The organism is Anabaena sp. FACHB-83 (genome assembly GCF_014697485.1).
Classification (GTDB): domain Bacteria; phylum Cyanobacteriota; class Cyanobacteriia; order Cyanobacteriales; family Nostocaceae; genus Nostoc_B.
Genome location: NZ_JACJRY010000008.1, coordinates 1 through 230,686, shown reverse-complemented (window position 1 = coordinate 230,686; position 230,686 = coordinate 1). Strand labels below are relative to the sequence as shown.

Below are 230,686 nucleotides of genomic sequence, written 5' to 3'. Positions count from 1 at the left end.
TAATGCTGAACTCAGTTATGAAGTGATGATGGCCAGCTTTGAGTTTATTAGTTTTTTAATTGAATTAATGGAAAACTATAAACGTTATCGTGTCACAGACTTTTCGCAATCATTCTACAGAAAGTTGCTGCGTATTGATGAATAAATCAATTCCCTGAAAGTCTAGGGTATAGGATTGCAAGGGAAAACAATTTCCCTTGAACCTAGCCCAGACACTAATGCTTACGAGCATTGAGGCATAGTTTAGTTTATATATTTAGCATCCAGCCCATAACATTTTCAGCATTATTTTAAATACCTAGTAGTTAGTAACTTTACAGTATCAATACTGTAGATAAAAGCTATTTTTTTCACCAAAAAAATGTTATTTCTCAAAAACTATGCTCGCAAAGAGCGTAAGTCTTTTGCTGGAACAAACTAAAATTAGTAAACACCTAGCTGGGTTCTACTTCCTTTTGAAATTAGGAGTGCATGTGTGCCGAAATCTGCTAAACATCTGCTGATTGGCTCAACCGAAACTTATAGCGGAAAATCTGCAACAGTTTTGGGTTTGTCTTATCAGCTACAGCAAAAAGGACTGGATATTGCTTACGGCAAACCACTGGGAACTTGTTTGACAACCTCTGGTGGTACTTTAATTGAAGAAGATGTCCAGTTTATTGCTTCTAGCCTGAATCTAGCAGCTAACCGCATTGCGCCTACTCTGCTGGCTTTAGATGCAGTCAGTGTCCAAAAACGTTTAAGCGGCGAAGATAACAACAATTATCGCCAGTCGTTGATTCAGGAATATTTACAAGTTACTCGCGGCGATTTAGTCTTACTGGAGGGGCCAGGCAATTTAACAGAAGGACATTTATTTGATTTATCAACGCTACAAGTTGCAGAAGTGTTAGACGCGGCGGTTTTGTTGGTTAATCGTTACAATTCGCTACTTTCTCTAGATGCGGTATTGGCAGCAAAAGAGCGTGTAGGCGATCGCTTGGTGGGTGTTGTTCTCAATGATATTCCTGCCAAAGAAGTGGAAATGGTCGAAAATCTCGTGCGGCCATTTTTGGAACAGCAAGGAATTGCCGTATTAGGAACACTGCCGAAAAATGATTTACTGCGGAGTGTCAGAGTCGGGGAACTAGTCAACCAGTTAAATGCCGAAGTTCTCTGCCGTAGCGATCGCTTAGATTTGATGGTAGAAAGTCTGGCCATTGGGGCGATGAACGTCAATGCGGCTGTCAAGTATTTCCGCAAACGGCGTAACATGGCAGTAGTCACAGGAGGCGATCGGGTAGAAATTCAACAAGCTGCCCTAGAAACCTCAACTCAATGCCTAATTCTCACAGGACAATTACCACCGCCGCAATTTATTCTCAGTCGTGCTGAAGAACTGGAAATCCCCATTTTGTCTGTTGACTTAGACACCTTGACTACCGTAGAAATTGTTGACCGGACTTTTGGTCAAGTACGTGTCCATGAACCAATTAAAGTGCAGTGCATCCGCCAATTGATGAATGAGCATTTTGACATTGAGCGTTTATTACTGAAACTGGGCTTAAGTACAGCAGCCGCCTTATCTTAGCCATACACCAAGCATCTTTGAGATTGACCCTCCGAATTTTAGATTTTAAATTTTGGATTTTGGATTGCCGGGTTAAATCTAAAATCCAAAATCTAAAATTGGCTCGGTCAAGGTTCACAAAAGCCTGATTTTGGTTAAATCTAGCAATCCTCAATGATTTATCAACATCTCTCTCCCTTGTCCACCCTGTCTTCCTTGTCTCCCTTCGCCAGCTACTTACTTAAATAATTCAAAAATTGTAGCAATGTCTAACTTCAGCAGGCTGTCTACCTACACTCTGTTTGGTAAAATATCTAGGTCGTTCAATTCTAATTAATTTTATCTTTGAGCCAGTCAATAGACCTAATTAACCTCGATACATTAGCGCAAGAACTGGCGACAATCCAGCAAACAGGTTCTAAGCGAATTGCTTTGCTGGGTTCTCGTCATGTGCCGATTACCCATCAAAATCTGATTGAAATGATGACTTATGCCTTGGTGTTATCAGGCAATCGGATTATTACCTCTGGGGCTACGGGAACGAATTCAGCCGCCATCAAAGGCGCAATGCGGGCTGATCCCAATTTGCTGACTGTAATTCTGCCGCAAAGCTTGGAACGTCAGCCTTACGAATCTCGGCAACAGTTAGAACAGGTAATGCACCTGGTAGAAAATCCCAGTAACGATAACCTGACTCTGGCTGAAGCTAGTTACATCTGTAACAAAGAGATTGTCTCTCGTTGTCAGCAGTTAATTTGTTTTGCTTTTCATGACAGTCGCACTCTGCTACAAACTTGCGGAGATGCCGAAGAACAAAGAAAAGTAGTAACTTTGTTTTACTTTGATTAGTCATTTATCCGTTGTCATTTGTCCTTTGTCATTTGCAATTTACTCATGACCAATGACCAATGACTTAATGACTAATAATTATGGACTAGTAACTAATGACTATTTTTTTGTACTGTATTGCCGCAGCTGCTGTATTAATTTATCTGCCGTTTTTGCTGGTGGCTTATGCCCGGTTGAGTGTGGGATATGATATTTCTGCACCCCGCGCGATGTTTGATAAATTGCCACCTTACGCTCAACGAGCGACTTGGGCGCATCAAAATTCTTTTGAAACATTTATGATTTTTGCTGTCGCCGCATTAATGGCTTATGTCACGAATGTCAATTCTACTGTGGCTGTAGTTGCGGCGATCGCTTTTGTCGTGACGCGGTTGTTATACTCTATCTTTTATATTTTGAATGTACCGCTTTTGCGATCGCTGATGTTTGCTATTGGTTCTTTGGGTTCTGCAACTCTCTTCTTCTTTAGCATCCTGCAAGCAAATACTTAAAATTAGGGAAGAGGATAGATAATACCAATTACCAATAAACTCATCTACAATCCCAAAGTTAACATTTTTTATGGCTTCAACTTACTCCTTTGACATTGTGAGCGATTTTGATCGGCAAGAATTAGTTAACGCTGTTGATCAAGTTGTGCGAGACGTTAACAGTAGATACGACCTCAAAGATACTAAAACTACAGTTGAGTTGGGTGAAACAACTATTACTGTTAATACCGACAGTGAGTTTACTTTAGATTCTGTACACAACATTCTCCGCGAAAAAGCTGCCAAACGTAGTCTCTCTCAAAAGATTTTTGAATTTGGCAAAGTTGAATCTGCAAGTGGTAATCGTGTACGTCAAGAAATCACCCTCAAAAAGGGCATCAGCCAGGAAATTGCCAAGCAAATTTCTAAATTGATTCGTGATGAATTTAAAAAGGTACAAGCTTCCATTCAAGGTGATGCTGTGCGGGTTTCTGCCAAATCAAAAGATGATTTGCAAATTGTCATTCAACGGTTAAAACAAGAAGACTATCCAGTTGCATTACAATTTACAAACTATCGTTAGGAAATGCCTAAATCTAGTACAACAAGGCAAAAGTAAAAAGGCAAAAGGAAAAAGAAAGAATAACAATACCACAAGCCTTTTAGCAATTTCTTCTGGTCTGTTTATTTACGCTAACCTGTACTAGTTAAAGTTTTTCCAAGAAACTGCCAGCGAGTTGTTGTTCGTTGGCAGTTTGTTTTATAGCAGAAGGCAGTGGTTCGGCTACTTCGACTGCGCTCAGTACAAGTCCGCTCATCAACCAGGCAGGAGAAAAAGTCTTACTATCCCTCGCATTCAAGCTTTCAAACTGTCCTAACATATCTGACTACCGCTATATTTTCAAGACAACGTATGCAGAGTTTGTTTTCAGACTATTCTTATATAGCAATCCTACGTGAGTTGTAAAAATTGAGAGGCTCAGATCCCCGACTTCTCAAAGAAGTCGGGGATCTCGTTGTTCACAAATGATTTAGGACTGCTATAGCAATCTTAAATAATTGATAAACATCTTGCTCCCTTGTCTCCCTTGTCTCTTTCGTTCCTATCTCACACAGGACTGCTATATCCCAAAATAATTTGGTACATCTTCATAGAGAATAGTTATAAGTATAGTTATTGTTCGAGATTAGTCAAATGCGTGACCCACAGAAGAATACCATTCAAATTGACCCAGCAACTGTTGTTTTAATTGCGTCCATATTAATACTTTTACCTCTTGTACTCACTGGTTTGTTCTGGCAGTAAGAAGATAATAGAAAGATTGACCCTTTCTAAGGTATTTACCCAATGAAATCTGGTGCCACATTTCATCAACCGCAAGAAGAAGACATTTATGATTGGAATGGGGAACAACTCAAGCCAGAGGTGCGCCAACATCGTAAAACAAGGCAAAAGTAAAAAGGCAAAAGTAAAAAGAAATAATAAAGAATAGAATTCGCAGCTTTAAAGAAGAAGTCAGAATTCTGGTTCCTGACTCCTGAATTCTGACTTCTGACTCCTGAATTCTCTTTTGATCAATTAAGGTTCTGTAGCCGTTGATTGAGGTGTAAACTGAACTCTCGGATCGGGCATAAAATTATATCTAACGTACAATCCACCCCAAACAAACAACACAATTAACAAAGCACCAATACCGAGAGGACTGGGAAGCCAAAATACTACTTCTATATGATTGAGTTCACCGGGTTGGAGTCGCCATAGCAGTTGATTACCTTGTTTTTCGGGTTCAACAGCATTTTCGGTGAGTTGAATATTGTTCGCACCCCAGGGAGTGTTTAAGCTAAATTCTAAATTGAGAATTGCACCGGGATCAGCAATAACGTTACCTTTACTGGCAATTAAAGCCAGCGATCGCAAGTCTAAATCATAAATTAACCGATTCCGCACTAACAATAAAAAATTATTCTGGAATAGCAGTAAATTAGATTCTATTTTCGGTAATTCCGCATCAGCTTCACTATTTGTAGCTGCTACTTTTTGATTGTTATGGGAATTAAAAAAGTCATTAAACTTAGTTTGTAATTCTCGACCGTTACTAAAGGGGATAGTAACTATTAGTTCTTCTTGCGAAATACGCTTGACTTTACCTTCTAGTTTACGAGTCCGATTTTCTATACTATCTAACCAGGCATATACATAATCACCACTAAAACTAGTAAGTTGTTCACCTAACTTAATATGCTGTACTAGTTCGCCGCTATTGGAGTGATGAAAATTCACGCCAACATCATACTTTACACACCCAGATAACAGCAGGGATGTTAACACTACTAGCCACAAAATAGTTTTTCTTGGGGAAAAGATGTGGTTAATGTTGTGTCTGATTTGTATCGTTAACCTGCCCAATGGTTGAGTTAACCTCATCAATATTTTTCCCAACTTAGAAAAATTCATCACTGTATTTCTCCTCAAGAAGTATGAAATATGAAGTCTGAAATAAAATTTTATCTTTGGCTTAGGGTATAAGGGTTGCAGATCAGACTTCTTTAATAAGTAGGGTATCTTGTTCTGCATGATTGATAACCACTTCATACTTCATACTTCACACTTCAGAATGCCAACCAAGTTAAGTAAGAGAGAATTAATCCAATAGCAGCGATCGCCACCCAAATAAAGCGATTATCTTTGGTATTAACTTGGCTGAGATCAACAAATTCCTGTTCAGCAGGTTTTTTCTTGGCAGAAGGTTTGGGGGAATTAGCCGCAACCCGCATTTTCGATTCATTATCTGATAATGCACCCAAATCGGGAATCTCCGTCATCCATTCGCTAGGGCGTTTCAGCTTTGGTGCTTGTAAAATGTAGAGCAATCGCCGAGCTTGTTTATTCGTTTCGGAATAGGGATGGCGTTGTAGTTGTTTGCAAAGTGCGATCGCTTCTTCATTTCTGCCGGCTGCTTCATAAGCTGTTACTAGCCACAATTGCGCTTCTCCTCCCAAGCGAGAATTTCGCGCTAACAAGGCGCTGGCCTTTTCCAGATTTTCAATCGCTTCCCGATACTGCCCATTTTCAAAGGCAATTCTTCCAGCTTGGTAACGCTTTCTGGCAATTTCTAAACTTTGTTCACTCACGTCTTGCATATTAAATCAGCACTGCTTTAATTTTGCCAACGCCAGGAATCTTTTTGTAATCTTTTCAAAAGCTGGCAATCTTCAAGTAAATAAGCTTTTAAAATTTTAACTAGAAGTCATCTGTAAAAACCCTTAATTATGCAATGCAGGTGAGCAAAATATGGTAGATATCAAGCTTTCTCAACTGAATTGGCTAGGAGCCGGGATCACTTTGGTATTGATGAGTACCGTAATTACCCCAGCTTCAGCCCAACAAGTGATTGTGATTGATCGCAGCAATCCTTTTAGCGTCAATCAGCCGCCTGCTGTTGGTTCTTTTATTTATGGTAGTCCGATTGCCACGCCTATGCCCGTAGATCCCACAACAGGGCTTTTACCTAGCCGCACCATCTACCCCAATTATTATCCCCAAGTCAGGTACGACAGGTTCAATAATTCCACGCTGGTGAATCCGACTTTGATTAATCCCATTATTAAAGATTCCACAATCGTGAATCCAGTGATTATCAATAATTCCTGGCAACGGACACCATTTAGAGGGCGATCGCGGGTGATTATCACTCATCCTTGGTAATGACGTTAGTCCTTTGTCATTAGTCATTAGTCATTTGTTAAACCAAAGAACACAGGACAAATGACAAAGGACAAATGACCAATAACTTAAGCAAAGTGAGAACCAGAAATCATTGTCCCGATCCCAACATCGGTAAAGATTTCTAGTAGCAGTGCGTGGGGTAGACGACCATCGATAATGTGTGCAGCCCTGACTCCTTGAGCGAGCGATCGCACGCAGCAATTAACTTTGGGGATCATCCCGCCACTGACTACACCACTAGCAATCAATTCCCTCGCTTCCCGAATATCCACTTTGGGAATCAACGTCGATGGGTCTTTATAATCTTTTAAAATCCCTCTAGTATCAGTCAGCAAAATTAACTTTTCTGCCCCCAGCGCCGCCGCAATTTCCCCCGCAATGGTATCTGCGTTAATGTTATAAGCCTGTCCCGAATCATCGGCGGCGACACTTGACACTACTGGAATATAACCATTACTCGACAGAGTTTCTAAAATTTTGATATTAACACCGCTAACTTCACCTACAAAGCCGATGCCTTCTTGACCTTGGGGACGGGCGGTAATTAAGTGACCATCTTTGCCACATAGCCCCACAGCCATACCACCGGCTTGGTTAATCAAAGCCACAATTTCTTTATTTACCCGACCAACTAACACCATTTCCACAACATCCATTGTGGCAGCGTCAGTAACTCGTAAACCATTCTTAAATTGTGGTTCAATGCCTAATTTATCTAACCAACTGTTAATTTCTGGGCCGCCACCGTGAACAAGAATGGGACGCAAACCAACACAAGCTAAAAAGACAATATCGCGGATTACCTTGTCTTTGAGGGTGCTGTCTTTCATCGCCGCACCACCATATTTCACAACAACAGTACGTCCCGCGAATTGTTGAATGTAGGGTAGTGCTTCGCTGAGTACCCGCACACGGGTGGCTTCAGCTTGCCTGATATACTCAGTATCGTTGACCATCATGGTTGAGATTTTAAACCTATGCAGTCAGTGTAGAAGACTTTTTCACTGGTCACAATCTCTTGCTTGGAAGTGCTGAGTATGAACAAGGCGATCGCTCAATTTTCTACATTCTGGTGTGATGCAGTAGTTTTCAACACGCTAGGAATGGCTGCCATCACTCTGTTAGCGATTTGTTCTGGTGTTTCACCTTCGTTGACGATGATGTGTAAATCAGCTTGGGCGTAGAGTGGTTGGCGTTGTTCGAGGAGCGATCGCAATTTACCTTGGGGATCAGGATCTTGCAGTAGTGGTCTGGTATTATCTTCCGCCAAGCGGGTGTAGAGTAATTCCACGGGCACATCTAGCCACACAATTAAACCGTGGCGCAAGTAACTCCAATTTTCTCGCCGCAGCACAATGCCGCCACCTGTGGCTACAGTCAATTTAATATGGGCGCTAATTTGTGCCAATACATCACTTTCCAACTGGCGAAATGCAGTTTCTCCTTCTTCGGCAAATAACTGATTGATGGATCTACCTGTGGCTTGAGTAATCACATCATCAGTATCTACAAACCCATAACCCAACTGCTGTGCTAGTAATCGTCCTACCGTTGTTTTACCAGCGCCCATCATGCCAATCAAGTATAGGCTGACTCCTTGCAATAAGCTGCTCATACAATTTTAGATTTGAAATTTTAGATTTTGGATTGGGAATTACTGTTTGCGTCTTGGCTTGCCGTTAACTTATCCTTTCAACTACGCTCGCCCGTTGCTTTACTCCAGTAAATTCTCAATTCCTCACTTTACTTTAAATCTCGGCATTCAAGCGACTTTGTTTGATATGGTTTTTGAGGTGGGCGGCAAAAATCGTCTGACTCATTAAAAAGTAGCTTTCTTGTTCGTCACTTAATTTCAAGTTTTCCTCAATTAACCGTTCAACGATATACTCCATTAACACCACAGTTAGCGAAAAGCTAGAAGCTTGTTGTTCGATGGGCGTAGGTGTAGTTTTTTCCAGTAGCGATCGCTTATGCAACAAATCTACAGCTTCTAAGATTAATCTTTGCGACAATCTAGGCGATAACCCTGGTATGGTGTTTTTCTGCAATTGTCGCACCGAAACAGCGTTCTTATTCATTGCCAACCAGTACATTATGTGCTTTTCTAACTGCGACAACCGATTAAACTGTTGGTCTAATATGGTGCGAATTTCGCCAAAAACTACGGTTCCCTGCTGAATAAACTCATCAATATTGCCCCCAAATAAATCTTGAATTGTCGTCGCTACTAATTTCAGAAATAAGGGGTTACCGGCATATTGTTCTGACAAAATGCGGCATTTTTCTGCTGATATATTGAATAATCCTTTATACTTTAGAAGTGACAGACTTTCTGATTGATTTAAACCAGTTAATTTGAGCGATCGCACAGGTAATGTATTACCTTCTAAAGCTGCTATCTCTGAAGTTTTTTCTCGGCTGGTTAATAGTAAGCAACTTTGATGTTGAGACTCACCTATTCGCCTGATCAGTTCACCATAGATTTCATAACCTGAACGATATTGAATTTGCGGCAGGATAAAAGCCGGAACATGATTCTTTATCCCTTGGTGACTAACTGTTAAATTTGCCTCAATATCATGACTTGCTAAAACTGCATCCAAATTATCTAAAATAATTAAACATTTATTATGCCGCAGAAAATCTATCAATTGAGAGATGCGCCCTTCTATTGTTTCTGCAATTACTATCTCGGCATTGGGCGATAAAGTCTGAATTAACTGTTCAATTATCTGCTCTGGGGCAGGTGAAAGACGTAGCGATCGCCAGATAACATAATCGAACTGATGTTTAATTTCTTGTGCCAACTTCACCGAGAAAGCAGTCTTACCAATCCCACCCATCCCTAATAGTAAGAGCAAGCGACAACCTTCTTGCAAAACCCATTGCTGAGTTTTTGCTAGTTCTGTGGTGCGCCCATGAAAAACACTAACATCAATTGCCTCACCCCAGTCTTGAACCAACGTAGCAGAAGTTTTGACTAACTCTGTCTGTTGAGTTGTTTGTGTTTGTTGGGGAATAATGGCAGCTGGTAATTGAAACCTGATTTTCTTATACCCAGCTTTCTCAAGTAAATAAGTTACACGGCTCCAATTTTTTACCTTCACTGAGTAGCCAGCAGCATTACTCAGCATTTCTTCTATATACTTGTATAAACCATTAGACAAATAAACTCTCACAGTACTACTACTGCGACTTTGATAAACTATACTGGCAATTTCCGCCGGACTACAACCACACAGTAAACCCCTCAAGAATTTCTTTTCTACAGGTGTTAAAGCCTTACCCTTTGTGGAAGCTAAATCTACGTATAACTTTTCTAACTCCCAATTACTTTTAGCTTCAAAAAATTCCTCTTCTGCCTGATTGGCATCTGGTGTTATCATTACCATTATTGATGTATTTTATATAACCCCGAAAATATCCTAACTATTATTCGATGAAGTCAGAATAAATCAAAATTAAATTTATAACGAATTTACTAACTGTTGTTAGGTGACTTGGAAGTTATTACTTAGATATCTTTAGACTTAACGGAATTTTTATAAAGCTTGTTTGAAACTTTAAGTAACCAAATTCAGTCAACATAAATCTACGTAACTTTTGGTCTGTACTGTGAGAATTTTTAGATTGGCATCCCACTGTGTTTTTAACATCACATTATTGGAATTCTAAAGTTCTTGGAAACTAGCTGCTCATCAATAATTTTTGCCAAGCAAGGTGTAAAAAATGACTGAATTTTTGAGCTTGTCAGAACTAAGCTTTGCAAAATTTAAGGTATAAACACCAAAACCGATGCGTAATCTACCAGAATCAGCCCGAATAAATTAATTGTGGTGTGTTAAGAGGCATCAACCATGACTCGAATTCGTGACGTTGTACATCAAGCTTTAGCAACTGGCTATCTAACGGTTGAAGCAGAAAACCAATTGCGCCATTTATTGACTACCCGCTATGACTCAGAAGATTTCAATGCTTTCATGTCATTACAGGAAGCAGCAATGAATGGTCAAGTCAAGCAAGAATCGCGGGAAAGAAGTGTGAAATGTGAAGTCTGAAGTTTGTAGACTGACTTGAAAGTGCTGAGTGCTGAGTGCTGAGTGCTGAGTGCTGAGTGCTGAGTAAAAATGCTAGTCCCACTTTCATACTTGGCTATGAAACAAGATTCATCGGGACTGCCTTCTAACTCCTGACTTGAAAGTGCTGAGTGCTGAGTAAAAATGCTAGTCCCACTTTCATGCTTGGCTATGAAACAAGATTCATCGGGACTGCCTCCTACCTCCTACCTCTCATCTACTCAATCATTTCCGTGGTTTGTCTTCATCCCCAAATTCATCATCCTCAAAAAATGACCAGTCATCGTCATCATTAGTATTTTTGGGTTCGTCTTCAGGCTGTTTGTAGGGGGGAATAATCACGCGGTAGTCAGCATCATAAACTGATTCTGTTTTGCCTGCCGCCGTATTTTTTGGTTCGCGGTAGCTGTAAGAGTAGGTTGAACCAGACTTAGAAGCAGTTTTAGGCTCTGGCTGGCGTTCTTCTGGTTCAAAATCGCGTTCTGGCTGGGTTTTTGCTCTAGGGGGAGGTGCTGGTTCTGACTTTTCCGCAAAATCCCAATCATCGTTATTATTGCTAGTTTCCCAATCATCAAATTCTTCACTGTCAGCCGCCTGATTTGACCTAGAGGATGATGGCGGAGTATAAGGTTGAGATTGGGGTTCTTCTCTACGCGGTGTGGTGACACGTCTAGGAGTAACTCGTGATTTGGGGGCTGGTTGCGATTGCCCTACAAAATAACTTGATAATTTAAATAAAGTAGTAATCAATACAGATGTCAACGCACCCGCAGTAGTAATGAATAATATCCACATCGCTAGGGGTAATGGTTGAGTACGCACCCCCAAAAATACTAACGATATGGCAGGCGACCAGTTCTGTACTAACAAAAGTGTTAGTCCTCCTAGTATTGCCACTAATAAAATTAAGCGAAGTACAGCCATAAGAAAGTATGAATTATGAATTATGAAGTATGAAGTATGAAGTGTGAAATATAAATTTCATACTTCAGCCTTCATACTTCATACTTTAACGATGACCTTGCCATCGTTGAATGGGGATGCAGTCAATCTCCAATTGATCTAAAGTCCTGGCAACAACGAAATCTACCAAATCCTCGATAGTTTGCGGGTTGTGATACCAAGCAGGTATAGCTGGGACAATTCTCACCCCCGTTTCTGCCAAGGTTGTTAAGTTACGCAGATGAATCAGGCTAAAAGGAGTTTCACGGGGAACGATAACTAGTTTGCGTCCTTCTTTGATTTGGACATCGGCAGCTCGTTCCAGTAGGTCGGAACTCAAGCCACCAGCAAGCTTGGCAACTGTACTCATACTACAAGGGATGATGATCATCCCCAAAGTGCGAAAGGAGCCACTGGCGATATTGGCTCCCACATCACTCCAAGGATGACAGCGTAGTTTGCCTGCAACGGCTACTCCTGCTTGTTCGCGCCAGAATTGCTCTTGTTGAGTTGGTTCGGCTGGCATTTTAATTTCCTGTTCTGCTTGCCAAACCATGTAACTTGATTTAGAGGCAACTAATTCAATTTCATAGTCAGCAGCAAGCAAATACTTGAGAGCGCGAACGGCATAAATTAGCCCAGATGCTCCTGATACGCCAATGATTAAAGGCTTGGTGTGATGTGACACGCGGTTTTCTTAACAAAACTTATTCATCATCAGCATAAGCTTCTAAATCGCTAGGTTCAAGGTCACGAGATAGATAAATATCATCTCGGTCATCGTTAAGACTAGAATTACCTAGTCCTTTAGGTAGACCATCACTGCCAACGGTGACTAAATCAATTTGTTGGCGGTAGTAATCGACACTCTTCACCTGGACAGATACACGATCGCCTAATCTGTAAGAAGCACGATTTTTTCGACCAAACAAGGCTTGTTGTCTGGCGCGATATTCATACCAGTCATCTTTTAATGAACTAACGTGGACTAATCCTTCTACCCGTAATGGCGCACTGGGATGTTTTTGTTTGGGCGAGTCTGTTGTTGGGACTTCAATTTCCACAAAGAACCCGTAGGACTGCACACCAGTAATTACGCCTTGGAATACTTGCCCGATGCGTTGTTTCATCAGTTGGGCTTTTTGCAACCCTGCCAAGTCAGCTTCGGCTTCTTGGACTTCTTTTTCGCGGTCGTTGAGTTGAATGATGACTCTGGTTAAATCGCTTTGCAGTTCTTGTTGCAATTCGGGCGGTAAGACGTTCCAACTTACTTCGATGTGGGATGATGAATGACGCAGGTTAACGCGGTCTTTAACGCGGGTAGTGCGGCGATCGCGTCCATGTTCAATCAGTCGGTAGTAAACTCGTTGCAAGAGCAAATCGGGATAGCGGCGTAAGGGCGAAGTACAGTGGGTATATTGCGCTAGTGCCAAGCCAAAATGACTGCCTTTGGTGGTGCTGTAGGCGGCTGGCTTGAGGGTGTCTTGCAACAAATAAGTTAACACCTGTTCGGAAGGCGATTCGGCAAAGGCTCGCGTTAATAACTGATAATCTAAGGGTTGGATATCCGTTTCGGGGTCTAATGTCAGTTCCACACCCAAATTAATTGCCAGTTTGAGCATTTCTTGGACATCTTCGGGATCAGGTGCGCCTTGGACTCGCCAAATGGCGGGAATACCTAATGCACTGAGATGTTCTGCCATGAGTTGATTGACTAACAGGGTAAACTCTGTGAGGAGCGATCGCACAGTTAAATTATTCACTACAACCGCACCTAACATTCCTTCATCAAAGTAAGGATTTTGATTGGGTGGCAAGTTTAATTGCAAGCTACCACGGGCTAGACGTGCTTGTTTGACGACTTGGTGTAAACCTTCCAGGTTTTGCAATAACTGAATAACTTCCTCAGACTCCTTAGCAGGTTGACCACTGAGAACTGCTTCCGCCTTGTCTTTATTAATGGCGGTATCAACATTAATCACACTCGGCTGAATTTCCCATTCTTCCACTTCCCCGGATGTTGGGTCGATGGTAATTAAGAATGAGAGTGTCAGGCGATCGCTTCCCGCCACCAAAGAACAGCGATCGGCTACCGTGTCTGGTAACATAGGCAAGACTAAATCACCCAAATACACAGAACGTCCGCGCTTCAAGGCTTCTCTGTCTAAAATTTCATCGGGTTGAATGAAGTGAGAAACATCGGCAATGTGAAAGCCTAAACGCCAACCTTTGTTGGTTTTTTCCAAACTCAAAGCATTTTCTACTAACTTGGCATCAGTATTGATCCCCGTAATTGCCAAGGTAAATAAACTGCGTAAATCTAATCTGGTTTTGATGTCCGCTTTCAGGATGCGTTTGGGTAACTTCGCAGCTGCTTCTTGTACCGCTTCGGAAAAATTGCGGGATAAATCATGTTTACAAGTCACCAAATCAATATCGGCGGCGGCTTCCGCATCGCTACCCAAAATTTGCACGACCCTTCCCAGGGGGGGATATTGTGCTAAAGGATAACGCAGTACTTCCACATGGGCGAGATGGTCGATGGCTTCGGCAAAAGTCATCCCATTTGTTTGCAACTTGAGTTCAAACAACAGGCGATCATCTAAAGGTACAGCGCGAAAACCACTTTCTACTTGTTTAATCCGGGCTAGTAAAGTGTGATTAGAACGTTCTAAAATTAACTTAACTTCGCCTTCGGGAGAGCGCCGCCGACTGCCTTCTTTGAGAACTCTTACCAAAACGCGATCGCCATTCCACGCATTACTTAAATGACTTTCGCGGATGTAGATATCTTCAGCGCCTTCTACATCTTGAATCGCAAAACAAAAGCCTTTACTAGAACAGCGAAGCTTGGCTTCAATCACCCCTTCTTCAAAGACGCGGCGATATTTGCCCCGTTCTTTGACTAAAATTCCGATTTTTTCGAGAATATCTAAGGCAATATGCAGCTTTTCTAAACTATCCTCATCTTCGCAGCCAAGTTTCTTTTCTAAAACTTTCCGAGCTACCAATTTATCATCGGTGAAATTGGCAAGGAGTGTAGCGATTGAAAATTCCATGCAGTGAACCGACCTTTGGTCAAAACATCATGTTGGTTTAACAATGAAGAATCCAGGAGACAGGAGTCAGAATTCAGAATTTACCTTTTGGCGACTGGTGGATGAATCAGGGGTTTAAGTCTCACACTCAATTTATGATTTGGTGGTTCTAACTCTTGGCGCTGCTTCATCACACTTTCTTGTTCTGACTCCTGAATTCTGACTTCTGAATTCTTCTTGAATCTGGTTCTGTTCTGTATACCCTCACGGCCTACAGATACTAACTAACTGGAAACGAGTTGCCTTGAGGCTTGGTTCTGTGAAGTTCCCCTACCTGGAGATTAACTTACTCCCCAAATTTGAGAACTTCTCACTGCATGACCATTTCAGAGTTAATTGACGTTTTCTGCTCCTTCACTGAACCAAACTGATAAAGTACGCCTGATGAGGGGGTTTTACCTGCTAATTAATTACGCAAAGGGTTTTTGAGAGGTTGGCTTAAGGTTCATCTCCACAGTACCCAAAAGCGATCAATTCGGAAAAACCACAGGTGTTTGATTGTCTAGCTTGAAGGTGCTTTTACGCCATCCGACTCTGATGTTTAACTAGGAGAAACTGCCGATTAACCCAATATTCCCACATGTAGAATCGGTAACAATTAGGTCAGCAGTCAGACAAGCAGTGAGGGCGAACCTTATCTCCATTATTGTAGATTTAGAGCGTACTTCTAGGAAATAATTCTAAATAGAGATTTAGGTAAATAGTATAGCACTGAAGGCGATATAACCTACATAAATAGAGCTAGTAGTTAATTATGCCTCAAAATAATTGTTACTGCTGCAATGACGACACCACAGACAAAGCATAAACATTACTCTGAACTTTAAGATACCAGAAAAATTAGCTGGAGGATGGGGCAGGGGTTGTAGGCGATCGCTTTCCAGGACAAATCAACTTTGCCAAAGCTGAGATTTCCGAAAACTTTTCTCTACCAACCCAGGAATTATAGACTTAAATTAAAATATTTCCATAGATTCACTGTGGACATATTATAGTTATCTTCCTTTCGCCATTGGGGTAAATATCGCAGTTGCCAGATGAATGAAGACAAGGAATAATTGTCAAACGTCCTTGTTTCCCCCTCTCTGTTCCCTGCTATAGATAAAACCCGAATTTCTCACGTATAGGTAGGGGGTGTGGGGAGTGTGGGGAGTGTGGGGAGAGAGGGGGGAAAGATTTCTTCACCATCCTCCTACCCCTCCCACACCCCTGGATTTCTCACAAGAGAGAAATCCAAGAAAATTAACCCCGTGATTTAGCAGACATTAGATTTTGGTGACAGTATTATGTTGGCTCAATTTCAGAGCTTGTATCCCAACGGTAGTTTAACTTCCGAATTAGTAGACATTTTTCAAGGCAAATATATTGTTAGAGCCAGTGTGCAGATTGACGGTGTAATCCGTGCTACTGGTTTAGCCGCCGCCGAAACCGTAGAAGCCGCAGAAGACCAAGCCCGCAACCGGGCGCTGATGGTATTAGGGGTAAAAAATAAACCACAAACTCAGGCAGAATCATTACCTCAAGTGACAAATTCTGTAGCTCCTATGCCTGTGATTCAGACAACAGTAGAATCAACTTATGCAGCTACCCCCGATAAGAATTTGGAATTAGTGACTAGTAAACCGGAAATATCTCCAGTCGCTGCTAGTAGTAAAACTATCACACCCGATTTATTTACTGCGGAAGCATTAAGCATTGATACTCATACCCCAGATTTAACGCCTAGCTTACCTTTAACTCCCAATCGAGAGCCAGCGTTTGTTCCCTCTGTCGATAATTTAGAAATTGAAGTTCCGCATCAGCCAGAAACACCTGCTTTTTCGGGAATGACTGCAAGTAATGTCACTCCATTTACACCCCGCAATTATAGTTCTTCTGAAACTGCAACTACTTCCACAACCACCAGTAAAAGAAAAAAGAAAGCAGAAGCAGTCGATTTGTCTGATGTGATTGCAAAAACCGATGTGGAGTTGCAACGTTTAGGCTGGACACCAGAACAGGGAAGAGAACATCTGATTAAAACCTACGGTAAACGGGGACGTACTTTGCTGACGGAAGAAGAACTGCACAGCTTTTTACAATATCTCCAATCTCAACCTGATCCCATCGCGGGGTTTTGATCAGTTATTAGTCATTTGTCCTTTGTCCTTAGCAGGATTTACACACCAAGATGGTCTATGAATATTGGGTGTAAGGGTGTAAGGGTTTTAGATACATACACTTCTATACCTATGTACCCCTACACCCTCGCCCAAACCCTTGATTTTTCGTTTTTATGCGTAAGTCTTAATTAGTCAGGACAAATGGCTGATACTGTTGAGATTTGAGTATTCAGAACCGAACCACAGAGGTACAGGGTTCATTCAGAAATGAGAGTTTGAGAAGTGTTTTGCATACTTCCTCACTAATGTTTCTCTGTTTCTATCTCGCTCTTTTTGATGCCGTTGATGAACATTGGCACAAACTTTTCCATAAATTCTTGTGGGTTACGCTGCCAAGCTTTTTGTGCTGCTTGAATTCTGGTAAATTGCAATTCAGGGGCGAGTAAAGCTTGGGGTAAGCGTTCCATCAAGTATTGGGGACGTTCCCAGAGTGGCATCGTATTGGCTACTTCCACCAGTCTTGTTACACGTCGAAGTTCTGCACCCAGGGTAATATCCATCCCTGACTCATAAGCAGCTTGTTCTATTGCTGCATATTTACGCTTGGCTTGCTCGACTTTTTGCCGATGTTCTGGACTTTTATCAGCTATTTTGCCTAACCAACGGTTTCCCCAACGGACGTGTCCGGCTTCTTCTGGTAGAATTTTTTCGATGGTTTCGCGGATTTTGATGTTTTCTTCGGTCTGTGGTGCTTGCTTGAGGGCATAAATGTGAGCAGAGAAATACTCACAGCCGCGTTTTTCAGTCACGTTAATTGCTGCTAGGGGAGCAATAATACCATCTTCTAGCGTCCCTGCTTCATCATAAGAAGATTGGTCTATAAGCTTTTCAAATTCATCAATATAAGAAATTCCTGGGGGCGTACCGATATCGGCTCCCAGGTCTATTAATAAATCGGTTAACCACATAGCATGACGCGCTTCATCTGCAATGTGATGCGATAAATCCTTGATCAGTTCTCGTGGCTGTCCGTTGAGTTTTTCAATTACTTCTGTTAAGTCTTTGCAACTGCGCTGTTCGTTGTAACGGTAGCGATTTAGGGTTATCAGGTGTAATTCGCGATCGCCAACTACCCGCTTTAAGATATCTCTCGCACCTAGATTATCTTGAAATTTCCGTGGATAAGTAACTGTCATAGTATGAAGTTTTATTAACTGTCATTTTTGATGCTATCTCAGTTTTTCTTTACTTGCCGGAAACCGAAATGATTGATTTTTCTAAAGGTAATTTTTGGTACAAATATCAGAAAATCATGACTTTTGGGTTTTTCCCTCACGCAAAAATACTCATCACAGCCCCTTAAATATTAAGTTTTCTTTCTTTATCGGCTTAAAAACAAAAACGGTAGCTTAAGCTACAGAATTTTTGCTATATTAATAAATGAAAGAACTATCAGCTAAAAAATATAACTAAACCTTAAGGGGGACTGAAGTATGTCTATTCAAGAAAAATCTCGTGCATTGATGGTACGCCAACATCAACAAGTTAAAAACCGTCAACAATCAATGCTGATGCGTGCGGCACAAGAACTTGGTCTTCCTGAAGAAGTTTCCCATTATTGGAATCCCATTCAAGGCAAGGTAGACCAAACTGCACGCGCGATTTATGGCAGCAGCAACGCTTCGATGAGCTAGGTTGAAAGAGTTGTCAAGAGCGTTAAATCATAAAAAAAGCCACCTCTGGAGGTGGCTTTCAAAAGTTACTACTGAATACAATTAGCAGTCGTAGTAGAGATAAAACTCATAAGGATGAGGACGCAACTGCAACTGCTCAACTTCATTAGCTAGTTTGTAGTCAATCCAGTTTTGGATAAAGTCTTCTGTGAACACGCCTGTGTCGGTCAAGAAGGCGTGGTCATTCTCTAAGGCTGCTAATGCTTTATCTAGAGAACCTGGGGTAGAAGGAACTTTTGCCAACTCTTCTGGAGACAGTTCATAGATATTTTTATCTAGAGGCTCGCCGGGATCAATTTTGTTTTTGATACCATCCAAGCCAGCACAAAGCATAGCCGCAAATGCCAAGTAAGGGTTAGAAGTAGCGTCTGGACAACGGAACTCTAGGCGTTTTGCTTTGGGGTTAGTGCCAGAGAGAGGAATCCGCACAGAAGCAGAACGATTACCTTGGGAGTAAGCCAAGTTAACAGGTGCTTCGTAACCTGGTACGAGACGTTTGTAGGAGTTTGTGGTGGGGTTGGTGATACCCAATAGTGCTGGTGCGTGTTTGAGAATGCCACCAATGTAATGTAGTGCCATTTCACTTAAACCAGCATACTTATCGCCAGCAAATAGAGGCTTGCCATCTTTCCAAATGGACTGGTGACAGTGCATACCGGAACCGTTATCGCCAAAAATTGGTTTTGGCATGAAGGTAACGGTTTTGCCATATTTCTTAGCTACGTTTTTGATGACATATTTGTAAGTCATCAGCCAGTCAGCCGCTTCAATTAACTTACCAAAGCGGAAGCCGAGTTCGCACTGACCACCAGTTGCCACTTCGTGGTGTTGTTTTTCAATGGGGACACCACATTTTGCCATTGTCAGCAACATTTCTGTGCGAATGTCTTGGAAACTGTCGGTCGGCGAAACTGGGAAATAACCTTCTTTGAAGCGTGGTTTGTAACCCAAGTTGGGGCCTTCTTGTCTACCAGAGTTCCAACGACCTTCTACAGAGTCTACATAGTAGTAGCCGGAGTTGGCGGTTTGGTCAAAGCGGACATCATCAAAAATGAAGAATTCAGCTTCAGGGCCAAAGAAAGTGGTATCACCAATACCAGTAGAAACTAGATAATCAACAGCTTTTTGGGCAATAACCCGTGGACAACGGTTGTACCATTCCCCTGTACGGGGTTCCTTAATGCTACAAATTATGCTTAAGGTTGGCTCTGCCATGAATGGGTCGATCCAAGCTGTGTTGGGATCTAACACCATTGTCATGTCTGATTCTTCGATACCTTTCCAACCCCGAATGCTGGAACCGTCGAAAGGTACGCCATCAGTGAATGAACTTTCATCGATTTGGTTCTGGTACACGGTTAAGTGCTGCCATGTTCCTGGTGTATCGATGAATTTCAGATCAATCATCTGAATGTTTTGGTCTTGGATCAATTTCAAGACTTCTTGTGGGGTTGTCATTTTTACTCCTTCTCTGCCAATTTCCTATTGTAAAACCAGAATCTGCCAAAGCATTCTAACCCTACTGATCCACACCAAGTTGTGACACACCTGGATTATCGTAAAGATTTGAGATTACATAATTATGTAGTCTTTGTTACAGATTCCCTGGATTACAGGTTATATTAACCTTTCGCGCGGCATCTGTAAAAACAAGAAAGTTCATTTCATCGGGGGCAACTTTGGCATAGAATCCTTAAGTAGCGGATAGATTGTTTTTGTGCAGAACTTATTTTAAATAGCACAAAAATTTACTGGTGCGTAAGTGCAGCCAAATAAATATCAAACCATAGATAGTAAAGATTGGGAGAAAAGGAATGCGCGATGCAGTTACAACTTTAATTAAGAATTATGACGTAGCTGGCCGTTATTTTGACCGGAATGCGATCGACAGTCTGAAATCTTATTTTGAAAGTGGTACAGCACGGGTACAAGCGGCGGCTGCTATCAATTCAAATGCGGCTGCAATTGTCAAGCAGGCTGGTTCTAAATTATTTGAAGAATTACCAGAATTGATTCGTCCCGGTGGAAATGCCTATACAACTCGTCGTTATGCGGCTTGTTTACGCGATATGGACTATTACCTCCGCTACGCTACTTATGCGCTAGTTGCGGGTAACACCAATGTGTTGGATGAGCGTGTGTTACAAGGCTTGAGAGAAACTTACAATTCTTTAGGTGTACCTATTGGGCCGACAGTTCGTGGTGTACAAATCATGAAGGATCTCGTCAAAGAACAAGTAGCAGCAGCAGGCGTAGCTAATGCGGCTTTTGTTGAAGAGCCATTTGACCATATCACCCGCGAGTTAAGTGAACAGGATGTTTAAAAGCTGAAATAGGGACTAGGGACTAGAGGCTAGGAACTAGTTTTGTTTGAGGCTTGTCAAACTTATTGCTGTTATCTAAATTTTTGTAAAGCGATCGCATCTTGTATTTGAAAAGAGGCGATCGCTTTTTTACAAAAATTATACTTTGAGTAAGAGTTACAAGCCTTTGCCTACTCGATGTTTCATTATTTACCAATGTACTAACCAACTTGCCTACTGCTATGAGGAGTAAACTTCAACGAATGCCTGCCAGAGATATATATCATACCGCAGTCATCAAAGCACTGATCACAGATGGCTGGATAATAACCAACGATCCTCTTTACCTTGCTTATGGTGGTAGAGAGCTTTATATAGATATTGGAGCAGAAAAAGTTACTATTGCTGCTGAGAGAGATAATGAAAAAATAGCTGTTGAAATCAAAAGTTTTCTCAGTCTTTCTCCTGTGAGTGACTTGCAAGAAGCTGTGGGACAATATGAGGTTTACCGCACTGTGTTGCAAGAATTAGAACCAACACGCAAACTATATTTAGCAGTTCCTAAACGAGTTTACGAAGGTATATTGTCTGAACGCTTTGGTCAGCTAATTATCACTAACATAGGAATAAATGTAATTGTCTTTGATGAGCAACTAGAGAGAATTATTCAATGGATAAACTAACTCGCTATCGGGAAATTATTCGTCAATTAATATTTGAATATGCTGGTCACAAACCTGCTAATGGTCAAATAGATACAGAAGCAGTGATTGACTCAGAGCGAGACCATTACGAAGTTGTACACGTTGGTTGGGATGGGGTGCGGCGTGTGCATGGTTCGATAGTGCATATAGATATCATTAATAATAAAGTGTGGATTCAATACGATGGCACATCTGAGCCAGTGGCAGAAGCATTGTTAGCAGCAGGTATTCCGCACGAAGATATTGTTTTGGGTTTCCATCCCGAAGAACTGCGCCAATATACAGATTTTGCCATATCTTGATTGTTTGGATGTAACTAATTTGACTGAAAATGATATTTGGTTTATGCAGAAATTTGAGTAATAAAGATAAATTAAATATAAAAATTTGCTTTAGCACTTACTACGCAAAATACACTGTATAAAGTGACAAGTTGTATTTTTTTAACAAAGATTGAAGATTTTATTCATTCATCAATTGATGGGCGGCAAGAAACCTCTCTATTATCAAAAGTCGGTTATCTAATTATTTTTATATCTATAGCAATCCTAAATCATTTATGAAATTATCTTTCTTCTCTTTATTCTCCTTCTTTGTGTCCTTTGCGTCCTACCCTGCGGGAAGCCGCTAACGCGTCTATGCGGTTCGTTAAAAAGAATATTTTTTCACAACTCAGATAGGGTTGCTATATTAGCTTATACCAATTTTTTATGAAGCTGCATAGAATCAGATCCCCTTGAGCATCCCCTTCAAAAGGGGGATTTAGGGGGATCGAAATATGTGCAACTTCACATTAAATTGGTATTAATTATTTTATTTAGGAAACTATCAATACGATGTTTATTATTGATGACATTATTAGTGAATTGGTTGCTCAGGGTGTTCAGCGTGTTCAAGATAAAGCTATTCGTAACGAAACAGTATTAAAAATACTGCAAAAATTTGGGTTGCAACCAGATACACCACCGAATGATTGTGAGGGTGTTTATGCTTATACTTTAATTGAATATGGTGTAGGTAAACCAGAAGTTATTTTAAAACTGTTTCGTGAAGCAAAAATTAAGGAAGAATTTATCCAAGCATTTAGCCAAAATCCAAATGCTAATTTTCTGCAAACTTTGGATGAATATGTTGCAGGTTACGCAATTGGCGACGAAATCATACAGCAGAATATTGATTATCAGCGAGAAGTGGCTGAATTTGCACGATTATTTTTGGAAATTGCTAAACGCCCCAGAACAGCAACGGAAATTTTACAAGACTATAGATTTGATAATTTACAAACTAGCTTAGAAAGGCTGCGCGAAGATATTCATAATCAGCCTAGTTTAGCTATAATTCAAGCACAAATTAACCAATTAATCCAAAGTAATCAGCAATTATTACCACCGTCTTCAGCAGTGAGAGAGACGGATTTGGCTAAAAGGTTACGTGAATGGTTTGATGCGCTCGGTTATAAATTTGAAACAAATGAAGTTTTAGAAAGTGAATACTTTGAATGGATTATTAATATCCCGAAACGCCGGGGGTATGACCGGATTTTTATTCGCGGTGTGGAGAGAGAAGCAAGTATTCATGATGTGAATGCTGTTAAACAAGGAAGAGAAAAATATAAAACTGATGAAGGTTGGGTAGTTGCACCCCGGAGAGTTAGCAAGTTAGCCAGACAGGAAGTAGCACAAGCTAATGATTCAGGAGTTTATTGTTATACATTAGATGAATTAATCGAAGCTGATGCTGATTTTAGTGGCTATTTTGAATGGTTAGCAAACCAGGTGACAGAAAAGGGAATAGATAAATATTATGTGCCTTTGGCTTGTATTAAAGAAGAAGTTGATTTAGTTACTAAGCGGCGCATTGGGACTAGCCGATATGGTAAAGAAGACGGTTGGATTGACCGCTATGTTAATAATTGGTTAGCTGACCCAGTTAAGGAACATTTATCAATTTTAGGGGAATTTGGTACAGGTAAAACTTGGTTTGCTTTCCATTACGCTTGGGAGGCTTTAAAAAAATATCATCGTGCTAAAGAAGATGGTTCACCTTTACCGCGTATTCCTTTAGTGATTCCTTTGCGGGATTATGCGAAAGCGGTGACAATTGAATCTCTATTTTCGGAGTTCTTTTTTCGGAAACATCAGATTGGTTTAGCAAATTATGCGGCTTTTGAGCAGCTAAATCGGATGGGGAAATTATTATTAATTTTTGATGGCTTTGACGAAATGGCTGCAAGGGTAGATCGTCAAGCCATGATTAATAATTTTTGGGAATTGGCTAAGGTGGTTGTTCCTGGTGCAAAGGCGATTTTAACTTGTCGCACCGAACACTTCCCGGAAGCTTTGGAAGGACGCAGGTTATTAAATGCTGAGTTAAAAGCTTCTGTGGCAAATTTAACTGGAGAACCGCCACAATTTGAGGTTTTAGAATTAGAAAAATTAGACGATGAGCAAATTCGACAAGTTATCAGTTTTAAAACTCAACCAGAAACCGTTGACTATATTACTCAAAATCAACAATTGTTAGATTTGGCGCGTCGTCCGGTGATGATTGATTTAATTATTGAAGCTTTACCGGAGATTGAAGCAGGAAAGCCGATAGATATTTCCCGTGTTTATTTGTATGCAGTGCGTCACAAAATGGAACGTGATATTAAATCTGCACGTACTTTTACCTCAATGGCACAGAAGTTATATTTCTTGTGTGAATTATCTTGGGAAATGCTCTCTACGGAAAGGATGACTCTCAATTATAAGGAGTTTCCTGACCGGATTCGCCGTTGTTTTAGTCAGGAAGTACAGGAACAAAAAGATTTAGACCATTGGCATTATGACATGATGGGTCAAACTATGTTGATTCGTAATGCTGATGGTGATTATTATCCTGCTCATCGGTCTTTGTTAGAGTTTTTTGTGGCTTATAAATTTGCGCGAGAATTGGGGATTTTAGCTGATGATTTGCGGGAAATTGTCAATGATATGCCCTATGACAAAGGAATTAGTGATGTAGATTTAGTTCAAACTTTTGGCAAAAATTTGTTAGCAAAAGCGGTGTTAGATTTAATGGGGCCGATGTTGTCAGCATCAGCTAATCAACGCTTGTTAGAGGTAGTCAAAGCAACTAAAAGTAAAACTGAAACAGAAGTCGGTTACTGTGGTAGTAATGCAGTGCAGTTACTTACCAAAGGTAATTCTTTGGCTTTAGAAAAACAGGATTTGAGTCAGACAGTAATTCCTGGTATAGATTTTAGTCGGGTGAGTTTGTATCGTGTTGACTTGACTGGAGCAGATTTACAGGAATCAGTCTTTGCTAGGGTGTTAACTAATGTTTTTACAGTTGCTTTTAGTCCTGATGGGAAAGTGTTGGCAACCGGAGAATCAGATGGTAGGGTGAGGCTATGGAATGCTAACACAGGAAAAGAGTTGTCAATTTTCACAGGTCATAACAATTGGGTTAACTCAGTTGCTTGGAGTGGAGATGGTCTGACCTTAGCTAGTGGTAGTAGTGATACAACAGTAAAGTTGTGGGATGTGCAGTCTGGTCAGTGTCGCCTGACTCTGGCTGGTCATAAAGATTCGGTTTCCTCAGTCGCTTGGAGTGGAGATGGTCTAACCTTAGCTAGTGGCAGTAGTGATACAACAGTAAAGTTGTGGGATGTGCAGTCTGGTCAGTGTCGCCTGACTCTAGCTGGTCATAAAGATTCGGTTGCCTCAGTCGCCTGGAGTGGAGATGGTCTAACCTTAGCTAGTGGCAGTAGTGATACAACAGTAAAGTTATGGGATGTGCAGTCTGGTCAGTGTCGCCTGACTCTAGCTGGTCATAACAATTCGGTTTCCTCAGTCGCCTGGAGTGGAGATGATCTAACCTTAGCTAGTGGCAGTAGTGATACAACAGTAAATTTGTGGGATGTGCAGTCTGGTCAGTGTCGCCTGACTCTAGCTGGTCATAACAATTCGGTTAACTCAGTCGCCTGGAGTGGAGATGATCTAACCTTAGCTAGTGGTAGTGATGATAAAACAGTAAAGTTGTGGGATGTGCAGTCTGGTCAGTGTCGCCTGACTCTAGCCACCGATTATGGTGGTTTGATTAACTCAGTAGCCTGGAGTAGAGATGGTCTAACTTTGGCTAGTGGCAGTAAAGATAAGGCCGTTAAACTGTGGGATGTGCAGTCTGGAGATTGTCGTCTGATTCTAGCTGGTCATAGCGATTGGGTTAACTCAATTGCTTGGAGTAGAGATGGCCTAACCCTGGCTAGTGGCAGCGATGATAAAACAGTAAAGTTGTGGGATGTGCGGTCTGGTCAGTGTCGCCTGATTCTAGCCGGTCATCGCAGTTGGGTTTACTCAGTCAGTTGGAGTAAGGATGGTCTGATCCTGGCTAGTGGTAGTTTTGATAAAACAGTGAAATTGTGGAATGTGCGGTCTGGGCAATGCTGGCTGACTCTAGCTGGTCATTTTGGTGCAGTTATCTCAGTAGCTTGGAGTAGAGATGGTCTGATCTTGGCTAGTAGCAGTCTAGATCGGACAGTGAAATTGTGGGATGTGCAGTCTGGTGAGTGTCGCCTGACTTTAATCGGTCACACTGGTTCGATTAACTCAGTAGCTTGGAGTAGGGACGGTTTGACCATAGCTAGTGGTAGTAAAGACCGGACAGTGAAACTATGGGATGTGCAGTCTGGTGAGTGTCGCCTGACTCTGGCTGGTCATAGTGATTGTGTTAACTCAGTCAGTTGGAGTGGAGATGGTCTGACCTTGGCTAGTGGCAGTGATGATGGAACAGTAAAAGTGTGGGATGTACAGTCTGGTGAGTGTCGCGTGACTCTAGCCGGTCATCGCAGTTGGGTTTACTCAGTAGCTTGGAGTGGGGATGGTCTAACCTTAGCTAGTGGCAGTAGAGATCAGACAGTGAAACTATGGGATGTGCAGTCTGGGGAGTGCCGCCTGACTCTAACCGGTCATAGCGGTTCTATTATGTCAGTAGCCTGGAATGGGGATAGTCTAACTCTGGCTAGTGGGAGTGGTGATGAGACAGTGAAACTGTGGGATGTGCAGTCTGGGGAGTGTATTGCTACTTTCAACCATCAGTTATATGCAGGGTTGAAGATTAAGGATGTACAGGGGTTAACTCAGGCGGAGATATTAAGTTTGAAGGCACTGGGGGCGGTGGAGGATTAGAGAGGAATTTATTGCACGCAGAGACGCGGAGGCGCAGAAAGTAAGAGAGTGTTAATTTTCTTGATTTGAGGTGAGTCTGGCTACACAGATTTGGTTGGTCGCATTTTGTCTTCCAGGATATCAAGCTAGTACAGGTCGGCGTAAATAAACAGACCATAAGAAATTGCTAAAAGGCTTGTGTTACAGTCATTATTTCTTTTTACTTTTGCCTTTTTACTTTTGCCTTATTGTACTAGGCATAGTCAAGAGCAATTAGCTGTAAGCTGTTGTAGTGCGTATTTCACTATCTAATATGGCGACGATTAACGACAACTACCTGAAGCTGAAGGCTGGCTATCTGTTCCCGGAAATTGCGCGGCGGGTAAATGCTTTTGCGGAAGCTAACCCTGATGCTAAAGTTATTCGTTTGGGAATTGGCGATGTTACCGAACCTTTACCAGAAGCGTGCCGCACAGCGATGATTAAAGCTGTGGAAGAAATGGGCGATCGCGCAACTTTTAAAGGCTACGGGCCAGAACAAGGTTATGCTTGGTTAAGGGAAAAAATTGCGGCTCAGGACTTTCAAGCACGCGGCGCAGACATCGATGCGTCAGAAATCTTTATTTCTGATGGTTCCAAGTGCGACACTGGTAATATTCTCGATATCTTTGGTAACAACAACGTCATTGCTGTGACTGACCCTGTGTATCCTGTATATGTAGACACCAATGTAATGGCAGGTCATACAGGTGTAGCCAATGATAAAGGTGAGTTTGCAGGCTTAGTATATCTGCCAGTGACAGCAGAAAATAACTTCACGGCGGAAATTCCGCAGGAAAAAGTTGATTTAATTTACCTTTGTTTCCCCAATAACCCCACTGGTGCAACTGCAACCAAAGAACATCTCAAAGCTTGGGTAGACTACGCCAAAGCCAACGGTTCAATTATTTTCTTTGATGCAGCTTACGAAGCTTATATTACAGATCCGAGCTTACCTCATTCTATTTACGAAATTGCAGGTGCGCGAGATTGTGCGATCGAATTTCGTTCTTTTTCTAAAAATGCGGGCTTTACCGGAACCCGTTGTGCTTTAACTGTCGTTCCCAAAACCTTAACAGCTAAAGCCGCAGATGGTTCCGAGGTGGAACTGTGGAAACTGTGGAACCGTCGCCAGTCCACCAAGTTCAATGGCGTGTCTTATATTGTGCAACGGGGTGCGGAAGCAGTTTATTTTGCAGATGGACAAGCACAAACAAAGGCTTTGGTGAGTTTCTATTTAGAAAATGCCAAAATTATTCGAGAAAAACTCACCGCCGCCGGACTCGCAGTTTATGGCGGTGTCAACGCGCCTTACGTTTGGGTGAAAACTCCCAATGGACTATCGAGTTGGGATTTCTTTGATAAATTGCTGCATACTTGCAATGTAGTTGGTACACCTGGTTCTGGCTTTGGTGCTGCGGGTGAAGGCTACTTCCGCATTTCCGCATTCAACAGCCGGGAAAATGTCGAAGAAGCGATGAAGCGAATTACTGAAAAGTTTAAGGTGTAGAAATTTGTGGTGGGCAATGCCCACCTGATTAAAATAGTTAACTATAGGACTCATATTTGATTTGGGAAAAAAATCAGTACATTCAGATCAGGCTTCTTTCATACTCCCGACTCCCCATTCTCTATTCCCTACCTACACAAATAAATTCAGAAATCAAACCGGATTCCTATATCATCTAATAAATTTATTTAGCTCTTCAACTAGATAATGTACTGTTGTTGAAGGATTATCACTTTCTGGATTGGGAGGATCATATTGTTTGAGAAGATTCTTCGCGTGTTTAATAGCAGTAGCTTGCCGAATTTCTATCTCCTCATAAATTGTTGAACTATTTTTTTGATATTTCTTTTGCAGAAACTTATCTAATTTAGCACTGTAATCTTTACGAGGAAGTCCAGTGTTGAGAAATTCAAAGTGTAAGACATACCAGAGTTCAAAAGCTTCATTAGAGTAAGCAACTTTAAATCCTTCTCTTTCGGCATTTGCAATTGCATTGTTAAAATCTTGTTTAGGCCAATCATCTCGGTCAAATACACACCAAACTTGATCGTAATCTCCTTGCGCTTTTAATTCCTTGGCTTTTTCTACTAGTTTGCTAGGATTAGCGCCTAATCCTCTAACATCTATCACATCTTTGGGAACACGAAAGCTTTTGAAGTAATTCGGTTCTGTTTTATCGCCTTCACAAATGATTAAAAATCTTTCATTTAACTCTCTTGTTGCAACTTTTCTGTCGGCGTAGCCACGATATGAGGTTGTTTTTGAGTCTTTTCTAGGCATGAGACTCACCAAAAATTTGACTCAAATCACCAATAAATGGAATTGCGCCATATCTGCCTTTAATGTAGTCACTTTCAAATGAAGCATCATTGCGGATTTTATATTCTACTAATGAATATAAATCTGTTGCACCATATTTGTTCTTTTCAGTAAACCAAATCTGATCTCTACGGAAGAGTTTATTGGTGAGTAAATTAGTATCATGTGTCATAAATATTAATTGTGCATTATGATAGTTTGTTTCATTAGAGTTAAATAATGTAACAATTGCTTTGCTAATTAAAGGATGTAGTCTAGCATCAAACTCGTCAAATATTAAAGTTTTACCATCTTTAAGAGTATCTACTAAATGGCCAGCAATCGCTACAATTTTTTTAGTTCCTTCCGATTCCTGATGATTTAAATCAAATAATTCTGCGGACACATAATTACCTTGTTTATCAAATTTTGTATGCAATGTTTTAATAATTAAATCTAACTTAGGAATATCTTGAACAGGAAAATTTTCTCTAGAGAAAGCTTGTCTTAACTCTTTGTTTTTTTCTTCTACTATTATTTCCTGAATACCTAAATCTAATTTTTTTATTAATCTAAAAACTTCTGTTTCATCATTGTCTATCATTTCTGACAAACGACTTAATGTGTAATTTAAATACAGTTTATCGTTTAATCCCGATATAATTTGTAATTCTCTAGTAAGCCAATATAGTATTTTTTCAGCAATTTTGACATTAAATTGAGCAGCTACTGATAAAAAAAGTGCATTGCGTCTAGTTTTTGGATGAATACCCTCACCTTTAAAGGTTTTAGATAAATTGATTTTATCAGTATTCCCATTATTCACTCTTTCAAACAGCCGAGTTTCTCTTTTATTAGGAACGTAAAATAGCCACTCAGAAACAACTCTTTCTTGATTAGCTTCAAATCCATATCTATACTTTTTGTTATTTAATAAAAAGACAATTTCAAATAAAGATGGTTGTGTTTCGGTTTCTGTGCTTAATCTAAAAGGCTCAACTCTAATTTTTTCTGTGCTTTGTGTTTCCTTAGAAGAGTTAATCATAAACCACTTCATAAAGTTCATGGCTTTTGCTAGATTACTCTTTCCACTAGCATTAGCACCATAAATTGCCGCACTTTTAAGTAATTTCAACTCGTCATCAACTGCAAAAATATTGTTATCATCAAGTTGCTTATCTTTGGCAACAATGTTAGCCGCAACCATGCTAAAGGTAACTTTATCCTTAAAAGAACGGTAATTACCAACACTAAACTCTATGAGCATAGTAACCTCTGCATACTAAACTATATATTTGTGAAAATTTCACAAATATATAATATAAGCATAGCGGCTATTGATTGATATTAACTCAGGACTTACGCAGCAAGATTGTTTGTGGAGATGGGGTTTAGAGGCGAAAGGGTATCAGGGGTGGGGCTTTGGAGACATACACCCCTACGGAGAAATCAAAATTCAAAGTTCAAAAGTAAGAGAATTTTTGACTTTTGACTTGATTTCGCCTCTACACCCTCTCCTCAACCCTTGATTTTTCGTTTTTATGTGTAAGTCCTAATGTGAATGTAAGGGTTCCTGATTATCGGGAAATTTTGACAAACGCCTTATCACCTTTAATTTGAACTGGATAGGAGTGTAAAGGGACATCAGCAGTTAAACATTTCCCTGTATCTAGTTGATATTGAAACCCGTGAGTAGGACAGGTGATGATGCCATTTTCTACCTTTCCGCCGTCCAGTGGTGATGCGAGATGAGAACAAGCGTTGCGGTAACAGGTAATGCGATCGCCTTGACGATATAAAATCAGTGAATGTCCGCCAACTTTGGTGACAAATATCCCCGCATCAGGAATTTGTTCTACTGTTGCTACCCTCACCCAAGCAGTTGTAATTGTGGGCGGAAAAGGAGTAGTTAAACCAGTATTGGTATTATCTACCGTAGAGCGATCGCCAACCGCAACCACTTGCGTAATTTCTGGACAATAATTTTTAATTGCCTGTTCGACTCCCTGAGATAAAGTCAAATTAGAAGCTGGACAACTGCTGCAAGTTCCGATTAACCTAACTTCTACTGTATCTGGTGGTTTAAAAGCAACTAATTCTATATCTCCATTGTGGCTTTTTAACCCTGGACGTACTTCATCAAGGGCGGCTTGAATGCGTTGTAATATTGGTGGTAACGGTGGTTTAACTAAGTCATGATATAGCAACACTGCATACACAACTTGATCATCAGCAGCATGGCGCAAAGCTGACACTGAATCTTGTTTCAGGCTTTTAATTAACCTTGTCAGTGCTTCTTTATGCAAAGCTTCAATTGCTCGTTTTAAACCGACAGCTACACACCTTTGACTTTCATCCCACTCAGATATAATTGCCTCAAAGCGGTTAATTTCTTCAATGAATTCTTCGAGGTTTGTCATCAATAAAAGTGTGAAGTGTGAAGTGTGAAGTATGAAGTGTGAAGTGTGAAATGTTGACTATTTCATTACTTCATTTTGAAATCTTTCAGTAAGAAAGGCATCAAAGCGCCTGTAATTAAACTAGATAGGGTTATAGGAATACACAAAGGAATTTCGGCTTGGGCTAGTGCTAATAGTGATAGCAAACCAACACTAATCCCAATGCCAGTTTGTTGCACAAAATACATAGGTTCGCGTAATAGCTTACCTCGGAAAAATAACTTAGCCGAAAACCAACCTAATTCAAACATTTTTCCTCCTAGTATTTATTTAACAAAGTTAATAAAGCAAAACCTAAAAGTATTGCTGGAACTGCACCAGCCGGAGCAAATAACGCCCCCAACATTGCCGAAAAAGAATAACCAATATCTTTACCTGCTAAAATCATCCCGCCAATTGCACCGCCAATCATCGAGATAACTGTTGCGATAATTAGCCACAAAAATCCAGTAACTATGTTGATGTCACTAGACACCATACTCGTGAGAAAATCACTCACACTAAAATTGCTCAATAACTCACTCATTTTTCTTCCTTCTCTGCGAGACGCTGCGCGAACGCGCTCTTTGTGTCCTTTGCGGTTCGTTAATAAATCGTCAGAATTCAGCACCCAGGAGTCAGAAGTCAGAAGTCAGAATTTATAATGACTGTTATATAACTAGGATATTCATTTACCAAATCTTCCCCTAATTCTTTAACCCTTCTTACTCCTGAATTCCTGACAATAAATCTAGCTGTAAGCCTAACTACTAGCCATAATTTCCACTTCTACATCTTTTAATGCCTGTACGACTAACTCAGCTTGTTCTAACTGTTGATGTTCGGTAAATATTGACCAAGCTTCTTGATAGTAATTACGTGCTTGTAAAAGATTGTTAGGATTACCTAATTCTGGCTTTTCAGGATTATCAGGTAAGTTGAATAAGGCATTAGCTTTGTTGGAAATTGTGTTAGCATATTCTAAAGGTGTATCCCTAGAATTACGCACTTTTAACGCCTCATTGTATGCTGCGATCGCCTTTAAATTATTTTCGACAGGATGAGAACTAACTAAATACTGCAAAGCGTTACCTAAATTATTTTGCAGCATGGCATATTCTCTGGGATGGTCAATCAAATTAATATGCTTGAGAGCAACTTCAAATGATTGGACTGCTAACCCCTGGCGTAAATATTCCCTTTCTGAAGCCATTGGCATCGACAGGTAAGCGATCGCAATATTGTTGTATAAAATCGCGTAATCTTGCGGGTAATCTTCCCAGGTAAACACCCGCAAAGCTTCATGATAAGCCTGAATACTATCACTAATTCGCGCTAAATTATACGGCGCTAAAGATTGCAACACCAAGCCATAATTCATCTGCGCCTCTGCAACTTCCTCCGGCGTGGCTAACTCTTGTAAAACTGGTAATGCTTCTTCATAACCAGCCTTGGCTTGTAGCAGCAATTCCGTATCCGTGTGGGGAATAATCTGCAAAGTTCCAGCCATTCCCACCTGCGCCTTAGCCTTCAGCAGTGGATACTCATTACCAGACATTTCATAAGCACGATAATACAATCCAACTGCATTTCGCAAATCCTGGGCAGTTTTCGGCTTCTTTTGAAACCCTTGTGCCATTTCGATGAGCATCTGGATTTTTTCTGCTGTCGTTGCTGACTCCGACGCGATCGCTGCTACAGCTGCTTTCACCGCCGAATCTGTAATGCTAGGTGTCATAATTACCCTACTCTAGCTATTAAGAAAATTACTCGATTCCCGCCATCAAAATACACAAAATTTTCCTCACTACCAAAGGCTATGAAAGTATGAAGTATGAAGTATGAAGTATGAATAAATACACCCATATATTTCGCTAGAGAGCAATTAATTATGGGTAACTTATTGATGTTGTGGTTTGTAGTGAGACATCAAAGCATAAATTTCAGACTTCAGACTTTACACTTCATACTTTATCCCCCAGTTTCCTTACTATAAAACACTCTATTTTCAAAAATCTAGAGGAGAATTAACAATATTATTATCAAAATTCCATACTCTCCTGATTAAAATTATTTTTTGTATCACTAGCAAACTAAATATATTATTTGATAGCCATAAATACCTATTTAAACCTTCAAAATATGAACTATTATTGCCTCTGCATCATATTTACATCATCCTGAAGATAATTAATTTTTCTTGAAAAAATAAAAATATAATAAAAAAATACCTTATGGTGAAGAATAAACATCAAAAACAGGTGAGACTCTACAACGCTGATCACCTGGATAAAAAATCAACCAACACATAGCCAATGACTAACGTACTCTGGCTGCAAGGTGGTGCCTGTTCGGGCAACACCATGTCGTTTCTAAATGCCGAAGAACCGACAGTATGCGACCTCATATCTGACTTTGGCATTAAAGTGCTTTGGCATCCTTCCTTGGGGTTGGAATTAGGCAATAACTTACAAACCCTGCTTTGGGACTGCATTTTAGGAAACATCCCTTTAGATATTTTGGTATTTGAAGGCAGTGTAGTAAATGCCCCTAACGGCACAGGTGAATGGAATCGCTTCGCCGATCGCCCCATGAAAGATTGGTTAATCGACCTAGCCAAAGCTGCCAGCTTCATAGTTGCTGTTGGAGATTGTGCTACTTGGGGCGGGATTCCCGCCATGTCTCCCAACCCCAGCGAATCCCAAGGCTTACAATTTCTCAAACGACAAGAAGGTGGCTTTTTAGGTAAAGACTTCCGCGCCAAATCTGGCTTACCTGTGATCAACATTCCAGGATGTCCCGCACACCCTGACTGGATAACGCAGATATTAGTGGCGATCGCTACCGGACGCATCGGCGATATTGCTTTGGATGAACTCAATCGCCCCCAAACCTTCTTCAACACCTTTACCCAAACAGGCTGTACCCGCAACGTCCACTTTGCCTACAAAGCCACAACCGCCGAATTTGGTCAACGTAAAGGCTGTCTGTTCTACGACTTAGGCTGTCGCGGCCCCATGACTCATTCATCCTGTAACCGCATCTTGTGGAACCGCGTCTCCTCCAAAACCCGCGCCGGAATGCCGTGTTTAGGTTGTACAGAACCAGAATTTCCCTTCTTTGACCTCAAACCCGGAACCGTATTTAAAACCCAAACCGTCATGGGAGTTCCCAAAGAACTACCACCAGGAGTCAACAAAAAAGACTACGCCCTCTTAACAATGGTCGCCAAAGATGCCGCACCACCTTGGGCAGAAGAAGACTTTTTCACAGTTTAGTCATTGGTCATTAGTCATTAGTAAAAAACGGTGTGACTGAATCAAGGTAGTTAAATCTACTACTCCCTATTCTCTCCGCGCCTCTGCGTCTCTGCGTGAGATAAATCCTCTCTAATAAACAACACCAACAAATGACAAATGACAAATAACAAAGGACAAAATAAATGGGAAAACAAACATTAGATATATCACCCGTCGGGAGAGTCGAGGGTGATTTAGATGTCCGCGTGGAAATTGCCGACGGCTATGTAGTCAACGCCTGGACTCACGCCGAACTATTTCGCGGATTTGAAATTATCCTCCGTGGCAAAGACCCCCAAGCCGGATTAATTGTCACACCCCGGATTTGCGGTATTTGCGGCGGTTCTCACCTCACTTCTGCATCTTGGGCGTTAGATACAGCCTGGGGTACAGAAGTACCACGCAACGCCATCTTAGCCAGAAACCTCGGTCAAATTGTCGAAACTATCCAAAGTATCCCCCGTTACTTTTATGGATTGTTCGCCATTGACTTAACAAATAAAAACTACCGCAGTAGCCGCTTCTATGATGAAGCAGTCAGACGCTTTTCCGCCTTCACCGGGAAATCTTACGAACTCGGTGTGACCATTTCCGCCAAACCTGTGGAGATTTACGCTCTACTAGGTGGACAATGGCCGCACAGCAGTTATATGGTGCCTGGTGGTGTGATGTGCGCCCCCACCCTCACCGACATTACCCGCGCCTGGGCAATTTTAGAATATTTCCGTACCAACTGGTTAGAACCAGTATGGTTAGGCTGTTCTTTAGAACGCTACGAAGAAATACAGACTTACGATGACTTTATGAACTGGTTAGATGAAGACATCAAACATCGTGAGTCAGACTTAGGCTTTTATTGGCGGATGGGTCTAGATATTGGTCTAGATAGATATGGCGCTGGTGTTGGTAAATACGTCACTTGGGGATATTTAGCCCATGAGGATAAATACCAAAAACCGACTATTGCAGGGCGGAATGCGGCGATGATTATGAAGGGTGGCGTGTATGACAGCTTCACCGACACGCACAGCCTAATGGATCAGTCCTTCGCCCGCGAGAATTTAACCCATTCTTGGTACGATGAAGGGACAGCAGATATTCATCCAAGCGATCGCACTACAAAACCCACTGCCAATAATACAAAAGACTTCGAGAATGCCTATTCTTGGGCAAGTGCCGTATTACACAAAGACTTCGGACGCTTAGAAGCAGGCCCCTTAGCGCGTCAATTAGTAGCAGGTGGTAATCACGGCGAATCTTGGCAACATCATGATGGGTTTATTCTTGATGTATTCAAAAAAATGGGCGGTGCTAATATTCACGTTCGTCAGTTAGCCAGACTCCACGAAATCGTTAAACTATATCGCCAAGCCGAACACTGTTTGCGTGAGTTCAAGTTAAACGACCCTTGGTATATTAAACCCACAGAAAAAGACGGCAAAGGTTGGGGCGCAACCGAAGCCGCGCGGGGTGCTTTGTGTCACTGGGTAGACATCGAAGGCGGTAAGATTAAGAACTACCAAGTAATTGCCCCTGGTACGTGGAACATCGGCCCCCGTGACGGTCAAGATAAACGCGGCCCCATTGAAGAAGCGTTAGTAGGGACACCTATTGAAGATCCGACTGACCCTGTAGAAGTTGGACACGTCGCCCGTTCTTTTGATTCCTGTCTTGTGTGTACAGTCCACGCCCACGATGCGAAGACAGGCGAGGAGTTGGCACGTTTTCGGACTGCGTAAATTCAAACGCAGAGAGTTTTTTATGAGTATGGCTAATGGCTATTTGTTATTTAGTCATTAGCTTATTCCATATCACATCAAGTTTGAGAATGGCCCCGAAGTTTATCAATAACTTCTATTCCCAGCAGATTTTTCATTTGAAGGAGTTTGGTAGGAAATTGATTTTCCATAGCAAGTAAAACATGACAACTAGCTTTACAACCAATAACTATTTGATAAGCCTCAATTACTGCTTGATACTTAACACATTGAAACAATCCACGAACTATATCTGAATCATCAGAGATCCTAGATTTTACTTCAACAGCTACCCACTCTTGTTCAAGCTGAAAAAGCACATCAACCGTATCTCCTGAAGGCAAACTATATTCTGTTTTACCAGTAATATTTTTAGGTAATCCTACCACATCAGGATTTGAGCAAATATAACTCTTCAAATTTTGATGAAATTCGCTTTCGCCTTCATTCCCTTGTCTACGTTGAATAGCGTCAAATAAACTTAAACTTGAATTATCCTTCACAGGTTGAGGGCTAAGGTTACAGTGTGCAAGAACTCTATTCCAGTGTGGATATGTGTAAACTTCGTGGAGTAGTCTATCAACAATTAATTGCTTTTCTTTAGGAGTAAGCTTGCTAAATTCTTCTTTAGGAATAAATTTTTCAACACCTTCACCCGGTAAACCTATTCTTTTATTCAAAACTAAAAGGTTGATGGGTGGAATTTCATAGCCCCTCTCTTCTGATAACTCTTGGAGAGTGTTACCTATACTACCCAAAACATAATTCAAATTTCTTGGATTATTTATCTCTAGCTCATCAGCTAACTCAAAATAAAACATTGTTTGATTTGCGGTAGCTTTTGCTATAAGTAATGGTAAAGCTTTACGTGCGCGTTGCTGATATAACTTATTACCGCGTAAGAATGATTTTGCTTTTTGTGCTGTTCCCATAGGTTAATATTCTTTGTGATCAACTACACATAGATTTCCCACAAAGCCAGCAATATCAACAAAAATCGCTTTCTCATTCACTACAATCAGCTATTTGTATAATTTGGTAATGCTGGCTAAAAGCGATCGCACATAAGACCGAGGTTAGCTTTCCAAGCCAGAAGTTTAGCATAAATCTCTTCTTGTCCTGGCTTTGGTTGGATTTTAGCTATTTGTGCAAGGCGATCGCGGTTTTTCTCTTCCCAGTATTTACGTAGCTCTTGGGTTTCTTTTAAAACTGTTTGATATTCTGCTTCTACTTCAGTACGGTTGGAGTTAATATATGCAAGTGCAGCATCAAGTTGTTCTTCTGTTAAAGGAAGCCAATTTCGGATCAATTGAGGTGTCCATCCAGCCAAAAGGTGATCCATAACATCATAAATAGTGATGCGTGTTCCAGCGATCGTCAGACCACGTTCTGTACGGATAATAGCTGATTTCTCATTAAATACTGGAGTCATACCTAATAATCTCCCAGATTTTTCTATATCATTATTCTAGTTTCTGAATGAGAGCGATCGCATTACAGATACAGTTTCAGTAATTTATTTTTGTGCTACTGCCCTAGAAGTTTATCGTATTCTGAATGTGAGCCAATCCAAAACCAAACTATTTTGTTCTCTTCTTGAACAGCTAATGCTCGATAGTGTAAGCCGATTCGTGCAGACCAAAAACTCCCTACTTTCTTGAAATGCAGTGATGGATACCAGGGGTCTTGTTTGAGTCAAGCATAACACTGATCAGCGAGTTCCTGAATATTGCGTGGTAACTGTCGGTAGTGATACCAAAAGTCTGGAGTTGCTTTGTGTATCACAGATCCGTACAGTGTCATTTCCGCAGATGTTCTAACGCTTTCTGAGCAAGATTATTGAGCTTTCCTGTTTGTACATCTTTCTCAAACTTTTGATCCCAAATAGCTGCATCAAATTCTGCGAACCAATTACGAAAAGCAGATAGTTCTTCTGGTGAAAATTGACTCACAGCACGTTCAATCACCAACTCATTAAAAGACCGAAAACTTCCTGCATCAAAATCATCTAATCCTTTTTGAATACCTTGTACAGCCTCTTGTGACTCCTGCACTTCCCACTCTAGGACACTGGCTAGTAACTCAGATGCAACAATACTAACATCTTGACCTTGGCGAGCAGCTTTATCACGTAGTAATGCTTCTAATTCTGGGCTAAGGGTAACAACAATTGACATTAAGCTCATCCTTTAGCATTCAGCTTCTAAGCAATATTTTAGCGCGATCGCACAAAATCACAGCAGGCGATAAATAGTAATTTTTCCATTCAATAAAAGTAACTTGCTAATTTCTCTTTTGCCAAATTGTGGGATTTCTTCGCCCATGAAAAATTGCTATTACAATAATTCGACTAGAGACAATTCGATAGTAAATAGCATAAGGAAAACGCTGTAAAATAGCTCTTCTTATATCGTTATAGACAACAGCATAAGATTCTGGCATTTGGCAAATTCTATTTAGAAGATCGTCTACACATTCCAAAAACTCATCGCCAAGTCCAGCTTGCTGATTTTCATACCAACTATACGCCTCATCGAGTTCATCACGAACTTCTGGACGAAATACTAAAACGTAATCCATTATTGTCTTTTAATTGAAGCTTTAATTTCATCCCATGTCATAACATTATCTGGATTAGCTTCGTAATCGTTAATCCGGCGCTCAAGTTCTTGTTTTTGCGCTTCTGTAATATCAGGGGAACTCTGTTCTGCTGCAATGCTGTCCCAAATAGCTTGCACAAGACGAATGCGTTCTTCAATAGTGAGGGTCTTAATCTCATTTAAAGTGGCTGTAAAATCCATACTCACCAAACCAAATGGAAATTTTCACAGTAATAAGTCAAATTATAACTGTTCAATTTACCGCATAGCTGGTTGTAGAAAGCTGAATTGTGCTTACACCGTAACCATAATCTAACATAGCAGCACATCAACCTTGTATCATAACTCTATATTTGGATGAGAGCGATCGCACGATACATTGCGTAGAGTATCTTACTTACGTTATACAAGAATCAGTTACTCAGTAAACAACGAAAATAAATGGCTATTTCAAAGCTTTACCTACTTCCGCTTGCAAGTATGATATTCCTGACTGGCAGTTTACTTGTAAAAATTCCTACCGCGCATTCTTCTGATTTTGATACAGCAAATTCTGTACTTAATAGCTCAAAAGCTGCTGATGAAATTGTTGATAGAGATGTTCTGGAAGAAGGACAAGTCTTTGTAGTTCAGACAAGAAGCAAAGGAGTTGAAATTATAGAAGCGGGTAGAGTGATGACTACGACAAGAAATTTTCTGGTCACAATAGAAGATGAGAACGGGAAAATTCTTCGAGTCTTTCATCGTTTAGGTAGAGGGTCAGACCTCATCGCCACTGCTAGGATGCAAAAAGAGGAAGCCATTCAATTATTAAAATCGGGCGGTGTGATTGTAGAAGAACTTTAAAGACAGATGCGATCGCACCAAATCACCACTGGCGATTCTCTGAAGAATATTGAGTTACACTAGCTCTAGAAGTGGTGGCAATTTTACAAGACATACTTTGTATGCCTGAAATTATCGAGATACCAGTTGAACTAACTCATTTCAAACTTCCCGAAGCTGTCCAAGAACGTCTTCAAGTTCTACTTGATCGCCAAGATACAGGTGAAATGCTTACCCACGCAGAACAAAGGGAAGCCGAAGGGTTAGTTGAGTTGGCAGAATTTTTATCTCTGCTACACTTGCGATCGCAACGTGTAATGCAGCAATGATTATTTAGCAAATTGCCAACTGTCAGCAATTGCTTACATATCAAAAATTCCGTATTAAAAATAATCAATGCACATTTAGCACCTACACTGAAAAATTGTAATGATAGTTTTTGCAGTTCTGCTAAGTTGCTGGAGAGAAAAGTATTTTTAATTACTTGAATTGATGTTGTCAATTTAACTATAAACTGATTATTAATGCTTCAATATTTATTCTGCCAATTTGCCTGTTTATTGGGAGTAAACCCGGAAGCCAGGTAGGAGGATGGGAATAAGTACTAGTAAATGACCAACAATTTTGCTAATGAGAATTTGGACTGCAATAGTTGTACTAACTTCTTCTTGGCTAGTTTCCGGGTTGGTAGCTTCTCAGCCAATCAATGCTAAAGTAGCGATCGCCGCCGATAAAACAGCATCATCTCGGTCTATTTCTCAAGCAAGCAATACTAAAAAGCCGATTGCGATTGATAAAGCTGAGTTTGGGATAGCGAGAGTTGATGCTAGAGGTAAAGTTAACTTCATCCCCACATTCAGAGTACCACTACAAGAAGGTAGTAAATATGGGTGGCGGATTCAACTCAAAGACTACCAAGGCGAAGTTACATGGCGAGAAGTCTTACGCTTGCCAAAACCCCCAGAAACTTGGGCTACAGATGATGGTGAAAACTTTTCAGTCTCTGCTGACGGTACAGAGTCGGTAATGAGGCGCAAAACCATAGCGAATGATGGTGTGATTCAAAACTATTGGACGATCGCAGCAGGTGATCCTCCTGGTAAACATAAAATACAGGTATACATTGATGACCGTCTGATTGCAACTTTCGATTTTGAAGTTTTTCCTATGGACAGAAAAGAATCATCCGGTAGAAATCGCAGTTTGTAACAATTTTCAACTATTCGTGAACAACAAGATTCCCGACTTCTTGAACAAGTCGGGGATATGATTCAGTACGAGATGTGAATAGAGACGTTGCAACACAACGTCTCTAATTTTTAGCCAATAGATTCTAGATTTAGCTTGACGACTTTTTTCTTTTCGTCTTCAGCTTTAGGCAATGTCAAATTCAAAATACCATCTTTATAATCAGCAGTCACATTGGTATTTTGAATGCGAGTTGGTAAAGGAATCAAACGTTGGAATTTACCATAGTGAAATTCACTCTTGGTAATGCCTTTGCCTTCTGTTTTGGTTTCAGATTTACGTTCACCACTAACATAGACAGCTTTTTCAGTCACTTGCACATCTAAGTCTTTAGCTTCAATTCCTGGCAATTCTAGTTTGAGATGAATTGCTTCTTCAGTTTCTTGTAATTCCGCAGCCGGAACTTTTGCCAAGGTTCTGTCAAGTAAAGTAGATGGTAGCATTTCTTCTTCAAATAAACGGTTAATTTGTCTTTGGAGAGTGTTAATTTCTTGCCAAGGATTCCAACGTACTAGTGTCATATTCCCACCTCTTTTAATTTCTCAGTTTGTTTAGTTGATTTAGGGTTAAATCATTTGCTTTGTTCTTATCGTATTCATAAACTCTAGGGGTGTAAATTCGGTTTTTAGCACCAATTTCATCATGATTACCGAATGTTGTTAGTAGTACGGTAAACCCCCATAATAGAGGTGTGGTAAACTGAATATAAATTTGAATTATTGATATATCTCCGACTTTTTGAAGAATTAGGGTATGTGATTCACATAATTTTGGCAAATTTAATCAGATGAGGATAAATGTTATCAAAATAGCAGAAATCTATAATTTATAAATTATATAGTTTTTATTCATTCTGTTTGATTGTCAAAATCATATTCCCATTATCATCTTGTAATAAATCAATAAATATGATAAATAGTTGGATTTATCTCATTACAGCAATATTATTTGAAGTCGCTGGGACAACTTCTATGAAATTGTCTGAGGGATTTACAAGAACTATTCCCTCAGTATTAATTTTTGTTTGTTATGGAATATGTTTTAGCTTTTTAACTTTAGCTCTCAAAAAAATTGAAGTCAGCGTTGCTTATTCTGTTTGGTCTGGTTTAGGAACAACTGTCATCGCTACGATTGGTGTAATTTGGTTTCGAGAATCGATGTCTCTGGTGAAATTTTTATCAATAGTTTTAATTATTATTGGTGTGATTGGTGTAAATTCTACTAAATAAAAAAGCCCTCATTCATTACAAGATGAATGAGGTGAGGATAGGAGTAATCAACAAGGACTTCCTGTTATATCTGTCCTTTTCGAGATAAAGAATTTTGAGGCTGATCGCTACCAGAAAAACAGTAGCAATCTCTCAAAAAAAGTAAGCAAAATAAGCAACCAACCTAAACCGTCCGTTGTTAATGCTTTAGCATGTAGTGTAGTAAAACTTGGCTCATCAAGCCCGCAAGTTATTTCCCATTCATAATTTAGCAGTGATGCTCAGGTATATGTAGCCAACTTGGCAGCAATCAGCAAAACTAGTTGTTTATTCAAAGTGTAAAGTTCCACGTTTTATTTGTTCGCTTTCAATGGCTTCAAATAAAGCGCGAAAATTACCTTCGCCAAAACCTTGTGCTTGAAAACGTCGTTCAATAAACTCAAAGAAAAATGTCGGTTGTCCAAAAATAGGTTGAGTAAAAATTTGCAGTAATAATGCGTTTTGGGTATTAGCTTGCCAATCTACTAAAATTTCTTGTTGAGCGATCGCTTCTAATTCTAAGGGTGATAAGGGAAATTCTGTCCGCTTTTTTAACTGGGAGTAATAAGTCTGGGGAACCGACAATAAAGATAAACCACGGCTACGTAATTGGGCGATCGCACTAATTAAGTTTGATGTTCGCAACGCAATGTGTTGAATACCTGCACCGTGATTCACATCCAAAAATTCTTGAATTTGCGAATTAGGAGAAGTTGGTTCATTAATTGGTAATTGTACACTGCCATTCCGGGAAATTAACACTTGGCTGTACAATCCAGAGCGATCAGTTTTAATTTTAAACGCTTGTTGTGGTTGCAAATCTAAAACGTTTTTGTACCAAGCCACAGCAGGCTCTAACTCACCAACTGGTACATTTAACACTAAATGATCAATGGCGGTAAACATGGGGCGATCGCGTGCTTCCCAATTCACACTGGCTGATTTTTCCATCAAAGTATGAGTCATCCCACCCCAAGCCGCAATTTTACCGCACCTACAGCCGGCATATTCTTGGATGGGTTCTAAGATGGTCGCACCTTGGGCTGCTGCTTGCGCGATCGCAACTTCCACATCTGGCACAGTAAAAGCAATATCCGCCACCCCAGGAGGATGGAGGCGCAAAAACTCGGCAACCGGACTTGTCGGCAATAATGGTGAAGATAGCAAAAAGCAAATAGCACCACTCTGCACCATTTCAGTGCAAGTGTGTGCTGAACTTATTCCACTATTAACGGCGGCAAATCCCAGATAGTATACGAACCAATCCCGCCAAGCCGCAGCATCTTCTACATAAAAATGAACGTGAGAAATTTCCATAAATCCTGAAAATCTAGCATGAGAGCTTATCTATGTGTAAATTTTGCCTTTTTCGCTAGATTATCAAGTCCTTCTTAAGCAGTAATTATTTAAGCATCTTACATAATTACACCTAAATAATCAAGAACTGGCATAATAGGACTTTAATTTGATTACTCCCCACCTCAACCGATAATTTAGAAATCAAATCAGAATCCTATCATAAGTCTTAAATCTTAAGAAAAAGCTGAAAAAATAGCCCAAAATTTTGGTAATATTTGGGCGAATAGTTAATAAGAGTATCAAAAAATACTAATAATTATAACCAACAACTTTTTAAACACTATCTTAAAGGTTCTTATTGATTCTTTTCAAAAACAATGATTAGCAAATTATATTTCAATCCTGCTTACCTTATTGAAATACTAGAAACGGATAAACTACTTCTTTTGTCTGAACGAGAAGAAGTTGTATTAAATGATCTGCTTTCTTGTCAAATAGCTGCTTTAATCAAAGAAAACCATTATAGTCTTGATGAAATTATTGACATAATTCAATTATCACTCATTAGCTCTCAACAATTATCTCCTGAAGATAGTCATTTTTTTGAAAATCTACTTGAGGTTAGTGTCAAGGCTCAATATGCTTTATTTCAAATGCAACAAAAAGGTCATCTGGTAGAACAGCATGACTCACTACCTGCAAATTTAGCTATCTTTTGCCATCATCTGAATATTGAGCCTACACTAGCTGCTCAAAGATTGCAATCAGTATATGTTGCTGTTAAAACTTGTGGTTCTGTTCATCACAATGAGTTAATTGTCATCCTTCAATCTTTGGGTATTCAAATAGTAGATACTGGAGATGTCACTATAGTATTAACTGATGATTACCTGCATCCTGAACTAGAAGAATTTAATAAACAAGCTTTACATTCCCGCACTCCCTGGCTATTAGTCAATCCTTTAGGAACAATTCCGTGGATAGGGCCGATATTTGAGCCAGACAAAACAGGATGTTGGGAATGTCTAGCAATTCGCTTACGGCATAATAGACCGATCGCCAGCTTCATTCACAGACACAAACAAATTTCTTTATCTCCTCCATTGGGATTTTTAAATTCTACAATACATACAGTATTGGGAATGGTGGCGACAGAAATATTTAAGTGGATTGTGCAAGGTGAAAATCAAAGATTAGCAGGGACTCTCATCACATACGATACTTTGACACTGCAAATCCAAGAACACATCCTTGTCAAGCGTTCCCAATGTCCTAGTTGTGGAGATCAAGCCCAGATATTAGACAAACAACCCCTACCTATTGTTTTAGAAAATCGCCAAAAAACTTTTATTTATGACGGCGGACATCGTACTTGTTCACCACAAGAAACTCTCAGAAAATATCAACATCATATTAGTCCAATTACAGGTATTGTCCGAGAATTAACGAGAATACCAGGAAATGGGTTGACGCATACATATATTGCCAAGCATCATTTTCAAAGTATTTTTGATGATTTGCATAGCTTACGTCAAAATATTGGTGGCAGGAGTGCAGGCAAAGGAAAAACAGATATTCAAGCCCAGGCGAGTGCTTTTTGTGAAGCGATAGAGAGATATTCTGGGGTATTTCAGGGAGATGAAATCAGACACAAAAGCAGTTACCAAAAACTGGGAGACAAAGCCATTCATCCTAATGCTTGTATGAATTTTAGTCAACAGCAATATCAGCATCGGGAGCAATGGAATAGTGAGTGTGAAGGTTGGTTTCAAAAAGTTCCCCCACTCTTTGATATAGACAGAGAAATAGACTGGACACCAGTTTGGTCTTTAACCAATCAAGAATTCAAATATCTACCAACAGCTTACTGCTATTATGGCTATCCCCAAGATCAACCAGATTGTTGGGCAGACTCCAATGGCTGTGCGGCAGGTAATACCCTCGAAGAAGCTATTCTTCAAGGATTTATGGAATTAGTTGAACGGGATTGTGTAGCCTTATGGTGGTACAATCGCTTGCCAAAACCTCTGGTAAATTTAGAGAGTTTTTGTGAGCCTTATTTTGAAAATTTAAATAAATATTATCAAGCTATTGACAGGCAATTGTGGGTGTTAGATATTACTAATGACCTAAATATTCCTACTTTTGCTGCGATTAGTCGCAGAACTGATCAATATGTAGAAGATATTATCCTGGGATATGGCGCTCATTTTGATCCAAAACTGGCAATTAGTCGAGCTTTAACGGAAGTTAACCAAATTCTACCGAACTTGTTGTTAGCTAATGCGGATGGTAGCACTCAATATCCCTCATTTGGCGATCGCCTCGCTATTGAATGGTGGAAATCTGCGAATGTTTCCAACCACCCTTATCTACTTCCTAATCAACAAACTCCTAAACTCTATACAGATTATCCCCAACTGGCCAGTAACGACCTCCTAGAAGATGTCAAGCTTTGCCAGAAAATAGTGGAAGAAAATGGTCTAGAAATGCTCGTTCTCGATCAGACTCGCCCTGACATTGGACTGAGAGTAGCCAAAGTAATTGTACCGGGAATGCGCCATATGTGGAAACGTTTAGGTTCAGGAAGGCTTTATGATGTTCCCGTAAAAATGGGTTGGTTGCAACAGCCTCTGACAGAAGAACAACTCAACCCCTATCCAATGTGGATGTAATGTAAGTATATATGTTGTACGGATACAAAATTATTGATGCTGATTCCCATGTGATTGAGCCTCCGCAGATGTGGGCTAAATATCTCGCCCCTGAATTTAAGCACTTTGCACCCTCGCCAGACATGAAAATTCAAGGCGAAGACATTGCAGAAAAGATATCCCAACAGATGCGGGAAGAGGGAAATCGCCAGATGATGCAGGCTCATCCCCATGCTTATTTTCATCGCTACGATGCAGAATCTCACCTGCAAGCAATGGTACAGATGGGGATTGATATAGCCTTTCTTTATCCCACTTATGGATTGTGGCTCTTCGCCATTGATAGTATGCCACCAGAAGTTGTAGGAGCATTTACCCGCGCCTACAACACTTGGTTATACGAAGAATTTTGTAGCTATGCTCCAGACAAATTGAAAGGAGTAGGCGCGATTAATCTTCACGCTCCAGAGCAAATGGTGTCAGAACTACATCGCATAGCTGATTTTGGCTGGAAATCTGTCTTCTTACGCCCTAACCCCGTCAAAGGAAGACTTTTGAGCGATTTTGCCTATGAGCCATTTTGGACAGCCTGCGAGGAATTAGATATAGCTGTGGGAATTCATGAAGGAACACACAGCCGCTTACCAACCACAGGTGCAGACCGATTTCATACTCGTTTTGCCATGCACGCTTGTTCTCATCCCATAGAACAGATGATGGCATTATTAGCGTTGATTGAAGGAGGCGTGCTAGAACGTCACCCTCATTTGCGGGTAGCTTTTTTAGAGTCTGGCTGTGGTTGGCTTCCTTACTGGCTTTGGCGACTGGATGAAGAGTACCAAAATTTATCTTGGGAGGTAAAAAATCATGTAAGCATCAAGCCATCAGAGTATTTCCATCGTCAGTGTTTTGTCGCCATTGAACCTGCTGAACCTTACTTATCTCAAGTTATTGAGTACATCGGTTCAGATAACTTAATTTTCGGTTCTGATTACCCCCACATGGATCATCAACCGGACATTGTGAAAAACGTTGTAGAGCTTGAAGCGCAGTTATCTCCAGAAATAGTGCAGAAGATTGTTTGGGATAATCCCAGATGCTTTTACGGTTTGGCTTGAAATTTTCTCAAGTTTGTTAATACTCAGAGGAGAATATCATTATGTCCGACGCAAATAACGAAAATACAATACAAAAACCAATACAAAAACCAATACATATAGGTAGCGGAGCAGATGCAATGGAAGCTGGCTCCTGGTACGACAATGCCTATTATCAGATACTATTAGTTGAACCTATCCCTGATCAAACTAGAGGTAAATTCATACGTACAACAATAGTAGCTGGACAAAGAATTAGACCAGAAAATACCACAGATGGCATATATTTTTCTGACTATCAGCTTGATGATAAAACTATCGAAAAGCTAAATGATTATCCTAAATCTCCATGTATAAATAAGTGCAATATAAACGATGCAGATACAAATATAGCAACCTACTTACCTTCGAGTGGAGTAGTTTTTCCCGAAGGTTTTATAGATACATTAACTAGAAAATATCTAAATTCTGGAACTCCGTTCAAGACGTTTCTACATAGTCATTCCATTGAAATAAGTAATTTTTACGAGCCAATCCGAACTTTACTACATACTCGCAAAACATCCCAACTAATTGCCAAAACCTGGTATGCCTATTTACACGCAAAAGATAATAATAATGGAGAACTATGGAATTCTTTTACTGAAGGTAAATGGCATGAATTTGTTGGTGATAAAATCGATATTTTGGATGGTCTTATCGCTAGAGAAATTTTCCTATCTGATCAAAATACCTCTTCTGACCATCTAGAACCAGATAATCTCAATATATACTACCCACTTAAATCTCAATATGACACTGAAAAAACTAGATTTTTGATTTTACCTAATAGTAGAGCTTGGCAGGGAATTGCTTTAGGCTTATTGCTATCAGGACAAGCATATTATGGGGTGGATAAAGATGGAAAATATACCAGTAAACTAGGAGAAATAGTCAGTTATCACCAGGTTTCTCAACCGATTTTGAGTACAGGTGAAATAGTAATGAAGTATGGATTAGAAGTATCTTGGGATACCTTTAAAGGCGATATCATTGAAATGTCACTAAGTCCTGGTAATAATTCTATTGCTTATCAAGCCATTATTCCCTATCCCCCAATACCTTCTTCAGATAATCTCAATATTGATGATATTAAAGCTTGGGCTGATGCTGAAGATGATCCAAAGACAGAAGATGCAACATCAATTCCATTTTTTCATAAGAGAAAAGGCTCTGGTAACCCCGAAGAGTATTTAGTCGATGTGCGGTATTTTTCTCCTCCCTTTCCTTACATACCACTAAGTTGTAGTTAGAGGTATCCGAGAATTATCAAGCTTTATCTTTGACATCAGCTACACAGATAGGGGCGCAATATATTGCGCCCCTAAAATTATCTATCTTTCACTTGACTTTAGTTCTAAAGCCCTGATTCCAAATATGAATAGGACTTACGCATCAAAACGAAAAATCAAAGGTTTTGGCGAGGGTGTAGGGGTACCGGAGTATAGGGGTGTATGTATCTAAAACCCTTACGCCACACACCCTTACACCCAATCTTCATAAACAATCTTGGTGCGTAAGTCCTGATGAAATTGTTTACACCATTACATATTATCTATGAATAGCATAATCAATTATCAACAAACTGAGAAAATATACGAAAGTGCTAACTCCTTAGTTTATCGAGGTATTCTCCAGCCAGAAAACCAACCAATTATCCTCAAAATTCTGAAAGAAAACTACCCCACTCCCACAGAATTAACCCGATATAAACAAGAATATGAAATTATTCGTTCCTTTAACTCAGATAAAATTATTAAAGCCTATGACTTAAAGCGATATCAAAATAGTTTAGTAATGCTTTTAGAAGACTTTGGTGGTCAGTCTTTAAAACTCTTAATTTCTCAACATAAATATAAACTAACAGAATTTCTCACCCTTGCCATCAAAATTACAGAAAGTTTAGCAGCCATACACACAGCCAATATTATCCACAAAGACATTAATACTAGCAACATAGTCTATAATCCCAGCACTGACCAATTAAAAATCATTGATTTTGGCATTTCTACCCGTTTATCCGCAGAAAATCAGACAGTTTGGCACATTAATCAATTAGAAGGAACTTTAGCTTATATTGCCCCAGAGCAAACGGGTAGAATGAACCGAGGCATAGATTACCGCAGTGATTTTTATTCTTTGGGTGTGACATTCTATGAATTATTAACCAATCAACTCCCATTTGCAACTAATGATCCGATGGAGTTAGTTCATTGTCATATCGCCCAACATCCGACAACACCCCATGAACTAATCACCTCTATTCCTTTGACAGTATCTAATATTGTCATGAAATTACTAGCAAAAATTCCAGAGGAACGATACCAAAGTACTTGGGGAATCAAAGCAGATTTAGAAACTTGTCTGCAACAATTAAATACTTGCGGACAGATTTCTCAATTTCCTTTAGGAACTCAGGATATTTTCGACCAGTTTCATATTCCGCAAAAACTGTATGGACGAGAACAGGAAATCACTCAACTATTAACTACCTTTGAGCGAGTCAGCCAAGGTACTACTGAGATGATATTGGTTTCTGGCTATTCAGGTATTGGCAAAACCGCCTTAATTAATGAAATTCACAAACCAATTACACGCCAACGCGGATATTTCATTCAGGGAAAATTTGACCAGTTGCAAAGAACTACTCCTTACGCAGCAATTACACAGGCTTTTCAACACTTAATCTATCAACTCCTCAGTGAACCGGAAATAACTTTAAAAAATTGGCAACATAAAATATCAACAGCTTTGGGAAATAATGGTCAAATCATCATTGATGTAATTCCTGAGTTAGAAAAGATTATCGGTAAACAGCCACCTATTGAAAAACTAGGAGCAACTGAAGCCCAGATTCGGTTTAACTTATTCTTTGCCAGATTTATTGGTATTTTCTGCCAAAAAGAACATCCCTTAGTTATCTTCCTTGATGATTTACAATGGGCAGATTTACCATCTTTGAATTTAATCGAGCAATTAATAACTCATGCTAATAATCAATATTTATTGATCATAGGATCATATCGCAACAATGAAGTCAGTCCTACTCATCCTTTAATAGCAACCTTAGAGCAAATTAAACAGACAGAAATTACAGTTAATGAAATCAAACTGCAACCTTTAGCCATCAATCATGTTAATCAATTAATTGCTGATACTCTAAATTGTTCATTAGAAGATTCGTACTCTCTAGCAGAGTTAGTTACTCACAAAACCGATGGCAACTCTTTTTTCTTGACGCAATTATTACAAGGCTTTTATAAGGAAAAGCTTTTATTTTTTACTCATCCTGCAATTACTCCGACTCAAACAGAAAGTAAACGAGGATTTTGGCAATGGGATATTGAGCAAATTCAAAGTGTAGGTATAACTGATAATGTCGTTGAATTCATGGTCAGTCAAATTGAAAAACTCACTACCAATACCCAGAATATTTTAAAATTAGCTGCCTGTATAGGTAATCAATTCAATTTAGAAATCCTGGCTACTGTGAGTAGTAAATCTCAAACAGTTGCTGCTCAAGCACTAGAACCAGCTATCAACGCAGGATTGATTATTCCTTTAAGTAAGGATTATCAAGTACCTCTGCTATGGAGTCAGGAAGAAATATCAAATGATGCGGCTGAAATATCATCTGCTTTTATTCCCAAGTATCCTGAATCTATCCTCTACAAATTTTCCCATGATCGGGTTCAGCAAGCAGCGTATAGTCTAATTTCAGCAGCCGAGAAAAGAGCTATTCATCTGCAAATAGGCCGCCTGTTGCTGAAAAACACTCCAGAAGATGAGTTAGAAGAAAATATTTTTAATATTGTGAACCAACTCAACGCCGGAGCAGAATTAATCACAGAGCAATTTGAGCAGGATGAATTAGCCAAATTAAATCTGCAAGCAGCTAAAAGAGCTAAAGCATCAACAGCTTATCAACCTGCACTTAAATATCTAGAGACAGGATTAAAACTCTTAACAGCGAATAGCTGGTATGGTCAGTACACATTAACATGGGAACTGCATATAGAAACTCTAGAATTGCTGTACTTAAATACTAAATTTGAGCAATTTGAGGAGTTATCTGCCACAATTTTGGCACAAGCCCAAAATATTCTCGATGAAGCCAAAGTTTATCAATTACAAATACTTTATTATTACACGACATTTCAAGCTAATCAGGCAATAGATATTGCCATGAAGATTTTAAGCAAGTTGGGAACAAATATTGTCCAAGAACACAGCGATATAGAGAAGAAACTTGAACAACAACAAAATTTAATTCAAACATTCTTACAGGGGAATAATATTGAATATCTACATCAATTACCTGTGATGACAGATCAGTATCAAATAGCTGTTATTCAAATACTACAACAAATTGTTTCTGCTACACATACGACAAATTTTCCTTTATTTGTAGAGATTATATTAGCGCAGATGAATCTCTGCTTAAAATATGGCAACCCACCGAATGCGGCTTATATATATAGTACTTATGGAATGCTTTTATGTAGCATCAAACAAGATGTTGATTATGGTTATAGGTTTGGCAATTTAGCTCTCAAGCTAGTAGAAAGCTCTAATATTAGTAAACTTGAAGCCTTTGTTATGCAGATGTATTATGGACAAATCTGGCATTGGCGAGAGCATCTCAGGAATGTAGTTGCACAAAATAAATTAATACATGGATTTAAAGTAGGTATAGATACAGGAGAAAATGAGTTTGCTTCTTATGTAGCGATAAATTATTGTTTGATCAGATTATTTGGGGGAGAAAATTTAGCAGAGGTTGAACAGGATTACCAAAAATATTCTGTAGCCATCAAAAATCTCCAGCAACAATTTTCGATATTCCTGACAGAAATATTTTATAAATTAACCAGTAAATTACTCAGTGTAGAGACTTCTAATCAGTTGATAATTGGTAATAATATCACTGAAGAACAGGAATATTTAGAAAAGTGGATTCAGAGTAACAGTCAATGGTTAATATTATTTGTTTATTTCACAAAGACATTTTACTGTTATCTTCTAAAGGATTATACTTATGCTGCTGCTAATGGTATGCAGGCGGAACAGTATGTCAAAGCTTCTAGCTCATTTTTAACAGCACCTCAACATAATTTCTATTCTTCTCTGAGTTTTCTGGCTGCTTATCATAGCTGTGATGTCGCACAGCAAGCAGAATTTCTCAAACAAGTAGACAAAAATCAGGAGAGTATGAAAATCTGGTCTCAAAATTGCCCAGAAAACTTTCAACATAAATATAATTTAGTTTCAGCAGAAAAAGCGCGAGTATTAGGTCAATATTGGCAAGCTGAAACACTTTATGAGCAGGCTATTCAAGGTGCTAAGAAATATGAATTTATCCATGAAGAAGCTCTAGCTTATGAACGAGCAGCAGAATTTTATTTACAACTAGGTAGGGAAGAAATTGGGCAATTATATCTGAGAAATGCTCACTATTGTTATACTCGCTGGGGAGCTAAAGCCAAAATCAAGCAATTAGAAGATGAATATCCACAATATTTGACTGGGACGACCAATTTAGGAAAAGTTAAAAGCATTAGTACAACTATTTCGGTTACTAATGCTCATGGAGAATTACTTGATTTAAGCACAGTTATTAAAGCTTCCCAAGCTCTAGCTGAGGAAATTGTTCTTAGTAAGTTGCTGGCGAAGTTAATGAGAATTATGATTGAGAATGCAGGCGCACAAAAAGGCTTTTTGCTTTTGCATTCTGATGAGAACTGGGTAATTGAAGCAGTAGGAACAATTGATTCTGATGAAGTTACAATCCTACAGTCTATTCCCATATATTCGCCAGCCGTTTCTACTCAAACTCCTTTGCTGGCTACTACCATCATCAACTATGTGGCTCGCACTCTGGAAAATGTAGTTCTTAATGATGCCGTCAATGAGGGACAATTTAGCAGTGACCCCTACATTATCGCCACTCAATCCAAATCAATTCTATGTATTCCCTTACTCACTCAAGGGAAACTGAGCGGCATTTTATATTTAGAAAATAATCTCACAACTGGCGCATTTACACCAGATCGTGTCCAAGTTTTAAATATCCTGTCTAGCCAAGCGGCTATTTCTATTGAAAATTCTCGTCTCTACACCACCCTAGAAGAAAAAGTAGAAGAACGTACTCAAGAATTATCACAAACCCTAGAAATTCTCAAAGCTACTCAAGCAAAATTAGAGTTTGAAAATGCTCTGCTCAAAAGTGCTGAAGAAGCCTCAACCTATGATTATCAAGTAGGTGGTAGTTTGCCTATTGATGCACCTACTTATGTAGTCCGTTCCGCAGACCGTTATCTCTATAAAGCATTAAAAAGTGGAGAATTTTGTTATATCCTGAATACTCGACAGATGGGGAAATCCAGTTTGATGGTAAGGATGAGGCATCATTTACAGGAAAAGGGTTTTTGTTGTGCTGCTATAGATATGACGCGAATAGGCAACGAAAACATTACCCCAGAACAATGGTATAAGGGATTAACTGTGGAATTGTGGCAAGCTTTTGACTTGTTGGACAAGGTTAATTTAAAAGTTTGGTGGCAAGACCGCTTGGATATTGCTCCTTTACAGCGATTAAGTCGATTTTTTGAGGAAGTTTTATTAAAAGAAGTACAATTACCAGAGAATACACAACCTCAAATCGTGATCTTTTTAGATGAAATTGATAGTGTTTTAGAGTTAGATTTTGCTGTTAATGACTTCTTCTCACTCATTCGTTCTTGTTATAACCAGCGTGGTCTTAATTCCCAGTATAAAAGGTTATGTTTTGCCTTATTTGGTGTTGCTACTCCTAATGATTTAATTACTGATTATCGCCGAACACCTTTCAATATTGGTCAAGCAATTCAACTGTATGGCTTCCAACAACATGAAGCCCAACCCTTGCTGCAAGGACTTGCAGACAAAGTGAGTAACCCCCAAGCCGTGCTGAATGAAGTTTTGTCCTGGACTAACGGGCAACCATTTTTAACTCAAAAGATTTGCCAGATAATTCGCAGTGTATCGGCTTCTGTCCCCCAGAAAACTGAAAAGGCATGGGTGGAAAATTTAATCCGCACAAATATCATCGAAGACTGGGAAGCCCAAGACGAACCAGAACATTTAAGGACAATACGCGATCGCATTCTCAAAGGAGAGTGTGATACTAGTCAAATATTAGCACTATATCAACAAGTTTTGCAGTTAAAACAACTGAGTGCAGTAGAAACGCCGGAAGTAAGAGAATTGATATTATCCGGCTTATTGATTAAGCAACAAGGTTATTTAAAAATCCACAACCGGATTTATGAATCAATTTTTAATAACAGTTGGATTGAAGATCATCTATAGTTAATTTTTATCAAAGCTAAAGTTTTCTTACAAATTTCCTCTGAGAAATTTCAGGTAATTTATTTGGATAAAGAAATTATATTTTTATACATATAGAGTAATTCTTATTAAAACTATAGGTCAATAGTATCTAAAATTAGCCATTCCAAAACAAACTAAAACACTGAAATTATCGATGCGATCGCACTTCCAACATTGTGTAATATCAGATCAAGACAATTCTGGAATCTTATCGACCAGTGTTGAAGTTAATACTATGTCTGTTATGTCCACAAGGGAGGGAATTGCTATGAACATAGCTATTGATGAAATAATCAATAGCATCGCAGAGATTACATAAGTAAGCATTGTGTAATACATAAATAAAGAGATACTACTCAGCACAGACTGACACCTGTGTTCTCTCAGAGGATGTTTTAAAAGTAGTTGGCTGTGTTTTTAAACACTTGTTAATCCCCCCCCTAACTCCCTTAAAAAAAGAGGGGAATTAGGAGCGAAGTCCCTCCTTTTGAAGTGGGCTTTTTTAGGGTTTTATGAGGGAAGAGTAAAGTTTATAAAATCATAGTAAAGCACTTTTTCAACAACCTTTAACACTACTTTCAAGTCAGAAAAAATTGTATTTAGTAAAATTTTACACGTAAAAACTATGTATTTTGACTTAGATGAGGCAGTTAAAATTGCTAATCAAGCAGTTTTTACTAAGTTCTGTAGAAAGTTAAGTGACATTGAAATCATTGTCCTTAAAGGAGCTTGGGAACGATACGCATACGATCAAATTGCAGCTAGACATCAGTATGCAACAAGCTATATTAGTCAAGATGTTGCACCAAAGCTCTGGAATTTGCTCACAGAAGCTCTGGGAGAAAAAGTCCGCAAAAGTAACTTTAAAGAAGCTTTGCAACGGAATTGGGATAATACATTTAACTCCCCATCTTACTTACAAATCCCAGAATCAATAACTCCTAAAAATATACAAGAAAATCACACTCACAAAGCAGCAAAACCAGCGACCTGCTTACGTCAAAGTCAACAAAATTTAGCTGTTCCAGAATTATATGTGGAGCGATTAGCAATTGAATTTCTCTGCTACGAAACTCTGTTACAACCTGGTTCTCTGATTCGGATTAAAGCACCTAAATTAATGGGTAAAACCTCCCTCATGGAACGAGTGTTAGGTAAAGTGGCAAAAGAAAACTATCGGACGGCTAGTTTAAGTTTAGAGATGGCAGATCGGCAAACTCATCTGACTAACCTGAATAAATTTTTGCGTTGGTTTTGTCTCAATCTCAGCCGTGAACTCAAGTTACCCAATCAGTTAGATCAGTATTGGGATGAAGAAGGTATGGGTGCTAAGGTAAGTTGCACAACTTATTTAGAAGAATACCTCTTGCCTGCCAATGAAAGTCCCCTAGTTATCTACCTAGATGACGTGGATGCGCTTTTCCCTTATCCTGAAGTTTATGAAGACTTTTTTGGGTTGTTGCGTTCTTGGTATGAAAAAGCCAGAAGTCGTCCAAATTGGAAAAAGCTCCGGATAGCGATCGCTCATGCTACGGATGTTTATATTCGCTTGAATATTAATCAATCACCTTTTAATGTAGGATTACCCATTGAATTACCAGAACTAACTAGAGATCAGGCACAAGAATTTGCAGGGCAATATGGATTAGTTGGAGATGAACTATTAATAGAATCCTTAATGCAATTGGTAGGTGGTCATCCTTATCTGTTGCAGCAGGCATTTTCTCATCTCAAAACTTATCCCCATATCACCCTGGAACAATTATTAGCAGAGGCGGTAACAGATGCAGGTATTTATCGTCATCATTTGCGAGAATATTGGTTGAGTTTACAACATGAACCAAAACTCATGGCAGCATTTGAAAAAGTGGTTACTTCGACGAAACCAGTTAGATTGGAAACCATCTCAGCTTATCAATTGCAGAGTATGGGTTTGGTAAAGCTGGTAGGTAATGAAGTAGAGCCACGTTGTCAATTGTATCGTAGTTATTTTAGTGATGTGATTAGAAATTCTATCAAGTTGAACAACTAATCTCCTTAAATTTACCCCAATTGCTTCTCCTAATTGGAGACACTATGATAACAAACCTAGAAACCCTTCTAACAAAATTATAAAAAGTCATATTCTGCTGTCAGCTCATACCTCCAGATAATTTTTTCGTCGTTCTGCTCAATCACAGCATGAACTTGATAAGGGCGAATCTTGATAGATTTTTCATTAGAATTTTTCATGTCTATCCAAGCCATTTGCGCTGGCCGATTGCCCTCAATAGGAATGGCTGCAACATTGATTTTTGGCTGCTCATCAAGACCTAATGAAGCTGCAAATTGTACATATCTTCTCATTGGTTCTTGACATTCAATTTTATAATTAGCAGCGAAAGAAAAATCAGTCCTATTAATAACTTCTCGGCTAATTACCATCGATGGTATAACCTGATCAATGGGCCAGTTTGAGGAATTACTGTAAGTATCTGGAGGTCTAAGAACACATCTCTTGGTTTTGTTAACTACCTCAATGAAATTCTTTTTAGGCGCAGCATTAGCATGACCATAAAAACCACCAAAAGTAATGGTTACAGCTAATAACAAAGTAACGAAAATTTTAGCTAGAGATTTCATGGAATTAATATCCTCCCTGTCTTTATATACATTGAATTACGCTGGTATTTTTTTAATCTAAAAATTGCAGACATTTTGAATCTTGACACAAAATTTTACATCTTCATTAAGGTAAGTTTCAAAAGCGTAAAAGAGTCTACACAAAAAATGTCAGCTAATTTCAGGTAGCCTTAACAGCAATTACAAAACTGTGGCAGTAGGTAGATGTTGATATGTTGAAGTCTTTAGTTGAGGCAAAAGAGTTACATCATCAGCCAAATTTAATTTCTGACAAAATCTAATTTCTAGATAAAGAACGGCAATTAAGCTAGAGTCTAAACTTCACAAAAAAGCGATTTCTGCATCGCCAGATTGTATCACGAGAGTAAAGCTATTTTTTATCTGTAACTTCATAGATCCAAATAAATGTTTGGTCTTTTTGTTTGATGACAGTATAAACTTTAAAAGGATAATTATCGATGGATTTTTCATTATAGTTTTTCATTTCATCCCAAACGATTTTTGCTGGCTGATTTCCATCTTGATTCAGGACGGCAATATTGCTTTTTTTCTGACCATCACTCCCTGATAAAGCTGAAAATTGTACATTTCTTTTTTCTGCATTTAATCCACAGTCAATTTGATAATTGGCTGCAAAAGAAAAAGTATCTTCATTAGATTTTTGACCAACTAACTGCAAGGGAATAACATCACCAAGAGGCCAATCTAAGGAATTATTGTAAACTCCTACACGTTTAAGAAAACATTTAGTTTTGTTGGCGATCTCAAGCGCAGTTTTGTAGGTTAATGTATTTACTGGTATTTCTAAAGTTTCATTTGGCTGAATTGCGGGATGTAAATCACTAGATAAACTAACTTGAGCTTGGTCTAAAGCGATTGATTTAAGTGCAGCATTCGCATGAACATGAAAACCACTAAAGGCAATGCTGATAGCGAGTAAAAAGGTCAGAAAAGTTTTAATTAGAGATTCCATTATCTAGACATCCTTAGTTAAAATTAAGTGCTTTATTTCATCTCAATTGAAATTAAAAAAAGGGGAAATAACTCCCCTTTACAGATAGATTCATCCTGATATTTGAGGAAGTCTGTTAGCAACAAAGTCTATAATTTTGTTACTTGAATTTCAGACAAACACATGATTAAGTTATCGTTATGTCTGAGGTTAGCACGAACCGCAAAAAGATAATTATTGAGCTTTATTCTTGGGATTATCTATCTAGTGAGTGACCACAGGTTCTGCACGTTATAGACCCAGATAACTGAGTCGCCTTTCTGTGTGATAAAAGCACGAGCCTTAAAAGGATCATTATTGAGATTTTTATCATATGCACCATCCATTTCTTTCCAAGCGATTTTTGCTGGCTCATTACCAGTTTGATTAATTACTTTGAGGTGAACTTTTCTGGAACCTATATAAGGCCATGAAGCCGCAAATTGTACATATTTTCCAGTGTCTCCAATTGCATAGTTAGCCGCAAACGAAAAACTACCACCAATAGAATTACCACTAATTTGTTGTCCGACTAAATTCAATGAACTAACATCACCAACAGGCCAATTTGATGAATCATTGTAACCACCTACACGAATTAAAGGGTATTTAGTTTGGTTAGCCACCTCAATAACAAACTTTTGCGAATAGTGTACGAGGTTTATTATTTGGTCTATAGTTTGATTCGCATCTATGCTGACACTGATGGGAATGGGGGTTTTACGGTTCAGCTCTATATTTTCAGAGAGTTCATAGTCATCGTAATAAGGGTAAGACGCAGCATTAGCATGATCATAAAAACCACCAAAGGCAATGGTTACAGCCACTAAAAAAGCAACAAAAATTTTAGCTAGAGATTTCATGGAATTAATATCCTCCGTGTCTTTATATACATGGAATTACGCTGGTATTTTTTAATCTAAAAATTGCAGACATTTTGAATGTTTACACGAAATTTTACATTTTTCGTTCAGGTAACTTTCAAAAGCGTAAAAGAGTCTACACAAAAAATTTCAGGTAGCCTTAACAGCGATTACAAAACTGTGGCAGTAGGTAGATTTTGATGTGTCATAAGTAGTTGCACAAAAAGGTAGGCAACAGGGAACGGGGAACAGCAAGAGAATGTGTGTAATTAATTTTGTGTTATTACTTAGCTTTGAATCAGATGAACAACACTTGCAATTCCATATTTCAAGTATGCTTGGCTTTTCAATTCAATAATTCAGTTAAATTCAGGACTCTGAAAATTCAGTTAAATTCAGGGAGACCAAAACCTATAACCATGTAAAAATTAGCACTAAAATAGGTTTTAAGCATCTATAAAATACTAATGTCTATTTAAGAACAATATGCGATCGCATCTTCAAAGGCAAACAAAAAGCGTGTAGTGAAATCGCCCCAGTTGAATCAACAACAAAGCGATCGCTCTCTTCTAAAAAAGGCGATCGCTTATCTCTTGGTGGAAATAAAAGCGATCGTCGCAGTCGAATTAACAAAAAAGCGATCGCATTACAAGATCCGCGATCGCACTTTTTAGTTTAGCTTCTTGGTACTCGGCTCATCTTCAAGCCAACGTTGCTTTTGCGTACATAAGTCCTGTTGTTTCTTGACAGTTTCTTAAAGTCCAGTTGGTATCCCTATTGTTCGACATTTACCTCTATTGGTAGAGATCAATCTCAACTTTGATGCTAGATGCTTTATCATTAAAGTCATCGCCCACATACTTAGTATCACTTATGAATTCTTTTGATGCTCCTTTAAAATCACGTTGTTCATAGAGAGTAACTTTCCAGCGATTGGGAACTTTGACCGAGCTAATACAATTTTCTGGTATACCTATTTTGGTGATGTCTGGATAGCCTCCTACTGTTAGCTGTGTACGTAAGCCCTGATAATAGGCATCTACATAGAATGTTGCACCTTTGAATTCTTCAAGAGAATAGTTCTTGAACAGACCAAAGCGAACACCAGCTGAAGGATAACCTGCATTAGTGGCCGTCCTGACATAACCCTCACACATAGACGCTACATTGCTAAGTCCTTTATCTAAAAAGGGTGTCAAGAGAGGCATCTTCTTCCCCAGTTTTTGGTTATAAATGTTCACGAGTGAGTCGAATGAAGCAAACATTCTGCGTATACCCATTTGGCTTTCGTAAAAACAAGGTACAATCCAATACAAAAGATTGTATCGAGCTTCTATTACATTATACCGACCACTTGGATCCCACCAGTCAGTTAAATCCCGTCCAGTAACGTTATCTCGAACATAATTAAGATGGTTGAAAAAACCTCCCCACTTATATTTAATTGTTGATCGTCTGTATTCTCCCGCCGAAAGATACGCATCATGCAAGTAGTTATAGGTACGATTGAAGAAAGTTTCATATTCCGTCCGAAGATCATAACTTTTCAAACATTGAACTACTGTTGGCATAACAGCAAAGTAAAGAGTTGAACATCGCTCGAAATAAGGCAAGGTAGTATGTTTCTGGCTATAGGGATTATAAAGGTGATATTGGATCTTTTTGATCGCGTCGTAACAGTTTATAAGACGGGTTGCCAGTTCACTATTTAGGGTATTACCTGGTTTCCAGTTAGATGTCGTTATGTCCTTACAGATAACGTCAAATTGCGTTTCCCAAAATGCTAAATCGTTCTTGATTATGGTTAGTTCCAAACCCAATACAGCCTGATCAGTGTATTTCTTCAGAGAATCTTCCACTTGTTTCCAAGGATCTTCTTTACCCTGATTAGTTATCCATCCCAACAATAAACCATATGTATTCGCAAATAAAGCAGCACCTGGTATAGGCAAAGAGCCAATAACACCAGTGATAAGTGCTATAGACGCTTCAGCGATCATTTCCTGTTCTTTGTCAGATAGTTTTGCAGCGACTAAACGTTGGGTAGCATCTTGCGGAGCATATCTGAGTAACAACACAGCACTCGATTCCGCTACTTCCCAGGTGCTTTCAACAGTTTCAGCCCATTTTCCTTGATCTCTTTCAATAGTAATTTGACCTGTTTTTGCATCTGAAGAATTTCCAATTAGAAGTCCAATTATTTCATAACCCTGAGTAAAGGGAATAGTTTGGACATAATCTAACGGCACTTTAGACTGTAGGTATTGATAGAGAGCATCTATTTCTTGAAATTTCTCGCCGACATCATACCACTCTGTTAACGATTCTTGAAAGAGGCTGTCCTGTACATAAATTAATTCAGATCTCGCCCCTCCTCTACGTTGTTTAATTTCAGCTTTTCTTTGGGAATAAGCACTTTTTTCGGCAGCAGAAATATAAAAAATAGTTTGGTTGAGCAATCCCTGGATTAACTGTGGCTCATTTATCTCATTTTTGTAACACGTACAAGCCTTTATAACGGCCAAATAAAGAAGAAAACTATGGGCAAAGTAGGGGTAAGTGTGATGAATAGGGCTAGTGGGCTCATAAATTTGTTTTTGCAGTGATTCACAACGGTCTAGCAAGTCATAGAGATAGTTTACGACTTGGGAGGTTTTTTCTGTCCCGTTTTCTTCTGTGCTAAACTGCACAAATTTTTCTAAGGAGTTGTTAAAATCACTATCAATTGCGGCTAAATTAGCTTCGATCTCCTCTTTTTCAGCACTGGGTAATTCATGAAGAATGGTGAGAGTAACTTTTTGCTGATAGGATTGCCATTGATCGGCACTAGGCCAATGGCTAAACAAATTAGTATTTGTGTTGATTTCACCTAAGCCTTCTATAGATAAGTAGGAAATTGTCTTAGCTATAGATTCTAGGGAAATATCAAAAACGGAATCTGTGGAAGTTTTGGGGATTGTTGACATAAATATTGACATTTAGTTAACTGGATAACAGAGTATGTAAGTTGTTGATTTCTTACATTTAAATACTACCTATCTTTTTTTATCAATATTTCATTTAAATTCAGGAGTTTAAATCTCATAAAAATTCAGGTAGTCAAAAATCTAGAATGATGTGAGCGACTGACTAGCCACGTTTTTTCGCCGCTAGCAACAAATGTAACTAGCACATTTTTAAAAAGAGGGCTAAAAGTTTTGCCATATAAAGCTTCTAAAATGTGCTAGTTAGGAGAATTATTAAATCAATCTTGCTTTGCTCTTCTAAAAAACACCAATGTTTGCCAAATTCAGCCTCACCTATGAATTCAATAGTTGAGTTAAATTCAGGACGATTTAAGTTCAGTTTTATTTAGATAATTTAGTTAAGTTCAGCTAAATTCAGGTATGAAAAAATCTAAAACCATGTGAGAATTAACACTGAAGCAAGTTTTAAGCATTTATAAAATCCCAATGTCTGCCAAACCCAACCCCACTTATCAGCTTGGTGGCAGCCTCCCACCTGATGCGCTCACTTATGTCGTGCGACAAGCTGATACTGAACTTTATGAAGGCTTATTAGCACTTGAATATTGCTATGTCCTCAACGCTAGACAAATGGGGAAGTCTAGTTTGCGAGTGCGGACGATGAATAAGTTGCAAGCTCAAGGTTTTGCCTGTGCAGAGATTGAGTTAAGCGGCATTGGTAGCCAGCAAATTACGGCTACGCAATGGTATGGGGGGATTATTCAGGAATTGGTGAGCGGTTTTCAACTGCAAATAAATCGGCGCAGTTGGTTAAGAGAAAGGGATGATCTATCGCCTATCCAGTGCTTAAATGAATTTATCGAAACAGTATTATTGACTCAGATTCAGCAGAAAATTGTCATCTTTATCGATGAAATTGATAATGTGCTGGGTTTGAAGTTTTCTACCGATGAATTTTTTGCCTTGATTCGCCACTGTTATGAAAATCGAGCGATTAAACCAGCATATAGGCGACTGGCATTTGCTTTGTTGGGAGTGGCTTCACCGTCAGATTTGATTCAAGATAAACACTATTCTACACCTTTTAATATTGGTCGAGCAATTGAATTACAAGGGTTTAAACTCGCAGATAGCGAACCTTTAATAACCGGATTAGCAGGCAAAGTTAGCAATCCACAAGCCATATTAAAGGAGATTTTATATTGGACTAGTGGACAGCCATTCCTGACGCAAAAGCTATGTTGGTTAATTGTTAATTGCTGTAAGAATACAACAGAATATCTTCCAGATAATGAAAATGCAGCAGCGCCGTGGGTTGAGAAAATTGTGCAACAGAAAATTGTGAATAATTGGGAGGCTCAGGACGAACCAGAACATTTAAGAACAATACGCGATCGCATCCTCCGCAATACTCCCAAAACTATCCAATTACTGCAACTATATCAACAGATTTTACAACAAGGAGCAATCCCGGCTCAAAACTTCCCTGAGTACCTAGAATTACGTTTGTCTGGGCTTGTTACCCAACATCAAGGCAGTTTAACTATCAAAAACCCCATCTATGCTAAGATTTTCGATTTGGATTGGGTAAATCAAAAGTTAGCACTAGAACTTGCTAATTCCCCAATAGTCGTTACTGACTCTACCTTGATGTTTGTGGGCAGTATTGCTGATACATCAGAAATAGCAGCAAATTATCAAGAAAATTCACAGACTTTACAGCAGTATTGTCAACAATTTGGCGGGCAACTTATTCACTCAAGCGACGAAGGATTACTATTTTCTTTTGAGGGTGCAGAAACAGCAGTAAATAGTGCGATAAAAATACAAAAAGCACTAGCGATCGCCCCCACTAATTTGCTCAATCCAGATAAGCTGCTACATCGAATTGGTATTCATTGTGGACACATCGACAACCTCAATACAAAGCAGGCATTTTTCACAGATAATTATGTCATCCCCCAAAGGTTAGATTTATTGATGCAACTGCACGCAAAAGCTCAACCTGGCGGAATTTGTTTATCTCAAACTGTCTATGATAAAGTGAAAAATCATTTACCAGTTAATGTAGTTAGTTTAGGGCAGCATCATCTTAAAAATATCTCAGAACCTGTATTTTTATACCACATTAGTCCTTATCGTCCTGTGTCGATTAAAAATACTCCCGACTCTGTAAATCTCCCTTCTTACCCCAGTGGTGCAGTTCCCCTAGATTCTCCTTTTTACATAGAAAGAAGTGCGGTGGAAATGCAGGTTTATCAAGAGATTAGAAAACCCGGTGCATTAGTCCGTATTAAAGCACCAAGAGAAATGGGTAAAACTTCTTTACTCTTGAGAACTTTGCATGATGCGGCAAATCAAGGCTATCGCATTGTTAGCTTAAATCTAGAGCAAATTGACGACGTAATTTTGCAGAATTTACATCGGTTTTTACGCTGGCTATGCGCCAACATTACCCAGCAGTTAGAACTGGAAATGAAACTTGAAGATTATTGGGATGAAGATATCGGTAGTAAAATTAGTTGTTCCCTTTATTTACGTAACCATATATTAAAGCAAATAGATACTCCCATCGTTTTATCATTAGATGAAGTGCAATATCTGTTTGAGTATCCGTTAGTAGCTAAAGATGTTTTACCTTTATTTCGTTCCTGGTATGAGGAAGCTAAAAGAGAACCAATTTGGCAAAAGTTACGATTGATTATAGTTCACTCCACAGAAATTTATGTACCTCTGCAATTAAAACAATCCCCATTTAATGTAGGATTGCCAATAGAGTTAAACAACTTTAATTTAGAACAGGTACAAAACTTAGCTCAACGCTATGGACTCAATTGGACTGATGGACAAGAAGCTACACAACTAATGGCTATGGTAGAAGGACATCCAGCATTAGTACATCTGGCTATTTATCATCTCAGTTGCGGAGAAATCAGTTTTGCTCAATTCATTGATACCGCCGCAACATCAAGCGGAATTTATTCATCTCATTTACAACGTCATCAAGCAATATTACAAGAACAACCTGAATTAGCCAAAGCATTAGATACCGTCATAAATGCTCGACAACCGATATCATTAGATGCGAGTATGACTTATAAACTCAGCAGTATGGGACTGATCAAACAGTTAAAAGATAAAGTAATGCCAAGCTGTGAGTTATATCGACAATACTTTACCTTTCTGCAATAGCCTCACTTGACCATTTACTAGGATTTTAGGCAAACTACTACTCTCCCACCGGATACCGCCCATCTATAGCAGGGGACAGGTGACAGGGTTAAAAGCTTTGTGGTGTCTAAGTTTTATCATTTATCGATGTCCTAACCAACTTGACTACTGCTATATCTGCGTTTATCTGCTATTAATTATTCTTGCGTCTCATTGGGATAAGAACCGCTAGAGAGATATAAATTAAAATAAATATGAGTAACTTTCTTCTCTAGCTCCTAGCCTCTATTTTCATATTTACCACCAAGACGGGTTAACACATATTCCCGCGTGCGAACGTCAAGGGCGTTAGAGAAAATCTTTTTTGTAAGTCCAAATTCTACCATCTGCCCAATGCGATGTTCATTGGTAGAGAAAAAAGCTGTGAAATCAGATATGCGCGTGACTTGTTGTAAGTTATGGCTAATAATCACCATTGTTAATTCCGATCGCAAACGCAAACTCTGAATTAATCCTTCTACTTTTGTGGTTGCGACAGGATCAAGCCCAAAACAAGGTTCATCCATGAGAATAACTTTGGGTTTGACTGCTAAAGCACGGGCGATACAAAGTCGCTGTTGTTGTCCACCAGAAAGCTCTAAAGCAGATTTATGCAGCTTATTTTTGACTTCATCCCACAAATCAGCATCTTTGATGGCAGATTCGACAATTTGATCTAATTCCACTTTCGGCCGCCATCCCAGTATTTTCACCCCATAAGCAACGTTATCATAAACGCTCATCGGAAATAAATTTGGCTTAGGCAGCACCATACTAACTTGACGGCGTAAGCGATTTAAATTGACACGACGTTCATAAATGTTTTGATTGTAAAATTCTACTTTTCCCTCAACGTGGACTTCTGCTTCTAATTCATTCATCCGATTGAGGCATTTAATAAAAGTAGACTTACCACAACCACTAGGGCCAATAATTGCTGTGACTTTATCCTGGTAAATATCCATTGATATTCCTTCCAGGATTTTTTGGGTGTTGTAGTAAAGGCTAAGATTTTTAACTTTGATTGCTGCAATTAGCTTATTCATACCAGAAAATTGTAAGTGTATTGATGTTGACTAAACGCAATCATGAAAATCCGTGGCTTTATATACTACACTGGTGATCAAACTAAAAGTTGACTTTCTTCATTCAAGCTATACAGCAAATATACTGATATTAGATATCTGTATAAATTTAGGGTAAAAAGTTACTGCTGTTATCAATGTTTGCTGTAAAATATGTTACCATAAAAACCTAAAAAATTCGGTTTTTTGTTACTGAATTGCAGCATTTTCGGGATTAATTTTAATATATAACCTGCAATTAACAATATTTGAGACTACTTAAGTAAGCTCTTCTTTAAAAAAGCAAATTCTTTTTTAAAATTTGAATAAATTTATGATGGTAATTGATGATTTTTTGATGAATCGGGTAAATTAAGTAATTAGCTTAAAAGTAGAGATTAGGCGATCGCTGCAATATTAAACCTGAAACATAAATAATACATACTTGTAGTTAGTGTTGTTACTAACTGCATAGTTAATTTCTTGTGTACCTATTCATAATCAAAATTTAATTTGATGAAAATCGATCATTAACCTCTCAGGTTTCTTAAGAGGTTATTTTTACTACAAATACTAAATTTATCACTTACTCCATATCAGCATGATTTCAACTGCTTGAAATGTATTGACTCAGCGTTTTAGGGGATAGAGGCTAGAAGAATCTACCTCATTGGAATGAATAACGCTGTAACAGTCATTCACTATTTATGAAGAGATAAATATTTGTTTTAGTGTTCCAATGAGTAGATTTATAATTTACTTCTTGGAAATTAGGCTGCTCGTTAAAAGACAGCAAAATAGTTTAACAATCGTAAGTTTTTGATTTAAAAATGCGGAAATAATTTCGTTTATATTGTTACAGGTAATTATTTTACACGCTAACAGTTTGATAGCGTAATTTTTAACTATATATAAATAAAAAATTATGTTTAATTCGCCAATTTTTCTATATTGTCGAAAATGGTTGATTGAGAGTTTAAAAACTAGTGATTAATTAATTTTTAACCATATTTAATCTGTTATTTACCATTGATTAAACTAATTTAATTATTTAAATAATACATATTTATATACACCTGCAAGTAAAGTAAAAATCTTGCCAAAATACGGAGAAATATGACCTTTTCGACCACCACTTTGTACCGAGCGTTTACTACTTCAGTCGTAGCATCTGCTGTTGCCTTGAGTCCTATTTTGTCAGCAGTTGCTCAGGCTGAAACTCTGAATGGTGCAGGCGCAACTTTTCCCGCTCCACTTTATGAAAGATATGCCCGTGAAGTGAGAAAGAAGCATCCAGAATTAAAAATTAACTATCAAGGAATTGGTAGTAGTGGCGGGATTCGTCAAATTACTGCGGGTACTGTTGACTTTGGTGGTAGTGATGCAGCTATGACAGATGCACAAATCGCCCAAGTTAAAAGAGGTGTCATATTAGTACCCACCGCAGGCGGCGCAGTTTCTGTTGTTTACAATCTCCCTGGTGTCAGCAACCTGAGATTATCTCGCGCTACATTGCCTGCTATTTTTTCTGGTCAAATCACCAACTGGAGCGACGCTAAAATCAAAGCTGATAATCCTGGTGTCAACTTACCCAATCAACCGATTAAATTTGTAGTCCGCGCTGATGGTAGTGGTACAACTTTTATTTTCACCAACCACTTGAGTAATATTAGTGGTTATTTCAGAGGTAGAGTGGGTACAAGCACTGCGCCTAAATGGACTTTACCAAATGTTCTCAGAGGTAAAGGCAACCCAGGTGTAGCTGGTTTGGTAGCACGTACTCCTGGTTCTATTGGTTATGTAGAATATGCCTTCGCTACCAAAAACAATTTAAGATCAGCACAAATACAAAACAAACAAGGCGAATTTGTTTCTCCTTCCTTACAAACTGCTAACGCAGCTTTATCATCTGTAAGATTCCCTGATAATTATCGCGTATTTGTTGGTGATCCAGCGCAAGGTTATCCCATTGTTGGTCTTACTTGGATGATGGTTTACAAGCAATATCCTACAGCAGCAAAAGCTGATGCTATTAGGAAATGGATTAATTGGGTACTCAAAGATGGTCAACAATATAATGATGACCTTAACTACACAAGAATTCCATCTGATGTTACCAATCGGGTATTACAAACGGTAAACAGTTCCGTCAAATAGAAGCGAATTTGTAACACAATTTCGTATAGATAAATAGGGTGGCTATAGCTCTCCCTATTTATAAATTTTTAAGTAACTGTAAGAAGCTTCTACTAAATAAAAATTTCCAGATTATTAAATTAAATAAATTAATATTTCTATTTATGACAAATTCATCTGAAGAAAATTTAGATTTAACCGCAACTAATGGAATAAATTCTTGGGTAGATAAAGGATTTACGTGGTTAACATATCTTTTCGCTACAATTACCGTCGCCATCTTGTTTGTGATGAGTTGGGTAATTTATAAAGAGGCTCAACCAGCAATTGAGAAGTTTGGTATTGGGTTTTTCTGGGGTCAAGATTGGGATACGGGTAATCAGGTTTTTGGGGCGTTACCTTATATTTATGGAACTTTAGTGAGTAGTGCGATCGCAATTTTATTTGCTATCCCCGTCGGCATTGCAATTGCAATAGTCACTAGCGAAAATTTCTTACCCATATCTGTTAGAAGCACATTAGCATTTGTTGTTGAGTTAATAGCTGCAATTCCTAGTGTAATTATTGGCTTGTGGGGAATCTTTGTATTTATTCCAGCTTTAGAACCGTTACAAAAATGGTTAGCAATTCATTTTAATTGGATACCGATATTTAACTCGGTAGATCCTATCGGCACAAATATGTTAACCGCAGGCATTGTGTTAGCGATTATGATTTTGCCGACAATGGCTGCTATTAGCCGCGATGTTTTACTTGCTATACCCAAAGAATTACGCAGTGCCTCAATGGCTTTGGGTAGCACACGTTGGGAAACCATTTTTCGGGTGTTATTGCCAGCAGGATTTTCTGGTATTGTCAGTGCAGCAATGCTGGCTTTGGGTAGAGCCTTGGGTGAAACAATGGCTGTCACTCTTGTGATTGGTAATTCTTCTCAAATCAGTGCTTCTTTACTTGACCCAGCCTACACAATTCCCTCAATATTAGCCAATGAATTTGCAGAAGCTGAACCAGGATTACATATTGGCTCATTGAGTTATTTAGGGTTGATTTTGTTTGGATTGACCTTAGCTGTAAATATTGCTGCAAGGTTATTTGTGCGGTGGTTTAGTAATAAAAATAAATCATAAATTAAAGATATGACCGATTCTCAAAATTCGCAAATAGATGAATCTTTATTGGCAAAAGAATTATATGCTCCACTGCCAACAAGTAGACAATTATTTACTTATAGTATGAATGCGATCGCCTTTGCATTCACAGGTTTAGCGTTAATTCCTTTAATATCAATTTTATGGGAAATTATCAAACGCGGTTTCTCCAGTTTGAGACCAGAGATGTTTGTCAAATCAGTGATTGATTATGGCTTGGGTAATGCTATTATAGGCACGATTACAGTTGTAATGATTGGCTCAATATTCAGTCTGCCAATTGGGATATTAACAGGGATATTTTTAGCAGAATTTAATCAAGTTAACCCAGCATCGCAATTTGTTCGCTTCATCACCACAATTTTGACTGGTGTACCTTCAATTATTGTTGGTATTTTTGCTTACGGTGTAATTGTGTTAGTTACTAAAGGATTTAGCGCAGTTGCAGGTGGCTTTGCTTTAGCTGTGTTGATGTTACCTATCGTGATTCTGACAACAGAAGAAGCATTAAAATTAGTTCCTAAAGACCAACGCCTTGCGTCTGCTGCTTTGGGTGGGACGCGGTTTCAGACAACATTTCGCATTGTAGTAACTGCGGCTTTACCTGCAATTACTACAGGTATTTTACTCGCGATCGCCCGCGCCGCAGGTGAAACAGCACCCCTAATTTTCACGGCATTATTTAGTTTAGATTGGTCTCCAGGATTGCTGAGTCCCACAGCTTCGTTACCTGTATTAATTTTTAATCTGTATAACGACCCAGACCCCGAAAAAAATCAATTGGTTTGGACTACTGCTATCGTCTTACTTGGCTTAGTTATTTGTGTGAGTTTGATTTCACGCTTAGTCACAAGTAAGAAAAAAATTTAATTGAAACTTATTTACTGCTTTTACTAAATATGAATAATCTCAATCCTGCCATCAAAGTTAAAAATCTCAGCTTTTACTACAACACTTCTAAAGCAATTGAAGGCATATCAATAGATATTTATCAAAATCAAGTAACGGCAATAATTGGCCCTAGTGGTTGTGGGAAATCAACTTTTATCAAAACTCTCAATCGGATTAGTGAATTAGAAGGGCCAGTCAAAGTAGAAGGAAAAGTAGAGTTCTTTGGTCAAAATATTTACGACTCAAAAATTAACGTCAACCGCCTGCGTCGTCAAATTGGGATGGTATTCCAAAAACCAAATCCCTTTCCGATTAGTATTTATGAGAATGTCGCTTATGGAGTCAGAATAGCAGGTAGGCGATCGCAAACAGAAGTAGATGAAATTGTCGAGTCAGCTTTAAAAGGTGCAGCTTTGTGGGACGAGGTAAAAGATAAACTCAATAAATCTGCATTAGGACTTTCTGGAGGTCAACAACAACGACTCTGTATAGCCCGTGCTTTAGCCATTAAACCCAAAGTACTGTTAATGGATGAACCTTGTTCAGCACTTGACCCCATAGCAACGATGAAAGTCGAAGAATTAATTCACAGTCTGCGTTCAGAATTAACAATTGCCATTGTTACCCATAACATGCAGCAAGCAGCCCGCGTCTCTGATTTTACAGCTTTCTTTAGCACCGACGAAAGCCGAATTGGTCAAATGGTGGAATTTGGTGTCACAAATCAAATATTTTATAACCCCATCGATGCGCGTACCCATGACTATGTTTCAGGGCGTTTTGGTTAATTCCTTAGCTGCAATTTTATTATGCGATCGCACTTACTCATGTTCTTCTGGGCATAAGTCCTGTGAGCAATCCAATCAAATTCCTATACTATACTATAGTATAGCAATCCTAAATGAATTACAAACGAAACATTCGCAGGATCGCTTATTTACAAGCCTTCCAGATTGCTTCTGTTTACATCTCAAATAGGATTGCTATAGCAATCCTAAATCATTTGTGAAATTCTCTTTCTTTTCTTTCTTTGTGTCCTTTGCGTCCTTTGCGGTTCGTTAAAAAGAATACTTTTTCACAACTCAGATAGGATTGCTATATGAATTATTTTTACTACTAATTGCTAGGAAGATGAAAGTCGAAAAACTATCTATTTCTTTACCACTGAATTTAGTGGAGTTTATCGAAAATTACAAGCTGAACAAAGGATGTAAATCTCGTTCTCAGGTAATTGAACAAGCATTAGAATTGCTACGAAATCAAGAACTAGAAGAAGCTTACCGCCAAGCATCTGCTGAAGTTGATAGTGCTTGGGATGTAACAATAGCAGATGGTTTAACAATTTAAAAGCAGAAATGATGATATAGCATTTACTAGTCTACTGAGGTACAAATTTATCTATTTTCATCTGCGTCCATCCGCGTCCATCTGCGGTTAATTATTTTTTCCTGTACTTCACTGAGTCGAGAACTGCTATAAATCAGGATTGAGAATGAACACAACATATTTCTCATTCCCAATCCCTCAAACTATTAACTATCGCCAATCTTCCCAATTTTGATTAAAAATTGAAGTGTCAGGGAAAGCGGTAGGATTGCCGTTTTTTTCTAATAAACTTTTTAAGGCTTGTAATTGCGGTTCTGCTTTGGGTAAATCATCCACAAGTTGATAAGGTGCAATCTGATTTTTTAAAGCAAAAGCAGTCACAGTTCCCGCCGCCGCACCAGAAGACCATTCAAAGGAATGTACGCGATATGCAGCCGCAGCAATATGGCTGGTAGCAATACTTTTACCACCCACAATTAAATTATCAATTTTTTGGGGAATCATTGCCCGCAGTGCAATTTGGAACGGGTAAGCCTGTCCTGCGCCGCGCCTTTCTCCCGGACGTTCTTTATTTCCTGGGGCTTCTGGCGGACTTTGAGTCATGCAAGGATGAAAGTCGATGGCGTAGTGACCAATACCCACAGCATCAGGATAAATTGTGGAACGGCTACGGCGTAAGGATTTATCTGGTGAGACTTGACCAGTAATTACAGATGCAGCCTCTAAACCTGCGAGTGTTGCTTTTAACTGACGATAGGTATCCGCAGATAAAGTTTTGCGATAATACTCATCGTTGTAGTTGCGGCGAGAAATATCAACTTCCCAAATCATAAAGCCTTCCGGTTGTCCCCAACTAGGACGACCAATAATTCGCCTACCTTCTCGCATATAGGGATATTTTGATAAGCCATGCACTGTCCCCATTGGAGAATTTAAGCCAGACAGAAATCGATTATTCGTTTGCTGTTGCTTCACACCCTTACCTAACTGAGAATCTGTAGTTCCCTTTACCAGCCAGTAATAATACGCCAGGGCGTTTTCCTCTCCTCTGCGGAGGGTTTCTGTCCGCAGTCCTCCCATCCAGCCGCCTGGTTTTAACTGTCCTGTAGCTTGCAGTTGTTGGCGAGTGTAAATCAAGTTATCTTTGGCAGTTCCTGGACGGTAGTCGTTACCCCAAGTCCAGTTTTGCATCGAAATATCCCCTGGTGTGGGTGCAGTAAACCTCACACCGTTAAATTGTGTGGGTTGTCCGGGATTCGGATGCCAGATTCGGCGGTAGGTGAAAACTAAGCCAAAGTCTGCTAATCTTTTTAATTCATAGCTGAAATATGGTGAATACTGTAAATAGAATGGGGGCATGGTTTGGGGTTGCGGTTCCTTGGTAGCCTCCATTGCAAAGGTATAAGTAAAACCTTGGGTACAGTAAGGATCATTGCTGGTGCTGGAAGAAGATGGTTCGAGGAAAGAACGCGCATCAATACCCAAACGATAGGGAACATCAGCTAAGGCGATGATTTCGCCAGTTTCGCTGGCATCAATCACATACCACTGGGGGGAATTGCTGGTGGTTGCTTTTTTGGGAACCTTGGGAACAAAGCGGATAATTTTTTTACTCAACCGCGATGAATTTTGGTAGCGATGGGCATCTTCAATAGTTTGAGATAAGGTAAAAGTATTGAGAGGTGGTGCGCCTTTGGCTGGTTGATGTTGAATTGCGATCGCACCTTCAATGATTTTCCGATTCTGACTAATATTTAATTCCTTAATTACTGTGTTGGGAAACCATTCCAACTTACCTTTACCCTTTTTTTCGGCATCCTTGAGCATTTGCGTCATAATGATGTGTGCATCGCGGGGCAGAAAACAAGAATCACTTACCCAACACTCACCAGGGTTAAGTTTGCCGTAATAGCGTTGAATTCGATTGCGTAATTCAGTATAGCCGCGAGAATAGAATTGGCGATCGCGTTGGGTTGGTCGTTCATCTAACGCAGATGTCCCCTGAGATGAAATTTGTCCCCCCAACCAGTCGGTAATTTCTGTCAAACATACTGTTCGTCCTGCTAGTAACCCCTCGTAAGCCGTGGCTACTCCAGATAGTCCACCACCTACTACCAACATCTCGCAGTTGACCGTTTTATCTGGGGTTCTTGGTGGTGCAGCAACAATAGTAGACTCAGGTAACAAATATGTGGAAACTAAGCTAACACTGAAGAGTAATGCTTGAAAACCAGCTACTTTGTGTCTGCGCTTCATGATGAGAAAACTTTTTCTACTCCTTTGCCAACTTGTAGACGGTACCATTTCCGAAATGTTCACCACAAGTCACTGAAGAGGTATGGCAGTGCGGCACGTAAAGATAAGCGATCGCCTCTTGCCTCAACCCTCACCCCAATCTTGGCCGCTTTTAAACGACTGTTTACCACCTCAATAGTTAGTTTCACTGTGCTAAATCTCAGCTAAAATTACTCTGTGATTTAGGGTGATTTAGAATAATTCACCACAATATTACCGCAAGTCACGCGGCAAGATTATGCTTCCAATTAAAAAAGCTGCCACAAGGACAGCTTTTTTAGATATGGGCAGTACCAGACTCGAACTGATGACATCCTGCTTGTAAGGCAGGCGCTCTACCAACTGAGCTAACCGCCCGTTTGCGCTCACAATTAAATAATATAGCAAAATATTTTGAATCGCGCTAGTATTTTTGAGAAAAATTTTTTGAATATTTTTGAGAACCTTTAAATGCCCTCTGGTCAAACGCACGATCGCATTACTCTGTGGGCTTTGCCGCTGGTGGCGGGTGTGGCTTTTTGGCAGACCCGCAGTAGCAGCGTGACCTTGCTGGTGGCTGGTGGGTTTATGTTTGGCGGCTTGATGTTTGGCCCTGACTTAGATATTTACTCTCGGCAATATCAACGCTGGGGTTATTTGCGCTGGATTTGGCTACCTTATCAAAAAAGCCTGCGTCATCGTTCTTTTTTATCGCATGGGCCGATTATTGGGACGACACTGCGAGTCATTTATCTTTCCTGCTTGTTAGCGATCGCAGCATTGATAATTTTGGTAATTTTTGAAAAACTGGGAAACACAAAATTTAACTGGTCAGCTTTGGGTGAAAATATTCAAAAATCACTACTTGGCTATGGTACAGAATATCTTGCCCTGTTTCTTGGCTTAGAACTCGGCGCGATGAGTCATTCTTTGAGTGATTGGTGTGGTTCTGCATATAAGCGAATGCAAAAGCAGGGGATTAGCGGTTTACTCCCTACCAGCAAAGTCAAAAAGCGCAAAGTATCACGCCGTGTTCGTCCGTCGAAACCTGGAAGTAGTACAAAAAGGCAAAAGTAAAAAGTCAAAAGGAAAAACATACTCCCCTATACCCTTTCACCCTCACACCCAATCCCCACAGAAAATTTTGATGCGTCAGTCCTGCTAATAAAGAAACTCCCTCACAAGTTCCTCAAATTGTTCTTCTAAATTAAAAGTGTAGGTAATACCAATTTGAAAAATGATTGCGACAAATGGGTTACTGAAAAGCTCACCAGTAAGCAATTTCCCAATCCAAAATCCAAAATCTAAAATCCAAAATGTTATAACTAGCGATCGCCTTTAGTTGGTTGACTCCATCTCATACCCACTAAGACCAAACATCAGCATAAATGCTTTTTGGTGTTTGTTCGCACTCAGACGGTTTACAGGAGTTCGTTATGAAAACCCAACGCAACTATTTAGCATATAGAGGAGAAGCGATCGCTGCTTCGGCGCTAGTTATCTTGGCACTATTTGGAGGAACTACTTGGTGGAGTCGGCAAATCACCAATCCTACAACCCAAGCCAATAATTCAGCAGTAATTATTGCCTCAAAATCTGCACCAGCAGTAGCAGCAATACAACCGCAAACTTACTGGTTAAAATTTGACAACAACCAAATTCATCTAGTACCTCAACCTGTAGAAGTAAAAGCCGGACTAACCTCAGAAGCAGCTTTAAAATTAGCTTTCACTCATCTATTAACAACTCCTAAAACTGCTGACTTAAGTACCACAATTCCCCCAGGTACAAAATTATTAGATTTACGAGTGACTCAAGCTGGAATTTATCTCAATCTCTCGTCAGAGTTTAGTCAAGGTGGTGGTAGTACTTCAATGGCTTATCGTTTAGCACAGGTTGTCTATACTGCTACTAGTATTGACCCAACAGCTAAAGTTTTTGTCTCGGTTGCAGGCAAACCAATCGATATAGATCATCCACTTGGTGGTGAAGGGTTAATTTTGCGACAACCAATTACAAGGCGACAATTTGCCGAAGATTTTACGATTTCTTGATTGCTTGAGTTACTGTTTTGTTTCATCTATATCTCAACCTGCACTACTATGGCAAAAAATCATAATTTTTTACTGAAGAATTTTATTATTTTATGGCATTTCCTTAACCAACCACTTTTCCGATGCAAGACATTATTCAACCCATTTAAGTTTTGGCAACTTTACCACATACACGAGGATTTAGAACGCCTCTGGAATTATGACACCATTCAATTTTTAGATAAATGCTGTAATTTCGACACAATTAACCTATTAGAGAGATGTTTAGCCATAGAAAATGAGGCCAACCACGATTAAGTCTACTAAAAGTCAGAATTGGTGAGAAGAAAATTTAAATAAAGCATTTACTAAAGTTTTTCACATCAAAATCAAATAGGAGAAAAATATATGTCTATTAGCAAAATTATCAAAACAATTACAGATGGTATAGCAAAAGTTGTCACCTATATCTCAGGTGCAGCTAGTAGAATTTTTAGCCCCAGAGATGATAACTACCCAGAAACGGGAGTTCAACCATTTGAAGGTGATATTGCTAACAATAAACGTAGGCATTAAGGATAAATGGGCGATTTACTTAGTCGCCCCACTCAACTAAGGCGGCGAACATGATTACTGTTAGGAAAATTAACGATGAATTAGCGATCGCAGGACAAATTACCTTAGATCAGTTAAAGCAATTAGCTGAGGAGGGCTACCAGTCTGTAATTAATTTGCGATCGCCCGATGAAACCAGCTCACTAGACAACGAAAAAGAAAAAGTTGAGTTGTTAGGATTACAGTACATTAATTTTCCTACTAATCTTGGAGAAATTAATCATCAAGCAGCACTTGATATCTTTCAAGTAATCAACAAATCGCCAAAACCAACTTTAATTCATTGTGATGATTCCATCCGTTCAGCAGCAATAGTACTTTTATATATTGCTACTAAACAAGGAATCACTTTTGAAAAAGCTCTCCAACAAACTATCAATTTAGGCTTAATTTCGTCTCACTGTTGAAATTTGATCTAGGAATCTGCTGGCTTTTTTAGAAATTAAATCCGAGCCCCATATATTTGACCGCAATTTAGCATCAATTCTTTCTATTAATTTACAAAATCACCTTGATAAATTGGTGACTCATGATCATAAAGCTACATTCAAGAGAGGCGATTTAAAATGACTAAAACCCTATTAAATCTAACCATAAGATTAGTTCTTCAAGAACTTGAAGGAATTTTAGAAACTTACCCTCATCATCCTTATCAAGAAGCCTTTGCCAATCCTGATATGCGGCAAAATCTCATTGCTTATATTTTAAGTAGAATTCCTAATCAATACATTACAGTTGATGAGGTGGAAAAACCAAAATTTATTTGTTCAGAATCTATGTGTCGTTCTTTAGAAAGTACACTACACATAGAATCAATTATTCGCCAAGGTGTTGAAAAAATTCTAGGTGAACAAGCACAGAATCTTCATCGCTATATCCCAGAAGCAGTTGATCCAAATTTGGCTGCATCTCATTGGTTTGGTTGATATATAGCAGTTTTATTTGAGATAGGAAAAAACAGACAAGGGGGAGCCACTGCGTTGGACGAGTTTCCTGGCTCCCTCCGTGGCGTGACTTTTCAGACTTCAGACTTTAGACAGTTGAGATGTCTTTTTCTTTTTCTGCTAACAATTCGCTGATTTTAGCAGTGTATTTGTCTGTGAGTTTTTGCAGTTTATCTTGTTGGTCTTTAGCTTCATCCTCAGAAATTTCTGAAGCTTTTTCCTGCTTCCGAATTGCATCGATCGCATCACGGCGGATGTTCCGAATCGCTACACGACCTTCTTCAGCATACTTAGCAGCAATTTTAACCAGTTCTTTACGGCGATCGCTAGTTAACGGCGGAATATTTAGCCGAATCACAGAACCATCGTTACTGGGTGTTAAGCCCACATCCGAAAGGGAAATTGCTTTCTCAACAGTGTTCAAACTGCTTTTATCGTAAGGCTGAATCAGAATTGTTGTTGCATCTGGCGTGCTAATATTCGCCAGGGATTTTAAGGGTGTTGGTGAACCGTAATAATCCACCGTCACTTTATCTAATAAACTGGCATTGGCGCGACCAGTGCGAATTGTATTAAATGCCCGTTGAGTTGCCTCAACAGTTTTTTGCATCGTACTCTCAGCTTCAGCTAATTTCACAAGAACCTCCCACAAGGGTGCCGATTGATTCTCCCATGACTGCGCGGCGGATGTTACCTCGCACCGTTAAGTCAAATACCAGAATTGGGATGTTGTTTTCTTTACACAAGGCAATCGCAGTACTATCCATTACCCGCAAATCATGTGTCAAAACGTGTGCATAAGTCAGGCTAGTAAAACGTTTGGCGTTAGGATGTATTTGGGGGTCAGCATCATATATTCCATCCACTTTGGTGGCTTTAAAAATCGCTTCTGCATCAATTTCTGCGGCTCTCAATGCCGCAGCCGTGTCAGTGGTAAAGAAGGGATTTCCCGAACCAGCGCCAAAAATTACCACCCGCCCTTTTTCAAGATGACGGATGGCGCGACGACGAATATAAGGTTCTGCTAACTCTTGCATGGCGATCGCAGTTTGTACGCGCGTCTGTACACCTATTCGTTCTAGCGAATCTTGTAGCGTCATGGCATTCATTACCGTGGCAATCATACCGATGTAGTCAGCCGTTGCCCTATCCATCCCCGCCGATGCCGCTTTTACGCCACGAAAAATATTGCCGCCGCCAACGACTATGGCGATTTGAACGCCAGTGGCTATCACCTCTGCTACTTCTTGTGCTATCTCTTTGACCACTTCTGGATCAATACCATAGCCCATGTTGCCCATTAAGGCTTCACCGCTTAGTTTGAGTAAAACCCGTCGGTAATTCGTTCCCATGAAGTTACGCTTTATCGAAAAAGTTGCAATTGCCTCCAATTTAAGATAGCAGCACAATGACTATCTCTGTCTAGTTGCGCCAAATCAATGTAGTTCCTGCTGGTTCTGTTTCTTGGGGGTTAATTGCTTGATTTTTAAATAAAGCAGCGATCGCATTTCGCAAATAATCTTCTCTAAAAGATGACGGTGCTTGCGGATCACTGTCAATTTTTCCTTTATAACGCACCATCCCATGACTATCGATTAAAAAAGCCATCGGCGTTGTAATCGCGCCAAAACTCCGGGTAACATCTTGAGTCGAATCCCACAGGTAAGGAAAATTTAGACGGTGACGTTCGGCAAAAGCTTTCATTTGTTCAAAGCTTTCTGTCGGGTAATTATGAGTATCACAGCCGTTCATCCCAATCAGGGTAAAGCCACTGGCGGCAAATTCCCTTTGAATTTTTTTGAGCTTGTCTAAATATAGACTGACATAAGGACAGTAGTTGCACATAAAAACAACGCCAACCGCCTGAAATTTGTCTAAATAACGGCTGAGGTGATGCACTTTTTCGTCAGTTCCAGGCAGTTCAAAATCCGGGGCATAACCCCCAACAGGAGTATAAATTGTTTCTAGTATTGTCATCTTCGTGAACCAGAAGGAACTAGGAACAAAAGTCTAGGTGAAATTTAGCGTCATTTTTCTGGCAGCCAACCACCTGATGCCGATGCTCGATACCAAATGATTGTAGAGATCAACCGAGAAACCGTAAATTGTAAAACTACTGAATATAAAACCGTTGGTAAAAATATTACAATCTAGATATTAGTGAGTAATTGTCACAACTCATATTTATCAAAACTTTGACTCAATTCCAAATAAATTTAATCCAGCCTTTATACTTATTTTAAAGTAAAGATAGTTACTATTTTATCTTGGTTTTTATTTTTCTAATTGTAAAATCTTTACAAATTACTTCTACAATTTAAGATAACTCACGAAAAATATTACGAAATATTAAAATTAGTAAATAAAAATACAGATTTTTTATGAAGACTTCGACAACGACTTTTACCGCAAAAACTTGGACATGGCAGGGCTTCCCAATTTGCTACCAAACTCAAGGCACAACCGGGCCTGCCGTTATTTTAGTGCATGGCTTTGGCGCTTCTGGATGGCATTGGCGTAAAAACATCCCAGTATTAGCCCAAACTTGTCGGGTTTATGCCATAGATTTGCTTGGCTTCGGTGCTTCAGCCAAACCTCAGCCGGGTGAAACAATTGCCTACACCTTAGAAATGTGGGGACAGCAAGTAGCAGACTTTTGTCGGGAAGTGGTAGGTGAACCAGCTTTTTTAGTGGGAAATTCCATTGGCTGCATTGTAGCGATGCAAGCCGCAGTTAGTTCGCCGGATATTGCCTTGGGAGTAGCATTAATTAACTGTTCCTTGCGATTATTACACGATCGCAAACGCGCCACCTTACCTTGGACTCGGCGTGTAGGTGCGCCAATTTTACAAAGGGTATTATCTATTAAACCAATTGGGCAATTCTTTTTTAATCAAGTCGCCAAACCCAAAACCGTGCGAAAAATCTTGCTGCAAGCTTATATCAATGCAGAGACAGTCACAGATGAATTAGTCGATATTCTCACCGCGCCAGCCAAAGATCCTGGTGCTGTGGCGGTGTTTTTGGCATTTACCTCATACTCCACAGGGCCGTTACCAGAAGACTTACTGCCATTATTAACTTGTCCAACAATTATTTTATGGGGAACCGCCGACCCTTGGGAACCAGTAAATTTAGGTCGAGATTTAGCTAACTACCCGTCAGTAGAAAAATTCATTCCCTTAGAAGGAGTAGGACATTGCCCCCAAGATGAAGCACCAGAGTTAGTCAACCCAATTTTACAAAATTGGATAGAAGAGCGATCGCAAGTTTTAAAATCTAACTAACAGGCGATCAGTAACTGCTGACCAGGAAAGTTAAACACACAAGCAACACTTCTCAGACAAAGAGAGTTGCGGTTTTAAAGATTATGCCTGTTCATGTCTAGCCCCATTGTCTCTCAAAAGCAGAGGAAAATGATAGACAAAGCTATTTGAGATAAATCCATTCATGTCTAGCCCTCTTGTCTCTCAGAAGCGGAGGAAAATGATAGACAAAGCTATTTGAGATAAATCCATTCATGTCTAGTCCTCTTGTCTCTCATTTTTTAATAAATATTGATATCTATATTATTTGACGTTAATATATGCTTATATATTAACGTCAAATCAAAGCGACTGGGGTTGTAGAGCAGTGGAACTCAATTTAGATAATGCAGTAAACTACCACTACGGTAAATTTCCACCGGGTAGTCTAGATTATGAAAAATTTATAGCGTCATTAGTGAAAGCAACTGATGCAGTAGCTCGATATGACCAGATGCTAAAGAATATGCACAATAGTGAAATACTCTTAGCACCTCTAAGGAACCAAGAAGCCGTTATATCCTCAAGAATGGAAGGCACTGTTAGTACAATGGATGAGATTCTAAAGTACGAAGCAGATCATGATGACAAATTAGAAATTTCCCCAAATGTTAGATCGGAAGTTATTGAGACTCTACTTTATCAAAGAGCACTAAAGTCAGTTCAGAAAATGATGAAAGACGGCTATCCTCTTTCTCTATTCTTGATAAAAACGATTCATGAGAGGTTGTTATGGTTTGGTCGAGGATCATCAAAGTCACCTGGTGAATTTAAGAAAGAGCAAAATTATATAGCAGACACATTAAAAAGGAATATATTGTTCGTTCCAATTAGTCCTGAAAAGCTACAAAATGGGTTGGATGAACTATTTAAATATATTGAACACAGCAAGCATCCAATATTAGTAAAAACTGCTATAACGCATGTTGAGTTTGAGGCATTGCATCCCTTTAAGGATGGCAATGGACGCATAGGTAGAATGTTAATTACGTTAATGCTATGGTTCTTTGGAACAATATCAGAGCCGCATTTCTACATTAGTGGTTATTTAGAGGAAAACAAAGGTTTATATATAAATGCTATGCGAAATGTTTCTGAAAATAATGACTGGGAAGGATGGAGTAACTTTTTTCTAGAAGCAATTGAACAACAGGCAATTAAAAATCTTGAAATTGCGGAAAATATAAGTCAGTTATACGAAAAAATGAAAAATATATTTTCAGAAAATCTATCCTCAAAATGGAGTCTAAATGCGCTTGATTTCGTATTTACAAATCCAGTGTTCAGGAACAATAAATTCACAACTAACAGTGGTATTCCACCTGCCACTGCTGCAAGATTCACTAGAATACTTCTGGAAAAAAATCTTCTTACGACACTGGAAGAAGCATCTGGAAGAAGACCAGCCCTATATTCTTTTGAACCACTAATGGAACTTGTTAGAGTTTAGTATAAAATGTGCCTAACAATCAAGCTGCACCAGAACGTAACAAGTTAATCGGTTGAGTTACCGAGGTTATTTGCGTTTGGTGAGCGTAACCGTTAGTCAATGGAATTTTACAGGATTGGATGCAAGAGCGATCGCACATTTTAAAATCCAACTAACAGGCGATCGATATCCGAAAGATTGTCAAAGCCTTTCTAACTCATTATCCTTATAATCAGTAACCATTAGGAAACCCAAATGGCAGCTAAAACTTCTTTAGAAGAACGGCTTGCAGTAATAGAAGCGGCGATAGCTGAATTGCAGAAGCAAATTGCGGTTCCTCAACCGATGAATTGGCTGCAACAAATTACAGGTTCTTTCAAGGATGAACCTGCTTTTGAAGAGGTACTTGCTTACGGACGAGCAATTCGACAAGGAGAGGAGTCTTTGCTCGAAGCACAAGATGAGCTATGAGATATTTGTTGGATACAGATCATCTGAGTATTCTTCAGCGACAAGCAGGGCAAGATTACATTAACCTTTCAACGCGCATAGCTCACTACCCACTATCAGATTTTGCTGTATCAATTGTGACATTTCAGGAACAGATGCTTGGAAGTCATGCTTATATTAATCGCGCTCGTAATCTGAATGATGTAGTGAAGGGATACCATATCATGGCGCGACTCGTCAGCGATTTCAAAGTTTTACCATTCGTCTCATTTGATGCGGGTGCAGCTACGAAATTTGACCAATTGCAAACACAACGTATTAAACTGGCAAAGATGGATGCAAGAATCGCGGCAATTGCCCTGAGTCGTGGGTTGATTTTGTTAACTCGCAATCATCAAGACTTTGGTAAAGTGTCGGGGTTAATAATCGAAGATTGGACAGTTTGAAGTATCAATAGAAGTAGTCACGCTGAATGAAATTTCCTAAAAATGGATACAGGAGCGATCACACATTTTAAAATCTATGAAAATTCAGCTAAGTAAAGGTGATCTCAATGCAGCTACACAAAATTGGAATACGTTAGTAAACAGCAAAAATAAAAACAAAAATTACTGCATTCCAACCAGTATTGAGGAGTACAATAATTTTGATAAATTTGCAGCCCGATTACAAATTGATTTTCGAGACTGGATCTTACTAGAAAATGCAGTAACAGCATTTAATGAAGTTTTTAACAGAATTTATGAGGCTCCTGAGTTGAAGGGAATAGCTTCTTATGAAACAGTTTATACTGCTCTAAAGAAGGAATTAGAAGTAGAAATTTCTAATAGAGACAAAGCTCCAAACAGCAAAAGGGAGTTTGCCAGTGTGTTAGAAAGTATTCAAAATTCTATTGAGGATAAAGTCAGTTATTTTGACTTCTTCTTTGCAGTTGAAGGACTGGCGCTAGAAGAACTTGATAAAATCAGTTATGGTAAAGTTGAAATCTTTGCTTTTAATCAAGCACTGTGCGATCAGATGACTGCGGCTTATTTGGGAGAAAATGATTCGCAGAACCCAGGAGTATTAGAACATATCCGAGATTTTTTTAATAAAAACTTCCTGAATCGCTTGTGCATAAAATCTACTGCTTATGGGGATTTTGATACTGCTAATAAAAAAGCTTATAGGCAAGCACGAGAGTTAATAAACTATTTCAGATATATACTCTGTTTGTTTATAAATGATAGAGTTTCAGAGCAAATGATAAAAATAAATCTTGCATTTGAAGTATATGGTAATAGCGAAATAACTTTGATTAGAAGAAATAAAGATAATACCATTATCTTGGCTTCTGGTCGCGGTCATAAACCTCTACAAATCTTTTCCATAAATAAAAACCGACTTGAAGATTTATCTTCTAATGGTTTCTTAGATGACTTCTCTACAATTATTAATGCCTCCTCTCAAACGCAGTTAGAAGGATGTATTTTGACAGCAATTTACTGGATAGGTGAAGCCCAAAATGAAGTCGATCTAGATGTGTCTTTTCTGAAATACTGGACTGCACTGGAGTGTATATTTACTGGAACTGAAAAACCTACACACGCTTTAGCGAAAGGGGTTGCAACGCTCAATGCTTTTAGTGGCTACGAGTTTATAAGGGTTGAAGATGCCAAGGAAGTGTATAAAAATATGACGAAGCTCTATGACAAACGCTCAGATATCATTCATCGAGGTATGAATTATTTAGCCAACCGAGTGATTAACGAAGCTGATATTTCTAAAATTTGTAAGTACACAGTATGGAGTATTCTTAGCTTGTTTCATCTACGTTCCATTGGTTACACAAGTATGCAAGAGGTTGGCGATCAAATTAATAGATTATGTTCACAGTGGAATATAGGAATTCCTGCAACTCAAGCACAGCAGTTAGTTCAGATTGAACCTGATGTGTTGAAGTGGTTTCAAGCTCAAGATGGTGAATACAAAACGTTAATCAACTCAATCTTGCGTCAATACATTGAAAGTCATAGTCAAGTAAACACTCAGCCGTATAACAATTCGCTGCAAGCAGACTAACACAAGATTTTGATGCTGAGTTTGACATTCATTGTAGCTGCTCAAGTGAACCGTTAGTCGATGGAGTTTTATCAGATTGGATACAGGAGCGATCGCAGATTTTAAAATCTAACTAACAGGCGATTTTTTGTAAGGTATTATGGAGAGGTTCAAAGAGTTAAAGTAACGACTTAGAACCAGCGTATGCAAGCCATTCTTTTAAGCCGCGAAGAAGTTGCACGTCGGGCAAAGCAACTGTACGGGAGTGGAATCCGTCAAAAAGTCGAAACTGACGAAAACATCGGTAAGATGGTCATCATCGATATTGAAACAGGGGATTATGAAGTTGATAAAACTGGGCTGCAAGCATCCCGGAATCTCAGCAAGAAACATCCAAACGCCCGACTCTTTGGTATTCGTATTGGCTACAACGTGGCTGTCTCATTTGGTGGGGTCATGGAGCGAATTCAGAAGTGATTTCTGGAATTGTGACAGATAGACACGCCACTGTCGCACTGACCTTTCTGCTTCAGAATGGTTCAAGCATAGCGATTGAGTTTGTCATCGATACAGGTTTCACTGGGGAACTCTGTCTTCCTTCGGAAGCGGTTTCATTGATGGGTTTAACATTTAGACCTCTGCAAATTTGGCAGATAACGCTGAAGTTTTGCTTCCAATTTATGAGGCAACTGTCCTTTGCAATGGTGAAGAACGAGAAGTACTTGTCATAGCTACAGGAAGACGACCTTTGCTTGGAACTGCACTGCTGGATGACCAGGAGCTAGTGATTCAGTTTACAGAAGGCGGGTTGGTGACAATTGATGAATTATAAATACTGTATTTGTTTAAGCAATTTCTTCACAAAATAATGAAACAATAAACCACCAAAGATGCTAAGACACGAAGTTAAAAGAGTTTGAGAGAGTTATTCCGTAAGCCCTAAAATAATTAAATTCTCTATTTAAGCTGAGTGATTGAGATGATACACGGAGTCAGTCAAGAAGAGCTAGAGACACCATATGGGCAAGTTGCCTTAAATTTTTCATTAGCTCTTCTGAATCATCAATATGAAAAGGCTCATTCTTATTTAGGATCTGCAATTTGTGATGAATGGACTCCCTCTCTCCTTAAAGAGACTTATGAAGGAATGGTTGACTATTTTGAAATACCTGCAAGTGCAATGTCTATAGATTCAGTTGAAACACACTTACCAGATAATGACTCAGATAGTGCTATGGTTTACGTCTCAGTTATTGGAGAAGTAAATACTGAAGCTGTGATAGTAGTAGTTGCAAATGAATCTGGCAATTATTTGATTCAAAAACTAGAATGGGGACGACCTTAAATCAATTTAAATCTAACAAATCCGTGCAAGGGATGTTTGATTCAATCTGCTAGTTGAGTTTCTCTAAATTCTGCCGCAACCCTGACGGACACCTACCTTTAGTCAATGGAATTTTACAGGATTGGATTAGGGCGCGATCGCAAGCTTTAAAATCTAACTAACAGGCGATCGGTATCAGCTTAAAATAAAGCCATAGACAAACCGAAAATTGGAACGATGACAGTACGACAACCCCGCTACAGTAAAGAGGAATTTGCCCACCGAGGTGATTATATCTATGAAACTCAGATAAAACCTCAAGTTGAGGCTGGGAATGACGGCAAAATTGTAGCGATTGATCTCGAAACTGGTGACTTTGAAATTGACAAGAGTGAAATTGTAGCTTGCGATCGCCTGGAAACCCGTCACCCAGATGCTCAAATTTGGATAGTTCGTATTGGCTCTCGTCACGTTCGTCGGTTTGGCGGACGGACTCGGAGAACTGCATGATTACTGGAGTAGTCAATGCAGAATTTGAACCAATTATTCTACTTTCAATTCGTCGCTTTGATGGCAGAGTTTTTACGAAAGATGCGATCGTAGATACAGGTTTCAATGGTTGGCTGTCGTTGCCTCCAGATGCGATCGCTGAGTTAAACTTGAAATGGAAAAGACGAGGAAGGGCAATTCTTGGAGATGGCAGTGAGTGTGTTTTCAACATTTACGAAGCTGTTGTAGTCTGGGATAGCGCCTTACTAACAATCCCAGTAGACGAAGCTGATTCAGAACCGCTTGTTGGAATGTCATTGATGGAAGGCTATCAGCTAACGATGCAGATTTTTGAAGGCGGTAGTGTCAAACTTCGCAAAGTCGATACGGTCTAACAATGCCGTTGAACACAGACCGTACAGAGTCTGTTCGTCGAGTCCGAGAAATTACTAGCGGCGGGTGAAGGTACTCTACCTTTCCGGGAAAGCTATAATTTTCTCAAGGCTAGAGAGGTACAAAGGGCTATGTCCAATCTGGAGCAAATCGAAGCGGCAATCCTTTCGTTGCCATCAAGTGAGTTTGAGAAATTAAGACTGTGGTTTCTTGATTTAGACTACGAACGCTGGGACGAGCAGATAGAGCAAGACATCGAAGACGGTAAATTAGAGGCACTTGCTCAAGAAGCGATCGCTGAGTTTGAAGCAGGGCATTGTCGAGAAATTTAATGCACTATACAACGCGACGGTTTTGGCAATGCTACAACGCCTTACCTGAAAGTGTTCAGCAATCAGCAGATGAATGCTATGAGTTGCTCAAAGTTGACCCATCTCATCCGTCCTTGCATTTCAAGAAGTTGGGCAAAAAGTATTGGTCAGTTCGTGCAGGGTTAAGTTACCGAGCTTTGGGTGTTGAAGTCGAAAATGGTATTTCCTGGTTTTGGATTGGAACACATGCAGAGTATGACAATTTGATTAGCAAGTTTTAGAGCAGCATAAACGTTATTAGTCAATGGAATTTTACAGGATTGGATTAGGGCGCGATCGCAAGCTTTAAAATCTAACTTAGGACTTACGCAAAAATCACCCAAAAGCTTGATTTATCGAACCGCCAAGTCGCCGAGAACGCCAAGAAATCGTAGAGTCTGCGTAAGTCCTATAACTAACAGGCGATCGGTATAAACTTAGGCACTAATTTTATCTTTATTCGTAAGATAAATCGGATGACATACTGCGTTTGTTCAAGCAATTCCTTTGAGTGTTAGGGATGTTGTACAGAAAAATCCTGGATAACACCAAGGGATACACGGAAAAATTCTGTATACCCCTCCCCTGAAGGATAGTTATACCGAAAAATTCGGTGTAATACCCAAATAAGGATGTAAAAAAGAAGTTTTCCATATATTCCAACAGGAGTTCGCTGTGATGCTTGATATATTAGGACTGAGAAAAAGATTATACGGAAAGATCCCGTATAACAAATAGTTATACTAATATCTTGAGGAGATTTGTAAATGAAGCTCGATGAAGTTGTCCCTTGGGGCAGAACGCTAGAAGAATACAAGTCGATGTTTAGTTTGTCAGAAACAGATTTAAACGCGAAAATTCTTGGATGTGGCGATGGCCCAGCTAGTTTCAATGTTGAGATGACTGAGCTAGGACACTCTGTTGTGTCTATCGATCCGGTTTATCAATTTTCTGCCGAACAAATTGAGCAGCGTGTTCGAGCTACTTATGAGCCAGTCATTTCGCAGGTGAAGCAAAACTCTAGTCACTATATATGGAAGAACTTCCAAAATGCTGATGAGCTTGGCAAGGCGCGTCTCAACGCAATGGAGAAATTTTTATTAGACTATGAATTTGGAAAAACTTCAGGGCGGTATTTATATCAATCTTTGCCAAGCCTAGAATTTGTTGATGACCAATTTGAGTTATGCGTATGCTCTCATTTACTCTTCTTGTATTCAGAACAGTTATCACTTGATTTTCATGTTGCTTCGATTCATGAACTTCTGCGAATTGCCTCAGAGGTTAGGATTTTCCCATTGCTTAAACTTGATGGTGAACCATCCTCGTACCTTAAACCGATTTTGGAAGATTTATCTAATAAAGGTTGTAGTGTAGAAGTTCAATCTGTTGCTTATGAGTTTCAAAAAGGCGGGAATCAAATGTTAAGAATCAGTCGGTCAGAGATCGCAGCATAACAACCCCCTTGCAACGGACGGTCAAAAATCATTGGTGGTGATATAAAAACTAATAGCCGCCGATGAAGGGGAACGTTAGTCAATGGAATTTTACAAGATTGGATTATGGCGCGATCGCAGACTCTAAATCTAACTAATCAAAACCAATCTCCTCATCCTCTCTGCGCCTCTGCGTCCCTGCGTGATGTTTCTTACCATTGATTGAAGACAAATTCACATCAGATCAGCAAACTGAAGTGGTAAGCGCAAGGACAAAATCAGGCGAAACCATGAACAGACGTAAGGAACTCTTTCGTGTCATCTTGGCAATATCAATCATCATCGTCGGTATTACACATTTTGCAGTACCGCAACCTTACGTTAAAATCATGCCGCCACAACTGCCATATCCTTTAGGGTTAGTTTATCTGAGTGGCTTTTATGAGATTTTAGGTGGTATTGGGTTATTAGTTCCGCCTGTAAGTCAAGCAGCAGCTTGGGGGCTAGTGCTGCTATTTATTGCTGTTTTTCCTGCCAATATCAACATGGCAGTTAATCATATTAAAATTGAAACCATACCATACTCAGATTCCCCTTGGCTTCAAGCAATTAGATTGCCATTACAAGCAGTGTTAATCGCTTGGGCTTGGTGGTATACAAGACCTTCAGATCAAGAAATCCAAGCTTCGTTAATTCCTAAATCACTCATTCCCAAAGAATTAGACTGGTAATTGATTAATAATATGAGTACATCCCAAACAGTCCAACAATTAAAAGCAGAATTAATTACCCCCGAAAATTTCCAGCGTTATGGGCAGGTAATTTTTGCTAGTAAAGATGGTAAAGGTTTTGATGCGGAAGATGCTCAATTAAATCTGCAAAATGGCACCCCAAGATTTTATATTATGCGTCTAGAAAAGCGCGGACGTAAATTTAATAAAATTACTCGTCATATAAAATGCACTCAATGTTTAGGTTCATTAGAAGGCAAAGATTGGTTCATTGCCGTGTGTCCTCCCCATAATGAATTAGATGAACCAGTTGTATCAGAAATAGCTGCTTTTCAGATTCCAGGGAATTGTTTTATTAAATTAAATGAAGGAACTTGGCACGCTGGCCCTTATTTTGATCATGGATTTGTCGATTTTTATAATTTAGAATTGGCTGATACAAATGTAGTAGATCATTTCACCCATGATTTTCGCCAAAGTCATCAGTTAGAGTTTGAGATGGTGTAAATAATTCATCCGCGTCCATCTGCGGTTAATTAACAACCATGACTAAACCACACTATCCCTCAATTCACAAGCCAGATGAAAGCATATATTCACCCTTTTCCTGACTTTTTGTCAAGTTATACACTGCCAGTTTGACAAGATAAGGGAGGGGTGAAATCAACCGCAGGTTTGACACTCAGACATCTTGCGGATTGAGACTCTGCATCTGCCAAGTGGTATAAGTACCAATGGGACTCCATAGTAAAAAGGGTACTAATAACAATGCTGCCCAACCGGAGACAGGTAAGACAGCCCCAGTTAATATCAGACCAATAATAAAGCCTGTACCACCAATAATTGTGCCTGCTTGCAGACTTCGCAACCAAAACATTACGGGTGTATAGGCAACGATCGCAATTTCTAAAATTAAATATAAACTCATCAATAACCAAGTAGATGTTGTTCCTGGGTTAGTTTCCCAGACAATATAAGCTGACCAAGCGCCACAAATAAAAATTACACTCCAAATGACCGGAATTGCGGCTTCAAAAGTTAGCCATCTCGGTCTTTGTAAGCGTCTGAACCATTGGCGATCGCGTGGTTGAATTAAATTAGCACCTAAAGCCACCAATATTGCTACGCCACCAATGATCATCCATGATTTAATCATGACCTTATTCCTTGTAATTGCTGCATATCACTGAGATATCACTATTTATAGTCTGATTTTGCCAATTTATTGAATCAATCCTCATCATCCCTGAGTCTGAGAACTTGATATCAGTCAGAGAAGAAGTGTTGAATGTTAAGAAAAAGCTGATAAAAATAGCCTGCGCTTAGTACAAGTACGCTCAGTGACCATCAGAAATTGCTAAAAGGCTTGTGGTATCACTATTCTTTCTTGTGATTTTTGCCTTATTGTATTATTCCGATAACCTTGTCTTTTTCCAAATCCTGGGAGAAATCACCTTGGTGGAATTTGGTATTTCATTCATTAATACGGTGCATCATTATCATTACTTATGTAGCACTATTACACCAAGATTACCTCAAACCGCAAGAGATTTGGGAATGTGAGAAGTTTCGCTGGATTGAACTAATTCTTCTTCTAGTACCTGAATTCCTCCACTAATACGGAGTAAGGTAGTTTGCAGATTTGCCTGTTTCATCTCATAATCTGCTAATATTCTTTGACCATCTTCAAACTCTAATTTGAGGGATTGAAGACGTTGCTCTAGCTGTGCTTTTATCTGATTACTGACTGTTAAATCTTGATTGATGAATCCAGTTTCTGAATTAATCTCTTCAGGTGGTTCGCTGGCATTTTCTAATATTTCGCTTATCTTACTGTGTTCTTCTTGTAGTACCTGAATTGCACCACTAATGCGGAGTAAAGTGTTTTGTAGATTTGTCTGTTTAGCCTCTAAATCTGTTAAGTTTGCTTGCTTTTCTGAAAATTCATCCTTAAGAGATTGAAGGCGTTTTTCGAGTTGTTGTCTCATGTGAAATTAAGAGAAGATAATACAATTATTAGAGTTGGCTGTTCAGCACTAAGAAAGCATTAACTTTCTTGGTCAGATGAGAATTAATGTTTTATCCTGCTGTGAATAAATATAGTATCTTTTTATGACTCACTGATAATTGCTATATGGATGAAATAATAACTATTATTATTCCTTTTGGTTGAGTGTTTGTTTTTAATTGCCAATAGCGATATCCGCTTATATAATCTAGATCCCCATCTATCCAGTTTGCTTCCGATGGGAAATCTTCACCCCTACCATATTCCACAACTTCTATTCCTGTTGCTCCTCCAATTATCGATGCCCTTGGATTTCTTGCTATGTTAGTAATATCTAAAGACCATGCTGGTAAAACTGATACAGCCCATCGTTTAGGGCGTGGAAGTAACAAGTCCAAAACCCCGTTATAGAAAGAGCTTCCCAAAACAGTGCAGATATAGAGATTACTGGCTCCGTCTATTATTATACCTTTAATTGGTACGATACCACCTTTCACGCTTGTGTAACTAGCTGTTTGCAAGCTCCAATTTCCCATCTTTCCAATGCCGATGTACGTCTCAACTAGCAAACTATTATTAGGTGCAACAGTTGTTTCCACATAGTTTTTTGAGCCGATCGCAACTCCTCCTGACACAGCCAGCTTGCTTTGCGGATTGGTTGTGCTGATGCCAACATTACCTTTATTAAATACAAGAACTGAGTTATATAGTTGAGAATTGTTCGTTTGATTAAAGACCCACCTAACATTACTGTCGGTTACGGATGTATTTAAGCTCAAATTGTACAAATTAGGTTCTTTTTTAGCTTCAAACTGGATAGTACTTCCATCGTAGTCATTAGGTGTCTCTACAGTTAACCTAGCTCCTCCTACATTTTTTGTTCCAATACCAACTTTGCCAGTAACATAGAGGTCTTTATCAATTGTCAGTGATCCTGTCATGGTGTCACCGCCTTTGCTCAACAAACCTGTTGTTAAGGGTTTGAAGATGACACGACAATCATCCTTCACAGTAAATTGACCGCCTCTGTACTCCACCAAGGCTAAACTACAGTAGCGATGTAAAATTCCGTGTGGTGATTGGGGTTTGTTACTAGACCATTCGTTATTGGCAGTCAGGTTGCGAGTTGGAATTAACCAGTAGTCGCCTGTTTTATACTCAGCGAAACTTCTGTCTTGAAGTTGATTTTCAAACCTGACCTTAATCTCACTCTCCAGCGTCCTCCAAGAATCTGACACCGATATCTCGCCAGAATCCCAACGCCGTACTATCATTGATGGGTCATAATCTGGTGCTGTGCGATCTGTCCACTCTTTCACAGTCAGTGTGTTTGCTGTAACAGATGCCAACTCTACTAAAAGTCCAGGTTCACCAGAGAGAGTTTGCTTTTCAGTAGTTATCTCCACCCAGTTACCTGCTGCAAATGCCGTTTGAATATCTTGTCCTAGACGACTGACGGTAATCTCCTGACCGACAATTTTCTCAACATGGGTAGCAATTGAGCCATTATCCCGCGACCATTTAAACGTAGCTTGACTGAGCGTACCGCCTGTATGAATTTCCACACGGTAGAGTTGATTTTCTAGGTTTGCTCCCGCTCCTAAGATCGCTGATAATTTACCTAGAGGCTTCTCCCAGCTAGGTTTCCAGTCAGGAGGAGCGAAAAAGCTTTTGTCTGCATTGTTGCCCACTTTTTGGAGTTTTACTTGCCAAACATTCTTGACTCGCGTGGCCGTATCAGCCCCACCCAAAGCAGGTTCCCGAATCTCTGGATCTTCCAGTGCTGTGACGTGGCGCTGCCAGACATCAAGGTAAGCGAAGTAAATACCTTCTTCTTTTGGAAGTTCTGCACTTGGATAGTCTGATTGAGCAGTAAACAGCACAGGCTGGTCATTCTCAAAAAGCATACCCTCAACGTAGTATCGCCCTGCACCAATTTTGAGATTTTTTGGCTCATTAATTGCTGTGATCTCAAATCCAGCATACTTTTCTGGTGCGCCACTCTGACCGATGAAATCGGTGATTTCAGCAGCAATTCGATGCTCTGTAATATCAAGTTGTTCGTTCCAATCTGCATCTAGTTGGACGCGCCCTTGTTGCATCAACACGCGGCTGAAACGTTTTTGGGGATTGAAGGTAAACCGAGAAAAATCGCCTTTCATAATATTTCCTTTAATAACTTCAAGAGATATAGAAAATTCCAGATTCTGAGCCAGCAGGCAAATATTCTTCTAAGCTGAGACGAAGATAAGCGGTGCGTTGAGGTTGGTGAAGCAGATGAAATGCACCCATCTCACCGCCATCGTCTGCACCTGTGGCAATTTCTGGCGGACAAGCTAGTGCTAGTTGGGCGTATCCTGGATCGCCATACTGCACAGAGGTGAATAGGGGTTTGATTTGCCGATCGCCATTACTCCCATCCAGAGGCTGACAGCAGTAACGGCGCGGAGTTTGGGAATCTTCTGGCAGATAGCTGAAGCGCACACTACCTGTTTGGCAATTTTTCACCGTGACAGGTGCTGTAAATATCACATTAGATGCTAGTGTGAGTTCGTGGAGGTTAACTTTACCAAAGATTGTAGTTCGCTCTAAAGTGGTGCGGGGGTGAGATTTGTCGTCTGCGGTGTTGGTAGCGATCGCATAATCTAAATCTGCATTATTACGCAATTTGTTTGTATCTATAGTTGCATCATTTGTAGCTTTTCTCAAGCTAGATACATCCTCTAAAATGCTGTCTATGATGCTGTCTTGTACTGTTAAACTGACAATCTGCTCTGGCAATTGTAAAGCACCGACAATGCTATGAGAGATAAATATTTGCAAACTGGAAATATTCTGTTTTGATTTTTCTACCTGCACTCCACCAATCAAAGTACAGTGAATGATGTTCAGTTTCAACCCTGTTTGAATGCTGACTTTACTATCAATTAGTATTCCATTGAAGGTCAACGCGGCATCGGGATTGTTATCTGCAACCTTGAAAACTAACGGGTTTTTACCACAACTAATGATAGGGCGCATTCCGTTGGCTGCTTGAATCGTCAAGCGACCGGCTTTTTTCAGGATGATTGGTTCAGTGAGTTCATGCACTTGGCTATCAGCGATTTCAATGATGCCAGATGGATTGTTTTGAGCTAAATATTCTCGTAAAGCATCCTGCAACTTTTTCCCATCTTGACTAACGACACAGTACCAGGGAATAGAATCATTCGTTGCTAAAGTTGGCTGGCGGTCATAGGGGCCGCCACCAATGTCACCACTAAAACTGTAGCAGTAGCTAACGTTCACAGCTTGGGTTGGTGGTTCGTTGATCGGGAAAGCTATTCGTCCCAATTTGACATCTACAGCGACTTTACCTGATTCGGGACTTTGCCAGTTACTTAAATCCATACTCACCAGCTGCATCGGTGAGATATTTGAGATGTTGAAGCTGCGATTAGGGCCGTAATATTGGCTGTCTGGTGGTTGCTGGTCTGGTCGTGCGTCTTTGTATTGCTGTTGATATGCTTTTAAATCGACTGCAAATGCTTGTTGAGCGATCGCACCAGGTAAGTTAATTACTTCAGCAAATTGAGTAATTTCGGTTTTGGTTTGGGGTCGATTGAATAAAGTTGTCTGATAGCCAAGGGGGTGAAAGGTATACCCAATAATTTTTTCTCCTGCTGAATCTTTCACAGGGTAAGCGGGACTGTTGGTAATTGGATAACTTTGCAGTCGCCAGACAAACAAGCCTAGATTCGAGATGTTGTATTTGCCGCGCATCGCCGCGAAGGATTGCTCAGATTTTATCCCATCTGGACTGATGCGACGTATATCCACTAAATGAGCGATCGCATCAAACGGCGAATTTAACTGTTCTAAGTTTGCTTGCTGACGGATGTCGATAGTAGTGCCTTTACCCAGACGGATATGATTGATATTTTGGGTAGCACTGAGTAGCTCAAAAAATTCTACTACCTTAGCTCTCCAGCCAGTGACATCAAATGTGATATTTTCTAGAATGGCAGGAGTACCCTTGCGGCGACGATAGGCAATTGTATTGGCAACGTATGACCGTTGACTCCACAACAGACTTTTTTCATCATTTAAACCCTCAATTCCCAATAAGTCTGCGATGTAAGGAACCACCCACTCATCACAGGTTTCGATGAACCAGTTTTCATACAGCCCATCAATATCGGCCTCAATTGTTCGCAGTTGGCTTTCCATAACTGCAAGTAAAGCCCGCAACGGTTCTCCCTGCGCCAAATCTCGTTGGCGATAGATAGACGGGAGGAGATGATAAAGACGTTCTAACTGATTCATGAGCCTTTTTTGAGTGTTATGCCTTGAGGGTTAATTAGTAATAACTGAGATGGCAAAGCTTGTTTTTTATTTACATTCCAAGAGGCTGTTTTTGCTTCTAGAGATGAAGGAATTGGTTTGGTTTTATTGTCAGATGTTAAGTAAAGAAAATCCAAATTAACTGCTAATACACCCGCGATATTTTGGATAATTTCAATAACTTCTGAAGCGGCCACTGCTTGTCCAAATTCACGTTTGGCGAAACTAAATGTTTGATTGAGTGTACTTTCTATAATCTGCTTGACACTATTTTCCTGATAACGTTGGTCAATCCATACTGTTGTTTCTATGTTAAAGTACAACGGCTCATAGGATTGAATTTCCACAAATTGTAATGGATTACTCATATTAGAAACAATTGCTTGTTTCAGGTTGGTAAAAAGTGCAGAATTAGATTCAACTTGTTGACCATCATCAGCAGCAATAGTAATGTGTATTAATTTTGTTTGTCCTGTCCAGAGAATGACGGCTTGAGCTTTGCCAATACCAGCAAAACTTTGAGTAAAGTTTTGAAAGTCTCGTAAAGAAACAATCCGATCTAGTGTGCGGACGGTGCGGGGAGTGTTATCGCGGATATGTAAAGAGGTTTCGCGATCGCCTGCGCCTGTGGCATCATGCAAATTAGTGACATCCCGAATTCCTAAAGGTCGGTTTTGCAGCAGTATCAAAGAACCTGCTTTGACTTCTCCAACTTGACCAATACCACTACGATAAGTGGCAATGATATTTTCTTGCCCACTGGGTAAGCGAGAACCATGAATCCCATCACCAAAGATAATGGTAAACTCGCCTCGGTCGTCAATTTGTACAATGTAGCATTGGCTACGGGCATCTTGCTCTTCTAGAGATATAACTTCTTGCCATAGTACATTATTCACATAGACTTGCAAGGTACTTTTGCTACCACTGGCTGTAGCTTCCGAGACATAAGTTAAAGGTGGTTTTTTCAGCTTAAATCTTTGGTTAGCTTGCCCGCCATTACCACTACCAAGGACTTCTTTTTCTACAGTTTCACCGTGTGTGGCTGGGACAACATTGGCATAAATAGTCATACTTGCAGTATCGTAATCATGCTGGAGGTCATAGCTCAATGTAAGAGATTGAGAGTCATCCATACTGCCAACAAAAGCAATTTCGGTATTAGTTTTGTCCTTGATGATGACTGTGCGTCCAGGTTCTAGTGGAGGTATTGACTGCGCTAGTTTAATCAGTGGATTTTGCCGCTTAATTGATGGTAATTCTTGCGGTTTTTTGAACAGTAGTAATTGTTCGCTTTGAATAAAAATAGTAGTTTTACGTAAATCGAACTTTTCTAAACCATTGCTACTTGTAACATTTATTCGGGTAACTTTTCCTGCTAATTCAAAATCTGAGCGGAAAACAGTAGAGCTATTTTCAACTTGATAAAGTTCAGATGATTCATCCTGATTTAACAGCACCCAGCTTCCTGGTAAAACATTTGGATATAAGGCATTCAAGTCAATTTGTGAAGATTGAATGCTAAATTTACTCCATTCCGATATTGCTTTATTGTAAATAAAACCTTGTATGTTATCTAGGTTAGGAATAAAGCCAGAATCAACTGTAATTATTTTTTTATTTTCAGAAATATTAACTACGGTTTTTGATTGATTAGCAACTGTGATAATATCACCTTTGTTAATAGATGTGGTGAAGACTGCATCATTATTTACTCTTATAGTTATGCCAGTGCAATTAATAGTTTCGCTACCAAACTGACTAGGGCTATATTTGCGTTTAATTTCCGGGGATAATTCACTCCAGTCGCGAGCATTATGACCGAAAAGCGATGCTTGCTGTCGAAAGGCGAATACTTGCAGATTATTAGCGGAACTGTGTGTTGCATTTACTAACACTGCTGGTAGTGTTTGTTTTGTGTTATTATTCCAGCGAATCAATGTAAAGTTGTTTTGGGCATCAGTTTCTACAGATTCCAAAGTTAAGAAAAATCTAAATTCACGCTTGGGAGGATTTGCATTGGGATCAGGTGAAACAGGCAAAGGAGCAGTGTTATCACCCCCTGTATCACTGATAATTAAAATGCGATCGCCGGGCTGAAGTCTAGTATTTGTTCCTTGTAAACTTAGTTCAGTTGTGTCTTGATCAAATTTTGGCGTGTCGAATTTTGGGGAAATATCGGGCTTGAGGCTATTCCACTCAACTCGTGTTTTTATCTCTGCAATAGTTTCAAAGGTCTGGGGAAGTTCTCCTGGTGCTTTGGGAATACTCTGCACCCTTGTGCCAGCAGGAACTGTAACTTCTTGGGCTGAACCTGGTGCATCTTCGACGGTAAAAGTTAGGTATGTACTAGCAGCAACCCCAGGATTGAGTTTATAACCAACTGTACGCGATAATTCTAAAATGGAGCGGTCTTCAGTGGCTGTTCGCAGATATCCTTCGTTAGCAATTCGCTCTTGGTAAAACGTCAGGACATCTCCAACCACTGCCCAAGCATCAAGGAGGGCGATCGCAGGATCATCAAGATGTTGTGTAGTTAGTTTATGTAGGGGATGTTGTGGCTTTTGTGTGTCGGGACTCTGGGGAATTTCTTGGGTTGGTAAACCTGCCAATAGACGTTGAAAGAAGCTGGGGTGAGTGCCTATGCGGTAAGCCAAGGCACTTAATCCAGGGGGATTGTAATTAGTAGGTTGCTCTGAACTGACATCTGAACTATTCATAAGCCACCCTTGCAATTAAACTCAATTCTGCCGTTTTCTGGCGCATCTAAGTTATTGTCGAGACGAGCAATTTCCAGAGGCGCGATCGCAATTTTTCCTGTCTCGATTTCGTTTCCGCTAGGCGAACCCCAGCGTTGAAACCGCTTAATTGGCATCTCTACTTGCACAACTCCTGGTAACTCCATTGCTGTCTTGACAATTTGACTTACGTAAACTGGTTGACCAAAACTCCAGTTGTCTGGATGAAAAAAACCACGCTTACCATTGGGCAAGTCTACGTTACTAAAGGTTTCCAATAGCAGCCGCTTGACGCTGCTGGCAAAGTATCCCGGTGCTACTTGCACTGTTAAGGCAATATCTAAAGGGACAAATTGCGGTGCAGTAATTTCTAAGTCATAGCCAGCAAGGCGGTAGGGTGCAATAAATTGCCGCAACGTGGCTTTAAAAGTTTCGTCGATAGTTTGATTTTTCCGACCTTTCACCGCAATAAAGACAGTGTTCCAACTACCAGTCCAACGAATAGTAACTGCGGCTGTTTGCACTAGTGGGTGACGTGCTAAAACTTTTTGGTAGTCCGCCGCCGTAATACAGCGTTGCTGTTGATTCCGAAACACTTCTGGGGCGTACAGCCGTACCTGATCAATAGATTCGGGTTCTGTACCTCCCTGTGCTGGTAAGGGATTTCGCACTTGTATAATCTTTTTTCCGATTTCAGCATCGCAGACAATATGTGCGATCGCATCATGTCCGACATTACCCTGTACACCGTTGCCGACTCTATAGTTTGCTATTAATTGATTTTGGCTAGTTGGTTTTCTGCCCCGCACTCCGTCCCCGAAACGCAAATGGGCAATACCATCACTTTCCATTTCCACCACAAAATCATTAGCAAAGCGATCGCTATTCAATAAATCACGTCTTGCCCACCAAATCCTATCAGATTTCTCCTCATGGATCTCGATCATCGGTGTGGCTGCATCAGGGTTTTGGGTCAGGGTTTGATTTGCTGACTGTTCTTTTCCCTTCACCACTTCATAAACAACGGCGTGTGTCAAGCCAATGTTTTGCAGTTGTGGGCGATAGCGTCCGGTTTGGGGTACGGGTGGGAGTGTCTCGGCGGTAATTCTTTTGCCATGCTCTGCCAGTACAATATTACCTTGGGCAATGCTCATGTTTTCTAGAGATTGAGTGTCTTGATAAATGGCAATGTCTAAGGGGAATGGTAAAGAGTCTTCAGGATGCCACTCAATTTCAGTAATCTCTTGAGCAAAGAGTGTATCTTGTTGAGGAGTGACTTTAGTTAAGCGTACCGCGTGGCGATGTTTGGGGTCAGGGGCATTACCTGTGGTTTTACTTTGAATTTCCTCCAAAATCAGTACATCCCCTGCCTTTAAGTTGGTCAAATTCCCTTGTAATGTGGCACGGGTAGCCCCTAGAGGCAAGGAAAATTCCCTGGCTCCCCAGGTATAAAAATTAATTTGGTTGAGTTCGCTAAAGACGGTGAGGGGGTAAATTGTTTCAAATACCTGGGTTTGCTGGAATAATAATTTTTCATACTCAGCCGGAGTAATGGCTACTCCTGGGGATGAGTTGGTGCTTTTAGTGATTAATTTAGTTCTGGCTGGTAATAATAGTCCTGGTTGAGTCACTTCATCGTTGACTTGCACTTGCACCCAGACACGAGCATTACAGCCTTCGTGCATGGTGTAGTCGATTAACCTGGTGTGGCGACCAATGGAAATGCGTCGTCTTGCTGTTCCCAGATAAGCTTCTGTTGCTACGGCATCTTGGTAATAACTGAGGCGATCGCCTGCATAGGCTAAAATTTCTACTAAGGTGATGCCTAAATCTGCTGGGTGGCGTTCTTTCCACTGGGGCATGACGACCGATAAACGGTCAAGCATTAACTGGCGAAAACTGCTGTAATCTCTAGCTAGATAATCAATTTCTAAGGTTGAGGGTGGCTCTGGTAAACTGGGGAGCGATCGCAATGGATCGAAAGGACTAGGTTTATCGACTTCTAGGGAGAAATTCGCCTGGGAGAAGAATGGATCGAGGTGCGCTACATTGATTAACTCTAGGGTATAAACCGGGAAGTTTCCTGATGCAGATGTGTCTTGTTGTCTGTCTTGCACCTGTAGGAGTTGGACTTGCAGGATGTTAGGAGAACTATGGGTGATACTCTGTACCTGTAAGTTAGTTGTGACGTTTGCACCCCTGGTAATGCGAATATTGGCGGCTGTGATTTGGGATAGAGAATTGTACTTAGTCTCTACCCCAGGCAGAAAATAGAGCCTCAACTGTAGAGGATTAGTTTCTACTTGAATATAATCCAGACCAATTTGTTGAGGATGAGAAATAATCCTATCTCTTCGCAAGTTGCGGGAGAAATCATCAAGTTGTATGTCACTCATCCCACTCCACCTCGCTCAAATTGGGCTACTTGGCGTTCTTGATTGCGACGAATAATGTACTGTACAACCACTCGTAAGGTAGATTCTTCACTTGTAACTTGTAAAGCTTCCACTTGAATTAAATCACCCAGCCATTGTTGTAATGCTCCCTGGACAAGAAACTGAGTAGCTGCTGCCATTTCGTCACTATTGGGAGCAAACACCAACTGCATTAACCCACTGCCAAAGGTAGGGCGGTTGACGCGTTCCCCTGGCATGGTAAATAGTAGTTGCTCAATCATTTGGCGGATATGGTCGTCGGGGGAGGCGTTGGCAATGCGGCGACTGCTGTCATCAATTTGGAATGGATAGGCAATTTCTGTATTCATCGCTACATCCCCTTGACTCGAACTTGGGTGGCTGCAATGGTTAACCCCGTCTCTGTAGGTGTGCAGACGGCTTGAGAATCTTGTAAAAGGACGGGCATTCCGTTCGCTTTTATTCTTGTCGCCGCCACCACCCAGGAAGCAGTCACGCAGGGTTGGGGTGTTCCAGATGGTAGCGTGTTGGGACAACCTGCGATCGCATAGGTACTCGTCTGCGTGACAATCGGTTCTCCACAGACTTTCACCTGTGGGTTGACAACAATGGGTTGTGCCGAGCCACTATGTAGACATAAAACCGTCGCACCTTGGTGTAATAAAAAACCAGGCATCACATCACCTCCAAAGCACCATTGTTGATGGAAACACTAGCAGGCGAAAGTTTGACGCTGGCAGCACCGTTACTCAGTTCAATATTATCTGAGGAAAGTTTGACTGTTGCTGGTGGGGTGTCTAATTCTACGCCTGATGCCGAAATTTTCACGCTTGCGGGACTGTTGCTCATCTCAATCCCGGAAGTAGCCAGCTTAATAATGGCTGGATTACAGTTAATTTCAATTCCTTGGGTATTACATACTAATTTGAGCGGTACTTGTACCACGGGAGGCTCAACTGCCAAAGTGAATCCTCCGCCTGGGCCATCGTCGAGGGTAAGGGTAATGCTCTCTGTTTTCCAACCTTTTTTGGTAGCCAGGGCAAACTCGGTAGGAACTTCACCCATTCCCCAAAAACAACCACTCCAAATCGGGTAATCTGGATCACCGCCTTCAAACTCTACCCAAACATTGGCACCAATTGGCGGAAGAACAAAGAAGCCCACGTTCTTCCCTGCATAGGGTACACAAGGCATTGCCCAACTTAGGCGACCACCGCCCAGAACCGAGGGAACGCTCACTTGGATTCTTCCCATCTTTTGGGGATCTACGTTTTGAGTTACCTTTCCCCGATATTTGCCGAAAAATCGTTTCATGGAATGACCACTGGTGTTGTTGTTCCCACCCCTTCGCGAGTCAGGGTGAAGCTTTGTTTGTATTCACCTAATCGCAATTGATGGGTGACATTCTTGACGTAATACAAGCCGTCGTAGGTGCTACCTACACCACGCAAGCCAACCAACCCCCGTGCTTTCAATACGCCGTTGTAGCGCACTACATCTAGTTCTCCAGTTGCTTCCACCACCTGATCCATCGAAGCATCGGTAATTGCCTGGGCGCGAGCCAGCATCTGGGCGTAGGTTAAGCCTGCGGTATTTTTGGGCAGGACTGTGCGGGCTTTGGCAGTTCTCAGCATGGCGGATTGGGTTGCCAGGGGCAACCGTAGGCTAGAGAAGGTTTTGACTGGGAGGCTACGCTCCGTCAGGCTATCTTGTCCCAGTCCCGACACAAAGGTGGGGGTCAATGCTTTGTGCTGGATGTTGATGGAGTTGACATTGGTAGAGGTTCCCAGGTTGACAGAAAGGGCGCGTTGGGGAATGCCTGCACGGGTGGGTGGCCCCCAGTAGGCGGTATTGGTGCCGGGAACGGGGCCGGGAGAGATGTAAAATACATAGGCGTACCGCTCCGCCAGTTCTTCCAGGTATTCCAAATCTGTGCCTATCTGCACGGGAACCCGCTCCACGGGGTTGGGAACATCGATGGAGGCGGGGGGAATTACTGTGGGAATCAATCCGTATTGGGCATAGGTGGCAATGATTTTCGGCACGATCGCAATATCCGGTTGGGCAGGATGAGCGACAATCTTCTCTTCCATGTCCATCATGACGCTGACATCTTCGCCTGTGACTGTGAGCAGGCCGGAGTTGTTGCTGGTGGGGGACAACTGCTGGTGGGTAATGATGCCATCTATCAATACATGGGGAATGGCGTTGACGGTGACGACAACGATGACACGGTTGAAAGGACGCAGTAAAGGCAGTTTGAGAATGGGATAGTCGATGGCGGCAAACAGACCACTGCGATCGCATTTGAAGGACAATTGAAACCCCGATCGCCCCGCATCGGTTTGGGTAATTTCGATGTTGTCTAAGGCTTGAATTAGGTTGGGGGGAGCCGGAAGCGGCACGGTGGGGCCTATGAGGAGTGAGAGGCGAATACCCTGGAAAAACATAGTAATCTTCCCCTAAAATTGGGTCTGGGCAATGTGCAGGATTCGCCCAATTTCCGCAGTCAGGTCAAAGGGATTCATGGCGTTATTGGCATCGCAGATTTGCCAGTATTGTTCGGGGTCGCCCAATAAATCTGCGGCGAGGGTATCCAGGCGATCGCCTTCTTTGACTCGCATCTCCAGCACCCTGGATAAAGTTTCCGCCTGGGGCAGAAAGCGTCGCCGTTTATAAGAGAGATGTCGCCCTTCAGCAGTGATGAGAGTGGCGGTTTCTAATTCGTAGTAGCGACTGGTATGATCGAACATGATTGACCCCTTTGTGGGAAGTTTTTCAGATATGTTTAAATCTGGTGGAAGCCTAATTCAAGATTGTTATTTTGATAAAATTTCAGAATTAGCAAATTGCATTCTAAATTGATTGATCAGGAGTTAATTGAATACTTTTTAAACCACATCTATTTTGATAAACATAGTTTTTCATGGGTAGTGGGAGCATCTTGCTCCCTGTTGGTAGTAGCGGGCAAGATGCCCGCACTCCATATTTTAAAATGGACGAGGTTTGTTTGCTTATTATTCTGCTTAGAAATACTTGTATTCATTAAACATAAAAACCGGATTTAAATCTACAATTAGCTTAATAACTTAATATTTGTCCCCAATAAATTATTTAAGCTGGTGCCTGTTCCCAATGTTGCCATTGTTTCTTTAACCACCTGATGAGCCAGATATAAATGATAACCGGGATGGGTGATTGGCAAATCGGAATAGGTCAAAACTCGCATTCCTAAAGAGACTTTCGCCCTAATTGGATTCAGGTTTGTGTCATGGGCTTCTTCGGTGATGCTGAAGCTGGTAATGTTTACGGGTAAAATGCGGCGTTGTCCCCAAATAAACAGCGTTAATTTAGGTGGTGGTGGCATTATTTCGATCGTTCCCACAGCCAACATAATCGTATTGGCAATCACCATTGAACTGGCAGGATAAACCAGCATTTCCAATGCCGAAAGTTGGGGATAAATACCCATATTGACGGCAATATCTTTGCCTTTTTCTAACTGGTCGGTGGCATCCATTTCAATATCGATATTGATACTTTCTGCCGCCGCTCCACTCAGCCGTAAACCTACGGTAGAACCCGCCTGATCGTTGCCTTGCATCTGTGGTTCCAATGAACGAGTTAGCGTTTCAGGATTGTATTGAAACGGAATTACTTTAGGAATCGGATTGGCGAGATCGAAACCGACGATAGCGCCTTTGAAGAGACGAGGAGAACCAGAAAAGCTTGCCATTTAGCGCATTCCTCAAAGCAACTATTACATTCTTTTTCTTTTAGCCTTTAATATGCTCCTTTGTTTGCCCTGCCTTGCTACCGGCTCCTGTTTTGGAGTAAATTCACCGCGAAATACTCTCAGCGCATGATCAGGATTGGGCTTCTGGTAGAAGTCTATATCACTCTGTTTTAAGACTTCTGACCTCTCGCTTACCTCCTTCATACGTTTTTTGACTTGATCTTGTACACTAATTTCCTCCTTTTCGCCTGTGATCTTTTGCTTTACAAGGCTTCGTCTCGAATAAGTCTTGCCTCCTTTTTTTATTGGCTTTGGCTTACTCCAGGAATATGATGTAATATAAGAATCTATCTCTGCTAATGCCCTTTTTCTCCTGAGATTTTTCTGTTGGCGATCAGCTTTTTTTAGCCCAAGAGTAAACATGGGAGGCAGCGTACTTGGTAAGTTGGTATAGGGTCTAAATCCTCCCAAAAACAGCATATCATCGGCATGTTGTCCTACTTTCTTTTTCCTATCCTTTTCGTCATTATGTTTTGCGTGATTTGGATTGTTTGTAGTAAAGTAGGCAGGCGCAGCACGTATCACGCTTCTTTCGTGAGAATCACCACCATAAATTTCGGGGTGTAGATTTGCAAAGGCTTCTGTATCACTATTCTCCATATAGAAGTCTCCAATAGCAAAAACCGCATCTGGTTTTCGTTCTTTTTCATACTTAAGCATTGCATTTCTAATATCCAAATTTTGCTGCTTCAAACTTGATTTTTTTCCATAACTATCACCTGTTGGTGTTGTATGTACATTGATTATTCCGATCTTTCTTTCATCAAGTTCATTCTTTCGGTAAACAAACTCTGCAACAATAGGAGCACGCGGCTCATAGTTTGAGCCTTTCACTCCAAAGGCAAATTCTTGGCTCCCCTCCACTTCCATAAGTTTTCCTTCCTTTATGTTTTGATATCGAAACATAGCTGCTTTATCAATATTCTCTTCTAGATTAGATGGCTGAATCGTGGCTGTATTATAAATAATCACATTCTTCTCACTCCATGATGATTTTTGTCCTCTTCCTGAGCTTCTTGCTACCCACTTTGGCATCTCTAGTAATGCATAAGAGTCTGAAATTTTTTTACTAGTTAGCGATGTTTCATTTCTGATATCAAATACTTCTTTACTTTTTTCATCTGTTTCAACAAGCATTAAATTTTTCGCCTCTTCAAAGTCAGCTTTGAAGGTATCGTAATTATTAATTTCTTGAATCACCAAAACATCAGGTACGTTTGTACTTAAAAGATAAGCAATTTCATTCATTCTTGCTTCTTGCTTATCTTTTGTTTCCTCTTTTTTTTCACCATAATGATCGAGATTGAGAGTTGCCATGGTAAAAACGTTATGCCCTCTTTCTACTAACTCTTCTACTTCCGATTCTTCTACTTCCGGTTCATAATCGGGGTCATTTTTATAATTTCTATCAGGAAGTAGAGAACCCATTGGGAGTTTTTTTAAGAAACCTTCGTAAAATTTTATTTCTTCTTCTCTTATATTTACTTTCTCTTTTTTATCGGGTCTATCTGTTGATATATCTCCAAATTTGAATCGTTTATTGTGAGAAGGAGATTCTTCTTTGTCAGGGGCAGTAGAAAGTCTAGTAGAAAGGGAGTTTTGTTGAGGTTTTTTCTTCGTAGATTTCTTCATGTATTTCCGTGGCATTTCCCCATCCCTCCATAAATCGCTTGTGCCACCTGAAAACCGATCGCCTCTACACCCATCCCTGCCCTGACATTAAACGAGCCACCCTGCAACTGCTGAATTTCACGACTCTGTGAAAGCGAAGCAGGAACACCTTGCTCTGTTAACAACCGAGTCAATTCCTGTTCGATCGCCCGTTGAATTCGCCCCCGATCCCTGTGAGCAAACCCATGCAGCACCAACTCTTCAATCTGCAACTCAATATTCATTTCACCCACCCCCGAATCTCTCCATCTGTCAACGATTTCTCCAACTTGGCATATTCCCGCTTCGCTGCTTGCAACACATGACTCATCTGCACCGCCTCCTTCGCCTCCGCCGCTAAAAACGCCGCATTCATTGCAATATTGCGAATATTCCCCCCCGCTACATTCAATTGCGCCAACTTCTCTACCTCCAATCCCTCCGTCGGCGTTGCTGCTGGGAAAATATGTCGCCAAATCTCCACCCGTTCCGGCAAATCCGGGAAGGGAAACTGCACAATAAACCGAATCCGCCGCAGAAATGCCTGATCCAGCGCATCCTTCAAATTTGTTGTCAAAATCGCCAAACCCCGATAGGCTTCCATTCGCTGTAACAAATAGCTCACCTCAATATTGGCATGGCGATCGCGGCTATCTTTTACCTCACTGCGCTTACCAAACAGGGCATCCGCTTCATCAAACAGCAAAATCACTCCACTCGATTCCGCCGCATCAAACACCCGCCGCAAATTCTTCTCCGTCTCGCCAATGTACTTGCTCACCACCGACGACAAATCAATCCGGTACAAATCCAGCCGCAACTCCCGCGCCAGCACCTCTGCCGCCATCGTCTTGCCTGTGCCACTGCTACCAGCAAACAGCGCACTGATGCCCAATCCCCGATTCCCCTTCGTCCGAAAGCCCCAGGTATCATAAACCTGCGATCGCTGGCGTACATGCACCGCAATATCCCGTAAAACTTGCCGTTGGGCTTCTGGTAACACCAATTCCTCCCAGGTAGCCGCAGGCTCGATGCGCTGCGCCAGCTCTTCCAATCGGGGGCGGGATTGCAGGCGGCAAATATCCCAGAGTTGGCTGGAAAGGGGAGAGGGGGAAGATGGGGGAGAACTGGCGGCGATACAGGCGGCAGCGATCGCACTACTGCTTAAATCAAATTGAGCCACTAAAGCCTCGACCTGTCCATTCACCTCTGCTTGACGCTCTCCCAGAGCCGCTTTCCAGATAGCTTGTTGTTCAGTGGGAGTGGGTTTGCTGACTTCAATTGTCAGGCTGGGACGCTGGGGTAAGCGACGGCGATCGCGACTGCTCACCAACACAATGCCACCAATCTCTTCCAACAGTTGATGCAGGGCGCTTTCCTGGGCAACGTCATTATGATATCCACCATCACAATCTACTAGTAAGGCGCGATCGCTCAGAATGACTTCCCTTTGCCACAAACGCAAGAATGTTTCTAACTCCCGCCGCTCCTGGGGAATGGCTTGAGCGGAGAGGCGATACAAATTCAAGTCTACATGTTCGCAAGCTGTAGCTGCGATCGCCCATTTGGCTGTCACTTCTTCCCCACACAACTGCACAATCGGCAACAATCCCCGCTCCGAACCTTCAACCCAGGTGGTAGATAACTGATCGGCGATCGCTTCATAGGAAGGCAGCAATGCTCCGCGATTCACCAGAGGTTTCATCAACCCACTCAACTCTCGATCCAGGTGAGGCATTCCCGTCAAATACAGCAACGCCCAACGGCTGAGTCGTAATGGACTCAAGGTGAAAACTCGGCTCTCTTCCACTTCAATCAATCGCCAGTGCAGCAGGGGAGAAGAAGGAGCGATCGCACTTAAATGAGCATCTGGAAACACCGTCAACGCCAAACTAAAGGTCGGATAAGCCTGCTGTTCTCGTCCCTGAATTTCGGCACACAAACGCGGGAAAGCCGCATCCAGTTCCATCCCAGCACACAACAGCAAAACATCTCGCTCAAAGTCAGATAAATCAAATGTGTTGCAAACAACTTCTAAGGCTGGGGGTTCAGTCATTGCAGCCGCAATCAAAGTTAATCGCTGCTGAGAATCGTCAGCAGTATCTTGGGATACTTCAGCCCCTTCCTGACCTTGAACAAACTGTTCTAATGTCTCCCGCACAACTGCCAATGCAGCTACAAGATACTGGTGGTTAGCAGATTGCCAGCGATCGCCTGCAACAAGGTTCATGGGGTGACACCTCCAGCAGCGCGGACAATAAATTTTGCCAGATTGGAACGAATGCCATTCTGATAAACAATCTGCAACGTTTTCACCCCTTCCTCTGTAACGTCAGGTAACGTCAGGATGATTTCAGTGTTGTGAATGTTTTCTACGTTAATTTGCTGATCATGTAACTGAATAAAGCTGACTTCTCCCTGGGCGAAGTTCTGCCCCTGAATCAGCAACCGACTACCTGGGGTAATGGGTTCCCCGACTCCCGCTTGTGAGCGAATTTGTGTAATAGTTGGCGGTGAAGCGGCGACAGGGGGAGGCGTGGCACTCACTGTAATGGTGCGATCGCTCACAGGCAAACTCACGACAGGTTCATCATCGGGTTCAATGAGAACAACCGTCCCTTGGTAAGCTGTTGACAATACATACTGTGTCTGGAAAAAGATTGACCAGATTTTAGATAACTCTTCCAATGACAGCGACACAGGTGAGAACTTGACAAATTCCGGTTGTTCTGCTAGGTCTGATCCTTGTAAAATAGCTGCGTTATCTGCTACCGTATCCTGAATCAGCTGCCGTGGCAAAAAGGGTCTAGTATGCAGGGTTTTCATCACTAATCCCATCAATCTTTCAGGCAATAGTTTGGTTTTATCCCCGTAAAAGCTGAAGAGATAGTGAAGATCAAGTGCTAATTGTGGACGTTGGCTCAAAGAACCATCGGCGCGACGAGTCGGCAAATCGGCGTTGCGCCAGCCGGAATTGGGAGTGACTTGATAAAGGAAAATGTTCACTCTGCCATCATTACTAGTAGCCGCATCTCTGGGGTCTGGTTGCCCAACTGTAATGGTGGTTGAAGTCCCTGGAACTTTTCCCGTCACGGCATTTTCGAGGACACGTTTCAGAGTTGCGGTCACAGTGGCGATCGCCAGATAATTACTCATGGCTTCCTCCCCCGTTGCTGCAAATAGGTATCCAGCGACACTGCCGGACGAGAACGGACTGGAGTGGCTTTAGGTGCAGGTGGGGTTGGCATGATTGCCCGGACTTCAACCCTGCCGATACTAACGCGAATCGTGGGAGGTGCTGCTGGCTCGGTTGCAACCTGTGGCAATGGAGATGATACAGCAGATTGAGCCAGTGGAACTTGGTGAGTTGCCATTGGGCTGCTTGGTTTGCTTGTGGGAAATGTTGCCCTGTCTGCAACAATTTCAGGTGCGTTTGCTAATTCACCGTCCATAACCAGCGAAGGATTTTCGCCCAGAATTTGCTCACGGGGTTTTAAAACTCGAAAAGGTTCTAAAGAAACTTTCTGATTCGGTGGTTCGATCGCTTGCGTCATTGGGGGATGGAACTCACGCGGTTTGAAAACTTGAAAAGGTTCTAGAGCAGCTTTCTGATTCGGTGGTTCCGCAATGAATTGACTAGGCGCGATCGCCTGTGTTATTGAGGGAACAACTTGTTTCAGGTTGGATGACTGTATGGACTGGTTTAGCAGTGACGGTGTTGTAAGGGGATTTTGTTGTGCTTGTCCTGGAACCTGGTTATTAGCTAAGTCAGGTTGAACAGAGGTAATATTCTGGGGAGAAGGCTCCCCGACGGATGGATTAGCATTTACTGGAGTGGGAGAATTTTCCACCTCACGATGCCATTGCAGATTGACTTCATCTATAATCGCAGGTGCAGAACTGAATCTGGGCGCGATCGCAGGTTGCACCACGGGACTGACACCCAGGCTGCGCTCTACTAATCGAGAAAAGAAATCTGCCATTTACATCACCATGTCCAGATAAAACTGCCGTCGAGTAGCAGTCATGGATAAAATCTCTGCCTCGTGCCAACCATAGGCTTTAGCTAGAGTATGAACTTCTTGCAGTAATCGCCTGGCTAAAGCATCGAGTTCTGCCCAGAAAAACGCAACGATATCAAATATTGCCTGCCAGCGATGCTGACAGTTTGGGCAATCCAGATCCAGCAATATCTCAGCCTGCGGATCGCAGTCGCTTATCTGCTGGGCTAATTGCTCGATTATCTCAGGCGGTAGAGCTTCCCAAGAAACGGGAGTGCCAGCTTGACTGATTTGTAAAACACAACGCTCGATTAAAGAGCAGTATGCTTCCTCAATCGTTTGAGCTGCTGTTAGGATTGCCAAATCATGACTATTGGGTAAACGAAACTGACACTCAAATCCTGCAATTTGAATTGTTTTGTTTTCGTATGAACTACCCAATGATTCATTAATATAGATGTCTGAGATATTCAAAGCAAACTCCAAGCGATCGCCACAGTTGGGACAGGTCGTCACACTATGGAGTTGAGAACCCATCGTCATCTGTCGCAATAACAGCAAACGGCGATCGCGCTGCCCCACACTGAGCATTGCCAACTGCTGCTGAGATTGATCAGGGTAGGCGAATGATAACAGCAATACTGCCCGTTCTAGCGGGTGCAGCTGCTGTCCTAACTCCCAAACTGTAATTACATCGCTGGCAGTAAATGGGCGCATTCGTTAGCTCTCCCAAAATAATTAAACAGCAGGCTAGGCAAAGCTTGGCTCACTAGGTTCTGCTACTTCATAATCTCGCTCCCAGCCTTCGTTTTCTAGTTTGAGAGTTTGAATGGCGATCGCATTGGCATTGGCATCTAGTTCAGGTAATGCTTGGTATTCCGAAACCCAGCAACGATAAACTTTGTAGGCAATAGCCAACTGTCCAGCTTCGTTATAAACTTCGATAATCAGATCCTTGCGAAAATCTTTGAGAGAAACTTCTGCACCCAAGCCAGAACCGTAGTTCCAAACTTTATTCGCCCATTTTTCAAACTCTGTATCGTGAGTTACCCCCCGTTCCAGGGTAATGGCTTCGTAGGTGCTGCGTCCTGGTGAGAGGCGATCGCTACTCGGATCGCCGCCTTCACGGTGCTTGACAACTTCCGTCGTCCGCTTCAAACTACCGACTTTACTCACACCTGCGACATATCGACCATCCCACTTTACGCGAAACTTAAAGTTTTTGTAGGGGTCAAACCGTTGTGGATTAACGCTAAACTGTGCCATTGCGCCTCACTATGCTTGAATTTGTCCGGCAATTTGCTGTAGTTGAATAATGACGAACTCAGCTGGCTTGAGTGGTGCAAAGCCAACGACGATTTTCACAATCCCCAAATTGATGTCATTTTGCGTGGTTGTTTCGCGATCGCACTTCACAAAATAAGCTTCTCTGGGTGACTTACCTTGAAAAGCACCTTGGCGGAATAAGTTGTGCATGAAAGCCCCAAGATTCAAGCGGATTTGCGCCCATAAAGGCTCATCATTCGGCTCAAACACTACCCATTGCGTACCACGATAAAGACTTTCTTCGATATACAAAGCCAAACGTCTGACGGGAATATACTTCCATTCCGAAGCCAGGCGATCGTTTCCTTGCAGAGTGCGTGCGCCCCAAATTACCCGACCCGCCGCAGGTAAGGTACGCAAACAATTAATCCCCAAGGGATTCAACTCGCCATTTTCTGCATCTGTGAGAGATACGCTTAATTGGGGTACGCCCACTAGAGTCGCCTCTAAACCAGCCGGTGCTTTCCATACCCCGCGCTGTGCATCCGTCCGCGCAAAGATACCCGCCACTGCACCGCAAGGGGCAAACTCTTCTATTTGATTGTTCCGCAAGGGGTTAGGCTGCTTCAGACGCGGGAAAAAGATGGCTGCATGATTACTGTTTGTACCAATGCTGTCAATCCCAGATTTAGCAGTATCTTTGGTCTGCCAACTCTTGGGCGAGTCAACAATCAAGAATGCCCGATGGTCTTCACAAAATTTAGCTGCTTCCCCAATCAAATCCGATTCAATATCTACATCAGGTTGGTAGGGCGGGATGCAGAGGAGATTAAACAAATCGGCTTTCTTGAGCGCATAAAGCCCTTCCTTGTTGTTTTCTGCTCCATCTGGTGTGAAGTCAGCCTTAGCCAAAGGTAAACCATCTGAAGCTTGATCAGCATCTGCTACTTTAGATGATTCGTCGGCATTGCTGTGAGCAGTAGGAACTGTAGATGGTAGGGATTCTCCCCCCCGAACTAACTGAGATTCATTCGCCAATACTTTATCTACTCTGCGCGGACTATCCTTAACAGTAAGATTGCGAAATCTTTCAGTTACCCCAGTTTTTGTATCTTTAATGGTCAGGTTGAATAAGTCTGCTTGGTTCACGCCCAAAAGCTGTTGAGCCTCTTTATCTTTCGGCACATCGTGATCGATGCGGGCTTGTAAATAGTTCCCCCAACTACCTGGATCAACTGCCTCTAGCGTCAATCCTTTGACTGTCAGCTTGGCTGTATGTGGTTTAGCAGATTCAGGCGGCGTAGCCTCTGGCTTTCCTGAATCTTTGTGGTACAGTCGCACAATGATTGCTTGGCTACCGCCGTTTAAGTAGAAGTCACGCACAGCATAGCTCAGGGTGCTTTCTATCCACAGTCCGCCAAAAATTCGCTCAAAGTCACCAAAGCTGTTGATAGTAACAGGTTCGTTGACTGGCCCACGCAAAGCCCGACCAATAAAAGCAGTAACAGAAGTAGCTACACCTGTAATAGTTCTTACACCACTAGGAATTTCTTCAATATAAACTCCTGGGTAAGTGGGTGTGATAGGCATTAGAAGTTCCTCTGGCAATGATTCTTCGTAGCCAATATTTAAAAGTCTAAATTTAAAGACTTGTTTGGCTTAATTCAGCCGTTTTTTAAACATACCATTCTTTCTTTTAAATGCACTACTTACGTAAAATTAGTTAGCAAAATAGTCTGAATTTATATACTTTGACCAAAAATAATTATTCACAATAATTACAGCAATTACTTTGTTTAATAAAGTCATAAAAGTTCACTGAAATTAGCTGTGCATGAGTATTAAGTAATGAGTAATAAGTAAATTTTTTGCTGTACCTCATACCATTTCACTCTAAACATGATACAGATAGGCAAGCAGCCCCTCGACTCCGCTCGGCGACCGGAAACAAAGGTGTAGAGGAAGTGATTTGTATCAGTAATTTCGTGAATTGGTATCAGAACCATCAAATCTACTATATAGGACTCATATTTGATTTCTGAAAAAAAAGAATTACTAAAAAGCTTGTGGTATCGTTATTATTTATTTTTACTTTTACCTTTTTACTTTTGCCTTGTTGTACTAGCCTCTTTTCTCCATATACTTCAGGACTTACGGATCAAAATTTTTTGTGGGGATTGGGTGTAAGGGTTTTGAACACCTACACTCCTTCACTTTCTCCCAAATCGTTGATTTTGCCTCTCACTACCTAAGTCCTATCTACCTTGTCTCCCTTGTCCCCTACTCCCAACTCCCAATTCCCCACTCCCTCAACTGTATAGACCTTGGGTCAGAACTTTACACATCACTGTCAATATTATTCTCTGTGCCGCCTTTGCTTGGGTATCCTGGACTGGCTGGACTGTTGTACAAAAGTATTTACCTTAAAGCCGTTTGGATTAGAAATTGATATGCCTAAAATAAAATGTTTGTGTGGTGAACTAATTAATTTATCTCCAATTCCAAATCGGCAGAGTTTTCATCTGATTTGGGAGCCATTTATTGAAAAGCTTGCTGATAATTTAGTTACTGCACATCAGCAAGCTCAATCAGATGAAGATTTTGAACAACAAGTCTACGAACTTTTACTTTCAATAAAACCAAAGCCAAAGTTTCAGGAAGCTTACGAGTGTTTTAATTGTAAACGCTTGGTTATCTTTGCTCGTGCTTCTGATAATGTGCCTGCATTTTGGTATCAGCAAGAACGTGCAAACACAGATGCAGACTCATTACGATCCTTAGTGGATGAAACAATAGATAATCAGGTTGATACCCCATAAGCTAAAACTTTTTGTCTAAGTCCCGTTAGGATAAAACTGAAAGCAACAATCTTAATGGAACCGTGACAGCCAATTCAGCTAATACCTCTACAACCATATTTCGCCTATCTCCGTTGATTCGGATTACTCTGTTGAGTTTATATGTAGCACTCACAATACCATTGCCATTTTTAGCCCAAGCAACAGCCGCGCCAACACCACCCTCGTTACTGTGGGTAGGAATTGTCATCGGCTTTGTCGGACTGTATGCAGTGTTGACAGAAAGAGTAATTGTCAATGACCAAGAAATTCAGGTAACTTACCCTGTATGGGTTCCGCGTTTCTTTCGTAAAGGTTGGATTTTACCTTGGTCAGAGGTTAAAGAAATCAAACCCCGTTCTACAGGTCAAGGCGGGTTAGTTTATTATTTCCTCAGCAAAGATGGTAAAGCTTATTTATTACCAATGCGTGTGGCTGGTTTTGCCCGGTTAGTGAACATCGTCCAAGCCAAAACCGGCATAGACACCACAGATGTCCGTCCCTTAGCGCAGCCTTGGATGTATGCGATTTTATTTGGATTTACCTTACTACTGCTGTTAGTTGATGCTTGGACTATTAATACAGCCTTGACACTATCTTAAATTTAAAATCTCACGTAAAGACGAAAAAATCCTTTGCGTGAGAAAAAAGGAAAACTATCACTGTGGATAATTTCACTCCACAAGCCCAACTCCGGCTTGAGCAAGTTAATCTATTTACCAAACTAAAAAGCAATCACCAAGGATACCCAATCTTACAGAATATTTCCTTTCAAGTATTCCCTGGTGAAAGAATTGCGATTGTTGGCGTAACTGGTGCTGGTAAAACCTCATCACTACGCTTGATAAATCGCTTAACTGAACCGACTAGCGGTAAAATCTATCTGGAAAATCAAGAATATCGCCAAATTCCTGCTATTCAACTGCGCCAAAGAGTAACACTGGTGTTGCAAGAGTCAAGACTACTGGGGATGACAGTCCAGCAAGCATTGGAATATCCTTTAGTTTTGCGCGGAATACCCAAACAGACAATTCAGCAACGAGTTAGCCATTGCCTGGAACAACTGCATATTCCTAATGACTGGTTAGCCAAAAATGAGTTACAGTTGTCATCGGGTCAAAGGCAATTAGTTGCGATCGCGCGTGCTTTAATCATCCACCCCAAAATTTTACTATTAGATGAGCCAACATCAGCCTTGGATGCGGGTACAGCCTCTCATCTGATGCAAATCCTCATTCAACTAGCCCAAACCCAACAAACTACAATTTTGATGGTTAATCACCAGTTAGATTTAGCCCAAATGTTTTGTACAAGGCTGTTACACCTGCACCAAGGCCAGTTGTTAGCAGACAAACCCGCCTCTGAGGTAGATTTAGTCAGTTTACAAGCAAGTTTGACTCAGGCAGAAACTCAAGCCGCACAAGAATGGATTTAAAAACCTCTTATCTGATAAATCACCCTAAACACAACTCTTACAGCACTCTTTGTTTGGATAAAGCAAAATAGCCTAGTCTCTAACCTCTAGCCTCTAGCCTCTCTCCTGAAAACTTGTACTGCACCCAACCAAACCCTCTTATGTAGCAGTTGAAGCATAGTTTTAGAAATCCGCAGATGATAAAATCCAGGCAAAATCTATCACCTGTCACCTCTCACCTGTTACCTCTCACCTGCTTCATCACCGTTGAGTAGTTACTGTTGGACGTTGATTGCTAAACCGTTCTTTTGCTAACTTAGTTTGTGATTGGGGAAGATTGGCATTCAAAATTTCCATGTTAAATCTGTATCCCACATTCCGAATAGTTTGAATCAAACTAGGTTGGCGGGGATCAAGTTCTACTTTTTTACGTAGTGATAAAACATGAGTGTCTATCGTGCGCGGGTTGTCAATTGCATCTGGCCAAGCACGACGCAGTAATTCTGAGCGAGACAAAGGTACTCCGCCAGCTTGCGCCAACACATACAACAAACTAAATTCCTGGGGTGTTAAATCAATAAACTCCCCTTGGAACCGGACACGACGCTGCACTAAATCAATTTGCAAAGTGCCATAGTCTAAATAAGCTGGCGCAGTCGGCGTGCGTTTGCGGCGAATTAATGCCTCAACCCTAGCCAAAAACTCCTGCATTCCAAAAGGTTTGCTGAGGTAATCATCGGCCCCCGCCTTTAGTCCTGCGACCACATCCGCCTCGTTGCTACGTGCAGACAGCATTAAGATTAAAGGCTGTTGCTGACGATGCAACCAACGGCAAAACTCGATACCATCTCCATCGGGCAGATCCGCATCTAGAATGACTAGAGTAGGTTGATGGGTTAAAAACACTTCTCTTGCTTGATAAATGCTGGCAGCTTGATTTACCCTATACTCTAACTGTTGCAAGTGCCAACCCAGCAACGACCTCAGATGGGGATTCCCCTCAACGATTTCAATACAAACCGAACCCACGGCGGTAAGACCCCTTAGCGTTGATGACTTTCAAAGTAACAAGCCCATGCTCAAGGTTTTGTAGTCTTTGTTACTTCTACTCACAATTCATTTGACATTTATGCTAAACAAGGGTGGCAATATCTCCCACCTCAGCCTATTTCCAAGGTTAATTAGTAATTTTCTTAAATTTTTGTTAGACTTATCAAAAGTTCTTCTTAACAATCATTTTGCTTTTAGCAAATTGTAACTTGATGAAGAACTTGTACTCAGCCAAATTGTCATCCTTGTAAAAGTCCTTCAGCCTGCTGTTGAAGTCTAGTTTCTGCTTGCTTAAGCTTAACCTCAACCACAAAAATCAGGTTGTTGAAAGAAGAAATCATAAGAATAAATTACTTACCAATCAATTTCCCAGTTTTCTGGAATAGGATCTAAATACGCTGTAGCTGCTGGAGGGGGCAGATCAAAGCAGAATCATTGGCATAACTTATATGCCAAAAACGCTAAAAAAGCGAAAGTGGCACTTCACATTTCAGCGTTAATCATTTACAATTCTCATTCCAAAGAGATCAAACAGCAGTTATGCTTCAAGACACACAAACCATCCGCTATTACCAAAGACTCACAGACGCCTTCGTCGAGCTATGGAATCGCGGTTATCGTATGGACGATATGCGGATGTATTTGGATGGATATCTAGCCGCACTGCGACATGGCAACGCTATCGAGCCATATCTGATTCATCGTCTAGAAGAGGAAGCCAGCCGCTACTTGTACGATGCTTCAAATTTTGCAATGCCGGAACCACAACCACAACACGATTACTACTAAAGCTTTTGCTTTAGCCATTCAAAGTAAACGTAGATTGACGCAGATGATTATAGCACGTTATCTGTATTGATCAAGTGTGCGATGGTGCAAATTTTGGGAGAGAATGTACTGGAGAAAACATCCCCTTTGACTTGTGGTAATTTTGGTAACTCTCATAAGGGGTGTTTAAGATTGTGATTTTAATTAAAAAGCAGAAAATTTTTTATTCACTACTTGCTACTAACCATTGAGTAATTTTTCTGCTTTGGGAAGCGTAGTCCATCAAAAAAGCCCCGTTACAGGGGCTTTTTTGTAATTAAACTTATTTTAAAATTACGAAGCTAGAGCAACTTCCACTTTTTCCTGTAATGAGCCGTTTTGGTACATTTCAATCAGGATGTCGGAACCACCGATGAATTCACCATCAATGTAAACTTGGGGAATAGTCGGCCAGTTGGAATAATCTTTAATGCCTTGACGAATTTCAGAATCCTCCAGAACATTAATCGTCTCGAAGGGAACACCCAAAGTATTGAGGATTTGGACGACGTTGTTAGAAAAACCACATTGAGGCATTAACTTAGTCCCCTTCATGAAAACAAAGATTTTGTTTTGTTTAATTAAGTTCTGAATTCTCTCTTGGACTTCTTGTGACATGGTGTTTTCGTTTCCTATGCTACGGATATAAAAAAATCAATAGTCAATGCTCAACTTAGCTTGGAACTATTGATTTTATGAAGTGGTGGTTGCTTGCCAAGTTTCTGGCGTAAATGTTTTAACTGCCAAGGCGTGAATTGCTTCTGTGGACATAGCTTGCCGCAACGCGCCATAAACTAGCTGATGTTGTTGCACCAGTCCTTTACCTGCAAACTGCGATGATACGACTGTAACTTGATAGTGGTCTCCGCCACCTGTTAAGTCTTGTACTTGTATCTGAGCGTCTTGCAGTTCCGCCTTGATCATAGCCTCAATCTGCTGCGGACTAATCATCGCAATTTCTGAAAAAACTACTTCTCTATTATTAGCAGATTAGGGAGTTGGGAGTGGGGAGTTGGGAGTAGGGGGAAGAGGGATAAGGAGGACAAGGGTTTATTTTTGAGAAGTGGAACCGCCACTACCTTGTCTGGGGTAGGGGGTATCAACAAAACCGAGTTCAAATAGCTGTTGATATGCTTTTTTACCTAAATCGCGTGTGGGATTTTGACTTCTAATAATTTGAATTAATAGTGGTACGGCTAATTCTGGCTGATTTTGGGCGCGATGTACGAGTGCTAGTTGATATGTGGCTTCATCTCGCTTTTGAGCAGTTAAGAAAGCTTTTTGACGTTGAGAGTCAGACACTCTGATGTCAATACCAGAAAAGCTAGAGTTTAGGTCTTGATAAAAGTTAGATAGCTGATTAAAAACTTGCCGTGCTTCTTGGAGTTTTTTGGCAGCGAGGGCATAGTTTTGGGCGGAAACTGCTGCTTCTGCCTCTTTCATCAGTCTTTCTCCGCCTTCAATGCTTAACAGGCTATTGGTTTGGGTGGTAGGACGGAGGTTGTTGGGGTCATTCGGGTCAATGGGCTGTGCTTGTTGGCTATAAGCGGGTGATAGCAAACTCAAGAGGAGGATGACTGAGAAGGAACTGAGGCTAAGAAAAGGCGCAGTTGCAGCTATTTTCATGGATTAAATTGGGTGTGACAAATATATATAAATACTAAGAGAAACTTTGGGTATCTTAACTTTGTTTTCGTTTTAAACAAAACACAGCTATATACTCGGTTTCTTTGCTTTAGACTGAAAATCGGTTTAATCGAGTTCCCAGTGCCTCTGTATACTAATTACCATCGTCTATTATGAGCGATCGCATTAATTCCTCTGATCTTCCAACCACAGGTGTACCAGCCAGCAATTTGGGATTTGTTCTGCAACGCGGTGGTGAAGAATTAGTGTTAGAAAAAGCAACAGACCGTTTCACCATCCGCCCAGCTAACGATTTTACACCTCAACAATTATCTCAGGTAACTTGGGGCATTTGGCAGCGCAGTATTTCCCAAGCGCAACTAGAATTATTTCAAGTTCCCCCCGCCCAATTAGATGCGGCGATGTCTCAAGCCCGCGCGGCAGAAACTGTAGCCTTTGCCAGCCATGTTTACACTCTTAAAAATAATCCTGGGACTTTTGTTTATTTAGGCGACCAAATTACTATTCAATTTTTAGAAGATATAGCAGCGCCTCGAATTAATGCGATCGCCAGTGCCTATAGTTTAATTCAAGATCAACCTGTTCTGGGTATCCCTAACACTTTCGTATTTTTGGTTAGTAAACAAGCTACAGACAACCCGATTAAAATTACTAACCAACTCCAAGGACTCAAAGAAGTGTTAGCTGCTGAACCTAACATTATCATTAACAGCGAAACACACTATAAACCCCGTGACCCGCTTTATACCCAACAGTGGTACTTAAACCATAGCGGCGGTGAGGATTTAGTTTTAGGTTCTCATATCTCAGTGGAAAAAGCTTGGGATATTACTCGCGGTGTGCGTTCTGTGGTTGTGGCTGTGGTGGATGATTCTTTTGATTTGAATCATCCTGATTTTCAAGGTTCAGGTAAAGTTGTTGCCCCTAGAGATTTGAAACAAAATGATTTTCTACCTTTACCTGATGCGAAAGAAACTAGCCACGGGACAGCTTGTGCAGGGGTAGCCATTGCCGAAGAAAATGGTTCTGGTATTGTGGGGGTGGCTCCTGGTTGTGCGTTTATGCCCATCCGTACCACTGGCTATTTAGATGATGAATCTGTTGAACAGATTTTTAATTGGGCAATTGACAAGGGTGCAAGTGTAATTTCTTGCAGTTGGGGAGCCTCGGCTGTGTATTTCCCCTTGTCTTTACGGCAACGGGCTGCAATTACCCGCGCAGCCACCAAAGGCAGGAAGGGAAAAGGATGTGTGATTTGTTTTGCTGCTGGTAATGCCAATCGTCCAATTAATGGGAGTGTAATTGAACAAAGTTGGCCTGATAAAATTTTACAAGGTAAAACCGAGTGGCTCAGTGGTTTTGCGGTACATCCTGATGTGATTACTGTTGCGGCTTCCACGAGTTTGAATAAGAAAGCGGCTTACAGTAATTGGGGAGATAGTATTGCGGTGTGTGCGCCTAGTAATAATGCGCCACCAGGAATGTCATTTCCGGAAAAGGGTTATGTGTATACCCAACCTGCGATCGCTGCTTATCTTAACGGGTTGGGTGTGTTTACAACTGACCAATTAGGAGCCGCAGGTTACGACAAGGGGAATTTTACCAGTAGTTTTGGTGGGACTTCCAGTGCTACACCTGTGGTGGCTGGGGTAGCAGCTTTGATTTTATCAGCGAATCCCGATTTAACTGCTCAACAAGTTAAACGCATCTTACAAGAAACTGCCGATAAAATAGTTGACCCGAATCCCGACCCCCAATTAGGTTTAAAAGGCGGGACATACAATGGTAATGGTCATTCCCAATGGTTTGGCTATGGCAAAATCAACGCCGCTAAAGCAGTCCAAGCCGCCAAGCAAATGCGAGAAGGCGCATCACCAGCCAGCCAAAATTTGCGGGTGAGTAATACCAACTCTGTAGGCATTCCCGATAACGATCGCCAAGGTGTGAAAAGTGCGATCGCCATTAACGAAGATATTGTCGTTAAAGATATTCAAGTGAGTGTGAATGTCTCACACGATTTCTTAGGCGATGTAGAAATTTACTTAATAGCACCGAATAATCAGTCAGTTTTGTTACAAAACCGGACTTTAGGTAGACGGACAAACTTGCAGACGACTTATAGCGTGCGATCGCATCCTGCCCTCAAGCAATTACTATCCATATCTGGTCAAGGGCGCTGGCAATTGTGGCTCATCGATGCTGCACCGCAAGATGTTGGTAGATTAAACAGTTGGGAATTAGTTATTGGTAATTAGGGTTAAATCACACACAAATGACTATTGACCATTAACCATTGACCATTGCCCATTAGTCACTTCTGCTTCTTGATGATTTAAGCTTTGCAGTTCCTTGGCTAACTCATCTGTCATCCGTTTTGCATTTTGTTTGATTGAGCCGTTAGTATATTCTGCAACATTAATCGGGCTACCGATGTTAATATGCACATCTGTACCCCAGTTGGGATAGGGTTCGCTGTAATTGATACTCATAGGCACAATTTTGACCCCCAGTCCTGGGTGATTCATTTCCGCAGTCAAAGACAAGCGGGCAATTCCTGGCTTTAAAGGATGAACCTTACCATCGCGGAAAATGCCGCCTTCGGGAAAGATGACCAAGGTTTTTCTTTGTTCTAGTAAAGAAACGCCATGTCGTAAGGTGGAAATTGTCGGATGTTGTGGATCTACAGGGAACCCACCTAAACGACGGATAAACCAGCCTTGTAAGCCCTGGCATTCAGTGATAGTCACCATAAAGCGCAAATCTCCCCCAGTAATTAGAGAAGTAGCGTAAGGGACAATTAAAGCATCCCAACGCGCCCGGTGGGTGGGTGCTAAGATAATTGGCCCTGTTGTGGGAACATTGTGTTGTCCCGTGATGGTAATTCTGCCGAAGAACAAAGGTAAAAGCAGATGTCGTCCCAAACGATACGCTATCGGCCCTAACAAGGGAGAAACCTGTGAGGTAGTATCAGCCACCTGATGATTTAATGATTTCTGTGATGTTGGCTTGATCTGTTGCGTATTTTGGGAGAAGTCAAGTTTTATCATGTCGGTAGCTGCGAATTGCCCAGAGGTTGATTAAATAGTGATTAATTAAACCGTAAATTCTCTTTTATAAATTGTGTAGTTATGATTGGACAGTTTTCTTGGTGTCTGTAGTTTTTTGTTGAAGTCTGCGAGTAGCAAACCAAGCTTGCAAATGCTGGCGACAAGCTGATTCTAGAATGCCTCCCAGGACTTGCAGACGATGATTAGAAGCTGCACTATCGGGAATATTTAGGACAGTCCGAATTGCGCCAGTTTTAGTATCGTCCACTCCATAGACAAGCGTCCTCAACCGTGATTGGATAATTGCACCTGCACACATCGGACAAGGTTCTAAAGTTACGTATAATGTACATTCATGCAGTCGCCAGCTATGTAATGTTTGAGATGCTGCTTTAATTGCTACAATTTCGGCGTGGGCTGTCGGGTCTTTGTCCCGTTCTTTGCGATTTTCCCCTTCAGCAATCAAATTTCCCTGACTATCGACAATAACAGCACCAACTGGAATTTCACCCGCCTCTCCTGCGGCTTGGGCGATTTCTAAAGCCCGACTCATCCATTGACGATGTGTCCAATATTCTGGATATTCGATTGACATATCAAATCTAGTTTGATGGTTGAATGAATGCGATCGCTTTTTGTTGGTTAAGACTTAACGCCGTGTGCAACTTTCTCTCAAACCTAACCCCCAACCCCTTCCCTTGTAGGGAAGGGGAGCAAGATTCAAAGCCTCTCTCCGCTTGCCTAACGGCAGGCTAACGCCAACGGGGAGAGGTTTGGAGAGGGGTTTCAAGAATAAGTTGCACATCGCGTGACTTACTAATTTTAGCCAATTCGGGTAGAAGCCCCCATCTGTAAAATAAAGTGAGTGCTGAGTCAAACAAATTGGGATTTGATCGTAGGGAACAGGACTAGAGATTATAACTCAGGACTTACGCATCAAAATTTTCTGTGGGGATTGGGTGTGAGGGTGAAAGGGTTTTGAATACTTACACCCTCATATTCCTGCACCCTGTTCTAAAACCTTATTTTTTCAAGTCCTATAACTTTCCCAAAATACCTCTCAAACTCTTACTTTCTGCGTCTCTGCGTCAGATATTGGCACTACCTTCACAATCTTTTCCACTTCATCCACCATTACCCGCGACAGTCCAAACTGCTCAATTACAGTTGCATTCGTTGTCAAATGGGTACTAATATTCGCTACGTGATACTGGCTTGCTTCTGTAGCCAAAGTGGCTGGCAAAATTAACTGATCTCCTAAATGCTCATCGACAGGCGCACCCGTTTGGTGAAACTTCAACAGTTGTTCACAAGCAATTTCAGCCACCCTTTCTGATGACATCCGCCATCGTCCAAACCCACCAAATCCCGTCAAGCTGTTCTCATATTCAGCCGTCAGAAAAATCCCAGCCCCCGCCGCGACACCTCTTTCTCGTAAAGCTTGCATAGAAACCTTGAACCCAGCTATGCGTAATATTTTCTCAGCCCGATTTGCCATTCGCTGAGGAATATGAGCAGGTAATTCCGTCACCACTGCCAGTCCCCGTACTTGGCGTAAATTACCGCGTTTGAGTAAATTTATGCCACTGAGTTGACTACCACCACTCACCTGCAATGTTACCTCTCCGCCACCTTGGGGATACCACCCCCAAGCACCTAATTTCACAGATGCTTTAACACCCATACGCTGAAGCATTGGCAGATATACCTGCTCAATATATGTCATTGTCGGGCTGAAGATCACATGAGTACCACCACGCAACGTTACTTGAGAATTACCCTTGGCTAAAGCTAAAGGTAAAAGAATTGTTTGTAAAACTAAAGTAATTGCTCCAGCCGAACCACCTTCTAACACTTCACTGACATCAAAAGTATAGTTTCCTGCCTGCACTGGGCGACTGGGCATAAATTCCAGCATCATCGAACCCAAAGCATCACCCTGTAATTGAGCTTGACAAATCTTCGCCGCCGCGCGGACTGCTGTCAGGTGTTGTGGCGCTAACCCTGGCTTTTTGCGTCCGGCACGAATATTGGCAATGCGAATAGGTTCACCCGTGATAGCGGCTAAACTCAGGCAAGTACGGAGAACTTGTCCGCCTCCCTCTCCGTAGGAACCGTCAATGTCAATCATGAGCAGTGTTGGAATGATAGATGTTGGGTAATGCCCAAGTTTTGACAATTAAAGCACAGATGACCAGAAATAAACACAGCTAAATTGAGCGTAGTCCGACAGGCTTACTTGATGGTGCGTTCCATTCCCCATAATTATTGCCTGTAATAGCTGGTATATTACATCTGAGATAGTAGCCTTTCATACTCTGTATGTGACCCCACCCAAAACCAAATAACTGTGTCTCCCTTTAACTGTCCAACGGCTCGATAGCTTATGCTGACTCTCACAGAATAAATAGGTAATTCTGAATGCACTTTTTTGAAACGTAAACTGGGATGGTTTGGGTCTTGTTTAAATTGGCGATATGCTTGGCGGGTTTGCTCTCGCACACTTTCAGGTAAGTTACCAAAAGCTTGGCGAAACTGAGAAGTGATGCGAGAATTCACAATGTATCTGGATCTAGTTGTTGAGTTTTACCTGCTTGATATTCAGTCATTGCTTGGGCTGCTAAGAAAGCTAGTGCATCTGGAGAACGCTCAAAAGCTGCATCCCATTGCTGTTCATCTTCCAGTTCTTCGAGAATCATCTTTGCCATAGCATCTTGTTGACTGACTGGTAAGCTTTTGAGTTTGATAATCGCTTGTTCAAGTAATTCCGTCATGGTGAATAGTTATCCTCTGTTTTATTAATTTTCACACAGAGTTCAGGGCTAAAATCTACTTGAGGTTGGAGCGATCGCCAACTCAGTTAATGTACTTTTACTCAACTATCAGGTAAACTTGCAAACACCTGCGCTACTAAATTTTTTGTCTTATCTTCTAGATTTTGCCAATCTACTTCACCCAACTCATCAATTAAACTAGTATCAATATCCACAGCCTCATTCTCTGGGCTGTAATTGGCGAAACACACTTGATAACACAATTCCCACAAATCAACGCTGACTTGCTGCTCTTGACGTTGCAGCTGCAAATGATATCCTGGATGGGGCATTGGCAACCGAGACAGGGTATTACGGATTTCGTCTGCTTGTTCTGGTGTGGCACTTTCCATCTCTTCCAACAGTCTTGTTACCAAGGCTTTTATTTCGTCAGTGGTACTAGGCGGCCAAATCAGCACATCATGGTAGGTTCCCTTCCAAGCAGATGCGTCGAGTTGCTTGCGAATGTTATCCACAACTCTAATGAAAGCTGGTTGCATGAGGAGTTCAGCCTGTTGCCATGCAACTGGATTGGTTATTTTAGGTGGCATCGGTCGTCAAACGATTTTGGATTTTGGATTTTGGATTTTGGATTGACTCTAACCGCTAGGGTAAAGAGTTTGAGGATTTTAAATTTTGAAAGTTGATTGATATTACGCCTTGACTTGGCGGAGTATAAACCAAAAAAATCTAAAATCGGCTATCTAAAATCTAAAATTGGCACAGTTAATTAACAGGGTTTATAAAAAAGCTAAGTATTTATTTCAAATCTTTTCTCAAGATAGCGGATTTCAAGGAAAAAAATTTGGAGATATTTATTACCAGCTGGAAAATTAGGTAATAACTCTGGGGAGGGAATATGATCGGTAAGCTACTGGATAATCGTTACCAAGTAATTCAAGTGCTGGCTAAGGGAGGGTTTGGTCAAACCTACATCGCCCAAGATACAAGGCGGCCAGGAAACCCTATCTGCGTTGTCAAGCACCTCAAGCCTACCAGTTCTGACCCCAAAATTTTTGAAACTGCCAAACGCCTGTTCCAAAACGAAGCGGAAACTTTGGAACGTTTGGGATATCATGACCAAGTTCCCCGGCTGCTGGCTTACTTTGACGAAAATCAAGAATTCTTTTTAGTTCAAGAATATATCGAAGGACATCCCTTAACTGATGAACTCATTTCTGGTCAACGCTGGAATGAAAATCAAGTTTTGCAAATGTTACAGGAAGTTTTAGGGATTTTAGAGTTTGTCCATCAGCAAGGTGTGATTCACCGCGATATCAAACCAGATAATATTATTCGCCGTTCTTCAGATCATAAATTAGTTTTAGTAGATTTTGGCGCAGTTAAACAGTTAAGTTCCTCAATGGTGACGGTGGGTGGACAAACTACGGCCACTGTCGTTATTGGGACTCCTGGCTATATGCCCACTGAACAAGGACAAGGTAAACCCCGCCCCAATAGTGATATCTATGCTTTAGGGATGATTGCCATTCAAGCAATTACAGGTGTACCAACTTCTGAGTTACAAGAAGACCCAGATACAGGCGAGATTCGCTGGCAACATTTGGCCCCTGTTAGCTATCGTTTGGCATCTATCTTAACAAAGATGGTGCATTATCACTTTAAAGACCGTTACCAAACAGCCACCGAAGCACTGCAAGCTTGTGTGACTCTGATGAGTCCTGTGTTAACACCAGCTGCACCACCAGAACCGTCGCTAAATCATGCTTACTCTGGGGCGAAACCTGCTGCGTCTTTTCAACCAACTCTCGCACTCGCGCCAGCAAATCCTGGTGTTAGCAAACCTACCCGCAGAACTTCTAGTAAATCTGATCCCCTACCATTATTAATTGGGATACTTTTAGCTGGTAGTGCGGCGGCTTTGGTGGCGAATGTCTATCCGAATGTGAAGAATTTCACCGCTAATTTTACAGGTCAAAATGCCACTGCGGGGAATAAGTGCTTGGCAATGGTGACAGGTAATTCTAATATTCGTTCGGAACCGAGTTCGATTAATTCTGATAATGTTCTCAAAACCATCGGTGAGGACACAGCTTTTGAGGTGACTGGACTGCGGACAAAACGCAATTGGATACAAGTGAAATTAAACTCTGGGCGTTTGGCTTGGGCTTATGCAGATGTGATCTCGAACAATGATGAATGGCTGGGTTGTCTGCGGGATAAAGGTATTGCGATTAAGACTGTTGATGATAGTACGCTAATTGCGGCTAGACCCCTTCCCAAACCAAAGGCGGTTAAAACAACGACTCCACCAGAGACAGCAAATGCTGAGGGGGAAAAATCAGAACCAGCAAAAGCTAATGAAAATAGCGACAAGGTTGTGGAACAAGCGAAGAAAAAATATGAGTCAGGAGATTTAGTTGGTGCGATCGCATTATTAAAGTCAATTCCTGCCAATGCTTCTGCTAGTATTCAAGAAACAGGTAAAATCATTAGCCAATGGCAGCAAGATTGGTCTAAGGCTGATGCTCTATTTAATGACATCAACAAAGCAATTGACGATGGTAATTGGGACAAGGTTTTAGATTACAAAAATCATCCCGAAAAGTTACCCGATACCGAATACTGGCGTAATAAAATCGAACCTTTATTTCAACAAGCAGCCGACAATATCGGTAAACAAGCTTTTCCGCCCCAAGAAAAGCAAGATCATCAAAAAACTCCCAAAACAGAGAAACAATAGCGGTTAGGGGTTAGAGAAGAAGTTTTGTATGAGGGAATATTCTTAGGATGTACGCATAAAAATGATAAATCAAGGGTTGGGGAGAGGGTTAAGGGGTGTAGGGGTATGTATCTAAAACCCTTACACCCCACACCCTTTCACCCAGTCTCAACAGAGAATCTTTGTATGTAAGTCCTGTTAATCTTCTTCTGCGCCAATGTCTTCTTCAGTGTCGTCAGGGTCTAGCGATCGCTCATACTGGAGTTTATTCAACAGCGATAATACCTTAGTACCACGTTCAATAGAACGGTCTTCGATAAAAATTACCTCTGGGGTGCGACGTAGCCTAACTCTAGCGCCAAGTTCACTACGTACATAACCAGTGGCGGACTTTAAACCTGCCATTGTCTCGGCTTTGGCTTCTTCCGTACCATAAATACTGACGTAGATTTTGGCGTGCTGCAAATCGCCAGAAACGTCTACATCAGTGACACTGACCATACCTGTACCCACACGGTCGTCTTTAATGCCGTTGAGTAACATTTGGCTAACTTCCCGTTTGATTAATTCAGCAACACGAGAAATGCGGCGATTTGTAGCCATAAAATCTTTGCCTGTTCACAGAGGTTATAAATAAAGTGCTGAGTGCTGAGTGCTGAGTAACATCAACAACAACAGCCACCCATCGTTCCCAGTCTAAACTGCACTCAAACCCAGCATAGCGCGGAGGGTGAGTGTCACGAAAGCCAGACCGCCCAGTAATAAGCCGACAACAGCAACTAAGGTGACTGGACGTTTTAACAAGGGCAATAATGGCTCGAATGTGTTCACCAGAAGCCCAACGAGGATTGTAATTAAGTAGCGGGGGTAGCGAAGAACGTTATCCCAAAATCCGTCAAACATGGAAATCTAAACTGCCTTGTTATGAACTGACGTTTGTTTTGATATGCTTTATCTACCTAATTGTAATCTATGCGGATGAAAATTACTCACTTAATATAGAATATGCTGCATTAGCGATATTTTGTTATATTTACTAGCTTAAATTAGTTAACTTCTCAGTCAATGGTTATTCAAATGCTTCCAGAAATTTGCCCACGTCCTTTTTTAAAATGGGCAGGGGGTAAAAGTCGGTTAATTCAACAATATATTAATTATTTTCCGAAGTTTTATCAGACTTACTATGAGCCCTTTTTAGGTGGTGGCGCGGTTTTTTTTCATTTACAACCATCCACAGCAATCTTAACAGATATTAACGCTGAACTCATTACTACTTATCGCTGCGTCCGGGATCAAGTGGAAGATTTAATTAGCTTATTACAAGCGCATAAATCTCAACATAGTCGAGATTATTATTATAGTGTCCGCTCTCATACAAGTAATAATGATTTAGAAACAGCAGCACGATTAATTTATCTCAATAAAACTTGTTATAACGGTTTATATCGGGTTAATTCTCAAGGTAAATTTAATGTGCCTTTAGGTAGCTATAAGAATCCGAGTATTTGTCAGGAGGATTTACTCAGAGCCGCATCTCAAGCTCTGACATCATCGGAAATCAGGCAAGCAGATTTTATTAATGTGCTGAATTATGCTAATAGTAGCGATGATTTTGTATTTTGTGACCCGCCTTATCATCCTATTAGCAATACTAGTTATTTTACTGGTTATAATGGCAATTCTTTTGGCGAACAAGACCAAATACGGTTGCGAAATGTTTGTGCTGAATTAGCAAATCGCGGTGTTAAGGTGATGGTTTGTAATTCCGATTGCGAATTTATCAGAAAAATCTACACAGAAATTAGTTTTAATATTTATGATATCTCTGCATCTCGCTCGATTAATTCTAATACTAAAAAGCGAGGAATTATCAGCGAATTATTAATTACTTCTTATTAAAAATTTTTGTTAGCCCAAGCAATAAACCTATCTAAACTGTAAACTCCGAGTAAGTTATGATTTAGGTTCACTTGCTGTCTGAGCCATTGAATTGCACCTTCGCGCATACCTTCACCACCAATTACCACAATTGTTGGGGCTGGATAATATTCTTGAATGTTCATACTCAAATACGGAAACTTTTCATCTACAGAACCGCCACTTTCTTGCCATTTACATTCAATAATTAATCCAGTGGGTGTGATGGGTAAGCCAACAACAAAAAAATCTACTTTTAACAAAGTATTATAAAGACCTGCGCCGATATAAACTTGTTTAGCGTAGCGTTTCGGTAATAAATGAGCAGTTAAAAGATATTCTTTGGTGACATGATTGCCGATTTGGAAATAATTATGTCCGGTTAATATTGCGTCTACATTACTTTCTAAAATGCGCCCTGCCTGATTTGCCCGTTTGCCTTGAGTCATAGTCATTCTCAAGTCCTCCGTCAATTTTCTATATATTCTAGAATTTCATGGAAGCAGGGACATATAGACAGTTACTTAATATGAATTTTCAAAGGGGAAAAAAGTAGGATATTTTTGGTACTTGTGTACTAAAAAAGTAGTGAAAAATGGTTGAGGTTCAGAGTAGTTAACCGCCGATACACGCAGATAAATTTGGGTGAAGAAAACTTCTATGTTCTGTGTGTTGACTTCAGCGATACTCTGCATTGAAACTCAACCAGTTTGAACTTCGCTATTACCGTTACGGATAGACCAAGCAATTTCTAGGAGATGAGTCCAACGTTTTTGCAATTGTTTGGGAGTACATTTTAAAGCTTTAGCGATCGCTTGATCACTATGTCTGGCTGCTTTTAATTGTAAAATTTGCTGTTGTTGGGGGGAAAGTACTTGAATAAAAGTTTCCCACTGTTGGGAAGACAAGCCTAATTTTTGTTCTAAACCTGCACCTAACCATTGATGAACTAATTGCCATTGGTGCTGTTTGGCGAACTTTTCGACATGATATTTAAAGCGTTGTTGCAAATAATCACGCTGACGGCTAGTTAAACCGAGAATTTGGTCAATTTCAGGAGCAGACAGGTCTTGCAGCTTCAAGCTGAGGTAATCGATACAGTCAGATTGACCTTGAGATTCTAAATATTTTACTAATTCGGAGATGACGCGATCGCGTTCTGATTCTTCCGACAAATCACCATGACCTTGAGCAATCATTTTAGAGCGGATTTGCTGCACTGCTGGATTACGTTGGTAAGATTCAGCATCTTCACCCTTCGCTGACTCCACTGCCATTTCAATATCTACAGGAGTTTCTTGGGGTTGACGACGGGCAAAACCTTGAGCGCGTAAGATAATTAACTGTTGATTATTGCCACCAGGTAAATTAATCCGGCGTTTGGCATACTGTTCTGTAAATGCCATATATTCCGCTAATTGCAGCTGAGTGCGTGGTTGATAATCTTCAGCCAATTCGTTTTCCCGGCGGAAAGCTTTAATCGCCTCAATATAAAAAGCTTGGAGGAAATCTTCTATTAAATTGTAACGTGCATCAAAACCGTATTCTGAACCTGATGGCATAACATGACGGTAAACCATCGCACCTAAACTACTGTGTAACTCTACCCGTCCCCGCCGAGAACCAAGTTGGTAGTAGTGCAGACACTTGTGCAGACGGTGTTTTGCTAAAGTTAGCTGCCAAGATTGAACTTGTCCAGATGTTTGGATACGGGAACTTTTATCACAAATTCTTCTGACTTCTTTGGCTATGCGTTGCGCTACAGCTTTTACACATCCAGAACTTGCCTTGACTTGCGCCTGTATTTCCTGACACAGCAATTGTATTAAAGTATCTGCCTCTGAGAATTCTTCAATAGCAACATTGCTAACAACAAAATTGGGTGTGGAGGTTGGTAGATTTACAAGGTTAGCTTTCATGAATTTTCCTAGGGTAGGGTATAGCACCGTAACTACAACGCAAAGATAGCATCTGAAAACGTTCTTGTCTGGAAAGTTATTAAGTATTCATCCATACAAGATTCATTGCCAGCACTGCTTATGTATATGACTGTAGGAAATTTAAAAAAGTTACAGTGAAAGTAATGTGTCGCTTTTTGACACCGTAACCAAATTGCAGACAACACAAATATCAGCATCGCGTCCACAATTGGTGCAAATCCTTGCTAGATATACTTTTACTCCTATCCTGACTACCCACTCCCAGCCATGACTTAGTATGACAATCCCCAAACTGGAGCGTTTTTAACCGAGGTTTGCGAAACGGCAGGTTCAGTTTGTGAAGTATGTTTCTTAAACCCAAGCTGCTACTGCTTCCCAACCTAACCCCCGTCTCGTAATCATTGGTTCGTCTCCTGTCAAGTCCAAAATTGTCGATACTTGATATGTTGGTTCTTCACCCGTGTCTACAATTACATCCACTAAGTTATCCAGATAATCAAATAACTCTACCCGTGATAGCTGCGGTTCACCTTCTGAGCTAAATTTCCCATTATCCGCCTCATGACTTGGCAAATGTGCCGAAGTGGAAATAATCGGGTTTTCTAACGCTTCTAGCAAAGCCAGACATACAGTATGATTCGGTACGCGAATCCCAGTTGTTTTCCGCTTAGGATTTTGTACCAGTCGCGGTACTAACTTAGTGGCGGGGAGCAGAAATGTGTAAGGGCCGGGAATCAGCCGCTTCATCAATCTATAAGCTGTATCGCTGACAAACGCATAAGTCGCTACATTTGACAATGAAGGACACAAAAATGTTAATGGTTTATCATTCGCTAACTGCTTGATTTTCCTCACTCTTTCCACCGCCGACTTGGCATTTAAATCACAACCGATCGCATAGACCGTATCAGTAGGGTAAAGCATGACCGCCCCATTTGAGAGCGCAGACTTTATCTCTTCTATTCGGCGGCTTTGGGGATTATCCGGATGCACTGTGAAAATTTTTGCCATAGAAACACGGTGATTTGAAAAAGGGGACGAGAGACATAAGGAAGACAAGGAAGCAGGGGGATAATAACTAATGACAAGTGACTATTGACTAACCCCTATGAGTAAAATAGCTTATCTTCAATGTCCAACGGGAATTTCTGGTGATATGTGCCTGGGAGCCTTAGTCAGTCTGGGTGTTCCTGTAGAGTATTTGGTGACAAAATTAAATGATTTAGGAATTGCTCAGGAGTACCATTTACGGGCGGAACTTGTCCAAAAAAATGGTCAACAGGCAACGAAGGTTCATGTGGATTTAGTCGAGGATGATCATGATCATCATCACCACGAACATCATCACCATCATGGCCGCCATCTGCCAGAAATTGAGCTTATGATTCGTCAGGCAAAGCTACCAACACGGGCGGAAGCTTGGAGTTTAGCAGTATTCCAACAATTAGCAGTAGCAGAGGGGGCAGTGCATGGAGTTGCGCCAGAAAAAGTCCACTTCCATGAAGTCGGTGCCGTGGATGCAATTGTAGATATTGTTGGCACTTGTTTGGGTTTAGATTGGTTGGGCATTGATAGCGATCGCTCAGGATTCCCCTTACTTTACTGCGCGGCATTGCCAACAGGTGGCGGTACGGTGCGGGCTGCACATGGTCAAATGGCGGTACCAGTACCAGCAGTGTTGAAATTATGGGAAATGAGAAGTTGCCCGGTTTACAGTAACGGCATTGAAAAGGAACTGGTAACACCAACAGGAGCTGCGATCGCTACCACATTAGTCAGAGAATTTGGTAATCCGCCATCGATGACACTCAAACAAGTGGGATTGGGAGCGGGAACTATCAATCTTCCTATTCCCAATATACTACGCCTGTGGCTGGGTGAAAGCACCAGTCTTCAGGCAGATGTCCGCAATTTTCAAGAAATCAGCCCGATTTTAGAACCCATCTCCGTACTCGAAACTCAAATTGATGACTTAAGTCCCCAAGCAATTGGCTATGTGTTTGAAGCCTTATTTGCCGCAGGTGCAGTGGATGTCTTCACCCAACCCATAGGTATGAAAAAATCCCGTCCTGGTATCTTATTAACAGTTATCTGTCATCAGAATAATTTAACCCAATGTGAAGCAGTTTTATTCCGTGAAACCAGCACTTTAGGTATTCGCCGCACCACCCAACAACGCGCCATCCTCCAACGAGAAATTCAACAAGTAGAAACAAAATATGGCAAAGTACGTGTCAAAGTCGCATGGCAAGGAACATCGCCAGATAAATCAATCACCAATGTACAGCCAGAATATGAAGACTGCGCCGAATTAGCCAGACAACACAATCTGCCTTGGCGAGAAGTTCACAGAGTTGCCCTGCAACATTGGTATTCGTAAAATAATTTATCACAGGAGGCAGGAGGCAGTGGTTCGGCTTCGCTCACCAACCAGGCAGGAGGCAGGAGGTAAAATTTTTACTATGCCTAGCATTTGTGCTTTTTAAATGTCCTCACCTATACTTCGACTGCTACACCAATAAAAAGAGAGGAGTTAGAATCATTTTTTCTAACTCCTCTCTTTTTTATTCCCTACTGGAAATTAACTAAATTCTAGTCAATATTTCTCAATGTCCGGTTTACTGTATCACCAGCATCTTCGCCTGCGCGTTGAGCATTTTTAGTTAAGTCTTGAGCCGCATCACTGGCGTTTTCTTTGATATTTTCTAAACCACGTTTTGTTCCCTTCGCTACACCTTCTGCTGTTCCTTGAACAGAACTACCAATATCTTCACCTAAGTTTTTCACTCTTTCTGGGAAAGGTGTACCTTGGCGATAATTACGAGCATATTGTTCTGCGCTATCAATGCCTTTTTCGTTAATATTTCTTTCGGCATTACGGCTTAAATCTTCGGCTCGATTTTTAGCGGCTTTTTCAAAATTTTTCGCTCTCGGATCTACATCACTAAAGTTATTCATCCCACCTTCAGGAGAATTGAGGTTATAAGATTTTGTGGGGTCATAACGCTCAGTATTAGGTGATTGGGCGCTGGGTTGTGGTGGTTGACCTGCAATACTAGGTCGGTTACAAGCTTGTGTCAAAATCAGAAACACACCTGCTAAGAAAACACTTAACACTTTCAAAGGGCGAATATTCTTGAACCAATTAATGACTCTGTTCATAGTTTTACTCCTGTTTCAATTTGGTATCAGTTAAAAATTTATGGAAATCTCCCACACTAGAACAAAAATTCTATCTGCCGACTGCCGGATTTTTTTGTAATTCTGGTCTAGCACTTGCTTCATCAGCTTTTTCTTTAACAAAGCTGCTGGCATCTTGAAATTGTTCTTTTACGGTTTCCAGTCGTTCTTGCACACGACTTCCTAAATCTGGTTCATTTTGAATTAAATTTCCAGGTTCAGATTTTTGAAAGTTTTTCTTGGTAATTATTGGTAATTCTTTTTCTTTTTCGACTCTACCTTGCGGAGTTTCTGCACCAGGGTAGAGGATTTCTGATTCTGGATTTGTCGCAATTAATAAACTAGAAGGTAAATAAGCGTTATTGCTTAAATTTCTAGTATATTTATCTCCACCATTTTTATAAGGATTGTTTGCACCACCAGCTTGTACAGCAGGATTTTGAGGATTTGCACCTGTAACATCTCCACTACTACAAGCAGTGCTGACTATCAAAATCATACCTGCCAAAAATACTGTTATAACTTGGCGTAGTCTGAGGTTTTTCCATAACGCCGTTAAATTTTTCATCATTGCCTCCTTGCAACTATGAACAAGTTTATTTGCTGGTTTAATAGTTAATTAAGCAAGTTAAATTCTTGTTTTAGTTGACTTTTGTTTGACCAACAATTTCCCATATTAATTAGTAAATATTAATCAAACATCTGGCTTAAGTCGCATTATATTCAATGATTATGTAATAATTACATCTGACTGTAGAGAGATAAGACTTAGCTAAAGTGATGAAGCAATTTTTACGCTGGTTGATTTTGGGTGGGACACTATTTTTTGTTGCCAAAGCCTTAAAGGATAATTGGGTAGGAGTAACAACTATCAGAATTGATGCAGCAGGATGGGCAATTTTAGCGATCGCCACTGGGGTAACTTTATTAGCACATACGTGGGCTGGCTGGATTTGGACTTGGGTTTTGCGCGATTTAAATCAACCTGTACCATCGATTCCATTTATTCAAGCCTATTTAAAAACTAATATCGCCAAATATCTTCCGGGTAATGTTTGGCATTATTACGGGCGGATTATGGCTGCGAAAAATGCCAATGTTTCTGGAGGGGTAGCAACCATTAGTGTCTTATTAGAACCATTACTTATGGCCGCAGCCGCTTTAATAATTGTGGTTTTATTTGGCAGTCAGTTGGCTGTGACTCAAACTAATTTAGCTCTCAAAATATTACAATTTGTGATTTTAGTTGTGATACTTTGTGGCATACATCCTTGGTTTTTAAACCCAGTAATTCGCTTTTTATACAGATTAAAAAATAAAAAATCACCTAATAGAAATCAGCCACAAGTCACTATCAATCTTGAAAGTTATCCCTTTCGCCCCTTGTTAGGAGAAGTTGGATTTTTAGGACTGCGTAGTTTAGGGTTTATTTTGACTATGTTGGCAATTTACCCCATAAATCTTAGCCAATTTCCTTTATTATTCGGGGGTTTTAGTATTGCTTGGCTGCTAGGGCTAGTAGTTCCCGGTGCGCCAGGGGGGATAGGTGTATTTGAAGCTACAGCGATCGCACTTTTGCAGAATCGTTTTCCCTCGGCTGTCGTGATTAGTGCGATCGCTTTATATCGTCTCATCAGCATCTTAGCGGAGACATCCGGTGCGGCTTTAGCTTGGCTAGACGAACGTTTAGTCAAAACCAATAACTAAAATAGTATAGGAATCCGGTTTGATTTCTGAATTTATTTGTGTAGGTAGGCAATAGGGAATGGGGAATCGGGAGTAGGAAAGAAGCCTGATCTGAGTGTACTGATTTTTTTCCAAAATCAAATATTAGTCCTATATGAATATTAAATCTCAGTTTGAATTTCAATCAGTTTTTGTCGAGAAGAGAAACCTGATTTAATACTGACATAAGACTTCGGCACATCAAATTTATCAGCTAAAACCTTAATTAATTCTTCATTCGCCTTCCCATCAATCGGCGGCGATTTTAAATATACAGTTAAACTTCCATCTGCTTGTTCTTCGACTTTTTGTTGTTTAGAATTAGGTTTGACTTTTACTCTTTTTTGCATTGCCTATTTTCCTAGCCACAGCCAACATAAAATGCAACCAAATATATCATAAGCAAAATATCCAATTTTCAAGAGAGTATATTTCTCTTTTTCCCACTACCTCTGACTTGAAAGAGGGTGTACGGGTGTAAGGGTATGGGGGTGTAGGGGAAGGATATCTTTTTAGTTAGCAGTCCCTAAATAAAAAGCCCATCGCTGTGACGATGAGCAAGAAAAAGATGATGAATATTTTTGAGTTACGATTGTGACGCATTTTCTACAAATTAGAAACTCAACAAAATTTTACCCGTCATAACTTGAATCTCAAATAAAGTTATGGATATCTTTTACTACCAGCCCCTACTACACCAATTTTATGACGATAGGAAAGTTCTGCACCAAACCACCCAGAAACACTAGTCAACGTTCCCACCACCAGAGATATTAATAATCCCCAAGGTAAAATCCGGGCTTCTGCGTCACCCCAACGCAAAATAAAGTTCAACAGCGTTAAAACTAAGATAGAAACATTCAAGATCAGGTGCGCCCAACCAGCCGTGCGTTTACGGACTCGCTCAATTTTCAAAAAGTCGCTTAACCCGATCGCAGCTGCAATTAAACCTCCAACCAATCCGAGTCCAATCAACCACAAAGAAGCCCGCGCCCAGAAATAATCACGAGTTAACCAATAGCCAAAATCGCTTCCTAAAGCTGCTGCTAAAAAGGCTATGGGGAAAATGACACTTAAAGGGTGTAAGGGATGTCCGGCGATCGCAACTGTGCTAGGTACGCCAGTATCACGATACTCTCGATCATCACTCTCAATCATCGGTGGAATATTGGGAAAAGGACTAGAAGCCGATGTTGTGTCTGAAGTTTCCATAGTTTCCATAAATAATTATCCTTGATTTAAGCTGAGGGAATTTGTTCTACATAAGCTTCTGCTTGCAGCATTAATTTACTTGGTTCTACTTTTATTTGCTTAACTCGCAAGCTCATACCTTCTAAATCAAAATTAGATAAATTGAGAATTTCGCTGGTTTGCTCAATCAAAGCTTTTGTTAATTCTGGTGAGATTTCTTCACCTCCGCCATACTCGACATTTTCTAACGATACAGTTTCTCCATTAGCACTGACTTTAGGTATTGCAGAGAAAGCAACTTGTTGAATTTCTCTTGTTTCCTTTAATTGAATGGTTGCATTGAGCCATATCTTTTGATGATCAAGTAAGCGAAATTCTACCGATTGGGGTTCTATACTCATGAGTTGACCATTAATATGCACTTTCTGGTTTTGAAGTTGCGATCGTACATATTCCGAATTAAAAGCACGGTTGATATCATTTTCAGTCAATACAACTCTTGCACTAGCTTCTGTCGGTTTAGTCAATTCAATTTTGCCAAAAGCCACACTTAAAGTATTAATGGCAACATTCCCCATTTGCATTTCTAATTCCTCCATTCGGAGGTCTTGCTGCATCACCAAACCTTCACCGGATATTGTGACTGCATCGACTTGCCCCTGAAGCATTTTTATTGGATCAGTTTTGATGTTGACATCTAGATTTTCCACTTCATCCAATTGGCTAGATAATCCTATTTCGGCAGCTTTATTTAGTGCTTGCTCTCCGATTCCAGGGCTTTCTGACATCGCACTCTTATCTCGTGTTTGACTCTCTTTGGACAATTTAGAAAAATAATTGCAAAATTTTATCTACCCAACGATGGAGACAAAAATTATTCTGTGTATCTCTAAAAGAAGAATCAGAAACTCTATATGTAAAAAAAGATTGTTTTCTATCTAGAGTTCTGAAATTAATCGCTCAAAAGAAAGAGGAAAGATGATTAAGTCTTATGACAAGCTGTGACTAGTAATAATCCGATTGCTTTTTGAGGAGAACTTCAGCATGGTATTAACTTTAGATGATACAAAGCGCGATGCTATTGCTAGTAAATTAGCTAGTATTAAATTAGTTCAACAATTATTGATTGAAAATGAAGAGCTATTTTTGAGAGAATCTACAGATAGTGAAATTTCTGATCGTATCCGTGACTTTCTAGAAGACGATCGCAAAAATCTGGGCATCATCGAAACTGTAATCGTGCAGTATGGTATTCAGAAAGAACCGAAACAAACTGTTCAGCAAATGGTTGAACAAGTTCGCAAACTGATGCAAGGCTCGGAACTGAGTTTCTACGAAAAAGTATCCCAGCACGAATTATTAAAGCATCAACAAGTTTTGAGTGGCTTGTTAGTCCATAAAGCAGCACAAAAAGTTGGTGCTGATGTTCTAGCAGCCATTGGGCCTATCAATCCCGTTAACTTTGAAAACCGCGCTCACCAAGAGCAACTCAAAGGTATTCTCGAAATCTTAGGTGTGCGTGAGTTAACTGGACAAGATGCAGACCAAGGAATTTGGGCAAGAGTCCAAGATGCGATCGCAGCTTTTAGCGGCGCAGTAGGTAGTGCTGTTACCCAAGGTACTGACAAACAAGATATGAACATCCAAGACGTGATTCGCTTGGATCATAACAAAGTAAATATCTTGTTTACTGAATTGCTCCAAAGCAATGATCCACAAAAGATTCAAGAATACTTTGGTCAAATCTACAAAGATTTAACTGCCCATGCTGAAGCTGAAGAGGAAGTAGTTTACCCCAGAGTTCGCTCTTTCTATGGTGAAGGCGATACCCAAGAACTCTATGATGAACAAGCCGAAATGAAGCGGCTTTTAAATCAAATTAAAGGTATTAGTCCTTCCACCTCTGAATTTAAAGATAGAATCAAAAATTTGATGGATATTGTTGGCGACCACATTCGTCAAGAAGAAAGCACAATGTTTGCTGCCATCCGCAACAACTTGAACACTCAACAAAGTGAGCAACTCGCTACAGAATTTAAAGCAGCTAAAGCCAAAATTCAACAACGATTGGGTGGAACTGCAACTGGAGCAAATGTCTAATTTATAAAGGACTTACGCACCAAGATTGTCTGTGGAGGTTGGGTTTAGGGGTTAAAGGGGTATGGGGTGTAAGAGTTTTAGATACATACACCTCCATACCCCTACACCCTTATACCCTTGATATTTTGTCTTAGAGGTTGTTTTAAAAGTCTGCTTGTTGGTAGCAAAATATTTTAGATCCCCCTAAATCCCCCTTAAAAAGGGGGACTTTGAGATTAATTCCCCCCTTTTTAAGGGGGGCTAGGGGGGATCAACGAGTACTTAAAACTACGAATAAATACTTTTCAAACATCCTCTTACTGCGTAAGTGCGATCGCCTGATATTGTAGGTTGGGTGAAACGCAGTGGAACCCAACAAATGCTATGAAGAAAACCACAAAATTGTCAACTACAAAAATAACTCAATTTCGATGGTAAAATTTATGCTGCAATTATTTTACCTGCCAAAATATTTTCTCAATATATTCTGATTTTGTGTTGGGTTACGGCGCAATATACATTTGCTATCTTGTTGTCAATATTTCTTGTGCGCCTGCACCCAACCTACTCGCTACCACCAAAATTTGTCAAAGCTTACTCTTCAAGCTTTTTCCTCTTCTTAATACAAATTTCTTAAACTGTGTAGCCCCCCAGAAAAGACTGAGATAGAGTAGCATACCTAAGATTAGAAGCAAAAAGGCTTTATCCCAAGGCAACTGACGTTTTCGACTTGTCATTTGGCAACCAATCACCGCTAACGGCCAAATAATGCTACCAATTAATCCGAAATAATAGCCCACATCACTAAGTCGCCAGAGCAATCCTAAAAATTTGCTTCTCTTTCGTAGTTCCTCGTAGTCCGGGTAATCCAGCGACATAGTAAGTAGAAAGAAATAAAGTAATTTTACTTTGAGAAACTCAAGTGCGATCGCCTGAGTTTGTAGGTTGGGTGAAACGAAGTGGAACCCAACAAATGTTATGAAGAAAACCACAAAACTGTCAACTACAAAAGATAAAATTTTGGTTTTTCAATAGTAAATTGAGCCTTTGAATTAGAATTTTCAGCCTTTTTACTTGAACATTGAGGTTCTGAGGGTAAAAGTTGAGCCTTTAAGGTTGAATGTTGAAGTTCAAAGGGTGAAAAGTAAGCCTTTGAGGTTGAATGTTGAGGTTTAGAGGCTGAATGTTGAGGTTCTGAGGGTGAAGTGTCGAGAAATTTTGTGGGATTGTCTCACGCAGAGGCAAGGCAGCGCGTTGGGCGGGTTTCCCGACTTGTAGCGACTGCCGCGCAAAGGCGCGGAGAGGAAGAAGAAGGTTTTGAGTTTTGTTGACAACAGCTTTACAAAACATTCTGAGGGCGGACATGATTGATGTCTTAACCAAACCAAAATGCTTGTGAGTTGATTGTGAAAAAGTTCTTCAGTGCGATTAATGCTACGGGTGTGTGTCTTGCTCCTTGGATAATGGTGACGGGAATAACACCAGGGTTAGTGTTAAGTATGCCAGTCAAAGGGATGGCGCAACAGCAAACTCCTACATATTCCCCAGAGCAACAAGCAGCCTTAAAGGAAGCTGAAGAACTAAATCAACAAGTCATCAAGTTATACCAGGAAGGAAAATATAGTACTGCTATCCCTTTAGCTGAACGTGTATTAGCTATTAGAGAAAAAGTCCTTGGTCAAGAAAATCTAATTGTTGCCACTAATTTAAATAATTTGGCTGCACTATATCAAGCACAAGGAGAATATCAACAAGCAGAACCTCTGTATCTCCGCTCACTAGCTATTAAAGAAAAATTATTGGGTAACTTCCATCGTGAGATTGCCACTAGCTTAGATAATTTAGCTTTACTGTATAGAAAACAGGGCAAATATGAACAAGCAGAACCGTTGCATCTGCGTGCTTTAGCTATCTATGAAAAGATATTTGGCAAAGAACATCCCGATGTCGCTATTAGCTTAAATAATTTAGCTGGACTGTATCGTCTACAAGGTAGATTTAAACAAGCAGAACCATTGTATCTCCGCTCAGAGGCTATTTATGAAAAGTTGCTGGGTAATTCACATCCTGATTTTGCAACTATCTTAGATAATTTGGGATTATTTTATGATTCCCAGGGGAAATATGAACAAGGGGAAGCACTGCATCTGCGTGCTTTAGCTATTTATGAAAAGGTTTTTGGGAAAGAACATCCCGATATTGCAATTACTTTAAATAATTTAGCTGCACTGTATAATGCCCAAGGAAAGTTTACTAAAGCAGAACCTTTATATCTCCGCGCTTTAGCTATTAGTGAAAAGATTTTAGGTAAATCACATCCCGATGTTGCGAATAAATTAGATAATTTGGCTGCACTATATAGTTCACAAGGAAAATATAAACAAGCAGAAATTATCCATCTCCGCGCCTTAGCCATTTATGAAAAGGTATTAGGAAAACAACATCCTGATGTGGCTATTAGCTTAACTAATTTGGCTTCTCTGTATCAAGCCAAGGGTGATATTGTTCATGCTGTTGATTTTCAGCGTCGTGGGTTAGATATTCAAGCCAAAAATCTTGATTTAATTTTTGCTGTTGGCTCAGAAAAAAACAAACAGGATTATATTAAGACTTTTGCGGGGACAACTGATGCTACTGTTTCCCTGGCTTTACAAGAAGCACGGAAAAATCCAGCCGCCGCATCTTTAGCTTTAACTACTGTATTACGTCGCAAAGGGCTAGTCTTAGATGCTGTAGCTGACAGCATCCAAATATTACGCAGCAAATTAGATAAAAATCCCGAAACACAAAAACTATTTACTCAATGGTTCCAAATACAACAGCAATTATCAGCCTTAGTTTTTTCCCGTTCAACACAACAAACTGCTAACCCAACAGAGCAGATAGGAAAATTGGAATCAGAAAAGGAAAAACTAGAAGCCAAAATTAGTGTGAAAAGTGCCGAATTTCGTCAGCAAATTCAACCAGTCGATTTATTAGCTGTCCAAGCCAAAATACCTCAAGATGCTGCTTTGTTAGAGATTGTGCAGTATAAACCATTCAACGTCAAAGCCACAACGGAAGCGGAAAAATTTGGGAAACCCCGTTATGCGGTAGTGGTATTGCGTTCTCAAGGTCAACCAACATGGGTTGATTTAGGTGAAGCCGCAGAAATTGATAAATTAGCGATAGATTTCCGCACAGCGTTAGCCATTGGTAGAACATTTAATAAACTGGCTCGCACTTTAGATGAAAAATTAATCACACCCATTCGCCCTTTGTTGGGTGATGCGCGGCATATTTTAATTTCTCCTGATGGACAATTAACATTAATTCCTTTTGAAGCTCTCAAAGATGAGCAAGACAAATTTTTAATTCAGAGTTATTCATTTTCTTACCTGACAACTGGGCGGGATTTATTACGTTTCCAGTCAAATTTTAGTAATACTTCGCCTCCGGTTGTGTTGGCAGATATTGATTATGACTATCAAAATACAACTGTTGCCTCTAATAAAAAGCCCAGTGTACAGACCTTGCCAAATCAACGCTCTAGTGACTTGGCAACCTTGGAATTTCTGCCCTTGTCTGCAACTAAATATGAAGCGATCGCCATTAAAAAAGTTTTGCCAAATGCCAAATTATTATTAGGAAAAAATGCCACAGAAACGGCAGTGAAAAAATTACATAGTCCGGTGATTCTCCACTTGGCAACTCACGGTTTTTTCATCGCTGATATTGCCCAAAATATCAACGCCTCATTAGATTCGGCAGAAAAACCAAATTCACAAAAGATATTAGCAGTAGAAAACCCCTTATTGCGTTCTGGTTTAGCCTTAGCTGGTGCAAACAAACGTAATCAGGTAACAACAGGTGATGATGGGATTTTGACGGCGCTGGAAGTTGCTGGTTTAGATTTACGTTCTAATCAGTTAGTGGTGCTGTCGGCTTGTGAAACTGGTAGAGGCGATGTCAAAGTGGGCGATGGTGTGTATGGTTTGCGTCGCGCTTTAGTAATTGCTGGTTCTCAAACCCAAGTTTTAAGTCTGTGGTTAGTAGATGATGCTGCAACAAAAGATTTGATGGCGAAGTATTACCAGAATTTGCAAGCAGGTAAAGGAAGACATGAAGCTTTGCGTGCAGCACAGTTAGATTTACTCAAAACACAAGAATATCAGCATCCCAGATTTTGGGCGGCGTTTGTTCCTTCGGGTAATTGGACACCTTTGCGGAATGTAGCAGGTGATAGGTGATAGGTTACAGCAAACTCTTTCCTACCTTGAGTGAGTACTACGGGAGCTTATTTCCCTACACCCTGGTTACTGAGCGCAGCGCCGCCCTGAGCCTGTCATTCGCGTAGCGTCTCCGACAGGAGAAGGGTCGAAGTACACCCTTAAACCCTGACACCCCTCTTCCCAGTTAGTACCACTGACTACGGACAAAATAACCTGACAGATGATAACCATAAAATAGGTTAAACTTTGCCCACCTAACTGATGATGTTAGGACTTATGCAGTGAGATGAAAAATCAAAAGTTTGGGCAAGGGTGTAGGGGTATATGGGTGTAGGTATCTAAAACCCTTTCACCCCTACACCCATTGTTCACAGATAATCTTGGTGCATAAGTCTTAGATGTTAAAAGTTTCAAAAGTTCAAAGGAGGGTTTGTAAGAAGTTCGGTATCGTATTGCTGGAAGCCGGCAATGTAATTATCAAGCCATGAATAAACAGGTAGAAGTTCTATCGGATCAGTCTGCGCTGATAGCGCGATCGCTAGAGTTAATTTTATCGAAGTTAGAAACCGCCATTGCTCAACGGGGGCAATTTACGATTGCCTTATCTGGCGGGAGTACACCCAAGCCTTTATATGAAGCGATCGCTACAAAAGATTTGCCTTGGGATAAAATTCACGTCTTTTGGGGTGATGAGCGTTACGTTCCCCCTGATCATCCCGATAGCAATGAATTAATGGCGCGGCGTGCATGGTTAGACCGTGTTGATATCCCCGCCGCCAATATTCACGCTATGCCCACTTTAGACGCTGATCCAGCTTTATCGGCTGCCAAGCATGAGCAGGATTTACAAGAATTTTTTCATTCTGCTCCCGGTGAGTTTCCATCATTAGATGTAATTTTGCTGGGTATGGGTGATGATGCCCATACAGCATCTTTGTTTCCCCACACCGAAGCCTTAAAAGTGAGCGATCGCTTAGTGACTGTGGGTAATAAAGATGGCAATCCTCGCATCACCTTTACTTACCCCTTGATCAACGCTGCTCGTAGCGTGATTTTTGTAGTAGCTGGTGCTAATAAACGTCCTGCTTTAGCCCAAGTCTTTGCCCCTCAAGCCGATGACTTTAGCTACCCATCTCGCTTAATTCGCCCTCAAGGGGAACTTTGGTGGCTACTAGATGCGGCGGCTGGGGCGGAATTGCCAGCTTAGAAGTGCTGAGTGCTGAGTGCTGAGTCAAGTAAAAAGTACAAATGCCTTGCCCCTTTTGGGCAGCATCTTCTCACCAGATGTAGATTTATACTCTATTCCCCAGTCCTTGTGGGTGGTCTTTTAACTCAGCACTCAGCACTTTCAACTCAGCACTCTTCATTATCATGAGTAGTTGTTAAAATCGAAAGCTAGAATTGCCCCCTTGCAAAACTGCTGATTGGTGGAAGCAGAAGCATCTACGGAGTTTTTTCTGCTTACCAGTGCTATCTAACGCTGATCTTCAACAAAGGCTTAAATCAATGATCGTCTGCCCGAATTGCAATCATCCCAATCCCAACGGCGCTGTCCAGTGCGAAGCTTGCTATACGCCTTTACCAGCGACTAGTAACTGTCCCAACTGCGGAGCAACGGTACAGGCTGATGCTGCTTTCTGCGGTCAATGTGGGTTTAATCTCCATTCTGCTGCTGCACCTGCTCCTGTTTCTCCTGCGGCTGTTGCACCTACAGTTGCTCCCGAAGTTCCTATACAAGTACCACCATTAGTGACACCAGATCCTTTGTTGGATCTGTTACAACCAGACGCACTAGGAATTAATGCACCACCAGCCACAGCACAACAACCCTTAGCAGTGGAAAGCGCACCTCCATCTCCACCGCCTGTAGCTGCTGTACCTGCGCCCGAACCAGAACCAGAACCCGCACCCGCACCTGAACCTGTACCTGAACCAGAAGCAACAGTACCCGCACCTGTACCTGTACAAGCCCCCGCAGGTGTATCTAGAACTCAGTTACAACAGGTAACAGCGCGGTTAGTTCACATTCAAAGTGAGCGCGAAATTGAGTTACCCCAAAGTCTGTCGGTAATTCACATCGGTAAACCCAACGATCGCATCCCCCCCGATATCGATGTTTCCGGGTTTAGTAATTCAGAAATTGTCTCTCGCATCCACGCAGATGTTCGCGTTGAGGGAGATGCTTTCTATGTTGAAGATGTCGGTAGTTCCAATGGCACTTATATTAATAACTTGCCATTATTACCAGGGAACAGACACCGCCTCCGCCCAGGCGATCGCATCAGCCTCGGTAAAGGTGACTTGGTAACATTTATCTTTCAGTTAACTTAAAAAAAGGGAGTAGGGAGTAGGGAGTAGGGAGTGGGGAGTGGGGGAGGGGTGGGAGGATGGTGAAGAAGTCTTTCCCCCCACACTCCCCACACTCCCCACACTCCCCACACTCAGCCTCCTGCCTCCTGTCTCCGGTTGGTGAGCGTAGCCGAACCACTGCCTCCTTAGATTAGGATGGATGAAAAGACACTCCACTCATTGGGGTAATTACATTCAGGAAAGTACGCCATGAAGGAACCAAGTAAAGATTTTGCAACTTTGCTCTCTACAGAAGCCCCACCAGAGGTAGAACGTATGGGGTTGACTTGGTTAGTTGCAGCTGCGATCGCTACGGCTGTGTTGTGGCAGGTTCCCGGCGGCGACTATATTTTATACCCGTTCACCATTCTGGCAACTTGGTTTCACGAAATGGGACACGGTTTAATGGCGCTGATTTTAGGTGGACAGTTTCAAAAGTTAGAAATTTTTAGCAATGGTTCCGGTGTAGCTACTTACCGCATCGCCACCTCACTTGGCCCCATTGGCCCCGGTTTAGTCGCTGCGGCTGGCCCAATGGGGCCGCCAATTGCTGGTGCAGCTTTGATTATGGCTTCGCGCAGTTTTAAAGCCGCATCTTTGAGTTTAAAAGTTTTAGGTAGTTTTCTATTATTATCTACATTAATTTGGGTGCGTTCTTGGTTTGGGTTGTTAGCAGTTCCCTTATTAGGTTTAATTATTCTTGGTATTTCTTTAAAAGCACCCCGTTGGATGCAAGGTTTTGCTATTCAATTTTTGGGTGTCCAAGCTTGCGTGAGTACTTATCACCAACTCAATTATTTATTTAGTTATAGTGCTGGTTCTTTGGGGCTATCTGACACAGCCCAGATGCAAAGATATTTACTTTTACCTTATTGGTTTTGGGGCGGCTTGATGGCGATCGCTTCTTTGATTATCTTGATTCAAAGTCTCCGCATTGCCTATCGTTCAGTGTAATACTCAATTCAAAGGAGAGCAAAAACGGACAGTATTTTTGATGACTTGGCTGAATATAGACAGCATCTGGGTTTACCTCCTGCTGATAGTGAAAATGACGGCTCAACAATTGCTAAACTAGAAATAAATGGTCAAACTTTTTTTGGTATAAATTCTAGTAGTAATCCCTATCGTCGGCAAATAACTTTGAAGGTTAATATTATTTCTAAAACTCATGCGGAAGCTGATGCCTTTCAGCAAGCATTAGAAGCTGGTATTAAAGCAGCCAAAGCGCGTTTGATAGTAGATAGAGATTTATGTCGTGCTTGTGGTTTACAAGGCGCTGTTAATTCTATGGCTTATCAATTAGGTATAGAAGAATTAGAGATTATTACTCCCAGTGGAAGTCAAACCATTAAAGTTACAGTTCCGAAGACAAGGAGCAAATAATGTTTGTATCCAAACTATATACAGATAAATGGACAGGGAACAAAAATGAAGAAACTTTCATTGAAAATCCTAATTGGCAACAAATAAAAACAGCTATTTGTGAGTTAGATGGTAAAAGTAAAACTTTAGTTAGTTTAGAAGCTGATGAGCAAAGTTATATGATGATTGGTGGAGGTAATGAAGGTCAATATATTGTTACTGTCACTTTAGATAATGAGATTTTTTATTCTCTTTTGCATCCAGTTAATTATGAAATAACCAACTCAGATACTTCTGATGATAAAATTAATTTATCTATCTTTTATCAATCATTAATAAATGCAAACAACAAAAATACAAATTCTGCAAATGAGCAAAAATTAGTTGTAGGTGGACAAGCAGGGAATTATTCTGAGAAAATTTGTGTTAATTTACCCCAATGCTTAATAGCTGCAATCACATTTGCCGAGTCAGGTGAACTTGAACCTTTGTTTACTTGGCAAGAAGATGAATCTTTAGTATTGGTATAAAAATGGATAAACATTCTGCCTATTAAAAAATTAACTGTTGTGAAGCAAGAAATTGGAGTGATAAATATTACCACTCCAAGATTCTGAATAGAGAAGACATTTTTTACTCAATATTACTTGCCGTTGCCGTTACCGTTACCATTACCGTTACTAGCAAGCACACGTTCGGCTAATTTTTCTGGTACTTCTTGGAGATGGTCATATTCCCAGTGGAAGGAACCAACGCCTAAAGTGAGCGATCGCAACTCGACAATAAAATTCTGCATCTCTGCTTGAGGCAAATACGCAGAAATATTATCCCAGCCTTGCCAATCTTGTCTACCTTCGTAACCGAGAATTTGTCCCCGTCTGCCACTCAGCAATTGCAGGACTTTGGCGGTAAATTCGCTGGGTGTGGTTACTCGTACTCGCAAAATTGGTTCTAGTAAGGTGGGTTGCGCTTGGGGTATCCCTGTTTGCATTGCTAAACGTGCGGCTTGTTTAAAGGCTTGTTCGGAACTATCAACGTTGTGATAAGAACCGTTGGTTAGCGTTACAGCCACATCCACAACGGGGAAGCCTAAAGGCCCATGCGCGAGAAATTCCCGCACACCGACTTCTACACCCGGAATATACTGTCTGGGAACTACACCACCGACGATGGTTTCTTTAAAATTGAAGCCTTCACCCCGTGGTAAGGGTTTGATATCGAGGAAGACATCACCAAACTGTCCATGTCCACCGCTTTGGTGTTTATAACGCCCATGTACAGAGGTAACGGGTTTACGAATTGTTTCTTTATAAGGTACTTGCGGCAGATGGGTAGACATGGGCAAGTTATATTTGCGGCGCAGTCTGTCTAAGGCGACTTGCAAATGAATTTCACCTTGTCCCCAGAGAATCACTTCATGGGTGTCACCATGTTGTTCCCAAGCCAGGGAAGGATCTTCTTCTAGTAGTTTAGCGATCGCACTGCTGAGTTTAACTTCATCGTTGCGTTTTTCGGGTGTGATTGCCAACGCATACACAGGTTCTAACTCTTCGGCTTTCGAGAGTGTGGTTTTCAGTGTTTCCGTGGAGAGGATATCACCTGTTTTCACACCTTCCATCCGGCTTAAAGCAATAATTTCGCCAGCCACAGCTTCATTCACAGATTGCTGTTGTTGTCCCATCAAGCGATAAAGTCCACCCGCACGCACACCGTTGAGGACAATCCCATCGGTTAATTTACCTCGCCAAATTCGCACCAGGGAAAGTTTACCGCCTTGGGGAGTGTAGTAAGTTTTTAATACCTGTGCCAAAGGTGCTTTGCTGTTGATTTGTTTTAAACGACGTTCGGCGGTACTTTCTGGTTCTGGTGCTTCCCGTAGCAGTGCTTCTAATAAAGGTCTTACGCCATAATCTTGTTCTGCAACCCCAAAGAAGACAGGAACTACTAAATCTGCTCCTAGTTCCATTTTTAAATCGTTGAGAATTTCTTCTTGGGGTGGTTCAATATCTTCTAATAATTCTTCCAGTAAGTGGTCATCAAAATTTGCTAAAGCTTCGAGCATTTCGGCTCGTGCTGCATGTTCTTCGGCTTTGAGATGTTCGGGGAAAGGTATTTGATCGGCTGGTGCGCCGGGATGATATTGATAAGCTTGTTCGCTCACCATATCAATAAAGCCTGTTAATTGTTCCCCTTGCATAATGGGGTATTGGTGCGCCACTAATGGACGGCTAGAAACGGCTTTTAAGGCGTGTAATGTTTCGAGAACATGAATATTTGCCCGATCCATTTTGTTGACAAAGACAATGTGGGGAATTTCCCAATCGTCTAAGAATTTAAATAGAGGAGCAAGAGTATGGACGCGATCGCGTATGGGTTCGCAAACTACAATTGCTGCATCAACTCCCATCAAAGCATTGTAAGTTTCTTGGGCAAATTCTACGCTTCCCGGACAATCTATAAAGGTAAACCGAGTTCCGTTATAGTCGGTGCTGGCGGCGCTAACTTCTACAGTCATTTGGCGATCGCGCGATTCTGCTGCACTATCTCCAACTGTGTTACCATCCTTAACGCTGCCTTTGCGAGAAATCGCACCAGTCACAAACAATAAACTTTCAAGTAAGGTAGTTTTTCCACTTAAATAAGGGCCGACAATTGCAACGTTCCGCGAACCCGTGTTGACTTTTTCGCTCATACAACCTCCCTTGCGGTAAGTTATTCTTACCTGCACTACCTGTATGTATTTTTTGGGGATAAATATTCTGGCTCTTAACCAAGATTCATCCCTGCTTTAATTTGTAATTATCCTCCTTTTAATCAGATGCTAAAAAAATTGTAGTCAGTCGTAAGATTTAGCTTAAGAAATATTAAGCAAATCAAACTTTAATGGAAAAGTTAAAATATTTGTTAAAACTAACAGCAAGACCAAATTTTTTATTAGCTTAATCTCAATTAAAATTAGCGAAAAATGGGCTGGTTATTCTATAAATATCCCATAATAGGGTTAATAAATCTCACATTCTTGGGTGGTAGTATTTTTTGGCTAACGCCCACAACTTTGCCTGCGGAGCCTGCTGTATTGCTGGCACAATCATTTAATCAAGCGGCTGTAGACTGGTTAAATCAAGGCTTACAGTTAATTCAAGCGGGAAGAGTGCAAGAGGCGATCGCATCCTTCCAAAAAGCCATTCAGCTAGAACCAAGATTAGCCGCAGCCCATTACAATTTAGGGTTAGCATATAGGCAAAGCGGACAATTAAAGCCAGCCGCCGACGCATTTTATCAAGCCACCCAAGCCGATCCCCAGTTTGCCTTAGCTTTTGCCAATTTAGGCGGTGCTTTATTAGAAGGTAATAACGTCCAACAGGCAAACGATTATTTACAAAGAGCGATAGAATTAAATCCTAAACTGGGTTTTGCTCACTATAACTTAGGCTTAGTGAGACAACAGCAGCAAAATTGGGAACAGGCGATCGCATCCTTTAAAAAAGCCGCAGAATATAGTAAAAATGCGCCGGAGCCTCACTATCATCTGGGTATATGTTATTTGCAACAAGGTAAACTAGATAAAGCTAAAAGTGCCTTTCGCCAAGCTATTAAACTTAATCCTAAATATGCAGAAGCTCACTATAATTTAGGAACAGTTTTGTTTAATCAAAAGAAATTAAATGAAGCATTGGTAGCCTTTAGAAAATCTGCCGAATCTAACTCTAATTATCCTAATGCTTATTATGGTGCAGGGTTAGTATTTATGCAGCAAAAAAAATATGCCGAAGCTGCACAAGTACTGCAATATGCGAGAGATTTATATAAAGCTCAAGGAAATGTTCAGTGGGTACAAAATTCCGAAAAACTGTTGCAACAAGTACAAAATTTAAATTACCAACCACGCTGAGGCGCGAATCTTAATATTAAGTCACAATAAGAGAAATGGATAGACTAGCTGGTGTGGGGTGAAATTTACCTCATAGGAAGATACCAATGCAAAAACGCTTCAAAAGTCGCTTTTTATTTTGCGATCGCTGGCTTGATCGACATTCAATTGCTCGTAATATGGAAGCTTTTCAAGACTTACTTGTGATTGTCTTGTGCTTAAGCTTATTTGCAGTCATGATTATGCAGATATGGAGCATAATTATTGCCCTAACCCACACATTAGACTATAAACAAGTAACTGCCAAAATTCTCTTTGTCTTAATATTAGTCGAGTTATTTCGACTCTTAATGATTTACTTGCAAGAACACAGCATTTCTGTTGGTGTAGCAGTAGAAGTTACAATTGTCTCAGTTCTGCGAGAAGTAGTAGTTCACGGAGCCTTAGAAATTTCTTGGATTCAAACAGCCGCAATTTGTGGCTTGTTATTTATTTTAGGCAGCTTACTACTAGTCTGTGCCAAGACACCACACATGGACTGCATCAGTGCTAACACCAAATTTTGTCCCATTGTCTATCAAGGGGGTAGAGAAAAACAACCAGAACAAGAATTTCGCTATTCACATCAGTGTGATAAACATCAACCACTGACATAAATTATCCAATAGGTGATAACTCTGTGGTTATAAAAATCCAACTTTTATTTAAGGCTGCATCAGCAGCCTTTGTGCTTTTTTCTACGCTTTTAGAGAGATGAATTGCGCTTTTAGGGTAAGTAGAAATTAAATAGAAACTTACATAAGGTCAATAATATGACTACTACAGGTAACGGACAATCTCAACAACCCATTAGCAACCTAGAATATGATTTTGTCACCGTACTGCATAATAAAGCTGAAGCAGTCAAAGCGTATGATCAATACATCCAAGATGCACAACAAGCAAACTCTCAACCTTGTGTAGAGTTATTTCAAAGACTGCGCCAGTCTGACATAGAACATGCACAAGAAATTCGCCAACATCTGCAACAAGTTTTGCAACACGGCAAAATGTAAAGCGAAAAATTAACACACATTAAGCAGTTGATAGTATTAGACAGACAGATTATCAGCTGCTTGCTGCACCTGTTCTATTATTAAATCTAAAGCTTGCGCGACTTGTTCCACACTCAAACCCAAAGCCAACAAGCGGGGTACAGTTTCTAACTGAACTTCTGGCCGACCTTCTTCCAAGCCATCCTGCTTGATAGACTGATACATCCTTGTTTTCTTAAATTCTTCATCTATACCTAACATTGCTGTTGCAGAGGATTATTTTATCAAAATTATATTAAATTACTGAAAATTAAAATTAGTTACTCGATAAAAGTTCATCTAAAAAGATTTGACCTGCAATATCAAGATTATCATCAAGTGCAAAGGTAAGGCTGCGTACTCGGATATTGCCAACAAAAGTATTTAAGGAATAAGTTAAAGTACTGGGATAAAGTAAAATTACCTCTTGGCAATTTTTTGAAACAGCGTAGGCTAATACTTGAGCTATATCTTGAGATGATGGCATATTTGAAGCTTTATATTTTGTGTCAATAATATATTTAGGTGTAAAATTTGCAGTATCATAAATGATTAAATCTGTCTTAAAATATATCTTTTCTATTATATTGATTATTTCTTGAAACTTTATGCGTAAGTTTGATGGCAAGTGACACTTAAGCCATTCTGCAACAAACATTTCATATAAACGATCCATATTTACTATAAAGGGTAAAGCAGCGTTTTGACCCTTTTCATGGCTGGGTGTGGTATTTGCTAAAAAGAATCGACAAAGAGAATGTAGAAATTGGTAATCTTCATTCAGGCGATTATATTGTCTTTGAGTACAATCTTCTGCTTTATAAGGTTGTAGAGTTACTAATCCTTGCAAAGCAAGATAAGCTTTTCGGACTATTACTGATACTTTTTCAGAACAAAAACCACTATGACCGATAATATATAATGTCCAAGCAAGAATTTGATTATCTGCTATATCAGGCGTGTGTTCTTCATAGTTGCATTGAAGTTTTACTTCCCACGGCTTTCGGATGACTTGTTGCAAATTTAGCTTACCGCGCACATAGTTAAGCTGTTCTTGTTTTGCTATGTAAGTACGATATAATCCTTTACGACATCTTTCTAAAATCTTTTGAGATAAAACATGAGCTAGGTTATTATAAAATCCTTCTAATGATTCACAATTTATTTGACCTTCAAGAAAATTAAAACTCTTTAAGTTGTAAGCATATTCCAACATTCCAAAAAGATTGTTAATAGGTAATTTAGGGTTTATTTTTACAAAAAGTTCTGAAGTTAAAGGGATATAACCTACCCATCCTTTAGCTTTCAAACACCATCGCTCACGAGTTTTATATGTTGGGAATTCTACATCAATCTGTGTTTTATATTTCTCATATAATTTGATTCCAGCTTGCTCAGGAATTTCATTACGCTCAAAATATTGAGCTTCGTACTCTGTTAATTGAATAAGTTTTAAGCTCACTTAATTTATATATGTATACGTTTATAAATTTTGTTCCAGCGAAATTCATCTACTTTATCCGGCTGGTTAAAAAAATATTCTTCTAGGTAAGGCTCAATTTCCATTTGCCATATATCTTGTATATCATCACGCAGATTATCTGTTAAGAAAAATGAAATACCGATTTCGTAGTTTTTATCTGCGATCGCCTGATTCAACTCCTGTAAAATCTTAATTAAATCTTCTACTGCAAAACTTGTTTTTAGGTGATATTGTCGCAGCACATCATAATTTGGATGAAGTTCAATAAACGCAAAGCGGCGACGTAGTGCATGATCTATTTGTGCAATAGACCTATCTGCTGTATTCATAGTACCAATAATGCGAACATTTTCTGGTATGCGAAACGTATTACCAGCAGCTAAAGGAATTTCTCTGTCGCGGTACTCCAGTAAATACATCAATTCACCAAAAACCTGTGCAAGATTAGCACGATTTATTTCATCAATAATGAGAACACAAGTATCTTGACAAGACTCAGCTTTTTTACAAAATCTTAAAAATCTGCCTGCAACCAGTGGATATGTCAGTTTACCGTCTTGGCTTTGGGGACGAATACCTTGAATAAAATCTTCATAAGAATATGCTGGATGAAATTGCACCAATTCTGAAAAACCATCACCACCACCGATTAGATGTTTAGCAAGTTTTTCTGCAATATAGGTTTTTCCTGTTCCAGGTGAACCGTATAAAATTACTTGTTTTTTACGATTCAGTGTGTTTATCCAGTTTTCTATTGTTGTTATATCAAGACCTATTTCTTTAATCAATTGAGACAAAGTATACTCTGGAGACTTAATTTCTTTCCTCCAATAAATTTTATTTTGGAGATTTTCATTAGTGAATTTATCTGTCTTCATTGCTACCAACCAATGACAGAACATATCAAACAAGTCGTCATCTCGCAAAGCTGGCACACCAGATTGGTGCATTTCTTGAGCAAATTCTTTAATCAACTGATGTGCTGTACTGTTGACTGCTGGATAGTCTATCAGATGTGCTTCATAGTTTGTATTGGCCAGGTAATTAATTACTTGTAAAGATTTATTGTTGATCAAAAAGAATTCATCTGGTCGAAGAGCATTAAGAATAGGTGTGAGGATTTCTGTTTGAAAATATTTGGAATAAGGCATCTGTAAAAATTCTCTACAAGCTGCTGATAATTGCTTTGGATTATCATTGCAGCAACGGACAAACTTTAAAATTTCAAGGGAAATTAACTGCCAATTTTCCGGTTCTATCAAGTTTGCGCCCTCTAAGCATTCTTTGATATCTTTTGAGATATGTGAATTTGTATGAATCCAATTGCCTCTTTGAATATTATTATTACGCTCATAGGGTAGCAGTTGTAGCAACACTAATTCTGTTACATTCTCTCCTGAGTCTACTGCTGTTACGATAGCTTCAAAATTACGACATCCCTGTTGACGCTGTTGCGAATATAAGTTTCTATAATTTATACCAGATGCTGTGTGCAAATAAGAGTTTATAAATTTCTGAAATAATTGCACGAATTCATTTTTTTTATTAGATGACATTCTTATTAAATATTTTATTAAAATTAATTTATTTACAAGAAGTATTTATTTGTATATCTTGCATCATAGATTCCAGCATTTTGAACTCGCTTTCTTTTAAGTAATGATAATTTTGTGGCGGTTTGAATTTAGGTAGTTTTTCTCTAATTTGTGTTAACTCTATTGGATATGGCAATATTTTTATATTTTTGACAAAAATACCAACCATTATTGAAGCACCATTATAATAAGTTTTAAACTCTTTAGAACTAATTCCCGCGATATTTTTGACTTGGTTCCAAAATTTATTTAAGTCTCTTGACGATTTTTTAATCTCTATTTGGATAATATGCTCTACTTCAAATGAGCCTACTAAAGCTTTTCTAGGAGATGAGACATATACCAAAACTAAATCATTTTTATCTAATCGAGAGCGAACACGACGAAATTCAACCTGCTTTTTTCCAGAAAAGATTTTATCCGCATATTTAGGCTTTACTGAAATTAATAATATATTATTATACATACAGTTAAATTATTGATTACCATAACCTAAATTATATAACTTATTAAACGAATCTTTCCTAATCTTGCAAGCTGATTGAAATGATTCTTTTTTATTTATAATTTCTTGGATTTTACTCAATTTTATAGGATATTTAAATAATTCTGTATAGCTAAATCTAATTGCCATGATATTGCCATTTTTATCTGTATTTATATTTAAAACATCAGCCAATTTATAAACACCTAACCTTTGGAAGCGTTGGTAAAGATTTTTAGGTGTATCAATTATAATTTCATCTACAAAGGAGCAGGCTCGAATAGAACTTATTCCACAGTAATGGTTATAATCATCAGGACTTACATACCATAGAATTCGGCATGGAGATTTTAATCCTCTTGAATTTTTAGCTGATCTGTAGTAAACAGCTTCACGGTTAAATGCAAGTTCTATTTTTGAACCAAATAGGGTTTGACTAGCTAAATCAAAATCAAATAAATCTTTTGCCCATTGAGCTTTAATAGGTATTATAAAATTAGGGATTTCAGCATCAATAATTTTTAATGGAAAAAAGAATCGTTCAATACTTGCTGATAATTGAACATCTTTAACAAAGTCTTTGGCATTAAGACTATTAGCAATTTGAAGACAAAAACTGTATTCATGCCCTACATTAGAGGCTAATTCAGCGAGACGTATTGATAACTCAGAAACCGTTTCAGCAACTGCTAAATTGACCTTTAACCATCCATTATCAACCCTAACAAAATCATCTTCTTGAATAGCATTAGTAATAGTTTCGTCTAAGTTTACATCCCTAATTCTAGTAGAATGCCGATTTTCATAAGCAGAATGTAAGAGTGATTGAAAAATTAAGTGCCGTGCTAAAGTGCCAGACAAGTGGCTTTTCGCAACTCTTATCAGTGGAATTTCTAATTCATCTCTTTTGTGTTTACCGTATACAAATAAAGCTAGTGGTTGATTTTTGTCTTCGATAACTATATAACAATTGAATTTTTCTGATTCAGTAAGAAATCGGCGTAACTGTTGTTGAAATTCAGTTTTTGTTTCGCCTTGATTTTGACAATTAAAATAATTAGTTAATAAATCTTCTTGTCCCTTCTGAACTGGAATTTGCTTTAGGAGAGTTCCAGCTAAACGTATAGGTTGATAATCAGGTTTATTGTGAAGCTCGTCTAATTGAATAAGCAGTTCATTAGGAGTCAAAACAGATAACCTGAATCTATCATAAATTTCATCTGCAATCTCTAAAATTTGTTTGTTAGTAGTTATAAATATATGAGATTCTGACACTATGACTTTGGCTAAATGACGTATATCCAATTCGGAAATATCTATATTTTTTACTAATTTAAAAGAATGTAAATTTTGTATGGTTTGGTCTAAGTTTTCACTTATAACTGTTAAAATAGTAAAGTTTTGTGCTAGTTTTCTTTGGAATTCTCTTTTCTTATCATCAACAATAACATTTATATAATTAAATATCTCATCAATTAAGCATATTTCAATATTAGACTTTAACCAATCAGCTAATAAAAATTTTGATTCCTCATTATTGCTATCTTCGTATAAATTTAAAAAGATATTGGCATCAATAACAACGCATAGTTTTGACTCAAACTTATAAGTGTGGCTATTAGAAAATAAGTTTTGATGCCCGTGATCATACCACCAAAACGTTAATAGTTTCTTATCTTTGCTACCACCCTCTTTATCATACTGAGGAACAAAACCTAATTTCTGCCACATACCTGCTAAACCATAATCACGTCGGCAGTGTAAACCAATACCTCTATATTCTTGAGTAATTTTTTTAAGTTGATTGACCAGTAATCTTGCAACTTTTTTGTTTTGATGTTCACGATCAACGCAAAGATGCACAATCGTAATCCGATTATGTGAATGTCGATATAACAAATAGCCAACACATCCTACTTGAGGATCAAGTGCTACAAGTATTTGACGTTTTTTAGCACTATCTGCAAAAGCACCTTTGGGGAAAAAGCCAAGCGTTCCTCTATTAGGACTCCATAGTTCTATAACCTTGGGTAAATGAGGTGATTTATCATCAATCTCTTCTATTTTTATCGGGCTGTCTTTTGTCACTTATTTTTTACCTCTTTAATTAAAACATTCACTTACAGATTATTCAATAATTTTTGATTCTATCTAAATTTCTTGATTTTAGACCTTAATATCTAGTCTGTACAGATTTTGTTACTGAATAACCAAGATAGTCTTTTCAATCTTAGGCAAGCTTTACTGCGACAAACTCTGTAAAGCTAACAACCCAGCACCATAAACAGGTTTATACCTTGGAAACATTACTTTTACCTGGGGAAACTGATTAACTACGGCTGTGGTAAATCTTTCATGTATTTGAGATTTGCCTTGCCATACACTACCTGTTGTCACAATTTCCACAACTGAATCAGGACTAAAAATTGACTCAATAACTGTAGATGTAGCTTTCACTAATTCTTTAACAGCATCATCAATTATATTATTCGCTAATTCATCGCCCGAAGTTGCTGCTAAATCTACAATTGGTGCTAAAGATGCGATTTCTTTAACTCCCCATCCGCGCCGATATATTATTTCGATTAATTCTGCTATATTCTGCAAACCCAGATGCTTTTGAAAATCTTTGATTAAACTTGTTGATATTTCCCGCCCATCATAAGATTTTAATGCTGCTTGCATACCAGCAACAGCAATTTTATAGGCGCTACCTTCATCACCTAAAATATATCCCCAACCGCCCACACGTTTAGTTTCTCCTTGGTGATTTCGACCAAAAACTATGGAACCAGTACCCGCAGCTACCACAATTCCCACATCATGAGCGACTCCGCCAACTAAAGCAATTAACGCATCATGACAAATTACAATATTATCTGGTTGTAAATCCCAAGTAATCGGTAGGAATTGACTGTTTTGTAATTCCTGCACCATACTTTTAACTACTGCAATATCATCAGAACGTCCAACACCAGCTAAACCTAAACAGATGGCTGATATTTGAATTGTACTTGTGAACTTTAATGCTTCATTTGCTGCTGTTTGAATAGCAGAATGAATTGATTGGATTGCTGCTGTAACACCGATGCTTTGATAATTAGATGCGCCTGCTGCACCGCGACCTAGCACTTGATGTTTATCATCCATCAAAATACAGACGGTTTTGCTACCACCACCATCTATTCCGATAACATAAGTCATGGTGTTAATGTGCGATCGCTCTTTTTTGTGCTTCTGCTTTTAAGGGGATGAAAAATAAAACAATCATTCCTGGAATTGTCAGTAAACACACCAAGCTAAAGAATAATGGATATCCTAATAATGGTTGTAAATAACCGCTAACTATTCCGGGTAGCATCATCCCTAAAGCCATAATCCCAGTAGATATAGCAAAATGGGATGTTTTATATTCCCCTTGGGAAACATACATTAAGTAAACACTAAAAGCTGTAAACCCAAAACCATAACCAAACTGTTCTAATGAAACCAGTGGATAAACCAAGGTTAGAGAAGGTTTAGCATAAGCCATATAGACATAAAATACATCTGGCAAATTCAAGGCTAAAGCCATCGGGAATAAACATTTTTTTAAACCATATTTAGCAATAACCAATCCCCCCAAAATACCGCCAGCAATGAGTGAAATTACGCCGAATGTGCCGTATACTAAACCCACCTCAGATGTCGATAAACCCAATCCTCCCGCTTCTGGTTTATCTAACAAAAATAAAGAAGCAAACTTAACAAGCATCGCCTCGCCAAATCTGTAAAGCAAGATAAATGCTAGAACGACTATAATTTTTTCTTGGGCAAAATAGGAACTAATAATTGTCCAGAATGGGATTTTATCTGTGGCTTGTAACTGCCGTGGTTGATCGGAGTCGGGTAAGGGTAAACTGAAACGGTGAAAAAGAGAAAGTATGGCTAAAACTACTGCCGAAAAACCAATGGCTACAGTCCAACTTAAGGGAATATTCTTGAGATAGCCTTCAAGTTGTCCCGCTAAAACAACTAGTAGTCCTGAACCAAAAATCACCGCCAGCCGATAAAATAATGAGCGAATGCCGACAAAAAAGGCTTGCTGTTCGGGAGTTAAAGCTAATAGATAAAAGCCATCTGTGGCAATATCATAAGTTGCAGAAATAAATGCTCCCACTGTTAAGGCGATGAGGGAGATAAAAAAGAAATTGGGCAATTGTAAACAAAAGGCAATTAAACCCAAGCAACAGAACATTGCTAGTTGGGTGTAGAGTATCCAGTTGCGTTTGCTGGAGTAAGTATCAACAATTGGCCCCCAGAACATTTTAATGACCCAAGGGAGATAGAGAAGACTTGTCCATACGGCAATTTGGGTGTTGTCTACGCCGAGTTTTTTGTAAAAGATGACGGAGACGGTGTTGATGATGATGTAAGGTACACCGGAGGCGAAATATAGGGTGGGGATGTAAAGCCAGGGGGAGGGTGAACGTGACATAGGATGATTTTTTAAACGAACCGCCAAGACGCAAAGAACGCCAAGAAGAGATTAAGAAGAAAGGATAATGCGTTTGATGCCGTCTTTGAGAAGAGGGACATTAAAATTTATGAGGAGACCTAGAGGATATTTGGTCATTTTTAGGTAAGAAAGGACTTGTGCTTCGTGAATCGGGGCTAGGTTTTGGACTGCTTTTAACTCCACAATTAGAGAATTAGCAACCAAGAAATCTAATCTACCTTTACCTACTTCATGGCCTTTGTAATAAACTGTTACGCTCTTTTCAAACTCATGAGGTATTCCTCTCCTTAAAAATTCTATAATTAGTGCCTCCTGATACACCTCCTCTAAAAACCCTGGCCCCAGAATCTGATGCACCTCGATCGCTGCTCCAATCACAGCATAAGCTAGTTTATCTAACTCTTGACTTGGTTCTCTTCTCTTGGCGTTCTTGGCATCTTGGCGGTTCGTTTCCATCAAACCCTCTCCAACCCTGTGGCAAAATTTATTAAAGTTCTTCCACAGTTAATTTTCCCAGCATGACCGCAACTATCTCGAATCTTCCCAGTCTCTACGATCCCTTTACCACTGAAGCTAAGTGGCAAAAATTCTGGGAAGACAACCAAGTTTACAAAGCTGACCCAAATCATAGCGGTGAACCTTATTGTGTTGTAATTCCGCCGCCAAATGTCACTGGCAGTCTGCACATGGGTCACGCTTTTGAAAGTGCGCTAATTGATGTTCTGGTACGCTATCACCGAATGCAGGGACGCAATACTTTGTGGCTACCGGGTACTGACCACGCTAGTATTGCTGTCCACACAATATTAGAAAGACAACTCAAAAAAGAAGGTAAAACTCGCGCCCAGTTGGGGCGTGAGGAATTTCTGAACCGCGCTTGGCAGTGGAAGGCGGAGTCTGGGGGAACAATTGTGAATCAGTTGCGCCGCTTGGGTGTGTCGGTGGACTGGTCGCGGGAACGGTTCACAATGGATGAAGGCTTATCGAAAGCTGTGGTGGAAGCTTTTGTAAGTCTTTACAATGAAAAATTAATTTATCGTGGCGAATATTTGGTGAATTGGTGTCCGGCTACTCAGTCGGCGGTGTCGGATGTGGAGGTGGAATCAAAGGAGGTTGATGGTAATCTCTGGCATTTCCGCTATCCGCTAACAGATGGTTCTGGTTATGTGGAAGTGGCGACGACTCGACCGGAAACGATGTTGGGCGATACTGGGGTGGCGGTGAATCCCAATGATGATAGATATAAGCATTTGATTGGTAAAACTTTAACTCTGCCAATTATGCAGAGGGAAATTCCGGTTATTGGCGATGAGTTGGTTGATCCCGCTTTCGGGACTGGTTGCGTGAAGGTGACTCCAGCCCATGATCCCAATGATTTTGAAATGGGTAAGCGTCACAATCTGCCGTTTATTAATATCTTGAATAAGGATGGCACTCTCAACGCTAATGCTGGGGAGTTTCAAGGACAAGACCGTTTTGTGGCGAGAAAAAATGTCGTGTCTCGTTTAGAAGCGGATGGGTTTTTGGTGAAGGTAGAAGATTATAAGCATACCGTTCCTTATAGCGATCGCGGTAAAGTCCCCATTGAACCTCTCCTATCCACTCAATGGTTTGTCAAAATTCGCCCACTAGCAGACAACGCCCTACAATTTCTCGACCAAAAAGATTCTCCTGAGTTTGTTCCCCAACGCTGGACAAAGGTTTACCGTGATTGGTTGGTCAGTCTCAGAGATTGGTGTATTTCCCGTCAATTGTGGTGGGGACACCAAATTCCCGCTTGGTACGCGGTGAGTGAAACAGACGGACAAATTACTGATACTACGCCGTTTGTGGTGGCGAAATCGGCTGATGAAGCTTGGGAGAAGGCAAAAGCCCAATTTGGTGAAAATGTCCAGCTACAACAAGACCCAGATGTATTAGATACTTGGTTTTCTTCGGGACTGTGGCCGTTTTCCACTTTGGGCTGGCCGGAACAAACTGCCGATTTGGCTAAGTACTACCCCACGACTACCTTAGTTACAGGTTTTGACATTATCTTTTTCTGGGTTGCCAGAATGACGATGATGGCTGGTCATTTTACGGGAAAAATGCCGTTCCAGACAGTTTACATCCACGGTTTGGTCAGGGATGAAAACAATAAGAAAATGTCGAAAACGGCGAATAATGGCATTGACCCGTTGATTTTGATTGATAAATACGGCACAGATGCCCTGCGCTATACCTTAGTTAAGGAAGTGGCGGGTGCAGGTCAAGATATTCGCTTAGAATACAACCGCAAAACTGATGAGTCAGCATCGGTGGAGGCTGCGCGTAACTTTGCGAATAAGTTGTGGAATGCGGCGCGGTTTGTGATGATGAATTTGGATGGACAAACCCCCTCTCAACTCGGACAACCACTCAGCACTCAGCACTCAGCACTCAGCACTCAGCACTCAGCACTCAGCACTGAATTAAGCGATCGCTGGATTCTTTCTCGCTATCATCAAGTTATTAATCAAACTACCAGTTACATCAATAACTATGGTTTAGGGGAAGCCGCCAAGGGAATTTACGAATTTATTTGGGGCGATTTTTGCGACTGGTATATTGAGTTGGTGAAATCCCGCTTACAACCAGGTGCAGACCCCGCATCCCGCCGCGCCGCCCAACAAATCCTCGCCTACGTGCTGGAAGGGATTTTAAAATTACTGCATCCCTTTATGCCCCACATCACCGAGGAAATTTGGCAAACCCTCACCCAACAACCCGCAGAATCACAGCAAACTTTAGCTTTACAAGCTTATCCCCAAGCAAATGCCGACTTGATTGATACTGCTTTAGAAGCACAGTTTGACCTGCTAATCGGCACTATCCGCACAATTCGCAATTTACGGGCGGAGGCGGATGTTAAGCCAGGGGCAAAAGTCAAGGTGAATTTGCAAACAGGTAATTTGCAAGAACAGCAAATTCTCATAGCTGGGCAAGCTTATATTCAAGATTTAGCTAAGGTGGAAACCTTAAGCATTGCCGCCGAACAAAAAAGCCAAACTGTCGCACCCGCAAAATCACGCTGGAGTTGGAAAACAATTGGCTTAATATTTGTGGGGCTAATTTTTCTGCGCGTTGGTTTGGCTGTAGCCGACACAGTTAATCGCATTCCCTTAGCTGGTACTTTCTTTCAACTTGTGGGTTTAGGTTATAGTATGTGGTTTATTGCCCGCAGTATATTATTTGCCAAACCTAAACCAGTGAATACTGTCTCACAACAACCAACAGCAGTTGCAGAACCATTACCAGCCTCAGAACAAACCATTGCTGGGGTAGTTGGTACAGTTCAAGTGGTCATTCCCTTGACTGGTGTTGTTGATATTGAAACCGTACGTGCCAAATTAGAGAAAAACCTCAGCAAAATCGAAGCAGAAGCCCAGTCTCTCAGAGGTAGGTTAAGCAATCCTAAGTTTGTGGATAAAGCTCCCGCCGACGTGGTACAAGGGGCGAAAGATGCCTTAGCTGAAGCTGAGAAACAAGCCGAAATTTTGCGCGATCGCCTCCAGGCATTACAGTAAACATAGCCTGAATGATCTAACATCACGACAATGGGTAATGGCAGAGTCATCACCCATTGCCCAAGGATGATTTTCAAAACAAAATCAGTATTTTAATTTTGTTGTTTAATAGAAATTTTTGTACTTATTTTTTAATTTTTAATTGTAAGCTGGAGCAAAAAGACGATCATGCTATATCTAGCTCAGGTACATAAAAACGAATTTTTAGACCAGTACCAGTTGCGTTTGTTAGCACGTCAAGATACTGATAAACTCTGGGCAATTATTCCCGAAGAAGCTTTTATTTTGCTGGGGAAAGGTAAAACTATGAGCGAAGGCTTACTAGTTTTAGTAGAAATTTCTGCCACCGGTGAAATCGAAAAATTAGAAGAAGCTAGTAATTGGGTAATGAATTTAGTTGAGTCTTACCTCACCACTGGCATTACCCCAGAACTTTTACAACAAGAAGCAGAACGCGCGGAACAGTGGCGACAATCTCTGACTTTGCAAAATCAAGATTTGGCGCGTCGTTCTCTAGAATTGGAAGCCCGCCGCGAACAAATTCAAGCTTTAGAAGAAAGTCTCAAGCGCGAGAGAAACGGATATAACGATGAGGCTACTAGTAGTTGAATAATGCCTTTCAATAACAAAAGAGTTTCAGGGAAAAAGGCATTTCTTTTATATTTTGCGATCGCGCTGCGGTATTAAATAGGCAGATGCAAAATAACCCAACATTCACCCATACTTACTATTCTCTTAACTTTTCTGTACACAACAGGGAGTTAGAAAAGCCTATTTTCCAGCAGGAAGCTGTAATTCTATCCCTAATTTGTCGCCTATTTCCATAACATTATTTGTAAAATCTGTGATACCTGCAATATGACCAGCAATTAAACCAGCAGCAGTAAGTAAAGCTATGAGACGCTTTTTGAGTTTGGGTTTATTGCGTTCTGGTTCTGGCTTTTGAATTTCGGCTTCTACATCATCAATATCGATGGTGATGTCGTCGCGGATGTCTGGCGGAAATTGGGCGGCGGTTTGGCGTAGGTTGCTGATTAGTTGCAGAATTTCGGTGATGTTTGCGCCACTGGTTTGAGTGAAATCTGAGGCTTGCTGACTGGCTTTGTCTTGGACTTGGTTGGCAAAGTTGGCAATGTTTGAGTTGTGAAAGTTGTTTGTATTTTGTGTCATAGGTTTATATTCTGCTTGGTTGCTATTGTAAATCTTGTTGACAATTGTCAGGCGATCGCTCTCTAAACCGACTCTTTGTGATTTCTGACGCGATTCTAATGATTCGTAGCCGTCTAAAAGTTGACGTAAATTCAGTTTTAATTTTAATTTGCCGATAGTAACTGTGCTTTCACCCATTGCCTCAAGTCCCAAGAGTTCTTGATAGTCGAGGGGGGGATGATTGGGATAGCCGGGGACGGGAACCCATTCGGTAATTTCGAGGTTGGGGAGAGTTTTGTGGATTTTGTTAAAGACATCGCGGAGGATACCGAGAAATAAGCGGCGGGTTTCTTTGCGTCCGCTAATGGCGATGAAGATTTTTTTGTCTTCAGGGTCGGCTTTTATCCGCGCAATGTTATAGATTTCGTTGTTTTCTTGATATTGCAGCATTACGCCACTGCGCCAATAGACTTGGTTATAGATTTTTTCGTGGGTGTTGACAATAAAGCGAGAGATAATGCTTTCTGGGAGAACTTTGTAATGGTATTGAAATTCTAGGGTTTCCCCTTCTAATTCTGTTTCTTCTGGTTGGTCTTTGGGCAGAAGTCCGGCTATTAGAAATTTTGGCGAGGGATATTCTAATTCAAAGCAAAGCTCAAATTCTTTCATCAACCCAATCAGATAATTGTGGCGTTGGATGGGGTAACGTTGTGGATTGAGAATACGTCTGAGGTCGGCGAGTGTGAAAATGCCTTTGGTTTGAGTTGTGAGAATTTCATCGCTGAGAAGTGCGTAAATACCTTCTGTCACCCAGTTGGGTTTGAGGACGTTGGTATCTTTAAGGATGGGATGGTCGCGGAAGTTGAGAACTAAGCCGAGTCGATGCAGCAAGTCGATAAGTTGTTCTTGGTTTTGTTCTTCGGGAATTTTGTTTTCGTAGCAAATGCCAATATAGTTGCTGTAGCTAATGAAGTCTTGGGGCATTGATTCGAGTTGTTGTTTTACCTCAAACCATGAGAGGGGTAGAAGGTCGTAGACTTCTTTGAGGTTGGCAATTTCCTGAAAAATAGCGGTGCGGAGTTCATCAATACCGATATTGTCTTGGCAGGAAGTTTCGATAATGGCTTGAATATTGGGATATTTTTCGCGTAATGCTTTGCGGTTGATGTCGAGGGGTTGTTCGTCTCTTTTGTTGCCAACAATAATCACGGGTGACTGTCCGCCGAAGCTTTCAATTAATTTCAGCCAATATTCAATGCGGTTTTCTTCTTCGCTGGTGCGGCAATTGCAAACTAAGAGATAGAGGCTGCGCTTAGTCAAAAAAAACTGATGGGTGGCATGATAAATTTCCTGTCCGCCAAAATCCCAAACATTCAAGCGAATATCTTTGCTATTAACCTGCACGTTCCAAGTTTGGACATTCAGTCCGTCAGTTTGGGGTTGATTTTTATCATATTGATTGCGGATTAGTCGCTCGATGAGGGATGTTTTGCCGACGCTACCTTGTCCGACAAGCAAGATTTTAGCTTCATTGAGTGGACGTACTTCACCACTACGGAGTAATCGCAAGTAATTAAAAATTTCTTCAACTGAACCAACATCATCAAGAGAAGATCCTAAAATTTCTGGTGAAATAGAAAGCGGATTTCCCCGTAAATATAATTTTTCTAATTTCGGTAAACTTTCAATCGCCTCTGGTATCTCGGTAATTTGGTTGCCAGGGAGGTAAAGGTGGGAGAGATTGGTTAATTTTGTAATCGTCTCTGGTATCTCCGTGATTTGGTTGCCACCGAGGTAAAGGTGGGTGAGATTGGTTAAATTAGCGATCGCCTCTGATATCTCGGTGATTTGGTTGCCAGGGAGATAAAGGTGGGTGAGATTGGTTAATTTTGTAATCACCTCTGGTATCTCGGTGATTTGGTTGCGACCGAGGTCAAGCCGGGTGAGATTGGTTAATTGAGCCAGCGCCTCTGGAATTTCGCTTATTTGGTTGTCACCGAGGTAAAGCTCGGTGAGATTGGTTAATTGAGCCAGCGCCTCTGGAATTTCGCTTATTTGGTTGTTACTGAGGATAAGCTGCGTCAGATTGGTTAAATTTGCCAGCGCCTCTGGAATTTCGCTTATTTGGTTGCTATTGAGGTAAAGCTGCGTCAGATTGGTTAAATTTGCCAGCGCCTCTGGGATCTCGCTTATTTGGTTGCCATTGAGGTAAAGCTGCGTTAAATTGGTTAAATTTGCCAGCGCCTCTGGGATCTCGCTTATTTGGTTCAAAGTGAGGATAAGCTGCGTCAGATTGGTTAAATTCGTGAGCGTTTCTGGAATTTTGTTAATTTGGTTGTTATGGAGGTAAAGCTGCGTCAGATTGGTTAAATTTGACAGCGCCTCTGGAATCTGGCTTATTTGGTTGCTACTGAGATCAAGCTCCGTCAGATTGGTTAAATTTGCCAGTGCCTCTGGAGTCTCGCTTATTTGGTTGCTACTGAGATCAAGCTCCGTCAGATTAGTTAATTTAGCCAGCGCCTCTGGTATTTCAGTTAGCTCTACTCGAATTAAGATAAGTTCCTCTAAATGTAGTATTTGTGTTACCACATCGGGAATGCTCTCTAAAGGATTGCCACTAATATCCAACTTACGCAAATTAGGCAAATCTAATAGTTCGTGTGGCAGGGTTTTTAAATTATTGCCTGAAACCTTTTGGAGAATGCGGCCTCCTGCTGATTCATAACCGTCAATCTTCTTCCCCAAAATCAAAGATTCAAGCTGCTGCAACTTACCAATTTCTACAGGTAACTCAGCTAAATCTTGTCCCGACAAGTCTAATTCTCGCCAACCCTCAGCCGCCGCTTGCTCTATCAGTGCCAACAACTCATCCTGCGTCATAATTCCAAGCCAAAGGGTAAAAGGAAATAAGACTGTTGAAGATGATTTTAGCGGATCGGGGCAAAATTTTATACCATTGCTTTGTAGCGATGCCTGCGGTGGTCACTGAGCTTGCGATGCCCTGAGCTTGTCGTTCGCGTAGCGTCTCCGGCAGGAGAAGGGTCGAAGTGCGGGCTACGCCAACGCACATTGATATTTTGTGGTTAGCGACGTAGTTTTTAAATAAACGTTAATTCGACAGACCTCTCCCGCTTCTAAAAGGCGAAAGTCTGGGTTTTATTCCCCTCTCCTCATAGGCTACGGCTATACACAAATCTGGGTTAAGTGCATCTGTCCCGCCTCGGAATAAATTCCGAGTCTCATAGCGCAAGTCCTCTCAAGAGGACTCAAGGAAAAATTGATTCCAGTCTACTTCAGTAGACTTTGGCTATGAGCCTGGAACTTTAGTTCAAGGCGGGATACGGTTTCATACTGTAAATTTTCGATTTCGTTTACTGAATGCAGCACCGCCCTAAGCTTGTCAAAGGGTCGAAGTAAACCCAACTTCAACACACAACGCCTAAACTACTGCCCAAGTTCCTGCATATTATTCATTACTTGTTGATACAAGTCGTTATTACCTTGACGTTGTAAGATGGTGGCGGCTTGTTCTAAATCTTTCATTGCGCCTTGTTTGTCGCCTTGGGCGGCGCGGGCGTTACCGCGATTATTATAAGCTGGTGCAAAGTTGGGATTGAGGCGTATGGCTTCGTTGTAGTCGGATATGGCTCCTTGTTTGTCTCCTTGAGCAGCCCTAGCGTTACCTCGGTTATTGTAAGCGATCGCATAACGTGGATTGAGAATAATTGCTTGGTCGTAATCTTCTAGGGAACCATCTCTTTCACCTATGGCTGCACGGGCATTGGCGCGGTTATTATAAGCTTCGGCATAGTTGGGTGACAGTTTAACAGCTTGGGTATAATCTGCGATCGCACCTCGATTATCTCCCAAGGAGGCGCGGGCGTTTCCCCGACTGTTATAAGCTTCGGCATCGTTGGGAGACAGGCGCAAGGCTTCGTTATAATCATCGATGGCTTTTTGTTTGTCTCCCGTATCAAAATAAGCCAGTCCCCGCCCTTTATAAGCTGCACTATATTCAGGGTTGAGGTTGATGGCTTTAGTATAAGATGCGATCGCTGCTTGTAAGTCGCCTTTGAGGTGCTGATTTTGTCCTTGAAGATACAGCGCCCCAGCTTGTGAAGTTTTAATAGTCCGGCGGCTAGGAGGAGTGAGGCCGATTTCTGTCACCAAAACATTCTTATCTCGATTGCAAGAGACAAGGGTAATTGCACTCAACACAGTCAGCACAACCATAGCCAATGCTTTATTTTCCTTCACCCGCTTTTGCTCCCATAACCGCAGCTTCATAAGTTGCTTTTAACCACCATTCCACCTAGATTTAATTAGCACCCAATTTTCTTAATTCTGGAATTTTACACTTAACTGATATTCCCTAGGTTTAATAACGGTTAACTCTTGCCTTAACCGGGAAGTTTATCAACTTTTTGTGTTTTAGCTAGTAATTTAACGGTGATCAATTATACGTTCTTGCTTATTTATTAATAAGAATTGCACTCAAATCAGTCACTCTTCCTACTCATCTTCGCCATTAGTTTCTTGAGTTTTCGGAGTTAGCCGCAAAGTATTAGATGTATCTATCTCTACAGATAATTGTTCTAAATTTTCACCTAAATCTTTTTGCAGCTTTTGAGTCAAGGTAATCGGAAAATCTAAATTTAATCCTTGAGTTTGTACCAGTCTTGCCAGTTCTAAGAATTGGGCTTTTACAGTTTTGCGTTCATAAGCTGTCAACTTAAAAGCAGATGTTTCTGATACATTTTGAGCCTGCATAGCTTTTTTAATGCGCTCTTGTAAATGTTCATATTCAGAGTTTAATAGCTTCCATTGTTCTTCTATTTGGGTATATCTAGCATTCAGAACTATTAAATCTTCTGTATCTGGTTCGGGATTACCTTCTGCTTGTAATTCTAACAAACGTTTATGCACTTGAGCAAGATAAATGCAGTCAAGATAAGCGTAGTCTATTTGTTCTTCTGATAAAGGTCTTTTGCTCCAGTCGCTACTTTGTTCTTGTTTATCAATATCGTGAAAGTTACATAAAATAGTTGCAAGGGTTTTGAGTTGATAATTCGGTACTGGTAACAAATAATAAGGAATTTTTTTCGCTATTTCTAAAGTACAAGTAATATTTTTAGCTTTTTTATTACCGAGGAATTTCACATCATAACTGGCATTATGAAATACTTTTTCAATATTCGGATTTAACATTACTTGCTGAATAAAATCAGCTACCAAATCATCTTGATTTAATACATCCAATAAAAAAACGCGATCGCCACTCATATCATCAGCATCATCTAACACCTGAATTAACGACAACCTAGGATTTCGGCTATTATAATCAGCTACTTCTGTATCTATCCACAAAGTTGCAGCTTGAGTATATTCAGCAATCATGTTATGAATTGCACGAGCAGTATTCAAGTAAGGCATTTTAATGTTTAATTTGATTTCTGAAACAGTCCAGTAGGGTGTTTTACGGGTTATACCAATTTAATATGAAGACGCATATAAAAATCAATTACCCCCCTTAATCCCCCCTTTCCAAGGGGGGAAATAAGAGAATCTAGTTCCCTCCCCTTTATAAGGGGAGGGTTAGGGAGGGGTAAAATACTGTGCAGCTTCACATGCAACTGGTATTATTTAAACTCTGATTTCTGAATTCTGACTCCTGCATTCTACTGTATAACTGGTTTCCGCCCAAAGGTAAAAAATGTAGTAATATCATTCCAAATTCCTTGTGCAGTTTCTAAAGCAGCTAATTCTAATTCAAATTCTGCCTTAACTTGCTCTATTTCTACTGTTGATAACTGCGAAAAAGGATTAGGAAATTGCCCCGGTGCCGGATAAGAACTACCCAACCACATCGCCTTAGCTTGCTCTAAACTAATATAACTACCATATTGCTCAGATATAATTTCAATGCAGTCATAACCTGCTGTTTCTAGTAAATGACGACACTTTTCTGTTGTGCCTGTAGGCTGGTTTAAATAAAGAGCAATGCCATACTTTGCCAAAACTTTCTGCACGACAATACTAGGAATAAATGCCGTCTCTGCAAAGGCATGAAACCCAAGTAAACCCCCAGGTTTTAAAAATTGATGCCAATGCTGTAATGCACCTGGAAAATTTTCCATCCAAATCAATGCGGAAGAACACAAAATACAGTCAAAACTGTTAGCTGGAAAGTCGAGGGATTCTGCATCCGCTAATTGAAATTCAATATTGGTCAGCCCTAATGCTGTGACTTTTTGTTGTGCTTGTTCCAGCATTCCCGATGAAATATCTATACCAACTACCTTACCGCCAGTGCCTACAACTTGAGCCGCCGCAATTGCAGCCATCGCCGTACCAGTTGCAATATCTAATACCTGATCTCCTGGACGCAGTTGGGCATATTCCACCAAACGATGAGCAATTTGCAAATGCCACTCGCTTTGATCATAAGTTGGACTTCTGCGATTAAAGAGGTCAGCTATTTGTTGCTTGTAGTCGCTGAGTGGGAGTTGATCGGTCATTGGGTCTGGCTAGAGTGAGATAATTGCAGTGTAACAGCGATCGCATCTTGCAGCTTTAGCGCAATATATGGGGTAATTTCCGTAAGTCGTGGTCGAGAATAAGTATAACCGCATCTGAAAATTGGTAAAATTCAAGTTCAGAGAGAAGAGAACATTCAAACATGGTAGCCGCCCATACGGATTTAAATATTGCAGCTTTAGAAGCAGAATATAGCCAAAAATCACCGAGAGAAATTCTCAAATTTGCCTTGGACACTTTTGACAACATGGCAATTTCTTTCAGTGGGGCTGAAGATGTTGTATTGATTGATATTGCTTCTAAAATCACTAAAAACTTCCGAGTTTTTACCCTCGATACCGGGCGCTTGCACCCAGAAACATATCAGTTGTTAGATAAAGTCAGAGAACATTATGGCATTAAGCTAGAAGTTATGTTCCCTGATGCCGCAGAAGTCCAAGCTTTGGTAGAAGAAAAAGGATTGTTTAGCTTTTATCAAGATGGTCACAAAGAATGCTGTGCTATCCGCAAAGTTAGACCACTGCGCCGCAAGCTAAATACTCTGGATGCTTGGGTGACAGGACAGCGTAAAGACCAAAGTCCCAGCACCCGCAACCATATTCCCGTCATTGAAGTTGATACTGCATTTTCTACCGAAGACCATCAGTTAATTAAATTCAACCCCTTAGCTAACTGGTCTTCTGCACAGGTATGGGAATATATTCGCGCTTTAGATGTACCTTACAACAAATTACACGAACGCGGTTTTATTAGTATTGGTTGCGAACCTTGTACTAGACCAGTTCTGCCAAATCAGCATGAACGCGAAGGTCGTTGGTGGTGGGAAGAGTCTACTGCTAAAGAGTGTGGTCTACACTTAGGGAATTTACAAAAATAGGACTTACGCACCAAAATTATCTGTGAAAAATGGGTATAGGGTGTAAGGTTTTTGGATACATACACTCCTATACCCCTACACCAATAACTAGCTACCCAACTTTTTAGCCTTTCATCACTATATTCACAATTCACATCTTGCAGCTGTTTTGCATGGATCTACGACTGTGCCTTTCAAAAACCAATCAAAAAATCATATAACTGTTGTCAGTGCTGACTTCCAAGGTTTTCACATCACTTGAAGGTGCTTGCATTTTATTTTAAGAGCTTGAAATCTAGATGATACAAGGTTTCCAAGATTAGCATCTGTTCAAAAAAATGAGACTTAGGTAAAAATTTGTTTTCTGTATTGCTCCTGGGTGCTAGGTGCTTGTAATATCAAATCTCAGGGCAGACAGGATATGGATTTCCGAGTGCGCTCTGACTAAACCTTTGATGCCATTAGGCGTTGATCACCTTTAGCACCCATTCTCGCCTAGCATCATCCTCTTTCTGACTAAACCTTTGATGCCATTAGGCGTTGATCACCGTATTCTTTGCGCTTTCTTTCCCACGATCCATTACCTGACTAAACCTTTGATGCCATTAGGCGTTGATCACATAGTTTCGCTTTAGTTCATGAGTTTTCCCTTGTCCTGACTAAACCTTTGATGCCATTAGGCGTTGATCACTTTGACTGCCGCTTTTTTACCGCAAAAACCATCGAGCTGACTAAACCTTTGATGCCATTAGGCGTTGATCACAGGAAGAAGCTCTTCTAGATCGTGCAATAAACTGACTGACTAAACCTTTGATGCCATTAGGCGTTGATCACATCACTAACATGCGATCGCAGTTCAAACTACAAACACTGACTAAACCTTTGATGCCATTAGGCGTTGATCACGTCTCTTTCTATTGTCATTCCTCTGACATCTGATGATTCCTGACTAAACCTTTGATGCCATTAGGCGTTGATCACGATCTACAATAAGCTCAGATCAGGAGTGCTTAATAATCTGACTAAACCTTTGATGCCATTGGGCGTTGATCACTTTCACGGTCTGAAAGTTGAACACTTGTAAGTGCTGAAGGGCAGATGGGAACAACATAACCCTACCTGCTCTAAACCTATGATGCCGATAGGCGTTGAACATAGCCGTAAGAATAACGTGAGTTCGATGAACCTCACCCCAACCCCTCTCCGAAGCGGAGAGGGGCTTAAAGATAAACGCAAAATTAAGCATTTAAAGCCTCTCTTCTGCAAGGAGAGAGGTTTGGAGAGGGGTTTTTTCAATCCGTCTAACTCAGATTAAAAATAACTTGACACAAAGCTATAATTTTGTTATGACTCTATTATTGCTATGTTTCAAGGTCTAAAAAGCAAGCGAAACTACAACTTAATAATCGCTCGAAGTACTACGTCTTGTACGTTCTTAATCACTACCTCAGATACCGCAAGGTTTTGAACATATTAAATATTTAAAGTTTGTTATCTAGGGAGCGTCTTAAAATGATTGCATCTGTAGGCTTTTTTGCATCCCAAAATGCGGGTAGTGAGCTTGAGCCTTTTGTTGAACTACGCTTTCCAGTGCGGGGTAACTATGCACCTGCTGACCAGAATTATGCTCTCTTTGCAGCGTGTGTTCACGTTATTCCAGAAATACGTCAGCAAGCAGCACTCAGCATTCTGACAATTCCTGGTTTTGCTGATAAACACGGCAAAATTCTTTTGACAGAACAATCTTGCTTGCGAATTCGTGTACCGATTCCTCAAATTTCGTTAATTTATAAATTGGCTGGAAAAAGTATTCGATTAGGAATACATGAGATTCAAATTGGTATTCCAGAAATATATACGCTCAAGCCAGCAAAGACGCTTAGGTCAAGAATTGTTGTGATCAAGGGATATAGTGAACCGGAGTCTTTTTTAAATGCAGCACAGCGTCAGCTTAATGATTTAGAAATTTCCGGTAAAATTTCTATTCCGGTAGATAAAAAAGGTGAACTTAGTCGCAAAACCCTTAAAGTCAAACGATATACCATTGTTGGTTTCACAACTGAGATTTCGGAATTAAGTGATGATGATTCTTTAAAGTTACAACAGTGGGGAATTGGTGGCAAAAGACACTTTGGTTGCGGATATTTCTTGCCTTTTAAAGGAGGTAGGAATGTTTAAGCCGTTATTAGCTAAATCTTTCTCAATAGATGAGAAAAACAATGATGTAGCAAGAGGCTCTGCAAAGTATACAGGGCATATTAGCTTGGTGATGCAAGCGGCTGATATTTTGGTGGATAAGTTAGGTCATTCCATTCTCCAGCAATTAGGAATAAAACATATTGATTTAGATTACTTTGCAGCGACAGTTAAATTGGGTGCATATTTACACGATTGGGGTAAAGCAAACCAACATTTTCAAGAGATGGTTTACCTAAAAACTCTTGAAAAATCGACAGATCCAAACTTCCAAAATCTCAGAAAGCAGATTGTGAAACTGTCAAACCAGCATTCAAACAGACAAATGCTGCGTCATGAAGTTATTAGCAGCATTTTGGCGTTGCAAGTACCTACTTTTAGGAAATGGCTGGAAGAATGCCAGGATGCAAATTTGATGATTGCTATTTGGGCAGCAATAGGACATCATCTCAAAATAGGGGTAAATCAAAATAATCAAGCTGCGGAATTCATAGCCGAAATTCCTTCAGGTGTTGGAGATGAATTAATAATTTATACCGATCATGGGGATTTTCAAGCAGTCTTGAAAATGGGTCATCAAGCTTTAGGATTGCCTGCAACATTACCAGAATTACCGCCAGAAATTTGGACTAAATCGCAACTAAAAACAGCTTTACTAAATCTCCGCAACGAATTTATTCAGTTTGAATCGCAACTAGACTGGGAACAGCAAAAATTTATTGCTGCGGTGAAAGCAACAGTGATTGCAGCAGATTTAGCTGGTTCAGCATTACCTTTAGCTGAAGAAAATTTTAAGGTATGGATTGAACAAGTTTTATCATTGCAACTTTCAAAACAAGACATTCAGAAATTAGTTAATCAGAAACTCAAGGGTAAAAAATTACGAGAATTTCAACAGAAAATTGCTAATTCTGAACATAGCGTTACATTAGTGAAAGCAGGTTGCGGAACAGGAAAAACGATCGCTGCGTATGCTTGGGGAGAAAAATGGGCTATAGGGCGTAAACTATTCTTTTCCTATCCAACTACAGGTACAGCTTCTCAAGGATATATTGACTACGCAGATGGTACAGAAATCGAAGCAGCTTTAATGCACTCGCGGGCTGATCTGGATCGAGAGTTACTATTTTCCGGAGATTCAGATGATTCTGAGGGAATTAATGCACGACTCATGGCTTTTCAAGCATGGCGAAAAAAGCTAATTATTTGTACAGTTGATTCTGTATTGGGCTTAATTCAAAACAATCGCAAACCGCTTTATTCTTGGGCTGCGATCGCTCAAGGGGCTTTTGTATTTGATGAAGTCCACGCATACGACCCGCGCCTTTTTGGTGCATTGTTGAAATTTATCAAAGCATTTCGTGGTGCGCCTATTCTTTTAATGAGTGCTAGTTTTACTCCCCAACAGTTACAAGCTATTCGTCAAGTACTTGCAGAACAAGGTGAAGAATTAGACAAACCCATCGAAGGGCCAAAAGAACTAGAAGAACTTAAGCGTTATGAAATTAAATATGTTCCTCAAGCAACCGACTTTAATGAACTCGATCAAATCTGGCAACCTGTAATAGAAGCACTGAAAAATCAGCAGAAAGTTTTATGGGTAACGAATTCTGTAAAAACCTGCATTGAAATTTATCGTACAGCAAAAACTAAGCTTACTGAAAATTTACCAGGATTAGACATTCCACCATTAATTTATCACAGCCGCTATCGTTACAAAGATAGACTCAAAAAGCATCAAGCTGTAATTGAGGCTTTTCAAAAAGATGAACCAGTCTTGGCTATTACTACGCAAGTCTGCGAAATGTCTTTAGATTTAAGTGCAGATTTACTAATATCTGCAATGGCTCCCGCAGCATCTTTAATTCAGCGATTAGGAAGACTAAATCGTAGAATGGCTCACCAAGAAGAAGGTTCAAAGTTGGCAATTATTTATTCTTGGAATAATTCGCAACCATATAATAAAGCAGAACTTTCTACAGGTGAACAACTAATTCAAGAATTTTCTGGCAAAACAGGTATTTCTCAGCAAGATTTAGCACAAGTAGCTGCCAGTCTTAACCTTGAAAAAGTTGAACAAATTAGATCGAGTTGGTTAGAAGATAACTGGTGTAATCGTCCAGATTTTCTACGTGAAGGTGGATATACAATTACTGTGTTATTGGGTGAGGATGAGACAAAAATCTGGCATATTGCCGAACAAAACAGGCAAAAATTACTCAAACAAGGCATCAATGAATCTCGGATGAAATTGTTCAAAAAGGAAGCACAAGCCTGGTCAGTACCTATCCGAATTGAAGCAGATTATTGGGAATGGGAACGCAGAGGTTTTTATCCTATCACTCCAATGGGCAGAATTAGCTACAACGAAGATGTAGGAGCAGAACAGTGAAATTAGAGTTTGATTTAGGAAATCCTAGCTTTACTTTGCTGCATTGCGCTGGTTTAGCTGGGTTATGGATGACTTTAAAACAGTTAGAGAGAGAAAAAGTTGCTCTTCCAGAAGGTTTAAATTGGAAACTTCATAACAGAAAAATCATCTTAAATTGGCAAGGAAGCGATAAAGCCGTTTTGGAATGGTTATTAAAAGAATCATTTCAAATAAATGATGGACTCATTTGTCTGCGCGGTTTAGATTCGCAGACTATGCTTAAAGATGCTCAGGTAATTGTACACCAGGGAATTCTCGGCACTTTTCTACAACATACCAGCACTCATAAATCGAGTGGAACTAAAACTGAATCTCTATCATTAGGCGAAGGAGAAAAAGAAATTCAGGTTACATATAAAGCCTTACAAAGCTATGCTTATCAAGATTTTGCGAGTAATCTTTGTGATAAAAATGGACAGTTACTCACCAAACCTATTAGTGTTGCTGGATGGTTAAGTCCTGGTGCAGTGGTACGTCATATTGCCTTTAGTTCTGATACAAGTTTTGAAGAACCTCCAGAAAATGCGTTTGTCTTATTATTTGCTCCAGTCGCTTGTTATTATTATATTCTTCGCTCGAAATTGCGAGATAAACGCGCACAATATGCACTAGTTGTTCCCGAAATCACAGATTTAGAACAATATGGGCAGTACCGTCAAAACCCAAACTTGAGATATGCCACTTACAAAGATTTTCATGCTTCTAGTTTGGGTGACGCAGGACTAAGATTTTTAACTCTAGAAACAACAATAGATATTACTCAAAGTTCTAGTGTACAACGTTGCCAAGTTTTTACTTTAGGAACCGTTGCTTGGGCTACTCAACAAAAAACTAGAACCGATATGTATGTGGTTGAAACTAGTCAAGAGGTGTGTCAAAACTATCAGATTTGTGATGCTTGGTTAAAAGATAAATCTGTAGAAGGTAAAAATGGTGGTTTTGTAGTAACTAGCTTTGCTAGGGAATTAATTGCTGAAAATTTAGCCAGAAACCAACCTTGGTATTCTGGCATCTCAGAAAAAGTAAACAGTAACGAACTATTTAAACAGTTAGCTTATGAAAGAGGGGGGCTATATCAAGTGATTCAAAAAGTTAAATCAGATGAACGAGAGAAACTATTTGTGAAAGCTTGTCACGAAGCAATTAAATTTACTTATGGGCAGATTTCTGAACAAGCAAGTAAACGAAAAGAAGTTCCCAATTTTGACCGAGAAACAGTTCGCATTAGAACTGGATTAGGTAGATGTAAAAATTCCGATACCTTTCGAGAATTTATTACTGATTTTTGGTCACGAGCCGGGAAAATTCCTACTTTGCAAGAACATTGGGCAGAACTAATGGAGTTTGTGATGAATGAGAAAAACTGGAAAAAATCTAGAGATTTAGCTTTGCTGGCATTAGCTAGTTATAAAGGTCAAGGTGTTAATAATGAGAAAGATAAATTAGATGAAGAAACTGTGATTGATCTTGGCTTTGAATAGTTTAGATTTTGATAATTTTGTAGTTGTTCAGGAGATTTATAATGTCGTTACATTTATTCGGAAATGTTTTAACTGGCTACGGTACTGCTGCTAATAACCGTGGGGAAAATGAAGGCAATATTACTACCCTACAAAAAATTCTGTGGAAGGGAGAAGTACATACAACAGTTTCATCGGAAGCAATTCGTTGGGCATTGCGCTATTACTGGCAAACTGCTGGTGACAATTATCAAGTCAATCGTCAATGGGATGATGATCTAAACGATAACATTTGGCAAAATGAGAACTTTGATGACACCATTTATATTGATGATGATGTATTAGGTTTCATGCGTGCAGAAGGCGCGAAAGTTGAAGCTTCTGATGAACCAAAACAAAAAGGCAAAAAAGCTCCTAAAGGTACAACAACTGCTAAACGAGGAGTGCTAGAAGTAACTCGTGCTGTTTCTACAACACCTTTTAGTGGTGATTTAACTTTTAACTCTGCAAGTGGTAAGAAAGGACGAACTTCACTTTATGGTACTGAGGTTCATGCTACTCGTTATCAATATGGATTTGCCCTAACTCCAGAACGCCTAAAAGATAAATCTCGTGTAATTGCAGTTTTAGATGGATTGAGTTCTCTGGGAGAAGTAGCAGGTAATCATTCTCGATTTCTCTACGATTTTTCTCCTGAGAATTTAGTTTTACGATGGACTCATGATTTTTCACCTCGAATTCTTTATTGCTTTGAAGAGGAAGAGGGAGAAATATCGATTAAGGAATTACTTAGGAAAGTCAAAAATCAAGATATTGAGCCGCAGGAGTTATGGATAGCAGGCGCAATTACAGAATCTGAAGAAGTGAAAGAATTAGAAGAATTAGGCGTAAACATTTTTCCAGGAATCAAATTAGCTGTACAAAGCATGAAACAAGTCATCGCTAGAGATTTACAATTACCTCAGTTGGAGCTAATTCGATGACGGTAATATCTGAGAAAATATTGGCTTTAGAAGTAGAAATTCCCATTGCTAGTTTTCGTCAATCTCGTGCTAGAGAATATGCTGAAACCTATCCAGTGCCACCGCCATCTACAGTTTATGGAATGTTACTTTCAATAGTTGGGGAGATGAACAGGTACAAGCACTGTGGAACTCGTTTAGCGATCGCCATGCTTTCCCAACCTCAAAAATCTACTGTCATTCGGACATTCCGACGTTTTAAGAAAAAAGACATCCATGACCCTAGTAACGCTAGACCAGATTATCAGGAACTACTAACTGATATTAGATTTATTGTTTGGGTAGATGTTGGAGAAGATAATTCACAACCAACGCTACCACAACGCTTACAGATGGCTTTTGACAATCCTGTTGCTATTGAGCGTTTTGGAGGTCTTTGTTTAGGAGAAAGTCGAGATTTAGTTAATTCTGTTAACCTGTTACCTGAAAATTACCAAGGTGAATCACTGCAATGGTTAGTAAAGAATCAGGATGGATTACTAACGTTACCTTACTGGGTAGATCATCTTGGCTCAAAAGGTACTCGTTGGCAAAGATATTTGCTCCTTGAAACTTCCAATTACAATTACCCACCTGATTCGGCTTGGACTACTATTAAGACAAATTAGGCAACCTTTACCTAAGATGCCGTTAGGCGTTAAGCACAATTTTTTCAGCTAAATACCATTGATGTCGTAAGGCGCTTAAGAGTCGATATTTATCCTTAAGGCATCAACAATGCAAACTTTAGACCGTCTAGAAATTACTAAACCTGAAACTATTCGTGTTTCTGCCCTGCACGCCCTTGCTTACTGCCCTCGGCTGTTCTACCTTGAAGAAGTCGAGGAACTTTACACCCAAGATGCAGCTGTATTTGCTGGACGCAGACTTCACACGCAACTCGAAAAACAGGAAGATGAGGAATGGGAAGAACTTTTTCTCGAAAGCGAAGAATTAGGTTTGCGTGGTCGGCTTGATGCGCTTCGCACTCGTGATGGACAAACGATACCTTACGAACATAAACGCGGTCGCGCTCACCGAGATGAAAATAATCAGCCCCAGGCTTGGGAAAGCGATCGCCTACAAATTCTCGCTTATGCTTACCTATTAGAATCCGCGCATGGAATCACTGTTCAGGAAGGCCGCATCCGCTATCACGCCGATAATGTAGTTGTTCATGTGCCACTAGATGAAGCAGGACGTTTAAAAGTCAAAGAAGCAATCCAACAAGCCAGGATTCTCAGACAATCAACTTACCGACCACCTGTAATTGATAATGAACGATTGTGCGCCCGTTGTTCTTTGGCTCCGGTTTGTTTGCCAGAAGAAGCGAGACTTGCCCATAATCGAGAGTGGCAACCAATTCGCTTATTTCCTGAAGATGACGAACGCCAAGTAATTCACATTTTAGAACCTGGGACAGCTGTAGGCAGAACTGGAGAACAAATCAAAATTACCCGTCGCAATCAACCTGTTGAGACAGTTCCGGCGCGTCAAATAGGACAACTTGTGCTGCACAGCTTTTCGCAAATTTCTACCCAAGCACTACACTTTTGCGCTGCTCAGGACATCGGAGTGCATTTTATTTCCGGGGGTGGTCGCTATCTTGGCAGTTTTGACACCCGACAAGGTAGTATTCAACGCCGTATTCGTCAGTATGCGGCACTGAGTAATCCTGATGCTTGTTTAGAGTTAGCCCGTAAACTGGTCATTTGTCGCGGTCAAGGACAACGCAAATTCTTAATGCGAGGTGCAAGAGGAAAAACCAAGACAGATAAATTAGAAAAAGCGATCGCACAAATGAAAGCGGTTCTCAAACAAGTTCCGCAAGCAAAGTCTCTAGAATCGCTTTTAGGATATGAGGGAAATCTGGCTGCTTTATATTTTGGTGCTTTACCCGATTTGATTTCGCCAGAAGTACCAAAAGAATTACATTTTGCTGGCAGAAATCGTCGTCCACCACTAGACCGATTCAACGCCATGCTGAGTTTTGGTTATGCCTTGCTACTCAAAGATGTGATGAACGCGATTTTAACTGTTGGGTTAGAACCTGCTTTGGGATTTTACCATCAGCCGCGCTCGCAAGCTGCACCCCTAGCATTAGATTTACTAGAAATATTTCGCGTGCCTTTGGTAGATATGATTGTGATGGCTGCGGTTAACCGGGGTCAATGGGATGCCAAAGCAGATTTTGAGATTCGCGGAAAGCAGGTTTGGTTAAGCGAACTTGGGCGGCGTAAATTTGTTGAGTTATACGAATCTCGCAAGCAAGAAAGCTGGAAACATCCTGTTACTGGTTACTCCCTTACCTATCGCCGTTTATTTGAGTTAGAGGTGCGACTGTTAGAAAAAGAATGGTCTGGTGAGGGTGGTTTGTTTGGTCAATTAATTTTGCGATGAGGTGTAGCAATGGGTGAATCACAAAACTGCTACCTGATTTGCTACGACATTCGCGATCCTAAACGTTGGCGGAAAGCTTACAACTTACTTCAAGGATATGGCGAAAGGATGCAATATTCTATTTTCCGTTCTTGGTTGACCATGCGATCGCGTGAAAAATTACGTTGGGAACTGGAAAAAATTCTCGCCCCAGAAGACAGTCTATTATTAATTCGGCTGTCCAATCAGTGCGTTAATTCTATTCCGGCTTACAATCGTCCCGGCGCTTGGACAACTCAAGAAGAACCTTACCGGATTGTCTAAAAACATGGATCTGAGTTTGTGGAACATGAAATAGAACTCAAGCAGGATAAAAACCTTACTGGGCTTGCTTTTGAGCTTTTTTAGGTGAACAGGAGGTGCTTGCATTTTTTTGCGTGAGGTCAAAACCTAGTCCTGGTAAGCGTTCTAAGTTGAGACGGAAACTTGAAAGTTTAACTTTTGGTAAGCAATTGACTTCTTTTGTTGCTTTTTTACTTAGATGCTTGCAAAATAGCAACTGAGTGGTCTGATGACATGGGTTTGAGCGATCGCTCTGATTAAACCTTTGATGCCGTAAGGCGTTGATCACTCGTGGTCTACTATGATCACTAACATGCGATCGCAGTCTGATTAAACCTTTGATGCCGTAAGGCGTTGATCACAAAGTATCTAAATCAAGTATTTGCCTATTAGAGGACTGATTAAACCTTTGATGCCGTAAGGCGTTGATCACCAGCATGGTGTGGCTGATAAGGGCGATACTCTAGGTACTGATTAAACCTTTGATGCCGTAAGGCGTTGATCACTTGAAAGTCTGAGATTCTACGTTAATTTGAATGTTTAACTGATTAAACCTTTGATGCCGTAAGGCGTTGATCACTTTTAGAAGGTGTTAATAGCGAGCTAAAATCTGGCTGATTAAACCTTTGATGCCGTAAGGCGTTGATCACCAGATCCACGAAATTTTTAAGGTGACAATGGACAAGCTGATTAAACCTTTGATGCTGTAAGGCGTTGATCACGACAATAACTATCAACTGTCAACGAAACTTTTTGTAATTAGTCTTGTCTATAAAACTAATTGATTAGTTTATCAGGAATATATATGCGATCGCCTATCGTAATCGGTACAGGATTACTTGTATCTATAATTTTAAATACCCAAGTATTTGCAAAATCTACAGTCAATTTACCACAAATCACTGCCCAGAATTCTCAGCAACAAATATTAAATCAAAATAATCAAAAGACAAACTCAGGGCTGATTACTCTGCAAAGAACAGCCTGCTATGGTACTTGTCCCATTTATAAAATTACCATCTTTCCTGATGGGAGAGTTGTCTACGAAGGGGAGCGTTTTGTAAAAGTTGTAGGTAAAAGAACTGCCAGAATTAGTCCCCAAGCAGTAAGAAGATTAGTTGCAGAATTTAATAAAGTAAACTATTTTTCATTAGCAAATAGCTACCAAGGCGGAAGGACAGATGCGCCTTCTGCAATTACTTCTTTAACTATCGGTAAACGTCAGAAAACTGTTAATCATTATCTCGGTTCACCAAATGCACCGCAAGCACTAACAGCTTTAGAAAATAAAATCGATGCTGTTGTAAATTCTCAGCGTTGGGTTGGTTCTAAAAATGAACAAACACCAAATCCCAATGATTCTAATTCCAACCAACTCAAAGTTAATCGTCAGTTGTGGAATCAGCAACAGCTAAATAACTATCGTTTTACATTTAGCCGGAGTTGTTTCTGTTTACCCAAAGCAACACAACCAGTAGTGATTACAGTACGTAATAACCAAGTTGCTTCTATTACACCTGTGAATAATAACGAGCCAGTTGATACAGAACTGTTTCAACAGTATAATTCAATTCCCAAACTGTTTGGCATAATTGATGATGCGATCGCCAAAAAAGCATCTAGTCTCAACGTCAAATATGATCCGCAATTTGGCTACCCGACGCAAATTAATATTGATTACAACCAACAAATTGCCGATGAAGAAATATATCTGACTATTAGCAATCTTGAACCTTTGAAGTAAGTTCTTGCACAGAGTAAATTATCCTTGGGGGTGTACAATCGTATACTCCTTTTATTTTGCAAGTCATACCTAGGACTGACGCATTGACAAAAAACTAAATTTCAGATTCTCTACCCCTGAGTAGTCTGATAAGTTTTAAGTACTGAGTGCTGAATGCTGAGTCATGATAGATGCTTCCGCTTCCTCACTATTGCAGGGAAGGGTGACAGTCACAATAGTATATTCGTAGGGCTTACTGTCAATTTTCAGGGTACCACCGTGCAGTTCTGCTAATTTTTTGGCAATGATTAAGCCTAACCCAGAACCTTGTTGTTCATGAAGTTTGCGCTCAAATTGCCGATAAGCACCTAATTCCGCAATTTGCTCTCGGCTCATTCCCCGGCCGCGATCGCTAAAAGATACACTAAAGCTATTATTAATAGTTTTTGCTGTAATTTTAATCGGCGTACCACTGACAGAAAATTTTAAAGCATTATCCAGTAACTCTTCAATAATTCTGGTAATCTTGCTCACCGAAATCTTGACAATACAAGGCGATAAGTCAATTTGCATATCATCTTCTCTGCCAGCATTTTTAACTTTTTCACCTATTAAATTAGTCAAAACTGGTGTAGGAAACTCTGTTGACTGCTTTTGAATTTCCCTGACTCGCTGGGGATCTGTGGCAATAATTTCTAATTCTGCGTAGAGTAAAAATTTTTGAATTAAATGAAATAAACGTTGACTTGATTGATGAATAAATTCTGCCATTTCTTTGATTGATGGTGCATCTAGCAGTTCACTTTCTTCCATCAGAATTTGCGAGAAACCCAAAATCCCATTCAGTGGGGTGCGTAATTCATGAGGCAGTGACAAAGTAATGCTAGTACGTAATTTATCAAGCTTATCTTGAGTTTGTTGATAAATTGCTGTTTGTTTTTCTAGCCGACAAGTAATAGCTGTTAATAATTCTGTTCGAGAAAATGGTTTAACAATGTAATCATCAGCGCCTAAATCCATACCTTTGCGAAAGTCTGGTTTCTCTGATTTAGCCGTTAAAAAAATGAAGGGAATAATTGCTGTTTTCGGGTTTTGGCGTAATTCTTTTAGGACTTCATAACCATCGATTTCTGGCATCATTACATCACAAATCACCAAATCAGGAACTTCTGCTTGTGCTAACTGTAAACCAAAGTAACCATTTTCGGCAGTGATGACGTTGAAATTTTCTGCATAAAGTAAATCTACTAAATTTTGACGCACATTTATGTCATCTTCGATCACTAATATTTTATTCATATATTTAATTAAATGTGAATAAGTATAAAATTTTTAAAATAGGTTTTAGATAGCTTTTATAAATAAGATATGACATAAATTTTTCACTATATGCACCCATCTTGCCTTGAAATAACCAATTGAATTATATATTTAATTATCTTTAAGAAATACGAAAATTTCATGTAATCAAAACAGGGATTATAAATTTTATATAAACTTAGATATATAAATGTCGGTTACTCCATAAAAAATTCTCAAATTCTGGTGCTGGTAATGGACGACTAAATAAAAAACCCTGCATATAATCACAGTGCGCCTCACGCAAAAAATGCAATTCGTCTTCTGTTTCTACACCTTCAGCCACTACTTGCATATTTAGGTTATGTGCCATTTCAATTAAAGCTTTAGTAATGGCTGATTTTTGATAATCAACAGCTACATTATGAATAAAATAACGGTCAATTTTTAAGGTATTAATCGGTAAGTTTTTGAGATATATAAGTGAAGAATAGCCTGTACCAAAATCATCAATAGCAATTTTTAAACCTAAAGATTTTAATTTATTCATAGTAGCGATCGCACTATTGATGTCTTGCATAATCATACTTTCAGTTAGTTCAATTTCTAAATATTGGGGTTCCAGATGATTATTGTGTAAAAAATAAGTAATTTTTTGGATTAAGTCTGGCTGATGAAATTCTATCACCGACAAGTTAACGGTCATTTTCAAATAAGCAATGCCGACATCATGCCAAATCTTAATTTGTTTACAAACATTTTGTAATACCCACTGATCAATCGGGACAATTAACCCTGTAGATTCGGCAATTGGGATAAATTCTGTGGGAGTAACTAAACCTAATTCTGGACTTTGCCAACGTAATAAACTTTCAGCCGCAACAATTTGTCCAGAAGCGATATCCACAATTGGTTGATAATACACCTCAAATTCGTGAAATTTTTGTTTCTGTACCACCTGTTGTAAATTCATTTCCAACAACTGAATTTTGGGTGAAACAGTTTTAGTGAAATTTGTAGGATGAGAGAGATATTTTTTTAAAGTAGCTTGTCTTTCTAAGCGGTTCATAATTGCACTTAGTAATTCTGCCCGCGTAAATGGCTTAGTGAGATAATCATCCGCACCCATATCCATACCTTGGCGAAAATCAGACTTGGCAGATTTAGCTGTTAAAAAAATAAAGGGAATGGTTGCTGTTAATGGGTCTTTTCGTAGTGCTGTTAATACTCCATAGCCATCAACTTCTGGCATCATCATGTCACATAAAATTAAGTCTGGAGCCTCAGAAAATGCCAAATCTACACCTGTTTTGCCATTAGCAGCAGCAATTGTGTGAAAATCCTCTGCTTCTAGTAAATCCAACAGGTTTTCCCGGACAGATTCTTCATCTTCAATCACCAAGATTTTAATCATCTTTTTCCTCAATTTGCATTGTGTGATTTAATGGCAGAGAGACAGTAAAGGTAGTACCTACTCCCAAAGAACTAGTCACAGCAATTTGACCTTGATGTATATCCACACACTTCTTGACAATTGCCAGTCCTAACCCAGTTCCAAGAATATTGCCTACATTTTTAGCACGATGAAAAGACTCAAACAAATGTGGTAGGTCTTCGGGAGGAATCCCAATTCCTTGGTCTTGAATTTCTAAGATTACTTGTGCATTTGTACAAGTTATGTTTAATTTAACAGTACTCCTCTCTGGAGAATATTTAATGGCATTCGAGAGTAAATTATTCAGAATATGTCCGAGTAATTTTTCATCCATACAGCATGATATAGCAGGATATTGACTCGTAAACGTAATCCAGCAGCGATTGTTTTGATTGAGTTGTGCTTCTTCAATGATGTGATGACAGTAAGCTACTAAGTCAAAGGTTGTGGGTGTATATTCTAGTTTTCCTGCTTCTGCTTTCCCAATTACTAAAACATCATTCAACATTTCATTGATGCGGTTGACTGCGGCTTGAATGCGATGCAGGTGAGTAATTTGTTTTTCTTCTGTCCATTTATGGCGATAATGTTCGAGTAATTCCGCAGATGACAAAATCGTACTCAACGGTGTGCGAAATTCGTGAGAAGTCATCGAAACAAACCGAGATTTCAGTTCATTCAGTTCTTTTTCTTTTTCTAGGGCAACTCTGAGTTCCTGTTCTAGTTGCTTGCGTTGTGTGATGTCTGCTAAATAACCAACCATTTCCACTGGATTACCTGCATCATCCCGGACTAGTTTACCTTGGTCAGATACCCAACGGTAAGTACCATTTTTGTGGAGAAAACGATATTCTAAGCTGTAATGTTCTTGCTGTAAGATTTTATTGAATTCGGCAAACACATGCTTCACATCTTCGGGGTGGATATGGTTTGACCAAAAGTTAGGGTCTTCTGTGAAGTCCTGTGGTTGATAACCAGTGATGGAGCTAATATTGTTGCTGACAAAGGTAGGGCCAAAATTCGCGGCGGCTTTGCTGGTGTAAATTACCGCCGGACTGGATGAAAGTAAGTATTGCAGTCGCTGTTGACTGACTAATAAAGCTGTTTCTGTTTGTTTGCGTTCAGTAATATCTGTTTGAATGCCGATGTAATGGGTGAGTATGCCATCCGTGTCGTAGACAGGAGATATGTTGAGTTCATTCCACCACAGACTGCCATTTTTACGACAGTTACGCTCAACTACAGTGTAGGGTCGACCAACTTGCATGGCAGTATGGAGTTCTTGTAAAACAGATTGTTCCATATCTGCACGTTGGAATAAGCCAAAGCTTGTACCGATGACTTCATCGGCGCTGTAGCCTGTCATTTGTTCATAGGCTGGATTAACGTAAATAATTGGGCCGTTGGGAATACTGGCATCGGCAATGATAATTCCATTACTGCTGGCGGCGATCGCTCGATCACGGAGTTTTAATCCTTCTTCGGCTTGTTTGCGCGGTGTCATATCCGTATGGATAGCAACCAATCCGGCAATTTTACCAGTACTATCTTTAATGGCGTTAGCCCGTAAATAAATGTGTAATAGCAGCCCACGACGAGTTTGCATGGTCACTTCACCCCGCCATGACTCACCATTGGCGATCGCAGTTAATACTTGATTTAACTCTTGCGGATACTTGAAAATACTCTTTGAACCGCCCGCCGCTTGATATTCTTCTATGGTGTAACCGTATATTTCCGTAAATCCCGAATTAACATAAGTGATGTTACCTGTGATATCTGACATACACACAGCATCACTTGTACTTTCAATGGCTTTTTGAAAGCGCGTTAAAGATTCCTCCGCTAATTTGCGTTCTGTAATATCTGTAGATAAACCACAAACCGCGTAACACACCCCATCGGCATCTTTTAAGGGGAACTTCACTGAAAAGTAGGTGCGTACCCCATCCTCTAGAGGGACAAATTCTTCTACTTTGATGGGTAGACCATGAGTCATTACCTGAAGATTATTCTTTGCAAACCCATCGGCAATTTCTAATGGCCACAAATCATAAACACTTTTCCCGATAATTTGCTCTTGGGTGATGTTGAGTAGTTGTTGTATATAACGGTTAACCAACATAAACCGATGGTTGGTATCGAAGATATAAATCGCCGCCGCCGAGTGATCTAAAATTGCCTGGAGTTGTTGTTGAGTTGCTTGTAAAACTGTCTCAGCTTGTTTACGTTCAGTAATATCTCGATTTGTGCCACGATAGCCAATGAATTTGCCATCTGTATCAAAGACCGGCACGCCACTGGTTTCTAACCAAACTAAATGTCCGTCTTGATGAACTTGGATGTTTTCTAAACATTTAAATGGTTGTGGTGAGGCGAAAATTGCCTGAAAACCGGGGGCTAGGGTTTCATGCAATTCTGCTGGCATGAAATCTAGGGGTGTTTTTCCTAAAACTGCTTCTGGTTCGTAACCCAAAATGTCTTGAATTTTGGGACTGACGTAAGTATAAACACAGTTGAGATCCACTTCCCAGATGACATCGTAGCTAGATTCAACTAAGTTACGAAAGCGTTGTTCACTGTTTTTGAGAGCTAATTCGGCTGTAACGCGGTCATCAATGTCAGTATTTGTGCCGAACCAAGTGTAAATTTCACCTGCTTGATTTCGCCAAGGGATTGCTCGTACGAGATGCCAGCGATATGTTTGATCTGTGCCTCTGAGCAAGCGAAACGCACCTTCCAATAGTTGACCTGTAGCTAAAGATGCTTGCCAATTTGCTACACACTGGGGTATATCATCGGGATGTACCCATTGCTGCCATCCTGAACCACAAACCTGCTCTGGAGTGCAGCTATGATAGTCGAGAGCTTTTTGGTTAACGTATTCGATGCTACCATTGGCATTCGCCATCCACACATGCTGGGGTATGGATTCGGCTAATAAACGAAAGCGTTCTTCACTGATTTGTAAATCAGCCTGTGCTTGTTGGCGTTCTGTAACGTCTTCTACCGTCCCCAACAGGCCAATAACATTACCTGCAACGTCATGGATAGGGATTTTACTAATTTCTATCCAAGTGTGTTTGCCATTCACTAGTCGCAGGTATGAAATCAGATGATGTTCTGGTTGATGAGTTGCCATTACTCTGGCATCGCATTCATGGTGAAAGTCTGCTTCTGATTTATTTGCCAGAAATTCATCGACGGTTTTGCCAATAATATCTTCTGGTTTTTCCACACCCACAATTGTGGCAAAGTTCCGATTACAACCCAAAACCACAGAATTGCAATCCTTCCACATAATGCCTTGAGGAATGGCATCCATGACTAATTGCAACATACTTTGAGACTGCCGTAATTGGGCTTCAATCATTTGACGTTCGGCAATTTCCGTTAATAATTGCTGATTGGTTTGCTGTAGGGCGGTGGTGCGCTCTCTAACTCGCTGTTCTAATTCTTGGTTGGCTTGTTTGAGTGCGGCTTGTGTTTGTTTGAGTTCGGTGATGTCTCGTCCTTCACTAATCAGGAGGATGATTTGGCCTGTTTCATCTTTGAGGGGTTTGAGGGAAAAATCTATGGTGCGGACTGTTTGGTTAGCACCTAAAATATCGACTTCGTAACGGATAAATTCTCCCCTGGACGCGATCGCAATTGCTTGTTTTAATTGCTGTGGAATAGTAGGTGAACTCTGCCACCAGGGAGTTTCCCAAAACAATTGGCCGAATACATCTGGCGCTTGTAGTTCTCCAAAATCAAGTAATGTCTGGTTGGCTTCGAGTAATTTGCCTTCTGGAGTGAGTAAGCCAGAAAACTGAAATGTGCCATTGAAAATTGCCCGGAATCTTCTTTCGCTTTCGTGCATGGCGGCTTCTGCTTGGATGCGTTCAGTCACATCTACATCTATAGCGACGAAGCGATAGATTTGTCCATAATCATTTTTGAGGGGAAAGATTTTGCTAGAAATCCAGCGTTGCTCACCATCAGGGCGGACAATCTGGTATCTTTCATCAAAACATTCGCCAGTGAATAACTTTTGAAACGCTGCCATGACGCGATCGCGGTCTGATGGCTCAATGGCGGCAAAATATGATTGAGGATCTGCCATGAGGCGATCGCAACTTCTCCCCCAAATTTTTTCATAAGCTGGGCTAACATACTCTAATTTTTGTTGAGTTGCATCCCAGACATAAAAAGCTTGGGGTAGATTTTCGGTTAATTGGCGAAATAATTCTTCACTTTTCTGTAATGCTGCTTCTGCCAATTTACGCTCGGTAATGTTGCGGTGAATAGCCAAAAAGTGCGTGACTTGTGCTTGATCATCTTTAATCGGCACTAAGTTCATATCCACCCAATAAGTTGAGCCATCCTTGCGATAGCTAAGTAACTCGGTTCTAATGGGCAACCCTGCTTGTACAGCCGCAAACAGTCGATTCATTTCTGTAGGGCTAGTTTGTTCACCATGTGAAAATCGCGGTGTTTTTCCCATGACTTCTTCTAGGGTGTAGCCAGTCATCTGCGTAAATGCTCTATTGGCATAAACTATCCTTGGTTCTATCTGGCCGTTATTGAGGTGAGCGGCTGTAATTAAAATTGAATCGTTGGCATTGACTACGGCTGACTCTAGTAAACGCAGTCTTTCGGTTTCGGCGCTGCTTTGAGTTGATTGTTCTAGTACTTGACAAATACTTTTGGGTGTAACCGTGCCGATTAGTTGACCTGCTTCATCAATAATTGGCAAAATATTTAACTGATGCTGATGTAACAGTGATAATACGGCAGTGATATCCTGAAATTCAGATATTTTCAGTGTAATTACAGGAGATTGCATCACCTCCGTAATTTTAGTATTTTGACAGTCAATATTTGCAGCTACAATTTTCACCACATCTTGTGCTGTCAACCGTCCTATTACTTGGGAAACTGAAGCTACTAGCACATCCACACCACACTTTGCCATCAGCGAGATTACCTCTGATACTGTTGCTTCCGGCTGAACCGTTAGTGGCGAAAAGTCAATTACAGCCTCTAAGCTGTGGAGCCAGAGATTTTGTTCTTGAGTATACATAGATAATCACGATAGCTATCATCAATGAATAGTTATCTCAACTTATATATTCCCGTATGTTCTGGGATTGGGCAGGTAAATTAATAATATTATCCTAATGAAAAATACTGTAAGTATAATGTAAATTTTGGATGAAGAAATCAAAATATTAAGAATGGTTAATATAGCAATTCGATTTGGTTTCCGAATTGACTTGTGTGGGAGGGAAGTAGGGAGTGGGGTGGGGAGTGGGGAGTGGGGAGTGGGGAGTGGGGAATGGGGAGTATGAGACTGGTGAACTCAAGGTTTTAAAGGTGATGTGTTTAACCCATCGTTAATTGACTAACAGCCTCATAACTCCTCATAACTCATAACTCCTTACTCAACGTAATTGCGATCGCCTCTCGCCATAACGCAACAATCTTTCAATCGTGGCTAGGCGATTTTCCCACACTTTGACTTGATAAGGGTTATTAGTCCCGGCTTCTCGCATCCAAATGCGAAATTGCGTCTGGAAGCGAGTTAAAGAAGCTTTGGCGGTGAGTAGTTTAGCGGGAGAAGGTGCAGCCGCCAATTGCGTTAACGCTTTTTCGACTACTTCGATTTGATTGTTAAAATCAGCAATGTTAATGGCTGGGAAGGGGATTTGCTCGTTTTGGATGACTAACTGCCATTCACGTTTTAACAATCCATAACGCACCACGGCTGTTTCAAAAGGTTGGCGTAGGGGAATTGGTTCATCAGCCACCGATGGCAGTTTACCTTGAGTACTATTAAAGATTTTCAGCAAATCATTATTAAAATTCTCAGCCGCAAACAAGGCATAACCACTAGCAGGTAAATCTCGAATCAGTTGTAATTGGTCAAAGGCGGCTAAATTTGGTAACGATAGTAAACGAATTCCTGGAACTAGTAAAGTAGAACCCAACTGACTAGAAGCTATCCAAGGTTGGGCAAGACGTTGGAAACGGGCAGTATCTTGAGCATAAGTCATCGGGACAATTACATCTATATCGCCTCGCCTCGCCCAGACTTCCCAATGTTGTTGGAGTTTCTGAATCCGTTCTCGTTCTGGTAAGGGAAACACCGCCACCGACAAAATTAAATCTTCCCGCTTTTGCCGCACCATTGCTGAGACTTCAGCCACAAAGCTATCGATTTGTTGGGTGCGAAATTCTGTCCACTTTTGCCATAACTCGGTTTGGCTAGGGGAAATCGTCAAGGGATCGACACCAGTTAACTGTTGAAATTGCGCTCTGGCGGCTTTGCCATAGCCGTAAATTCTGCCAGCCAAGGGATCTTGGAAGGGATAGCGAATGTAATCTAGCTGCAAACCATCTACTTGATATTCGCTGACAATTTCCTCAAACAACTTCAGAAGATATTGGCGCAATTCTGGGTTAGCTGGATCAAAAAATGGTTTGGTTTGACCAGGGGGAATGGTGTTACCTTTGTTGTCGTAGTTTGCCCAATCGGGATGGGCGGCTAGGACTGGCCCTGGATAATCGGGATGAACATTAATTACTTGGTTGTGGCGTTGGTTCCCGGCGGCAAAAGCCCACACCCAAGCGTGTAATTCCATATCACGTTCATGGGCTAATTTCACCGCCACGGCTAAGGGGTTCCAGCCTCGAATCAGGGGGTTTTGCTGGGGTGCAACTTTACTGGGGTAAATGGGATAACTGGCGTTGAGGGTTTCAAAAAAAACCGTGTTAATCCCTGACTGTGCCAAGCGGTCAAAAATTTCGGCTAATTTTTTTTCACCACCAGCCCGGACAATTGTCCCCCTATCTAACCAGACGGCGCGGATTTCGGCGGGGGCTAATCTTCGGTTCAGGGGAAAATGTTTCCACAAATTGGTTCTGGTGGCTAACCATTGTTGCCGGACTAGGGCATAGTTTTTATTGGCGAGGAGTTGGGGAATGTTTTTGGCGACTAGTCGCGCTTGGGCAATGGCTTGTTCTTTACTCTGGCTAGATAACCCTGGTCTGGTGGAGGCGACACGGGTTTCATCTTCTTTCAGGGATTGGGGGTTGCTGGTGATGGTTTCATCCAGATTCGCTGTGTGAACTGCGGCGGCTAAATGGGCGCTTTCTACCCGACTAATTAAATTTTCTAATTCTTGCTGGAGAGCGATCGCTTCTTTTTCATCAATGGGTGCATTAGAATTTGGTTCGACATTCCAATGTACTGTTTGTTCTAGTTGGTCAATGGCTTCGGCTGGGGATGATGGGCGGGGGGCGCGGGGAACAAGTGGTACTTGGGGAACTACAGGTGTAACAGGGGTCATATTCGCGGTAGCAGTCTCGATGGTGGTTGCACAGCGAGAGTCAGCCCCAGGAATTTTTTGCTGTCCTGAAGATGGGGCAGTGAGATGATGATCAATGGCAGCTTTTAACCAAGCATTATCTAATTCAAAACTGGAAGCTGCATCTGTTCCCCAACGCCAGCCGAATAAGGTAGACCATTCTGTACTGACAACGGCGGCGGGATTATCTTGGGCATTCCAAACGGCGGTGGCTTGACTAGCCCCACCTTCAGGAATAATCACACCGCCACGCACTTGCCCAAATAGTTCTTTTTGGTTAGCCCATTTTTGTGGTTTAGTGGTGGCTGGTTTGATTTGTTGTGTTTCATCTAAACCAAACCCCCAATAACTCCCCAAGAGCGATCGCAATAACTGCCGGACTCCCGGTGCTGATAAACTGCCGACAGGGCCACTGGCAATGACTTTACCGCCTTTACTCACCCAGGATTCTAACGCGATCGCTTGGGCTGGGTTTAAGGTTTCGACGTTGGGTAGAAATAATACTCTGCGATCGCCCCAATCAGCACCGCTTCTCACTTGTGTTAAGGGAATTACGCAATACCTCACCCCAAGTGCTTGTAAGCGTTTAGTAATTCCTGTCCATTGCTGTTGGTTTTCTGCACTCTGGACTACACTGAATACAGGTTCTGCATCTGCCGCCCTGACTGATAAAATATTAAAACTAGTTAAACAATTAATCATTAAAAAGTTAAAACTAAAAATGAAGAATCTGGCTCTTTTGGTGACTTTGATTGCAGTTTCCTGATTCTTCACTTTTAATCCTCACTTTAATTTAGTATTTAACAGTACTTATTATTTATCATTCAGCATAACAATAAAATGCCTCCGAAAAACAACTGATGTTTTTATATTTGTCAAATAAAAGTTAGGATTCAAAATTTAGGTTTTAACGAACCGCAAAGGGCGCAAAGGACACAAAGAAGAAGAGAGAAGAGAGAGAAGAAAAAATTACAGAGTTTTTCTGTTGAGTGTATTACAAGTGGATAGGATATAGAGACTAGAGACTAGATAAATGCGCCTCATTGGGATGAAAAACGCTTTACACATGATTCAGGATTGCTATGAATGAATCACCCACAACTCTCTACCTTGTCCCCCTTGTCCCCCTTGTCTCTTTTACTCAAACAATCATCCTACACAAGTATTAATCAATTCTTCCACTCCCGCGACTGGGAATATTTTTGTATTTAATTTTGTCTCTAAGTCTGCAACTTTGACATCATCTAAAAATACTAATTCGCCATGTTTAAGCATGACATTTGGCAGCAAAATTCCATCACATAAATCTTTATTTTGCAAATTTAAAAGTAAATCATGCCCTGTAAGTAAGCCAGTAACACTAATAGCTTGCCCCCAATAATCACTGGCTAAAGCCATCATATTTACTTCTAAACCATCAACAGAATTTAGGCGTTGCAATATCGGTTGAAATGCTTTTTCAACGGCGTTACCTACTACCCAAGTAAATTTTCTGGGTGGAGAAATTTGGCTTGGGAGTAATTGCGTTGCGGCAGATGCAAATTGCTTGATAAATAACTGAATTGAACCGACACCGTTATCAATTTGCGGATAGTCTTCGTATTCCGCTTCTGTTGGTAGTTCTTCCCCGGCAATTAAAAACCATTCATCGGCTAACCAGACAACATTTGAGCCACATTTTTGGCGAAATTGTTTGGCGATCGCTCTCACCTGTAAAATAACTTCTTGGGCTTTTTCTCTGGTAACAGGTATCAGTTCATCTTCTGACGGACGAAACCGCGTCAAACCTACCGGCACGACTGCCACCGATGCCACGGCAGGTACATCACCAGTATAAAATGACGCTAAATCTGTGAGTGTTTGTTCCAGATGTTCGCCATCATTAATTCCTGGGCAAACCACTACTTGAGCATGAATTTGCAAGCGTCTTTTTTGGAACCAGCGCAATTGTTCCATAATTTGTCCCGCACGCTGATTTTTCAGCAACCGGATTCTAATATCTGGTTCGGTGGCGTGAACTGACACAAATAACGGCGACAAGCGCATTTGTTCAATTCGCTGCCATTCCCGTTCGGGTAAATTGGTTAACGTCAGGTAAGAACCATACAAAAAGCTCAAACGATAATCATCGTCTTTTAAATACAAGCTTGAGCGTTTACCTGGGGGTTGTTGATCAATAAAGCAAAACGGACAGCGATTATTACACTGAATTAAAGCATCAAATAAAGCGGTTTCAAATTCCAACCCTAAATCATCGTCGTAGTCTTTTTCAATTTCAACGTGATGGGTTTTGCCAGTACTATCTAAAACTTCTAATTCTAAAAATTCATCTGCACAGAGAAATTGATAATCAATTAAATCGCGGGGACGTGTACCATTAATAGCAACGATCGCATCCCCCACCTCAAAGCCAATCTCAGAGGCGATGGAGTCGGGTAGCACCTTGGTAATTTTGGCTGGATGAAGGTTAGTCATGGGAAGTATGAAGTGAGAAGTATGAAGTGTGAAGTATTATTTTTTCAATCTTCACTCTTCATAATTTATCCTTCATCCTTACGGATTAACTATTTTTCAAAATTCCAGCACTGATCGCACCTAAAATAGCTATACCAAAGGCGAGGCGATACCAAATGAATACCCAGGTGCTTTTGGTTTTGAGGAAGCGGAGTAAGCCAGCGATGGATATATAAGAAAATATCGCCGCCGAAATCACACCAGCAATTAAGGGTAAGAATCCTGTACTGCTAACTTCACCCAAAGCACTTTTTAACTCGACTAACCCAGCTAGGGTAATGGCGGGAATGCCAAGTAAAAAGGAAAATCGGGCGGCTGTTTCCCGTTGTAAAGTCATAAATAAGCCGGCGGTTAAGGTAGAACCAGAACGAGAAACTCCAGGAATTAACGCCAAAGATTGGGCTAAACCCATCAATAGCCCATCATTCATGGTTAATTGTTCAAAGTCCCGTTCCCGCTTGCCGAGTTTTTCTGCTATTCCCAACAATATAGACATGACTATCGAGGCGATCGCGATCGCGCCGATACTTCTAATTGGTGAATTATCATAATCTGGGATAAATCTTTTAATTAATAAGCCAAAAAAGACTATTGGCAAGGTTCCTAAAGCAATGCCGATAGATAAACGCAAATCATAATCAGCATAATCTTTTTGCGCGATCGCTCGAAACGCCCCGGTGGCAATTTTTGTCAAATCTCCCCAGAAATACCACAGCACCGCCGCAATACTCCCCAACTGAATTACCGCCGTAAACGCCACTCCCGGATCACCCCAACCAAGGACTACAGGTACAACTTTTAAATGGGCGGTACTACTAATCGGCAGGAATTCTGTCATTCCCTGCACAAAGCCTAAAACAATTGCTTGCAAAATATTCATTTGCTGCACTCCCCCAGCCTCTGGGGTGGGTGGAGTACTCAGGACTTTGAGTGGAAATGCCGCAACTGAAATTATTGCTGAGGCGACACTCATAAACACGAACCATTGACGTTTTGATAAAGCCATCAGTCTACCTGCGATCGCTGCGATTACAACCAATTACACAAACATCTTTTTGAGAAGCCTACAGGATACTTATACCCGAATTTCTCTCGTATGGGTGGGGAGTGTGGGGAGAGGGGGAAGTGTGGGGAGTGAGGGGGGAAAGATTTCTTTACTATCCTTCTAAACCTCCCAAACTTCCCACACCCCTGGATTTCTCTCTTGTAAGAAATCCAGGTTATAGCAGGGGATAGGTTACAGGTTACAGGCAAAAAGTCTATCCGTTCAAACTGTTTGTCAGCCCATATTCTCCCTCATCTCCCTTGTCCCCCTTGTCCCCCTCATCTCCCCATACCCCTCCAAAAAGACATTCCCAATTACGCAAAATCTCGGTACAATAAAAATGCCCCAGGGGGGGATTTATGGGTATGTTATCTTAAATAAGATAAAGATTAGTTACAATTATTAAAACTTTGATTAATAACACATTGTTTACTTACAACGCCTCTACCACCACTATTGATAAGAAATTATCTGTAAAGAACGCTGCTTCACTGGGTATAGAAGAATTAGAATCTACACTTTCTGCGTCGCCATCTTTACCATTGTTAATATCGTCCCGACAAACTTGGTTAGTGTTGGCGGCGGCGGTGTTTTTAGTATCAGTGCCAGTATTTATTGAAGCACCATTGGTGCGATCGCTACCCGGCCTCAGTTTAGCTATGACTGGATTTTGGGTATGGTTGAGTTTTCGCTTAATGTCTCGTCCTGCAACATACCTGTGGGGGGATTTACTTTTAGGGTTTAGCTGGAGTTGGTTGGCAGGGGCAATTTATTGGGGTTGGCTGCGTTGGGAACCTTTGTGGCATTTACCAGTGGAGTCTATCGGCTTACCATTTGCTTGTTGGTGTATAGCAAGAAACTGGTGCAAGGTTGGTAGTTGGTTTTATTTAGGTTCTTTATTCGGTACAGTTTTAACCGATGTATATTTCTATATAGTTGATTTAATGCCCTATTGGCGACAAATCATGCAAGTCGAACCGGATAGTGTGTCGCCGATTTTACAAGCTGCTGTTACTCAAGTCCGTACACCTTGGGGTCAAACTTGGGCAATAGCGTTGGCATTAGTATTACTCACAGCCGGAACTTTGCCTTTACGTCAGCAGCAAAAACACTGGTTTGCATTTGGGGGAGCAGTTTTAAGTACTATTTTGGTAGACAGTTTATTTCTACTAGCTGCCTTAGTCGCTTAAATTTACAAAATTTCTGAGTTGGCTAAGGTTGGATCAACTATCAACTAACTGCAACATCAGTAGTTAATTATTCATAAAATCTGCTCAAAAAGCTGTAAACTTGTGGCGATCGCACTTCGGGGATATCTCTGCAACTCGCTAAATATCAGGATTTACAAGTTCTTGTTGGTAATTTTTGAGCAGAGGTATTTATGACTGAAATTAACATTGAAAATCTGCCACTTTGGGTACAAGAAAGAGACATCGTACTTAAATACAATACTCAGGCGACATGGCGTTATGGTGAGCAACCAGATTACACCCGCTCTAATGAAAATTTAGCTAAAGAAAGTCTGTGTAATCATCCAGCAAATTCCCTGGAAAAACTTGTCCAGAATTTGGTCAGAACTTTCGACATTGAAGCTAATTTCAAAACAAATCCTCAAGAGTGGTTGTCTGTAGTTCAAGATAAATTTCGGATGAGTACCAATGGCGGAACTAGCTATACATTAGAGGATTTAGTTCAGGCAGGTACTTACAAACTTTTGATTGGCAAGACCCAGCACTATCAAGCTCCCCAAGAAGATTTTGAATCTTCTACTCAGCTATTTCACACTGCATTTCCCGATGGTTTTTTGTGGGAAGTATTAGAAGTTTATTCTGCACCTCCTACCATTGCTTTTAAATGGAGGCATTGGGGACATTTTCGCGGTAATTTTAAAGATTATGTTCCGACTGGGCAGATGATTGAAGTGGTGGGTATGAGTATTGTTCAAGTAACAGAAAACTGCAAAATTCTGTCTTTAGAACACTATTACGACAATGGAAAATTTCTCAATCAATTAACTTCTGGTGGCAAAATGGGCAATGCTACTCAACAGCAGCTAACCCCAGCAGGAACACCATCAGCTAATTCTGGGAAAACAACTTTTTTGGGTTTTTTCCGGCGCTTCTTACCAAATAGAACCAAACCAGCATCGGCTAATTCAAACGCTAGTGGTTGTCCATTTGCCGCTTTATTACGTTAATCTCCGCACTGGGTGTAAGGGTTTAAGGGTGTAGGGGTGTCTGACAAGTGTAGGTTTTTTACGTTATGCCCCATAGGGTGTAGGGGTGTAAGGGTGTGAGGGGGATGGAACTCTGATTAAATTGTGATTTTTAGAGTCGCTACTTATCACTCTGTTAAAAACCTACTCTTGTGAGTGTAGTGGTGTAGGGGCTGACAGGTGTAACTTTTTTCCTTCCCTACACCGCAAATCCTTGATGTTTCATCTTCAAATTTCCCGGTGCAGCTTTACAAAAAGTTACAAAGTTATCAAACAGTAAATTCAGGCTGCAATTCTGGCGTTATTCTGCCAGGAAGCAATATCAGCCAACAAGCAAGAGTATCCTAGCCAGCGTTGTAGGAAGCACAGCACAGCTGTAGCGATGTCAGTAAGTCAGAGAAGTAAAATAATTTTTGCCAAAAATAGTGTCAAACCCAGTAACAGTAAATATTGTGGATATTAATACGCTGTATATTAGTTTCTGATGACTGCTGTGTGTTGATTGAGCGATCAGTTCCTAGTCAAGAGTCGCTATTGCTGTTATCGGCTGTGCCGAGTTGTAGCAACTGGCGTTGAAAAATCAAGAGTCATAACTATGCCTCAAAGATTATAAACTGTTGACAGCTGTCAGCTTAAAGCCATTATTCAGTTTGATGGAAAGAGGTAAAAAAGTCGTGAAAAGATTGGTGCGTTTATTAACAGTATTTAGTTTGTTGCTGGGTTGCTGGGGATGGTTAGGTACAACAGGTGTAGCCCAAGCTGCTGGGATCAACAGTTTGGCTTTACCACAAGTGCCTGTTTTAGCAGTGGAGTTACGTAACCGGGCAGATCAAAAGTTAGCAACGGAATTTGGTAAAAAAATTGATTTAAACAACACCAATGTCCGCGCTTTCCAAAATTACCCCGGTTTGTATCCTACCCTAGCTAAGAAAATCATCAAAAATGCACCTTACAAAAGTGTAGAAGATGTGCTGAATATTGAAGGATTGAGCGATCGCCAAAAACAAATCCTCCAAGCTAATTTCGACAACTTCACCGTTACCGAACAAGAATCAGTCTTCAACGAAGGAGACGATCGCTTTAACAACGGTATCTACAGATAAGCTCAATTATCGTTAATGTAGAGATATAGTAGTCCACTCCCAATTTTTGGGGGTGGTTCTCTTATAGAGTGCTGAGTGTTGAGTGCTGAGTGCTGAGTGTTGTACACTGAGCGTAGTCGAAGTGTAAGTGCTGATCGTAAAAATTTTCCCCTATCTGAACTTTGCCTGAAATAGAAATTCCTCGCCAATTTGATGTGATAGTAGTCGGCGCTGGCGCTGCTGGACTATACACAGCGTTGTGTTTGCCAGAATCTTTGCAAGTCGGCTTAATTACTAAAGAAACTGTTACTTTGTCTGCTAGTGATTGGGCGCAAGGCGGAATTGCGGCGGCGATCGCTCCTGAAGATTCGCCACAGTTGCACATTGAAGATACAATTCAAGCTGGTGCTGGTTTGTGCGATCGGCAAGCTGTAGAATTTCTCGCCCAAGAAGCCCCTAACTGTATTCAATCTTTGGTAAATTTGGGCGTAGCTTTTGACCGTCATGGTAACGCCTTAGCTTTAACTTTAGAAGCTGCCCATTCTCGTAACCGGGTGCTTCATGCTGCTGATACCACTGGTCGAGAAGTCACAACTACTTTAACAGCGCAAGTATTACATCGCCAAAATATTCAAGTTATTCAGCAAGCTTTAGCCTTGAGTTTGTGGTTAGAACCCGAAACAAATCGCTGTCAAGGAATTAGCTTGTTTTATCAAGGTGAAATTACGTGGGTAAAAGCCAAAGCCGTAGTTCTCGCTACTGGTGGCGGTGGTCAAGTTTTTGCCCAAACAACTAACCCCGCCGTCAGTACAGGTGATGGGGTGGCGATCGCTTGGCGGGCTGGGGCTGTTCTGCGAGATTTGGAATTTGTGCAGTTTCACCCCACAGCTTTAACAAAACCAGGCGCAGATCGCTTTTTAATTAGTGAGGCTGTCAGAGGCGAAGGCGCACATTTAGTTGATGATACCGGGCGACGCTTTGCCTTTGACTATCACCCCGCCGGAGAACTCGCGCCCAGAGATGTGGTGAGTCGAGCGATTTTTAGCCATCTGCAAAAAACGGCGGTTGATCCAGCTACCGCCCATGTCTGGTTAGATATGCGCCCCATCCCGCCTGATAAAATTCAACATCGCTTTCCCAACATCATCAAAGTTTGTCAGCGTTGGGGAATTGATGTATTTCATGAACCAATTCCCGTTGCGCCTGCGGCCCATTACTGGATGGGTGGAATTGTCGCTGATTTACAAAATCACACCAATATTCCGGGTTTATACGCGGTCGGAGAAACTGCGAGTACGGGAGTACATGGAGCCAATCGTTTAGCGAGTAACTCCTTACTAGAATGTATTGTGTTTGGCGCACAGATGGCAAATATTCAATTGACAGATGTGGAACTACAACCAGAGTTGTCAGATTTATCTGTGCGGGAATTTAATTTAGATGAAAATGCTTGGCAAGCCCAGCAAGCACAAATAGCAGCATTACGGGAGAAATTACCCCGTTTAGTCTGGCAAAGTGCGGGGATTTGTCGAGAAAAAGCAAGATTAGACGAGGCGATCGCAACAATAGCAGCTTGGCAGCAAGATTTTGTTAATTTACCTTTGAGTCAATTCTTGCTGTCTTTGCGTGCCAACGAAACTGTGAAGTTCCAAACTCTGGGTATAGAACGCCAATTAAGACTTTGGGCAGAAACTCGCAATCTACTGGATGTAGCTAATTTAACTCTCAGAAGTGCTGCTTTCAGAACAGAAAGCCGGGGCGGACACTATCGCATCGATTACCCAGAAACCAATCCAGATTGGCAAATTCACACAATTGTACAATCACTTCATTGGAGTAAATCTACACCTGATGTTAGAGATTTAAAGAAGTATTAAACTAGGCGACAGATTAGTTATGGAATTAAATCAAAATCAGGCTGAAACATTGGCGGCGTTACAAGAATTAATTGATGTGGTGGCAAAATTGCGATCGCCTGATGGTGGTTGTCCTTGGGATTTGGCACAAACTCCACAAACTCTGATCCCCTACGTGATTGAAGAAGCTTACGAAGTGGTGGACGCAATTAAAAGTAATGATCAAGTTGCCATTACTGAGGAATTAGGCGATTTACTTTTACAAGTTGTTTTACAAGCCCAAATCGCCAGCGAAGATCAGCAATTTTCCCTCAAAGAAGTCGCCCAAGGCATTTCCCAAAAACTCATCCGTCGCCATCCCCATGTTTTTGGTGATGTGTCGGTGCAGAATGTGGATGAAGTGCGGCAAAACTGGGAACAAATCAAGGCGGCAGAAAAAGGTGAACCAACCCCAGAAAAGCACCAACTCAGTGCTAAACTCAGCCGTTATGGGCGCACTCTTCCCCCGTTGATGGCAGCAATGAAAATTTCCCAAAAAGCGGCGGCGGTAGGCTTTGAATGGGAAAACATTGATGGCGTGTGGGCAAAGTTTCACGAAGAATTGGCAGAGTTTCAGCAAGCTGTGGCGGAGGAAACACCAGAACGTCAAGAATCTGAATTAGGGGATTTATTATTTGCTGTACTGCAACTTGCCCGTTGGTATAATCTTGACCCTAGCGCCGCTTTGCAAGGAACAAATCAGCGATTTGTCCAGAGGTTACAAAAAATGGAGGCAGTGGTTGACCGCCCCCTTTCTGATTACAGTTTGGATGAGTTAGAAACGCTCTGGCAACAGGCAAAAGCCCAACTTGCCAAAGAGCCTTGATACATACCAGTTTACAGTTTGATGGTAACAGTCTTAACTTCGGTGTATTGCTGTAAGCCATATTCACCTAGTTCCCGACCAATACCAGATTGCTTGAAACCACCAAAGGGTGCAGCAGCATCAAATACGTCGTAGCAATTGACCCAGACTGTACCTGCACGGAGATTGTTGGCGATCGCATGAACTTTGGTAACATCCTGTGTCCAGACGGCGGCGGCGAGTCCGTACATGGTGTTATTTGCCCGTTCAATGACTTCGTGAATATCTTTGAATTTAATAATGCTCAGTACAGGGCCAAAGATTTCTTCTTGGGCAATTTTCATGTCATCACGCACATCAGCAAAAACTGTAGGGGCGATAAAGTAACCTTTGTCACCAACTTGTTGTCCACCACAAAGCATCTGAGCGCCTTCTCGCATCCCAGATTCGATGTAACTCATGACTTTGTTAAATTGCTCTTGGTCTACCTGCGGCCCTTGTTCTGTAGCAGCATCAAAGGGATCGCCGACAATTCGCTGTCTAGCTTTTTCCACAGTTCTCGCCACAAATTCGTCATAGCATTTTTCTTCGACAAATAGCCGCGAACCAGCACAACAGCATTGACCTTGGTTAAAGAATAAAGCTTCGTGGGAACCTGCGATCGCGGCATCCATGTCTGCATCCGCAAACACAATATTTGGGCTTTTTCCACCGAGTTCTAAAGTGACACGCTTTAAGTTACTTTTCGCCGCCGCTTCCATAATCAGGTGTCCCACTTCTGTGGAACCTGTGAAAGCAACTTTGTCGATGTCTCGATGATATGCGATCGCTGCCCCAGCCGTTGGGCCGTATCCTGATAACAGATTCACTACCCCAGGGGGAAAACCAGCCTCAATAATTAATTCTCCCACCCGTAATGCTGATAACGGTGTTTGTTCCGCCGTTTTCATCACCACAGTATTACCTGTTGCCAAAGCTGGGGCTAATTTCCACGCCTGCATTAACAAGGGGAAATTCCACGGGATAATTTGCCCAACTACCCCCACAGGCTCATGACGGGTGTAGCAAAAGTAAGGGCCGTTAATCGGGATAGTTTTACCTTGGACTTTATCAGCCCAACCTGCGTAATAGCGATAACAGGCAATAACTAAACCCAAGTCTCCTAAAGAATCTTGTAGTGGTTTGCCGTTATCTAGGGTTTCTAGTCGCGCTAACTCGTCAATATTCTGTTCAATTAAATCAGCTAACCGATAAAGCAACTCACCCCGACGGGTTGCAGACATATTGCGCCATTCCCCACCTTTAAAGGCGTGACGTGCTGCTTGCACGGCTTTATCGACATCGGCTGCATCTGCTTCTGCGACTTCGCAGATCACATCGCCTGTAGTTGGATTGATTGTGGCAAATCGGCGACCACTGACACTATCTACCCACTCATTATTAATCAGTAGTTTGGTTGGGCCGATTTTGACCTGCTGTTTCGGTTCTGTCGTTGTAACCATCAGGCCCTCCTAAAGCTTTTGGAGAAAAATTGGCTGAAATCTATTAATTATGTTGTCGGGAATACAGTATTATGGACGATTTTCTTTATAAATCTTTTGATTTTCGCCGACTGAACAATTCCTGTATTTAGTTGATTCATCCCGCATTTATGCAACGGCATTTAAGATTAATTGACCGCAGATATAGGAATCCGGTTTGACTTCTGAATTTATTTGTGCAGGTAGGGAATAGGGAGTCGGGAGTAGGAAAGAAGCCTTATCTGTATGTACTGATTTTTTTCCCAAATCAAATATGAGTCCTATAGAAGATAATCATGTTTTACTTCGATTGGTGAGCGACGTGCTTAAAGCGCAGTCGAAAGGAGCCAAATCACTGCCTCCAACTATAAAACTACGACTTTCGGAAACAGACTTTACCCCCTAAGAAAGTGTCAGCTAAAGAATTTGGTACTTAGCGTAGGAAGTAGCCGGTTATTTACAAAGTAACTGGCATTTATTGAGCATGAATGAGAAAATACTATGCTTCAAATTGTCGAAAATTTTTTAGGATGGCATTGGCTGAATAATGGATTAGCAGCCATAACCGAGGTGCAAGAAATACTAACCCCCGAACAAGCATCAGTGGTTTTTTCTGGGCCGAAATTTTTAGTTTCGTTGGTGGCTGGTGTCTTAATGGCATTTGCTTTTCAACTGTTATTAACCAACTTTGCATTAGCAGCAATAATTTCTGCCACCGATGATGATTCATCTTCTAGTGATGATGACGAAAGCTTAGGTACTACAATTCGCAAAGTAGAAAATAAAGTTGGTTTTTGGGCATTAATTAGCGCCACTACTGCATTATTTATTGCTTGCTTTTTGGCTGTCAAACTTAGCTTAATAGATAGTGCATTTTTAGGCGCAATTATTGGTGTAGTTATTTGGTCAGCGTATTTTTCAATAATTGTTTGGTTTGGTTCTTCAACAGTCGGTTCTTTAATTGGTGCAGTGGCGAATACTGCTAATAGTGGTATCAAAGCATTAATGGGAACTGCGACTAGTGCGATTGGTGCAAATTTTGCTAAACAACAGATGGTTTCGACTGCGGAAGATATTACAGCCGCCGTTCGCAGAGAGTTAACTTCTGGGTTTGATGTTGATAGTATTCAAAATACGCTGCAAAGTTCTTTAAGTAATTTGCAAAAACCGCAACTAGATTTCAAAGATATCCGTAAACAATTTGATCAGATTTTTGGTGATATCGATTGGCAATCTCTACCGGAAAATTTGACGCAAAATTTCAATCGCCAAACTTTTGTTGATTTAATTAGCGATCGCACAAATTTCTCGAAAGCTGATGTGAATAAAATTGCTGACCAATTAGAAGCGGCTTGGAATCAAACTTCGGCACGACGCAACCCAGCACAGCAAGTCATTAACTTAATTACATCGGCAACCCCCGAAGAATTGCAATCAGATGAATTAGGCGATCGCTTGCAAGAATTAGTGACTGTTGGTGGTAACGGTAATGGCAATAATGGCGGTATCAGCAAAGCCATTCAAACTGGTTTAACTGCTGCTTTACCAGTAGTCTTAGAACGACTAAATGCCCCTGATATAGATGTGAATAAAATCACCAATCAGTTACAAAAACTGAAAGATAAAGTTCAAGATTTGGATATCGAAAACATATCTCATCAACTGCAAGAAACTATTGCAAAAACTACGCAAAGACGAGGTAATTTATCCAATTCTCATTACCGTCAAGATGTAGAAGATTACGTTAAAAACTCTTTACCTTGGCACTTTAACCGCATCACTATTAAAGATGAATTTCGGGATGTGATTTATGACCCGCAAGCAGATGCAGCAACTATGCGGCGAGAATTAGAAGATTTCAACCAAGAAGAGTTTGCGAATTTACTGATCCGTCGCAGTGATATTAGCGAAGTTAGAGTCAAAGAAATTGCTCAACAAATGGAAGAAATTCGCCAAGAAGTGTTAACAACTTTGCAACAGGCGGAAGTTAAAGATAAGAGTCAAGATTTGCGGAACCGCATCGAAAATTACCTGCGTTCTACAAGTAAAGAAGAATTGAATCCTGAAGCTGTTGAGCGAGATTTTGATAACTTAATCACAGAATTAAACGCTGATTTTGATGATTTAAATGAACGCTTCCAAGGATTGGCTCGTGATGTCTTGCTGCAAGTTTTACAGCAGCGTCAAGATTTCAGTGATGAAGAAGCTAATAATTTGCTAAATAACTTAGAAAGTGTCCGGGATTCTGTTTTAAATCAATTACAGGAACAAGCGACAACCCAAACTGAAAACTTACGCCAAAGAGTCGAAGATTATTTACGCAATACTAATAAGGAAGAATTAAATCCTGAAGGTATTCGCCGCGATTTCAGCACTTTACTGCAAGACCCCCAAGCCGGATTTAACTTGTTGCGTCAGCGTTTATCGCAGTTTGATCGTGATACTTTAGTCAGTCTGCTTTCTCAGCGTCAAGACTTGAATGAGGATGAAGTTAACCAAATTATTGATCAGCTAGAATCAGCCAGGGATAACATCTTGCAAACCCCGCAAGTTGTAGCAGATAAAGCTAAAGAACAGTACGAACAAACCACAACTCAAATTGCTGAATATCTCCGCAATACTAACTTAGAAGAACTTGACCCCGAAGGTATCCGCCGAGATTTAGAAAAATTACTGGTTGATCCGCGAGAAGGAATTTCTGCAATTCGTAGTCGCTTGTCGCAAGTTGACCGCGAAACTTTAGTTAAACTCGTCAGCCAACGGGGAGACTTAAGCGAAGAACAAGTACAACGGCTAATTGACCAAGTACAAGAGGCGATTACTAACATTATTAAAGCACCGCGTCGCTTGGCAAACCGTACTGTTCAGCAAGTTGTCGATTTTGAAAGAAATCTCGAAGATTATCTACGTCACACCAATAAAGAAGAACTCAACCCAGACAGCATTAAACGTGATTTACAACTGCTGTTGCGAGATCCTCGTGCGGGAGTTGGTAACTTAAGCGATCGCTTGTCTCAAGTTGACCGTTCCACAATTGTGGCGTTACTATCCCAACGTGAGGATATTTCTGAAGAAGATGTTAACCGCATTGCTGATCAAACATTATCGGCGCGGGATGCAGTTGTAAATCAATATCGGCAGATTCAACAAGCTGTACAATCAGCAACCGAACGAGTCAGAAACAGAATCCGTAGCTATCTCAATTCCTTGGATCGTCCTGAGCTAAATTATGAAGGGATTAAACATGATTTTGCCAAATTGTTTGATGACCCCCAAGCCGGATTTGAAGCCTTGCGCGATCGCCTGAGTGAATTTGACCGTGATACCTTAGTGGCTGTCCTCAGTTCGCGGGAAGACATTTCTCAGGAAGACGCTAACCGCATTATCAACCAAATCGAATCCGCCCGCAATAGTGTCCTGCAACGCGCCGAACGCATTCAGCAAATCACCAAAGAACGTTTACACAGCATCCAACACCAAGCCAAAAAACAAGCCGAAGAAACCAAAAAAACCGTTGCTAACGCTGCTTGGTGGTTATTTGGAACAGCACTCACCTCTCTGGTTGCAAGTGCGATCGCTGGTGCTATAGCTGTTACAGGTTTAACTATCTCAGCTATTGGATAGAAGGCAGGAGGCACTCCGGCAAAGCCGGAGAAGTCAAAAGTAAAAAACCAAAAGTCAAAAGTATTCTTCATTTTTGCCTTTTTACTTTTGCCTTTTGACTTACCACTACGCGGTTGAGGCAGGAAGCAGGAAGAAAAGTCCTACTATTCCTGGTATTCAAGCTTTCAAATCAAAACTAAAAAATGATTTTGGAGGGGGTTTGGGGGACGCAACCGTCCCCCAATCGGGGGCTTGGGGATTCTCCCCCAAATCTTGCTCATTGTCTTATAGGCAGAGCAGAAATTGAGAAATCAACTCTCATCAGCTTAACTTAACTGTATTGGCTTTTCCATTGCTGCGATCGCTCAAAACTGAGATTAAAGCCGTTTTGCGATCGCTCCTACCTATATACTCTGTATAGTTACTTAGTTATTGAATTTAATATTGAGGGATTTAAAAATGTCTACCGAAGCTGGTACAGTTGCCGATATTCAAGAAAGTGAATTTTATACCCTTTTAACTCAAGAGAAAATTCTAGTTGTTGATTTTACTGCTACTTGGTGCGGCCCCTGTCGCCTTGTCAGTCCCTTAATGGAACAACTTGCAACAGAATACAACGGACGCGCTAAAGTCGTTAAAGTAGACGTAGATAAAAACAAACCACTATTTAAACAATATGCTCTTCGTAGTATTCCCGCCATTTTAATCTTTAAAGATGGTGATTTAGTCGAAAAAATTATTGGAGTCTCACCTTACGAAAAGTTTAAAGAAGCTGTTGACAACCTTCTTTAACAAAGTAGAGACGTTATATGTAACGTCTCCACATAGTTTTGGGTTTTACCCTTGTACCTTATGTACCTAAAATACGCTGTAGCGAGTATTTTAACCTTATTAATCAAGCTCAACTATTAGTCCACCACACAAATTATGATGTGTCGTAGATCCCCGACTTTTTCAAAAAGTCGGGGATCTGAACAGCCGCAAACTAAAAAAAGAATCTTGCTTGACCATTACTCATTAATAGATGCTAGATTTCGCCTTTTTACCCGCAGATTGACTGTTAAATCCTTTATTACTCCCGTAATATACAGTTTTAAATTCCACTTGATTGCTACTAGGGTGATAAAGAGTGTAAGTTGCTTGTCCCTGTGTGCATCCTACGTTACCAACACCGATGACTTGACGAGGGGAGACGGTAATAATTTGCTGAGAATGTTGGGAATCAAGTGTTGTAAGACCTGTGGTAATTGAACCGGTTTGCAATTGATATTGAAAGGTTAAACCAGAACGACCGCAAAACAAATTATTTGCTTGCATCCGCGACAGTCTATCAAACATTTGAATTGGCGGTGTTTCGGGAGTTAATTCTTCAGCCACACTGACTGTTGAACCGTGGATTAACAAACAATCTAATTCAAAAAAACCAAAGTCGAGCGATCGCAACCATTGTACAGTCTTGCGAGAAACACTATCCCACAGTAGTTTTACGGTATCACCCCCATATTTGGCAATTAATTCTGGAGCATCCCCACTCGCCCCCAAACCATGCAAAATCAAACATTGTTCTTCCCACCATCCCTTACAAATTAAGGGTTCTAATTCTCCCCGTCTTGGGTTCATGACTCGTTCAATTAACTTTTCTGTTTCAGGTCTTGGCCCTACCAAATCACCTAAAATATACAAAGCTTCTATCTGATGACCGTAACGTTTAATATCTGCCATTACAGCCTCATAGGCGGCAAGATTCCCGGTAATGCCACTCAAAATCGCCCATTTATTCATAATCGTTGATTTTTTAATAATACAGAGGAATGGGAAGGAAGCCCCGATGAAACTGATTTCACAAAGCTAGTACAACAAGGCAAAAGTAAAAGGTCAAAAAGAAAGAATAGTCCTATAGCAGTCTTATTTGAAACATAAACAAAGGAGACAAGGTAGACAAGGTAGAGAGATGTTTGTGAATCATTTAGGATTGCCATAGCACAAGTCTGTTAACAATTCCTTATGGTCACTGAGCGTAGTCGAAGTGACTCAGCACTTTCAACTCATAAAAGATAGAAATTACCTTGTACATACATGAGTTGGGTCATCGGCTCGTTCTGCATACTCCAACCCATTTGCTAAACGCCAAGCAAAAATGGCTGGTAAACCTTTCTCGATAATGGCTGCACAGGTTTTTTGATAATCGTAAGGTACTTCTCGCAGTTGAATATCTTGAGTATCTGTGTCGTAAATTACATAAGTGGCGTTTGGTCTACCATGTCGCGGTTCACCTACGGAACCAACATTAACAATTCGTTTCAGAGGCGAGTTAAAGTTAATTTCTTGTGCTGTTTCTCCTTGAGCAACCTTGATTTGTAACTGACCTGCATCTAAAGTTCGAGCATAAGGTACATGGGTATGACCACAAAACAGCACATCTGCTTCTGTAGAAAGTACACGTTCTAGTGCTGTAAAAGCATCGATTTCTGGTAACAAATACTCATGGTTGCTGTAAGGGCTACCATGAACAAAGGCTAAATTTCCTTGTTTGAGACTGTGGGGTAATTGGGCTAAAAATTCGCGGTTCTCTGGATGAATTTCTTTGTTAGTCCATTCATGAGCCTTGATACCTCTTTTTTCTGCCAATAATGAAGGATAGCTACACTCACAAGAGTTCAATCCTTCGATAATATCTTCATCCCAACAACCGACACAGGTGGGAATATCCAAAGAGCGAATTTGGCTAATTACTGCGTTGGGATGCGGCCCATAGCCAACTAAATCACCAACACAAAAGATTTTCTCAGCTTTTTGCTGGTCGATATCTAGTAATACCGCGTCTAAGGCGGTGTAATTGCCATGAATACATGACATAACGGCGATTTTCATACTAATTCCCCTTGCAATAAAATTTGCTGTACTTGTTGTTGGTATTGGGAAATCAACCCATCAGATAAACAGCAATCTAGTAAGGTTTGTTTTAAATTTGCTTCATCTAAGTTTTGTCCTACCACTTCCAAACCACTGAAACGCTGCGGTCTACCATCCAAGCAGCGTGGTAGGTCTAATTCCAGAAAATCTGTTTGGGGAACACCAGCCACAAAATCACAGTAAATGGAACGACCATCGTTAACATCAAAAATACCTTTGGCGCGGCTGACCACACCGTAAGCACCGTGGGTAATTTCGTACCAAAATTCTTCTAAACTGGTTTCATCCACGACTTGACCGTTGCTGGCTATCCGCCATAAACTTCCAGCCTGATTTGTTGGGGCTGGTGCGCCTGGTATAATTTCGGTTGCCCAAGTGTGATATTCTGAGTTGCTCAGGTTGGGTGGTAAGACCGCGACAGCATGGTAATTTTGATTACCTAAAATTTGGGCGATCGCTCCTAACTCAAAATAAAAACCTAATTCTAAATACACTGCTTCAGCTTGGGGTATTTGGCTGAGAAATTCAGTTTCCTGACCTTCTCCAAAAACTTTTATCCCCGGAAACTCAGTTGCTATGAGGGTTTGGTCGATGGGAACAGTCCCAGTACCAGGGCTGAAATAAATTACTTGGTCAACAGCACTCATATCTCTTAACTGTTGGCAAATCCAGGTAGTTTTTCCAGCACCAGATGTGCCAACAATGACGGTGATCGTTGGTTTAGCCATAATAGAATGATAATCATTTTTATGTAATATTAAACATATTACTTTTTAGTGGCAATAAGAGTTACTCTGGTTGGTCAATTAACTTAAAGCCCCAAGGTTTTAAAGCGGCGATCGCAATTTCTCGATCCACACCTTCATACACCTCCCATTCATAGGGATGTTCTTTGGGGTGTCCTTCACCGACATTACCAGCAACCTTAACTACTGGAAAATGCGCCACGCGATCGCGTTCTAACCATTTCGGTACTACTAGCCGGACTTTATGACCGATAAACTTGGTTGTACCTTCATTTGCTACGGATTCTCGGATTAGACAGATATCACCAGCCGTTCCCCAAGTAGTTTGGTAGATGTAGAGAAAAGATATGTAAGTCGCTGGTTTGATGGGTCTTTTGATCGGTCGCATTATCTGTAATCCTTAAACAAGGCGTGAAAACTGATACAAGTGTTGTTGATTGCTTGCTACAGCTATTTTAATCTCGCAACCTCACCAACATAACGTTTATTGGGTTTTTCTAACAACTGGGAATCAAGTCTTGTCATACATCCTTCATGATTCATCAGATCCCCGACTTCTAAAATGGGATTTCCGCGTTGGTATGTAAGTTGAGATTATGAGCGATCGCCCATATTACCCCACAATTAGGGAAAATAATAAATTAAGTGGAGTATTACAATACTCACTACATTTCCAATATTCTTGGATCAAACTTCGAGCGTCCTAAAATTAGATCCCCCCGCCTACGGCGACCCCCTTAAAAAGGGGGTTAAAAAACAATCCTCTACTTTTTAAGGGGATAAATAAAAAAATAGCCCCCCTTTTTAAGGGGGGTTGGGGGGATCTCCTCAACTAAAAAATCATTTATTCTGGGAAAATATGACTCATCCTTTCCTTGAACGCCTGCGTAGTCCTGATAGCCCGGTGATTGTTTTTGACGGGGCGATGGGGACTAACTTGCAAACCCAAAACCTGACTGCTGAAGATTTCGGCGGCGCACAATATGAAGGTTGTAACGAATATTTAGTTCATTCAAAACCCGAAGCTGTCGCTAAAGTGCATCGTGACTTTCTCGCGGCTGGTGCGGATGTGATTGAAACTGATAGTTTTGGCAGTACCTCGATTGTACTGGCAGAGTATGACTTAGCAGACCAAGCTTACTACCTCAGCAAAACCGCCGCCGAACTCGCCAAGGGTGTGGCGGCGGAATTTTCCACACCTGAAAAACCCCGGTTTGTTGCAGGTTCCATCGGCCCCACCACCAAACTCCCCACCTTGGGACATATTGACTTTGACACTATGAAGGCTTCTTTTGCGGAACAAGCCGAAGCCCTCATGGATGGCGGTGTTGATTTATTGTTGGTTGAAACTTGCCAAGATGTGCTGCAAATCAAAGCTGCACTGAATGGGATAGAAGAAGCCTTTGCCAAGAAAGGCGATCGCATCCCGTTGATGGTATCGGTGACAATGGAAAGCATGGGAACAATGTTGGTAGGTACAGAAATCAATGCTGTCCTGACCATTTTGGAACCATATAAAATCGATATTCTCGGTTTAAACTGCGCCACAGGCCCAGATTTGATGAAACCACACATCAAGTATTTGGCAGAACATTCGCCGTTTGTGGTTTCTTGTATTCCTAACGCGGGTTTACCGGAGAACGTTGGCGGTCAAGCACACTACCGCTTGACACCGCTAGAATTACGGATGGCATTAATGCACTTTGTTGAAGATTTGGGTGTCCAAGTGATCGGGGGTTGCTGTGGGACACGTCCAGAACACATTCAACAACTAGCAGAAATCGCCAAAGAATTAAAGCCAAAAGTTCGACAGCCCAGCCTCGAACCTGCGGCGGCATCAATATATACAACTCAACCTTACACCCAAGACAATTCTTTCTTAATTGTCGGTGAACGTCTCAACGCCAGTGGTTCTAAAAAATGCCGCGACTTACTCAACGCCGAAGACTGGGACGGACTGGTGTCAATGGCGCGGGCGCAAGTCAAAGAAGGCGCACACATCCTAGATGTCAACGTCGATTATGTGGGGCGTGATGGCGTGAGAGATATGCACGAACTCGTTTCGCGCATCGTGAATAATGTTACCTTACCCTTAATGCTCGACTCCACCGAATGGGAAAAAATGGAGGCGGGGTTAAAGGTAGCGGGTGGTAAATGTTTGTTAAACTCCACCAACTACGAAGACGGCGAACCGCGCTTTTTGAAAGTGCTGGAATTAGCGAAAAAGTACGGTGCGGGTGTAGTCATTGGTACGATTGATGAAGAAGGTATGGCGCGGACGGCGGAGAAAAAATTCCAAATTGCTCAACGTGCCTACCGCCAAGCTGTAGAATATGGCATCCCTGCTACAGAAATATTCTTTGATACCTTGGCTCTACCAATTTCTACGGGGATTGAAGAAGATAGAGAAAACGGCAAAGCCACCATTGCATCTATTCGCCGCATTCGCCAAGAATTACCAGGATGTCATGTCATCTTGGGTGTGTCGAATATTTCCTTTGGACTTTCCGCCGCCGCGCGTATCGTCCTTAACTCCATGTTTCTGCACGAAGCAATGGCGGCGGGAATGGATGCGGCAATTGTTAGCGCCAACAAAATCTTACCACTAGCGAAGATTGAACCCCGTCATCAAGAAGTTTGTCGCCAGTTGATTTACGACGAACGGAAATTTGAGGGTGATGTCTGCGTTTATGACCCCTTAGCCGAACTCACAACCTTATTTGCTGGAGTCAGTGCGAAACGGGAAAAAGGCGTTGATGAAAACCTCCCCATTGAAGAAATTCTCAAACGCCATATCATTGACGGCGAACGCATTGGTTTAGAAAAGCACCTCACCAAAGCCTTAGAAACTTACAAACCACTGGAAATTATCAATACTTTCTTGCTAGATGGGATGAAAGTAGTCGGTGAGTTGTTCGGTTCAGGACAAATGCAGTTACCCTTCGTCTTGCAGTCAGCCGAAACCATGAAAGCGGCGGTAGCTTACCTAGAACCCTTCATGGAAAAATCCGAAGCGGGTAATAATGCCAAAGGCAAGGTGATTATTGCCACAGTTAAAGGTGATGTCCACGACATTGGGAAAAACCTAGTAGATATCATTCTTTCTAACAACGGCTACAAGGTAATTAACCTGGGAATTAAGCAGCCAGTAGAAAACATCATCGAGGCGTACAATCAACATAAAGCCGATTGTATTGCTATGAGTGGCTTGCTGGTGAAATCCACTGCCTTCATGAAAGAAAACTTGGAAGTATTCAACGAAAAGGGAATTACTGTCCCAGTAATTTTAGGCGGTGCGGCGTTAACTCCCAAGTTTGTCAATAATGATTGCCAAAACACTTACAAAGGTAAAGTGGTTTATGGCAAAGATGCTTTCTCTGACTTGCATTTCATGGATAAATTAATGCCAGCCAAAGCTGCTGGTAATTGGGATGACTTGCAAGGATTTTTGGATGAAGTCAGTGATGAACCAGAAATTACTCAGAAATCAGCACTCAGCACTCAGCACTCAGCACTCCCCACTCCCCATTCCCCACTCCCCATTGATACCCGCCGTTCCGAAGCGATCGCAGTAGATATAGAACGTCCCACGCCACCGTTCTGGGGAAGCAAGTTATTACAGCCTGCGGATATTCCTTTAGAAGAATTATTCTGGTATTTGGATTTGCAAGCTTTAATTGCCGGACAATGGCAATTCCGTAAACCGAAGGAACAATCAAAGGAAGAATATCAGGCTTTCTTAGATGCAAAAGTTTACCCAATTTTAGAAACTTGGAAGCAGTGCATTATTGAGGAGAATTTGTTACATCCTCAAGTCATTTACGGTTATTTTCCTTGTCAGTCTGAGGGGAATACGCTGTATGTCTATGAAACGAACCGCCGAGGCGCAGAGGTAAAAACGAGTTTTGAGTTTCCGAGGCAAAAGTCTTCCAAAAGGCTGTGCATTGCAGATTTCTTTGCGCCCAAGGAGTCGGGGATAATTGATGTTTTCCCGATGCAGGCGGTGACTGTGGGTGACATTGCGACAGAATACGCCCAAAAGCTGTTTGCAGATAATCAATACACCGATTATCTCTACTTCCACGGTTTAGCAGTGCAGATGGCTGAGGCTTTAGCGGAGTGGACACACGCTAGAATTCGCCAGGAGTTAGGTTTTACTGCTGAGGAACCTGATAATATTCGGGATATTTTAGCCCAACGCTATCGCGGTTCACGCTATAGTTTTGGCTATCCAGCTTGTCCCAATATGCAAGACCAGTACAAGCAATTGGAGTTGTTAGACACTGGCAGAATTAATCTGTATATGGATGAAAGTGAACAGCTTTATCCTGAACAGTCTACAACGGCAATTATTACCTACCACCCAGTAGCGAAATACTTTAGTGCATAGGTAATTAAGGGTGTAGGGTATAAGGGTGTGAGGGGTGGGAGGATGGTGAAGAAATTTTTCCCCCCACACTCCCCACACTCCCCACACCCGCTACCCATACGTGAGAAATTCGGGTTACACCCCTAAACCCCTACACCCATTCTCTACAGACAACTTTTCTCCGTCAGTCATAACCTTTTTCCTCCCACATCTGTATTCTGCGGATGAGTAGAATCTGGGGTTGTAGTATTTAGTATGGCGTGCTAAAAGTGTTTAGTTGCATTCTGAATCGGAAGTCACAGCAGTGTCTCTTAAATGTTAATGCTGCACTAACAGTACCTCAAAATTCAATTGAATGCTCTGTAAGGAAACATGGTTAAACCGATGTCTGAAAAGCTTGAAGAACAATCAAAACCAGAAAAACCCGAAAGATCAGAACGATACGAAAGGTCAGAAAGATCAGAACGATACGAAAGATCCGAAAGATACGAAAGATCCGAAAGATACGACAGCTCAGATAGCTCAGAAAAACCAGAAAAATTTTATCCCACACAACATCTAAAAGTCTATCAAACGAGTGATGCCGGACAGTTAATAATTTGTGAATGTCGTCATTGTTCGACTCCATTATCTATTGATGTGATTTTTCTCACACCACAAAATTCTAAACCTAAACCAAAAAATAAACCTGATACTCAACAAGATGATGTGATGAAATGTCCTAACTGTGGACGTGTCCCCATATTTTTAGAAGGCTGTGCTGTGCAGTCAATTGCCCAACTACCTTCTTCACCGTGGCAATAGTTTTTCTACCCATCATTAACCATCATTGAATTTGTTTGAGGAAATGAGGTAGTTGTGATGGGTATTCCTGTTTATTTGGTAAATAATATAGCAGAAGGCATTTATCCCACTGTTTGCACTGGCTAAAAAATTCTATGATTCCCCAGGAAACTGATACAAAAGCAGCTAATACCTCATCAAAAACATGGCGTGGTTGGCGAGAAAATTTAACTTTAGTAGCGATCGCTTTATTATTGGCAGTATTAATCAGAACTTTTGTGGCGGAACCTCGCTACATCCCTTCTGATTCTATGGTGCCAACTTTATATGAAGGCGATCGCTTGGTGGTAGAAAAAATTTCTTACCATTTTCAACCTCCCGCCACTGGGGATATCGTAGTTTTTCAGGCCCCCGAAGAATTACAGAAACGCGGCTACCCCAAAGACCAAGCTTTTATTAAACGGGTAATTGCTACACCAGGGGAAATTATTAAAGTGGCTGGTGGTAAAGTTTATCTCAATAATCAACCTTTGCTAGAAGATTACATCGCTGAACCAGCAAATCAGCCATTCCCGCCAGTACAGGTTCCACCAGATGAGTTGTTTGTCATGGGAGACAACCGCAACGACAGTAATGATTCCCGTTATTGGGGCTTTCTCCCCAGACAAAATATCATCGGTCGCGCTGTATTTCGCTTTTGGCCTTTACACCGCATTGGGTTTATTTAATCTTAAGTGGGAGTTGGGAGTTGGGAGTGGGGAGTTGGGAGTTGGGGGACACGGGAGACACGGGGGACAAGGGGGACAAGGGGGACACGGAAGCAATCTTTCTACCTTGTCTCCCCCCTCTACCTTGTCTCCCCCCTCTCAGCACTCAGCACTCAGCACTCAATAAAAATTACGGAAATTTTCTCTCCCGCACTTCAATAGTGTAATCTTGTACCGCTTGAGTAATTGTTTCCCGCAGGTTGGTGTAGGTTTTAGCAAACGGTGGTTGCTTGGCGGAAAGACCAAGAACATCTGAAGTGACTAACACTTGACCATCGCAGTAGGAACCAGCACCAATCCCAATTGTGGGAATGCTGAGTTTTTCGGTGATTTGCCTTGCCAAATCTGCGGGAATATGCTCTAACACAATGGAGAAGACACCCGCTTGTTCTAAGGCGATCGCTTCATTTAAAATTCTCTCTGCTTGTTCTTCCGTTTTTCCCTGTTGGCGCAAACCTAGTTGATGAACTGATTGCGGTGTCAATCCCACATGACCCATCACCGGGATTCCCGCCTGGACTAGACGTGCTATGGTTTCTACCATCGCTGGATAGCCACCTTCTAGCTTGACTGCTTGCGCTCCAGTTTCTTTCAATATTCTGCCTGCTGAGTGCATAGCTTGAGCAATACTTTCTTGATAAGTCAAGAATGGTAAATCAACTACCACTAAAGCGCGTTTGACACCCCGACGTACTGCTTTAGCATGAAATAGCATTTCCTCTAGGGTAATGGGGAGTGTGGTTTCATAACCTAAAACCACCGCCATCGAGTCTCCGACCAAAATTAAGTCTACACCAGCCGCGTCGATCAGTTGGGCGATCGCATAATCCCAAGCAGTTAACGCTGCGATCGCACGTCCCTGTTGTTTCCATTGAATTAATTGCTGGGTAGTAACTGGCATTTTTGACTGGGGAGTAGGGAGTAGGGAGTAGGGAGTAGGGAGAGGAAACAAGGAATTACTATTCCCCATTCCCAACTCACCACTCCCTCATTTCACTGCACGACTGAAAGCAAGATGGGGTTTTGCGCCACCCATTTTGGGCATTAACCAAGCTAAACCTTCACTAGTGCCGATCCATAATTTATTACTAATATCTGGTACAAGCGCAAGCACTCGACTAGAAGGGAGTCCTGCAACTTGATCTAAAAGTGCGCCTGTGTGTGGATTTAATCGTAACAAACCATTGTTTGTCCCTACCCAAACACTACCATCTTGGGCAAATTTGATTGCTGTGACATTCCGTCCCCGCAATGGAGTCACCGATCGCAATACTTTATCTGTTTTTGGGTCAATTACCAGCAAATTGTTAGCCATTCCCGCCCAAATTAACCCTTCTGGACTAATAGCTAAAGTTTGCACTGTTGTACCGGGTAAACCGTCAATCCGCTTCATAATATAAGCGTTGGTAGTATTTACACGTACCAAACCATCTAAAGTCCCCACCCACAGTTGACCTTCTGCATCTAAAGTTAAGGTGTTGGCGCTGACTCCAGGTAAATTTTTCACTGTCGTCATAATTAAGCCTTGGTCAGGACTAATTAAAGCTAAACCGCTATCAGTACCCACCCACAAGTAACCGCGCTTGTCAACTAACATCGACAACACCCGCTTGGAAGGTAAAAACAAATTCTGCGCTGTAATTTCATTTGTCCGGGGGTCAACTCGCTTCAGTCCTTCATAAGTTCCTACCCATAAACGCCCCACTTTGTCTTGAGCTAAAGCACCGATCGCCACATTCGGTAAATTTACCCGCGCTAATATTTTACCTGTCTTGGGGTCAATCCGCGATAATCCCCGCCAATAACCCACCCACAAATTTCCTTTAAAGTCTTTCAGCAAGTTACTGACACGGTAATCTGTTTCTATTGACCTTTCCTCCAGATTTCTCTCGTCTGGTAAAGGTTTAACTTGTGGCGGTGGTGCAGAAGCTGGGTAAGAAGGAGTCACTTGCGATCGCTGAACATCTGGAGTCAGAGTTGATGGATTTTCACTATTGGTTTGCGCCTGGGCTGGATTTGTCATCATTACCAGGCCAATGTTTGGTAAAGTCATCAACCCCAGCAAAATCGAAGTCGTCAAAAAACTTATATGCTTGCGAAACAATACCACGGTGACATTTCCTCAAAAGACAGTAAGTTTAGCCATTACCTAAATTGGCAGGCGGTTAAACTCAGTATTCCCTTTGTTGATATTGTTTAAATCGTCTTCAGGTATTTTTCCCAGAAATTACTGATTAAGAATTTCGGTTTAAGCACTTGAGTCAAGGATGCGATCGATATTTTAAATAATCTAGATTTGTTAAGTACAGGACTTACGCAAAATCATGAAAAAACGAACCGCAAAGGGCGCATAGACGCGATAGCGGCTTCCCGCAGGGTAGGACACGAAGTTAAGAGGATTTGAGAGGGTTCTTGCGTAAGTCCTAAAGTATTTTTTACCTTGTTAAAGGCATAATCGCAAAAAGTTCTGAGAACCTATTTTTATAATTCCCAAAATTAGGCTGTTAAACATTGATTGTATAGATACAACTTATAATTTTTTTAGCCTGCGTTCGGCTGGGGCTTTGCCGTAGGCTAGGCAGGCTTCGTTCATCTAGACGCGACTTCAGTCGTCCGGCTTATTGTTAATTGATATTTTAAAAAAGCTACGGCGATGCCTACAACAAAGGCATCGCGGATTTTAGATCATCTCTAAAATCCCAAATCGATTTATCGATTTACTGCCGCAGCTTCTCTGGCCGCAGCTGCTTGGTCTGGATGAATACCCAAACGTGTGAGATTAATTCGGCCTTTGCCGTCAATCTCACGCACTTTGACAATCACTTCATCACCAACTGCAACTTCATCTTCGACTTTGCCGACGCGATAATCAGCCAGTTGAGAAATGTGGATCATTCCTTCCTTACCGGGTAAAAACTCCACGAATGCACCAATTGGGATAATTCGCGTAACGCGACCCGCGTAGACATCCCCTTCATGCAGCTTGCGAGTCATTCCTTGGATAATGTTCCGCGCTTTCTTGGCTTTGCTTTCATCGACGGCAGAGATAGTCACTGTACCATCATCTTCAATGTCAATTTTGGCACCAGTTTCTTCTGTAATGCCTTTAATTGTCTTACCACCAGGGCCGATGACTAGACCAATCATGTCTGGGTCAATCTTGATAGTCAGCAGACGTGGTGCGTAGGGTGATGTTTCGGTACGTGGTTGGTCGATGGTTTGCAGCATTTTATCTAAAATGTGCAACCGGGCATCTTTGGCTTGGTGAATGGCTTGGGCTATGGTCTCCAAAGGCAGACCAGAGATTTTCATATCCATTTGTAAGGCTGTAATCCCAGCATCTGTTCCAGCAACTTTGAAGTCCATATCACCTAAAAAGTCTTCAATGCCCTGAATATCAGTCAAAACGCGGACTTCATCACCTTCTTTAATCAGACCCATTGCTGCACCGCTAACGGGTTTGATAATTGGGACACCAGCATCCATCAAGGCGAGGGTAGAACCGCAAACCGAACCCATTGAGGTGGAACCGTTGGAAGAAAGTACTTCGGAAACTACCCGAATTACATAAGGAAATTGTTCTTTGGGTGGCAGAATTGGTAAAATTGCGCGTTCTGCTAAAGCGCCGTGACCAATTTCCCTTCTACCAGGGGCGCGTAATGGTTTGGTTTCGCCAACGGAGAAGGGAGGGAAGTTGTAATGGTGGAGGTAACGTTTAGATTGGTCGGTTTGGAGGTCGTCGTTGAGGTTTTGGGCATCTCCGGGAGTACCAAGGGTACAGTTGGATAATACCTGAGTCAGTCCGCGATTAAATAAACCGCTACCGTGGACTCGTTTTGGTAAGACACTAACTTGACAAGAAACCGGACGGACTTCATCAAGTTTGCGACCATCAACGCGCACGTTGTCTTCAACGATTTGACGGCGCATGAAATATTTGGTGATTTCTTTAAAAGTCTTACCAACTGCTTTGGGGTCAGCAGTAGCCGCAACGCGAACGGGATCTTCTTCTGATAATTCAGCGATCGCAGTTTGGATGGTATCTTTAACTGCATCTAAAGCAGTATCACGCTCAGTTTTAGTAAATGTAAATTGAGACAGAATTTTCTTAATCTCGTCGTTGGCGCGATCGCGGATATAATTTTCCAGGGTTTGGTCTACCTCTGGTGGTGCTTGGTGAATGATTTGCAAACCCAAATCAGCAATGATATCTTGCTGGGCTTTAATTAAATCGCGTACTGCTTCATAGCCAAAATCAATCGCTTCGATAATATCTCGTTCTGGCAACTGATTGGCTCCTGCCTCAATCATGATTACGCCTTCTGGCGAACCAGCTACGATCAAGTCCAGGTCTCCGGCTTCAATTTCTGCATAAGTAGGATTAATAATAAAATCATCTCCTACTAAACCTACCCGTACGGCTGCCATTGGCCCGTTAAAGGGAATTTGGGCAATTAAGGTCGCTATAGAAGCACCAGTAACTGCTAAAACATCAGGTGGCACTAACTCATCCATTGATAATGTTAAAGCCACAACTTGCAGGTCATCCCGCAACCATGAAGGGAACAAAGGACGCAGAGGACGGTCTATGAGACGGCTGGTGAGAATTGCTTTTTCCGGTGGACGACCTTCCCGGCGCATAATCCCACCAGGAATTCTACCTGCTGCATAAAGTCTTTCTTCGTAGTCTACGGTAAGGGGCAGAAAATCAATGCCTTCTCTGGCTTCTGATCGCGTAGCTGTTACCAAAACAGCTGTATCCCCTGATTCTATCAAAACCGACCCACCAGCTTGGGGAGCTAGTAGGCCTAACTTCAGTCGAATATCCCGTCCATCAAAGGATATTGACTTTTCAACTTCTGCCATTCAGTTTTTTTTCCTTCTATGCACGCTATTCTCTCTCTGTGGCAATCCTAACATTTCTGCACTCTGGCTGGCTTCTGTTACATACAAAGATAAACAAGTGATTTGCTGCCAAATTTATTACATATTTGCCTATTAAGCGGCAGTAAATTCGACGGCTTGGCTATCTTTGTGGATTACCACAGGTAGAATATGCCTAATCATACTCAAAAGTTTGAGAAATTGCATGTATGGCAATCTCTGTCATTGCTCAACTACTGGTGGAGGTAAGGTATAAAAAGTAGATTTTTTTACAACTCTGCAACGGAATGGGATCTTTCTTAAATCATTCTTAAATTAGAGAAAAACAATCTCACACCAGCATGTAGCCCTGGTTGTACAATAGTACCAACCTTGGAAATATGGCGGCGATCGCCTCAACAAAATAAATATTAATTCAAATTATTTATAAATAGCAATTTGACTTTTAGCAGATATTGAAATGGCGATTTTTTCTAAACTAAGTAATAATTTGATAATTTAGAATGTTAATTAATTTGCTAATTTGATAGGGCGAAAATCAAAATAATATATAAAAAATTTTAATTTTCAATAATTTAATCTGAGAATAATTCGAGTAATTCACAATGGCGATTTTACACGGTAGCTGGGTAAGAAAAAATCAAAACAGTTGTTTATTTATCTGGGGAGAAACTTGGCGATCGCCGCAAGTAAATTGGGATGTAAATAAATCCTTAGAAATTCCACTACATCCGTTAGCAATGACAGCCGTGGAGTTGAGTGAGTGGTTAGCAGGAAGGAATCTGAGAATTGCCAGCACTCAGCCACAGCCAGCACCAACTTCAGGGCGATCGCGCAAAACTCCAAAACCGTCAGAAATCAGCTTACCAAGCCATTCGCAAATTATCGCTTTACCAACTCAGATTAGCGAAACCAAGGAAGATCAAAGCTTCAACTTATTACCTTTACATTCTGCCAGCCAAGATTTAAATTCTGACGCTGCACCATATCTCCAACCTTGGCAAGTTGCAGGTTTTTGCCTGAATACCAGCGAAGCAATTCAATTTCTCCAATCTCTTCCTCTCAACATTACTAATGGTGAAGCTGCTTTTTTAGCTGGAGATTTAAGATTTTGGTCACAGGTAGCCCGTTGGAGTTTAGATTTAATTTCCCGTTCTAAATTTTTACCGAATATTCAACACCAAGCGGACGGTACTATATTCGCTAACTGGCAAGTTTTGTTAGACAGTGCGGTAGATGGAACTCGCTTAGAAAAGTTCGCCGCGAAAATGCCTCTAGGTTGTCGGACTTATCAGGAATTTGGGAATGGGGAGTCGGGAGTGGGGAGTGGGGATATATATGTCAATTTACCCGAATCGCCTCAAGAGTTAATTTTAGATTTCCTCAACAGCATCATAGATGTGCAAGTGCGGCAAATGGTGGGTAATCAACCCATCATCGAAACCAGAGTGATGGCGGCTTTACCGTCAGCAATTCGCCAGTGGTTACAAGCTTTAACGGGTGCATCTAATACCGTGGTTGCAGATGCAATTGGTGTAGAACGCTTAGAAGCGGCGCTGAAAGCTTGGACTTTGCCGTTACAACATCAACTCACAGGAAAGCCCTTATTTCGCACTTGTTTTCAACTATCTTCCCCAGAAGTGGGAGAAACAGAATGGAAACTGGCGTACTTTCTCCAGGCGGCGGATGATCCAGAATTTGTAGTGGATGCAGCAACAATTTGGCAAAATCCCGTTGAAGAATTAATTTATCAAAACCGCACCATTGAAAAACCCCAAGAAACTTTTTTGCGTGGTTTGGGTTTAGCTTCTCGATTATATGGAACAATTACACCCAGCTTAGAAACAGAATATCCCCAATCTTGCCAACTCAACCCCATCCAAGCTTATGAATTTATCAAATCTGTGGCCTGGAGATTGGAAGATAGCGGTTTGGGTGTAATTTTGCCACCTAGTTTGACAAACCGCGAAGGCTGGGCAAATCGTTTGGGGTTGAAAATTACCGCCGAAACCCCCAAAAAGCAGAAAGAACGCTTGGGTTTACAAAGTTTGCTGAATTTTCAATGGCAATTGGCGATCGGGGGACAGACAATTTCTAAAGCAGAGTTTGACAGACTGGTAGCTTTAAATAGTCCCTTGGTAGAAATTAACGGTGAGTGGGTGGAGTTACGTCCCCAAGATATTAAAACAGCCCAGACATTTTTTGCTTCCCGTAAAGAACAAATGGCACTTTCTTTAGAAGATGCCTTACGCCTGAGTACAGGTGATACCCAGGTGATTGAAAAATTACCAGTTGTTAGCTTTGAAGCATCGGGGGCGTTACAAGAATTAATTGGGGCGTTGACAAATAATCAGGAAATTACACCCTTACCCACACCCGCCAGTTTTCACGGAAAATTGCGTCCTTATCAAGAACGAGGTGCGGCTTGGCTGGCTTTTTTGGAACGTTGGGGTTTAGGCGCGTGTCTCGCCGACGATATGGGACTAGGAAAATGCGTAGCGCCTGATACCTTAGTCAATGTCAATGGAATGTTACAGACAGCAGAAGCTATTTGGACAAATCATGCTGGCGTAGCAATATTTGATGGTGAAGGATTTTGGGCTGAACCCACTCAAGAGTTACTAGTTAATTCCCTAGATGAAGCAACTGGCAAAATTGTCCAAGCACCGATTCAGCGAATATATCGGCAACAAGTATGCGAAAAATTAAGAAAAATCACCCTGCAAGACGGCAGTACTATCACTATTACCCATCGCCATAAATTACTGACAAATCAAGGTTGGACAAATAATTTGCAGGCGGGTGATTATGTTTGTGTACCTGGCAAGATGCTGTGGCATAGTAAACCACAAGACCATGATTTAGTCAAGTTTTTGGCTTGGCAAATTGCCGAAGGACATGAACTAGCTGATATTGGAACTGTCAGTATTACCCAAAAAGACATAAACTTACTAGAAGATTTACGCCAAACATTTCAGAGGATAGGCGATCGCTACAATCTCAAAATCAACCGTCCTAGTATTTGTACATTTCCCGGTAAAGTTCCTTGTCTGCGAATTAATAGCCAAGCTTACCGCCGCTTTCTGGAAAATCAAGGTTACGTTTGGGGTAAACTTTCCGCAGCCAAATCGATTCCCTCATTCATTATGCAGGCGGACTTAGATGGTGTGCGGTTATTTTTACGCCACTATTTTGATGCTGAGTCCTCTGTAGTTTCTAGTATGCGGAGTATTGAGATTTCCACAGCATCAAGTTTACTAATTCAGCAACTTTCTGCACTGCTGCGTCGCTTTGGTATTTGGTTAAGAATTTCCTCAAAACAAAAATGTGCCACCAATGGTAAGCGAATTTTTCGTACTTATTATATTGGTGTTATTGGCGGCAATTCAGCCCGGAGATTTTTGCAAGAAATTGGGTTTAACTACACTCAAAAGCAGCAAAAACTAAAAGAAATTTGTCAGCGAGTTAATAACACCAATATCGAGGGTGTTCCTGCTGCTGATGTTGTCGCCCAAACAGTTGCCATAACAGGCATACCTCTGCGACACTTAGGAATGCACAATACAGTCTATATTAATGGTTCACAACAATTTTCTAGAGAAAGTTTGCAGAAAGTTGTAGTTTGTATGAACCAAATTATTACGGGAGAAACTCAACAGCAATATCAGCAATTAAAACCTTCTAAGTGGACAGCTAAAACGTTAGCTGCTTATCAAAAATTAGACTTAGAAAAATTCAATTCCACGAAACAGCATCTCCAAACATTAATTGACAAAGAAGTATTTTATTGCCAAATTAGCAACATCGAAGATGTAGATTATCAAGGCTGGGTTTACGATTTTGAAGTAGGTAAACATCATAACTTTGTGGCGAATAATATTATCTGTCACAATACTATTCAATTTATCGCCTTTCTCTTACACCTCAAAGAACAAGATGTATTAGAAAAACCCATACTATTAGTTTGCCCCACTTCTGTGTTAGGCAACTGGGAACGGGAAGTGAGAAAATTTGCCCCCAGTCTGAAAGTAATGCAGTATCACGGTGACAAACGTCCCAAAGGAAAGGCATTTGTTGAAGCCGTAAATAAGCATAATTTAATTATTACTAGCTATTCCTTGATTCACAGAGATGTCAAACTATTGCAGACAGTTTCTTGGCAGATAATTGTCTTAGATGAAGCCCAGAATGTCAAAAATCCTGATGCTAAACAGTCCCAAGCCATTAGACAAATAGAAGCAACATTTCGCATCGCCCTAACAGGTACACCAGTAGAAAATAGATTGCAAGAATTATGGTCGATTTTAGATTTTCTCAACCCTGGTTATTTGGGTAATAAACAATTCTTTCAACGGCGGTTTGCTATGCCGATTGAAAAGTATGGTGATGCGGCTTCTTTAACTCAATTGCGTTCCTTAGTTCAGCCATTTATTTTAAGAAGGTTGAAAACAGATAAAGAAATTATTCAAGACTTGCCGGACAAGCAAGAAATGACAATATTTTGTGGTTTAACTACAGAACAAGCCGCACTTTATCAACAAGCAGTCGATACATCCTTAGTAGAAATAGAATCCGCCGAAGGATTGCAACGCAGAGGTATGATTTTAGCTTTACTAACTAAGCTCAAACAAATTTGTAATCATCCATCCCAGTATTTAAAAGAAAGCACATTAGGAGAACATAATTCTGGTAAATTGCAACGTCTAGAAGAAATGTTAGATGTGGCGATTTCCGAAGGAGATAGGGCGTTAATCTTCACTCAATTTGCGGAATGGGGTAAGTTACTCAAACCCTATTTAGAACAGCAATTAGGCAGAGAAGTTTTCTTTTTATATGGCGGTAGCAGTAAAAAACAACGCGAGGAAATGGTAGACCGATTTCAACATGATCCACAAGGGCCGCCGATAATGATTCTTTCTTTAAAAGCGGGTGGTGTAGGCTTGAATTTAACCCGTGCCAATCATGTATTTCACTTTGATAGATGGTGGAATCCAGCAATTGAAAATCAAGCCACAGACCGAGTATTTCGCATTGGTCAAACGCGAAATGTGCAAGTACATAAATTTGTCTGCACTGGCACTTTAGAAGAAAAAATTCACGACATGATTGAAAGTAAAAAGCAGTTAGCTGAACAAGTCGTGAGTGCTGGAGAAGAATGGTTAACTGAGTTAGATACAGACCAACTGCGAAATTTACTCATCCTTGACCGCAATGCTTTAATTGATGAAGATGCGGAATAGTAAGTAATCGGACAAAAATATTTACTGTCATTACGATCGCAGCGATCGCACAACGAAGCAATCGCATTATATCGTGGTTTTTTTAAGGCAACAGGCTGGTTTTGGACGAGGATTTAAACCTTGCCCAAAACCAGCCTGTTCCCTGTTGCCTTTAACTAATACCAATTCCCGAAAATTTGAAATTGCCAATACTATTTTTATAAAACTTTGTAAATAGTAATTGACAAGTATAATTTTATACTTTATTATATGAGTATGATTAAGGAAATCGCCCTAATCTAAACTCTCAAAAATAAAGGCGATCGCCGTTCCGTCCAAGAATCCAGCGATCGCCCTCATAAACTCCCAAAAAGGAATTTGAAACTATCATGTCACAATTACCAGAATCTGCACAGTCCAAATTAGAACAGTTTTTGCCTAGTGAAAATCTAGAACAACCCAGCAGCCAGCAACCAACTCAACAGCCACTACCTCAGCGCGAACCAATTAAACATGTGTTGATTGGCTCCGTGCAAGCTGTTACCCGCACCATTCAACATTTACACATAATTGGCTACGCCAACGTCAACGACTGGAGTGTGCCACAACCCACCCCCAACTCTGATGAAGTGATGAGCATTTTAATTCGTCAGATTCTCATTCGCTAACTCGGTTGTGGAGACGTTGCATTGCAACGTCTCCACAAAGGTTATCAGGGGAGCATTCCAAATGTGCAGAAGTTCCAGTCCCCTACATTCACATCTTGCACCAGGCGACTGAAGTCGCGGCTACACAGGCAAAACCCGCACTTCGACAAGCTCAGTGACCACCTGCGCTGGTTCCAAACCCTTGATTTCTCGTCAGTCCGCGTAGGCGGACTACCCTGCGGGAAGCCGCTTGCGCGTCTACGTTTGTATAGCCAAACCACTGCATTGGGCGGGTTTCCCGACTCCCTCAGTGGCGCGAATTCCATTCGTTGGAGCTAAGTGCAAGATGTGTGGATCGCTACATTCCGCTTCACTCTATTCGCAATGACAAGTGCCGGACATGATATAGCGGTTCTCGGTTGGATGAGGTACACTTCAACCCCACCCCCAACCCCCTGACAGGTGTAGGTTTTTTACAAGGGTGTGAGTATTCATTCTCAGAGTCGGAAAATAAAAGAAGAAAAGCAAGTGAAAAAGAGGCTCAAATGCTAAAAAATGAGTACCTCAA

Annotated in this window: 196 protein-coding genes, 1 tRNA gene, 2 pseudogenes and 2 CRISPR repeat arrays (1 of these 201 cut by a window edge); of the genes and pseudogenes, 96 read left to right on the top strand and 103 right to left on the bottom strand. The window is 40.8% G+C overall.

Going from position 1 to position 230,686, the window contains the following annotated elements:
- The 5 genes from ebsA to H6G79_RS13050 all read left to right on the top strand — a co-directional run.
- Positions 1-145 carry the 3' end of a type IV pilus biogenesis protein EbsA gene (gene ebsA, locus H6G79_RS13070; RefSeq protein WP_190590171.1) on the top strand. It extends 230 nt beyond the left edge of the window, so 145 of the gene's 375 nt are visible here — the last part of the coding sequence; its start codon lies beyond the left edge, outside the window; its stop codon occupies positions 143-145.
- A gap of 330 nt (positions 146-475) precedes the next feature.
- The gene (locus tag H6G79_RS13065; RefSeq protein ID WP_190590172.1) at positions 476-1,570 is read left to right on the top strand and encodes a DRTGG domain-containing protein; all 1,095 of its coding nucleotides are present in this window, start codon (positions 476-478) and stop codon (positions 1,568-1,570) included.
- Between the two features lie 324 nt (positions 1,571-1,894).
- On the top strand, positions 1,895-2,398 hold the full coding sequence (locus H6G79_RS13060) for a hypothetical protein (RefSeq protein WP_062294944.1): 504 nt from the start codon (positions 1,895-1,897) through the stop codon (positions 2,396-2,398).
- A 95-nt stretch (positions 2,399-2,493) separates the two neighbouring features.
- Positions 2,494-2,889, top strand: coding sequence for an MAPEG family protein (locus H6G79_RS13055; protein WP_190590173.1), 396 nt, complete (start codon positions 2,494-2,496; stop codon positions 2,887-2,889).
- Between the two features lie 70 nt (positions 2,890-2,959).
- The gene (locus H6G79_RS13050) at positions 2,960-3,451 is read left to right on the top strand and encodes a YajQ family cyclic di-GMP-binding protein (RefSeq protein WP_190590174.1); all 492 of its coding nucleotides are present in this window, start codon (positions 2,960-2,962) and stop codon (positions 3,449-3,451) included.
- 124 nt (positions 3,452-3,575) lie between these two features.
- On the opposite strand, the gene H6G79_RS13045 is transcribed toward H6G79_RS13050, so the two are convergent.
- The 3 genes from H6G79_RS13045 to H6G79_RS13035 form a co-directional block, all read right to left on the bottom strand.
- Positions 3,576-3,749, bottom strand: coding sequence for a hypothetical protein (locus H6G79_RS13045; protein ID WP_190590175.1), 174 nt, complete (start codon positions 3,747-3,749; stop codon positions 3,576-3,578).
- Between the two features lie 698 nt (positions 3,750-4,447).
- Entirely contained in the window at positions 4,448-5,323 is an 876-nt protein-coding gene (locus H6G79_RS13040) for a DUF3153 domain-containing protein (RefSeq protein WP_190590176.1), read from the bottom strand.
- Between the two features lie 155 nt (positions 5,324-5,478).
- Positions 5,479-6,009 carry a tetratricopeptide repeat protein gene (locus H6G79_RS13035; protein WP_190590177.1) on the bottom strand — a complete coding sequence of 177 codons (531 nt, stop codon included), beginning with the start codon at positions 6,007-6,009 and terminating at the stop codon, positions 5,479-5,481.
- Positions 6,010-6,160: 151 nt separating this feature from the next.
- On the opposite strand from H6G79_RS13035, the gene H6G79_RS13030 reads away from it, so the two are divergent.
- A complete protein-coding gene (locus H6G79_RS13030) occupies positions 6,161-6,574 on the top strand; it encodes a hypothetical protein (RefSeq protein ID WP_190590178.1) in 414 nt (137 codons plus the stop codon).
- An 86-nt stretch (positions 6,575-6,660) separates the two neighbouring features.
- Here the strand turns inward: H6G79_RS13030 and argB are convergent, their stop codons facing one another.
- The 3 genes from argB to H6G79_RS13015 all read right to left on the bottom strand — a co-directional run bounded on the left by argB (position 6,661) and on the right by H6G79_RS13015 (position 9,981).
- Positions 6,661-7,554 carry an acetylglutamate kinase gene (argB, locus tag H6G79_RS13025; protein WP_190590179.1) on the bottom strand — a complete coding sequence of 298 codons (894 nt, stop codon included), beginning with the start codon at positions 7,552-7,554 and terminating at the stop codon, positions 6,661-6,663.
- Positions 7,555-7,649: 95 nt separating this feature from the next.
- Entirely contained in the window at positions 7,650-8,210 is a 561-nt protein-coding gene (locus tag H6G79_RS13020; protein WP_190590180.1) for a shikimate kinase, read from the bottom strand.
- A gap of 133 nt (positions 8,211-8,343) precedes the next feature.
- The gene (locus H6G79_RS13015) at positions 8,344-9,981 is read right to left on the bottom strand and encodes an NB-ARC domain-containing protein (RefSeq protein WP_190590181.1); all 1,638 of its coding nucleotides are present in this window, start codon (positions 9,979-9,981) and stop codon (positions 8,344-8,346) included.
- Positions 9,982-10,452: 471 nt separating this feature from the next.
- Between H6G79_RS13015 and H6G79_RS13010 the strand changes: the two genes are divergently transcribed.
- Positions 10,453-10,653, top strand: coding sequence for a hypothetical protein (locus tag H6G79_RS13010; RefSeq protein WP_190590182.1), 201 nt, complete (start codon positions 10,453-10,455; stop codon positions 10,651-10,653).
- Between the two features lie 243 nt (positions 10,654-10,896).
- Here the strand turns inward: H6G79_RS13010 and H6G79_RS13005 are convergent, their stop codons facing one another.
- The 3 genes from H6G79_RS13005 to H6G79_RS12995 all read right to left on the bottom strand — a co-directional run bounded on the left by H6G79_RS13005 (position 10,897) and on the right by H6G79_RS12995 (position 14,672).
- Positions 10,897-11,595, bottom strand: coding sequence for a LapA family protein (locus H6G79_RS13005; protein WP_190590183.1), 699 nt, complete (start codon positions 11,593-11,595; stop codon positions 10,897-10,899).
- An 85-nt stretch (positions 11,596-11,680) separates the two neighbouring features.
- Complete coding sequence (locus H6G79_RS13000) at positions 11,681-12,301, bottom strand: flavin prenyltransferase UbiX (protein ID WP_190590184.1); 621 nt, start codon at positions 12,299-12,301, stop codon at positions 11,681-11,683.
- Positions 12,302-12,320: 19 nt separating this feature from the next.
- Complete coding sequence (locus tag H6G79_RS12995; RefSeq protein WP_190590185.1) at positions 12,321-14,672, bottom strand: ribonuclease R family protein; 2,352 nt, start codon at positions 14,670-14,672, stop codon at positions 12,321-12,323.
- Between the two features lie 1,325 nt (positions 14,673-15,997).
- Between H6G79_RS12995 and H6G79_RS12990 the strand changes: the two genes are divergently transcribed.
- Entirely contained in the window at positions 15,998-16,831 is an 834-nt protein-coding gene (locus H6G79_RS12990; RefSeq protein ID WP_190590186.1) for a hypothetical protein, read from the top strand.
- 284 nt (positions 16,832-17,115) lie between these two features.
- Here the strand turns inward: H6G79_RS12990 and H6G79_RS12985 are convergent, their stop codons facing one another.
- Entirely contained in the window at positions 17,116-18,009 is an 894-nt protein-coding gene (locus tag H6G79_RS12985; RefSeq protein ID WP_190590187.1) for a ferritin-like domain-containing protein, read from the bottom strand.
- 297 nt (positions 18,010-18,306) lie between these two features.
- Here H6G79_RS12985 and H6G79_RS12980 point away from each other — a divergent pair, with 297 nt between their 5' ends.
- Positions 18,307-18,507 carry a hypothetical protein gene (locus tag H6G79_RS12980; RefSeq protein WP_190590188.1) on the top strand — a complete coding sequence of 67 codons (201 nt, stop codon included), beginning with the start codon at positions 18,307-18,309 and terminating at the stop codon, positions 18,505-18,507.
- 81 nt (positions 18,508-18,588) lie between these two features.
- Here H6G79_RS12980 and glnA read toward each other — a convergent pair whose 3' ends face one another.
- The gene (gene glnA, locus H6G79_RS12975; RefSeq protein WP_190590189.1) at positions 18,589-20,004 is read right to left on the bottom strand and encodes a type I glutamate--ammonia ligase; all 1,416 of its coding nucleotides are present in this window, start codon (positions 20,002-20,004) and stop codon (positions 18,589-18,591) included.
- Between the two features lie 356 nt (positions 20,005-20,360).
- Here glnA and apcB point away from each other — a divergent pair, with 356 nt between their 5' ends.
- The 5 genes from apcB to H6G79_RS12950 all read left to right on the top strand — a co-directional run bounded on the left by apcB (position 20,361) and on the right by H6G79_RS12950 (position 28,252).
- Positions 20,361-20,870 carry an allophycocyanin subunit beta gene (apcB, locus tag H6G79_RS12970; RefSeq protein ID WP_190590190.1) on the top strand — a complete coding sequence of 170 codons (510 nt, stop codon included), beginning with the start codon at positions 20,361-20,363 and terminating at the stop codon, positions 20,868-20,870.
- A 221-nt stretch (positions 20,871-21,091) separates the two neighbouring features.
- Complete coding sequence (locus H6G79_RS12965; RefSeq protein ID WP_242048309.1) at positions 21,092-21,532, top strand: element excision factor XisH family protein; 441 nt, start codon at positions 21,092-21,094, stop codon at positions 21,530-21,532.
- Positions 21,520-21,855 (top strand): XisI protein, encoded by a 336-nt coding sequence (locus H6G79_RS12960; RefSeq protein WP_190590191.1) that lies wholly within the window; start codon positions 21,520-21,522, stop codon positions 21,853-21,855. The genes H6G79_RS12965 and H6G79_RS12960 overlap by 13 nt, the downstream gene beginning before the upstream one ends.
- Before the next feature lie 534 nt (positions 21,856-22,389).
- Positions 22,390-26,724 carry a pentapeptide repeat-containing protein gene (locus tag H6G79_RS12955; RefSeq protein WP_190590192.1) on the top strand — a complete coding sequence of 1,445 codons (4,335 nt, stop codon included), beginning with the start codon at positions 22,390-22,392 and terminating at the stop codon, positions 26,722-26,724.
- 292 nt (positions 26,725-27,016) lie between these two features.
- A complete protein-coding gene (locus H6G79_RS12950; protein ID WP_190590193.1) occupies positions 27,017-28,252 on the top strand; it encodes an LL-diaminopimelate aminotransferase in 1,236 nt (411 codons plus the stop codon).
- A 171-nt stretch (positions 28,253-28,423) separates the two neighbouring features.
- Here H6G79_RS12950 and H6G79_RS12945 read toward each other — a convergent pair whose 3' ends face one another.
- From H6G79_RS12945 to H6G79_RS12920, 6 genes are all read right to left on the bottom strand, one after another.
- Entirely contained in the window at positions 28,424-29,032 is a 609-nt protein-coding gene (locus H6G79_RS12945; RefSeq protein WP_190590194.1) for an RloB family protein, read from the bottom strand.
- Positions 29,025-30,317 carry an ATP/GTP-binding protein gene (locus H6G79_RS12940; protein ID WP_190590195.1) on the bottom strand — a complete coding sequence of 431 codons (1,293 nt, stop codon included), beginning with the start codon at positions 30,315-30,317 and terminating at the stop codon, positions 29,025-29,027. The genes H6G79_RS12945 and H6G79_RS12940 overlap by 8 nt, the downstream gene beginning before the upstream one ends.
- A 310-nt stretch (positions 30,318-30,627) precedes the next feature.
- Positions 30,628-31,470: a NifU family protein gene (locus H6G79_RS12935; protein WP_190590196.1), complete on the bottom strand. Its 843-nt coding sequence runs from the start codon at positions 31,468-31,470 to the stop codon at positions 30,628-30,630.
- A gap of 65 nt (positions 31,471-31,535) precedes the next feature.
- The gene (locus H6G79_RS12930) at positions 31,536-31,760 is read right to left on the bottom strand and encodes a hypothetical protein (protein WP_190590197.1); all 225 of its coding nucleotides are present in this window, start codon (positions 31,758-31,760) and stop codon (positions 31,536-31,538) included.
- An 8-nt stretch (positions 31,761-31,768) separates the two neighbouring features.
- The gene (locus tag H6G79_RS12925) at positions 31,769-32,035 is read right to left on the bottom strand and encodes a hypothetical protein (protein WP_190590198.1); all 267 of its coding nucleotides are present in this window, start codon (positions 32,033-32,035) and stop codon (positions 31,769-31,771) included.
- Positions 32,036-32,251: 216 nt separating this feature from the next.
- The gene (locus H6G79_RS12920; RefSeq protein ID WP_190590199.1) at positions 32,252-33,226 is read right to left on the bottom strand and encodes a hypothetical protein; all 975 of its coding nucleotides are present in this window, start codon (positions 33,224-33,226) and stop codon (positions 32,252-32,254) included.
- Between the two features lie 577 nt (positions 33,227-33,803).
- On the opposite strand from H6G79_RS12920, the gene H6G79_RS12915 reads away from it, so the two are divergent.
- Together H6G79_RS12915 and H6G79_RS12910 are read left to right on the top strand one after the other, a co-directional pair.
- A complete protein-coding gene (locus H6G79_RS12915; protein ID WP_190590200.1) occupies positions 33,804-34,766 on the top strand; it encodes a hydrogenase small subunit in 963 nt (320 codons plus the stop codon).
- A 164-nt stretch (positions 34,767-34,930) separates the two neighbouring features.
- Positions 34,931-36,526: a nickel-dependent hydrogenase large subunit gene (locus tag H6G79_RS12910; RefSeq protein WP_190590201.1), complete on the top strand. Its 1,596-nt coding sequence runs from the start codon at positions 34,931-34,933 to the stop codon at positions 36,524-36,526.
- Between the two features lie 77 nt (positions 36,527-36,603).
- On the opposite strand, the gene H6G79_RS12905 is transcribed toward H6G79_RS12910, so the two are convergent.
- From H6G79_RS12905 to H6G79_RS12885, 6 genes and pseudogenes are all read right to left on the bottom strand, one after another.
- The gene (locus H6G79_RS12905; protein WP_190590202.1) at positions 36,604-37,476 is read right to left on the bottom strand and encodes a hypothetical protein; all 873 of its coding nucleotides are present in this window, start codon (positions 37,474-37,476) and stop codon (positions 36,604-36,606) included.
- Positions 37,477-37,592: 116 nt separating this feature from the next.
- Entirely contained in the window at positions 37,593-37,976 is a 384-nt protein-coding gene (locus tag H6G79_RS12900) for a DUF433 domain-containing protein (RefSeq protein ID WP_190590203.1), read from the bottom strand.
- A gap of 95 nt (positions 37,977-38,071) precedes the next feature.
- A pseudogene (locus H6G79_RS36715) lies at positions 38,072-38,329 on the bottom strand (hypothetical protein).
- A gap of 14 nt (positions 38,330-38,343) precedes the next feature.
- Positions 38,344-38,721 carry a hypothetical protein gene (locus tag H6G79_RS36710; protein ID WP_242048306.1) on the bottom strand — a complete coding sequence of 126 codons (378 nt, stop codon included), beginning with the start codon at positions 38,719-38,721 and terminating at the stop codon, positions 38,344-38,346.
- 106 nt (positions 38,722-38,827) lie between these two features.
- Positions 38,828-39,124, bottom strand: coding sequence for a type II toxin-antitoxin system RelE/ParE family toxin (locus H6G79_RS12890; protein ID WP_190590204.1), 297 nt, complete (start codon positions 39,122-39,124; stop codon positions 38,828-38,830).
- A complete protein-coding gene (locus H6G79_RS12885; RefSeq protein WP_190590205.1) occupies positions 39,124-39,345 on the bottom strand; it encodes an addiction module protein in 222 nt (73 codons plus the stop codon). The genes H6G79_RS12890 and H6G79_RS12885 overlap by 1 nt, the downstream gene beginning before the upstream one ends.
- A 240-nt stretch (positions 39,346-39,585) precedes the next feature.
- Here H6G79_RS12885 and H6G79_RS12880 point away from each other — a divergent pair, with 240 nt between their 5' ends.
- The 3 genes from H6G79_RS12880 to H6G79_RS12870 all read left to right on the top strand — a co-directional run bounded on the left by H6G79_RS12880 (position 39,586) and on the right by H6G79_RS12870 (position 41,178).
- Positions 39,586-39,990, top strand: a complete 405-nt coding sequence (locus H6G79_RS12880) for a hypothetical protein (RefSeq protein ID WP_242048305.1) — start codon at positions 39,586-39,588, stop codon at positions 39,988-39,990.
- A gap of 101 nt (positions 39,991-40,091) precedes the next feature.
- Entirely contained in the window at positions 40,092-40,298 is a 207-nt protein-coding gene (locus H6G79_RS12875) for a hypothetical protein (protein ID WP_190590206.1), read from the top strand.
- Between the two features lie 301 nt (positions 40,299-40,599).
- The gene (locus H6G79_RS12870; RefSeq protein WP_190590207.1) at positions 40,600-41,178 is read left to right on the top strand and encodes a hypothetical protein; all 579 of its coding nucleotides are present in this window, start codon (positions 40,600-40,602) and stop codon (positions 41,176-41,178) included.
- A 110-nt stretch (positions 41,179-41,288) separates the two neighbouring features.
- On the opposite strand, the gene H6G79_RS12865 is transcribed toward H6G79_RS12870, so the two are convergent.
- Positions 41,289-41,738 carry an Hsp20/alpha crystallin family protein gene (locus H6G79_RS12865; protein WP_190590208.1) on the bottom strand — a complete coding sequence of 150 codons (450 nt, stop codon included), beginning with the start codon at positions 41,736-41,738 and terminating at the stop codon, positions 41,289-41,291.
- Positions 41,739-42,125: 387 nt separating this feature from the next.
- Between H6G79_RS12865 and H6G79_RS12860 the strand changes: the two genes are divergently transcribed.
- A complete protein-coding gene (locus H6G79_RS12860; RefSeq protein ID WP_190590209.1) occupies positions 42,126-42,446 on the top strand; it encodes a multidrug efflux SMR transporter in 321 nt (106 codons plus the stop codon).
- Between the two features lie 306 nt (positions 42,447-42,752).
- On the opposite strand, the gene hppD is transcribed toward H6G79_RS12860, so the two are convergent.
- On the bottom strand, positions 42,753-43,781 hold the full coding sequence (gene hppD, locus H6G79_RS12855) for a 4-hydroxyphenylpyruvate dioxygenase (RefSeq protein ID WP_190590210.1): 1,029 nt from the start codon (positions 43,779-43,781) through the stop codon (positions 42,753-42,755).
- Between the two features lie 359 nt (positions 43,782-44,140).
- Between hppD and H6G79_RS12850 the strand changes: the two genes are divergently transcribed.
- The 5 genes from H6G79_RS12850 to H6G79_RS12830 all read left to right on the top strand — a co-directional run bounded on the left by H6G79_RS12850 (position 44,141) and on the right by H6G79_RS12830 (position 56,956).
- Complete coding sequence (locus H6G79_RS12850) at positions 44,141-46,438, top strand: TOMM precursor leader peptide-binding protein (RefSeq protein ID WP_190590211.1); 2,298 nt, start codon at positions 44,141-44,143, stop codon at positions 46,436-46,438.
- Positions 46,439-46,449: 11 nt separating this feature from the next.
- The gene (locus H6G79_RS12845) at positions 46,450-47,535 is read left to right on the top strand and encodes an amidohydrolase family protein (protein WP_190590212.1); all 1,086 of its coding nucleotides are present in this window, start codon (positions 46,450-46,452) and stop codon (positions 47,533-47,535) included.
- Between the two features lie 41 nt (positions 47,536-47,576).
- Positions 47,577-48,806 carry a hypothetical protein gene (locus H6G79_RS12840; RefSeq protein ID WP_190590213.1) on the top strand — a complete coding sequence of 410 codons (1,230 nt, stop codon included), beginning with the start codon at positions 47,577-47,579 and terminating at the stop codon, positions 48,804-48,806.
- A gap of 304 nt (positions 48,807-49,110) precedes the next feature.
- Positions 49,111-54,903, top strand: coding sequence for an AAA family ATPase (locus tag H6G79_RS12835; RefSeq protein WP_190590214.1), 5,793 nt, complete (start codon positions 49,111-49,113; stop codon positions 54,901-54,903).
- Positions 54,904-55,549: 646 nt separating this feature from the next.
- Positions 55,550-56,956 carry an AAA-like domain-containing protein gene (locus H6G79_RS12830; protein WP_190590215.1) on the top strand — a complete coding sequence of 469 codons (1,407 nt, stop codon included), beginning with the start codon at positions 55,550-55,552 and terminating at the stop codon, positions 56,954-56,956.
- 77 nt (positions 56,957-57,033) lie between these two features.
- Here H6G79_RS12830 and H6G79_RS12825 read toward each other — a convergent pair whose 3' ends face one another.
- From H6G79_RS12825 to H6G79_RS12815, 3 genes are all read right to left on the bottom strand, one after another.
- The gene (locus H6G79_RS12825; RefSeq protein WP_190590216.1) at positions 57,034-57,546 is read right to left on the bottom strand and encodes a hypothetical protein; all 513 of its coding nucleotides are present in this window, start codon (positions 57,544-57,546) and stop codon (positions 57,034-57,036) included.
- Between the two features lie 370 nt (positions 57,547-57,916).
- Positions 57,917-58,519, bottom strand: a complete 603-nt coding sequence (locus tag H6G79_RS12820; RefSeq protein ID WP_190590217.1) for a hypothetical protein — start codon at positions 58,517-58,519, stop codon at positions 57,917-57,919.
- 239 nt (positions 58,520-58,758) lie between these two features.
- A complete protein-coding gene (locus H6G79_RS12815) occupies positions 58,759-59,400 on the bottom strand; it encodes a hypothetical protein (protein WP_242048304.1) in 642 nt (213 codons plus the stop codon).
- A 539-nt stretch (positions 59,401-59,939) separates the two neighbouring features.
- Between H6G79_RS12815 and H6G79_RS37320 the strand changes: the two genes are divergently transcribed.
- Positions 59,940-60,074, top strand: coding sequence for a hypothetical protein (locus H6G79_RS37320; RefSeq protein ID WP_277877242.1), 135 nt, complete (start codon positions 59,940-59,942; stop codon positions 60,072-60,074).
- A gap of 120 nt (positions 60,075-60,194) precedes the next feature.
- Here H6G79_RS37320 and H6G79_RS12810 read toward each other — a convergent pair whose 3' ends face one another.
- Positions 60,195-62,366, bottom strand: coding sequence for a hypothetical protein (locus tag H6G79_RS12810; protein ID WP_190590218.1), 2,172 nt, complete (start codon positions 62,364-62,366; stop codon positions 60,195-60,197).
- A 486-nt stretch (positions 62,367-62,852) separates the two neighbouring features.
- Here H6G79_RS12810 and H6G79_RS36705 point away from each other — a divergent pair, with 486 nt between their 5' ends.
- Positions 62,853-65,558, top strand: coding sequence for an AAA-like domain-containing protein (locus tag H6G79_RS36705; protein ID WP_242048303.1), 2,706 nt, complete (start codon positions 62,853-62,855; stop codon positions 65,556-65,558).
- 257 nt (positions 65,559-65,815) lie between these two features.
- On the opposite strand, the gene H6G79_RS12795 is transcribed toward H6G79_RS36705, so the two are convergent.
- Positions 65,816-66,622, bottom strand: coding sequence for a phosphate ABC transporter ATP-binding protein (locus H6G79_RS12795; RefSeq protein WP_190591110.1), 807 nt, complete (start codon positions 66,620-66,622; stop codon positions 65,816-65,818).
- Positions 66,623-67,756: 1,134 nt separating this feature from the next.
- Between H6G79_RS12795 and pstS the strand changes: the two genes are divergently transcribed.
- The 5 genes from pstS to H6G79_RS12770 all read left to right on the top strand — a co-directional run bounded on the left by pstS (position 67,757) and on the right by H6G79_RS12770 (position 72,162).
- Positions 67,757-68,797 (top strand): phosphate ABC transporter substrate-binding protein PstS, encoded by a 1,041-nt coding sequence (gene pstS / locus H6G79_RS12790; RefSeq protein WP_190591108.1) that lies wholly within the window; start codon positions 67,757-67,759, stop codon positions 68,795-68,797.
- Between the two features lie 143 nt (positions 68,798-68,940).
- Complete coding sequence (gene pstC, locus H6G79_RS12785) at positions 68,941-69,903, top strand: phosphate ABC transporter permease subunit PstC (protein WP_190591106.1); 963 nt, start codon at positions 68,941-68,943, stop codon at positions 69,901-69,903.
- Between the two features lie 9 nt (positions 69,904-69,912).
- A complete protein-coding gene (gene pstA, locus H6G79_RS12780) occupies positions 69,913-70,794 on the top strand; it encodes a phosphate ABC transporter permease PstA (protein WP_190591104.1) in 882 nt (293 codons plus the stop codon).
- 29 nt (positions 70,795-70,823) lie between these two features.
- Positions 70,824-71,603: a phosphate ABC transporter ATP-binding protein PstB gene (gene pstB / locus H6G79_RS12775; RefSeq protein ID WP_190591102.1), complete on the top strand. Its 780-nt coding sequence runs from the start codon at positions 70,824-70,826 to the stop codon at positions 71,601-71,603.
- 343 nt (positions 71,604-71,946) lie between these two features.
- Positions 71,947-72,162 (top strand): ribbon-helix-helix protein, CopG family, encoded by a 216-nt coding sequence (locus H6G79_RS12770; RefSeq protein ID WP_062295238.1) that lies wholly within the window; start codon positions 71,947-71,949, stop codon positions 72,160-72,162.
- Positions 72,163-72,351: 189 nt separating this feature from the next.
- On the opposite strand, the gene H6G79_RS12765 is transcribed toward H6G79_RS12770, so the two are convergent.
- From H6G79_RS12765 to H6G79_RS12760, 3 genes are all read right to left on the bottom strand, one after another.
- Positions 72,352-74,397, bottom strand: coding sequence for an FAD-dependent oxidoreductase (locus tag H6G79_RS12765; RefSeq protein WP_190591100.1), 2,046 nt, complete (start codon positions 74,395-74,397; stop codon positions 72,352-72,354).
- A 59-nt stretch (positions 74,398-74,456) separates the two neighbouring features.
- Positions 74,457-74,585, bottom strand: a complete 129-nt coding sequence (locus tag H6G79_RS37315; protein ID WP_277877241.1) for a hypothetical protein — start codon at positions 74,583-74,585, stop codon at positions 74,457-74,459.
- A gap of 135 nt (positions 74,586-74,720) precedes the next feature.
- Positions 74,721-74,793: transfer RNA gene (locus H6G79_RS12760), tRNA-Val, on the bottom strand.
- A 93-nt stretch (positions 74,794-74,886) separates the two neighbouring features.
- On the opposite strand from H6G79_RS12760, the gene H6G79_RS12755 reads away from it, so the two are divergent.
- The 5 genes from H6G79_RS12755 to H6G79_RS12735 all read left to right on the top strand — a co-directional run bounded on the left by H6G79_RS12755 (position 74,887) and on the right by H6G79_RS12735 (position 77,989).
- Positions 74,887-75,492: a metal-binding protein gene (locus tag H6G79_RS12755; RefSeq protein WP_190591098.1), complete on the top strand. Its 606-nt coding sequence runs from the start codon at positions 74,887-74,889 to the stop codon at positions 75,490-75,492.
- Positions 75,493-75,851: 359 nt separating this feature from the next.
- Positions 75,852-76,469, top strand: coding sequence for a GerMN domain-containing protein (locus tag H6G79_RS12750; protein WP_190591096.1), 618 nt, complete (start codon positions 75,852-75,854; stop codon positions 76,467-76,469).
- Positions 76,470-76,856: 387 nt separating this feature from the next.
- Positions 76,857-77,024, top strand: coding sequence for a hypothetical protein (locus tag H6G79_RS12745; protein ID WP_190591094.1), 168 nt, complete (start codon positions 76,857-76,859; stop codon positions 77,022-77,024).
- A gap of 50 nt (positions 77,025-77,074) precedes the next feature.
- On the top strand, positions 77,075-77,470 hold the full coding sequence (locus tag H6G79_RS12740) for a beta-lactamase hydrolase domain-containing protein (protein ID WP_190591092.1): 396 nt from the start codon (positions 77,075-77,077) through the stop codon (positions 77,468-77,470).
- Between the two features lie 159 nt (positions 77,471-77,629).
- Positions 77,630-77,989 carry a hypothetical protein gene (locus H6G79_RS12735; protein ID WP_190591090.1) on the top strand — a complete coding sequence of 120 codons (360 nt, stop codon included), beginning with the start codon at positions 77,630-77,632 and terminating at the stop codon, positions 77,987-77,989.
- Positions 77,990-78,095: 106 nt separating this feature from the next.
- Here H6G79_RS12735 and frr read toward each other — a convergent pair whose 3' ends face one another.
- The 3 genes from frr to H6G79_RS12720 form a co-directional block, all read right to left on the bottom strand.
- The gene (frr, locus tag H6G79_RS12730; protein WP_190591088.1) at positions 78,096-78,644 is read right to left on the bottom strand and encodes a ribosome recycling factor; all 549 of its coding nucleotides are present in this window, start codon (positions 78,642-78,644) and stop codon (positions 78,096-78,098) included.
- Positions 78,631-79,359, bottom strand: a complete 729-nt coding sequence (gene pyrH, locus H6G79_RS12725; protein WP_062297013.1) for a UMP kinase — start codon at positions 79,357-79,359, stop codon at positions 78,631-78,633. The genes frr and pyrH overlap by 14 nt, the downstream gene beginning before the upstream one ends.
- Positions 79,360-79,429: 70 nt before the next feature.
- Positions 79,430-79,984: a thioredoxin family protein gene (locus H6G79_RS12720; protein ID WP_190591086.1), complete on the bottom strand. Its 555-nt coding sequence runs from the start codon at positions 79,982-79,984 to the stop codon at positions 79,430-79,432.
- A 404-nt stretch (positions 79,985-80,388) separates the two neighbouring features.
- On the opposite strand from H6G79_RS12720, the gene H6G79_RS12715 reads away from it, so the two are divergent.
- The 16 genes from H6G79_RS12715 (at position 80,389) to H6G79_RS12645 (ending at position 90,461) form a co-directional block, all read left to right on the top strand.
- Positions 80,389-81,294 carry an alpha/beta fold hydrolase gene (locus H6G79_RS12715; protein ID WP_190591084.1) on the top strand — a complete coding sequence of 302 codons (906 nt, stop codon included), beginning with the start codon at positions 80,389-80,391 and terminating at the stop codon, positions 81,292-81,294.
- A gap of 346 nt (positions 81,295-81,640) precedes the next feature.
- Complete coding sequence (locus tag H6G79_RS12710; RefSeq protein WP_190591082.1) at positions 81,641-82,762, top strand: Fic/DOC family N-terminal domain-containing protein; 1,122 nt, start codon at positions 81,641-81,643, stop codon at positions 82,760-82,762.
- Positions 82,763-82,841: 79 nt separating this feature from the next.
- The gene (locus tag H6G79_RS37310) at positions 82,842-82,973 is read left to right on the top strand and encodes a hypothetical protein (RefSeq protein WP_277877239.1); all 132 of its coding nucleotides are present in this window, start codon (positions 82,842-82,844) and stop codon (positions 82,971-82,973) included.
- 23 nt (positions 82,974-82,996) lie between these two features.
- Positions 82,997-83,212 (top strand): hypothetical protein, encoded by a 216-nt coding sequence (locus tag H6G79_RS12705; RefSeq protein WP_190591080.1) that lies wholly within the window; start codon positions 82,997-82,999, stop codon positions 83,210-83,212.
- Positions 83,209-83,637 (top strand): type II toxin-antitoxin system VapC family toxin, encoded by a 429-nt coding sequence (locus tag H6G79_RS12700; RefSeq protein WP_190591078.1) that lies wholly within the window; start codon positions 83,209-83,211, stop codon positions 83,635-83,637. The genes H6G79_RS12705 and H6G79_RS12700 overlap by 4 nt, the downstream gene beginning before the upstream one ends.
- A 76-nt stretch (positions 83,638-83,713) precedes the next feature.
- A complete protein-coding gene (locus H6G79_RS12695; protein ID WP_190591076.1) occupies positions 83,714-85,252 on the top strand; it encodes a HEPN domain-containing protein in 1,539 nt (512 codons plus the stop codon).
- A 183-nt stretch (positions 85,253-85,435) separates the two neighbouring features.
- Positions 85,436-85,708, top strand: coding sequence for a hypothetical protein (locus H6G79_RS12690; RefSeq protein ID WP_190591074.1), 273 nt, complete (start codon positions 85,436-85,438; stop codon positions 85,706-85,708).
- Positions 85,709-85,877: 169 nt separating this feature from the next.
- A complete protein-coding gene (locus tag H6G79_RS36700; protein WP_242048302.1) occupies positions 85,878-86,063 on the top strand; it encodes a hypothetical protein in 186 nt (61 codons plus the stop codon).
- 147 nt (positions 86,064-86,210) lie between these two features.
- Positions 86,211-86,576 (top strand): hypothetical protein, encoded by a 366-nt coding sequence (locus tag H6G79_RS12680; protein ID WP_191049357.1) that lies wholly within the window; start codon positions 86,211-86,213, stop codon positions 86,574-86,576.
- Between the two features lie 216 nt (positions 86,577-86,792).
- Positions 86,793-87,065: a hypothetical protein gene (locus tag H6G79_RS12675; protein ID WP_190591070.1), complete on the top strand. Its 273-nt coding sequence runs from the start codon at positions 86,793-86,795 to the stop codon at positions 87,063-87,065.
- Entirely contained in the window at positions 87,062-87,439 is a 378-nt protein-coding gene (locus H6G79_RS12670) for a clan AA aspartic protease (RefSeq protein ID WP_190591069.1), read from the top strand. The genes H6G79_RS12675 and H6G79_RS12670 overlap by 4 nt, the downstream gene beginning before the upstream one ends.
- A gap of 129 nt (positions 87,440-87,568) precedes the next feature.
- On the top strand, positions 87,569-87,769 hold the full coding sequence (locus tag H6G79_RS12665; RefSeq protein WP_062297026.1) for a hypothetical protein: 201 nt from the start codon (positions 87,569-87,571) through the stop codon (positions 87,767-87,769).
- Positions 87,769-88,029 carry a hypothetical protein gene (locus tag H6G79_RS12660; RefSeq protein WP_190591068.1) on the top strand — a complete coding sequence of 87 codons (261 nt, stop codon included), beginning with the start codon at positions 87,769-87,771 and terminating at the stop codon, positions 88,027-88,029. Before H6G79_RS12665 ends, H6G79_RS12660 begins: the two co-directional genes overlap by 1 nt.
- Positions 88,030-88,554: 525 nt before the next feature.
- Positions 88,555-89,244, top strand: a complete 690-nt coding sequence (locus H6G79_RS12655) for an SAM-dependent methyltransferase (protein ID WP_190591067.1) — start codon at positions 88,555-88,557, stop codon at positions 89,242-89,244.
- A gap of 269 nt (positions 89,245-89,513) precedes the next feature.
- Positions 89,514-89,954: a DoxX family protein gene (locus H6G79_RS12650; protein WP_190591066.1), complete on the top strand. Its 441-nt coding sequence runs from the start codon at positions 89,514-89,516 to the stop codon at positions 89,952-89,954.
- Positions 89,955-89,966: 12 nt separating this feature from the next.
- Positions 89,967-90,461: an ureidoglycolate lyase gene (locus H6G79_RS12645; protein ID WP_190591065.1), complete on the top strand. Its 495-nt coding sequence runs from the start codon at positions 89,967-89,969 to the stop codon at positions 90,459-90,461.
- A gap of 175 nt (positions 90,462-90,636) precedes the next feature.
- Here H6G79_RS12645 and H6G79_RS12640 read toward each other — a convergent pair whose 3' ends face one another.
- The 20 genes from H6G79_RS12640 to H6G79_RS12545 form a co-directional block, all read right to left on the bottom strand.
- A complete protein-coding gene (locus H6G79_RS12640; protein WP_190591064.1) occupies positions 90,637-91,110 on the bottom strand; it encodes a TspO/MBR family protein in 474 nt (157 codons plus the stop codon).
- Between the two features lie 379 nt (positions 91,111-91,489).
- Entirely contained in the window at positions 91,490-91,942 is a 453-nt protein-coding gene (locus H6G79_RS36325) for a hypothetical protein (protein ID WP_199333991.1), read from the bottom strand.
- A gap of 142 nt (positions 91,943-92,084) precedes the next feature.
- Positions 92,085-94,124, bottom strand: coding sequence for a DUF6519 domain-containing protein (locus H6G79_RS12630; protein WP_190591063.1), 2,040 nt, complete (start codon positions 94,122-94,124; stop codon positions 92,085-92,087).
- 19 nt (positions 94,125-94,143) lie between these two features.
- Positions 94,144-96,267 carry a phage tail protein gene (locus tag H6G79_RS12625; RefSeq protein WP_190591061.1) on the bottom strand — a complete coding sequence of 708 codons (2,124 nt, stop codon included), beginning with the start codon at positions 96,265-96,267 and terminating at the stop codon, positions 94,144-94,146.
- On the bottom strand, positions 96,264-99,005 hold the full coding sequence (locus tag H6G79_RS12620) for a putative baseplate assembly protein (RefSeq protein ID WP_190591059.1): 2,742 nt from the start codon (positions 99,003-99,005) through the stop codon (positions 96,264-96,266). The genes H6G79_RS12625 and H6G79_RS12620 overlap by 4 nt, the downstream gene beginning before the upstream one ends.
- The gene (locus H6G79_RS12615; protein ID WP_190591057.1) at positions 99,002-101,419 is read right to left on the bottom strand and encodes a putative baseplate assembly protein; all 2,418 of its coding nucleotides are present in this window, start codon (positions 101,417-101,419) and stop codon (positions 99,002-99,004) included. The genes H6G79_RS12620 and H6G79_RS12615 overlap by 4 nt, the downstream gene beginning before the upstream one ends.
- Positions 101,416-101,787 (bottom strand): GPW/gp25 family protein, encoded by a 372-nt coding sequence (locus H6G79_RS12610; protein WP_190591056.1) that lies wholly within the window; start codon positions 101,785-101,787, stop codon positions 101,416-101,418. The genes H6G79_RS12615 and H6G79_RS12610 overlap by 4 nt, the downstream gene beginning before the upstream one ends.
- Positions 101,788-101,789: 2 nt before the next feature.
- Positions 101,790-102,113 carry a hypothetical protein gene (locus H6G79_RS12605; RefSeq protein ID WP_190591054.1) on the bottom strand — a complete coding sequence of 108 codons (324 nt, stop codon included), beginning with the start codon at positions 102,111-102,113 and terminating at the stop codon, positions 101,790-101,792.
- A complete protein-coding gene (locus H6G79_RS12600; protein WP_190591052.1) occupies positions 102,113-102,751 on the bottom strand; it encodes a phage baseplate assembly protein V in 639 nt (212 codons plus the stop codon). Before H6G79_RS12600 ends, H6G79_RS12605 begins: the two co-directional genes overlap by 1 nt.
- A complete protein-coding gene (locus H6G79_RS12595; protein ID WP_190591051.1) occupies positions 102,748-103,887 on the bottom strand; it encodes a hypothetical protein in 1,140 nt (379 codons plus the stop codon). Before H6G79_RS12595 ends, H6G79_RS12600 begins: the two co-directional genes overlap by 4 nt.
- Before the next feature lie 12 nt (positions 103,888-103,899).
- On the bottom strand, positions 103,900-104,190 hold the full coding sequence (locus H6G79_RS12590; protein WP_190591049.1) for a hypothetical protein: 291 nt from the start codon (positions 104,188-104,190) through the stop codon (positions 103,900-103,902).
- A gap of 323 nt (positions 104,191-104,513) precedes the next feature.
- The gene (locus H6G79_RS12585) at positions 104,514-105,041 is read right to left on the bottom strand and encodes a hypothetical protein (RefSeq protein WP_242048300.1); all 528 of its coding nucleotides are present in this window, start codon (positions 105,039-105,041) and stop codon (positions 104,514-104,516) included.
- A 156-nt stretch (positions 105,042-105,197) separates the two neighbouring features.
- Positions 105,198-106,880, bottom strand: coding sequence for a hypothetical protein (locus H6G79_RS12580; RefSeq protein ID WP_191049356.1), 1,683 nt, complete (start codon positions 106,878-106,880; stop codon positions 105,198-105,200).
- Positions 106,862-107,128 carry a hypothetical protein gene (locus tag H6G79_RS12575; protein ID WP_190591043.1) on the bottom strand — a complete coding sequence of 89 codons (267 nt, stop codon included), beginning with the start codon at positions 107,126-107,128 and terminating at the stop codon, positions 106,862-106,864. The genes H6G79_RS12580 and H6G79_RS12575 overlap by 19 nt, the downstream gene beginning before the upstream one ends.
- Complete coding sequence (locus H6G79_RS12570; protein ID WP_190591041.1) at positions 107,125-109,113, bottom strand: ATP-binding protein; 1,989 nt, start codon at positions 109,111-109,113, stop codon at positions 107,125-107,127. The genes H6G79_RS12575 and H6G79_RS12570 overlap by 4 nt, the downstream gene beginning before the upstream one ends.
- A complete protein-coding gene (locus tag H6G79_RS12565; RefSeq protein WP_190591039.1) occupies positions 109,110-110,039 on the bottom strand; it encodes a Pvc16 family protein in 930 nt (309 codons plus the stop codon). The genes H6G79_RS12570 and H6G79_RS12565 overlap by 4 nt, the downstream gene beginning before the upstream one ends.
- A complete protein-coding gene (locus H6G79_RS12560) occupies positions 110,036-110,866 on the bottom strand; it encodes a hypothetical protein (protein ID WP_190591037.1) in 831 nt (276 codons plus the stop codon). The genes H6G79_RS12565 and H6G79_RS12560 overlap by 4 nt, the downstream gene beginning before the upstream one ends.
- Positions 110,867-111,601 carry a phage baseplate protein gene (locus H6G79_RS12555; RefSeq protein WP_190591034.1) on the bottom strand — a complete coding sequence of 245 codons (735 nt, stop codon included), beginning with the start codon at positions 111,599-111,601 and terminating at the stop codon, positions 110,867-110,869.
- A gap of 33 nt (positions 111,602-111,634) precedes the next feature.
- Complete coding sequence (locus H6G79_RS12550; protein WP_190591032.1) at positions 111,635-112,150, bottom strand: phage tail protein; 516 nt, start codon at positions 112,148-112,150, stop codon at positions 111,635-111,637.
- A gap of 9 nt (positions 112,151-112,159) precedes the next feature.
- Positions 112,160-113,740 carry a phage tail sheath subtilisin-like domain-containing protein gene (locus H6G79_RS12545; RefSeq protein WP_190591030.1) on the bottom strand — a complete coding sequence of 527 codons (1,581 nt, stop codon included), beginning with the start codon at positions 113,738-113,740 and terminating at the stop codon, positions 112,160-112,162.
- 729 nt (positions 113,741-114,469) lie between these two features.
- Between H6G79_RS12545 and H6G79_RS37735 the strand changes: the two are divergent.
- The 4 genes and pseudogenes from H6G79_RS37735 to H6G79_RS12525 all read left to right on the top strand — a co-directional run.
- Positions 114,470-114,577 (top strand): annotated as a pseudogene (locus H6G79_RS37735) (DUF4079 family protein); the annotation flags it as partial.
- A 23-nt stretch (positions 114,578-114,600) separates the two neighbouring features.
- Positions 114,601-114,969: a hypothetical protein gene (locus H6G79_RS12535; protein WP_190591028.1), complete on the top strand. Its 369-nt coding sequence runs from the start codon at positions 114,601-114,603 to the stop codon at positions 114,967-114,969.
- A 62-nt stretch (positions 114,970-115,031) separates the two neighbouring features.
- Positions 115,032-115,589 (top strand): hypothetical protein, encoded by a 558-nt coding sequence (locus tag H6G79_RS12530; RefSeq protein ID WP_190591026.1) that lies wholly within the window; start codon positions 115,032-115,034, stop codon positions 115,587-115,589.
- A 62-nt stretch (positions 115,590-115,651) separates the two neighbouring features.
- The gene (locus H6G79_RS12525) at positions 115,652-116,422 is read left to right on the top strand and encodes an ATP-binding cassette domain-containing protein (protein WP_190591023.1); all 771 of its coding nucleotides are present in this window, start codon (positions 115,652-115,654) and stop codon (positions 116,420-116,422) included.
- A 240-nt stretch (positions 116,423-116,662) separates the two neighbouring features.
- Here the strand turns inward: H6G79_RS12525 and H6G79_RS12520 are convergent, their stop codons facing one another.
- Complete coding sequence (locus tag H6G79_RS12520; RefSeq protein ID WP_190591021.1) at positions 116,663-117,430, bottom strand: response regulator transcription factor; 768 nt, start codon at positions 117,428-117,430, stop codon at positions 116,663-116,665.
- Positions 117,431-117,991: 561 nt separating this feature from the next.
- Here H6G79_RS12520 and H6G79_RS12515 point away from each other — a divergent pair.
- Positions 117,992-118,240 carry a DUF6761 family protein gene (locus H6G79_RS12515; RefSeq protein ID WP_062296854.1) on the top strand — a complete coding sequence of 83 codons (249 nt, stop codon included), beginning with the start codon at positions 117,992-117,994 and terminating at the stop codon, positions 118,238-118,240.
- A gap of 312 nt (positions 118,241-118,552) precedes the next feature.
- On the opposite strand, the gene grxD is transcribed toward H6G79_RS12515, so the two are convergent.
- The 3 genes from grxD to H6G79_RS12500 all read right to left on the bottom strand — a co-directional run bounded on the left by grxD (position 118,553) and on the right by H6G79_RS12500 (position 119,884).
- A complete protein-coding gene (grxD, locus tag H6G79_RS12510; RefSeq protein WP_190591019.1) occupies positions 118,553-118,876 on the bottom strand; it encodes a Grx4 family monothiol glutaredoxin in 324 nt (107 codons plus the stop codon).
- 75 nt (positions 118,877-118,951) lie between these two features.
- On the bottom strand, positions 118,952-119,209 hold the full coding sequence (locus tag H6G79_RS12505; protein WP_190591017.1) for a BolA family protein: 258 nt from the start codon (positions 119,207-119,209) through the stop codon (positions 118,952-118,954).
- Between the two features lie 99 nt (positions 119,210-119,308).
- On the bottom strand, positions 119,309-119,884 hold the full coding sequence (locus H6G79_RS12500; RefSeq protein WP_190591016.1) for a hypothetical protein: 576 nt from the start codon (positions 119,882-119,884) through the stop codon (positions 119,309-119,311).
- 173 nt (positions 119,885-120,057) lie between these two features.
- On the opposite strand from H6G79_RS12500, the gene H6G79_RS12495 reads away from it, so the two are divergent.
- A complete protein-coding gene (locus H6G79_RS12495; protein WP_190591014.1) occupies positions 120,058-122,160 on the top strand; it encodes a S8 family serine peptidase in 2,103 nt (700 codons plus the stop codon).
- Positions 122,161-122,181: 21 nt separating this feature from the next.
- Here H6G79_RS12495 and H6G79_RS12490 read toward each other — a convergent pair whose 3' ends face one another.
- The 6 genes from H6G79_RS12490 to H6G79_RS12465 all read right to left on the bottom strand — a co-directional run bounded on the left by H6G79_RS12490 (position 122,182) and on the right by H6G79_RS12465 (position 126,316).
- Positions 122,182-122,952 carry a 1-acyl-sn-glycerol-3-phosphate acyltransferase gene (locus H6G79_RS12490; protein WP_190591012.1) on the bottom strand — a complete coding sequence of 257 codons (771 nt, stop codon included), beginning with the start codon at positions 122,950-122,952 and terminating at the stop codon, positions 122,182-122,184.
- Positions 122,953-123,031: 79 nt separating this feature from the next.
- Positions 123,032-123,547 carry a tRNA adenosine(34) deaminase TadA gene (tadA, locus tag H6G79_RS12485; RefSeq protein WP_190591010.1) on the bottom strand — a complete coding sequence of 172 codons (516 nt, stop codon included), beginning with the start codon at positions 123,545-123,547 and terminating at the stop codon, positions 123,032-123,034.
- 465 nt (positions 123,548-124,012) lie between these two features.
- Positions 124,013-125,083: an RNA 3'-terminal phosphate cyclase gene (gene rtcA, locus H6G79_RS12480; protein WP_190591008.1), complete on the bottom strand. Its 1,071-nt coding sequence runs from the start codon at positions 125,081-125,083 to the stop codon at positions 124,013-124,015.
- 158 nt (positions 125,084-125,241) lie between these two features.
- Complete coding sequence (locus H6G79_RS12475) at positions 125,242-125,511, bottom strand: hypothetical protein (RefSeq protein ID WP_190591006.1); 270 nt, start codon at positions 125,509-125,511, stop codon at positions 125,242-125,244.
- Positions 125,508-125,726 (bottom strand): hypothetical protein, encoded by a 219-nt coding sequence (locus tag H6G79_RS12470; RefSeq protein ID WP_190591004.1) that lies wholly within the window; start codon positions 125,724-125,726, stop codon positions 125,508-125,510. Before H6G79_RS12470 ends, H6G79_RS12475 begins: the two co-directional genes overlap by 4 nt.
- A 101-nt stretch (positions 125,727-125,827) precedes the next feature.
- A complete protein-coding gene (locus H6G79_RS12465) occupies positions 125,828-126,316 on the bottom strand; it encodes a hypothetical protein (RefSeq protein WP_190591002.1) in 489 nt (162 codons plus the stop codon).
- Between the two features lie 308 nt (positions 126,317-126,624).
- On the opposite strand from H6G79_RS12465, the gene H6G79_RS12460 reads away from it, so the two are divergent.
- Positions 126,625-128,469 carry a serine/threonine protein kinase gene (locus H6G79_RS12460; protein WP_190591000.1) on the top strand — a complete coding sequence of 615 codons (1,845 nt, stop codon included), beginning with the start codon at positions 126,625-126,627 and terminating at the stop codon, positions 128,467-128,469.
- Positions 128,470-128,646: 177 nt separating this feature from the next.
- Here the strand turns inward: H6G79_RS12460 and rbfA are convergent, their stop codons facing one another.
- On the bottom strand, positions 128,647-129,051 hold the full coding sequence (rbfA, locus tag H6G79_RS12455; protein WP_190590998.1) for a 30S ribosome-binding factor RbfA: 405 nt from the start codon (positions 129,049-129,051) through the stop codon (positions 128,647-128,649).
- A 93-nt stretch (positions 129,052-129,144) separates the two neighbouring features.
- Entirely contained in the window at positions 129,145-129,351 is a 207-nt protein-coding gene (locus H6G79_RS12450) for a DUF751 family protein (RefSeq protein ID WP_190590997.1), read from the bottom strand.
- Positions 129,352-129,513: 162 nt separating this feature from the next.
- Between H6G79_RS12450 and H6G79_RS12445 the strand changes: the two genes are divergently transcribed.
- Entirely contained in the window at positions 129,514-130,347 is an 834-nt protein-coding gene (locus H6G79_RS12445; RefSeq protein ID WP_190590995.1) for a DNA adenine methylase, read from the top strand.
- Here H6G79_RS12445 and H6G79_RS12440 read toward each other — a convergent pair.
- The 3 genes from H6G79_RS12440 to H6G79_RS12430 form a co-directional block, all read right to left on the bottom strand.
- Positions 130,344-130,820, bottom strand: coding sequence for a PD-(D/E)XK nuclease superfamily protein (locus H6G79_RS12440; protein ID WP_190590993.1), 477 nt, complete (start codon positions 130,818-130,820; stop codon positions 130,344-130,346). The genes H6G79_RS12445 and H6G79_RS12440 overlap by 4 nt on opposite strands.
- A 246-nt stretch (positions 130,821-131,066) precedes the next feature.
- On the bottom strand, positions 131,067-132,284 hold the full coding sequence (locus tag H6G79_RS12435; RefSeq protein ID WP_190590991.1) for a HetZ-related protein: 1,218 nt from the start codon (positions 132,282-132,284) through the stop codon (positions 131,067-131,069).
- Between the two features lie 372 nt (positions 132,285-132,656).
- Complete coding sequence (locus H6G79_RS12430) at positions 132,657-133,316, bottom strand: L-threonylcarbamoyladenylate synthase (RefSeq protein WP_190590989.1); 660 nt, start codon at positions 133,314-133,316, stop codon at positions 132,657-132,659.
- Between the two features lie 97 nt (positions 133,317-133,413).
- Here H6G79_RS12430 and larC point away from each other — a divergent pair, with 97 nt between their 5' ends.
- On the top strand, positions 133,414-134,685 hold the full coding sequence (larC, locus tag H6G79_RS12425; protein ID WP_190590988.1) for a nickel pincer cofactor biosynthesis protein LarC: 1,272 nt from the start codon (positions 133,414-133,416) through the stop codon (positions 134,683-134,685).
- A 212-nt stretch (positions 134,686-134,897) separates the two neighbouring features.
- On the opposite strand, the gene H6G79_RS12420 is transcribed toward larC, so the two are convergent.
- Positions 134,898-135,467 (bottom strand): hypothetical protein, encoded by a 570-nt coding sequence (locus H6G79_RS12420; protein WP_190590987.1) that lies wholly within the window; start codon positions 135,465-135,467, stop codon positions 134,898-134,900.
- 70 nt (positions 135,468-135,537) lie between these two features.
- Complete coding sequence (locus H6G79_RS12415; RefSeq protein WP_190591116.1) at positions 135,538-136,053, bottom strand: DUF6658 family protein; 516 nt, start codon at positions 136,051-136,053, stop codon at positions 135,538-135,540.
- Between the two features lie 212 nt (positions 136,054-136,265).
- Between H6G79_RS12415 and H6G79_RS12410 the strand changes: the two genes are divergently transcribed.
- Positions 136,266-137,192, top strand: coding sequence for a lysylphosphatidylglycerol synthase domain-containing protein (locus H6G79_RS12410; RefSeq protein WP_190590986.1), 927 nt, complete (start codon positions 136,266-136,268; stop codon positions 137,190-137,192).
- Between the two features lie 140 nt (positions 137,193-137,332).
- Here H6G79_RS12410 and H6G79_RS12405 read toward each other — a convergent pair whose 3' ends face one another.
- From H6G79_RS12405 to H6G79_RS12395, 3 genes are all read right to left on the bottom strand, one after another.
- The gene (locus tag H6G79_RS12405) at positions 137,333-137,560 is read right to left on the bottom strand and encodes a DUF167 domain-containing protein (RefSeq protein ID WP_190590983.1); all 228 of its coding nucleotides are present in this window, start codon (positions 137,558-137,560) and stop codon (positions 137,333-137,335) included.
- A 313-nt stretch (positions 137,561-137,873) separates the two neighbouring features.
- Positions 137,874-138,422 (bottom strand): DUF2231 domain-containing protein, encoded by a 549-nt coding sequence (locus H6G79_RS12400; protein WP_190591115.1) that lies wholly within the window; start codon positions 138,420-138,422, stop codon positions 137,874-137,876.
- A gap of 26 nt (positions 138,423-138,448) precedes the next feature.
- Complete coding sequence (locus H6G79_RS12395; protein ID WP_190590982.1) at positions 138,449-139,189, bottom strand: DUF2993 domain-containing protein; 741 nt, start codon at positions 139,187-139,189, stop codon at positions 138,449-138,451.
- A gap of 256 nt (positions 139,190-139,445) precedes the next feature.
- On the opposite strand from H6G79_RS12395, the gene H6G79_RS12390 reads away from it, so the two are divergent.
- The 7 genes from H6G79_RS12390 to H6G79_RS12360 all read left to right on the top strand — a co-directional run bounded on the left by H6G79_RS12390 (position 139,446) and on the right by H6G79_RS12360 (position 148,932).
- Positions 139,446-140,501 carry a hemerythrin domain-containing protein gene (locus H6G79_RS12390; protein ID WP_190590981.1) on the top strand — a complete coding sequence of 352 codons (1,056 nt, stop codon included), beginning with the start codon at positions 139,446-139,448 and terminating at the stop codon, positions 140,499-140,501.
- A gap of 1,385 nt (positions 140,502-141,886) precedes the next feature.
- Entirely contained in the window at positions 141,887-144,709 is a 2,823-nt protein-coding gene (locus H6G79_RS12385; protein WP_313933908.1) for a CHAT domain-containing tetratricopeptide repeat protein, read from the top strand.
- A gap of 466 nt (positions 144,710-145,175) precedes the next feature.
- The gene (gene pgl, locus H6G79_RS12380; RefSeq protein ID WP_190590976.1) at positions 145,176-145,898 is read left to right on the top strand and encodes a 6-phosphogluconolactonase; all 723 of its coding nucleotides are present in this window, start codon (positions 145,176-145,178) and stop codon (positions 145,896-145,898) included.
- 299 nt (positions 145,899-146,197) lie between these two features.
- Positions 146,198-147,022, top strand: coding sequence for an FHA domain-containing protein (locus tag H6G79_RS12375; protein WP_190590974.1), 825 nt, complete (start codon positions 146,198-146,200; stop codon positions 147,020-147,022).
- Between the two features lie 228 nt (positions 147,023-147,250).
- Positions 147,251-147,994: a M50 family metallopeptidase gene (locus H6G79_RS12370; protein WP_190590972.1), complete on the top strand. Its 744-nt coding sequence runs from the start codon at positions 147,251-147,253 to the stop codon at positions 147,992-147,994.
- Between the two features lie 45 nt (positions 147,995-148,039).
- Positions 148,040-148,423 (top strand): deaminase, encoded by a 384-nt coding sequence (locus H6G79_RS12365; protein ID WP_190590970.1) that lies wholly within the window; start codon positions 148,040-148,042, stop codon positions 148,421-148,423.
- Complete coding sequence (locus H6G79_RS12360) at positions 148,423-148,932, top strand: Imm1 family immunity protein (protein ID WP_190590968.1); 510 nt, start codon at positions 148,423-148,425, stop codon at positions 148,930-148,932. The genes H6G79_RS12365 and H6G79_RS12360 overlap by 1 nt, the downstream gene beginning before the upstream one ends.
- 113 nt (positions 148,933-149,045) lie before the next feature.
- Here the strand turns inward: H6G79_RS12360 and H6G79_RS12355 are convergent, their stop codons facing one another.
- Positions 149,046-151,094, bottom strand: a complete 2,049-nt coding sequence (locus H6G79_RS12355) for an elongation factor G (RefSeq protein ID WP_190590966.1) — start codon at positions 151,092-151,094, stop codon at positions 149,046-149,048.
- A gap of 273 nt (positions 151,095-151,367) precedes the next feature.
- On the opposite strand from H6G79_RS12355, the gene H6G79_RS12350 reads away from it, so the two are divergent.
- The 3 genes from H6G79_RS12350 to H6G79_RS12340 all read left to right on the top strand — a co-directional run bounded on the left by H6G79_RS12350 (position 151,368) and on the right by H6G79_RS12340 (position 153,328).
- Entirely contained in the window at positions 151,368-152,294 is a 927-nt protein-coding gene (locus tag H6G79_RS12350) for a lipopolysaccharide assembly protein LapB (RefSeq protein ID WP_190590964.1), read from the top strand.
- 86 nt (positions 152,295-152,380) lie between these two features.
- Positions 152,381-152,929, top strand: coding sequence for a phosphate-starvation-inducible PsiE family protein (locus H6G79_RS12345; protein ID WP_190590962.1), 549 nt, complete (start codon positions 152,381-152,383; stop codon positions 152,927-152,929).
- Positions 152,930-153,085: 156 nt separating this feature from the next.
- Positions 153,086-153,328: a hypothetical protein gene (locus H6G79_RS12340; RefSeq protein ID WP_190590961.1), complete on the top strand. Its 243-nt coding sequence runs from the start codon at positions 153,086-153,088 to the stop codon at positions 153,326-153,328.
- A gap of 36 nt (positions 153,329-153,364) precedes the next feature.
- Here the strand turns inward: H6G79_RS12340 and H6G79_RS12335 are convergent, their stop codons facing one another.
- From H6G79_RS12335 to H6G79_RS12300, 8 genes are all read right to left on the bottom strand, one after another.
- Complete coding sequence (locus H6G79_RS12335; protein ID WP_190590959.1) at positions 153,365-153,568, bottom strand: hypothetical protein; 204 nt, start codon at positions 153,566-153,568, stop codon at positions 153,365-153,367.
- 55 nt (positions 153,569-153,623) lie between these two features.
- Positions 153,624-154,808, bottom strand: a complete 1,185-nt coding sequence (locus tag H6G79_RS12330) for an McrC family protein (RefSeq protein ID WP_190590957.1) — start codon at positions 154,806-154,808, stop codon at positions 153,624-153,626.
- A gap of 5 nt (positions 154,809-154,813) precedes the next feature.
- Positions 154,814-156,385: an McrB family protein gene (locus tag H6G79_RS12325; RefSeq protein WP_190590955.1), complete on the bottom strand. Its 1,572-nt coding sequence runs from the start codon at positions 156,383-156,385 to the stop codon at positions 154,814-154,816.
- A gap of 28 nt (positions 156,386-156,413) precedes the next feature.
- On the bottom strand, positions 156,414-156,890 hold the full coding sequence (locus H6G79_RS12320) for an ASCH domain-containing protein (protein ID WP_190590954.1): 477 nt from the start codon (positions 156,888-156,890) through the stop codon (positions 156,414-156,416).
- A gap of 9 nt (positions 156,891-156,899) precedes the next feature.
- Positions 156,900-158,996, bottom strand: a complete 2,097-nt coding sequence (locus H6G79_RS12315) for a GNAT family N-acetyltransferase (RefSeq protein ID WP_190590952.1) — start codon at positions 158,994-158,996, stop codon at positions 156,900-156,902.
- 153 nt (positions 158,997-159,149) lie between these two features.
- Positions 159,150-160,112, bottom strand: coding sequence for an N-acetylglucosamine kinase (locus tag H6G79_RS12310; protein ID WP_190590950.1), 963 nt, complete (start codon positions 160,110-160,112; stop codon positions 159,150-159,152).
- Positions 160,113-160,116: 4 nt separating this feature from the next.
- Positions 160,117-161,385, bottom strand: coding sequence for an MFS transporter (locus tag H6G79_RS12305; protein WP_190590949.1), 1,269 nt, complete (start codon positions 161,383-161,385; stop codon positions 160,117-160,119).
- Positions 161,386-161,436: 51 nt separating this feature from the next.
- Complete coding sequence (locus H6G79_RS12300) at positions 161,437-161,862, bottom strand: GxxExxY protein (RefSeq protein ID WP_190590947.1); 426 nt, start codon at positions 161,860-161,862, stop codon at positions 161,437-161,439.
- A 62-nt stretch (positions 161,863-161,924) separates the two neighbouring features.
- Here H6G79_RS12300 and H6G79_RS12295 point away from each other — a divergent pair, with 62 nt between their 5' ends.
- Entirely contained in the window at positions 161,925-164,951 is a 3,027-nt protein-coding gene (locus H6G79_RS12295) for a valine--tRNA ligase (protein WP_190590944.1), read from the top strand.
- A 168-nt stretch (positions 164,952-165,119) separates the two neighbouring features.
- A complete protein-coding gene (locus H6G79_RS12290; protein WP_190590936.1) occupies positions 165,120-165,560 on the top strand; it encodes a hypothetical protein in 441 nt (146 codons plus the stop codon).
- Between the two features lie 162 nt (positions 165,561-165,722).
- Here the strand turns inward: H6G79_RS12290 and H6G79_RS12285 are convergent, their stop codons facing one another.
- The 4 genes from H6G79_RS12285 to H6G79_RS12270 all read right to left on the bottom strand — a co-directional run bounded on the left by H6G79_RS12285 (position 165,723) and on the right by H6G79_RS12270 (position 172,618).
- Positions 165,723-168,980: a leucine-rich repeat domain-containing protein gene (locus H6G79_RS12285; protein ID WP_190590935.1), complete on the bottom strand. Its 3,258-nt coding sequence runs from the start codon at positions 168,978-168,980 to the stop codon at positions 165,723-165,725.
- A 564-nt stretch (positions 168,981-169,544) separates the two neighbouring features.
- Positions 169,545-170,387: a tetratricopeptide repeat protein gene (locus H6G79_RS12280; RefSeq protein WP_190590933.1), complete on the bottom strand. Its 843-nt coding sequence runs from the start codon at positions 170,385-170,387 to the stop codon at positions 169,545-169,547.
- A 225-nt stretch (positions 170,388-170,612) separates the two neighbouring features.
- Positions 170,613-171,533: a ribonuclease D gene (locus H6G79_RS12275; RefSeq protein ID WP_190590931.1), complete on the bottom strand. Its 921-nt coding sequence runs from the start codon at positions 171,531-171,533 to the stop codon at positions 170,613-170,615.
- A 245-nt stretch (positions 171,534-171,778) separates the two neighbouring features.
- Positions 171,779-172,618: a class I SAM-dependent methyltransferase gene (locus H6G79_RS12270; protein WP_190590929.1), complete on the bottom strand. Its 840-nt coding sequence runs from the start codon at positions 172,616-172,618 to the stop codon at positions 171,779-171,781.
- A 161-nt stretch (positions 172,619-172,779) separates the two neighbouring features.
- Here H6G79_RS12270 and H6G79_RS12265 point away from each other — a divergent pair, with 161 nt between their 5' ends.
- From H6G79_RS12265 to H6G79_RS36320, 9 genes are all read left to right on the top strand, one after another.
- A complete protein-coding gene (locus H6G79_RS12265) occupies positions 172,780-173,514 on the top strand; it encodes a phosphoadenylyl-sulfate reductase (protein ID WP_190590927.1) in 735 nt (244 codons plus the stop codon).
- Positions 173,515-173,933: 419 nt separating this feature from the next.
- Positions 173,934-174,649: a CRISPR direct-repeat array (repeat unit 36 nt; unit sequence CTGACTAAACCTTTGATGCCATTAGGCGTTGATCAC).
- A 356-nt stretch (positions 174,650-175,005) separates the two neighbouring features.
- Positions 175,006-175,671, top strand: a complete 666-nt coding sequence (gene cas6, locus H6G79_RS12260; RefSeq protein ID WP_190590926.1) for a type I-MYXAN CRISPR-associated protein Cas6/Cmx6 — start codon at positions 175,006-175,008, stop codon at positions 175,669-175,671.
- Positions 175,664-178,081: a CRISPR-associated helicase Cas3' gene (cas3, locus tag H6G79_RS12255; protein ID WP_190590925.1), complete on the top strand. Its 2,418-nt coding sequence runs from the start codon at positions 175,664-175,666 to the stop codon at positions 178,079-178,081. The genes cas6 and cas3 overlap by 8 nt, the downstream gene beginning before the upstream one ends.
- On the top strand, positions 178,078-179,601 hold the full coding sequence (cas8a1, locus tag H6G79_RS12250; protein WP_190590924.1) for a type I-MYXAN CRISPR-associated Cas8a1/Cmx1: 1,524 nt from the start codon (positions 178,078-178,080) through the stop codon (positions 179,599-179,601). The genes cas3 and cas8a1 overlap by 4 nt, the downstream gene beginning before the upstream one ends.
- Before the next feature lie 41 nt (positions 179,602-179,642).
- Complete coding sequence (gene cas7i, locus H6G79_RS12245; protein WP_190590923.1) at positions 179,643-180,563, top strand: type I-B CRISPR-associated protein Cas7/Cst2/DevR; 921 nt, start codon at positions 179,643-179,645, stop codon at positions 180,561-180,563.
- Complete coding sequence (gene cas5, locus H6G79_RS12240; RefSeq protein WP_190590922.1) at positions 180,560-181,210, top strand: type I-MYXAN CRISPR-associated protein Cas5/Cmx5/DevS; 651 nt, start codon at positions 180,560-180,562, stop codon at positions 181,208-181,210. Before cas7i ends, cas5 begins: the two co-directional genes overlap by 4 nt.
- A 109-nt stretch (positions 181,211-181,319) precedes the next feature.
- Entirely contained in the window at positions 181,320-182,981 is a 1,662-nt protein-coding gene (locus H6G79_RS12235) for a type I-MYXAN CRISPR-associated endonuclease Cas4/Cas1 (protein ID WP_190590921.1), read from the top strand.
- A gap of 9 nt (positions 182,982-182,990) precedes the next feature.
- Positions 182,991-183,284: a CRISPR-associated endonuclease Cas2 gene (gene cas2 / locus H6G79_RS12230; protein WP_190590920.1), complete on the top strand. Its 294-nt coding sequence runs from the start codon at positions 182,991-182,993 to the stop codon at positions 183,282-183,284.
- Positions 183,285-183,555: 271 nt separating this feature from the next.
- Positions 183,556-184,024: direct repeats of the CRISPR family, unit length 36 nt; unit sequence CTGATTAAACCTTTGATGCCGTAAGGCGTTGATCAC.
- An 83-nt stretch (positions 184,025-184,107) separates the two neighbouring features.
- Positions 184,108-185,046 carry a DUF6174 domain-containing protein gene (locus H6G79_RS36320; protein WP_199333990.1) on the top strand — a complete coding sequence of 313 codons (939 nt, stop codon included), beginning with the start codon at positions 184,108-184,110 and terminating at the stop codon, positions 185,044-185,046.
- A 135-nt stretch (positions 185,047-185,181) separates the two neighbouring features.
- Here the strand turns inward: H6G79_RS36320 and H6G79_RS12220 are convergent, their stop codons facing one another.
- From H6G79_RS12220 to H6G79_RS12195, 6 genes are all read right to left on the bottom strand, one after another.
- Entirely contained in the window at positions 185,182-186,324 is a 1,143-nt protein-coding gene (locus H6G79_RS12220; protein ID WP_190590918.1) for a response regulator, read from the bottom strand.
- 199 nt (positions 186,325-186,523) lie between these two features.
- Positions 186,524-187,738, bottom strand: a complete 1,215-nt coding sequence (locus H6G79_RS12215) for an EAL domain-containing response regulator (RefSeq protein WP_190590916.1) — start codon at positions 187,736-187,738, stop codon at positions 186,524-186,526.
- On the bottom strand, positions 187,731-192,824 hold the full coding sequence (locus tag H6G79_RS12210) for a PAS domain S-box protein (RefSeq protein ID WP_190590914.1): 5,094 nt from the start codon (positions 192,822-192,824) through the stop codon (positions 187,731-187,733). The genes H6G79_RS12215 and H6G79_RS12210 overlap by 8 nt, the downstream gene beginning before the upstream one ends.
- A gap of 361 nt (positions 192,825-193,185) precedes the next feature.
- A complete protein-coding gene (locus tag H6G79_RS12205; RefSeq protein WP_190590912.1) occupies positions 193,186-195,885 on the bottom strand; it encodes a family 10 glycosylhydrolase in 2,700 nt (899 codons plus the stop codon).
- A 375-nt stretch (positions 195,886-196,260) separates the two neighbouring features.
- On the bottom strand, positions 196,261-197,586 hold the full coding sequence (locus H6G79_RS12200; RefSeq protein WP_190590910.1) for a TIGR03279 family radical SAM protein: 1,326 nt from the start codon (positions 197,584-197,586) through the stop codon (positions 196,261-196,263).
- A gap of 85 nt (positions 197,587-197,671) precedes the next feature.
- Positions 197,672-198,631, bottom strand: coding sequence for an undecaprenyl-diphosphate phosphatase (locus tag H6G79_RS12195; RefSeq protein WP_190591112.1), 960 nt, complete (start codon positions 198,629-198,631; stop codon positions 197,672-197,674).
- Between the two features lie 449 nt (positions 198,632-199,080).
- Here H6G79_RS12195 and H6G79_RS12190 point away from each other — a divergent pair, with 449 nt between their 5' ends.
- The 5 genes from H6G79_RS12190 (at position 199,081) to mazG (ending at position 204,688) form a co-directional block, all read left to right on the top strand.
- A complete protein-coding gene (locus H6G79_RS12190) occupies positions 199,081-199,860 on the top strand; it encodes a DUF3120 domain-containing protein (RefSeq protein ID WP_190590909.1) in 780 nt (259 codons plus the stop codon).
- 191 nt (positions 199,861-200,051) lie between these two features.
- Complete coding sequence (locus H6G79_RS12185) at positions 200,052-200,867, top strand: ester cyclase (protein WP_190590906.1); 816 nt, start codon at positions 200,052-200,054, stop codon at positions 200,865-200,867.
- A gap of 692 nt (positions 200,868-201,559) precedes the next feature.
- The gene (gene psbU, locus H6G79_RS12180) at positions 201,560-201,988 is read left to right on the top strand and encodes a photosystem II complex extrinsic protein PsbU (RefSeq protein WP_190591111.1); all 429 of its coding nucleotides are present in this window, start codon (positions 201,560-201,562) and stop codon (positions 201,986-201,988) included.
- Positions 201,989-202,149: 161 nt separating this feature from the next.
- The gene (gene nadB / locus H6G79_RS12175; protein ID WP_190590904.1) at positions 202,150-203,844 is read left to right on the top strand and encodes an L-aspartate oxidase; all 1,695 of its coding nucleotides are present in this window, start codon (positions 202,150-202,152) and stop codon (positions 203,842-203,844) included.
- 19 nt (positions 203,845-203,863) lie between these two features.
- Positions 203,864-204,688, top strand: a complete 825-nt coding sequence (gene mazG, locus H6G79_RS12170; RefSeq protein WP_190590902.1) for a nucleoside triphosphate pyrophosphohydrolase — start codon at positions 203,864-203,866, stop codon at positions 204,686-204,688.
- A gap of 11 nt (positions 204,689-204,699) precedes the next feature.
- Here the strand turns inward: mazG and H6G79_RS12165 are convergent, their stop codons facing one another.
- Positions 204,700-206,169: an aldehyde dehydrogenase family protein gene (locus tag H6G79_RS12165; RefSeq protein ID WP_190590900.1), complete on the bottom strand. Its 1,470-nt coding sequence runs from the start codon at positions 206,167-206,169 to the stop codon at positions 204,700-204,702.
- Positions 206,170-206,688: 519 nt separating this feature from the next.
- On the opposite strand from H6G79_RS12165, the gene H6G79_RS12160 reads away from it, so the two are divergent.
- A complete protein-coding gene (locus H6G79_RS12160) occupies positions 206,689-209,811 on the top strand; it encodes an MFS transporter (protein WP_190590899.1) in 3,123 nt (1,040 codons plus the stop codon).
- A 438-nt stretch (positions 209,812-210,249) separates the two neighbouring features.
- On the top strand, positions 210,250-210,582 hold the full coding sequence (trxA, locus tag H6G79_RS12155; protein WP_190590897.1) for a thioredoxin: 333 nt from the start codon (positions 210,250-210,252) through the stop codon (positions 210,580-210,582).
- 225 nt (positions 210,583-210,807) lie between these two features.
- Here the strand turns inward: trxA and H6G79_RS12150 are convergent, their stop codons facing one another.
- The 4 genes from H6G79_RS12150 to H6G79_RS12135 form a co-directional block, all read right to left on the bottom strand.
- A complete protein-coding gene (locus H6G79_RS12150; RefSeq protein WP_190590895.1) occupies positions 210,808-211,572 on the bottom strand; it encodes a metallophosphatase in 765 nt (254 codons plus the stop codon).
- A 279-nt stretch (positions 211,573-211,851) separates the two neighbouring features.
- Positions 211,852-212,661 (bottom strand): metallophosphoesterase, encoded by an 810-nt coding sequence (locus tag H6G79_RS12145; RefSeq protein WP_190590894.1) that lies wholly within the window; start codon positions 212,659-212,661, stop codon positions 211,852-211,854.
- A complete protein-coding gene (locus tag H6G79_RS12140; RefSeq protein ID WP_190590892.1) occupies positions 212,658-213,431 on the bottom strand; it encodes a GTP-binding protein in 774 nt (257 codons plus the stop codon). Before H6G79_RS12140 ends, H6G79_RS12145 begins: the two co-directional genes overlap by 4 nt.
- 61 nt (positions 213,432-213,492) lie before the next feature.
- Entirely contained in the window at positions 213,493-213,837 is a 345-nt protein-coding gene (locus H6G79_RS12135; RefSeq protein ID WP_190590891.1) for a hypothetical protein, read from the bottom strand.
- 471 nt (positions 213,838-214,308) lie between these two features.
- On the opposite strand from H6G79_RS12135, the gene metH reads away from it, so the two are divergent.
- The 3 genes from metH to lepB all read left to right on the top strand — a co-directional run bounded on the left by metH (position 214,309) and on the right by lepB (position 219,329).
- Positions 214,309-217,839, top strand: a complete 3,531-nt coding sequence (gene metH / locus H6G79_RS12130; RefSeq protein WP_190590889.1) for a methionine synthase — start codon at positions 214,309-214,311, stop codon at positions 217,837-217,839.
- A gap of 363 nt (positions 217,840-218,202) precedes the next feature.
- Positions 218,203-218,622, top strand: a complete 420-nt coding sequence (locus H6G79_RS12125; RefSeq protein ID WP_190590886.1) for a hypothetical protein — start codon at positions 218,203-218,205, stop codon at positions 218,620-218,622.
- A gap of 134 nt (positions 218,623-218,756) precedes the next feature.
- Positions 218,757-219,329, top strand: a complete 573-nt coding sequence (gene lepB, locus H6G79_RS12120; RefSeq protein WP_190590884.1) for a signal peptidase I — start codon at positions 218,757-218,759, stop codon at positions 219,327-219,329.
- 169 nt (positions 219,330-219,498) lie between these two features.
- Here the strand turns inward: lepB and panB are convergent, their stop codons facing one another.
- The 3 genes from panB to H6G79_RS12105 form a co-directional block, all read right to left on the bottom strand.
- A complete protein-coding gene (gene panB, locus H6G79_RS12115; protein ID WP_190590882.1) occupies positions 219,499-220,269 on the bottom strand; it encodes a 3-methyl-2-oxobutanoate hydroxymethyltransferase in 771 nt (256 codons plus the stop codon).
- 87 nt (positions 220,270-220,356) lie between these two features.
- Entirely contained in the window at positions 220,357-221,394 is a 1,038-nt protein-coding gene (locus H6G79_RS12110) for a two-component regulator propeller domain-containing protein (RefSeq protein ID WP_396019797.1), read from the bottom strand.
- Positions 221,395-222,077: 683 nt separating this feature from the next.
- Entirely contained in the window at positions 222,078-224,234 is a 2,157-nt protein-coding gene (locus tag H6G79_RS12105; RefSeq protein ID WP_190590878.1) for a polyribonucleotide nucleotidyltransferase, read from the bottom strand.
- Positions 224,235-224,857: 623 nt separating this feature from the next.
- Here H6G79_RS12105 and H6G79_RS12100 point away from each other — a divergent pair.
- The gene (locus tag H6G79_RS12100) at positions 224,858-229,492 is read left to right on the top strand and encodes an SNF2-related protein (protein ID WP_190590876.1); all 4,635 of its coding nucleotides are present in this window, start codon (positions 224,858-224,860) and stop codon (positions 229,490-229,492) included.
- Between the two features lie 368 nt (positions 229,493-229,860).
- On the top strand, positions 229,861-230,139 hold the full coding sequence (locus H6G79_RS12095) for a hypothetical protein (protein WP_190590874.1): 279 nt from the start codon (positions 229,861-229,863) through the stop codon (positions 230,137-230,139).
- Positions 230,140-230,686: the final 547 nt, after the last annotated feature.

What these genes read in the sequence shown, in the direction of transcription:
- H6G79_RS12320 (WP_190590954.1), bottom strand. Translation starts at nt 156,890, where the DNA reads ATGTATAATAATATATTATTAATTTCAGTAAAGCCTAAATATGCGGAT.
- H6G79_RS12815 (WP_242048304.1), bottom strand. Translation starts at nt 59,400, where the DNA reads ATGAAATCTCTAGCTAAAATTTTTGTTGCTTTTTTAGTGGCTGTAACC.
- H6G79_RS12680 (WP_191049357.1), top strand. Translation starts at nt 86,211, where the DNA reads ATGATACACGGAGTCAGTCAAGAAGAGCTAGAGACACCATATGGGCAA.
- H6G79_RS36320 (WP_199333990.1), top strand. Translation starts at nt 184,108, where the DNA reads ATGCGATCGCCTATCGTAATCGGTACAGGATTACTTGTATCTATAATT.
- H6G79_RS12095 (WP_190590874.1), top strand. Translation starts at nt 229,861, where the DNA reads ATGTCACAATTACCAGAATCTGCACAGTCCAAATTAGAACAGTTTTTG.
- H6G79_RS12310 (WP_190590950.1), bottom strand. Translation starts at nt 160,112, where the DNA reads ATGACTTATGTTATCGGAATAGATGGTGGTGGTAGCAAAACCGTCTGT.
- H6G79_RS12740 (WP_190591092.1), top strand. Translation starts at nt 77,075, where the DNA reads ATGATTACTGTTAGGAAAATTAACGATGAATTAGCGATCGCAGGACAA.
- H6G79_RS12650 (WP_190591066.1), top strand. Translation starts at nt 89,514, where the DNA reads ATGAACAGACGTAAGGAACTCTTTCGTGTCATCTTGGCAATATCAATC.
- H6G79_RS13035 (WP_190590177.1), bottom strand. Translation starts at nt 6,009, where the DNA reads ATGCAAGACGTGAGTGAACAAAGTTTAGAAATTGCCAGAAAGCGTTAC.
- H6G79_RS12615 (WP_190591057.1), bottom strand. Translation starts at nt 101,419, where the DNA reads ATGAGTGACATACAACTTGATGATTTCTCCCGCAACTTGCGAAGAGAT.
- H6G79_RS13015 (WP_190590181.1), bottom strand. Translation starts at nt 9,981, where the DNA reads ATGATAACACCAGATGCCAATCAGGCAGAAGAGGAATTTTTTGAAGCT.
- H6G79_RS12415 (WP_190591116.1), bottom strand. Translation starts at nt 136,053, where the DNA reads ATGAAAAATTTAACGGCGTTATGGAAAAACCTCAGACTACGCCAAGTT.
- H6G79_RS12545 (WP_190591030.1), bottom strand. Translation starts at nt 113,740, where the DNA reads ATGCCTATCACACCCACTTACCCAGGAGTTTATATTGAAGAAATTCCT.
- H6G79_RS12645 (WP_190591065.1), top strand. Translation starts at nt 89,967, where the DNA reads ATGAGTACATCCCAAACAGTCCAACAATTAAAAGCAGAATTAATTACC.
- H6G79_RS12280 (WP_190590933.1), bottom strand. Translation starts at nt 170,387, where the DNA reads ATGAAGCTGCGGTTATGGGAGCAAAAGCGGGTGAAGGAAAATAAAGCA.
- H6G79_RS13050 (WP_190590174.1), top strand. Translation starts at nt 2,960, where the DNA reads ATGGCTTCAACTTACTCCTTTGACATTGTGAGCGATTTTGATCGGCAA.
- H6G79_RS12275 (WP_190590931.1), bottom strand. Translation starts at nt 171,533, where the DNA reads ATGCCTTACTTGAATACTGCTCGTGCAATTCATAACATGATTGCTGAA.
- pstA (WP_190591104.1), top strand. Translation starts at nt 69,913, where the DNA reads ATGACCGATTCTCAAAATTCGCAAATAGATGAATCTTTATTGGCAAAA.
- H6G79_RS12835 (WP_190590214.1), top strand. Translation starts at nt 49,111, where the DNA reads ATGAATAGCATAATCAATTATCAACAAACTGAGAAAATATACGAAAGT.
- H6G79_RS12300 (WP_190590947.1), bottom strand. Translation starts at nt 161,862, where the DNA reads ATGGAAACGAACCGCCAAGATGCCAAGAACGCCAAGAGAAGAGAACCA.
- H6G79_RS12655 (WP_190591067.1), top strand. Translation starts at nt 88,555, where the DNA reads ATGAAGCTCGATGAAGTTGTCCCTTGGGGCAGAACGCTAGAAGAATAC.
- cas6 (WP_190590926.1), top strand. Translation starts at nt 175,006, where the DNA reads ATGATTGCATCTGTAGGCTTTTTTGCATCCCAAAATGCGGGTAGTGAG.
- H6G79_RS12795 (WP_190591110.1), bottom strand. Translation starts at nt 66,622, where the DNA reads ATGAATAAGCTAATTGCAGCAATCAAAGTTAAAAATCTTAGCCTTTAC.
- H6G79_RS12980 (WP_190590188.1), top strand. Translation starts at nt 18,307, where the DNA reads ATGTCTATTCAAGAAAAATCTCGTGCATTGATGGTACGCCAACATCAA.
- H6G79_RS12935 (WP_190590196.1), bottom strand. Translation starts at nt 31,470, where the DNA reads ATGACAAACCTCGAAGAATTCATTGAAGAAATTAACCGCTTTGAGGCA.
- H6G79_RS12215 (WP_190590916.1), bottom strand. Translation starts at nt 187,738, where the DNA reads ATGATTAAAATCTTGGTGATTGAAGATGAAGAATCTGTCCGGGAAAAC.
- H6G79_RS12575 (WP_190591043.1), bottom strand. Translation starts at nt 107,128, where the DNA reads ATGAATATTGAGTTGCAGATTGAAGAGTTGGTGCTGCATGGGTTTGCT.
- H6G79_RS12500 (WP_190591016.1), bottom strand. Translation starts at nt 119,884, where the DNA reads ATGAAAATAGCTGCAACTGCGCCTTTTCTTAGCCTCAGTTCCTTCTCA.
- H6G79_RS12705 (WP_190591080.1), top strand. Translation starts at nt 82,997, where the DNA reads ATGGCAGCTAAAACTTCTTTAGAAGAACGGCTTGCAGTAATAGAAGCG.
- H6G79_RS12460 (WP_190591000.1), top strand. Translation starts at nt 126,625, where the DNA reads ATGATCGGTAAGCTACTGGATAATCGTTACCAAGTAATTCAAGTGCTG.
- H6G79_RS36710 (WP_242048306.1), bottom strand. Translation starts at nt 38,721, where the DNA reads ATGTCAATTGTTGTTACCCTTAGCCCAGAATTAGAAGCATTACTACGT.
- H6G79_RS13020 (WP_190590180.1), bottom strand. Translation starts at nt 8,210, where the DNA reads ATGAGCAGCTTATTGCAAGGAGTCAGCCTATACTTGATTGGCATGATG.
- H6G79_RS12150 (WP_190590895.1), bottom strand. Translation starts at nt 211,572, where the DNA reads ATGAATAAATGGGCGATTTTGAGTGGCATTACCGGGAATCTTGCCGCC.
- cas7i (WP_190590923.1), top strand. Translation starts at nt 179,643, where the DNA reads ATGTCGTTACATTTATTCGGAAATGTTTTAACTGGCTACGGTACTGCT.
- H6G79_RS12770 (WP_062295238.1), top strand. Translation starts at nt 71,947, where the DNA reads ATGAAAGTCGAAAAACTATCTATTTCTTTACCACTGAATTTAGTGGAG.
- H6G79_RS12700 (WP_190591078.1), top strand. Translation starts at nt 83,209, where the DNA reads ATGAGATATTTGTTGGATACAGATCATCTGAGTATTCTTCAGCGACAA.
- H6G79_RS12295 (WP_190590944.1), top strand. Translation starts at nt 161,925, where the DNA reads ATGACCGCAACTATCTCGAATCTTCCCAGTCTCTACGATCCCTTTACC.
- H6G79_RS12555 (WP_190591034.1), bottom strand. Translation starts at nt 111,601, where the DNA reads ATGCGCCCATTTACTGCCAGCGATGTAATTACAGTTTGGGAGTTAGGA.
- H6G79_RS12605 (WP_190591054.1), bottom strand. Translation starts at nt 102,113, where the DNA reads ATGCCTGGTTTTTTATTACACCAAGGTGCGACGGTTTTATGTCTACAT.
- H6G79_RS12900 (WP_190590203.1), bottom strand. Translation starts at nt 37,976, where the DNA reads ATGACTCCAGTATTTAATGAGAAATCAGCTATTATCCGTACAGAACGT.
- H6G79_RS12600 (WP_190591052.1), bottom strand. Translation starts at nt 102,751, where the DNA reads ATGAAACGATTTTTCGGCAAATATCGGGGAAAGGTAACTCAAAACGTA.
- H6G79_RS12570 (WP_190591041.1), bottom strand. Translation starts at nt 109,113, where the DNA reads ATGAACCTTGTTGCAGGCGATCGCTGGCAATCTGCTAACCACCAGTAT.
- H6G79_RS12350 (WP_190590964.1), top strand. Translation starts at nt 151,368, where the DNA reads ATGGGCTGGTTATTCTATAAATATCCCATAATAGGGTTAATAAATCTC.
- H6G79_RS12945 (WP_190590194.1), bottom strand. Translation starts at nt 29,032, where the DNA reads ATGCCTAGAAAAGACTCAAAAACAACCTCATATCGTGGCTACGCCGAC.
- H6G79_RS12200 (WP_190590910.1), bottom strand. Translation starts at nt 197,586, where the DNA reads ATGACTAACCTTCATCCAGCCAAAATTACCAAGGTGCTACCCGACTCC.
- H6G79_RS12370 (WP_190590972.1), top strand. Translation starts at nt 147,251, where the DNA reads ATGAAGGAACCAAGTAAAGATTTTGCAACTTTGCTCTCTACAGAAGCC.
- H6G79_RS12390 (WP_190590981.1), top strand. Translation starts at nt 139,446, where the DNA reads ATGGTATTAACTTTAGATGATACAAAGCGCGATGCTATTGCTAGTAAA.
- H6G79_RS12505 (WP_190591017.1), bottom strand. Translation starts at nt 119,209, where the DNA reads ATGATTAGTCCGCAGCAGATTGAGGCTATGATCAAGGCGGAACTGCAA.
- H6G79_RS12340 (WP_190590961.1), top strand. Translation starts at nt 153,086, where the DNA reads ATGACTACTACAGGTAACGGACAATCTCAACAACCCATTAGCAACCTA.
- H6G79_RS12395 (WP_190590982.1), bottom strand. Translation starts at nt 139,189, where the DNA reads ATGTCAGAAAGCCCTGGAATCGGAGAGCAAGCACTAAATAAAGCTGCC.
- pstC (WP_190591106.1), top strand. Translation starts at nt 68,941, where the DNA reads ATGACAAATTCATCTGAAGAAAATTTAGATTTAACCGCAACTAATGGA.
- rtcA (WP_190591008.1), bottom strand. Translation starts at nt 125,083, where the DNA reads ATGATTGACATTGACGGTTCCTACGGAGAGGGAGGCGGACAAGTTCTC.
- H6G79_RS12345 (WP_190590962.1), top strand. Translation starts at nt 152,381, where the DNA reads ATGCAAAAACGCTTCAAAAGTCGCTTTTTATTTTGCGATCGCTGGCTT.
- H6G79_RS12845 (WP_190590212.1), top strand. Translation starts at nt 46,450, where the DNA reads ATGTTGTACGGATACAAAATTATTGATGCTGATTCCCATGTGATTGAG.
- lepB (WP_190590884.1), top strand. Translation starts at nt 218,757, where the DNA reads ATGATTCCCCAGGAAACTGATACAAAAGCAGCTAATACCTCATCAAAA.
- H6G79_RS12195 (WP_190591112.1), bottom strand. Translation starts at nt 198,631, where the DNA reads ATGGCTTTATCAAAACGTCAATGGTTCGTGTTTATGAGTGTCGCCTCA.
- pgl (WP_190590976.1), top strand. Translation starts at nt 145,176, where the DNA reads ATGAATAAACAGGTAGAAGTTCTATCGGATCAGTCTGCGCTGATAGCG.
- mazG (WP_190590902.1), top strand. Translation starts at nt 203,864, where the DNA reads ATGGAATTAAATCAAAATCAGGCTGAAACATTGGCGGCGTTACAAGAA.
- H6G79_RS12590 (WP_190591049.1), bottom strand. Translation starts at nt 104,190, where the DNA reads ATGTTCGATCATACCAGTCGCTACTACGAATTAGAAACCGCCACTCTC.
- H6G79_RS12940 (WP_190590195.1), bottom strand. Translation starts at nt 30,317, where the DNA reads ATGCTCATAGAGTTTAGTGTTGGTAATTACCGTTCTTTTAAGGATAAA.
- H6G79_RS12810 (WP_190590218.1), bottom strand. Translation starts at nt 62,366, where the DNA reads ATGTCAACAATCCCCAAAACTTCCACAGATTCCGTTTTTGATATTTCC.
- H6G79_RS12625 (WP_190591061.1), bottom strand. Translation starts at nt 96,267, where the DNA reads ATGAATCAGTTAGAACGTCTTTATCATCTCCTCCCGTCTATCTATCGC.
- H6G79_RS12160 (WP_190590899.1), top strand. Translation starts at nt 206,689, where the DNA reads ATGCTTCAAATTGTCGAAAATTTTTTAGGATGGCATTGGCTGAATAAT.
- H6G79_RS12560 (WP_190591037.1), bottom strand. Translation starts at nt 110,866, where the DNA reads ATGGCAGATTTCTTTTCTCGATTAGTAGAGCGCAGCCTGGGTGTCAGT.
- H6G79_RS12690 (WP_190591074.1), top strand. Translation starts at nt 85,436, where the DNA reads ATGCAAGCCATTCTTTTAAGCCGCGAAGAAGTTGCACGTCGGGCAAAG.
- H6G79_RS12210 (WP_190590914.1), bottom strand. Translation starts at nt 192,824, where the DNA reads ATGTATACTCAAGAACAAAATCTCTGGCTCCACAGCTTAGAGGCTGTA.
- H6G79_RS36705 (WP_242048303.1), top strand. Translation starts at nt 62,853, where the DNA reads ATGTCTGCCAAACCCAACCCCACTTATCAGCTTGGTGGCAGCCTCCCA.
- apcB (WP_190590190.1), top strand. Translation starts at nt 20,361, where the DNA reads ATGCGCGATGCAGTTACAACTTTAATTAAGAATTATGACGTAGCTGGC.
- H6G79_RS13040 (WP_190590176.1), bottom strand. Translation starts at nt 5,323, where the DNA reads ATGAATTTTTCTAAGTTGGGAAAAATATTGATGAGGTTAACTCAACCA.
- H6G79_RS12100 (WP_190590876.1), top strand. Translation starts at nt 224,858, where the DNA reads ATGGCGATTTTACACGGTAGCTGGGTAAGAAAAAATCAAAACAGTTGT.
- H6G79_RS12985 (WP_190590187.1), bottom strand. Translation starts at nt 18,009, where the DNA reads ATGACAGTTACTTATCCACGGAAATTTCAAGATAATCTAGGTGCGAGA.
- H6G79_RS12755 (WP_190591098.1), top strand. Translation starts at nt 74,887, where the DNA reads ATGCCCTCTGGTCAAACGCACGATCGCATTACTCTGTGGGCTTTGCCG.
- H6G79_RS12825 (WP_190590216.1), bottom strand. Translation starts at nt 57,546, where the DNA reads ATGAAATCTCTAGCTAAAATTTTCGTTACTTTGTTATTAGCTGTAACC.
- H6G79_RS13045 (WP_190590175.1), bottom strand. Translation starts at nt 3,749, where the DNA reads ATGTTAGGACAGTTTGAAAGCTTGAATGCGAGGGATAGTAAGACTTTT.
- H6G79_RS12270 (WP_190590929.1), bottom strand. Translation starts at nt 172,618, where the DNA reads ATGACCGATCAACTCCCACTCAGCGACTACAAGCAACAAATAGCTGAC.
- H6G79_RS12145 (WP_190590894.1), bottom strand. Translation starts at nt 212,661, where the DNA reads ATGAAAATCGCCGTTATGTCATGTATTCATGGCAATTACACCGCCTTA.
- H6G79_RS12535 (WP_190591028.1), top strand. Translation starts at nt 114,601, where the DNA reads ATGCCTAAAATAAAATGTTTGTGTGGTGAACTAATTAATTTATCTCCA.
- H6G79_RS12840 (WP_190590213.1), top strand. Translation starts at nt 47,577, where the DNA reads ATGTCCGACGCAAATAACGAAAATACAATACAAAAACCAATACAAAAA.
- pyrH (WP_062297013.1), bottom strand. Translation starts at nt 79,359, where the DNA reads ATGGGAACGAATTACCGACGGGTTTTACTCAAACTAAGCGGTGAAGCC.
- H6G79_RS12165 (WP_190590900.1), bottom strand. Translation starts at nt 206,169, where the DNA reads ATGGTTACAACGACAGAACCGAAACAGCAGGTCAAAATCGGCCCAACC.
- argB (WP_190590179.1), bottom strand. Translation starts at nt 7,554, where the DNA reads ATGATGGTCAACGATACTGAGTATATCAGGCAAGCTGAAGCCACCCGT.
- H6G79_RS12860 (WP_190590209.1), top strand. Translation starts at nt 42,126, where the DNA reads ATGATAAATAGTTGGATTTATCTCATTACAGCAATATTATTTGAAGTC.
- H6G79_RS12865 (WP_190590208.1), bottom strand. Translation starts at nt 41,738, where the DNA reads ATGACACTAGTACGTTGGAATCCTTGGCAAGAAATTAACACTCTCCAA.
- H6G79_RS12595 (WP_190591051.1), bottom strand. Translation starts at nt 103,887, where the DNA reads ATGTTTTTCCAGGGTATTCGCCTCTCACTCCTCATAGGCCCCACCGTG.
- H6G79_RS12850 (WP_190590211.1), top strand. Translation starts at nt 44,141, where the DNA reads ATGATTAGCAAATTATATTTCAATCCTGCTTACCTTATTGAAATACTA.
- H6G79_RS36325 (WP_199333991.1), bottom strand. Translation starts at nt 91,942, where the DNA reads ATGAGACAACAACTCGAAAAACGCCTTCAATCTCTTAAGGATGAATTT.
- H6G79_RS12580 (WP_191049356.1), bottom strand. Translation starts at nt 106,880, where the DNA reads ATGCCACGGAAATACATGAAGAAATCTACGAAGAAAAAACCTCAACAA.
- H6G79_RS13010 (WP_190590182.1), top strand. Translation starts at nt 10,453, where the DNA reads ATGACTCGAATTCGTGACGTTGTACATCAAGCTTTAGCAACTGGCTAT.
- H6G79_RS12750 (WP_190591096.1), top strand. Translation starts at nt 75,852, where the DNA reads ATGAAAACCCAACGCAACTATTTAGCATATAGAGGAGAAGCGATCGCT.
- metH (WP_190590889.1), top strand. Translation starts at nt 214,309, where the DNA reads ATGACTCATCCTTTCCTTGAACGCCTGCGTAGTCCTGATAGCCCGGTG.
- H6G79_RS12875 (WP_190590206.1), top strand. Translation starts at nt 40,092, where the DNA reads ATGCCTGAAATTATCGAGATACCAGTTGAACTAACTCATTTCAAACTT.
- H6G79_RS12550 (WP_190591032.1), bottom strand. Translation starts at nt 112,150, where the DNA reads ATGGCACAGTTTAGCGTTAATCCACAACGGTTTGACCCCTACAAAAAC.
- H6G79_RS12870 (WP_190590207.1), top strand. Translation starts at nt 40,600, where the DNA reads ATGAGAATTTGGACTGCAATAGTTGTACTAACTTCTTCTTGGCTAGTT.
- panB (WP_190590882.1), bottom strand. Translation starts at nt 220,269, where the DNA reads ATGCCAGTTACTACCCAGCAATTAATTCAATGGAAACAACAGGGACGT.
- H6G79_RS12640 (WP_190591064.1), bottom strand. Translation starts at nt 91,110, where the DNA reads ATGATTAAATCATGGATGATCATTGGTGGCGTAGCAATATTGGTGGCT.
- H6G79_RS12820 (WP_190590217.1), bottom strand. Translation starts at nt 58,519, where the DNA reads ATGGAATCTCTAATTAAAACTTTTCTGACCTTTTTACTCGCTATCAGC.
- H6G79_RS12965 (WP_242048309.1), top strand. Translation starts at nt 21,092, where the DNA reads ATGAGGAGTAAACTTCAACGAATGCCTGCCAGAGATATATATCATACC.
- H6G79_RS12490 (WP_190591012.1), bottom strand. Translation starts at nt 122,952, where the DNA reads ATGATAAAACTTGACTTCTCCCAAAATACGCAACAGATCAAGCCAACA.
- cas3 (WP_190590925.1), top strand. Translation starts at nt 175,664, where the DNA reads ATGTTTAAGCCGTTATTAGCTAAATCTTTCTCAATAGATGAGAAAAAC.
- H6G79_RS12660 (WP_190591068.1), top strand. Translation starts at nt 87,769, where the DNA reads ATGCACTATACAACGCGACGGTTTTGGCAATGCTACAACGCCTTACCT.
- H6G79_RS12400 (WP_190591115.1), bottom strand. Translation starts at nt 138,422, where the DNA reads ATGGAAACTTCAGACACAACATCGGCTTCTAGTCCTTTTCCCAATATT.
- H6G79_RS12715 (WP_190591084.1), top strand. Translation starts at nt 80,389, where the DNA reads ATGAAGACTTCGACAACGACTTTTACCGCAAAAACTTGGACATGGCAG.
- trxA (WP_190590897.1), top strand. Translation starts at nt 210,250, where the DNA reads ATGTCTACCGAAGCTGGTACAGTTGCCGATATTCAAGAAAGTGAATTT.
- H6G79_RS12670 (WP_190591069.1), top strand. Translation starts at nt 87,062, where the DNA reads ATGATTACTGGAGTAGTCAATGCAGAATTTGAACCAATTATTCTACTT.
- H6G79_RS12220 (WP_190590918.1), bottom strand. Translation starts at nt 186,324, where the DNA reads ATGAATAAAATATTAGTGATCGAAGATGACATAAATGTGCGTCAAAAT.
- H6G79_RS12465 (WP_190591002.1), bottom strand. Translation starts at nt 126,316, where the DNA reads ATGCCACCTAAAATAACCAATCCAGTTGCATGGCAACAGGCTGAACTC.
- H6G79_RS13005 (WP_190590183.1), bottom strand. Translation starts at nt 11,595, where the DNA reads ATGGCTGTACTTCGCTTAATTTTATTAGTGGCAATACTAGGAGGACTA.
- H6G79_RS12665 (WP_062297026.1), top strand. Translation starts at nt 87,569, where the DNA reads ATGTCCAATCTGGAGCAAATCGAAGCGGCAATCCTTTCGTTGCCATCA.
- H6G79_RS12435 (WP_190590991.1), bottom strand. Translation starts at nt 132,284, where the DNA reads ATGAAAGCTAACCTTGTAAATCTACCAACCTCCACACCCAATTTTGTT.
- H6G79_RS12830 (WP_190590215.1), top strand. Translation starts at nt 55,550, where the DNA reads ATGTATTTTGACTTAGATGAGGCAGTTAAAATTGCTAATCAAGCAGTT.
- larC (WP_190590988.1), top strand. Translation starts at nt 133,414, where the DNA reads ATGAGTAAAATAGCTTATCTTCAATGTCCAACGGGAATTTCTGGTGAT.
- pstS (WP_190591108.1), top strand. Translation starts at nt 67,757, where the DNA reads ATGACCTTTTCGACCACCACTTTGTACCGAGCGTTTACTACTTCAGTC.
- H6G79_RS12955 (WP_190590192.1), top strand. Translation starts at nt 22,390, where the DNA reads ATGTTTATTATTGATGACATTATTAGTGAATTGGTTGCTCAGGGTGTT.
- H6G79_RS12910 (WP_190590201.1), top strand. Translation starts at nt 34,931, where the DNA reads ATGGGAAAACAAACATTAGATATATCACCCGTCGGGAGAGTCGAGGGT.
- H6G79_RS12880 (WP_242048305.1), top strand. Translation starts at nt 39,586, where the DNA reads ATGGCTATTTCAAAGCTTTACCTACTTCCGCTTGCAAGTATGATATTC.
- H6G79_RS12325 (WP_190590955.1), bottom strand. Translation starts at nt 156,385, where the DNA reads ATGTCATCTAATAAAAAAAATGAATTCGTGCAATTATTTCAGAAATTT.
- H6G79_RS12185 (WP_190590906.1), top strand. Translation starts at nt 200,052, where the DNA reads ATGACTGAAATTAACATTGAAAATCTGCCACTTTGGGTACAAGAAAGA.
- H6G79_RS12720 (WP_190591086.1), bottom strand. Translation starts at nt 79,984, where the DNA reads ATGACAATACTAGAAACAATTTATACTCCTGTTGGGGGTTATGCCCCG.
- H6G79_RS12515 (WP_062296854.1), top strand. Translation starts at nt 117,992, where the DNA reads ATGCTTCAAGACACACAAACCATCCGCTATTACCAAAGACTCACAGAC.
- H6G79_RS12620 (WP_190591059.1), bottom strand. Translation starts at nt 99,005, where the DNA reads ATGAATAGTTCAGATGTCAGTTCAGAGCAACCTACTAATTACAATCCC.
- H6G79_RS12960 (WP_190590191.1), top strand. Translation starts at nt 21,520, where the DNA reads ATGGATAAACTAACTCGCTATCGGGAAATTATTCGTCAATTAATATTT.
- H6G79_RS12905 (WP_190590202.1), bottom strand. Translation starts at nt 37,476, where the DNA reads ATGGGAACAGCACAAAAAGCAAAATCATTCTTACGCGGTAATAAGTTA.
- H6G79_RS12105 (WP_190590878.1), bottom strand. Translation starts at nt 224,234, where the DNA reads ATGGCAGAAGTTGAAAAGTCAATATCCTTTGATGGACGGGATATTCGA.
- H6G79_RS12445 (WP_190590995.1), top strand. Translation starts at nt 129,514, where the DNA reads ATGGTTATTCAAATGCTTCCAGAAATTTGCCCACGTCCTTTTTTAAAA.
- H6G79_RS12430 (WP_190590989.1), bottom strand. Translation starts at nt 133,316, where the DNA reads ATGGCAAAAATTTTCACAGTGCATCCGGATAATCCCCAAAGCCGCCGA.
- H6G79_RS12585 (WP_242048300.1), bottom strand. Translation starts at nt 105,041, where the DNA reads ATGCAAGGCAACGATCAGGCGGGTTCTACCGTAGGTTTACGGCTGAGT.
- H6G79_RS12420 (WP_190590987.1), bottom strand. Translation starts at nt 135,467, where the DNA reads ATGAACAGAGTCATTAATTGGTTCAAGAATATTCGCCCTTTGAAAGTG.
- H6G79_RS12925 (WP_190590198.1), bottom strand. Translation starts at nt 32,035, where the DNA reads ATGAGTGAGTTATTGAGCAATTTTAGTGTGAGTGATTTTCTCACGAGT.
- H6G79_RS12110 (WP_396019797.1), bottom strand. Translation starts at nt 221,394, where the DNA reads ATGATGACAAATCCAGCCCAGGCGCAAACCAATAGTGAAAATCCATCA.
- H6G79_RS12675 (WP_190591070.1), top strand. Translation starts at nt 86,793, where the DNA reads ATGACAGTACGACAACCCCGCTACAGTAAAGAGGAATTTGCCCACCGA.
- glnA (WP_190590189.1), bottom strand. Translation starts at nt 20,004, where the DNA reads ATGACAACCCCACAAGAAGTCTTGAAATTGATCCAAGACCAAAACATT.
- H6G79_RS12140 (WP_190590892.1), bottom strand. Translation starts at nt 213,431, where the DNA reads ATGGCTAAACCAACGATCACCGTCATTGTTGGCACATCTGGTGCTGGA.
- H6G79_RS12565 (WP_190591039.1), bottom strand. Translation starts at nt 110,039, where the DNA reads ATGAGTAATTATCTGGCGATCGCCACTGTGACCGCAACTCTGAAACGT.
- H6G79_RS12470 (WP_190591004.1), bottom strand. Translation starts at nt 125,726, where the DNA reads ATGACGGAATTACTTGAACAAGCGATTATCAAACTCAAAAGCTTACCA.
- H6G79_RS12405 (WP_190590983.1), bottom strand. Translation starts at nt 137,560, where the DNA reads ATGCAAAAAAGAGTAAAAGTCAAACCTAATTCTAAACAACAAAAAGTC.
- H6G79_RS12495 (WP_190591014.1), top strand. Translation starts at nt 120,058, where the DNA reads ATGAGCGATCGCATTAATTCCTCTGATCTTCCAACCACAGGTGTACCA.
- cas2 (WP_190590920.1), top strand. Translation starts at nt 182,991, where the DNA reads ATGGGTGAATCACAAAACTGCTACCTGATTTGCTACGACATTCGCGAT.
- H6G79_RS12950 (WP_190590193.1), top strand. Translation starts at nt 27,017, where the DNA reads ATGGCGACGATTAACGACAACTACCTGAAGCTGAAGGCTGGCTATCTG.
- tadA (WP_190591010.1), bottom strand. Translation starts at nt 123,547, where the DNA reads ATGTCAATCGAATATCCAGAATATTGGACACATCGTCAATGGATGAGT.
- rbfA (WP_190590998.1), bottom strand. Translation starts at nt 129,051, where the DNA reads ATGGCTACAAATCGCCGCATTTCTCGTGTTGCTGAATTAATCAAACGG.
- H6G79_RS12360 (WP_190590968.1), top strand. Translation starts at nt 148,423, where the DNA reads ATGTTTGTATCCAAACTATATACAGATAAATGGACAGGGAACAAAAAT.
- H6G79_RS12410 (WP_190590986.1), top strand. Translation starts at nt 136,266, where the DNA reads ATGAAGCAATTTTTACGCTGGTTGATTTTGGGTGGGACACTATTTTTT.
- H6G79_RS12915 (WP_190590200.1), top strand. Translation starts at nt 33,804, where the DNA reads ATGACTAACGTACTCTGGCTGCAAGGTGGTGCCTGTTCGGGCAACACC.
- H6G79_RS12125 (WP_190590886.1), top strand. Translation starts at nt 218,203, where the DNA reads ATGTCTGAAAAGCTTGAAGAACAATCAAAACCAGAAAAACCCGAAAGA.
- H6G79_RS12745 (WP_190591094.1), top strand. Translation starts at nt 76,857, where the DNA reads ATGTCTATTAGCAAAATTATCAAAACAATTACAGATGGTATAGCAAAA.
- H6G79_RS12630 (WP_190591063.1), bottom strand. Translation starts at nt 94,124, where the DNA reads ATGAAAGGCGATTTTTCTCGGTTTACCTTCAATCCCCAAAAACGTTTC.
- H6G79_RS12285 (WP_190590935.1), bottom strand. Translation starts at nt 168,980, where the DNA reads ATGACGCAGGATGAGTTGTTGGCACTGATAGAGCAAGCGGCGGCTGAG.
- H6G79_RS12890 (WP_190590204.1), bottom strand. Translation starts at nt 39,124, where the DNA reads ATGGATTACGTTTTAGTATTTCGTCCAGAAGTTCGTGATGAACTCGAT.
- H6G79_RS12450 (WP_190590997.1), bottom strand. Translation starts at nt 129,351, where the DNA reads ATGTTTGACGGATTTTGGGATAACGTTCTTCGCTACCCCCGCTACTTA.
- cas5 (WP_190590922.1), top strand. Translation starts at nt 180,560, where the DNA reads ATGACGGTAATATCTGAGAAAATATTGGCTTTAGAAGTAGAAATTCCC.
- H6G79_RS12930 (WP_190590197.1), bottom strand. Translation starts at nt 31,760, where the DNA reads ATGTTTGAATTAGGTTGGTTTTCGGCTAAGTTATTTTTCCGAGGTAAG.
- H6G79_RS12355 (WP_190590966.1), bottom strand. Translation starts at nt 151,094, where the DNA reads ATGAGCGAAAAAGTCAACACGGGTTCGCGGAACGTTGCAATTGTCGGC.
- H6G79_RS12765 (WP_190591100.1), bottom strand. Translation starts at nt 74,397, where the DNA reads ATGAAGCGCAGACACAAAGTAGCTGGTTTTCAAGCATTACTCTTCAGT.
- H6G79_RS12440 (WP_190590993.1), bottom strand. Translation starts at nt 130,820, where the DNA reads ATGACTATGACTCAAGGCAAACGGGCAAATCAGGCAGGGCGCATTTTA.
- H6G79_RS12305 (WP_190590949.1), bottom strand. Translation starts at nt 161,385, where the DNA reads ATGTCACGTTCACCCTCCCCCTGGCTTTACATCCCCACCCTATATTTC.
- H6G79_RS13030 (WP_190590178.1), top strand. Translation starts at nt 6,161, where the DNA reads ATGGTAGATATCAAGCTTTCTCAACTGAATTGGCTAGGAGCCGGGATC.
- grxD (WP_190591019.1), bottom strand. Translation starts at nt 118,876, where the DNA reads ATGTCACAAGAAGTCCAAGAGAGAATTCAGAACTTAATTAAACAAAAC.
- H6G79_RS12995 (WP_190590185.1), bottom strand. Translation starts at nt 14,672, where the DNA reads ATGGAATTTTCAATCGCTACACTCCTTGCCAATTTCACCGATGATAAA.
- hppD (WP_190590210.1), bottom strand. Translation starts at nt 43,781, where the DNA reads ATGGAAATTTCTCACGTTCATTTTTATGTAGAAGATGCTGCGGCTTGG.
- H6G79_RS12335 (WP_190590959.1), bottom strand. Translation starts at nt 153,568, where the DNA reads ATGTTAGGTATAGATGAAGAATTTAAGAAAACAAGGATGTATCAGTCT.
- H6G79_RS12920 (WP_190590199.1), bottom strand. Translation starts at nt 33,226, where the DNA reads ATGACACCTAGCATTACAGATTCGGCGGTGAAAGCAGCTGTAGCAGCG.
- H6G79_RS12265 (WP_190590927.1), top strand. Translation starts at nt 172,780, where the DNA reads ATGGTAGCCGCCCATACGGATTTAAATATTGCAGCTTTAGAAGCAGAA.
- H6G79_RS13055 (WP_190590173.1), top strand. Translation starts at nt 2,494, where the DNA reads ATGACTATTTTTTTGTACTGTATTGCCGCAGCTGCTGTATTAATTTAT.
- pstB (WP_190591102.1), top strand. Translation starts at nt 70,824, where the DNA reads ATGAATAATCTCAATCCTGCCATCAAAGTTAAAAATCTCAGCTTTTAC.
- H6G79_RS12235 (WP_190590921.1), top strand. Translation starts at nt 181,320, where the DNA reads ATGCAAACTTTAGACCGTCTAGAAATTACTAAACCTGAAACTATTCGT.
- H6G79_RS12290 (WP_190590936.1), top strand. Translation starts at nt 165,120, where the DNA reads ATGCTATATCTAGCTCAGGTACATAAAAACGAATTTTTAGACCAGTAC.
- H6G79_RS12375 (WP_190590974.1), top strand. Translation starts at nt 146,198, where the DNA reads ATGATCGTCTGCCCGAATTGCAATCATCCCAATCCCAACGGCGCTGTC.
- H6G79_RS12135 (WP_190590891.1), bottom strand. Translation starts at nt 213,837, where the DNA reads ATGCGACCGATCAAAAGACCCATCAAACCAGCGACTTACATATCTTTT.
- H6G79_RS12990 (WP_190590186.1), top strand. Translation starts at nt 15,998, where the DNA reads ATGTTGGCTCAATTTCAGAGCTTGTATCCCAACGGTAGTTTAACTTCC.
- H6G79_RS12610 (WP_190591056.1), bottom strand. Translation starts at nt 101,787, where the DNA reads ATGAATACAGAAATTGCCTATCCATTCCAAATTGATGACAGCAGTCGC.
- H6G79_RS12885 (WP_190590205.1), bottom strand. Translation starts at nt 39,345, where the DNA reads ATGGATTTTACAGCCACTTTAAATGAGATTAAGACCCTCACTATTGAA.
- H6G79_RS12695 (WP_190591076.1), top strand. Translation starts at nt 83,714, where the DNA reads ATGAAAATTCAGCTAAGTAAAGGTGATCTCAATGCAGCTACACAAAAT.
- H6G79_RS12735 (WP_190591090.1), top strand. Translation starts at nt 77,630, where the DNA reads ATGACTAAAACCCTATTAAATCTAACCATAAGATTAGTTCTTCAAGAA.